Below are 225,178 nucleotides of genomic sequence, written 5' to 3'. Positions count from 1 at the left end.
GCCTTCGGCCTGGGCACCGGGCTGACCGCGTACACCCTGGGCATGCGGCACGCCTTCGACGCCGACCACATCGCGGCCATCGACAACACCACCCGCAAGCTGATGGCCGACGGGCAGCGGCCGCTGTCGGTGGGATTCTGGTTCTCGCTCGGCCACTCCTCCGTGGTCCTCGGACTGACCTTCCTGCTCGCGCTGGGTATCAGGGCGGTCGGTACCGGCCTGGCCGACGACAACTCCCAACTGCACAACGTCGGCGGCCTGATCGGCACGCTGGTCTCGGGCTTCTTCCTGGTGCTGATCGCCGCGATCAACCTGGTGGTACTCGTCGGCCTGGTCAAGGTGTTCCGCAGCATGCGGCGCGGCGAGTACGACGAGGCAGCGCTGGAGGAGCAACTCAACAAGCGCGGCTTCATGAACCGCATCCTCGGCCGGACCACCCAGGCGGTCCGCAAGCCCTGGCACATGTACCCGATCGGCTTCCTGTTCGGCCTCGGCTTCGACACCGTCACCGAAGTCAGCCTGCTCGTGATGGCCGCGGGCTCGGTCGCCTCCGGGCTGCCCTGGTACGCGATCATCTGCCTGCCGGTGCTGTTCGCCGCCGGGATGTCGCTGCTGGACACGATCGACGGCTCGTTCATGAACTTCGCGTACGGCTGGGCGTTCTCCAAACCGGTGCGCAAGGTCTACTACAACCTCACCATCACCGGACTGTCGATCGCGGTGGCGCTGATCATCGGCGGTATCGAACTGCTGGGGCTGATCGGTGACAAGCTCTCACTGACCGGCCCCTTCTGGGACTCGGTGGGCTCGATCGACCTCAACACCGTGGGCTTCTGGATCGTCGGGTTGTTCGTCGTCACCTGGGCCGTGGCGCTCGCGGTGTGGAAGTTCGCCCGCGTCGAGGAGAAGTGGGAGCACGGGATGCGCGCCGCCGAGGAACCCGCTCGGTAGCGCGGTCAGTCGGCGCTGCCGCCCACCGCGCCCTCTCCGCTGCGGACGGCCTGGAGCTGAAGGTAGGCCTCCAGGCCGTCCGGTACCCACTCCCACTCCGGAAGCCTGCGCTTCAGCTCGTCCTCGGTGAGGAAGGTGTGCCAGGCGACCTCCTCGGCCTGTGGGTGCACCGGTAGGGCACACTCCACCTCGTAGACCCTCGACCACCAGGTGTGCTCGGGGGTCTCGTAGAGGAACTGCAGCACCGGCGACGGCTGCGGCAGCCCGTGGACGCCGAGTTCCTCCTCGGCCTCACGCAGCGCCGCCTCGTCGTAGCTCTCGCCCGCGCCGACCACTCCGCCGACGAACATGTCGTAACAGGACGGAAAGACAAGCTTGTTCGGCGTGCGGCGATGGACGAAGATCCGCCCCTCGGGATCGCGGGCCATGACGAAGACACAACGGTGCCGCAGCCGCTTCCGGTACGCCTCACCGCGTGGCGCCTGGCCCGTCACGCGGTCGTTCTCGTCCACGATGTCCAACAGCTCGTCCGCCGAGCGTCCCTCAACAGCCATAACGCCATCCAAGCAGAACGGCCCCGAGCGGGCGGCCCATCCACGCGCATACGGTCGGTGGCGGCCACCATGCCCACGCTGACATGCGAGCGTCACCCGCCGCCAACGAAGGAACCGACCGTGGAAATCCGCCAGCTCCAGTACTTCACCGCCGTCGCCGAGGAGATGCACTTCGGCCGGGCGGCGGAACGGCTGCACATCGGCCAGCCCGCGGTCAGCCAGCTGATCCGCCGCCTGGAGCGAGAAGTCGGCGTCGAACTCTTCGACCGCTCGCCCCGGCACGTACGGCTCACCCCGGCGGGCACCCGGCTGCTGCCGGAGGCACGGGCGGTGCTGGCGGCGGTGGCACGGGCCCGCGCCGCCGTGGCGGAGCACGCGGCGGTACAGGAGCACAGTGTGCGGATCGGCACCAGCACGGGCATGGGGGAGCGGCTGGACGACGTGCTCACCGCCTTCTCCCAACTGGTCCCGCAGGCCGGTGTCGAGCTGCGCTACACGCCCACCAGGGACCGCCTGGAGCAGGTCGCGGAGGGCGGACTGGACGCCGCGTTCGTCCGCGGGGAGCAGGAGGAGGACGAGCGGCTGCGGATCGTCCCGGTCTGGCAGGAGCCGCTCGTCGCGGTGCTTCCGGCGGCCCACCCTCTCGCCGCCCGCGCGGAACTGCCGATGGACGAGCTGGCCGCGCTGCCGTTGCGGCTCACCCCGCGCTGGAACAACCCGCCGCTGGTGGACCTCGTCCGGTCCGCCTGCCGCGACGCCGGTTTCGAACCGGTGCCGGGGCCGCCCAGCACCGCACTGCAGGACACCCTGGCCGCGATCGGTTCCGGTACGCCGATGTGGACCGTTGTGTACGCCGCGCACGCGGCCCAGTTGCGGGCGCCGAGGGTGGCCTTCGTACCGTTCCGCGCGCCGGGGCTCACCATCACGATGGGGCTCGCACTGCACCGGGTCCGGCCAACGCGCCATGCGGAGGCGCTGCTTGACGCGTGCGCCCAGGCGCGTACCCGGCACGAAGGGCGGCCTTTCCCCGCCGGGGCGTGACCTCCCGCGTTGCGCGGGGCGCCGGAGTGCGCCATCACATGCGCTGATCGCAGCGAGTTCCGGATGCGTCTTGGTGCGCGTCCGGCGCCGCGATGGACTGGGGGCATGCCGGTGAGCGGCCCGGAACCGCCGGGAGCCGCCGGGGAGTTGAAGGAGTGCGCCATGCCCAACGTCATCGTCCAGCAGGGTCCCCGCAGCGTCGAGCTCAAGCGTGACCTGGTCCGCCGGATCACCGACGCGTTCGTCGACGCCTACCAGATCCCGGCCGACACCGTGTCCGTCTGGATCCAGGAGACCCCGGCCGACAGCTGGGGCTCGGGCGGGAAGCTCACCGCCGACAAGTGAGGTCCGCGCCTGTCGCGGGGCGGGGGCGCCGCCGGGGAGCGCCCCCGCCCCGCGAAATGAATGAGTCCGTCGGCCTGACAGCGCTTCAGGCCGACGGACTCGTCGGATGTGGGGGGAGAGCGACGATCAGCAGCTGGAGTCGATCTGGCTGAACGAGGCGTAGTGGTCGGCGGTGTAGTAGTCGCTGCCGTCGTCACCGGTGACGATGCGGCGGGCGCCACGGGTGCTCGCACCGGGGGTGATGACGGTGTAGGCGTGGTAGTAGCCGTAGGACTCCGAGGGCAGGACGCCCTCGCGGTTGTCGAAGACCTCCCCGTCCTTGGAGAACGGGTACGGCCCACCCTGGGCGATCAGGTTGAGGGTGTCGTCGGCCTGGCTGGGCAGGGCGGACTGGCACACGGTCCCGACGTCGAAGGGCTGAACCGCCGCGGCCGACACGGCGGGCGCGGCGGTTGCCGCCTGCGCGGGTCCGGCCAGCACGGTGGTGGGGCCGAGAATGATCGTTCCGGCGAGGATCATCGCGGAACCGCGGGAGAGCAACGCGCGTAGAGGCATTCGCATGCGGTCAGTGTGATGCGACGTATGGGTGGCGTAAAAGTGTCTGGCGCCAGGATTCACTTGACGTTTACCTGACAAGCTCGCAACGTGACGAACGTGTGCAGAACCGGTGTTGACCTGGTGTCAGGCGCGCAACCTGACGGTAAGGCGAATCGCTGACTCCACATCAACTCGCCATGAGTCTGGGTCGATTCGGACATCAATGCGGCTTGCGGGCACGGCTGATCCACGTCCCCTGGAGTGATTCTTCGTCAGCCATAAACATGCGCACGGAAGTTGGGGCTGCCCCTCGTCGCTCCCTGCTGGCCGTCTGAGTGGCCTCGGCTGCCCCCGCCGGCCACCCCGTGCCGCTGGAGCGGCCCGTTAGGCTCGTGGTACGGCATCGCGTGTCGGTCACCGGCTGGGTGAGGCATGGAGGTGCCCGTGAGATTGCCTTACGGAGGCATTCCACACATGTCAGTCGAGTTGAATCACACCATCGTCCACGCCCGGGACAACCGGGAGTCCGCCGAGTTCCTGGCGCACATCCTTGGCCTTGAGGTCGGGGCCGAGTGGGGCCCGTTCATTCCCGTCGCCACCGGCAACGGGGTCACCCTGGACTTCGCTGCCATCCCGGGGTGGGGTCGATCGTCATGCAGCACTACGCCTTCCTCGTCGCCGACGAGGAGTTCGATGCGGCCTTCGCCCGGATCCAGCAGGCCGGGATCAGCTACTACGCCGACCCTCACATGAAGCAGCCGGGCGAGATCAACCGCCACCACGGCGGCCGAGGCCTGTACTTCATGGATCCGGCAGGCCATGGCATGGAGATCATCACCCGCCCCTATGGCAGCCACCAGCAGCCGACGGCGTCCTGAGGTAGTGGCCGGCCGGGGTTCCGTGGCCCTGGCCGGCCATTGACGAACTGCCGATATCCATCGGCGCTGGTGGCAAGGCCGCGATCACGACCGCCGCGCCACGAGCGGCGCATTCCGCAACGACCTGCTGGTCCCCGGAAACACTCAACCCCTCAGTCGAGCCGCACCGCCAGCTTGTCCAACGCCTCAAGCAGCGACGGCAGTTCGGGCCCGCGCCCCACCGGCAGCACCTCGCCCGGCTCCTCGTCCAGCAGCACGAAGGCGATGTCGTCGGTCCTGGCGACGATGCTCCACCCCGGTCCGTCCGCGCGCAGCGCCCGCGCTCCGCCCTCCGCGAAGGACGACCGGATGCGTCCGGGCGGCGGCGGATCGTCCGTGTACGCCTTGGCCTCCGCGAGTACCCGGCGTACCGCGGGGTGGCGGCCCGCGCCGGGCGCGGCGAAGTCCTTGGCGTCGTCCACCTGCGCCCGCCAGGTCCGCCACTGCAGCGCGATCTCGTCGGCGCCGAGGCGGCGTTGCGCGGGACCCCACCGCTCGGTGTCCGGCGGTACGAGTGGCGGTCGGCCGCCTTCCTCCTCCGAGGGGTCGTGCGGCTCGGCCAGACCGGGTGCCGAGACGGCCAGCGCCAGCGGCCAGCCGGGCAGGGAGGCGACGATGTCCCGTTCACTGGGCGACAGGTCGTACGGCAGGCCGCAGTCCCAGGTGGCGATGGCCAGCGCGACCAGCGCGGTGTCGCGGGTGGCGACGGTCCACCGCGCGCCTTTGCCGTCCTGGCCGAGGATCAGGCCGTACCCTCTGGCGACCGGCCGCAGGTCCAGTGCCGCGCAGGCCGCCGGGTAGTCGTCGCCGAGCACGCCGGGGAACCGCGCCGGCGTCAGCATCACGGCAGTCAGCACATAGAGCGCGTCGTCGTCTCCGGACACCGAAACCTCCGGTCATGGTCTGTCCGCCAGAGTCGTCGGCGCACCTTAACCAGCAGGTAACAGTGCCGTCGAGAGTTCGCGGGGTGCCCCGGCGCACACCTCGGTGGAAACCATTCGATATCCGCTCACCACCGCGGCTACCCTGCTCGGCATGCCGCGCCGCAGCCACTTCGTCTGCCTTCCCCGCCGGGTCTCCGTCAAGAAGGCGCCGGAGCGCCAGCAGGCGGGCGCCGGAGGCTGTCCGCGCCGCGGTGGCGAGCTGATCGACGTGGGCACCGCGTTCGCCGCGCCACGCCGTGCGGACACCGCGGCATGGCGGGCGTTGTCCGCCGTGCTCTACGCGGGTCTGCGCTTCCACAGCTCGGACTGCATGGGAAGCGGCCCCGGGTACCGTCCGCGCACCCCGCGCGAAGTGCGGATCCGGCTCGCCAACGCCGCCACCGGCTTCCCGGTGGCCCGCGCGCTGGCCTGCCCGGAGCCGGGCGGCGTCAGCCGTCCAGCCTGACGGCCAGCGCCAGGTACCGGTCCGGCGCGTCGTCGTACCTGGTCAGCCGCCAGCCCGCGGCGGCCAGCAGCGGGCGCAGGTTCGGTTCCGCGCGTACGTCGTCGTCGGTCAGGGTGTGTCCCCTGCGGGCGGCCAGCGCGGCGCGGCCGATCGGATGGAAGAGGGCGAGTCGGGCGCCGGGGCGGCACACCCGGGCGAACTCCCGTAGCCCCGCCCCGGGGTCGTGGAGGTGGTGGACGAGCCCGGCCGCGAAGACGGCGTCGAGTGATTTGCCGCGCAGCGGCAGTCGTGCCGCGTCCGCCTCCAGCAGCAGGGCGAGACGGTCGCGTCCGGCCCGCGCAGCCGCGCGCAGCATCTGGGGTGTGAGGTCCACGCCGATGACGGTGCCGGGTGCGCCGACGGCGGTGCGCAGTGCGGCGAGCGCCCTGCCGGTGCCGCAGCCCGCGTCCAGTGCCGACTGGCCGGGGCGCAGCTCCAGTTCGCCGACGCCCGCCTCGTAGGCAGGGGTGTCGTCCGGGTACTTGCTGTCCCAGGTGTCGGCTTTGCCGCCGAAGAATTCCCGGACGCTCGCCGGGTCGTTGTTCATGGCGTGCGGCATGGCGGTCGGCTCCCTGCGGTCGGCTGCGGTCATGCTGCCACGATCCGACGACGTACGTGCGTACCGCCGGGTGTGACGAGCTCCGTGGACGGGACCGCCGCCTTGTGACATGTCACAGTCACCGGGTCCCGCGGTCCGACCCGTACCAGACTGTGCGGGTCCCCGCATCGGCCTGGTACCGCGCGTTGTACCGCGACCTGTGCCGGGTCTGTGATGAACCCGCGAAGAACCCGTGGGGCGGCGGCTCCGCTCGTTCCGCGCGCCGCCAGCGACCGAGGATCCTCCCGACCATGCGCCTGCGCCCCCGCACCATCCGCACGCAGCTCCTGGTACTGCTCCTCGTACCCATGGTCTCGCTGGCCGCGCTGTGGACTTACAGCTCCTTCACCACCGTACGCGGCGCCTGGGCGCTCATCCGGGTCTCCTCGGCGTACCGCTACTACGGCACGCCGACCACCGAGTTGGTGGAGGGACTCGAGCAGGAACGTCGTACCGCCGTCGAGTACGTCGCGTCCGGCGGCACCCGTGACCGGCGTGAACTGGTCGTGACGCAGCGGGCGACCGACCGGCGTGTGGCGGTGCTCCTGGACCACACGCGGTGGCGCCGTCACAGTCCCACCCTCACCGACGACCAGAAGGCGCGGATCGACGCACTGCTCACCGGCCTGGACGGGCTCACGCAGTTACGGGCACAGGTCAGTGCCCGCCGCACCAACTGGTCGCAGATCCTCGACCGCTACTCGGCGGTGCTCGACCCCGGCTTCCGGTTGTGTGGATCGCTGACCGAACTGCAGACGGGCGAGGTGGCCCGGATGGGATCGGTGGTCGTCCAACTCGCCCGGGCCCGCGAACTGCTCTCCCGCGAGGACGCCATGGTCAGCGGCGGGCGAGCCGCGACCGGCATGACCGACGGGCAGTACCGCGACCTCATCGGCACCATCGACGGACGCAAGCTGCTGCACCAGATCTACGCACCCGAACTGCCCGCGGCCGACAGCGCGAAGCTACGGGCGTTCGAGAACGGCAGCATGGGCTGGTCGCTGTACACACTGGAGGAGTCGGCCCGCACCGCGACCCCGCTGACCGCCGCCGCCGGGTTCAGCGCACAGCAGTGGCGGCAGACCGCGGACGGTGCGCTGGCACAGCTCGAAGCCATCGACGACGACGCCGCCCGGCACGTCGGCGAGGAGGCGCACACCCAGGGCATGACGGTGTTGGTCAAAGCCGCGGTCGTCAGTCTCGCGGGGCTCGCCGCGGTCATCGGCTCGCTGCTGATCTCGCTGCGGATCAGCCGCCAGATCGCCGGGCGGCTCACCGCGTTGCGTGACGCCGCGGAGGAGCTGTCGGGACAGCGGCTGCCCGACGTGATGCGACGACTGCGAGAAGGCGTCCCCGTCGATGACGTGACTGATCCGGAGGCCGTCGACCAGTTCGCCGACGACGAGCTCGGCGACGATGAAATCGGCCAGGTGGGAAGGGCGTTCGGAGTGGCGCAGCGCGCCGCCGTAGGCGCCGCGGTGGAACAGGCTCGGCTGCGGCGCGGTGTGTCCGCGGTCTTCACCACCCTCGCCCGGCGCAGCCAGGTCCTGCTGCACCGGCAGTTGACGCTGCTGGATGCGATGGAGCGGCGCACCGAGGACCCGGCCGAACTCGCCGACCTGTTCCGCCTCGACCATATGACGACGCGTATGCGGCGGCACTCCGAAGGCCTGCTCATCCTCTCCGGCGACGCACCGGGGCGGGCGTGGCGCCGGCCGGTACGCCTGGTGGAGGTGGTACAGGCGGCGGTCGGCGAGGTGGAGGACTACCGGCGGATCGTGGTGCACCGACTGCCCCGGATGGCGTTGGCGGGTGCCGCCGTGGCCGATGTCCTGCATCTTCTGGCCGAGTTGATGGAGAACGCCACCGCGTTCTCACCGCCGGACACCAGCGTCGAGGTCGGCTGCGCGGAGGTGCCGGGCGGGTTCGTCATCCGGATCGAGGACCAGGGGCTGGGCATGAGCGAGGACCGCCTCGCCGAGGCGAACCACGAACTACGGGTGGCCGCCGACACCGCCGACCTGCCGGAGACCGACCGCCTGGGCCTGTTCACCGTAGGACGGTTGGCGGCGCGCCACGGGGTGCGGGTCACCCTGCACCGCACCGAACACAAGGGCACTGCCGCCGAGGTCCTGCTGCCCTCGGAACTGCTGGTTCCGGCCGAGGAGCACCGGGACGAGCCGGACGACTCGGCGGGACGGCTGGAAACGGTCGGTGTGCGCGCCGGCCGTGTGAAAGAGCGCGCTGCGGGGGAAGTTGTCGAAGGGGAGGGCGAGCGCGTCGGCGGGGAGGGTGAACGCACGGGCCGCGCCAGGGACGGCGCGCGTAAGGATGGGGTCCGTAGGGCGGTGGCAGTGTCGGTGGCGACCACGCCGCGGGCGAGCGCGCCGGACACCCGGACCACGACGGCGGCCGGGCTACCGCTGCGGGTACCGAGAGGACGGGTGCCGAAGGGCGGCCCGACACGCCGATTGCACGACGAGCCGCCCACCCACGAGCGAACCGTGCACGACCAGTCACGGATGGCGCACGAGGCATCCGGGGAGCACGGTACAGACAGGACAGTTGGGGTGGACGGGAAAGACGGGACAGTAGGGACGGACAGGGAACGATCACCAGAGGCGGCTCGTTCCACTTACGCGGCCTACGCACGAGGCCTCGCCCGTGGGCGCTCGGGACTGGCCGCCGCACAGAAGTCGAGAGAGGAAGACGGGGGATCACCGTGAACAGTGCCACCACCTCGGGGGACCGGGCCGGACTCGGCTGGCTGCTGGACGACTTGACCGATCGCGTCGAGTTCGTCAAGCACGCCCTGGTCCTGTCCAGCGACGGGCTGGTGACGGGCGCCAGCCATGATCTGGAGGGAGCGGACGCGGAGCATCTGGCGGCCGTCTCGTCCGGGTTCCACAGTCTGGCCAAGGGCGCCGGGCTGCACTTCGGAGCCGGGGTGGTACGCCAGACCATGGTCGAGTTCGACGATGGATTCCTCTTCGTCACAGCCGCCGGCGACGGAAGCTGCCTGTCGGTACTCACCGGCGCCGGGGCCGATGTGGGGCAGATTGCCTACGAGATGACGCTGCTCGTCCACCGGGTCGGCGAGCATCTCGGCGTCGCTCCCCGGGCCACCGACGACTCCGCCGGGACGTGACCCGCGGTGGACCGGCTGCCGGGTGAATCGGGCGCGCTCTGGTACGACGACGAGGCGGGGCCGATGGTCCGCCCGTACACCGTCACCCGCGGGCGCACCCGGCCCGATGCCGCGGCTTCCGACATCGACCTGATCGCGGTCGTCGCCGCCGAGCCCGAGGCTGACCTTCCGGCGGGCGGCGATGACCTCGGTGAGGACCATCTGGCCTTGCTACGGCGGTGCGAGGGGCATCCGCGCACGGTCGCCGAGCTGGCATCGGAGGCGGACCTTCCGGTGGGCGTGGTCCGGGTGCTGCTCGGCGACCTGCTGGACGCGGGGCACATCCACATGGTTGCGCCGGACTCCTCGGGCGAGCGACCGGATGTGGGTGTGCTGAAGCATGTCATCAGTGGTCTGAAGTCCCTTGAAGCGGAGGGGCTTTAGGTCACCCGTGCGCGCTGCCCGAACTCAGCCGCCGAGCAGCTCGGCGAGGGCGGTGACGGGGTTCCGCTCCGGCGGGCCGATGGGCCACCACCCGTCGTCCTCCTGGCGGTACGGGTACCAGCGGCCATCGCGCCCGTAGCGCAGTTGCAGACCACGTCCGACCAGCGTCCAGTGGTTGCGGTGCACGCTCAGCTCCGGCGGCACGCCGCTCTCCTCGTCCGTCCAGGAGGCGCCCAACGCGTCCCGGGACCGGGCCAGTTCGGGCCGCGGCGGACTCCACATCTCCTCCAGGACGCGCAGACCCGCCAGGCCCCCGTAACCCCAGGCCTGCGCGGCTCGCGGCAGTTCGCCCTGCCGCCCGCACGCCCGCCCCAGCCGATCCATCAGTTCCGCGTCCGGATGTGTCGCGGCGAGCCGTACCGTGTCCTGCCACACGGTCAGTACCGGTGGTGGTGTGTCCTCCGTGCGGGCCAGCAACTCACGGGCGCGCAGGGCCGCATCCGCGGCGAGCAGCACCAGCGCGGCCGGATCCACGCCGGGTGCGTCGGGCGGTGCGGGCAGCGGCGAGCGGTCCGCGGGCAGCGGCGGCGGGTCCGGCAGCACGGGCACGCCCCGGGCGAACGCCTCGGCGGCTGGTATCCCGTGGTCCGGACCGCGCTGTGAGCGCTCGGCCGCGGTGTCCCCGTACCGCTGCAGTCGCGTCAGCAACTCCCGCTCCCCTCGGCCGCGTAGCAGCATGAGCAGGAGGGGGTCTTCATCCAGCAGCCACGACACCTGATAGGCGAGCGCGGCGGCATGGCGGCAGGGCAACTCCCAGCCCGGGCAGTCGCATTCGGGTTCCAGATCGCCGATGCCGGGCAGCAGCCGCACCCCCGCCTCCCCGGCCGCGTCGACCAGATCGTGCGGCATGTCGCGGTCGAGCAGGGCGGCGATCCGCCCGGCCTTGGCCGCCACCTGCTCCAGGAACCGTTCCCACTCACTGCTGGTCAACCGGTCAACGAACACCACCGTGTTGTACGCGGTGCCGTCCGCTCCCAGCACCGGCGCCGCGATCCGGCCGGCGCTGACGGTGATCGTGCCGACCCGGCCGGTCGCCGCGTACCTGCGGCCCTGGACCAACTGGGCCGAGTCGAGCGAGGTCTCCTCCATCGCCCGCACCCAGGCCTTCGCCCACCATGACCGGCCCCGCCCGCCACGCCGTGGCGGGAACGCGGGAAAGCCGCGGACCGTGTCCTCGGTGCCGCTTGCCGCGCCGTCGCTCATCGTGCGCTCCTCAACTCGACCAGGGCGGTGAGTTCCGCGTCGGACAGTTCGGTCAGCGCCGCCTCGCCGGATGACAGCACCGCCTCCGCCAGCTCGCGTTTGGACCGCAGCATCTCGGCGATGCGGTCCTCGATGGTGCCCTCGGCGATCAATCGGTGGACCTGCACGGGTCGCGACTGGCCGATGCGATGAGCGCGGTCGGTCGCCTGCTCCTCCACGGCCGGGTTCCACCAGCGGTCGAAGTGGACGACGTGATCCGCGCGGGTCAGGTTCAAACCCGTTCCCGCCGCCTTCAACGACAGCAGGAACACCGGAACCTCGCCGTCCTGGAAGGAGCGCACCATTTCCTCACGGCGGGCCACCGGCGTTCCGCCGTAAAGGAGTTGGGTTTCAACACCCCGGCCGCGCAGATGGTGACGCAGAAGCCGAGCCATGGCCACGTACTGCGTGAAGACCAGCACCGCGCCACCCTCGGCGAGGATGGTGTCCAGCAACTCGTCCAGCAGTTCCAGTTTCCCCGAGCGACCGGAGAGCACCGGCCGGTCCTCCTTGAGGTACTGCGCCGGATGGTTGCAGATCTGCTTGCAGGCGGTCAGCAGCTTGACGACGAGGCCGCGCCGGGCCATGCCGCTGCTGCCGCTGATCTCCTCCATCGCCTCGCGCACCGCGGCCTCGTACAGCCCGGCCTGCTCCCGGGTGAGCGGCACGGGACGGTCGGTCTCGGTCTTCGGCGGCAACTCGGGGGCGATCCCCGGATCGGACTTGCGGCGGCGCAGCAGGAACGGCTTCACCAGACGGGCCAGTTCCTCCGCCGCCATGGTGTCGCCGCCCTCGACTGCCTTGGCCCAGCGGCCCCGGAAGGCACTGAGGGAACCGAGCAGACCGGGCGTCGTCCAGTCGAGGATCGCCCACAGCTCAGAGAGGTTGTTCTCCACCGGGGTGCCGGTCAGCGCCACCCTGCCACCGCCGCGGATACGGCGCAGCGCCTTCGCGGTCCGCGAGCGGGCGTTCTTGACGTGCTGGGCCTCGTCGGCGACCACCAGCCCCCAGGTCCGCTCGGCGAGTTGTGCGGCGTCCAACCGCATCGTCCCGTAGGTGGTCAGAACGAATCCGCTCCGCGGGCCGTCCAGGGACCGGCCGCCGCCGTGGAACCTGCGCACCGGCGTGCCCGGCGCGAACCGTTCGATCTCCCGCTCCCAGTTGCCCAGCAACGAGGCCGGGCACACCACCAGTGTCGGCCCCTCGGTCGCAGGGGCCGCCTGGCGGTGCAGATGGAGGGCGATCAAGGTGATCGTTTTTCCCAGGCCCATGTCGTCGGCCAGACACCCGCCGAGCCCGAGGGACGTCATCCGGTCCAGCCACCGCAGGCCGCGCAGTTGGTAGTCGCGCAATGTGGCGGCGAGGCCGGGCGGGGCGACGACCGCCTCCCGGACGTCGTCGGGATCGGCCAGCCGCTCCTTCAGCGCCGCCAGCCAACCGGTCGCAGTGACCGGAACTGTTTCGTCCGCGACGGTCGCCGTACCGGTGAGGGCAGCGCCCAGCGCCTCGATTGCGGTGAGCGGCTTCAGCTCCCGCATGCGCGCCTTGCGCACCAGATCCGGGTCGACCAGCGTCCAGCGGTCGCGCAGCCGCACCACCGGGCGGTGCGCCTCGGCGAGCCGGTCCATCTCGGCGGCGGTCAGCGGGCTGTCACCCAGCGCCAACTGCCAGTCGAAGCCGAGCAGTCCGTCGGTACCGAAGAACCCCCTGACGTCCGAGGGCGGAGCGTCGGTGTGCCCCACGACCGCAGTGGCGGTGAGGTCATGGATGAGGTCCTTGGGCCAGTGCACATCGAACCCGGCGGCGGCCAGGCGCGCCGAGGCCCCGGCGAGCAGCTCGGAGATCTCCCCGTCGGCGAGCGACAGTTCGTCAGGGACGGTACGGTGCAGCAGGCGCCCCAACGGCGGCCACACCCGCGCGGCACGCCGCACGGCGAGCGCGGCGTCGATCCGGGCCCGTTCCCCGAAGCCGTGGTCCGCGCTGTCCCAGAGCGCGGCGGCGTCCGTCATCAACGTCGGATCCGCGAGGCTGTGCAGTTGGACGACGGCGCGGAAGGCGCCGTCGTCAGCCGACGCGCCCAGTGCCTCGACGCCGCCCGGCACTTCGAGCCGGAGCGAGAGCCGTACGCCCGCGTCCAGTCCCGCGGCGACCTCGTCGGCCCAGCCGCGCAACTGCGGTACGTGCTGCTGCTTGGCGGCGGCGAAGGCCGGGGCACCCGCGGCGCGCACGGCGGCCGCGGTACGCGGCAGGGCGTCGGCCACCGCGTCCAGGAACCCGCGCAGCAGGGCGTCGGCATCGGCGAGTCGGGGCGGGGCGGCGCCGGGCAGCGGATCGCTGCCCGGCATCGTTCCACTTCCCGGCAGCGGTACGGCGCGTGCCTCGGCGGGCATGGCCTCGGCGAGTTCGCGGATGCGGCGCATGTCCTCGGCGTCCAGGGGGCCGACCCGCCAGGCGTCGAAGTCCTGTGGCGAAACCCCGGGCAGTATCCGGCCGCGGGCCACCAGTTGGAGCGCCAGGACCGCGGCCGCGCCCCAGAAGGCGGCCGCCGGGTGGGCCTGCCCGCCCGCGCCGCGCCGCGCGACGGTGAGCACCGGCAGCGCGTCGGCGGCGGGAAGGCGCAGCGCCGGAACGGTCCGCGTGCTCACCGACCCGCCGCGGTCGTCCCCCTTCGGCACGACGACGGATATCTCGCCGAGCGTGCCGACCTCCTCATCGACCGGCGTGCGCGGTGTGTCGCCCGCCGGGTCCCAGAAGGCGATGGTTCCGGTGCGGGGTGGATCACCTGCCTCGAACACCGCCGCGCACCGTGCCAGCGCCTGCGCCGTCCCACCCGTGATGCGTGTCATCCGGCCATACTCTCCACAACTCGTCCGATGCTCCCCGTACCCGCCCTTCATCGCCCGGGCCGTCGGCGGCGTTACGCGCGTCCGGTGCCGGAAGCGAGCGCCGATTTCGAGTTATCCACAGGCGGCCCGCGATGACCGGGCGCGGGGCTATCGTGATTACTGACAGTGATCGAAGGTCGCTCGGAAAGTGACCGGGAAGACGGAGGGATTCATCATGCGTGTCGCAGGGCAGCAGATGGTAATCGTGCGGGAGTGGCCGGAGGATGTGCTCGGTCTGGCGGCGGCGCGGGCCGAACTCGGCCTGAACCAAGGGGATTTCGAATTGGCGGTGCAGCTCGGCGAGGTTCGCACGGTGCCGGGCGAGGGCCGCGAGGCGGTGAGCGAGTGCCGGGTGGTGACACGAGCCGAGTTGGAACGATTGCGGGCCGGGCAGGGCTTTCCGGATGCGCTGCGTGACCGGCTGAGGCTGGTGGGCACGGCGGCGGGTGCGGAACTGCTCGGCACCAGTCGCGCCCGGTTCGGCAAGTTGGCCAGAGCGGGCTGCTTCCGCCCTGCGCGCTGGTACGTCAACCGGTATCAGGCCGTGGTGTGGCTCTACCTCGCCAGTGAGGTACGGGAGTTCGCCACGGCGCACGGGGAACTGCTGGCCGGAAGGCTGCCCGCGGAACTTCGGGCCCGTGTCGAGGCGGACGGTGATCTACGGGCGCGCGGCTGGCGGGCCCGGCGGGTGGAGCGGTTGGTCGCCGATGCCGACGACGCCTGGCAGGAGGCGGCGGTATGGGCCGCTCTGCTCGGTCCGCGGGAAGTGGTGCGGATGGTGCCGGATCCGAGTGAGCGGGATCACCTTCGCGAGCTACTGCCCGCCCTGCCGCACGGGAGACCGGGGATGCACGCCGCTCGCGCGGTGATCGAGGCCCAGCTTGTGGCCGACGACCCCGAGGAGGTCATGTTCGGCAGGCTCTGTTTGGGGCACGCGCTGGACAGGGCCCGCGCCGCGCCCCCGGCTCCATGGGTGAAGGACGGGCTGGCGGAAGTCTCGGTGTCGCAGGTTGTGAGCGCGTTCCCGGCGGCGGCCGATGAGCTGGTGCCGCCGTACACCCAGCCGCCACCATGGGGGCTCGCTGCTTCACCGGGGTGGGGGCGGCGCCGTCGGTCCTGGCGGCGACTACTCCACGGAACCAATGAGAGACGCATGCGAATGCGGAGAAGTACGGGACAGGTGAGGCCTGTTGCGGAACGGTGACAGACGGAAGCGCAACGGAGGCTGTGGTTCCGCTGTCTGTTTAGCTACACGGACTAGACCACTCGCAGTACAGGCCTTGGCCAACGGGGAAGAGGCTGGGCCGTACCGAGTCCGTTTGACCACCTGTCTCAGCGAAGGGAAGCCGATGTTCAACCACCATCGCCGCTCGATGCGCGCCGCTGTCATCGCCGCCGTGGGAATCTCCGCGATCGGCCTGGCCAGCACCTCTGCCTGGGCGAAGTCCGACATCTACTTCTCGGCGAGTCCGCACAACGCACGCGTGGGCGGACTGATCCACCTCACCGGGGACGGCGACGACGACAACTCGACGTACAACAGATTCTGTATACAGCAGCGCTCCGGCCACTCGGACTGGCGGACGCTGAGGTGCTCACACGGCGCCTACAACGGCGGGGGCGGCCTCAACATGTCGATACGGGCCCAGCACAGGGGCGCCGTTCAGTTCCGTGGTGCGCTCATCGAGGGCTCGTCCCCCAAGGACAAGCACCCCAAGGTGCACCTTGTCTCGCGGACCTTCACCATCGACGTGCGCTGAGCCGGACCACCCGGCGCTGAGCCCGCGGTTCAGTTGCCCACCTTGCGGAACAGGCCCTCCTGCATGACCGAGACCAGGAGCCTGCCCTCGCGGTCGTAGATCTGGCCCCGAGCCAGGCCCCTGGCGCCCGTCGCGATCGGCGACTCCTGCTGGTACAGGAACCACTCGTCGGCGCGGAAGGGGCGGTGGAACCACATCGCGTGGTCCAGCGAGGCCATGTCGAAGCCGCGCGGGCCCCACAGCGGCTCCACCGGGACCCGGACGGCGTCGAGCAGCATCATGTCGCTCGCATAGGTCACGGCACAGGTGTGCACCAGCGGGTCGTCCCCGAGCGGGCCGACGGCCCGCATCCACACCGCACTACGCGGTTCGGCGCCCTCGATCTCCTCCGGCGTCCAGCGCAGCCGCTCGACGTAGCGGATGTCGAAGGGCTGTCGTCGGGCCATCCTCTCCAGCGGCTCCGGAAGGGTGCCCAGATGGGTCCGCAACTCATCGGGAAGCTTCGGCAGTTCGTCGGGACCCGGCACCTCGGCCATCGGCAGCTGGTGTTCGAAACCCGGCTCGGGAAGGTGGAAGGAGGCGGTCAAGTTGAAGATGGTGCGTCCCTCCTGGACGGCGACCACCCGCCGGGTGGTGAAGGACCGCCCGTCCCGGACCCGTTCCACCTGGTACACGATCGGCACGCCGGGTCGACCCGGCCGCAGGAAGTACGCGTGCAGCGAGTGCACGGGGCGCTGTCCATCGGTGGTGCGCCCCGCCGCCACCAGGGCCTGTCCCGCGACCTGCCCGCCGAACACCCGCTGCAGCCGCTCCTGCGGGCTGCGGCCACGGAAGATGTTCTCCTCGATCCTCTCCAGATCCAGCAGGTCGACCAGCCGCTCTGCGGGACTCGTCATCGGATCTCCCTCGGGTCGAACTCGGGCGGGGGCAGCGTACCTTCGCGGCCCCTGTTTACAACTGGCCCACATCCGTGAGCCGTACCACGGCACGGCCCTCCTCGTCGGAGGCGGCCAGGTCGACCTCGGCGCTGATGCCCCAGTCGTGGTCGCCCTGCGGATCGGCGAAGACCTGACGGACCTTCCACAGCCCGTGCTGCGGCTGCTCCTCGATCTGCAGCAGTTTCGGACCGCGCGCGTCCGGACCGGTGCCCAGGTCCTCGTACTCGTCCCAGTAGGCGTCCATGGCATCCGCCCAGGCGTCGGCATCCCAGCCGGACTCGCCGTCCAACTCGCCCAGTTCCTCGTACTTCTCCAACGCGGCCAGCTCCACCCGGCGGAACATCGCGTTGCGGACCAGCACCCGGAAGGCGCGGGCGTTCGAGGTCACCGGCTTCACCTGGTCGGCGCGATCCGCCGCCTCGTCCGCCGTCTCCTCCTGCGGATTGGCCAACTGCTCCCACTCGTCCAACAGGCTGGAGTCCACCTGGCGCACCATCTCGCCCAGCCAGGCGATCAGATCCTGCAGATCCTCGGACTTGAGGTCCTCCGGCACGGTGTGGTCAAGCGTCTTGTACGCGCTGGCCAGATAGCGCAGCACGATGCCCTCGGCCCGGGCGAGTTCGTAGTGCGAGGTGAACTCGGTGAAGGTCATCGCCCGCTCGTACATGTCGCGGACGACGGACTTGGGCGACAGTGGATGGTCGCCGACCCAGGGGTGGCTCTTGCGGTAGACGCCGTAGGCGTGGAAGAGCAGTTCCTCCAGCGGCTTGGGATGGGTCACATCCTGGAGCAACTCCATGCGCTCCTCGTACTCCACCCCGTCGGCCTTCATCTGGGCGACCGCCTCGGACCGCGCCTTGTTCTGCTGGGCAGCCAGGATCTGGCGCGGATCGTCCAGCGTGGACTCGACCACCGAGAGCATGTCGAGCGCGTACGAGGGGGATTCGGGGTCCAGCAGGTCGAAGGCGGCCAACGCGAAGGTGGACAGCGGCTGGTTGAGCGCGAAGTCCGACTGCAGGTCGACGGTCAGCCGGACGATGCGGCCCTCCGCGTCCGGCTCCGCCAGGCGCTCCACGACTCCGCCGTCCAGCAGCGAGCGGTAGATCGCGATGGTGCGGCGGATGTGCCGCAACTGGGCGGGGCGCGGCTCATGGTTGTCCTCCAGCATCCGCCGCATCGCGTCGAAGGCGTTGCCCGGCCGGGCGATCACCGACAGCAGCATCGCGTGGGTGACCCTGAAACGAGAGGTCAGCGGCTCGGGGTCGGCGGCGATCAGCTTCTCGTAGGTCTGCTGGGACCAGTTGACGAAGCCCTCGGGCGCCTTCTTGCGGACGACCTTGCGCCGCTTCTTCGGGTCATCACCGGCCTTGGCCAGCGCCTTCTCGTTCTCGATGACATGCTCGGGAGCCTGCGCCACCACCAGGCCAGCGGTGTCGAACCCGGCCCGCCCGGCCCGGCCCGCGATCTGGTGGAACTCCCGGGCCCGCAGCACCCGCACCCGCGACCCGTCGTACTTGGTGAGCGCGGTGAACAGCACCGTGCGGATCGGCACGTTGACACCCACGCCCAGCGTGTCCGTTCCGCAGATGACCTTGAGCAGCCCGGCCTGCGCGAGACGCTCCACCAGCCGCCGGTACTTCGGCAGCATGCCCGCGTGGTGAACGCCGATCCCGTGCCGCACGAACCGGGACAGATTCCGGCCGAACTTGGTGGTGAAGCGGAAGTTGCCGATGAGTTCGGCGATCGCGTCCTTCTCCGCCCGGGTGCACATGTTGATGCTCATCAGCGCCTGCGCCCGCTCCACCGCCGCCGCCTGCGTGAAGTGCACGATGTAGACCGGGGCTTGGTGGGTGTCCAGCAGCTCGGTGAGCGTCTCGGTCATAGGCGTCGTGCGGTACTCGTAACTCAGCGGCACCGGCCGGGTCGCCGAGCGGACCACGGCGGTCGGCCGCCCGGTGCGCCGGGTCAGGTCCTCCTCGAAGCGCGACACATCGCCGAGCGTCGCCGACATCAGCAGGAACTGCGCCTGCGGGAGCTCAAGCAGCGGGATCTGCCACGCCCAGCCGCGGTCCGGCTCCGCGTAGAAGTGGAACTCGTCCATCACCACCTGGCCGACATCGGCGTCCCGGCCGTCACGCAACGCGATGGACGCCAGCACCTCGGCGGTGCAGCAGATGACCGGCGCGTCCGGGTTCACGGACGCGTCGCCGGTGAGCATTCCGACGTTCTCGGTCCCGAAGATCTTGCACAGGTCGAAAAACTTCTCCGAGACGAGTGCCTTGATCGGCGCGGTGTAGAAGGTCACCTGGTCATTGGCCAGCGCCGCGAAGTGCGCACCCGCCGCGACCAGGCTCTTCCCGGAGCCGGTCGGGGTCGAAAGGATCACGTTCGCCCCGGAGACCACCTCGATCAGCGCCTCTTCCTGGGCCGGATACAGGGCGATGCCCCGCTCCTGCGCCCACGACGAGAACGCCTCGAAGAGGGCATCGGGATCAGGGGACGCTGGGAGCTGGTCGATAAGGGTCACCCACCCATCTTGCCTGCCTTCGGTGCCCAACCGGGAACCGGCCGTCGGAACGAAGATCACTCACCGATAGGCTGTACGGTCGCAGAAGCATCAACTCCCGTCCCTGGGCGGGCTGAAGGGGGCGGGGCAGCAACCATGATGGGACCGGCGCACTCACTGTCCGGAGCGGCGGCATGGCTGGGGGTGGGCGCGGTCGCCGCCGGGATGCACCACCCGATGCCCTGGCCGACCCTGGTCGTCGGCGCCCTGATCTGTGCGGGCGCCGCGCTCGCGCCGGACCTCGACCACAAGCCCGCGACGATATCCCGCGCCTTCGGACCGCTCTCCCGCGGCCTGTGCGAGATCGTCGAGAAGCTGTCCCTCGGCGTCTACAACGCCACCCGTGCGAAGGGCGACCCGCACCGCAACGGAGGCCACCGCACCCTGACCCACACCTTGGTGTGGGCGGTGGGGTGCGGCGCGGGGGCGTCGGCGATCGCCACCTACGGCGGCCGCTGGGGCGTGCTCGCGGTGCTCTTCGTCCATCTGGTGCTCGCCGTCGACGGGTTGCTGTGGAAGGAAGTCAAGGGCGGCCACCACGTCCTGGTCTGGCTGCTCGGTGCCACAGGGGCCTGGCTGCTCGCCGGGGTCCTCGACGACCCCGGTATGGGCAAGACATGGCTGTTCACCCAGCCCGAACAGCACTACCTGTGGATCGGAGTGCCCGTCGCCCTCGGCGCGCTGGTGCACTGCCTCGGTGATGCGATGACCGTCTCCGGCTGCCCGATCCTGTGGCCCATACCCATCGGCCGCAAGCGCTGGTACCCGATGGGCACACCGCACTTCATGCGCTTCAAGGCCGGTAGCTGGGTGGAGATCAAGGTGCTGATGCCGCTGTTCATGGGCATAGGCGGAGTGAGCGGCGGGGTGGCGCTGGGCCTCCTCGGAGGATGACAGGGCGCGGGCTCATACCCGCGCCGGGTGCGCGGCGGCGCCGCGTACTGCCCATCAGCGCCGAGCAGTTCGCCACGACTGCTCGGCGCTGCCGGTTTCGCGCCGTCCGTGCCGCGAGCCATCGCGGCGACGGGAAAGTCCGCCACCTCATCGCGGCGATGTGAGATTCCGCCCAGACGGCGATCAACCACGGGGAAATTCGCCGCGACAGCGATCAACCACGATGAGGTGGACCGGCGGCCATCCGGCCGTCGCCAGCCACGACAAAGCCACGACAGCGCCGGAAGTCAGGATTCGCCGGAGGCGCGCTGGCAGCGCCCTTCCGGGTCGGACACCAGCGTGGCGAGCAGCTCGCCCAGTTGCCGGCGCTGGTCCGGATCGAGCGGGGCGAGGAGTTCCTCGGCGGCCGCGCGCCGCGCGGCGCGCAGCTGCTCCAGTGCGGCGCGGCCGTCGTCGGTGAGCTCGACCCGCACCACCCGCCGGTTCGCCGGATCGGGGACGCGGCGCACCATTCCGTAGGACTCCAGCCCGTCGACCAGTGTGGTCACCGCGCGCGGCACCACGTCGAGGCGTTGGGCGAGGTCCACCATGCGCAGCGGCTCCGTGCTGTGTGCGGCGGTGCGCAGCAGCCGCGCCATGGCGGGCGTGATGCCCAGCGGCTGCAGATGGTGCTTCTGCACGCGGTGCAGCCGCCGGGTCAGCCGGAGCAGCTGATCGGCGAGGTTGCCGGTGGCTTCCCCTGTTTCGGTGGTCATGGCGCCGCTTCCGTGGTCATGGGCAAAGGTTATCAGGATCAAACTCATTGTGAGTATAGGTAACAATGAACTACGCTCGCATATGGCGACGCCGTCGGCGAAGTATGTGGCGGCGCCCCAGGACCATCCACATGTCCCCGAGCCCTCCGTAGGAGCACATGAACCCCCACTCCCGTGAAATCGACTGGACCCCGCCGCTGAGGGATCCGGAGCAGCCCGCCGACGTACGGCGGATCCTCCGGCTGTTCCGCCCCTACCGCGGGCGGCTGACCGTCGTCCTGCTGCTGGTCGCGGCCTCTTCGCTGGTCTCCATCGCTTCGCCGTTCCTGCTGCGGGCGATTCTCGACACCGCCATCCCGCACGGCCGCACCGGGCTGCTCAGCCTGCTCGCCCTCGGCATGATCGCCACCGCCGTCGTCACCAGCGTCTTCGGTGTGCTGCAGACCCTGATCTCCACCACCGTCGGCCAGCGCGTCATGCACGATCTGAGGGCCGCCGTCTACGCACAGTTGCAGCGCATGTCGCTGTCGTTCTTTACCCGCACCCGCACCGGCGAGGTGCAGTCCCGCATAGCCAACGACATCGGCGGAATGCAGGCCACCGTCACCAACACGGCGACCTCGATCGTCTCCAACACCACCAGCGTCATCGCCTCCATCGTGGCGATGCTGGCGCTCGACTGGCGGCTGACCGTCGCCTCCGTCCTGCTGCTGCCGGTCTTCGTCTCGATCAGCCGCCGGGTGGGCCGCGAACGCAAGAAGATCACCACGCAGCGGCAGAAGCAGATGGCCGCGATGTCCGCCATCGTGACCGAGTCGCTGTCGGTCAGCGGCATCCTGCTGGGCCGCACCATGGGCCGCGCCGACTCGCTCACCCGATCCTTCGAGGACGAGTCGGAGCAACTGGTCAGCCTTGAGGTGCGATCCGACATGGCCGGGCGGTGGCGGATGTCGACCATCAGCATCGTCATGGCCGCCATGCCCGCCCTGATCTACTGGGCGGCCGGAATCGCCCTGCACTTCGGCGGGCCCACCATCTCCATCGGCACGCTGGTGGCGTTCGTCTCGCTGCAACAGGGCCTGTTCCGGCCCACGGTGAGCCTGTTGCAGACCGGTGTGCAGGTGCAGACCTCGATAGCCCTGTTCCAGCGGATCTTCGAGTACCTGGATCTGCCGGTGGAGATCAACGAACGCCCCGATCCGGTACGGCTGGACACGGTTCGCGGCGATGTGCGCTTTGAGCACGTCGACTTCACCTACGAGGCCGACGCGGCCGAACCCACCCTGTCCGGCATCGACTTGACGGTTCCCGCGGGCGGCAGCCTCGCGGTCGTCGGTGCCACCGGCTCCGGCAAGAGCACGCTGAGCTACCTGGTGCCGCGGCTGTACGACGTGACCGCGGGCCGGGTCACCGTCGACGGCGTCGATGTGCGGGACCTGTCCTTCGACACCCTCTCCAGGGCGGTCGGCGTGGTCTCCCAGGAGACCTACCTCTTCCATGCCTCGGTCGCGGAGAACCTGCGGTTCGCCAAGCCCGAGGCGACCGACGAGGAACTCGCCGCCGCCGCCCGGGCCGCGCAGATCCACGACCACATCGCCGGACTGCCGGACGGCTACGACACGGTGGTCGGCGAGCGCGGCTACCGCTTCTCCGGCGGTGAGAAGCAGCGCCTCGCCATAGCCCGCACCATCCTGCGCGATCCGCCGGTGCTCATCCTCGACGAGGCGACCAGCGCCCTCGACACCCGTACCGAACACGCCGTGCAGGACGCCATCGACGCGCTGGCCGCCGGACGGACCACCATCACCATCGCGCACCGGCTGTCCACCGTCCGCGACGCCGACCAGATCGTGGTCCTGGACCACGGCCGGATAGTGGAACGCGGCACCCACGAAGAACTGCTGGCGATGGACGGCCGGTATGCCGCACTGGTCCGCCGCGACGCGCGGCTGGCACCGGAGGACGCCGAACTGCTGGCACGGGACGCGGAGTTCGCGGCGGTCGACGCCGCGAACTGATCGCGCCCGGTCAAGGCACCGGCTCGCGCCCGGTCAAGGCACCGGCTCGCGCCCGGTCAAGGCAGCGGCTGGGGCGGACGAGGGCCGGTGTACTGGCCGCGCGGGCGCATCCGCAGCGGACGTTCGGCGTACTCCTCCAGGGCGTGCGCGATCCAGCCCGCCGTCCTGGCCACCGCGAAGACCGTCTCGCCCGCCTCGCTCGGCATCCCGGCGGAGACCGACAGCACCGCCGGCGCCAGATCGACGTTGGCGTGCACCGGCACATCGCGGGCCGCCGCCCGCACCACGGCCCGCGCGGCATCCAGCGTCCGCTCGGCTGACGGAACGTCCGCCAGCAGCTCGAACAGCGCCCGTGCCCGCGGATCCTCGCCCGGGTAGAGCCGGTGGCCCAGCCCGGGCACGGCGCGCCCGGTACACAGATGGTCGGAGACCACGGCGGCCGCGCTGCCGCGCTGCAGCACCTCGGTCAGCATGCGGTGCGCGAGCCCGCTGGCGGCGCCGTGCAGCGGGCCGTCGAGGGCGCCGAGCCCGGCCGAGACCACCGCGTACGGGTTCGCGCGGGATGAGGCGGCGACTCGGGCGACGACCGTGGAGGCGGCCAGATCGTCGTCGGCGAGCAGCGCAAGTGCCGTATGGATCCGCGAACGGGTGCTGGCGGGCGACCGCATCATGGGGTTCGGGCACGCCGTCTACCGCACGGAAGACCCGCGCTCGCGGATGCTCAAGGAGATCGCACGGCGGTTCGGCGGGCCGCGGGTGGATTTCGCCATCAAGGTCGAGCGACGTGTCGAGGAGGTACTCGCCGAGCTCAAGCCAGGCCGTGAACTCCACATCAACGTCGAGTTCCACGCGGGCGTGGTGATGGAACTGTGCGGTCTGCCCCGTGAGATGTTCACCCCGACGTTCGCCTGCGCCCGTGTGGTCGGTGGCTGGAGTGCCAACATCCCGGAGCAGGCGGTGGACGGCAAGATCATTCGCCCGGACGCCCGCTACGTTGGGCCGTCACCCGAGCCGGTACCGGAAGCCTGAGCCGCACTGTCACCTGCGTATCAACGCCTCGTAAAGAAGAACTCCCCGGACGCCAGAGGCAAGTCAATACGGGTGCGACATGCCCGAGATGCCCGCCCATGCCGCATACATTGCCGTACGCGGCGGTCCACACCCGGACCGGATCGCATCACACGGAAAGGCAGGGAGGGACGAGGGCATGAAGGCGGCGGCGATAGGCATCCGTTCGGTGGGCACTTCCAGCGAACTCGGTGCGGCGACCGGTGACGCGCTGGCGCGGGCGAGACTGGCGGCAGCGGATCTGGTGCTGCCGTACTACCTCGTCTGCGGTACCGCGCCGGGCGGCACCGCACAGGCCCAGCTCGCCGCGCGGCAGGGCCTGGACGCGCTGGGCGTCGGCCGCGCCTGTTCGTACCGGGTCGCGGACGGCGGCACCGGCGCGCTGGCGCTGCTCGCCAGGGTGGCCGGTCATCTGATCGCCGACGGCACGCTCCGCCGTGGTCTGGTGATGGCGCCAATGGCCGACGGCTGCGCCGCTGTTCTGCTCGCCGAGCAGGACTGGCCGCACCACCGCGTCCGTTCCATCGTCACCGGCGGGAGTACCGAAACCCGGAGCACCGGCAACCGGCCCGCCGACTACCAGATCACCGTGGACCAGAGCTCCGCGGGCCAGAGCACCGCGAACCAGCGCATCGACGACCGGCAACTCGACCGGCTCATCGGCCGCGCCCTGCGCGAGGCCGGTACACCGTGGTCCCGGATCGACCTCGTCGCACTGCACACCGAGACAGCGGCCTTCGACCGCCGCTTCCGGGAACGCTTCGGCTCACACCGAACCCCCATCACCGGATGCGGGCGACCGACCGGCGTCCTGATGACCCTGCAGCGAGTGATCGAGGAGCAACACCCCAAGGGCACCCGGGTGTTGGCGGTGTCCCTGGAGACGACGGCGACGAGCGCCGCCGTCGTGGAGTGCTAGAGCCTGCCTGGCGGGCCTTGGCTGGAGGCACGGCGACGTTCGGCGCCGTCGCGCCGCCGACCCCGACCACCCGGCATGCCCGCCGCCCGGGACGGTGCGGCAGGATCAGGGTCCATGGGACCGATACACGGGGTGGATCTCCCTACCCAGACCAGCCGAGCGGGCTGATCTTCCTCGCCAGCTTCACGGTCCCGCGCGCGACCTGCAGTGTGGTGGTGAAGGTCCAGTCCGTCGAACTCGGCACCACCGGAATGCGCGAGGCGGCCGTCGGGCTTGAACTCGGCCCCGAACAGCTCTTTCTGCCGCACCCCTTCGCCCCGGAGCTGCGCGGCCCGCTGCCCTTCAACCGCGCCGACGACCCCTGCTACGACGCCCGCTTCCCGCAGCATCCGCTGTCCAGGGCCAGGCGGCTGCTCGGACGGCTCGCCACCACCGTACGGACCGATCCGGCGTTCGCGGCGCTGCCGCCGTTCGCCGGACCGCCGCCATCTGCCGGGTCGCCCCCCATACCGCCCCCTACCCCGCCCGTCAGTCGCTGACCAGCACGATCTCCAGGCTGCGCGGGCCGTGTACCCCCTCGACGCGGTCGAGCTCGATGTCGCTGGTCGCCGACGGGCCGGAGATCCAGGTCAACGGCCGCTCCGGGGCCAGGCGTTCCAGCGCCTGCGGTACGGAGTCGACCACCTGGTCCGGCACCCGGACCACGCAGATGTGGTGATCCGGGACCAGGGTGATGCGCCGCCGCCCCTGGTCCGCTGAGGCGTCGAGGACGACGGTGCCGGTTTCGGCGATCGCCACCGCGCAGCCGGTCAGCACGCTGTCCACCGCGTCGAGTTGGCGCCCCGTCGACTCCTCCGGCACTCGCTCCACCTCAGTGCACCGGGCCAGCCACTCCGCCGGGACGCCCGCGGGCGTCACCACCGTGCGAGACCCGCGCTCGGCCAGCAACGAGGCGATGCGGGACGGGAGTTCGGTCTCGGTGCAGCGGTGTACCACCGCGCGGTAGTCGGCCAGGTTCTCGGCGAGCAGTTCGGTGGTCTGCTCCGGCGTCCGGTCGCCGTGCACCCGGAGATAGGCGCGGTAGACCGGCACGTCCCGCGGAACCTCGGTACGCGGTACGTCGGTCAGCGCGCGCCGGATCCGGCCCAGGATGATCTCCCGGCTGCTCACTTGGCCTCCCTGCCGCCGTGGGTGCGCTGCCACCAGTCCCGGAACGGTTCGGGCGGCACCCTCGGTAGATCGCGGCTGGCGGTCCACGCCGCACCGGGGCCCGGCAGCCGGGTGGGGTGCAGCCCGCGGGTGCGCGACGCCAGCCGTTCGCCCGCGCGCAGCGCCCGGGGATGCTCGAACGCCCAGCGGGCGGCGCGCATCGCGGCGCGCTCTGCGGCATGGCCCTTGGCAGGTTTGATGGTGACCCGGGCGCCGTCCCGGGTCGCGGAGCCGCCCTCGACGACGCGCTCCCGTAGATGGACCAGGACCTCCGGGATGTCGATGGCCACCGGACACACCTCGTAGCACGCCCCGCACAGCGAGGACGCGTACGGCAGCGAGGCGTCCAGGGCGCTTGCCGTGCCGCGCAGTTGCGGGGTGAGGATGGCGCCGATCGGCCCCGGGTAGGCCGAGCCGTACGCATGGCCGCCGGCCCGTTCGTACACCGGGCAGACGTTCAGGCACGCGGAGCAGCGGATGCAGCGCAGTGCCTGGCGGCCCACCTGGTCGGCCAGCGTGTCGGTGCGGCCGTTGTCCAGCAGCACCAGATGGAACTCGCGCGGACCGTCGCCGTCCGTGGTGCCGGTCCAGGTGGAGGTGTACGGATTCATCCGCTCGGCGGTCGAGGAGCGCGGCAGGAGTTGCAAGAAGACCTCCAGGTCCCGCCAGGTGGGCACGGTCTTCTCGATGCCGACGACCGAGATCAGCGTTTCGGGCAGGGTCAGGCACATACGGCCGTTGCCCTCGGACTCGACGACGACCAGCGTGCCGGTCTCGGCGACCATGAAGTTCGCGCCGGAGACCGCCACCTTGGCGCGCAGGAACTTCTCCCGTAGATGCAGCCGGGCCGCCTCGGCCAGTTCGGCGGGGGAGTCGGACAGGTCCTCGGGTGCCGGGCGGCCCCAATGGCCCATCTCGTGGCGGAAGATGTCGCGGATCTCGGTCCTGTTGCGGTGGATGGCCGGGACGAGGATGTGCGACGGGCGGTCATCGCCGAGTTGCACGATCAGTTCCGCGAGGTCGGTCTCGTAGGCGCGGATACCGGCTGCCGCCAGTGCCTCGTTGAGGCCGATCTCCTGGGTGGCCATGGACTTGACCTTGACCACCTCGGTTTCGCCGGTGGCCTTCACCAACCGGGTGACGATGCGGTTGGCCTCGTCGGCGTCCACCGCCCAGTGCACCTGGCCGCCCGCCGCGGTGACCGCGGACTCCAACTGCTCCAGGTAGTGGTCGAGATGGCGCAGGGTGCGGTCCTTGATGGCGGCGCCCGCGGCGCGCAGCCGCCCCCAGTCCGCGAGTTCGGCGACCGCCTTGGCGCGCTTGGCCCGGATGGTGTGGGTGGCGTGCCGCAGATTGCTCCGCAGCTGTGCGTTCCGCACGGAGACCCTGGCCGCTTCCGGAAACGGTTCGGCGCCGCTCATGAGACGTTCCCTTCGGTGCTGGCCAGGATCTCCGCGAGGTGCAGCACCCGCGGTCCGCCACCGCGCCGCGACAGCGTGCCGCCGATGTGCATCAGACAGGAGTTGTCGGCGGCGCACAGCACCTGCGCACCGCTGTCCACGGCGTTGCGTACCTTGTCGGCGCCCATGGCCGCCGACACGTCCGGGTTCTTGACGGAGAACGTGCCGCCGAAGCCGCAGCACTCGTCGGCCCCCGGTAGGTTGACGAGTTCGAGTCCCTTGACGGCGCGCAGCAGCCGGGTCGGCCGGTCGCCGACCTTCAGCATGCGCAGCGAGTGGCAGGTCGGGTGGTAGGCCACCGTGTGCGGGAAGTACGCGCCCACGTCCTCGACGTGCAGTACGTCGAGGAGGAACTCGGAGAGCTCGTGGACCTTGGGGACGATCCGCCCGGCCAGCTCGGTCAGTTCGCCGCCCCGGCCCTCGGACGCCGCGCGCTGCCCGATCCGCGGATAGTTGTCCCGGACCATGGCGGCGCAGGAGCCGGACGGGGTGACCACGGCGTCGTACTCCGCGAAGGCGTCGACGAATCGTCTGACCAATGGCTCGGTCTGATGGCGGTAGCCGGTGTTGTACTGAACCTGGCCGCAACACGTCTGCGCGGCGGGGAAGCCGACCTCGACCCCCAGCCGCTCCAGCAGCGTCACCACCGCTCGGCCCGTTCCCGGGTACAACGCGTCGTTAACGCATGTGATGAACAGCGCTACCCGCACGTGCCGCCTCCGCTGCGCTCGCCTGCTGGTGGATCGTGCAGGCCCATACTGCCCGAACGATCAACCGGAGTGAAGCAGACATCCGATGAATGCCGGATCATGAATTCCATGTGTCGCCGGGTGTAACGGGCATACCCGAGGGGGAGAGTCGGTTGATCAACTCTGCCAGGCCATGGCAGGCGAGCCCGCACTAAGGACCACGTACGACATGACCGACACCGGCCCGATAGCGGCTGCCCACACACCGCTGCCGTCACGCGCGTCCGTACGGCAACTCGTCGCCGCCTCCATCGGCAACGCGGTCGAGTGGTACGACTGGTATGCCTACTCCTTCCTCGCCGTCTACTTCGCGGGCCAGGTGTTCCCCAAGGGCGCGGGCAACTCCCTGGTGCCGCTGCTGTCCACCTTCGCGGTCTTCGCCGTCGGCTTCTTCATGCGGCCGGTCGGCGGGCTGCTGATGGGCGCCGTCGCCGACCGGCGCGGCCGACGCGCCGCGCTCACCGTCACCATCCTGCTGATGGGCGGCGGCAGCCTGCTGGTCGCGCTGACGCCGACGTACGCGGCCACCGGCCTGCTGGCACCCGTCGTCCTGGTGATCGCACGGCTGGTGCAAGGGCTGTCGGTGGGCGGGGAGTTCGCGGCGTCCACCACGTTCCTCGTGGAGTCGGCCGGGCCGGGCAGGCGCGGGCTGTTCTCCAGCTTCCAGTACGTGTCCACCACCATCGGCCAGTTGGTCGCCTCCGGGATCTCCGCGCTCCTCGCCCACCTGCTCAGCGACGGCCAGATGTCCGGCTGGGGCTGGCGGGTGCCGTTCCTGTTCGGCGCCGTGATCAGCCTGGTGGGCTTCTGGATCCGGCGCGGTGCGGTGGAGACCCGTAGCGAGGAGCAGCGAACCGCCCCGCGCCCCGGGCTGTTCGAGGCGCTGCGCCGCCACCCCCGCGCCTCACTGCTGATCTGCGGCATCACCGCGGGCGGCACCATCGCCTACTACACCTGGACCACGTACCTGCCGACCTACGCGACGGTGAACGCGGGTTTCGACAAGGGCGACGCGCTGACCGTCGGGACGATCTCGCTGGCGTTCTTCGCCGTGCTCCAGCCGCTCGCTGGCGCGCTGTCCGACCGGATCGGCCGCAAGCCCCTGCTGCTCGGCTTCGCGGTCGGCTTCGCGGTGCTCGCCGTACCGCTTCTGCACCGCATCACCTCCGCGTTCGTCTCGCTGCTGCTGGTGCAGTGCGCGGGCATGGTGCTGCTGACCGGCTACACGGCGGTCGCGGCGGCGGTGAACGCCGAGGTCTTCCCCGCCAGGGTCCGGGCGGCCGGGATCGGCTTCCCGTACTCGCTGACCGTCGCACTGTTCGGCGGCACGGCGCCGTACGTCGGCACATGGTTCAAGCAGGCCGGGCACCCGGGGTGGTTCCCGTGGTACGTGTCCGCGCTGTGCCTGGTCTCGGCGTGCGTCTACCTGGTGCTGCCGGAGACCGCCCGCCGCCCGCTGGACCGCTGAGCACCGAGCAGAACGGGCAGCGTGCTCGTACTGTTGCTGACCACCGTGGTCAGCGGCTCCAGTTCGTCCAGCGGTACGGCGGGCCCCAGTTCGGGGAACCGGTCGAACAGGGCGGGCAGCGCCACCTCCGCCTCCAGCCGGGCGAGTTGGGCGCCCAGGCAGTAGTGCGCGCCGTGTCCGAACGCCAGATGGCGCGGCGTCGGCGCCGCCACGTCGAAGCGGTCCGCCCGCTCGCCGTAGTGCGCCGGATCGCGCCCAGTCGCCGTGTACGAGGCGAGGATCGCATCGCCCTTGTGCAGCCGTACGCCGTCGATCTCCAGGTCCTCGGTGGCGTACCGCATCGGAAAGTGCGCCACCGGCGAGTCCCAGCGCAACGTCTCCTCCACCACGGCGCTCCACGGGCGTGATCCGCCCCGCACCGGGGAGAGTTGGTCGGGGTGGCCGAGCAGCGCGCGGACCGCGTTGGTGATGAGGTTCAGCGAGGTCTCGTGCCCGGCGATGAACATCAGCAGTACCGTGCCGAAGAGTTCGGACTCGCTCAGCCGCGTGCCGTCCTCGTCCCGGACCGCGATCAGGGCGCTGGTCAGGTCGTCGCCGGGCTCGCGGCGGCGCAACGCGATGAGCTCGCCGAGCAGTTCGTGCAGCGTCCCGATCCGGGCGGCCGCCTTGCTCGGGGTGTCCACCACGCGCAGCAGCACGTTGGTGAGCATGTGCAACTCGTCCCGCCGCTGCTGCGGCAGGCCGATGAGCTCGCAGATCACGTTCAACGGCAGCGGGTACGCGAATTCCTGCCGCAAGTCGACCGGCCCTGACGGGAGTTCGGCCAGCCGGTCCAGCGACTGCGCCGTGAGCTCGATGACCCTCGGCCGCAGCGCCTCGACACGGCGCGGGGTGAACGCCTGGGAGACCAGAGCGCGCAGCCGCCGGTGGTCGGCGCCGTCCGCGGTGGTCATGGCGTCCACGGCGACGATACTGGTCAGCGGCCAGTCGGCAGGGACGGTGCCGTCGGTCCAGGCGCGCCAGTGCCGGATGTTCTTCGAGATCCGAGCATCGGTGAGGACCGTCTGAAGCGTCTCGTAGCGGGTGACGGCCCACGCCCTGACCCCGCCGACCAGCTCGACGGGGACGAGCGGCCCGAGGGCACGTAACCGGGCGTTCTCGGCGTGCAGATCGCGCCGCGCGGGATCGAGTACGAAGGGCGCGGGCGTCGCTGAAGTGTCCACCCGGGAACCGCACCAGCCGGACGCGTCCGCGTCAAGAGGACGTCCGCTGGGCATCGCATCAGGTCGCCACCCCTCACTCTCAGTGGTGAATGTGGTGCCTCGGCCTGCGCTCTGTGTGATGGTCCGGCACGCTGGAAGCGATGTGGGCCACCCGCGGGAAGAAGAGTGCGGCGGACGCCACGGCGGCGCCTCGTGGTGTCCGCCCGCCGTGGTACATCCGGTGGCTCCCAGCCATGCTGATCGTCGTCGGCGTGATCGTCGACGTGTCCACGCCGCCCCAGTACTCATCGTCGCCGCTGCTCGCGGCGGCCCCCGCGGTCGCCGCCGCGGTGCTGTCCCAGGGCGGCACGGTGCTCGTGGGCTGCGTCGCGGTCGCGGTCGACCTGATCCTGGGGGTCACGCCCGTCGGCCACCCGCTGGCCAACCATCCGATCGACGTCGCCAATGTGGCGATCATCGCGGTCGTCGCGGTGTACCTCAACTATGTGCTGCGCAGCCAGGGGCGGCTGCTGGTGACGATGAGCGACGTGGCGGCGGCCGCGCAACGCGCCGTGCTGCCGCACCCGCCCACTCGGCTGGGGCCGCTACGGCTGGCGGCGCGCTACGAGGCGGCCAACGCGAAGGCGCAGATCGGTGGCGACATCTACGCGGTACAGGAGACCCCCTACGGGATCCGACTGGCCATTGCCGACGTGCGCGGAAAGGGCATGGACGCGGTCAGCGCGGTGGCGGTGGCCGTCGGGGCGTTCCGCGAGCTGGCCGACACGGAGCCGGTGCTGGAGGAACTGGTGGCGCACCTGGAGGACTCGGCGGTACGGCAGGCCCAGCGGTGCGCCGGGGATCTGCCGCTGGAGAGCTTCATCACGGCCGTCGTCGCGGAGATCCACCCGGCCGACGGGCTGGTGCGGATCACCAACCGCGGTCATCCCGCACCCCTGCTGCTCCAGGACGGCACCGTGCGGGCACTCGAACCGGCCGAGCCCGACCTGCCCCTCTGCATGGGCGGTCTGTCCGGCGAGCGTTCCCCGGCGGAGGCGGTCAAGTTGGAGCCCGGCAACACCCTGTTGTTCATCACCGACGGCGTCACCGAGGCCCGCGACCGCGCCGGGGTCTTCTACGATCCCGTCGCACGCCTCACGGGCCTGCGGTTCGAGTCCCCGGACGAGCTGGTGGACACCCTGCTACGGGACGTGGCCAGGCATGTCGACGGGAAGCGCCAGGACGACATCGCGGTGCTCGCGGTGACGCTGAGCCCGCCGTGAGCTGTCCGGCCCGACCGGGTCAGGGCTGGAGCGTCGGGGGCTGGGCGCCGAAGCCGGAGTCCCAGGACCACAGGTGCGTGCAGTTCGGGCACTGCAGGTGCAGCAGGCGCCCCTGGTTCGACAGCAGGTAGCGCCAGTGGTCCGCGCAGTTGCGTCCGGCCGCGCAGGGCTCGCAGCCCCGGTGGTCCTCGCAGCGCGGGCACGGCACCCAGGCCCGGCGGCCTATGTCGGCACTGGGGTCAATGGGCAGCATGGTCGTCCCCCTCCCGAGGAGGCAGCACACCGGCCGCCACCAGCTGGCGGTAGATCGCCGTCTGCTCTTCGTCCAGGCCGGAGTAGAGGCGGCGGTAGGCCTCCTCCTCGCCCTCCATCACCGCGATCGGGTCCCACCCATCGCCCAGCGCGGCAATGACCTCGGCCCGCCGACGTGCCTCGTCGCGGGTGAGGTCTATTTCCAGCAGATGCAGATCTTCGGTGGGGTCGCCGTCTCGCATGGTGAAATTCCCGAATCGCGTGTGCGTACCAATCTGTCGTGTGTAACAAATCGCCATGGGAGGGAGGAAGGGTTCACCGAAAAATGCGACGTAGATCGCACTGGGCCGGATTATGCGCGTAGGGGGACAATCCGGCCTACTGTTCATTTCCCGCCAGTGCTCAGCGGCCCTGTCCAGGACGCCTGCGCGATCAAAGATCCGGGCTTGGGGGAAGGCATCCCTGGTGCTCGATCCCCGCGAGCGCGTCATTGATCTGCCGACGGACCATGACGCGCGCCGTAGCGCCGGGCGTGCCTGTGACGGGCAGCGTCTGACCGGACACGGCGGTGCCGTCGGCAGTCCAACCGCCGCTGCACTCAAGCGTGTTAGCGCGCCCTGGCCCGTAGTGGCACTCGGCGACGGTAGCGGGCACCGCCACCGTCGGGGTCAGCTCCGGCGCAAGAACGACGGCGGCCCCGGTGAGCAGGAACGTCCCGAGGAAGAGTCCGAACGCGACGACGCAGCCGACACTCCGGCGCGCTGCGCCGTCCCGGTCTCGCAAACGGAGGAAGCGGCTCGTGGAAGCAGCACGCGCCACGGCGCAGATCGGGTGCCTCCCGATGCACTGAACACCTGCTGTCGAATCTGGTGACCACAGCCACTACCGGGTGGTGGCGATCTACGGCAGCGCTAGGCCAAGGCCGGGAAGTCTCCGGCTTTGATCCCTGCCACGAACGCCGACCATGCGTCGGCGCGGAATATCAGCGCGGGGCCGTGAGGGTCCTTGCTGTCGCGGACGGGGACGAGGTTGCGGACGCCGTCGGCCACTTCGATGCACTCGCCGCCGGAGCCGCCGCTGTATGACGACTTGCGCCACACCGCACAGACCTCGATGCAGTTGCCGCCGGAGCCACCGCTGTAGCTGCTTTTGCGCCATGTGGGGCGGTCATTGCTCATGTGCCGTACTCCTCCAAGGCCGACTCGATCAGTTCTAGGGACGCCGTCGGCGGCAGTGCAGCGGCCCGAACCAGATCGTAGGACAGTCGGCAGGATCGCACGGTCTCCTGGCTGTCGAGGAGTTGACCCGAGTGTGGGCCCTCCGTGTATGCGACCTGTGTACTGTCATCAAGGGTCAGAACCGTAAGCGCTCCTTCGCGCAACGCGTGAATGCCCGCTGTTCGCGATAGCACCTGAACAACGATGCGACGGGCGCGCATCAGCGAGGCGATGCGCTCCAACTGCTCACGCATGACAGCGGGCGGTAGCCCCGGTTCTCGGAGAATCATCTCGTCGAGAACAGCCCAGTACTCGATGTCGCTGTCGAGTAGGCCCGCTCGATCGATGCGGGCCTTGACCTTCTCCTCCAACTCCTCGTCCCGCAGGTACGGCCAAAACGCGCGGAAGACTTCGCGCGCGTACACCTCGGTTTGAAGCAGGCCAGGCACGAGATACGAGGCGAACTCCTCGATCCTCCGTGCTGTCCGCTCCAACTCCGCATACAGCGCGAAGAACTGCGGATGCCTACTGCTCTCCTCCGCGAGAGCAAACAACCGCTGAAAATGCCCATCCGTGCCAAGCGCAGCGTCCAAGCGCTGGGCCAACTCCTCTGTAGGAGCCCGGACCGTCTTCTCCACCTTGGCGATGGTGTCGCCGGACAGATAGACAAGCGCCCCCAGCCGCTCCTGGGTCAGCTCGGCAGCCGTCCGCAGACGGCGCAGTTCCGCGCCGAAGAACGCGCGCGGGTTCGCTGAACCGTCCAACGATTTGGGCTGTGTCACTGTGCAACTCCCTCACTGGACACGGACCTTGTCCGGCGGCTCCCCCTCCCCACCGTACCGCCACGCCGCAACGCTAGGAACACGTAACGTCACGGAAGGCAACGAACGGATGGCGACCGAAGATTGGCCGCAGGCGGGCGCGGTGGTGCTGGACACGAACGCGGACCGCGTGGGTGTGGTGCTGGGCTCCAACCGGGGGACGGTCAGCCTGCGCCCGGCAGGGGGCGGCACACCATGGAACGTGCGGCGGGACGCGGTGCGTCCCGCCAGCCCGCTGGACGAACTACGGGCGAAGGTGGCGGAGATCAACGCCCGACGGACGTGGTGCCGGTGAGCACCACCTTGCCCTTTCAGCCCGAGTGTGCGGAGTGCGCGCGACTGCGTGCCGCCGAAGCCACGGCCAGAAGGCAGTTGGACCACAGTCGTGCGGCTGACCACCGGGTCCTGGCCCGGCGGCACCTGCGAACCGTGCACGGTGTGACGGCGGTGGTGACACGGTGACGTGGCGGTCCGCCGTACGCCTTGCTGGCTCTTCGATCGTCGAGGGGCCCGCTACACGGGGGAGCCCGGTGCGCTCCGTCCCACCGACTCCACCAACGGCAGCATCCGCTGCGGCACGCGCTCGCGCAGCACCATCTCGGTGCGGGTGCGGACCACTCCAGGCAGCCGGATGACCTGCTGGATCACATCCTCCAGATGTGCGTTGTCGCGGGCCGCGACCCGGGTCAGCAGATCGCCGCCACCGGTGATGGAGAAGACCTCGATGATCTCGGGGATGTCCGCCAGCCGTGTCCCGACGTCGTCAAGGTGCCCCTGGGTGACCTCGATGTGGACGAACGCCAGCACCGGGTGCCCGAGCGCCGCCAGAGAGAGCCGGGGACCGTATCCGGTGATCACTCCGTCCCGCTCCAGCCGGTCGAGCCGGGCCTGCAGCGTCCCGCGGGCGATACCGAGGATCCGGGCGTACTCCCGCACGCTGGTGCGCGGCTGCTCCAGCAGCAACCGCAGGATCCGGGCGTCCAACGCGTCCACGGGCACGGACCGGCGGCCTCCTTACGGTCGTCGAAACAGCGCTTCGACTGTACCAACGGCACAGTCGAAGCACCCTTCCTGGTGGGCTGGCTGAGCGTTCCGTTGGTCGGACGGTGGTGTGAGGGCGTCGGGCTGGCTGACGCCTGAAGCGGTTGGGTCACCCAGCCGGTGTAGCGCTCGCCACCGCCCCTTGGAGCGCGCCGCTCGGAGTGGGCGGCGCGGTTGTCGCTCTCCAGCACCGCGGACACCGCACGAACCAGCCTCTACTGGCTCGGTCTGGGCATGCGGTCCGCTCTGCTGCCCCACAAGAGGCGCTCCGAGGCATCCGGGCGTCCACGGCGTCCATCAGCATGGGCCAGCGGCCTGCTCGCGGCCCACGAAGCAGCGCTTCGGCTGTACCAATGGCACAGTCCGAAACGGATCACTTGAGCCGTCGGGCCCGGGGATGCTTTGCTGGCTGCATCGATGGCGTTGCGCTGGGCAGCGGCAGCCGGGCGACGAGGCCCCTGTCTTCCCCCGCACCGCTTAGCTGAATGCCTTTTTTGACCATGCCGTGATGTGCGCGCACCGGCGCGCGTACACCGCTGCGCGTTTGCGGCTGGGCGCTGAGACCTTGGGGGAAGCCACCGGTGAAGAGGATGTTCGTCGCACCCGACCCGGGCCTGATGCGGCTGCGCTTCGCCGCCCGCGCGGTCGCGGGGGTCGGGCTCGCCGTTGCGGCCATCGTGTCCACCGGACTGCCGCTGCCCGCGGTCGTCGCGGGCGGACTGGCCGCGATGCTGGCCCTGTTCACCGTCGCCGACCTCCGCGTACCGCAGCAGGTGGTGACCACTGCCCTGCTACCGGTGGCCGGATACCCCGTACTGGCCCTCGCCGCCTGGCTGCATCCGTACCAGGGCGCACGGGACGCGGCCTTCCTCGCCGTGGTCTTCGCCGGGGTGTACGCGCGCCGGTGGGGGGCGCGGGGGCATGCGCTGGGCGTCTTCGCGTTCATGATGTACTTCGCCGCCCAGTTCCTGCGCGCCAGGCCGGAGCTGCTGCCCGAGCTGTTCGCGGCGCTGTCCATCGGGCTCGGTTGCGCCGCACTCGTGCGCTTCGGGCTGTGGTGCTACGAGCGCCGCGCGCCGGTGCCGCCCACCGTCGCGCAGCCGGAGCAGCCCGGCGGCCTGCGCAGGCCCACCACCCGCCAGGCGTTCCAGGCGCTGGCGGCGGCCGCCTTCGCGGTCGTCGCGGGCGAGTTCCTGTCGCCGGACCGCTGGTACTGGGCGGTCGGCGCCGCCTGGTGGATCTTCGTCAACACCGCGTCGCGCGGCGAGACGCTGGTGCGCGGATTCCGACGGGTGCTGGGCACCGTCATCGGCATCGTGGCCGGACTCGCGATCGCCCTGCCGATCAACGGCGCCCCAGCGCCCACCGCAGTGCTCGTCGGCGCGTGCGTCTTCGGCATCTTCTACTCGGCGCCGGTCTCGTACAGCTGGATGATGTTCTTCGTCACGGTCCTGGCCGGACTGCTCTACGGGCTGCTGGGCGTACTGAACCCCGGACTGCTGGTGCTCCGGCTTGAGGAGACCGCGATCGGGGCGGTCGGTGTGCTGCTGGCCGTGCTCCTGGTGCTGCCGGTCACCACGCATGCGACCACCGACGCCTGGATCCAGCGAGCCCTGCAGGCGGTACGGGACGCCACCGGCGCGGCCGCGCGGCACATCGGCGGCGTGGAGCAGTCGCTTGACCAGCACATCGCGGAACTCGACGTGCTGCTCGGGCGGGTACGCGTCTCGCTGGCCCCGCTGGTCCATCCGCTCAGCCCGCTGCGCGCCCGCAAGGCACGCGCCCGGCAGGTGCTGGCGCTGCTCGACGACTGCGCCCGGCAGGTGCGCGGATTGGCCGAAGTGGTGGCCCACCCGCACGCCTCGCACGACCAGCGGCTGCTCGACGCGTGCGCACGCGTCGAGGCGGCGGTACACCGGCTGGTGGCCCGCCCGGCCTCGCCCGGCGCGGGGCAACCTGAGGTACCGGCCGCCGCGTTGAACGAGGAGTCGGCGGCGGAGCGCGCCCTGGCGCATCTGCACGGCCTTGAGCGGGCACTCGCCGACCTCGATGCCCCGCTACGCAGCGCGCCGCGCGAGCCGGTGGCGGCATAGCGGGGCGCCTGTCCGGCGGATCTTGACCGGGTCCGGGTGCCGCGGACCGGCGGTACGAACCCCGCGCAACCCCACCCAAGATCCGCCACGCGGGCACTGACCCGCTAGCGTCGCCGCGACAGGCAGCAGGCGGCGGACAGGAGCGGCAGTGACAGCCGGAAGCAGCGGGCAGCGGGCCTACATCGGGTCGTTCACCTCGGCGGGCGGACACGGCATCATCTCCGCCGCCGTGCACCCGCAGACCGGAGCGCTCACCGAGCTCAGCCGCACGGCCGCCGTGCCGGATCCGTCGTTCCTCGCGCTGTCGCCGGACGCCACGGTCCTCTACACGGTCAGCGAGCACCCCGAGGACGGCGGCGCCGCCGCCTTCTCACTACGGGATCCGGCGGCGCCCGCACCGCTGGGCACGACCGTGCCGGTGCGCGGCGGCGCCCCGACACACCTGTGCCTGGCGGACGGCCATCTCCTCACCGCCAACTACGCGTCCGGCAACGTCAGCGTGCTCCCCGTCGACGCGCACGGCGCGCTCGGCGCGCCATGCCACGTACTCCAGCACACCGGCAGCGGGCCGAACCCGGAGCGTCAGCAGGGACCGCACGCTCACGCGGTGCTGCTCGACCCCAGCGAACGCTGGCTGCTCTCCGTCGACCTCGGAACCGACTCGGTGCGGGTCTGCTTTCTTGAACCGGACACCGGCCGACTGCGCCCACACCGCGAGACCGTACTGCGCCCTGGCACCGGACCCCGCCATCTCGCCTTCCATCCGCGCGGCCACCGGGCCTATGTCGTCAACGAGTTGGAGTCGTCGGTGACGGTCCTCGCCTGGGACGCGGCAACGGGCGTACTGACGCAGCTCGGTTCGACGGCCACGCTGCCCACGTCGGCTGCGGACCAGCCCAACTACCCGTCGGAGGTGGTCGTCTCACCGGACGCACGGTTTGTCTGGGTCGCCAACCGGGGCCACGACAGCATCGCCGTACTGTCGCTCGACGCGGACGGCGACCGCCTGGAACTGACCGGCACGCACGCGTGCGGCGGGCACTGGCCGCGCCACCTCGCCCTCGACCCCACCGGGCGGCGCCTCTACGCGGCCAACGAGCGCTCGGGGGACGTCACTTGGTTCGACGTGGACCAGGCCACCGGCCGGCCACACCGCACCGGTGCGATCGCGGCCCCCGCCGCTTCCTGCATCGTCTTCACCTGAGCCCGCTGGCGGCTGCGCGGCGGCTCGCGGGGAGTCGTCCCTCGGCGGCGAGCGAGCGGTGTGCCCTGCGGCGGTTGCCTGCCGCCGTGGCCGGACTGTTGCCGCGGGAGGGTGGGCGGGGCTGCTCGCCGGTGTGGCGGTGCGGAAGGTTCCGCCTGGATGGCGAGCAGCCCCATGGCGCGGGCCGGATTGTCGGGCGAGCCGTGGCCCGGCCGAGATCCGCCGGTCGGGCCTAGCGCAGGGGCGCACCCTGCGGCTGCTGCGGGGCGATGCCGATCGCCGTCGTGTACTTGGACAGTACGAGCTTGCCGACGGTCGGGTACGGGCCGAGCGCCTCAGCGGTAGAGCACTCCGCGGCCGATGTCGCCTTCTCCAGCAGCCCGGAAGGCAGCTCGGGACCGATCAGGCAGGGAGCGATGGCGAGCCGGGCGGAGCCGGAGGACCGCAGCTGCTCGGCGGTCTGGGCGATCGCGCCGTCCATGTCAAGGCCCGCCGCCATTACCGGGACGGCCAGCCGGGCGGCGAGCAGCAGCCCGGTGACGCCCGCGGCCTGCACCGCCTCCTCGCCGCCCACGGTGGCCAGGATGATGCCGTCGGCCGCCGTCGCGACGGTGAACAGCCGGGCCCGGTCGGCGCGCGCGAGGCCCGCCTCCGACAGCCGTACGTGCAGGGCCTCAGCGAGCAGCGGATGCGGTCCGAGCGCATCGGTCAGCTCGACGCGGACACCGCTGTCCACGACGGCCTGGCGTATGCGTCCCAGCACGGACTCGTCGGGACCGGCCAGCAGCGGCACAACGACGGCGGCGCTCTGGTCCTGCGCGGACTCATCGGTGCGCAACCCGGTCAGCACGTCCGTCAGCGCCGGGCACTCGGCGTCCTGCCCGTCGCTGTCTATGTAGCCGACCAGGGCGTTGAGCCCCGACAGCTCCCAGCGGGCAATGCTGACGACCTCGTCGACGAGGGCGCGGACCGCGGCCGATGGCGTGCCGGGAACGGCGAGGACCAAAGGCGGAGCGTCTTGTGGGGCGGCCAGGGTCTCCGGCCTGCGGTGCCGACCGGGCTGACGTGGACGCGGCATTCGTACGGGCAGACCGGGTGCGGGGCCAGTGGCTGAGCTCATGGCGTCGCATGCTAACGGTTCACTGGTGGGCACCGCGCGGTCGGGTGACATCATCGACCCTCCCGTCACGGTATGTCTGTTTAGCGGGCTTTACCTGGTGGATCAGGGGAAATGCCGCTACCTGTCGGACCGGTTTGACGTGGTTCACATCGGTTGGCGGCGCGCTCGGGGCTGCGGTGGGCTTCGTTCGTGGTGAGCAGCGCCCCGTCGGCAGGCAGCGGCAGATCGCCGTACGACAGCGCCGCGGCGATCCGCAGTGCGCCGTGCAGCGGGTCGCACTCCGCCATCAACAGCCGGGCCTCCGGCAGGAGTTGGGGCGACTGCTCCCGCAAGGGCCCGAGCAGCGGCTCACCGATGTTGAACAAGCCGCCGGTCAGGGCCACTTCAGCAGACTCAGGCCCGGGCCGTACGGCGGCGGCTGACTCCAGAATGTGACGGGCGGCCGTCCGCAGGATGCCCGCCGCCACCGGATCGTTCTGCGCGCACCGGGCCACCTCCGGCGCGAACGACGCCAGCAACGCGGGCCGATCGCTGCGCGGATACAGCAGACCCGGCAGCGTCGGCGCGGGGCCGAACACCGCTTCCAGCCGGGCCAGCAGCGCGGCCGAGCCTCCGGCCCGCCCGTCGTACGCGCGCAGCGCCGCTTCCAGGCCCGCGCGACCGATCCACGCGCCGCCGCCGCAGTCGCCGAGCAACTGCCCCCAACCGTCCGCGCGCCGCCAACCGGAGCGGTCCAGCCCGGTGCCGAGGGCGATCAGCCCGGTGCCCGCGGCGACCACGGAGCCCGCGCGCATGCCGAGCGCTCCCGCGTACGCCGTCACCGCGTCGGCCGCGAGCGCCAGCCGATGCACCCCGAACTCGGCGCGTAGCGCACCGGGCAGCCGGTCGCGCAGATCACCGCCGAGCGACGCCATCCCGGTGGCCCCCACGCAGGCGGCGACCACGTCGCCGTGCTCCGCGAAGTCCCTTACCGCGGGGACGAGTTGAGCCAGCAGATGGGCGGCGTCGATGCCCGCGGGGCCGGTGCGGACCGGTTCGTTCGTCGCATGGGTGAACTCCGGGGGGCGGGGCTGGCCGTCGTCGTCCAGTCGCGCCAGCGCCAGGCGTACCCCGGAGCCGCCGGAGTCGACGCCCAGCACCCACCGCTGCGCGGCCGACGGCCGCTGCCGGGCGGTCAGTTGGTGCCCTGCTTCAGCGCGGTGTCCACGGTGAGCGCGGAGCCGACCACCATGCTCAGCAGCGGGTCGGCCAACGGCTGGTGGATCTGCAGGACGTAGTTGTCGGCACTGGTGAACATGGCCTTGGTCAGCCCCTGCCAGGTCTTGGTGATCCGGGCGACCTCGGCACCCGTGTGGTCGACGATCGCGAAGTTCCAGGCCCGGAAGTTCTCGGCCTTGATGGCGCCGATCTGCTGGTCACCCACCATGAACGCGAAGTTGATCTTTCCGATGGCGTTCTGCTGGACGATCTCGCCGATCTGCGCGCCGTCCGGCCGCTGCACGATCATCTTCGACTTGATGAACTTCGCGGGCCGGGTCAGATAAAGCAGCGGCTGGCCGTGTGCGTCGCGCACCTCCAACCGGTGCGTCATGAACTGGCCGTACCTGGTCAGCGCGCGTACGGCCTTCTTGGCGGCACTCTGGCCGATCTCGGCGACCGAGCCGATCTGACGGCCCGCCTGGTCGTAGACGCTGTACTCGTCGACCATCTCGATGAGCTTCGCCTTCTGGTTGACCACCAGGATCGGCTCGGTGAACACCGTGCCGCCGCCACCGGCGGTCGGGCCCACGCCCGCTTGGTGCTGAACCTGCCGCTGAATCCTGGACGGGTCGTGGAACCCGTTGGGAGATGCCTGCGGTGCGCTCGCCGCCTGCGGCGCGAAACCCTGCGGGGGGATGCCCTGCTGGGGTTGCTGGGGGTTGCCCTGCTGGGGCGCGGGGTAGCCCTGTTGCTGCGGGATGTGCGGCTGGGCCTGCGCCTGCTGCTGTACCTGCTGCGGCTGCTGGGCTTGCGGCTGAGGTTGCTGCGCCTGCGGCTGGGCCTGCTGTTGTGCCTGCGGCTGGGCGGATCGGGTGTCGGCGTGGGTGTGGTCCGTCCACTGCGAGCCGTCCCACCAGCGCAGCAGATTCGGGGCGCCGTGGGGGTCCGCGTACCAGCCCGCAGGGATATTCGAATGCGTGGTCACGGCGGGCAGACTATCGCGGACACCCCGTCAGGGCAGTTGCCAATTGACCGGTTCCGCGCCCTGCCGCGCCAACATCTCGTTGGCGCGGCTGAACGGCCGCGAGCCGAAGAAGCCGCGGTCGGCCGACATGGGGGAGGGGTGCGACGACTCGATCGCGGGCAGACTGCCCAGCAGCGGGCGGAGGTTGCGCGCGTCGCGCCCCCACAGGATCGACACCAGCGGCTTGCCACGGGCGGCCAGCGCCCGGATGGCCTGTTCGGTCACCTCTTCCCAGCCCTTGCCGCGATGCGCGGCCGGTTTGCGCGGCGCGGTCGTCAGTGCCCTGTTGAGCAGCAGCACGCCGTTGTGCGTCCACGGCGTCAGATCGCCGTTTGACGGCGGGGGGAAGCCGAGGTCGGTGCCGTACTCGCGGTAGATGTTCAGCAGGCTGCCCGGCAGCGGGCGTACCTCGGGAGCGACCGAGAAGCTGAGGCCCACCGCGTGTCCTGGTGTCGGGTACGGGTCCTGCCCGACGATCAGCACTCTGACGTCGTCGAACGGCTGCTGGAAGGCGCGCAGCACGTTCGGTCCCGCCGGCAGGTAGGTGCGCCCCGCGGCGATCTCGGTACGCAGGAAGTCGCCCATCCCGGCGATCCGTCCCGCGACCGGCTCAAGAGCCTTCGCCCAGCCCGCTTCTACGATCTCGTTCAAAGGTCGTGCAGCCACGGGCAGTCACTCTACTGGCTCAAAGCGTGACGCCCTCAATCGGTCTCAGGCGACCACCGCCGCCCGCACGCACAGCACGTCCGGCAGGTGCCAGGCGACCAGCCGCCAGCTGTCGCCCTCGTCGGCGCTCGCGTACACCTCGCCGTTGCGAGTGCCGAAGTAGACCCCGGCCGGGTCGTTGTCATCGGTACGCAGGGCGTCGCGGAGCACGATCCCGTAATGGTGCTCGGTGGGCAGTCCGCCCCCCAGGGCCGTCCAGTTCGCCCCGGCGTCATCCGTGCGGTACACCCGGCAGTGGTACTCGGGTGCGTAACGGTCGGAGCCGTCGTTGACCGGGAAGACATAGGCGACTCCGCCACGGCGGGGGTGCGTGGCGATCGGGAAACCGAAGTCGGCGGGCAGGCCCTTGCCGATCTCGGACCACTGCGCTCCGCCGTCATCGGTGCGGTAGACCCCGCCGTGGTTCTGCAGGAAGAGCCGGTCCGGGTCGGTCGGGTCCTGCGCGATCTTGTGCACGCACTGGCCGAACTCCGGATAGTGGTCCGGCAGGAACTCGGCCTTCACCCCGGTGTTGCACGGCTCCCAACTCGCTCCGCCGTCCGACGACCGGTACGCGCCACCCGAGGACACCGCGACCATCAGCGTGTCGGCACTGCGGGGATCGGTGACGACGGTGTGTACGGCCTGACCGCCGTAGCCGGCACCCCAGTGCTCGCGTTGTGGGTGGTCCCACAGGCTGCGGACCAGGTCGAAGGTCTCGCCGCCGTCGTCGGAGCGGAACAGTGCGCCGGGCTCGGTGCCCGCGTACACCACAGCGGGCGCGGCGGGTCCGGCCGGGTGGAGCTGCCATACCCGGACCAGTGAGGTGTTGGTGTACTCCGGGAACTTCACCGCCGGGCGGCTGGGTTCGTGCCAGTGCGCTCCCAGGTCGTCGGAGCGGAACACCGACGGGCCCCAGTGCGAGCTGTCCGCCCCCGCCAGGAGGCGGGGGCGGGAGCCTCGGGTGTCGATGCAGACGGAGTAGACCGCTTGCATGGGGAAGTGCGGTCCGGTGAACTCCCAGTCCGCGTCGGGGCGCGAGCGGCGGCGTCGTCCGACGAACAGGCCCTTCTTCGTTCCGACCGCGAGCAAGACGCTTTCCATGTGCAGTGCCTCCCGGATGCGTGATGTGTCCCGCATCACAGAGTGTGCACCGCCTCCCGGCTCCGGGGGCGCCGTCCGGTTCCGGTTAGGAAAATTTCCCTACTTCCCGCTCGTTGCTGCCACCGTTTGGGGTGCAAACGCCGCGGATCTGCTCCCGCCGGGCCGCGGGGTCGGGCTCGGGGCTCGGGCTCGGGTAGTACGAGCTCGGCGCACAGCCGCCCGATGAGCAGCTCGTCGAGGTCGGCCTTGTTGACCACGTGGGCGTAGAGCGAGGCGGGTCCGGTGTCGAGCGCGCGGCCGGCCGGCGCATGGTCAGTGCCTCCTGGCCCTCTGTGGCGATGACGCCCAGCGCGGTGTCGATGACCTGCTCCACGGTGATCGGGGCCTTGCGGCGCCGCGGCCCGGGGTCGGCTTCGACCTCGGGGTTCGGCGGCTGGTGGCGCGCCGCGCGTCGCTCTCTCGGGTTCACCCAACCGTCATAGCTTGACACGAACGCCGTTCGTATATAGAACACTGTTCGTGTCAATGAATGTGAACCAGGACGTGGACGTGACCGTGGTCGGAGCCGGGCCGGTGGGCCTCGTGCTCGCCGCGGAGCTGGCGCTCTCCGGGGCGACGGTGCAGGTACTCGAGCGACGGTCCGAGCCGGACGAGGCGATGAAGGCGGGGGCGATCAACGTGCCGACGGCCGAGGCACTCGACCGCCGCGGCCTGCTGCCTGCCGCCGAACAGGTGCAGCGAGAGATGCTTAAGCGGGTGGGGTCGTTCGCTCGCAGGGTCGACGACCAACCGCCCGGTGGCGGCCAGCGAGCGCGCGAGTCGCGGTTCACCGGGCATTTCGCGGGAATGATCCTCGATGCCGACCTCGTGGACTGGTCCGATCCCGACCTCGCCGCGCACGCCACGGTCGACGGAGCGAGGATGGTGCCGCAGCGTGAGCTGGAGGCGCTGCTGGCCGACCATGTCGCGCGACTCGGCGTACCGGTGCGTCGCGGGGTGGAGGTCACCGCGCTCGAAGACACCGGCGACGGCGTGCTCGTCGGCACTACTGCCGGCACGGTGCGCACCGGGTGGCTGGTCGGGTGCGACGGTGGGCGCAGCACCGTGCGCCGCCTCGCGGGCATCGATTTCCCCGGCACCGACCCCGAGCTCACCGGACACCTGGCGGTCGTCGACATCGCCGACCCTACGATGCTCGCGAACGGATGGGCGTGGTCGAGCCGCGGGGCGTACCGCTATGGGCCACAGCCCGGGCGGGTGGTCACCGTGGAGTTCGACGGCGCTCCCGCCGACCGCTCGGCGCCGGTCACCCTTGAGGAGTTGCAGACCAGTCTGCGCCGCGTCTCGGACACCAACGTCGCGCTGACCGCGCTGCGCGGCGCCGCGACCCGCTGGACCGACAACGCCCGCCAGGCCGCGACCTACCGGTCGGGGCGGGTGCTTCTGGCCGGCGACGCCGCGCACGTGCACGCGCCGTTCGGCGGTCAGGGGCTCAATCTCGGGGTCGGCGACGCGATGAACCTCGGTTGGAAGCTCGGTGCCGTGGTCGCCGGGTGGGCACCCGAAGGGCTGCTCGACACCTACGACGCCGAGCGTCGTCCTCTTGGCGCCTGGGTGCTGGACTGGACGCGGGCCCAGATCGCGGTGATGCGCGGGGACGCCAAGTCGGCCGCGCTCCGGGAGGTCGTCGCCGATTTGCTGAGTACTCGGGCGGGTACGACCTACGCGGTCAAGAAGATCTCCGGCGTCACGCAGCGTATCGACCTGCCCGGCGACCATCCGCTGGTCGGCCGGTTCGTCCCCGACCTGTGGCTGAGGGACGGCTCCCGTCTGGCCGGCCACGGTCACGGCGGCGGGTTCCTGCTGCTCGACCGCGCTCCGGACGGCGCGTTCGCCCGCCTCGCCGCGGCCTGGGCCGGGCGAGTGAGCAGCGTGACCGACGACCACGCGACGCCGACCGGGGTGTTGGTACGCCCGGACGGGGTGGTTGCGTGGGCCTCCGACACCACCGGCATCACCGCCGTCACCGGCCTCGAAGCCGCCCTGCACCGATGGAGCGGCGCGCCGTCGTCCTCACCCGAGCACGAGCCCGTGGGCTGACCCCCTGTCCGCGTCGACCTCGGCCGATGTACTGCCGGATGACGTCGATCATCCAAGTAACGCCGAAACGCACGGCGACCTGGCAGTTTTCCGTGCGTTCGGTGGTGCCGGAGTACTGCCGCTGCACACCGGCCGACGTGGCCCTTCTTGAGGAAGCCCGTCTCATCGATGACGAGAACGCCGCCAGGCTCGCCCAGGCGCTCGGCGACGGATGCCTGGAGGTCGTCGCGGACCTCGTCCGCGTGCCGGCGGGCCCGGTTAAGCAGGTTCTGCAGCCTGTGAGGTGCGCTGTGCCCCACGTATTCGGCAAGCTGCCAGCCGTTCTTCCGGCCCACCGGCCCCCAGCAGCTCCCGCATGTAGTCACGCATCCGCCGCCGCAGGTCAGCTCGACTGAACCGGTGACCGACCCTCAGCAGCACCTCCTCAAGCTCCGCTGCCCAGAAGTCGGGTCGCACATCATCCTGCGTGATCAGAACTACGGGGATCACATACCGTCGGTCGCGAACCCCCCCGACGCATGACGGGCCATCAGTTCACTACACTCGGAAACAGGCTCCTGACCAGCAGGAATAGCGAACTGCAACTGGAGTACTAACCGGTTTCTGGTGCGGCATACGAGAAGTCGTACACGGCGAACTCGGTGACTGGGAGGTACCCGATTCGCTGGTAGAGGGCGTTGCTGGTGGGGTTGGCCACGTCCGCGAACAGCACGACCTCCGTCGCGCCTGCGGCCAGCGCGGCCCGGCTCACCGCGACGGTCACAGCAGCCGCGTAGCCGCGACCGCGTAGGTGGGCCGGGGTATAGACGGGGTCCACCCGGATCTGGCCGGCGACCATCGAGGTCACGCCCGCCATGGAAACGGGAGTGCCATCCGGGGTCTCCCAGAACGTATAGCGTTTGGAGGCGAAGCGCGTGTCGGCCCAGGAGCTGGCGTCCACGGAGAGGGCTTCCCCGACGGCTGCGGCGAACTCGCGGCACCAGAGCGTGAGTTGCTCACGGTCTTGCTCAACCGTAGCTCGACCCCGGCCGTCCGGAAACGGCTTCGGCGGGGTCAGCGTGCCGAGGCGGTACAGGCGGAGCCGCTGCTCGCGGAGCGCTGGCTTTGCGCCCGTGTACTGCTGCCAGGCCTCGGCGAAAGCTGTGGCGGTGTTGCGCTCCGCGCTGACGCCGGGGAGGACGTGGCCTAGGTCGGCAAGACGGGCAGCAAGGGTGTCGGCATGCTTGGGGGTGAGCGGGGTGAGGCTCAGGAGGCCGGACGGGGTGCGGTAGAAGGTGGCACGGACCTCGCCCGATCGCTCCAGGCGGCCGAAGACGGGGGCCTCGGCGCCGAACGCGTCCGCCCCACGTGTGCGCAGTGATTCGGTCACCGTCAGCGGCATGGTGTGCAGGGCCGGGCGCGAGCGCAGGAAGTCTCCGGCCCGGGCGAGAAAGCCGTCGAGGTCTTCGGTGAGGTGCCAGCCGTCCGGGCGCATGCTTCATGATTCCTCATTGCGACTGAGCGCTCCAGTCGGCCACGTGAGCGCCCCAGTTGGCGTGTGCCGCTCGAAAATACGATTCGGCGCAGTGACCTGCGGCGATGCTATGGGTCAGGTAGCTCTACCTTTTGGGTCGGGTTGGTCCTCCCGTTCGTGGGGTGGGGACACCCAGGGACACCGGGTGTGGCTATCAGGCGGCTGCTGTCTTGTGGCTGAACACGCTTTGCCGCCCGGTGTCCCACGACGACTCGGCCGCCGATTGGGAAGTGCGAACTGGTCGCTGTGTAGAGCAGTGCCGGCGAGGTCGTCCGTGGTGCGAACAACACGAACAAGCCCGTCAGGAGCACGATGAGCCGGATATGGGCGGGGATCGACAGCGGCAAGGGCCACCATCACGGTCTCGCGTTGGATGCTGACGGCAAGACCCTGCTGTCGCGGCGGGTGGCCAACGACGAGCCCGAGCTGTTGAAGCTGATCGGTGACGTCCTCGACCTGGCCGACGGCCGTCAAGTGACCTGGGCCATCGACATGACCGGCGGAGAACCCGCGTTGCTCCTGGCTCTGCCGGTCAACCACGGTCAGGATGTTATCCCCGGACGCCTGGTGAACCGGGCATCCGACGGCTACCGCGGCGAGGGCAAGACCACGCCCGCGACGCTTACGTGATCGCCGACCAGGCCAGGATGCGCCGCGATCTGCGGCTCGTTCGCCCCGGCGACGAAGCCGCCATCGAGCTGAAGCTGCTGACCGGACGCCGGGCCGACCTGGTCGAGGACCGCACCCGCGTGGTCAACCGCCTGCGCGGCACCCTGCTGAGCATGTTCCCGGCTCTGGAGGTGACCAACACCGGCTCGCTCAAGCTCTGACGGGCTACCAGACCCCGGCCTCGATCCGCCGCACCGGGGTCACACGACTGACCAAATGGCTGGCCAACCGCAAGGTCGGAAACGCTAGATCGCTGTTCACGACGCGGTACACCGACGCCGCCGTGAACCAGCTGCGGGCGGACGGCTTCGACGTGGCGGACGAGGACGTGGCCCGCCTCTCCCCGTTCGTGCGCCACCACGTCAACATGTTGGGCCGCTACTCCTTCCAGCTCCCCGACCTGCCGGGCGGCCTCCGGCCCCTCCGTGAAGCCGAGGCCGCCGACGAGTAGCGAAGCGCGGCGGGCGCGTCCGGCCGTGCCCGCCGCTCATGCCGTCGTGGAAGGCTCGTGTAATCGGCTACCGACTCGGGTTGGCTTATGCGTTGGCCGTCTCGACACGGACGGCTTGGGCGCGGACCACGAAGGGCCGGGAGAAGACAGTGATGGCGACAGAGATTGCGGCCACAGCAGTGATGGCCGTGCCGGGGGTGAAATGCTGGGCAACGCCGCCGGCGATCGCGGCTCCGATGCCCTGCCACGTCATCCGGCCGGCGGACTCAACTCCCTGGACCTGGCCACGGACCGGATCGGGGGTCAGCGCGAGGAGCTGCTCCTGGAGCGGCAGGGTGGCGGCGAACCCGGCACTGGCGATGAACACTGCGGCTGTCGCCACCAGCACGGGCGGGTGGATGGCGAACAACAGATAAGGGATGGCGAGCAGCAGTCGCAGGGCGAATGCATAGCGGCGTCGCTGCTCGGCGGTGAGCAGTCGCCCGACAGTCAGGTCACCGAGGAGCATGCCTGCCGATCCGGCGGCCAGGAAGGCGCCAGCGTGATTGGGGGCGTAGGAGATGAACAGGGCCTCGCAGCCGACGATCAGGCCGTTGGGGACCCACAGATTCAGCAGCAGCGCGCGTTGGCCGGAGTGGGAGAAGAGCGCGATGTTCGTGGTCCAGGTCTGGCGCAGTCCGGGGCGACGGGTCAGACGGATCGAGTGTTCCCGGACAGTCACCGCCACAATGATCAATCCGGCTCCGGTCAGGGCTGTCGCGGTGACGAAGACCTCTTGCGGGCTCAGGTACCGCAGGAGTACGGCGCCGATGGCGTAGCCGAGGATGGCCATGCCGCCCGAGGTGATGTTCATCAGCGAACGTGCCAGTGCATACGTGGAGGTCGGCACCACCTCGGCGAGCAGCCCCATCCGCGTTCCCGTTCCCAAGGACTGGAAGAACCCCAGTACAAGGAGCAGCCCGAACCGGGCAGCGAGCGGCAGCCCTGGAACCGCCTGTGCGGCAACACCCACGAGCGAGACGCACTGGAGCGCGACGAGGGTCCGGCGAGGACGGCTTCCGTCCGCGACCGACATCAGCGTCAGCGCACCGAGGACCGTCGCGAACGTGGCGCCGTACATGCTCACGGCTGTCAGGAACGGGGACTTGGTCTGATGGTTGACCAGCGTGCCGAGCGCGAAGCCCGACAAGGTGCTCGCGGCGACCGTCAGTGTGAAGCTGGCATACAAGCCGGCGAACTCACGGTTGCGGAGCAGGCCACGGTAGCTGGTGGTGGGAAGCGTGCTGGACGCAGATGTGTCAGAAGGCATGAAAAAAGCCTCCGGACACACCCGTTGGGGCGCCGAAGGCCAACGCGTGCATTCTAGCAGCTGGCCCAGTCCCGCCCACGGCTCGCCATCATCGGACCGTTGGCGGCATGGAAGCGGATACGTACCGGTGACGGCAGCACCGCACATTCACCGGTGGCTGTCGCCGGGGCCGAGCAAGCTGGTGAGCTCGGCAATGGCATCCGGGGACGGTTTGAAGTAGCGGCGGACATTTTCCGGCTTCTTGTGCCGTGACTTCGCCATCAGCATCAGCAGCGACGCGCCCTGTTCGCCGAGATGGGTCAGGGCGGAGTGACGGTACTCGTGCAGATCCCAGCCCGTTCCCGGCCCCCGCAGCGCGGTGTGCTCGTCGAGCAGCGCGCGGGCCTGCCCGTACGACAGCCGGGCGAACCCGGTGTCGGGGCAGACGTCGCGCGGGCTGACGACCTTGCCGGGGCCGGGCTTTCGGTGGGTGACGAACACCGGTCCGCGGGTGCGGCCCTTCAGCAGCCGCGGCAGGAGCCGGGCGGTGCCGGCGTCCCAGTAGACGGTCTCCAGCACGTAGTCCTCGCGGGCCTGGCCGCGGCGGTGGGCCTTGGTCCGAGCGCCTTTCGCCTTGACCGGGCAGCGGCGTCCGGCGAAGTCCAGGTCCTCGATGTTGACGCCCAGGATCTCCTCCGCCCGGCCCGAGGTCTCGTAGAGCATCCTCCACAGCGTCTTCTCCCGCAGGTGCACCTCGCGCCGGGCGATCAGCCGGTCGATCGTCATCTTCGAGCGGGCCGGGGTCTCGGAGTCCGGCACCGCCAGCCGCTTCGCCCAGGCCGGAACCGCCGGGCCCTCGTAGCCGCGCTCGCGGCACCAGCCGAGCCAGGACAGCACCCCGGCCCGGCGGGAGTTCCAGGTGTTGACCGCCGCGGTGCCCCAGAGCAGTTCGAGGTGCCAAGCTACCGAGGCCCTCGCCGTTTCGGCTGCCAAGGCCGCTGGGAACACCCCGCCCGCGAGGACCGGGTCCGTCCTCTCGGCCGTCACCGCCCGCGGACGGCAACACCGCGCCGTGCAGCGCCTGCACCCCGGCCAGTACGCGCCGCCCCGGGAGAACGACCCCGCGCGTTGACGTGAACTCACAGTTCAGAGGCTATTCTGTTGCCTTTTCGGCTCGCATGCTTATGGCAGTTGGAGGAGGTACCCGCGAAGCGGCCCCCGCGGGGGCCGCTTCGCGGGTACCTCCTCCAACTGCCTCATGAAGCTGAATGGATCCGTCGAAGGCTTCCTTCGACGGTGGTGATGGTCTGCGGCGAGACCTGTTCAGGTCCCGTGGTGTTCGTGAGGATCACGGCCACCACGGGTTTGCCGTCGTCCCCGAGCCAGGCGACCGTGTAGGCGGCGCCGTCTGTGGTGCACTGGTTGGCCTTGGGAACGTCGCTGGCGGTTGCCTCCGCGGCGTAGCCGGTGATGCCGTGCTGGTTGGAAAATGGCGCCGCTGGCGTGTACTTCAGCGTCCCGTGCTGCTTGCTCGTGGGGTCGGTGAAGCCGTAGTAGACCCAGTCCTCCGCGCTCGTCACGGCGGCGTCCTGGAGATTCTTGGCGTCATCGACGGGACGGGTTCCCGCGACGCCCACCGTGTTCCCCTTCGAGCAGTAGTTCGGCTTGTACTCAGCCACCCCTCCCGCCATGACCGCCGGGAAGCCGTCGGCCCCGTTGAAGCTCACGGTGGCCTGCGCGGGTTCGACGGTCCAGTCTTTCGGTACGTCAAAGGCGACGTTGAGGCTACCGTGCTCCACTACCTGCCAACCGGCCACCACGGGTTGGACATCGCCTCCGCTGCTGTTAGGGGTGTCGCCCTGCGGTTGGTTGGTTGTCTGACTTGGAGAAGGCGACGCGACGGGTCGTTTGCTTTCCGTCGTCTTCTTGCCGCCGCTGTGCAGCGCCAAGGTGACGCCCACGCCCGTGGCGATCACCGCGAGCGCGGCACCGATCGCCACCCCGATCACCGCGCGGCGGCTCCGGCCAGGCGGAGTCTGCGGCCCTGGTTGCACGGGAGCAGAGCCGAAGGCTGGCTGATACGGCGGCTGTTGCGGGTAGGCGGGCTGTGGCTGCCATGGCGCAGGCGCTGGTCCGAAACCGGTCGGCCGAGCAAAATTCGGCGGCGGGAGAGGAGGGTCCAGCGGGGACGGTATCGGCGGATCATCGCGTTGCTCTCCTGGCCACATGGCCAGAAACCATACGGGGGTTGATCAACAACCTATTGCGCGGGGCCAGGCATTGCGGCTCCCTTGTGATCCCGTCACGCGACTAGGTGGCCGAGCGGGAGGCGATGCCGTTGGAATACGCGGCACCTGAACATGCGGGTCTACCAGTCCCACGGGCCTCAGTAGGGTCAGCTGGGATGGTCGCCGGGGGGCGACAGGGTCTCAGGTATGCCGAGACCAAAAGACGACGAACGCGACGTAGGTGATGGCGGCGGTGGCCACGAACCAGAAGTACGGATCGCCGCTTCGTCCGGAGGCCAGGTCACCGATGAAGGCGCTGAGATTCCCCACGGTAAGCACCACGCCCGTGCCGGCCCAGGCTCGCCCTGCGATCCGGGCGAAGCGCTCGTCGGGTTCCTTCTCGGTGAGGCCCCGGTAGGTCTCGCTCCGGCGTCCCAGCAGCATTAAGGCGAGACTGCAGACCGCCAGGATCCCGAACGTCACCAGGCCGAGAGCGAGGCGGCCTCCGAAAGTCGCGGCCACGAGGCAGGCGCCTCCGAGAACGAGGAAGAAGCCGGGGACGGACCACCTCGCTGTGCTACTGGTCATCTGCTGGGCCCTCATCGGCATGAAACATCTCCTCAACGCTGACCTTGAAGAACTTGGCCATGGACAGGGCGAGCGGCAGGGAAGGTGTGTACCGCTCGGTCTCGATGGCGTTGATCGTCTGCCGGGAGACCCCGAGGGCCGTGCCCAGTTGGCCCTGAGAGAGCCCTCGTGACGACCGCAGTTCCCTGACGCTGTTTCGCACGTGTAAAGCTTACTTGTCACCTCTCGGCGGTTGTCAAGCTTGCTTTACAGGAAGGGCGGGGCTCGCACGGCGCCTTGCGCACCGTGTTCACCGTGCTGGTGGCCAGTCCGGTATGGAACGGAGAGTGCATCCCTGGCCGCCCCTTGGACGGCCACAACTCAGCCCGCGAGCGCGGCTCCAGCTCCGAGGTGGTGTCACTTCTCACCGACATTTCGCGACGCTGTCATCGACCAGCGCTGTCACAACTCGTCGACAAGCGGTGTCAGGTCTCGCCTACAGAGCCAGCCCCTGCGAGTGCGACCTCTACCTGACCTGCGCGAAGTTCGTCACTACACCCGCCTACGCGCCGCGGCTGCGAGCACGGCGCAAGGTCGAGCACGCCCTCGCCACCGACGCCGCCAATCACGGCTGGGATCGAGAGGTCGAACGCCACCGCTGCACCGCCGACCGCATCGAGAAGCTGCTGACCGACCTTGGCCAGCCCCTCGACCCACCGACGGCCCGGAGGAATCCCGCCTTGGCCCGCCCGATTGAAGTCCGACATGGCCAGCCGCTTCACGCTGGCCGCCGGCGCTCACGCGGTCGTCGGGTAACCGATCTGGACGATGTCCTTGGCCAGATCACCAAGTGTCACTTCCGGGTTCAACGCCGAGACGATCTCCTGGGTCAGCGGCTTGAGATCAAAAACCGCCTGGACCGCGTCCAGGTCCAGCGTGACCTCGAAGACCTCCTCGGCGAACTCCCGGTAGGCATCGGCACTGCCCGCGATGAGCACATCGAACAGCCACTCAGCACCGTCGGCGTCGTCCACGTCCTCGGTCGGCACAACGACTTCGCCACACCTCCACTGGCTGTCGGAGCTCTCGCGCCAGAAGCAGACGGTCGCTCGCGGCAGTCCGTTGTGGTCGGCGAAGGCGGGCTCGTCCACATAGGGACGAAAGACATCAGGGACCGAGTCGAAGAGCCCAGGCCAGGGGGCCGGAGGCGAAACGTGATACGGAGACATCGGCGACTCGTGGTCGCATGCCTGGGCATACACCCCAGCAGCGGAGAACCCGATGGCGTAGTCGTTGCCGGCGCCGTCCCTCATCGAGGCCATCTCCTCGCCCGGCGACCAGCCGGAATCGAAGTAGTAGTACCTCCACTCCCACTCAGGGCTCAGAACGGCATCCAACATCGCCAGGGCCCTGGACCGGTCGTGGACCGTCGCGATGGCAGGCAGCTGCTTGATCACTTCATGCACCGACACGGAGCCATCCAAGCGAAGCCCACTGACACCCGCCGCACCGGCCCCACAGTTGCCGCACCCTCACAACACGCCGAAGGTTGATCAACTTGAACTGCCCACATAAGGAGATGTTGGGCCGCTACTCCTTCCAGCTCCCCGACCCCGGCGGCCTGCGGCCTCTGCGCGACAAGGACGCCACGGACGAGGAATGAGCGCGGTACCGGGGGCGGTCCGGTGACGGGGAGTCGCACCGGAGTGTCCGGCTATCCGGCTCGTTGACCTGCGCGGACGGCGGCCATCCAGGGACACCGCGACGAGGCGAGGATCCGGGCAGCGCAGCGGCGGATCGTGAGCACGGTGCGGGTTTCGAAAGTCCTCAACGGCAACGGGTTGGCTCTGTGCCGGGAGGCCGGATGCGGGGAGTGGAAGGCTACCGTCGCCGAGATCGGCGAGGACTGCCCCGGCTGGGCCTTCCGCCTGTTCCAGCCCGGCGCCAAGCAGGCCGCCGGCCAAGTACACGGCAGGGCTGCGCCGCTCCGGCGCGCCTGCGCGGACTGGCCTCAGCGGCGCGCGAGACCGTCGAGCATCAGCTTCACGGTGAAGTCGAAGCGTTCGTGGTCGGTTCCTGCGGTGAGTTCGGCGGCATAGCGCTTGGTCTGCGGGAAGGTGTCGGGCAGCTTGGAGAACCGGCTCAGCAGCTCGTCCCGGCTGACGACCCACTCGTTGCCGGAGTGGCTGAGCAGGGAGACCTCAAGGGTGTAGGCGTTGACGTAGAGCGTCAGGGAGTCGATGCCCCAGGCGGCCGTCTGCGGGGCGATGCCTCCGGCGAGCAGGATGGCGAGCATGCCTTCGGCAAGGCGCAGCGTGTCCTCGTTGGTGGGGGCGGCAGCGAGCGCGGCCCGGGAGATGCCGGGGTAGCGCAGGTACTGGTCGCGCATCTGGGTGCAGACGCTGGTGATCTGCCGCCGCCAGACGGCGGGGTCCGGCTCGGGCAGGTCGATCTCGGCACACAGGCGGCCGATGAGCAGCTCGTCCAGGTCGTCCTTGTTGACGACGTGGGCGTACAGCGACGCCGGTCCGGTCTGCAAAGCGGCTGCCACGCCGCGCATGGTCAGGGCCTCGTAGCCCTCGCGCGCCACGATGTCGAGCGCTGCGTCGACGACGGCGTCCACCGTGATCGGCTCCGCTCGCCGACCTCGTGCCAGGGGCGCACTCGTATCGGGAACAGGCTGATGGTGCCGCGCTGCGCGCCGTTGCTGAGGAGTCGGTGGCATGTCCCGAGCATACCGGATGAGCGAACCCCGTTCTGCATGTGACGAACGGTGTTCCCTTTGACGCGAGCAGCGTTCTAATATCGAATTGCGTTCGTTGCTCTCGAACAATGCTCCGCACCCGGCGCCAGTGCCGTGCTGCCCCTGCGCGCCGCGTGGCTCGTACTTGTTGTCGTCTTCCTCGGCGAGATCATGGATCTCATCGACTTCAGCGTCGCCAACCTCGCCCGCACCCCCGCCTTGCTGATCGTCGCGCGACTGCTGCAGGGCCTGTTCGGATCCGTGCTGATCCCGCAGGGCATGGCGCTGGTGAAGATCGTCTTCCCGCCTGAACTCCTGCGCAGGGCGCTGATGCCGTTCGGCCCGATCATGGGCCTGGCCACGGTCGTCGGGCCGATCCTCGCCGGCTGGCTGCTGCACCTGGACCTGTTCGGCAGCCAGTGGCGCTCGATCTTCCTGATCAACGTGCCCTTCGGCGTCATCGCCCTCGCGCTCGGCTGGCGCGTGCCGCCCCGCCGCGGCGGCGAGGATCCCAGCGCCCGCCTCGACCTGACCGGCGTGGGCCTGCTCACCGCCGGCTCCGCCCTGCTGGTCATCCCGCTCATCCAGGGACGCGAACTCGACTGGCCGGCCTGGACCTACACCATGATGGCCGGCTCGGTCGTGATGCTCGCCCTGTTCGTCGTCTCCGAGCGCCGCAGCAGCCACCCGGTCATCGCGCCCTCCCTGTTCCGCAAACGCAGCTTCGTGGTCGGCCTGATGGTCGTCGCCGGGTTCTACGGCGCGCTGAGCGCGTTCGTCCTGGTCATCAACCTGCTGCTGCAGCTCGGCATGGGTTGGACGCCGCTGCACACCGGCCTGACGCTGATCCCCTGGGCCCTGGGCACCGCCGTCGCCGTTCTGCTCGGCGGCGGAACGCTCGCGGCGAAGCTGGGGCGTGCCGCCCTGCACATCGGGCTGTCCATCGCCGTCATCGGTGTGCTCGCCCTGTGGTGGTCCACCGCCCACTGGGGCACCGGCATCACCGTGTGGAAGCTGACACCGTCGCTGTTCCTGACCGGCTTTGGCGCGGGCCTGGTGTTCATCCCGCTGTTCGACTTCATCCTCGGCGACGCCACCGCCGAGGAAGTCGGTACCGGCGCGGGCATGCTCAACGCCGTCCAGCAGTTCGCCAACGCCATCGGCGTCGCCGCCCTGGGCACCGCGTTCTTCGCCCGCGTGGGACATCCTTCTGCCCACTCCTACTTCGCCGCCGCACGACTGATCTTCGCCATCTGCGCCGGCCTGTACTTCCTGACCCTGCTGCTCGTCGGGCTCCTGCCCAAGCACTCACAGCAGGCCCAGGAGTGAACCCGGGCTCCGGCTGCGGAGTTCTCCCTGCCCTGGGCCAGGCGGACCAAGAGCACCGGCCAAGGGCCTTCCTACAACGTAAGGAAAACGGCATGACGACAAAGACCGCACTCATCACCGGCACCAGCCGCCCGCTCGGCCTCGGCTTCGCGGTCGCCCGCCAGCTCGCCGAACTCGGCTACCACGTGATCCTCACCGCGCGCGACGTCTCCCGCGCCCAATCCCTGGCCGCACAACTGCGCCAGGAAAACCACCAGGCGACGGCCCTTCGCCTCGACCTCACCGATGCGGCCAGCATGGACGAGGCTGCCGACTACCTCACCCGGACCGCCGGCCACCTGGACGCCCTGGTCAACAACGCATGCGACGCCGTCGACTTCACCGTGCTGTCCGCGCTGGACGCCGACCCCGACGCCGTGCGCTCCGCGCTGGAGGTCGACGTGATCGGCCCCTGGCGTCTGGTCCAGTCACTGCTGCCTCTGCTGAAAGCTGCCCCCGCCGCCCGCATCGTCAACGTCTCCAGCATCTCCGCCCAGCAGATCGCCACCGGGCTCGACCTCGGCGCCAGCCTGCGCGCCCCGGCTTACTCCGTCGCCAAACACACGCTCAACGTCCTGACCACCGTGCTGGCCCGGGCCCTGAAGGACACGCCCATCCTCGTCAACGCCGTCGACCCAGGCGAGACCGCCACCCACCCCGAACGCGGCGACGAAGACAACGCACGTCCCGCCAGCGAAAGCGCACGCGGTGTGGTGTGGGCAGCGACCCTGGACGGGAACGGGCCCACCGGCAAACTCTTCGATGACACACGGCCACTGACCTGACAGCAACCCCGAAACCCCGCGATCCTGCCGGCCCATCATCAAACGAATTTCGGCCCGGCACCCTGACGGAGGCCGGGCGGACGCCCAGCGGCGGCTGTCGCCCGGGGCCAGCAGGCTGGTGAGTTCGGCGATCGCCTCCGGGGACGGCTTGAAGCAGCGGCGGACGTTCTCCGGCTTCTTGTGCCGGGACTTCGCCATCAGCATCAGCATCAGCAGGGAGGCGCCCTGCTCGCCGAGGTGCGTGAGTGAGGAGTGCCGGTACTCGTGCAGGTCCCAGCCCGTCCCCGGCCCGCGCACGGCGGTGTGCTCGTCAAGGAGGCTCTTGCCCTGGCCGTCCTCGACGAGCACTGGGAGGCCCAGCGCAGCGACTGGGCCCGGGCTCTGCAGGACGACGCGCAGCCGCTCTCGCGGCTGCGCCGGCTGTTCGAGGGGACCGAGGCCGGCCTGCGCGCGGGCCAGCAGAGCTGCGGGACCGTCTCCGGCTGCATGTTCGGCAACCTCACCCTGGAACTGAGCAACCAGACCGAGCCCATCCGTAAACGCCTGCAGCAGATCTTCGACACCGAGGTGGAGATGGTCGACAAGGTCATCGCCGAGGCCCGGGAGCGCGGGGATCACGGTGGCGACACCCGGGAGGCCGCCCGGTCGGTCGTCGCCCAGCTTGAGGGCCAGGTGCTGTTCGCCAAGCTCTACAACAACACCCAGCACCTCGAAGCCCTGTGGGACAACTGCCTGTCACTGCTCTCCGCGCGCCGAACGGACACGGCAGCCGTCAGCTCCTGACCAGCCCCGGCCCCGGGTCGTTCGGGTGCTCACTCAGCCGCGTCGTCTCCGTGGCGAGCGACGCGGCAGGCCCGAGCCAGGCCAGGGTCGTTCCGCGCCGGCTTGCCCGTATAGCGACGCCCGAGCCTCCAGCACAGCCTGCTGCACGCCGATCTCGACGCGGTCTTCCCCGGCCTGCTGGACAGCGTCCTCGCCGCCGCGAAGGGGGAGGAGCGGCGGCTCGGCGCCGCCGCGCGCTAGCTCGCCGCGCGTGCCGCGGCCAGCAGCCCGGCCCAGTCCGCGATCTTCACCGGCCCGCGGTCCAGCGTCCGGCCCAGTGCCGCCTCGGCCGCCTCGATGCCCAGCCAACCCGACCACGGCACCGGATCCAGCCCGAACTCCCGCAAGCCGTCCAGCGGTTCGCCCGGCAGCGACCGGGCGGACAGCCGGTCCGCGTCGTCGAGCAACGAGGTGACGGTCTCCTTGGCGCACGGCCGATTGGTGCCGATCACGCCGGTCGGGCCGCGCTTGATCCACCCGGCCACGTACTCGCCCGGCGACGGCACGCCGTCGCGCAGCACCCGGCCCGCGTCGTTGGGCACGATGCCGCGCTTCGCGTCGAACGGAAGCCCCGGCAGCGGCACGCCCCGGTAGCCCACCGAGCGCAGCACCAACTGGGCCTCGACCTCCTCGAACCGGCCGGTGCCGACCACGCCGCCGCAACCGTCCGGAACCGTCCGCTCCAGCCGTACGGCCGCTACCCGCTCGGTGCCGAGCAACTCCACAGGGCGTAGGAAGAACCGCAGATGGATACGGCGCGGCCGGTCCTGCGGACCGCGCTCCGCCCAGCCGCGCAGGGCCTCCAGATTGCGTCGCGCGACAGCGGGGAGCGCGGCGGGATCGGCCGCGAAGGGGTCCATCGCCAGCTCGTCCGGCCGTACGGTGACATCCACATCGGACAGTTGCCCCAGCTCGCGCAACTCCTTGGTGGTGAACTTCGCCTGCGAGGGCCCGCGCCGTCCCACCATGTGCACGTCCCGCACCCGGCTCGCGCCCAGCGCGCGCAGCGCCGCCTCGGGCACGTCGGTGTGCCGCAACTCGCCCGGGCCGCGGGCCAGGATGCGGGTCACGTCGACCGCGACATTGCCCACCCCGATGACCACGGCGGACCGGGCGTTCAGCACGAAGCCGTTCGGCGGTGTGTCGGGGTGCGCGCTGTACCAGGACACGAAGCTGGTGGCGGAGACGCTGCCGGGCAGGTCCTCGCCGGGGATGCCGAGGTGCCGGTCGGTGGAGGCGCCGACGCAGTAGACGACGGCGTGGTAGAGCGACAGGAGCTGGGCCGGGGCCAGTCCCGCACCGTCCACCGGCACGTTGCCGAGGAACCGCACACCGGGCTGCTCCAGTACCCGGCGCAGTGCGCCCTGCAGGGACTTGATCTTCTCGTGGTCGGGCGCCACCCCGTAGCGCACCAGGCCGTACGGGCACGGCAGCCGGTCGAGTACGTCCACCGCCACATCCGGCAGCGCTGTCTGGCGGGTCAGCGACTCCGCGGTGTACACCCCGCTGGGGCCGGACCCGACGACTGCGACTCGAAGCACGTGCGGCTCCTTCCCGTCGGCACCCGAAGGTCCGCCGGTCAGGTACCCGGCCCAGCCGGGTACCCGTCGGTCACTTGCCGGTCACCTAAAGGATCGCACCGCGCGGCGGTGCGCGGGACAGTGCGTCGCCGCCGGTGTGTCAGGTCCGTCAGATCCGGGGCGGCGGCTCGCCCTCCGGCGGCACACCCAGTTTCCAGTCCAGCCCGTAGCGCTGGAACAACTCGGCGCGCAGGCTCGCCAACGGCATCGGCGCACCCGGCAGCAGCAGTGCGACGACCGCACCCATGAGCAGCGCGCGCAGCATGCGGTAGTCCTCCGGCGGATCCTCGGCACCCCAGCGGATCACCGTGTCCTCCAGCAGCGCGGCCAGTCTCTGCTGCTCGGGGCACTGGATGAACCCCTCGTTCTGCAGGATCGAGGCCATATGGGTGCGCATCAGCGTGGTGTGGGTGCGGGTGAGTCCCAGGACCGCGTCGATGGCCCGGGCCATTCGCTCCGCACCGTCGTCAGTGCGCGGTTCGCGTTCCAGCGCCGCGGCCAGTGTCTGATGCATCAGCCGGTGCACTGCTGACTGCAGGAGCGGACGCTTTCCGGGGAAGTAGTAGGAGACCAGTCCGCGCGCCGCGCCCGCCCGGTCCGCGATGTCCGCCAAGGTGGTGGCCTCGTAGCCGCGTTCGTCGACCAGCTCGATCGTCGCCTGCAGCAGCCGCTCGCGGGAACGGCGCCGCAATTCTTCATTGACCGCTGCGCGTCGCGGGGACATGCTGTAACTCCTGCGTTGACTGGCTCCGAGCCAATATACTCAGCGCAGTGCCTCGCGGCTCCGGGCGGTAACGACCCCGAGCGGCGGCGAGGTGTCGGGGGCGCGGCTCGGTACCGGGCGACGCGGGGGATCGTCCGGTGCCGGTGCCGGTGCCGAGGCCGTGGTCCGTGATCATCCCTGTGGCCTGTTCAAGGTGCCGGACGGGTCCGGATCCCGGTGGGCGTCGAGTTCCGGATGCTGGTCCGGGTGGTCTTCACACTCCTTCGCGCGGTCGTGGGTGCTATGCCGTGATGACGTATCTGTTGTCGCACCAGGCCGCGAGCCATTCCCGCTGCCAGTGGGCCAACTCCAGCCGTTCCTCGGGGGTTAGGTCGCCCCGCGTCGTCAGTGCGCGGATGGCGGCCTGAGCCAGTGCCAGACGCACGGAAGCGGGCGCAGGCGTCACCTGCGGCAGGGAGGTCGGGGACATGCGACCCAAGATAGTGGCGGGCACTGACAACCGGCGCTGTCGCCGCCGCACGACATGCCGGATCCGTCAACTAGCCAGCGCCAGCGGCGTCTTCAAGCCAGTTGGCGCAGATCGGAACCCCGCCGCCGCGCCACCGTGCGCTCCTCGTGCCGGCGCCGGATCACCGGGGCACACTGGACGGGCACCGCATGGCCCGATGTCCGGCCGGTTCGAGGAGCGCACGATGGCCCGCGATCCTGATCCCTTCCAGCAACCCGACGGGATCGGCCGCCGTGCCGTCCTGCTCGGCGCCGCCGCCGTCGCACTGGAGGCGGCCGGGTGCTCGGCCACCGGCACGCACAGGGCCACGGCGACGCACCGGCCGACCGCCACCACGTCCACCCCCGGCCCGGCCGCTTCCGGGACCGGGCTGCCGCGCACGACGACGTGGCGGCCGAGCTCCGCTGACGTCGATCCCCAGGTGAAGCTGCGCGCCGTGCGACTCATCGAAGCCCTCGGCGCCTGGCCGCGCGGCGGCAAGGGGGTGGCGCGGGCCCGGGACCGCGTCGCGGCGCTCGGCCTGCCCGCCGCGCTGGCCGACCAGGCGGGGCCGCTGCTGCCCGACGCGGACGAGGCGGCGCTCCAGGTGGTCGAGGCGCAGTACGGCGGGATCCTGGCGGACTCCGGCAGTGTGCTGGTCGTCTGCCGGCAGTGGACCCGGGGCGGCGGCGGACCCCTCACCACGGGCGGCACGACCGTCGACGTACGGCTGAGCCGGGCGCAGCCGCGCTGGGACGTCACGGCGTTGCACCCCGCCCAGCCGGGCCCGGCGGCAGCGTCCCTGCCGGACGACGCCCGCAGGGTGCTGGCCGACTCCCGCATCTCGCTGCCGCCCGCCGGGGCGGCGGACGTCCGCAGCGGTGCCATCCACCACAGCGCTCTGGGGGCCATGCTCCAACTCGCGGGCCGCTACCGGATGGACATCAGCGTCGTACGCTCCGGCCACCCGCTGGATGTGTTCGGCACCAACCGGCCCAGTGACCACCCGCTCGGCCGCGCCTTCGACGTGTGGCGGATCGACGGGCACGCGGTGGTCGACCCGGCGACCTCACGCGGCCTCATCGAATCGTTCATGCGCGATGCGGCGGCGGCCGGTTCGTACAACGTCGGCGGACCCGTCCAACTGTCGGGCGGTGCCACCGCCAACCAGTTCTTCAGCGATGACACCCACCACGACCATGTACACGTTGGCTTCAACACCTAGGGCCCGTAAGGCGGTTCCGTCGCCGTCACCTCCGAGCCGGGTCATGCGGCGGCATGCGCTCCGACCGCACCGCTTCCCGGTTCGTGCGCGTCATGGTGGATCGAGGTCCGCGAGCCGGTCAGGGGAACACCGGTACCGCCCCGCCGGGCCGCGACGATCTCCGCCGCGATGGACAGGGCGGTCTCCTCGGGCGTACGGGCGCCGAGGTCGAGGCCGATCGGCGAGCGGAGCCGGGCCAGTTCGCGTTCGGTGACCCCGGCCTCGCGAAGCCTGCGGTTGCGCTCCTCATGGGTGCGGCGCGAGCCCATCGCGCCGACGAACGCGACCGGCAGCCGCAGCGCGGCCTCCAGCAGCGGAACGTCGAACTTGGCGTCATGGGTGAGCACGCACAGTACCGTGCGGCCGTCGGTCTCGGTGCGCTGGAGGTAGCGGTGCGGCCAGTCGACCACGATGTCGTCAGCCTCCGGGAAGCGGACCCGCGTCGCGAAGACGGGACGGGCGTCGCACACGGTCACGTGGTAACCGAGGAACTTGCCGGTACGCACCAGCGCCGCGGCGAAGTCGATGGCACCGAACACGATCATGCGGGGCGGCGGCACGCTCGACTCCACGAACAGCGTCAGCTCGTCCCCGCAGTGCGATCCGCTCTCCGCGACGGTGAACGCGCCGGTGCGACCGGCGTCCAGCATGGCGCGGGTCTGTGCCACCGCCGTACGATCCAGCTCCGGATGCCCGCCCAGACCGCCTTCGTACGATCCGCCGGGGTGCACCAGCAACGCCCGACCGAGCAGTTCGGCCGGGCCGCGGGCCACGCGGGCGACCGCCGCCGCCTCGCCCCGGGCGGCGGCCGACAGCGCCGCCGCCAACACCTTCCTGCCCGGTGAGTCCGCCCGCACCGGCGTGACCAGGACCTCGATGACCCCACCACAGGTCAGTCCCACCGCGAAGGCGTCCTCCGCGCTGTAACCGAACCGTTCGAGCACCGTCGTGCCGTCCTGCAGCGCCTGGGCGCACAGGTCGTACACCGCCCCTTCCACACAGCCGCCGGAGACCGAGCCGATGGCCGCACCCTGGCTGTCGACGGCGAGGGCCGCGCCAGGGTCGCGCGGGGCGCTGCCACCGACGGCCACCACGGTGGCGACGGCGAAGTCGCGGCCCTCCTCCATCCACCGGTTCAACTCACCGGCGAGATCGAGCATCCCGGCCTCCTCCTGGTTCGGCTCCCGCCAGCAGGACCCGGTCGGGCCGGATCGGCAGGTGCCGGTGGCGTACACCGGTCGCATGCCAGACCGCGTTGGCGATCGCCGCCGCGACTCCCACGATCCCGATCTCGCCGATGCCCTTGATCCCGACCGGGTCGTCGTCGTCCGGGTCGTCCACCCAGTCCGCCTCGATCAGTGGTACATCGGCGTTCGCGGCGAAGTGGTAGCCCGCGAAGTCGGCGCCGACATGGCCGCCCGACGCCTTGTCCCGGAACGCCTCCTCGTGCAGCGCCATGGAAAGGCCCCAGATCATCCCGCCGACGAGCTGGCTGCGCGCGGTCAGCGGGTTGACGATCCGGCCCGCGGCGAAGATGCCCAGCATCCGTCGTACCCGTACCTCGCCGGTGGTGACGTCCACGGCGACCTCGGCGAACTGCGCACCGAAGGCGTGCCGTTCGCGACTCGGCAGCGCGCCGACGGCCTCCGCGGTGTTCGACCGTGCGGTGATCCCCTCGGGCGGGATGCCACCGCCCAGGCTCAGGCGCTCCCGCAGCTCGCTCACCGCGGCCATGACCGCCCAGGCCCAGGAGCGGGTGCCCATCGAGCCGCCCGCGACCATCGCAGGGCCGAAGTCGCTGTCCGCGATCCGCATGCGGACGCGTTCCGGCGCCACCTCCAGTGCGTCCGCGGCGATCTGGGTGAGCGCGGTCCGCGCACCGGTCCCGACGTCCGCCGCGGTGATCCGTACCGTGAAGGTGCCGTCCGCCTCCGCCGTCACGGCCGCGGTGGACGGGGCGGCTCCGGAGGGGAACGAGGCGGCCGCGGTACCGGTGCCGAGTAGCCAGCGCCCTTCCCTGTGCAGGCCGGGACGCGGATCCCGGTCCGCCCAGCCGAACCTGCGGGCGCCTTCCTGGAAGCAAGCGAGCAGATTGCGGCTGCTGAACGGCAACCCGGAGACGGGCCCGGCGTCCGGTTCGTTGAGCGTGCGGAGCGCGATCGGGTCCATGCCGCACTTCTCGGCGAGTTCATCGAGCGCGGACTCCACCGCGAACGAGCCCGGCGCCTCGCCCGGCGCGCGCATGAACGTCGGTGTCGGCACATCGAGTGGCACGACCCGGTTGACGGTGTGGTGCGCGGCGGCGTCGTACATCACCCGCCCCACCCCGGCGCTCGGCTCGACGAATTCGTGAACGGTCGAAGTGAGGCAGTGCGCCTGGTGGTCGAACGCGCGCAGCCGACCGTCGGCGTCGGCGCCGAGCCGGACCCGCTGCGCGGTCGGGCTCCGGTAGCCGACGAGCGAGAACATCTGGCGTCGAGTCAGGACCACTCGGACCGGGCGGTGCAGCACGGTCGTCGCCATCACCGCGCACACCTGGTGCGGGCGCACCCCCTTGGACCCGAAGGCGCCGCCGACGTGCTCGGACCGCACCCGTACCGAGGCCGGATCGAGGGAGAACAGCTTCGCGAGCTCGTCCGCGACCCACATGCTGCCCTGGTTGGAGTCGACGACCTCAAGTCGGCCGTTGTCCCAGCGCGCCATCGCCGCATGCGGTTCCAACGGGCTGTGGTGCTCTTCCGGTGTGGTGTATTCCGCGTCCACGACGGCGGCGGACGCGGCGAGTTCGGCCTCGAGGTCCCCCTTCTCGGTCTCCGCCTGCATATGGGGGGAGTTCTCCGGCGTGTACGTACCGGGATGTCCGGCGGAGAACGCCACATCGTGCGGCTCCTCGTCGTACCGGACCACCAGCGCCTCGGCGGCCTCCCTGGCCTGCTCGGACGTTTCGGCGACGACCAGCGCCACCGGCCAGCCCGCATACGGCACGCGGTCGTGCTGGAAGGGCGCGACGATCGGGTCGGGCCGTCCCAACATGCCTGCGTAGTCGCCGTTGACGCGTGGGGCGTTCCCATGGTGCAGCACCGCGAGGACGCCGGGCATGTCCAGTACGGGGGCGGACTCCACGGAGCGGATGCGGCCGCGGGCGATGGTGGACACCACCAGCCAGCCGTGGGCGAGTTCGGCGTAGGGGATCTCTCCCGCGTAGCGGGCCGCTCCGGTGACCTTGTCCCGGCCCTCCAGGCGGGTGTGCGCGGTGCCGACGGCCCCTGTCACCGCGGTGGTTACCGTCGTCACGGTCATCGGGTGGCCTCCTCGGTGAGCTCGGTCAGCACGGCCACGACGAGGTTGCGCATCAGTGTGACCTTGTATGCGTTGTGGGGCAGCGTCTCGGCGGCTGCCAGTTCGGCATCCGCGGCGGCGGCGAACGCCTCGGCACTCGCCGGTCCTCCGGTCAGCAGCCGCTCGGCCTCCCGGGCCCGCCACGGCCGGGACGCCACCGCCCCGAAGGCGAGGCGCACTTCCCGTACCAGCCCGTCCCGGACGTCGAGGGCTGCGGCGATCGAGCCGATCGCGAACGCGTAGGACGCGCGCTCGCGCACCTTACGGTAGCGGGAGACGGCGGCGACCGGATTCGGCGGCAGGGTGATGCCGGTGATCAGCGCGCCGGACGGCAGCGCGGTCTCCAGATGCGGGGTGTCGCCCACCGGAAGGTAGAACTCCGCGAGCGGCAACTCGCCCGGCCCGTCCGCCGTTTCGTAACTGACGACGGCGTCGAAGGCGGTGAGTGCCACCCCCATGTCGGAGGGGTGGACGGCCACACAGTGTTCGGAGGCGCCGAGGATCGCGTGGTTGTGGTGCTCGCCCTCGATGGCCGGGCAGCCGCTGCCGGGGACGCGCTTGTTGCACGGCTTGGTCAGGTCGGCGAAGTAACCGCAGCGGGTGCGCTGGAGCAGATTCCCACCGATCGTGGCCATGTTGCGCAGCTGGCCCGAGGCGCCGGCCAGGACGGCCTGCGCCAACGCCGGGTAGTGACGCCGCACTTGGGGATCGGCGGCCAGATCGCTGTTGGTGACGGTCGCACCGATGCGCAGGCCGCCGTCCGCCGTGGCCTCGATCCGGCCGAGCGGAAGCTCAGTGACGTCGACCAGCAGGGCCGGCCTTTCCACCCCGGCCTTCATCAGGTCGACGAGATTGGTGCCGCCGCCCAGAAAGCGTGCTTCGGGATCGGTCCCGAGCAGGGCAACCGCCCCGGGGACGTCGAACACGCGCTGATAGCCGAACTCCCTCATGCCGCCGTACCTTCCTCAGTGCGTCCCTGCTGGGGCAGCGCGGGAGCGGCCTGTGCGGTCTCGACCCCCGCCGCCCGCGCGACGGCCTGGACTATCGACACATACGCGCCGCAGCGGCACAGGTTGCCGCTCATCCGTTCTCTGATCTCATCGGCGGTGAGCGGCGGTACTCCCGCCTCGGGGCGCACGTCGGTGGTCGCGGCGCTCGGCCAGCCCGCCGCGTGCTCCTCGATCACCGCGAGGGCCGAACAGATCTGTCCGGGTGTGCAGTAGCCGCACTGGAAGCCGTCCAGATCCAGGAACGCCTGCTGCACCGGGTGCAGTTGGTCACCGTCGGCCAGGCCCTCGATGGTGGTGATCTCGCGCCCCTCGGCGGCGACCGCGAGCTGCAGACAGGAGACGGCCCGGCGCCCGTCGATCAGCACCGTGCAGGCGCCGCACTGGCCCTGGTCGCAGCCCTTCTTGGTGCCTGTCAGATCGAGGCGTTCGCGCAGTGCGTCGAGCAGGGTCGTGCGGTGGTCGACGGGCAGCGTGCGCTTCTCGCCATTGACGTTCAGGGTGATGACGCTGGACGTCGATTGGGCCATGCTCAGCCTTCTTTCGCGTAGGTGATCCCTTGCGGGCGCCGGCCCTGACGCCGACCTGGTCGACCATGAAGTGGAGCTGTCCCCGTCATGCGGGAGCGAGAGCGTCGAGCAGGACGGTCCCGGCAGACGGATCGGGAGGAGATGGAGCTGTGCGTAGCGGGTCAGCCTGGGTGCGGTCGGCGGGTGCGGTGGGCGAATAAGCCGGTCACGATAGTGACCGGCCGTCCACACCGGCCGCAGCTGCCGCTATGGTGAGCCTAAGCGGACAGCTGTCCGCTGGTTTGAACCTACCGGACAGTTGTCCGGTTAGCAAGACCGGGCCGACCGTGATTCCGGGAGGAGGACGAGTGCAACAAGGGAACGAAGCGCCACTGCGCTCGGACGCGCAACGGAATCGCGAGCGCATCCTGGAAGTGGCACTGACGGAGCTGACGCGCTCGGCGTGCACCCCGCTGAGCGCGATCGCGAAGAAGGCGGGCGTCGGGCAGGGGACCTTCTACCGCAACTTCCCCAACCGCGAGGCACTCGTACTGGAGGTCTACCGCCACGAGGTACAGCAGGTCGCCGACGCCGCGCCCCAACTGCTTGAGACCCGCGCACCGGACCAGGCCCTGCGGGAGTGGATGGACCGGCTCGCCCAGTACGCCATGGCCAAAGCGGGCCTGGCCGACGCGATGCGCCAGGCCACCAGCGCGCACGGCAGCCTGGCCAAACTGGGACACGGCCCGGTGACCTCGGCGGTCACGCTCCTGCTGAAGGCGAACGAGGAGGCCGGCACCATCCGCCCAGGGGTGACCCCGGACGACTTCGTGCTCGCCATCGCCGGGCTCTGGCAGATCGATCCGCACGGGGACTGGCAGGCGCGCGCCGGACGGCTCCTGGACCTCGTCATGGACGGACTGAGGGCCGGCGCTCCCGGGGCCTGAGCGACACGCTCCGCCTGGCTGGAGCACAGCCCCTGCCAGCGCTACCGCTACGTCATGTCCCGCCGCATCAGGGCGAGTTGACGCAAGAGACATGAAAGAGGCGCCTGGTCCGAGACGCCAGGTGCGACGATCAGCGCTCCCCGGTCCGACCGAACTGCCCGAGCAGCCCGCAGAGCCGCCGTGCGAGGGCGAGCGGTGTCCGGTCCTCCAGGTACGGCCCGACCACGGCGATGCCGATGGGCAGGCCCCGCGAGTCCCGGCGGACCGCCGGGAACAGTTGCGGCGCGGCCTGCAAGGTAAGCGAGCCGCTACCCGGGGCCGGCACCGCGTGCCGTGTGCACTTGTCGGCGAAGCTGCCAGCTCGCGCCGACGGCCACCGACTCAACGTCCCTTCGGGGCTTGGCGGCGAAAGGCGATCGTCCAGGTGGGCGTGAGTCCCTTCCAACGCGCCTTGCTCCACCCCGTCAGCATCCGCAGGCCCCTTGGCCTTCCCCCTGTCGATGTGCGTCGCAACCTCAACTCGCCTGCGCCGCAAGGGGCTACCCGGCCGTTTCCGCCGTTACCGCGTCCCGTCCCGTCGTCACCGCGGGCAGCGTCGCAGCAGGTCGGAAGCGGGGACGTCCCGTGGTGTCGCCACTTGACCGGCAGCCGTGGCCTCGCCGGGCTCGTCGTCGCCAGCATCGGTGGGGCAAGCCCGCGGCGCTCCACCAGCGCCGCCCATCGGCTCGAAGGGAAACCATCACGATGAACCGGGTACAGCGCATCGCCCTGGCCTCGGCCGCCGCGGCCTCGCCCTGGCTCCCACGGCCCATGCGGCCACCGCGGCGCCCGCCGTCTCGTACCACTGCACAGGCCTCAAGTCGCAGTACAGCTGGCAGACGATGGCGGACGGCAGCTTGGGCTGGACCGCCGGATTCAGCCGGACGATGACCGCGATCGTCGGCTCCGGCAGCCAGCGCGGCGCCACCGCCGAGGCCCAGTGCATGCTGGTGGGCTGGCACTGCAACGCCCGGCGCAGTGGACGGGATATACGGCCCGAACACCAAAGGCGCCGTCCTCGCCTTCCAGCGGAGGAACGGGTTGGCCGTCGACGGGGTGGTCGGCCCGAACACCTGGCGCAAGCTGCGCGTGACCTCGCACTTCTGCTGACCCGCACGACGGTCCGCCCGCAATCGGGGGAGTGGGCGGGCCGTCGCTGCCGCGGCCGCCCGGATCGGGGCGCAGCCCGAAGGAGACCAGAGCCCGCGGAGACGGTGGGTGCGCACTGCACGGACTACCGCACGAGGTGCCGCCCACCTGCGCGCGGTTGACGGGGAGAACGGCGAACGGGGGAACGGCGCATGGGAGGAGAAGCTGCCCGTGCTTCGCGGGTGTACGAGCTGGTCCGCCGGAAGCCGGGACCCGGCCTGCGTGGGCATGTGTTGGGCTATCGCGGGTTCCGCATCACATCGCGGCAGCCGCGTCGGCGCCTGATGGTGCCGGACGGAGTGGTGAAGGTGATGCTCGGTTTCGGCGAGCCGCTGCGCATGCTCGACGCGGTGCGCCCGTCGGCGGTGGTACGGGGCGCGTCACTGGTCAACGCAGTGCGGACCACGGCGGCGGTGGGCGAGCACTCCGGGCTGCTGCATGGCGTCACCGTGCTGTTGACGCCGCTGGGCGCGTACCGGATCTTCGCGGTCCCGATGGCCGAATGGGCGGACCACCCGCTGGACGTGGTCGATCTCCTGGGCACCGGCGCGGGGAGTCTGCTGCAGCGGTTGGCCGAGTGCCGCGAGTGGGGCGCGCGGTTCGATCTGCTCGATACGGTGCTGCTCGCGCGGCTGCGGGCCGGACCGCGGCTCAGCCCTGAGGTCGTCTGGGCCTGGCGCGCGGTGCGGCGTAGCCAGGGCACGGTTCCGGTGGCCGAACTCGCCGCCGCGACCGGCTGGAGCCGGCGGCACCTGGAACGCAGGTTCCTTGAGCAGGTGGGCCTGGCACCCAAGAGGCTTGCTCAGGTGGTGCGGTTGCAGCGGGCGCTGCGGCTCCAGGAGGACGGCATGTCCTGGGCGCAGGTGGCGGCCGCGGCCGAATACCACGACGAGCCTCATTTCGACCGGACGTTCAAGTCGATGATCGGCTGTACCCCCGGGCGATTCCGGGTCGACCGGGCGCACTCCGCCGCGAAGGATCCGCTCGACTTCCTGCCCGGACACATCACCGGCCTGCTGCTGACCGGCTGAGGTCGCATTCGTACAAGCCTCGCGGGTGCTGCAGCCGCCACTGTGGCCACGTCGCAACGGACGACAACGACGGAAACCAAGGGAGGTGAATTCAGATGGCGAAGTCACTTGGCGCGGCGGACATCACGATCGCTCGCAACACGGCGGGCATCGTCCGGCCGTTCAACGACAACGACCCGTGGAACTCCGGAGACGACGACTACCGCAACGACGACGACAACGCGTGGAACGGCGCTGACGGCAAGGACCACCCCTGATCATGACCCACCATCCGTGAGGAGACTTCAGAAATGACGCCTCTAGCGGATCGGGAGAGGGCCGCGCTTTCCGCGCGGCCCGTTCCTGATCTGTCCCGACTGATAGATCCCATCGATGTGCACACGTTCCGGCGCGAACACTGGGAACGGCAGCCGCTGTTCGTCAAACGGTCTGATCCCGGCTACTTCGCGGACCTGCTGACCTTGGCCGATGTGGACGAGGTGCTGTGGCTGTCCGGCACCGACCTGCGGAACATCCGGGTGGTGATAGACGGCAAGGAGACACCGGTGGACGAGCTGAAGTCCACCGCTCGGCAGAACGCGCTGGAAGCCCTGTACGAGCACTACCGGAATGGTTCGACCGTCGTGTTGAACAGCCTCGGTGACCGATGGGCCCCGCTGCGCCGCCTCGGCTCGGTGCTGGGCGCCGAGTTGAGCGCGCGCATCCAGTGCAACATCTATGTCACCCCCGCCGGAAACCGCGGGTTCGTGCCGCACTACGACACGCATGACGTGTTCATCGCGCAGGTGCACGGCACGAAGCACTGGCGGCTGGCCGGCCAGCCGTACGCCTTGCCGTTGCACGGCCGTCCGTACGACAAGTCGCAGCCCGAACCCGAACCGGAGCAGGAGATCGACCTGAGCGCCGGGGACCTGCTCTATCTGCCCAGGGGAACGGTCCACTCCGCGGCGTCCAACGAGACCACGTCGGTCCATATCACCATCGGTGTCCATCCGCTGCTGTACTCCGATGTGGTCGAGCACGCCGTCAAGAGGCTGTTCGCCGAGGAGGAGGCGTTCCGCAAGGGTCTGCCCATGGGCTTCGCGACGGACGAGCAGGGACAGTCGCAGGCGGTCGACCAACTCGTCGCGCTCCTTGGCGTGTTGCGGGATCGGCTCTCGCCACGGGAGATGGTGACCGAGTCGGTCAGGCGGGCGATCTCCATCGCCGCCCCGACACTTGACGGCCATCTGACCGACCTTGAGCGGCTTGGTGAGGTCGAAGCGGACACCAAGGTGATCCGTCGGCCTGATCTGCGCTGGACGTTGGCGGTCGACGAGGAGGCGGTGCAGCTGACCTTCCACGACAAGACCGTTCAGTTCCCCGCCCATGTCGCCGACGAGGTCCGTTACGTGGCGCAGAGCAACGGGGCCGGATTCACGGGCGCTTCGATTCCCGGCGATCTCGACCAGCCGGGCAGGGCCGTGCTGGTGCGGACCCTGATGCGCGAGGGCTTCATCACCTTCGCCTGAGAGGAAGTCAGGAGTGGACCGTCCTTCGGCCGAGCCCGCGCCGGTCTCGCTGCGCCGCGTCCTGCGGCTGTTCGCGCCCTACCGGGGGCAGTTGGCCGTTCTGCTGGGGCTGATCGCGTTCTCGTCCCTGGTGGGGCTGGTGCCCCCGTTCCTGCTACGGCGGATCCTGGACGTGGCGATACCGCAGGCGCGGCTCGGCCTGCTCTCCGCGCTCGCGGGCGCGATGCTCGCGCTCGTCGCGGCGAGCACCGCGATCGCCGTGACCTTGTCCTATCTGTCGCTGACCGTGGGCCAGCGTGTCATGAACGATCTGCGCTGCGCCGTCTACGCGCAGTTGCAGCGGATGTCGCTGGCCTTCTTCACCGCGACCCGCACGGGGGAAGTGCAGTCCCGGATCGCCAACGACATCGGCGGCATGGGCACGACCGTGACCAATGTGGCCGCCTCGATCGTGGCCAGTGTGACCACCGTGGCAGCCACGGTCATCGCCATGGTGGCGCTGGACTGGCGGTTGACCACCGCGTCGCTGCTGATGCTGCCGGTCTTCGTGGCCATCAGCCGCAAGGTCGGCAGGGAGCGGCGCGCGATCACGACGGAGCGGCAGAAGCAGATGGCCCTGCTCTCCACCATGGTCGAGGAGTCGTTGTCGGTGAACGGATTCCTGCTGGGACGGGTGATGGGCCGTTCGGCAGCGCTCGGCGACGACTTCGCTCGCCACTCCCGGGTACTGACCGATCTGACCATCCGCTCCGGCATGGCCGGCCGCTGGCGGCAGTCGATCATTCAGTTGATCATGGCGGCGATGCCCGTGGTGATCTACTGGGTCGCCGGACTCACCGCCCATCAGGGCCGTCCCCCGATCTCCGTCGGCACACTGGTCGCCTTCACCACCCTGCAGCAGGCACTGTTCGGGCCGTCGGTCCAGCTGCTGCAGTCGGGCATCGCCGTGCAGAGCTCGATGTCGCTGTTCGAGCGGGTCTTCGAGTATCTGGACCTTCCGGTCGACGTCGCCGAACCAGCCGCCCCCGCACCGCTGCCGCGCGCCCGCGGCCACGTACGCTTCGAGGGCGTCGGTTTCTCCTACGGCGACAAGCCGGTGCTGCGCCAGATCGACATCGATCTGGCCCCCGGAGACCATCTGGCCGTCGTCGGCGCCACCGGGGCGGGGAAGACCTCCCTCGGCTACCTGGTGCCCCGCCTCTACGACGTGACTGCGGGACGGGTCACCATCGACGGCTTGGACGTGCGCGACCTCAGCTTCGCCACACTCTCCGAATCCGTCGGCGTCGTGTCGCAGGACACCCACCTGTTCCACACCACCATCGCCGAGAACCTGCGGTTCGCCCGCCCGGACGCCGAGAACCACGAACTGGCCGAGGCCGCGAAGGCGGCGCGCATCCACGATCTGATCACCTCGCTTCCCGACGGCTACGAAACGGTCGTCGGCGAGCGCGGATACCGCTTCTCCGGCGGGGAGAAGCAGCGCCTGGCCATCGCCCGCACCTTGCTGCGCAATCCGCCGGTGCTGGTCCTGGACGAGGCCACCAGCGCCCTGGACACCCAGACCGAACAGGCTGTCCAGGAGGCACTCGACACGCTGTCGGTCGGCCGCACCACGATCACGATCGCCCACCGGCTCTCCACCATCCGCAACGCCGACCAGATCGTCGTCCTCGACCACGGACGCATCACCGAACACGGGACCCACGCCGAACTGCTCGCCCAGGGCGGCTACTACGCCAAGCTGATCAACGGGAGCCTCCCGGACGAACTCCGCGTCGACCACGTCTGACGCCGGTGGCGCGGGGGCGGTGTCCAGTCACCGCCGTCCGGCGCGGCCGGACCTCCGCTCTACCGTCTCGACGGCCTCCTCTACCAGCCGAGAAGGCTCAACCGGAACTGCCGGTGGGGGTTGTCGACGTTGGTGTCGACGAACACCACCGACTGCCAGGTGCCGAGCGCCAGAGCGCCGCCGATCACCGGCAGTGTGGCGTGCGGGGCGATGAACGCTGGCAGGACGTGGTCGCGGCCGTGTCCGGGGGTGCCGTGCCGGTGGTGCCAGCGGTCGTCGGCGGGGAGCAGCTCGCGCAGCTGCGCCAGGAGGTCGATGTCGCTGCCCGCGCCGGTCTCGATGATGGCGATGCCCGCGGTGGCGTGCGGTACGAAGACGTTGAGCAGCCCGTCCCGGCCGCCTGCCGCCCGAGCGAGGAACGACGTGCAGCGGTCGGTGATGTCGACGGCCGCCTCGCGTGAGCCGGTGGTCAGGTCGAAGATGTCGCTGGTGAAGTTCTCGGCCATGCGTCCATGGTCCCCGACCACGCGCCGTGTGGTCGATTCCGCCGATCATGGTGTTGGTGTGAGGGTGAGGAGAATTTTCCGCGATGCGCGGAACTCGACGTGAAGTCCGTCCGTTGGACAGGTCGAGGCCCTGCAGCATCCCCCCGTCTGCAGGGCCTCACCAGTCAGCCGACGCGTTCCAGTACCGGCCGCAGTCCGTCCGGGCGCTGATCCACCGGCAGAGGCGCCACCTGGTGGAACGCGCAACCCACCGCGGTCGCACCGCCGTCGGCTTCCACGCTGTCGCCCACCATCAGGACTTCCTCGGGCGCCAGCCCGATCCCGTCACAGGCGATACGGAAGATTCTTGGATCCGGCTTCTGGACGCCGTGCTCGTAGCTGAGCACGGCCGTGTCGAGGTATCGATCGACGCCGTACTCGCGCAGCACGGGACGGAGATCCCAGCCGATGTTGCTCAGCAGCGCGACGCGGATACCGCGCTCGCGCAGCGCGGCCAGCACATCGAGTGCGTCGGGGTAGGGCGCCCAAGCCGAGGGCGACATATGGCGGTCGTAGAGCACGTCGTACAACTCGGGCCAAGGCAGCTCGACTTGGCGGGCGAGGCCGGTGTAGGCGGCGCGGTGCCGGGCTCGGCCCAGGTCGCGTTCGTCCCACAGTCGCTGCAGATGTTGGGGTATGGCGTGCGGGGACTGGCCACCGGGCAGTGCGCCGACGTACTCCAACTGCTGCGCGTAGCGGGCGATGTCCTCCTCCGTGGCGACGATGCCGACCTGCGCCAGCGCGCCGCGCAGCCAGTGCTCGGTCGGTTCGACCCGGAAGAGGGTGCCGGAGAAGTCGAAGAGACATCCCTTGATCGTCATGGCGACAGGCTAGGCCCGCCGGCCACCACGCGGCTGGCGGGTCCGCGGGTTGAGTCGTCAGGCCAGGCAGAACTCGTTCCCCTCGGGGTCCTGCATCACCACCGCGTAGTGGTCGTGATCTTCCGGCGCCAGCACACGCAGTCGTGTCGCTCCGGCTTTCACCAGCCGCAACACCTCGGCGTCGATCCGCTCCTTGCGGATCGCGAGTGGCACTTCGCGGCCACCGCTCGCCCGGATGTCCAGATGGAGGCGGTTCTTGACCGACTTGCCCTCGGGTACCGGCTGGAACCAGATCCGCGGTCCGGTGCCGCGCGGGTCCACGATGGAGCCGCAGCCGTCACCCACCGGTTTCTCCTCCGAGACGCCCGCACTGCGCCAGTACGCGTTCCAGTCGGAGAAGCCGGTCGGCGCGGGCTCGGCCTCGTAGCCCAGCGCGTTGGCCCAGAAACGCACCATGACGGTCGGATCGGCGCAGTCGAAGGTGAGTTGGAAGGGTGTCATGGTCTCCTCCTCCGTCGGGCCCCGTCGGCGGCGGGCAGGCGCGTCAGGCGGTTCGGGACCTCCGCCACGGTGTGAGGGCGGCAGCGGACGCGGTGACGACGGCCGTGCCGAGCAGCCACCCGGCGAGCACGTCGGACAGCCAGTGCACCCCCACGTACAACCGGGTGAAGCCTACGCCGAGGACCGACACCGTCCCCAGCCCGACGACCGACGTCCACCAGGCCCCGCGTACCCCGTGCAGGCGCAGCAGCCAGGCCAGCGTCACACAGGCGATCGTCGCCGCCATCGCATGGCCGGAGGGCAAGGAGCCGTCCGTCACGGTGTCCAACGGATGCGGCCAGTACGGGCGGCTCCGGCCGACCGCGGCCTTCACGCCCACCTCCAGCGCCCAGCCGACGCCGCAGGCGGCCAGCACCCACAGCGCCTGACGACGCTCCCGCAACCGCAGCAGTACGGCGGCCGCCGCGACGGTGAGCAGCCGCATCGTCGCCGGTGCCCACACCCAGTTGGTGAGGTCGAGATTGAGCCGGGTCCAACCGGGGTGGGCCAGCGCGAGGCTGTGCAGCGCGTCGTCGATCCGCCGGTCGAAAGGCACCGCGCCGCTGGCGAGGACGAAGGCCAGCAGCGCGACGAAGCAGACGGTGAGCGCGGCCGTCCAGGTCAGGCAGCGGGTTCTGGGTGATCGGCAACTCATCGGCACGGCCAGGATCGTACGAGACGGCGCTGTGAACGAGCGCAGGGCGTGGCAGTACGCAAGCTAGGACAGAGCGCCGAGCCCAGGCCCGAAGGTCACCAGCAGCGGTACCACCGGCAGCAGCAGGGCCATCGCCGACACCCGCATCCGGCGGGCCAGGGTGAGCCGCGGTGCCGGATCCAGCAACCGGTGCACCCGTCCGGGCAGTTGGGCGAGCGGCGTCGGGCAGGGGCCGAACACCCCGCGGTCCTCGTTGAGTTCGACCAGTGCCAGAGCGGTGGTCAACCGCCCGAAGCGGCGCGAGGCGACGTCATCCGCGGCCAGCTCGACCAACCGGTGTACCTGCTGGCGGAACCCTTCGAACACCGGCACCTGGGGAAAGCCCGCGGCGAGCGCGTAGGCGCAGTGCAGCAGCCAGTCGTGCCGGGCCCGCGCGTGCCCCTGCTCATGGGCGAGTACGGCATCCAACTGCCGCCCCTTGAGCCGCCGCAGGGCCGCCGTGGTGATCACCAACTGCGGCTGCGGACCGGAAAGCCACCAGGCGTCGGGACGGCGGCCCTCCAGAACGACGAGGCGTTCGCTGCTGGACGGCGGCTCACCGGGGAGCATGGGGGCGCGCACCAGGAGTTCCGCGCGGCGCTGCCGCCGCCGCGCGCGGGCGCCGCGCACCTCACGGGTGAGCATGGCCACCGACCAGGCACCGCCGCAGGCCAGCAGCACCGCGAGCGCCCCGGCCCACGGGCCGTAGGCGGCGAGTCCATAGGCGTCCACGACACCCCGCGGGGCGAGCGCGAACAGGTGCCAGCGCACCGCGGGCGACGCGGCAGAGGCGCACAACGCCATCGTCAGGACGCAGCACAGCAGCACGGAGGCGACCACGCACTGCCACACCCACAGGGCCAGCACCGGTTCACGGTCCGACCAGTCGGCCCTGGAGAGCAGACGGGGCGCCATTGCCGCCGCAAGTGCGCCGAGGACCAGCAGCACAAACGGGACCGTCATGGCGCACACACTATGGCGCGACGCTACTGATGGGTACGCCGGTTACGCGAAGGTGACGTACGCCTCACGGCGGGTGGAGGAGGGACTACGAGGGCTTCGCCCCGAGCCCCATGCGTCCACGGTGGCTCCGCCCCGAATGCGTCCGCCAAGGCTTCGTACCGACCTTGCGTTCACATCGTCAGGAGCATCGCGAACATTCCGATGCTCAGTGACACCCGGCAGGCCGCGGCCACCCCAGGATCCCGCAGCAGCGCGCCAGCCGGCGCGCCCGACGCCACCGGGTCGGCCGCCGGAAGTATTCGCACCCCGGCCCACAGCGCGTACCCGGCGAAGTAGCAGAGCAACAGCGCGGTCACGGCGGGAATCCCGGCCATGCCCTGCGCCATCCCGGCCATCCCCGGCATACCGTCAGCCCCGCGCTGCGCCGTCGCCATCAGCACCGCCATATAGACCATTCCCGCGGCCTCCACCGCGTGGTGCGCGCGATGTGCCTCGCACCGCACCAGCAGCACGGACCGCACCGCGATCGCACCGAACAGCACGGCGAACAGCGGCGGTCCCCACACCCGTTCGTCCAACGCGGCCCCCGGGACCGCCATCAGCGCCATGCCGAGGCCCATCACCCCCTCGTCCCGCGCGGTGCGCCGCTCGCCCGGCGCGGCGGCGCACCCCGCTCCCGTACGCAGCAGGCACGAGACCCCTGTGGCAGAACCGATCGCCACCAGCAGCCAGGCCACCAACGGTGGTCCGTGCATGGTGCCCCTCCCCGGTTCGTACCGCCCCCTCGGGGAGGTTTCCCGTGGCGGCGGGCGCACACCCTGGCGCACGGTGGTACGGCGGGCGCGCGGCAGGGGCGCGCGGGGCGCTGAAGGGCCAAGTGCGGTCCGCCGCAACGCGGTTCGACTCTCAGCCCGTCGTATTGGTGATGCGAGTTGCGGCGGGCGCGGGGCAACATCGCTGTACCGTCGCTGACGCCGTCGACGTTGTGGGGATGCGGGCTTCCGTCTCGGTGCCGTTGCGTAGCGCGCCGCTCGGCGGCATGGGGGGCAACGTCTTCCCGCCGAACCGCGGTGCCCTTGTGCGTGGATTCCGGGTGCGGCTCCTTCGTCACAGCGCGACAGCCTCACACGGCCTGTCCGGCAAGGGCAGAAGTGTTGTGCCCCAAACGGGGGCGTCGGGACGCGCCTGACCGTTGTGCGCGACGGCTACGGACGGTAACGCATAGGGTGGTCTTCGGGGACCTCCACGATCACGATTCTGATGCCGTCCGGGTCCGCGATCCACATCTCGATCAGCCCCCACGGCTCCCGCAGCGGCTCGCGCAGCACCCGGACACCGCGCCCCACGAGGCGTTCGCGGGCCGCCTCAGCGTCCGGGACCTGGAGCCACAGCTCCATCCCCGGAGCCGGCGGTGCCTCGGAGTGGCCGGAGACCTCCAGATAGCCGCCGCCCAGGAAGAACACGGTGCCGCGTTCCGGTCCCGCACCGAACTCGCGATAGATGGCGAGGCCGAGGTCATCGCGGTAGAAGGCGCGGGACCGCTCCAGATCGGTCGGCCGCAGCAGGACGCGGCTGCTCAGTACGTTGACCATGAAGCGGACAATACGCGTCGGGTTACCCTCGGACCGTCCGCCACCCGCGCATCGGAGAGGTTTCGCGTCACCATGACCATCCCCGCACCTGTCTTCCGTTCCGCCACGCCGACGGACGTGCCCGCCTTGGTGGCGCTCATCGAGTCCGCGTACCGCGGCGACTCCAGCCGGGCCGGGTGGACGACCGAGGCGGACCTGCTCGACGGCCAGCGCACCGACCCCGAAGGCGTCGCCGAGGTGGTCAACAGCGCGAACAGCCGGATGGTGGTGGTCGAGGAAAACGGCGCGCCGATCGCCTGCTGCCAGTTGGAACGCCGCGACGGACACGCCTACTTCGGGATGTTCGCGGTGCGGCCGACCCGGCAGGGCGGTGGGCTGGGCAAGGTGATCATCGCCGAGGCGGAGCGTTTCGCCCGGGAGGAGTGGGGCGTCGACGAGATGCGGATGACGGTGATCTCGGTGCGCGACGACCTGATCGCCTGGTATGAGCGCCGCGGTTACCGCCGCACCGGTGAGATGACCCCGTTCCCGTACGGGGAGGAGCGGTTCGGGCTGCCGCGCCGCGCGGACCTGCAGTTCGAGCTGCTGGTCAAGAAGCTGGGATAGCGGGCCGCGGGTTCACAGACGGCCCGCCTCGACGATCCGGCGCAGAAAGCGCCGCGTGCGCTCCTCACGCGGCGCGCCGAACACCTCCTGCGGTGCGCCGCGCTCCAGTACCACCCCGCCGTCCAGGAAGCACACCTGGTCCGCGACGTCCCGAGCGAACCCCATCTCATGGGTGGCGATGACCATGGTCATGCCCTGTTCCTTCAGGTCGCGCACCACCGAGAGCACCTCGCCGACCAGTTCCGGGTCGAGCGCCGCGGTGATCTCGTCCAGCAGCAGCAGCCGGGGGCGGCCCGCCAACGCCCGTACGATCGCGACCCGTTGCTGCTGACCGCCGCTGAGCCGGTCCGGGTACTCGCCCGCCTTGTCCGCCAGGCCGAGACGGGCCAGCAGCTCCCGCGCCTGTTCCTCGGCCTGTGCACGGGACATCCGGTGCACCCGGCGCGGTGCCAACGTGATGTTGTCCAGCACGGTCATGTGCGGGAAGAGGTTGTACGCCTGGAAGACCACGCCGATCCGGCGGCGTACCGCGTTCTGGTCGGCCCGCGGGTCGGTGATCTCCTCGCCGTCCAGGAAGATCGCGCCGTCGTCCACCTCCTCCAGCAGGTTGGCGCAGCGCAGCAGGGTGGACTTGCCGGAACCGGAGGCTCCGATGAGGGCCGTCACCGTGTGCTGCGGAACCTCCAGGTCCACATCGCGTAGCACCACGGTGGGCCCGTAGGACTTGCGTACCGCCTCCATACGCAGCACGACCTGCGTCACACCGCACCTCCCTGGGACTGCCTGCGGTTCATCCGGGCCGTAACCCAGTCGGTGAAGCGCGTCATGGGAATGGTCAGCGCGACGAAGACCAGCCCGGCCACCACGTACGGCGTGTAGTTGAAGCTCTCCCCGGTGATGATCTGCGCCGCGTACACCGCGTCGACCGCGCCCGCGATCGACACCAGACCGGTGTCCTTCTGCAGCGAGACCAGGTCGTTGAGCAGCGGCGGCACAACACGGCGGACCGCCTGCGGCAGCACCACGTACCGCATCGCCTGGGCACCGGTCAGCCCGAGCGAGCGGGCCGCGGCGCGCTGACTGGGGTGCACCGTCTCGATCCCGGCGCGGAACACCTCGGCGACATACGCGGAGTACGTGAGCACCAGTGCGGCCCCGCCCAGGACCACCGGGTTGTTGGTGACCCCCTGCAGACGCAGCGCGGGCACTCCGAAGACCACCCCCAACAGGCAGATGATCAGCGGCAGTCCGCGGAAGAAGTCGACATAGGCGGTGGCCAGCGCGCGCAGCGGGAAGAACACCGGCCCGCGCAGCGTACGGGCGAGCGCGAGCAGCATCCCGAACACGAGGATGAGCGCCCCGCAGCAGACCAGAAGCCGCACGTTGAGCCAGAGGCCCTTGAGCACCTGGGGGAGCGCGATGCGTGCGTAGTGCGCGTTGAGGAACGTCTCGCGGGTGCGCGGCCAGCCGGGGGCGTGGGTCACCGCCAGATACAGCACGCCGACGGTGACCAGCGTGCTGGCCGCGGCGACGGCGATCGCCCGGCGGGTACGGGCGCGGTGCAGCCGCTCGCGTTCCAGGCGGCGTGCGGACGGCTGGTAGCCGTCGTCCGCCGACGGCAACGTCTCGTCCTGGTGCGGTACTTCGGGATTGTCCAACATCATGGCGCGACCCGCTACTTGAGGACGGGGGCGTTGACGGCCTCGGACAGCCAGCGCTTGTCGAGCGCCGCCAGTGTGCCGTTGGCGCGCAGCGCGTCCACGGCCCTGCTGACGCACGCGGTCAGCGGGCTGCCCTTGTCCAGTACGAAGCCGAACTGCTCGGGCTGCCCACCGGTGTCCGCGAACTGCCCGACCACCTTGGCGTCCGTCACCTCGGCGGAGGTGATGTAGAACGCGGTGGGCAGATCCACGACGATCCCGTCGACCTGCCCGTTCTTCAACGCGCTCTTGGCCAGGTCGTTCTTCTGGTAGATGGCGGGCTGCTGGGTCGGTTTCACCACATGGGTGAGGACGTCGAGGCTGGTGGTGCCCACCTGGGCGCCGAGCTTGGCACCGCGTAGATCTGCGATGCTCCTCGCGTTCGCGATCTTCGAGCCCTTCGGCGCGATCAGCGCCTGTCGAACGTCGTAGTAGCCGGAGGAGAAGTCGACGGCGCGCCGCCGCTCGTCACTGATGGAGACCTGGTTGAGGTCGAGGTCGAAGCTCTTGGCGCCGGGAGTGATGGCGTTGTTGAACGGGACGGTCTGCCAGACCACTTGTGAGGCGTCGTAGCCCAACCGCTTGGCGACGGCATACGCGGTGGCGGCCTCGAACCCCTTGCCGTCGGCCGGGTTGTCGTCCTGGAACCAGGGTGCGTACGCGGGCTTGTCGGTGCCGATCGTGAGCTTGCCCGCGGTGTGGGTGCGCAGTGCGCCCGGCGCGCAGCTCGCGGCGGCGGAGCCGGAAGCGCCGGAGGCGGCAGTGCTGTCCTGCTGCGGGGCGCAGCCGGAGGCCGCCAGGACGAGGGCGCAGACCGCGACGACCGCGGCAAGACGTGGACCAACCGAGGGCCGGTGCGAGGCGAAGGCGGGACGCATAGCGGGAGACTGGCACTGGCAACCGTCAACTGTCCAGGTCAGGCCAGTTGTTGACCGTATGGCGGACGTTTGTGAACGTGACGTTTCGTGTAATGGCCGTCTGTTCGTGTAATGGCCGTCTGTTCGTGTAATGGCAGGCCGTTCGTGTAATGCACCAGACAGCTCGTGTAATGCCAGACGTTCGGGTAATGCCAGGCCGCAGCGGCCTGTTCCGCCGATCCCGTGCCGGGTGTGGTGTGGCCGTGGATCCGCAGGAAGGGTGCTAGTGGCCGGCCTCCACCGCACGCTTGATGTCGGGTACGTCGGTGGCCGCGCCGTCCAGGCCGAGGGCGCGGGCCAGCGCCAGATCGCGTGGCGTGTTGACGGTCCAGGCCATCACCTCGATGTCCGCGGCGTGGCATCGCTCGACCACATCAAGGCTGAGCTTGTTCAGCTCAAGGCTGACCAGGCGGGCGCCCACCGCCTGTGCCCGGGAGACGAAATCGGTGCCGGTGCGTCCGGCGACCAGCACGGTGCGCACCTCCGGAAGCAGCTGCCGGACCTCCCAGAGCGCCTCGTCGTGGAAGGAGAGCACAGAGACCCGCTCCAGCAGCGCGCGCTCGCGCAGCACCTCGGCGAGTACCCGGGCGGCCGCCACATCCTTGATCTCGGCCTGGACCGGGCGGTCCGGCACCGCGTCCAGCACCTCCTCGAACACCGGCACCCGCTCGCCCTGACCGGCGTCGAGCTCGCGCAGTTCGGCGAGGGTGTAGTCCTTGATCGCGCCACTTCCGTCGGTGGTCCGGTCGACCGTCTCGTCGTGCATCACGACCAGCGCGCCGTCCTTGCTCAGGTGCAGGTCGAGTTCGATGCCGTCCAGGCCCTCGCGGTCGGCGCGGACGAACGAGCGCAGGGTGTTCTCCGGCTCGACGCCCATGACTCCGCGGTGGCCGATGGTGAAGAAAGACACGGTGCTTCTGCCCTTGTGTGCGGCTTGGCGTGCGGTTGCGTGGGCCGAGCCTAGCGGCGCCCGATGTCCGTGCGTCGAACGCCAGAAGATCATCGCGTGTACCGATGGCCACCCCCATGAGGTGCCACACAAACTTCCGTTGAACCCGGGGTTGACAGGAAAAATGACGGTCTTGGTGCGATGCGGCAGGATAATTGTGTGAGAAGCCTCTTGAGTGAAAGAACCTCGCATGGATACGGTGTCTTAACGCGAGGTTCTTCTGTGGAGGAGGGGTCATGAGGGAAAATCTTCTGTCGGTGGCGACAGGTGGTGCAGACGGGGTCGTCAAGCACCCGTCGTGGGCAGTGCTGAAGGCGGCGGTCGAGGCCGTCCGGCCCTGGCAGGAGAAGGACGGTTCGATCGACTTCTCAGCCGAGGGCGCGCCCGCTCGCGGTGCGGTGGAGGCCGAGGTGGAGCGAGTGATCGCGGCGGTCGAGGACCTGGCCCCGCTGCTGCCGCACGACGCGGCGTACCACGTGGCGCTGGTGGCGGATCTGCGCCGGTGGGTCGAGAGCGGGTTCGGCGTCCCGGACTTCCTTGACTCGCTGCTGGCCTTCCAGCCCGCCGCCGACCGGCGGGACGGCCTGGAGCACCTCGTCGTCTTCGCGATGTACACGCAGAACGGCAACCCGAACCGCAACCTCGAAGCGGTCGCGCTGCGCGTCGTATGGCCCGAGTGGCTCGCCGAACTGGAGCGCACCCGCTACGACAACCCCATGTTCGTGCCCATCACCTTCCAGGACTTCACCAGCGGCTACGACAGCAACTCGGCGGTGCTCTTCCCTGAGACGGTCGCGGTGCGCGAGGTGCCGGAACGGTTCTCCTGGGGTGGCATCTTCTGTGACCGCGAGGCCGCGCGGTTCCGCCGGGTCACCGACGCCGCGGTGCGCACACTGGGCCTGGAGCTGCCCGAGGACGCTGCCCGGCTGGTCGACGACCAGGAGCTCGCCCAGCAGACGTTCGTGCTGTGGGACATGATCCACGACCGTACGCACAGCCACGGCGACCTGCCTTTCGACCCCTTCATGATCAAGCAGCGCGCGCCGTTCTGGATGTACGGGCTCGAAGAACTGCGCTGCGACCTGACCGCCTTCAAGGAGGCCGTGAAGCTGGAGGCCGAGGGCTACGAGCAGGGCCGCTACGTCCAGTACGCGATCCTCTTCGACCGCCTCTTCCGGTTCCCGGTCACCGGCGACCGGGTGCGCAACTACGACGGCCTCGGCGGCCAGCTGCTCTTCGCCTACCTGCACAAGCACGACGCGGTCCGGTGGATCGACAACACCCTGCACATCGACTGGTCGCGTGCCACCGAGGTCACCAAGGCCCTGTGCGCCGAGATCGAGAAGCTCTACCGGGACGGCATCGACCGGCCCAAGCTCGTGCACTGGTTCGCCGCGTACAGCCTCGTCTCCAGCCATCTGGCGCCGCACCCGGGATCGCGCTGGGCCAAGGGCCCGGACGCCCTGGACCTCACACAGCCGCCGCGCAAACTCGTGGACGACGTGCTGCCGGACGAATTTCCGCTCAGCATGTTCTATGAGGCCCTGGCGAAGAAGCTGCGTGATGTGATCGCCTCGACCAAGGGGATCACGGCGGACAGCGCGGTTCGGGTAGCCGCATGACGCACGTGGCGGCCAAGGAGGCGAAGGCGATGGCAGAACGCAACAACAACGGTCCGCTGAGCGGTGCGGTGATCGCGGTGGCCGGAGCGGGCGGCCCGGCGGGCAAGGCGACGCTGCGGCACCTCGCGGAGAGCGGTGCCCAGGTGGTGGCCGCGGACGCCAACCCCGAGCGGCTGGCGGAGTCGGTCGACGCGGCCCGCTACGCCGCGGGCGGCGCCTTCGTCACCGGTGAGGTCGTCGATCTGCTCGACCCGGCTGCCGCCCGCGAGTGGGCGGACCGTACCGAGAAGCAGTTCGGCAGGGTCGACGGCCTGGTCCACCTGGTGGGCGGCTGGCGCGGCTCCGCGACCTTCCCGGAGACCGACCTCAACGACTGGACGGTCCTGAACGACCTGCTGATCCGTACCGTCCAGCACACCTCGCTCGCCTTCCACGACGCACTGCTGCGCAGCCCCACCGGTCGCTATGTGCTGATCAGCCAGTCGGGTGCGACCAAGCCCACCGCGGGCAACGCCGCCTACGCGGCCGCCAAGGCCGCCTCCGAGGCGTGGACGCTCGCCCTCGCCGACTCCTTCCGGAAGGCGGGGGGCGACAGCGGTCCGGCCGCCGCGGCTGCGATCATCGTGATCAAGGCCCTGGTGCACGATGAGATGCGCGCGCAGAAGCCCAACGCGAAATTCGCCGGATTCACCGACGTCAGCGAACTGGCCGAGGCCATCGCCGGTGTCTGGGCCCGGCCCACGGAAGAAGTGAACGGAACCCGCCTGTGGCTGACGCCCCAACCGTGACAGAGCAGCACACCACCGACGCCGTCCGGCGCCACGACCCGGACGCGCGCGGCTTCGCCAGCGACAACTACGCGGGCGCGCACCCGGAGGTGCTGGCCGCGCTCGCCCTGGCCAACGGCGGTCACCAGATCGCCTACGGCGAGGACCAGTACACCGCCCATCTGCAGCAGCTGTTCCGCCGGCACTTCGGCCCGCGCGCCGAAGCGTTCCCGGTCTTCAACGGCACCGGCGCCAACGTCACCGCCCTGCAGGCGGTCACCAAGCGCTGGGGCGCGGTGATCTGCGCCGCCACCGCCCACATCAACGTGGACGAATGCGGCGCGCCGGAACGCATCGGCGGGCTCAAGCTGCTGCCGGTGGCCACGCCGGACGGCAAGCTCACCCCCGAGCTGATCGACACCGAGGCATGGGGCTTCGATGACGAGCACCGCGCCCAGCCGCAGGTCGTCTCGATCGCCCAGACCACCGAACTCGGCACCTGCTACACGCCGGACGAAATGCGGGCGATAGCCGAACGGGCCCACGAACGCGGCATGGTGGTGCACGTCGACGGCGCCCGGCTGTCAAATGCCGCCGCCACACTGGGAGTTCCGCTCGCGGAGTTCACCACCGACGCGGGCGTGGACATCGTCACCTTCGGCGGTACCAAGAACGGCCTGGTGTTCGGCGAGTGCATCGTCGTGCTCGACCCGGACCGGGTGCCGACGATGACGATGAAGTACCTGCGCAAGCTCTCCATGCAGCTGGCGTCCAAGATGCGCTTCGTATCGGTGCAGTTCGAGGCGCTGCTCGCCGGAGACCTGTGGCTGCGCAACGCTCGCCACGCCAACGCCATGGCGACCCGTCTCGCGGCGGCCGTCTCCGGCATCGACGGTGTGACGGTGGTACGGCCGGTCCAGGCGAACGCGGTCTTCGCGACGCTGCCCAGCGAGGTCACCGAGCGGCTGCGGAAGCGCTACCGCTTCTACACCTGGAACGAGGCGACCGGCGAAGTGCGCTGGATGTGCGCCTTCGACACCACCGAGGCCGATGTGGACGCCTTCGCGGCCGCTGTCGCGGAGGAGATGGCGGCGCGATAACGTCCGCATAAGTATGCAATGCGCGGATAATCGATTGATCGACGGTGGGGGCGGCGGCTACGGTCAGAGCATGACCACAGCACCGCCCCTCACCCTCACCGTCAGCGATGAGGTCCGCGCCCTCGCGCCCAGCTTCACCCACCTCGCCGTCGAGGCCCGCGGCCTGGTGAACGGGCCCAGTGACGAGCGCAGCTCCGCCCTCCTCGACAAGGCCGAGCGGAGACTGGCCGCCCGGCTCGCCGGGCGCGCCCCGCACGAGGACGAGCACGTCGCCGCCTGGCGCGCCGCGTACTCCGCCTTCGGGGCCAAGCCCTCCCGTACCCGCAACTCCGCCGAGGCACTTGCCCGGCGGGCGCTCGGTGACGGCGGACTGCCGCGGATCAACCTGCTGGTCGACGCCTACAACGCGATCAGCGTGGCCTATCTGGTGCCGGTCGGCGGTGAGGACGCCGATCGCATCGAGGGCGGTATGCGGCTGGTGCGCGCCGTCGGCGACGAGCCGTTCGAGACCGCCGCCGGTGGCGAGCCGGCCATCGAGCAGCCGGAGCCCGGCGAGGTGGTGTGGCGGGACGACGCCGGGGTCACCTGCCGTCGGTGGAACTGGCGGCAGGGCGTACGGACCCGGCTCACCGAGGAGTCCGGCTCCGCCGTCTTCCTACTGGAACGGCTCGACCCCATGCCGCTCGCTGAGTTGACCGCCGCCGCGAATGAACTCGCCGACCTCGTAGAGAGGCTGAGCCCCGGCGCCGAGGTGACGGTACGCGCCCCCGCGTAGCGCGGTCGCCGCGGGGCGGCGAGCGGGGATCCCCGCACTACGCCCGGTTCATCGCCGCGGCCTCCTCGGCGGTGGGGGCGCCGCCGCCGAGGTGCGCCGGGAGCCACCAGGCGCCCTGCGCGTCCTTCGGGCGGACCGGGTACGCCTGCTGCGCCGCCTCCAGCAGCTCCTGGACGCGGCCGCGCAGCCGCTCGGTCAGCGAGTCGGCGTTCTCCCCGGGCGCCGCGGCCAGCGGCGCGCCGACCTGCATGATGATCGGGAAGCGGTGCCTGCCGAGCTGCCGCGGGCGGCCCTTGGTCCACATCCGCTGGGTGCCCCACAGTGCCATCGGCAGCAGCGGAACACCGGCCTCCTGGGCCAGCCGCGCGGCGCCGGACTTGAAGTTCTTGAGCGTGAACGACCGGGAGATCGTCGCCTCCGGGAAGACCCCGATGATCTCGCCGGAGCGCAGCGCGCGCAGCGCGTTCTCGTATGCGTTCACCCCCCGCTCCCGGTCGACCGGGATGTGCTTCATCGCCCGCATCAGCGGCCCGGACACCTTGTGCCGGAACACCGATTCCTTGGCCATGAAGCGCACCAGGCGCTTCGCCGGACGGGCGGCCAGACCGCAGAAGACGAAGTCCAGATAGCTGATGTGGTTGCTGACCAGCACCGCACCGCCGCGCTGCGGCACATGCTCGGTGCCCGCGATGTCGAAGCGCAGACCCTGCACCTTGAACATGGTGCGGGCGAAGCCGATGACCGGCGGGTAGACGAGTTCAGCCACGTCGGGGGACACCTCTTGGGTCGGCAGTTACGCGGCCGTAGGTTCGGGCCGTCGCAGGATGGTGCCCCGTCAACGCGTGGCCTGTCATCCGAAGTGCCCGTGATCGGGGGAGATTCTTCTCACGTGAACGCGCGACGACGCTCGTGCCACGCGCTCATCTAGCCCATCTCGCCCATTAAACCCCTCTTTTCGGGCATCAGCCGCTGCCCGGGAATCATCGCGGTCTGGTGAGCGCTGCACCCGTCCAGAGGCGAGGATGGCAGGACTGCTCCACCACTGGCGGGACGGAAGGACGCGGATGCGGGAGAAGGACGGCGCGCAGCGGCTGACGGCGGCCGAGATCGGTGAACCGCTAGGCGCGCGGGCCACGCTGCTGCAGTTCTCCAGTGCCTTCTGCGCACCCTGCCGGGCCACCCGTCGCACACTGTCCGAAGTCGCCGCGATGGTCGGCGGGGTGGCGCATGTGGAGATCGACGCCGAAGCCCACCTCGACCTGGTGCGCAGGCTGGCGGTGGTGAGGACGCCGACGGTACTGGTACTCGACGCGCACGGCGCCGTCGCCCGGCGCGCCGTGGGACAGCCGCGCAAGGCGGACGTCATCGCGGCGCTCGGCACGGCGGTGGACGCATGAGCCGACCGGCGCCGCCAGCGCTTCCCGTGATCCACATCCCATATGTCAGGCCGCCCTTGACGGGGTGCGCTCTGAATCGTCAGCCTGACGTTATGTCGATGGACGTCCTTCTGTATGAGCGAGCCGATGTCGACTTCGGTCGGCACACGAGTGGCCGTTGTCCGAGCCGTTGAACACCTCTGATCCCCGTTCAGTTCCGGCTCGACCGCGGCAGAAGGACAACTCCATGACCGCTTCGACCGACCTCGGCTCCGCCGCCCCCGCGACCGATGTCTTCCGCTCGGTCTTCCGTCGGCACGCCGCCGGGGTCGCGGTGATCACGGCGGCCGGTGCGCGCCCGGTCGGCTTCACCGCCACCTCGCTGACCTCCGTGGCCGCGGAACCGCCGCTGCTCTCCTTCGGCATCAGCCTCCGCTCGTCCAGCTGGCCGACGCTGTCCACCGCCAAGCACGTCGGCGTCCATGTCCTGGGCGAACATCAGGAGGAGTTGGCCGCGACGTTCGCCCGCAGCGGCGCTGACCGCTTCGGGCCGCCCACCGACTGGCGCACCGGACCGCACGGCGTGCCGCTGCTCGACGGCGTTTCCGCGTGGCTGGTGTGCCGGGTGGTGGCCCGCGTTCCAGCCGGTGACCACCGGATAGTCGTGGCGGAGGCCGTGGCAGGCGACCCCCATGGCCCGGGCCGCCCGCTGCTGTACCACCAGGGCCGCTACAACGCGCTGCGCCACTGAATCGTCCCTGCTCGGACCGTCGGGCGGGCGTCGGCAAGGTCACAGTTCGACAGCCTTGCGAACCGGGAAACAGCCGAGTGTACTGGCGAGTAATATTTCGGTTGGAGCGCCTTGGAGTCCCGGCCGAAAGCCGCCGCCGAAGGCGCCTATGCTGCCTTCACAGGGCAGTTACTGGGTTCTACGGCCCACGACGCCGGTCGCTGGTGTCGCGGCCCGGACCGCCGAACCGATGCAGTAGGAGAGCAGGCGTGAGCTTGAGGATCGTAGTCGCTGTGAAGTACGTGCCCGACGCCACGGGCGACCGTCACTTCGCCGAGGACCTGACCACTGACCGCGACGCCGTGGACGGCCTGCTGTCGGAGCTTGACGAGTACGCGGTCGAGCAGGCGCTGCAGATCGCCGAGGAAGCCGACGACGCCGAGATCACCGTGCTGACCGTCGGCCCCGAGGACGCCAAGGACGCCCTGCGCAAGGCGCTGTCCATGGGCGCGGACCAGGCCGTGCATGTCGAGGACGACGCCCTGCACGGCACCGACGCGCTGGGCACCTCCCTGGTGCTGGCCAAGGCCATCGAGCACACCGGGTACGACCTGGTGGTGTGCGGCATGGCCTCCACCGACGGCACCATGGGTGTGCTCCCGGCGATGCTCGCGGAGCGGCTCGGCGTCCCGCAGGTCACGCTGCTGTCCGAGGTCAAGGTCGAGGACGGCAAGGTGACCGGCCGCCGCGACGGCGACGCCGCCAGCGAGCAGCTCGAGGCCCAGCTGCCGGCCGTCGTGTCCGTGACCGACCAGTCGGGCGAGGCCCGCTACCCGTCGTTCAAGGGCATCATGGCCGCCAAGAAGAAGAAGGTTGAGTCGCTCGACCTGTCGGACCTGGGCATCGAGGAGGACGAGGTCGGCCTCGCCGGTGCCTGGACCAAGGTCGACAGCGCGGCCGAGCGCCCGGCCCGCACCGCGGGCACGATCGTCACGGACGAGGGCGAGGGCGGCAAGCAGCTTGCCGCGTTCCTCGCGGAGCAGAAGTTCATCTGAGCCGCTGAGCCGCCTTCCCAACGCCCCTTCTTACATTCGCAGGAGAGCAATCCCATGGGTGAAGTCCTCGTCTACGTCGACCACGTGGACGGTGCCGTCCGCAAGCCGACCCTCGAACTGCTGACCCTGGCCCGCCGGATCGGCGAGCCGGTCGCCGTCCACCTCGGCCCCGGTGCCGACACCGCCCAGGCCACGCTGGCCGGGCACGGCGCCGTCAAGGTGCTGACCGCCGATCTGCCGGAGTTCGCCGAGTACCTGGTGGCCCCGAAGGTGGACGCGCTGGAGCAGGCCGTCGCCGCGGTCTCGCCGGTCGCCGTCCTCGTACCGTCCTCCGCCGAGGGCAAGGAGATCGCCGCCCGCCTCGCGGTGCGCCTCGGCTCCGGCATCATCACCGACGCGGTGGACCTGGAGAGCGGCGACGAGGGTCCGGTCGCCACGCAGTCGGTGTTCGCCGCCGCGTTCACCACCAAGTCCCGGGTCACCAAGGGCGTTCCGGTGATCACGGTCAAGCCGAACTCGGCCGCCCCGGAGGCCGCCCCCGCCGCGGGTACCGTCGAGCAGCTCGCGGTGACCGTGGGTGAGAAGTCCACCGGCACCAAGGTCGTCTCGCGTACCCCGCGCGAGTCCACCGGCCGCCCCGAGCTGACCGAGGCCGCGATCGTGGTCTCCGGTGGCCGTGGCGTCAACGGCGCCGAGAACTTCAAGGTCATCGAGGACCTCGCGGACTCGCTCGGCGCTGCCGTCGGTGCCTCCCGGGCCGCGGTCGACGCCGGCTGGTACCCGCACAGCAACCAGGTCGGCCAGACCGGTAAGTCGGTCTCGCCGCAGCTGTACATCGCCTCCGGCATCTCCGGTGCGATCCAGCACCGGGCGGGCATGCAGACCTCGAAGACCATCGTGGCCATCAACAAGGACCCCGAGGCCCCGATCTTCGAGCTGGTCGACTACGGCGTCGTCGGCGACCTCTTCGAGGTCGTGCCGCAGCTGACCGACGAGGTCAAGGCCCGCAAGGGCTGACCCGTTCGAACGGCTGAGGGGCCACGCGGATCGCTCCGCGTGGCCCCTTGCGCTGTTCAGGAGCTTCGCTCCGCTGTCATGTCTGCCGCAGTGCGCGGTCCAGGTCCTCGTAGACGTCCTCGACGTCCTCCAGCCCGACGGACACCCGCAGGATCGACGCACCCGGCTTGGCGTCCGCGGCCACCGGCCGGTGGGTGAGCGCCGCCGGGTGCTGGATCAGCGTGTCCACACCGCCGAGCGAGACCGCGTGCGTGATCAACCGGCAAGCCGCCGCCGTATCGGCCGCCGCCTGGTAACCGCCGCGCACCGCAAGGGAGATGACCGCTCCCGGCTCCGACATCTGGCGCCCTATCAGTCCCGACGGGTCGCACTCGGCCAGGCCCGGGTAGAAGACCCGCTCAACCGCGGAGTGCTCGGCCAGCCGGGCGGCGAGCTTGTACGCGGACGCCGACTGGTGGCGAACCCGCAGCGGCAGCGTCTGCAGCCCGCGGTGCAGCAGGTATCCGGCCAGCGGATGCAGGATGCCGCCGGTCAGGGCGCGTACCGGACGCAGCCGCTGAGCCCAGTCGGAGGTTGTCGCCACCACTCCGGCGAGGACGTCGCCGTGGCCGCCGAGGTACTTCGTCGCACTGTGCACCACCAGCGTGGCACCGTGCCGAGCGGGCTGCTGCAGCACGGGCGTGGCGAAGGTGTTGTCCACCAGCAGCGGCACTTCGCCGCACTGCTCGGCGACGGCCGCCAGATCGACCAGCTCCAGGGTGGGATTGGCCGGGGTCTCCACGACCACCAGGCCGGTGTCCGGGCGCAGCGCCTCGGCGACCCGGTCCGGCTCCGCCCAGGTCACCTCGGTACCCAGCAGTCCGGTCGCCAGCAGATGGTCGGTGCCCCCGTAGAGCGGCCGTACGGCGACCACATGGCCCTTGCCGTCGGCCCGGGCGGCGAGCAGACAGGCGGTGATGGCGGCCATCCCGGACGAGAAGGCCACCGCCTCGGCGCAGCCCTCCAGCTCGGCCAGCGCCTGCTCGAAGCGCGCGGTCGTCGGATTCCACAGCCGCTGGTAGACATGGCTGCCGCCGTCGATGGGCAGCCCGCCGGTCGCCAGTGCCTCGTAGCTGTCGCCGCCTGTCTCGACATCGGGCAGCGGGTTGGTCGTCGACAAGTCGACGGGCGGCACGTGTACGCCCAGGGCGCGCAGGTCCCCGCGTCCGGCGTGTACGGCGGCGGAGTCCGGGCGAAGTGCGGTCGGCTGCATTGACGGCCCCTATCTGTGGTTCGCGGCTGGCGACATGGTGAGGAAAACGACGCCGGAACTGGTGAGTAGCCGCAGATAATTCGCGGACCACCCGACAGGCCTTGGCAATGTGCGGCCGAAGGAGTCATTGTCAGCCGTATGCCGAAGAATCAGCAGGCCGACGACCTCGGTCCGGTCGACCGCTCGATCCTGGGCCTGCTGGCCCAGGACGCCCGGATGCCGAACAGCGCGATCGCCGCGGCGGTCGGCATCGCTCCGTCGACCTGCCTGTCCCGTATCCGCTCCCTGCGCGAGCGCGGGGTGATCCGCGGGTTCCGTGTGGAGCTCGATCCTCCGGCGCTCGGGCTCGGCATCCAGGCGATGATCTCCGTACGGCTGCACTCACACCGACGCGACCAAGTGGACCGGTTCGTACGGGAGATACCGCGACTGCCCGGCGTGGTGGAACTGTTCCATGTCTCCGGCGCGGACGACTATCTGCTGCGGGTCGCGGTGCGGGACTCCGACGCGCTGCGGGACTTCGTCCTGGACCACCTCACCACCCACCCGGCGGTGCAGCACACCGAGACCAGCTTGATCTTCGGTCACATCCGGGGCCGACTGCTGTCACCCGACTGACCTGGCCGACCACCATTGACGTCGATGGTACGCACTGGAAAAATCCGCTCTACGGATTAGGGATTCCGCTCAACGAAAACCGTACGGAGGGTGTCGGATGGGGTCGGACGAGACGGCGGTGGCGACCAGTCTGCCGGGCGCGGTACGGGAGAGCGTGGCCGCTTCCCTCGCCGGGGTCGACGCGGAACTGGCCCGGCGCTACCCGGGAGACCCCGGCACCCGGCAGCCGGTGCACACGGTCTATGTGCCCGCCGACGCCTTTGCCGCTGACACGGTGCGGTCCTGGGGGGAGCAGGCGCTCGCCGCGCTCGACCGGAATGCGCCGGACGCCGCCGCCTTCGCCGCTGTCCTCGGCCTGCCCGAGGGACTCGCCGCGCAGGTCTACGGCAGGGTCCGGGCCAAACTACGGCGGGAGCCGATCGAGGACCTGCGGATCGACTTCGAGGACGGCTACGGTCCGCGCCCCGACGCGGAGGAGGACGCCGCCGCGGTCCGGGCGGCGAGGCTGGTTGCCGCAGCGGTCGCTGAGGGAGGGGCGCCGCCGTACATCGGCATCCGAATGAAGTGCATGGAGGCGGTGGTACGTGACCGGGGCATCCGGACGCTGGATGTCTTCCTGACCGGGCTGATGGAGGCGGGTGGTCTGCCGGACGGGCTGGTCCTGACGCTGCCCAAAGTGACCTTTCCCGAGCAGGTGACCGCGATGGTCCGGCTGTGCGAGGAGTTCGAGAAGGCGCGCGGGCTGGAGCCGGGGCGGATCGGCTTCGAGGTCCAGATCGAGACCACACAGGCGATCCTCGGGCCGGACGGCACGGCGACCGTGGCCCGGCTGATCGACGCGGCCGAGGGGCGGGCCACCGGGCTGCACTACGGCACGTTCGACTACAGCGCGGCGTGCGGGGTCAGTGCGGCCTATCAGTCCATGGATCATCCGGCCGCCGACCACGCCAAGGCCGTGATGCAGGTCGCTGCCGCGGGGACCGGGGTGCGGCTGTCGGACGGTTCGACGAACGTCCTGCCGGTTGGGGGGACCGATCAGGTGCGGGATGCCTGGCGGCTGCATTACGGGCTTGTCCGGAGATCGCTGGCGCGGGCCTATTACCAGGGTTGGGATATGCATCCTGGGCATCTGCCGACGCGGTATGCGGCGGTCTACGCCTTCTACCGTGAGGGGTTGGAGGCTGCGGCTGGCCGTCTTGCGGCGTATGTCGCTCGGGCGGGTGGGGATGTGATGGATGAGCCGGCCACGGCTCGGGCGCTCAGCGGGTACTTGTTGCGGGGTGTCGAATGCGGGGCCGTTGATCTCTCTGAGGTGAGCGCTTTGGCGGGGGTCGGGCGGGAGCAACTGCTCGCCCTTCGCTGATGTTTGATGGGTGCCGTTGCGCGCTGTCTGTTGCGCTGCGGGCCGGTGGCCATCACGATCCGTAGGGGGTGCGATTCTTTTGGCCCTCTTCCTCTTCGGGTTCGCATCCCCACCCCCGACCCCACGGCGGCCGTGCGCAACGGCAAGATGCGGGCACCGGCAACGGGTGGGGGGAGGGAAATGTCCGTACCCGGAACCGCCAAGCGCGAGCGGAACCGCAACCGGGCCGGAGGCCGCCCCGCGCAACGGCAAGATGCGGGCACCGGCAAACGGGTGGGGGGAGGGAAATCTCCGTACCCGGAACCGCCAAGCGCGAGCGGAACCGCAACCGGGCCGGAGGCCGCCCCGCGCAACGGCAGGACGCGGACCACGGCAACGGGTGGGGGGAGGGAAATCTCCGTACCCGGAACCGCCAAGCGCGAGCTTAGTCGTGGGGGGAGAATTCTCCTGAACCTCGGACGATGAGCCGTCCGGGCAACTCCAGCCGACGAGGCGACTCCGCCGCGCCGTCGAGGCGGCGGAACAGGAGTTCCGCGGCCGTACGGCCCAGCCGGGCCGGGTCCTGTGCTATGACCGTGACGCCCGGCCGCAGCAAATCGGCCAGTTCGAAGTCGTCGAAGCCAACCAGCGCGAGCGGTCGCACAGACCGCTCGCGCTCCGCCAGAACCCGGACCGCGGTGACCGTCACCCGGTTGTTGCCCGCGAACAGCGCGGTGACGGGGTCCGGTCCCGACGCCATTCGGTCCAGTTCGGCCCGTACCCGTTCCGGCGCGGTCGCGCCCATCGACACCCAGTCGCCGCGGACGGCGAGCCCGTGCGCGGCCATCGCCTCGCGATAGCCGCGCAGCCGTTCGTCCGCGGTGTGGATGTGCGGGCGGTCTCCGATGAACCCGATCCGCCGGTGGCCGTGCGCGATCAGATGGGCGACCGCCTCGCGTGCGCCACCCGCGTTGTCGGTGAGTACCGCGTCCGCGTCGATCCGGCTCGCGGGGCGGTCGACGAAGACGGTGGCGATGCCCGCGGCGATCTCCGGTTCGAGGTACCGGTGGTCGTCGCTGGCCGGGACGATCACCAGTCCGTCCACCCTGCGTGCGCACAGTGCCAGCGCCAACTCCTGCTCCCGCTCCGGGACTTCGGCGCTCGATCCGGCGAACAGCAGGCTGCCGTTGGCTCTGGCCACCTCTTCGACGGCGCGGCTGAGCGGGGAGTAGAACGGGTCGGCGAGGTCCTCCAGGACCAGGCCGATGCTGGCGGTGCGCCCCTTGCGCAGGATGCGCGCGCTGTCGTTGCGGCGGAAGCCGAGCGCTTCGATCGCGGCGCGGACCCGCGACTCGGTCTCCGCGGTGACGCCGGTTTCGCCGTTGACGACGCGGGAGACGGTTTTCAGGCCGACGCCCGCCCGGGCGGCCACGTCCTTCATCGTCGGGCGGCTGCCGTACCGTGCGGCGGTCGTCGCGGGGGGCATGTGGCGGGATGCGGGCGGGGAGTCGGGCACGGGCGGCAGTCCTGTCGTCGAACGCACGGGGTAACGTGAGCCTAGGGGCTAGACAACGTTGTCAACAAAGGTCAGACTACTCTGGCTCGCCACTGCCCAGGGGTCGCGCCCCGTACGGGAATGACATCGCGGACAAGGGAGACACCGTACCGATGCACAGCGAAGGCACCGCAGTGCGGGTCCCGGCCGCCGAAGGGCTGGTCGTGGCCCTGGACATCGGCGGAACGAAGATCGCGGGGGCACTGGTCGACAGCACCGGGCGGGTGCTCGTACGCGCTCTGCGACCCACCCCCGCGGCAGAGGACGGGGAAACGGTGATGCGCGCGGTCGCGGAGGTGCTGCGCGAACTGGCCGCCGACCCGCGCTGGGCGCGGGCGAGTGCGGTCGGCATTGGCAGCGCGGGCCCGGTTGACGCCTCGACCGGTACCGTCAGCCCGGTCAATGTCCCGGGCTGGCGTGGATTCCCGCTGGTCGCGCGGGTCCGGGAGATATCCGGCGGGCTGCCCATCACCCTTTCGGGCGATGGCGTTGCCATCGCGGCGGCGGAGCACTGGCAGGGCGCCGCCCGCGGCTATGACAACGCGCTGTGCATGGTGGTGTCGACCGGTGTCGGCGGAGGCTTCGTGCTGGGCGGTGTGCTGCACCCCGGCCCCACCGGGAACGCGGGCCATATCGGACACATCAGCGTCGATCTCGACGGGCCGCTGTGTCCGTGCGGCGCCCGGGGCTGTGTTGAGCGCCTGGCCAGCGGCCCCAACATCACCCGCCGCGCCCTGGAGGAGGGCTGGAAGCCGGAGGACGGATCCGAGCCCACCGCAGTGGCGGTCGCCGCGTCGGCGCGGGCCGGGGATCCGATAGCCCGGGCTTCCTTCGAGCGGGCCGCGCAAGCGCTGGCAGCCGGTATAGCGGCCTGCGCGACCCTGGTGGAGATCGAAGTGGTGGTGATCGGCGGGGGAGTGGCGGGCGCCGGTGAGGTGCTCTTCGGCCCCCTGAGGGAGCAGTTGAGGCGGTACGCGACCCTGTCGTTCGCCTCGGGGGTCGTGGTGGTTCCGGCGCAACTGGGGACGGATGCCGGTCTGGTGGGCGCCGCGGCGGCCGCTTTCAGCGCCGCCGCGGCGTCGGGCGGCCCGACCGGTGGGCGGGGCGCGGTGCTCAGCGGCTGACCGGTCAGCAGGTGATCGTCGCGTCGGCCCAGTCCGCGTGGTCGTAGTCCGGGCCGTCGCCGCCGTCGGTGACCACCAGGCGGATCGTCTGCGCGCCGCCGATGGCGGCGGCCAGCGGCTGGGCGGGGTGTCCTCCGGTAAGCGGGCCCGTCGCGGATCGGTGCCGATCAGCAGCGGTGCGGCCATCACCGCCCACATGCTGAAGTGCGACCGGTATTCGGTGTCGGTCATGCGGCCGTTGCCGACCTCCAGCATGTCCGGATCGTTCCAGTGCCCGGGACCGGCGTACTGGGCGAGCGGCAGGTTCTGCTTGAGGTTGGACAGCATGCTGGACCAGTTGTCGCTGATGTCGCCCGTGGTGCGCCACAGGTTGCCGACGTCGGAGGCCCACAACCACGGTTGGTTCCGGCCTCATTCGCAGATGCTGAAGACGATGGGGCGACCGGTGGCCTTCAGCGCATCGCGCATCGTGGTGTACCGCTGTTTGGCGTCCACGCCCTGGTTATGGCAGTTGTCGCATTTGAGGTAGTCCATACCCCAGTCGGCGAACTGCTGTGCGTCTGAGTACTCATGGCCCAGGGCGCCGGGGAAGCCCTTGCTGTTGCAGGTCTTCGTGCCCGCACTGGTGTAGATGCCGAGCTTCAGCCCCTTGGCGTGCACATAGTCGGCAACCGCCTTGATGCCGTGCGGGAACCGGGCCGGATTGGGGACGAGCTTGCCGTTGGCGTCAGGGTTCGGCAGTGCCCAGCAGTCGTCGAGGTTGACGTACTGGTAACCGGCCGCTTTGAGGCCCTTGCTGACGAAGATGTCGGCGATGCCCTCGATCACCGCCTCGTTGAATCCGGGGCCGCAGTGGGTGCTGTTCCAATTGTTGAAGCCCATGGGCGGGGTGCGGGCAAGACCGTTGCCCAGTAGCGGGGCGTCGGTTGTCGCTGTGATGGAGGGGGAGTCGGCGGGGACTTCGTGCTGGTGGGCCGCGGCGGTGGCCGGGGTGGTCAGCCCCCCCGGCGTAGAGCACAGGGCCGCGCCCAGCGCTCCGTTCGGTGCGCGGTGCCGGTGGCGAGCAGACGCATGGCTGCGATGTCTCCTTCCGGTCGGTCGACGTCATGCCGGTCATCTCTGACCGGCCGTCAACTAGGCCATGTCCCCGTCAGGTGCGATCGATTACGGTGGATGGTGTTGTGGATTGTTGGAAGAGGGGACGTAAGTGGTGTGGCTTCTTGTGTGGAGCCTTGATGTTCGCCGCTGATGGGGATGGGGGTGCGGTGGTTGCGTTTGGTTGTGTTGGGTCTGGCTGGCGACCGAACGGTTTCGGCTGAGCTTCGCTCCCGCGGCTCCCTCGCCGTCCTGCGCGCGTTTGCCCGACCGTGCGCCCCGGGCACTTCTTAGGGGGCTACGGAGAGGGGGCACCGTGATCGTCTGGCTGAACGGCGCGTTCGGCGCGGGGAAGACCAGCGCCGCGCGCGAACTGATCGACCTGATACCCGGAAGCACCCTGTACGACCCCGAACTGATCGGCGGCACGTTGAGGTTGCTGCTGCCGGAGAAACGGCTCGGCGAGATCACCGACTACCAGGAACTGCCCTCCTGGCGGCGACTCGTCGTGGACACCGCCGCCGCTTTGCTCATGGAGACCGGCGGACCGCTGGTGACCCCCATGACGCTGCTGCGCCAGGACTATCGTGACGAGATCTTCGGCGCGCTGGCCGCCCGCGGAATTCCGGTGAGACATGTGCTGCTGAGCGTTGAGGAAACGATCCTGCGGGAGCGCATCGAGCACCGCGAGGAGGTGCCCGGCGACCCCGAGGCCAGCGCCTTGGTGCGCCGCTGGTGCCTGGACCACCTCGCCGCCTACCGTGCGGCGCTGCCCTGGCTCACCCGGGACGCCCACGTTCTGGACATCGGCAACGCGCCCCCGCGCGAGGTCGCGGAGCGCGTCGCCGCGGCCGTGGGGGAGGGCGCTGGCGCCTGTGGCATCGTGCAGACGCCCGAGCCGACCCGGGAGACGGTGGCCGCCGGGGTGCTGCTGTTCGACGAACGGGACCGTGTGCTGCTCGTCGACCCGACCTACAAGCCGGGTTGGGAGTTCCCCGGTGGAGTGGTCGAGAGTGGTGAGCCGCCCACCCGAGCGGCACTGCGCGAGGTCGCCGAGGAACTCGGCGTCGACCTCGGCGCCGCCGGAGGCTTGCGACTGCTGGTGGTCGACTGGGAGCCACCGCGGCCGCCGGGCTTCGGTGGGCTGCGTCTGCTGTTCGACGGTGGCGCACTGCCCGCCACCGACGCAGGGCGGCTGCTGTTGCCCGCGGCCGAGTTGCGCGGCTGGCGCTTCGTCACCGAGGACGAGGCGTCAGTACTGCTACCGGCCGAACGGTTCGCCCGCCTGCACTGGGCGCTGCGGGCTCGCGCCCAGGGCAGGGCGATCGACCTCGAAGCGGGCGAACCGGTCTCAGCGGCTGACTGATTCCCAATCGCCGTGATTCACTGTTTTTTGGCCGCTATGTGCTTCATCCGTTCTTGCTCTGTGCGTAGTTGGCCAGGAACAGTGCCTCGGCGAGCGACATCCGCTCCAACTCCTGCGGCGAGACACTCTCGTTCACCGCGTGGATCTGCGCTTCCGGCTCGCTCAACCCGATGAGCAGGATCTCGGCCTGCGGGTAGAGCGCGGCGAGGGTGTTGCACAGCGGAATGGAGCCGCCCTGCCCGGCGACCTCCATCTCCGCTCCGTCGTAGGCCGCGCGCATCGCCTCCGCCATCGCGGTGTAGGCCGGGCTGGAGGTGTCCGCGCGGAACGGCTCGCCCTCGCCGCGCGGTGTGACCTCGACCCGCGCACCCCACGGCGCGGCCGACCGCAGGTGCGCGCTGAGCGCCTTCTCGGCCTGTGCGGCCTCCGTGCCCGGCGGCACCCGCAGGCTGATCAGGGCTCGGGCGCTCGCGTGCACCGACGGGGTGGCGCCCACTACCGGCGGGCAGTCGATCCCCAGGACGGTCACCGCGGGGCGTGCCCACAGGCGGTCGGCGATGCTGCCCGTCCCGATCAGGCTCACACCGTCAAGCACCTTGGCGTCGGCGCGGAACTCCTCCTCGCCGTACTGGAGCCCCTGCCAACTCGCGTCGGCGGTCAGGCCGTCCACCGTCGTGGTGCCGGACTCGTCACGCAGCGAGTCGAGTATCCGGATCAGCGCGGCGAGCGCGTCGGGCGCGGCGCCGCCGAACTGGCCGGAGTGCAGATTGCCTTCCAGCGTGTCGACGGCGACCTCGACCAGCGTCATACCGCGCAGCGTCGCGGTGACGGTGGGCAGCCCGACCCGGAAGTTCCCGGTGTCGCCGATCACGATGGCGTCCGCGCTGAGCAGGTCGGGGTGCGCCTCGGCGTACCGCTGAAGACCGCCGGTGCCCTGCTCCTCGGAGCCCTCGACGATCACCTTGACCGACACCGGGACGCCGCCGTGCTCACGCAGCGCCCGCAGCGCGGTCAGGTGCATCACCAGACCGCCCTTGCAGTCGGCGGCACCGCGTCCGTACCAGCGGCCCTCGCGCTCGGTGAGCTCGAACGGCGGGGTGATCCACGCCGATTCGTCCAGCGGCGGCTGCACGTCGTAGTGCGCGTACAGCAGCACCGTGCGTGCTCCCTCGGGCCCCGGCAGGTAGCCGTAGACGGACTGGGTGCCGTCCGGGGTGTCGAGCAGCGCCACATCCTTGAAGCCCTCCGTGCGCAGCGCGTCGGCCACCCAGCGAGCGGCCTTCTCGCACTCGCTCTTCGGGAACTGGCGCGGATCGGCGACCGAACGGTGCGAGACCAGCTCGGCGAGCTCGGTCCTGGCGCGGGGCATCAGCCCGGCGACCGTCTCGGCCAGGGGGGCGTGCGGGGCCTGCGACATGGGCGCTCCTCGTGGGTGCGGGTGTTGGTGGGTACGGGTGACCGCGCAGCCGATAGTCCCATAGCGGGCCAATCCGTGCCGCGCCATAGGATGCGGGAGACCGGCAGTACGAAGCGGGAGCGGGAACACACGTGAGCAGCGACTACGCAGCGCGGGGCGGGGAGACGGCGGACGGCGAGCACTCGGAGGTGTGGGATGTCGTCGTGGTCGGCGCCGGGCCCGCGGGGGCCAGCGCCGCGCACGCCGCAGCCTCCGCCGGACGACGGGTGCTTCTGCTGGAGAAGGCCGAGCTGCCGCGCTACAAGACCTGCGGCGGTGGCATCATCGGCCCGTCCCGGGACGCGCTGCCGCCCGGCTTCGAACTTCCGCTGCGCGACCGGGTGCGCGCGGTCACCTTCAGCCTCAACGGACGGATGGCGCGTACCCGCCGCTCCCGCCGAACCCTGTTCGGGCTGATCAACCGGCCCGAGTTCGACGCCCGGCTGACCGAGGCCGCCCAGCGCGCAGGTGCCGAACTGCGCACCGGCACCCAGGTCTCCCGCGTTGAGCAGCACGGTCCCGCCGTACCCGATCGCCGGACCGTGGCCGTTGTCCTCAGTACCGGTGAGACGCTCCTGGCCCGTGCTGTTGTCGGCGCCGACGGCAGCGCCAGCCGGATAGGCGCTCATGTGGGGGTCAAACTCGACCAGGTCGACCTTGGTCTGGAGGCGGAGATTCCGGTACCCGCGTCCGTCGCGGAGGACTGGGCGGGGCGGGTGCTCATCGACTGGGGCCCGCTGCCCGGTAGTTACGGTTGGGTCTTTCCCAAGGGCGACTCCCTTACGGTCGGGGTGATTTCCGCCCGCGGCCAGGGTGAGGCGACCAAGCGCTACTTCGAGGACTTCATCGCCCGGCTCGGCCTGGCGGGGTTCGAACCCAGCGTGTCCTCGGGTCACTTGACGCGTTGCCGAGCCGATGACTCGCCGCTCTCCCGCGGCCGCGTCCTGGTGTGCGGTGACGCGGCGGGGCTGCTGGAGCCATGGACCCGAGAGGGCATCTCGTACGCCCTGCGCTCGGGGCGGATGGCCGGCGAGTGGGCGGTACGCATCGCGGAGGCGCAGGACGGGGTGGACGCTCGCCGTCAGGCTCTCAACTACGCGTTCGCCGTGAAGGCCGGTCTCGGTGTGGAGATGGCCGTGGGCCGTCGGATGCTGTCGGTCTTCGAACGCCGCCCCGGGCTGCTGCACTCGGCGCTGATCTCACTGCCGCCCGCGTGGAACGCCTTCACGGGGATCACCAACGGCTCGACGTCGCTGGCCGAGATCGTGCGCAACCACCCGATGGCTGGACGGGTGTTGTCCGGCCTGGGCCGCCCGTAGCGTGGGCCGCGGCGCTGCCGTGGTCAGTTGTGTTCGGTGATACGGAAGACCGGGTGGTCAGGGGCTATTCGCAGTAGCTCCCCATCCGAGGAGTCGGGGCCGACTCCGTCGAAGAACGCTCCGACCTCCCACTTCCATCGGCTGAGGTAGGCGCGAAGCAGCGCGGGCTTCTCGGCGTCGGGGACCTCCACCGCGGTGAACTGCTCAATGCGCTTGCCCACCCGGAGTTGGCCGTCACCGGCCGCGCGCAGGTTGCGTACCCACTGGGTGTGGCCGCGGGGTGCGACCAGGAAGCGCTCTGATCCGACGGTCAGCGGGTTGACGGGATTGCGCCGCCACTCACCGCTCTTGCGTCCGCGCACGGCCAGTTCGCGGGAGCCCGCGACGCTGACGCCGTGTCGCGTCAGCCAGCCGACGGTGTTGTGCAGGAGCCGGACCTCGATCCGGCCGGGCTTGAGATAGCGCTGCTCTGCCATGGTGGTGCCCCCCCGAAGTGATGAGAGCGTTGCTTTCGTTCCAGATCAGTGTGGCACTGTCCGCGACCCGATGCAAGAGCAGCGCTCTCGTTTTTGACTTGCGATCCAGTTGTTGGCTGTCGCTCCGGTAACTGGCAGACTGGGTGTCATGAGTGTGATCCGAGGAGCCAGGGAGCGCGCCCGCATCGAGGTGACCGGCGCCATCAAGGAGGAGGCAAGGCGCCAGCTGGCCGCCGAGGGAGCCGCCCGGCTGTCACTGCGCGCCGTCGCCCGAGAGCTCGGCATGGTCTCCTCCGCGCTCTACCGCTACTTCCCGAGCCGCGACGAGCTGCTGACCGCCCTCATCATCGACGCCTACGACGCCCTCGGCGAGGCCGCGGAGGCCGCCTTGGCCGCAACGGCGGGGGACAGGTCCGGCGAGCGCTGGATCGCGGTGTGCCGTGCGACGCGTACCTGGGCGCTGGCGCATCCGCACGAGTACGCCCTGCTGTACGGCTCGCCCGTACCCGGCTACACCGCCCCGCAGGACACCATCGCTCCCGCCTCCAGAGTCGGTCTGGCCCTGGTGGCCATCGCTCGCGACGCTCACGCCGCAGGCGAGTTGACCGCGCCTGCCAACGGACCACTGCCCGACGAGGTGGGCACCGACGTCGAGCGGTTCGCGGCCGAGTGGGCGTCCGATCTCCCCAAGCCCACGCTGGCCGGGCTGACCGCCGCCTGGTCGCAGCTGTTCGGGCTGATCGGCTTCGAGGTGTTCGGCCACTTCCATCGCGTCGTGGAAGCCCGTGACGCCTTCTTCGACCACTCCTGCGCGGCGCTCGCCCGGCAGGTGGGGTTGTAGGACGCCGCGGCTGTGCGCAGGTCCCTACTTCCCTGGGAGTACGGACGATCACTGCGTGCGAGTGACGCCGGTGCGGCCCCGCCCGGTCTAGCGTTGCGGTATGAGCGACGATCAGGCGCCTGGGCGGAGCGGGGCGCGCGAGTGGGAGGGCGGTCCACCGTGGGGTGGGGCACCGTGGGGCGGGCCCCCATGGTTGTGGCGCGGGGGCGGCTCGGCGATCCGCTGGCCCGTGCGGTCCTCGCTCGTCGTCGCCTTCATCCAGGTGATGGGCTCGACATTTGCGAGCCGCCATGCCGTCGACCGCGTCCACCTCGACGCCTTCGCATACGCGCTGCTGCTCGCCGGTCCGGCGCTGCTCGTGTTGCGGCTGCGCCTGCCGCGAGTCGCCGTGTACGGCACGATGGCGGTGACCCTCGGCTATCTGGCCGGTGGCTATGCCTGGGGTCCGTTCTTCCTCAGTTTCCTGGTCGCCTTCTGCTCCGCCGTCGTACACGGCCATCGCCGGGACGCCTGGGCCGCTGCGGCCGGGATCTACATCGGCCATCTCCTGGTGGGCCACTGGCTCTACCGCTGGCTGCCGCCCGCGGGCCAGCCCGCCCAGGGCTGGGCTGAGGAGTTCGGGATCGCCGCATGGCTGCCGGCGTTGGGCGCCGCCGCCGAACTGATCAGGGTGCGCCGTGAGCAGTTCGTCCGCGCCCGCCGCGAGCGTGCCGAGGCCGAACGGCACCGGGCCGACGAGGAGCGGCTGCGGATCGCCCGCGAACTGCACGATGTGATCGCGCACAGCTTGTCGGTCATCAACGTCCAGGCGGGCGTGGGGCTTGCGTTGATCGACGAGCGCCCGGAGCAGGCACGTATCGCGCTGACCACCATCAAGGCCGCGAGCAAGGAGGCGCTCGGCGAGGTGCGGCAGGTGCTCGGGACGCTGCGCTCGCCGGGCTCGGCCCCCCGTGCTCCCGCACCCGGGCTTGACCGGATTCCGGAACTGGCCGGTCAGGCCGCCGCGGCCGGACTTCAGGTCACCGTAGACATCGACGGGACCGCACGGCCGCTCCCTCCGGGAGCCGAACTCGCCGCGTTCCGGATCGTTCAGGAGGCGCTGACGAACATCGTCCGGCACTCGGGCGCTCGTACCGCCCGGGTCCGCATCGGCTACCGGCCGCAGGTGTTGGAGCTGCGGATCGATGACGACGGACCCGCGACCGCGAGCGGGGACACCGGGGGAGGAAACGGTCTGATCGGGATGCGTGAGCGGGCGGCGGCCCTCGGCGGCACCGTCGAAGCGGGTCCGCGCGGCGACGGTGGATTCCGGGTCGTCGCAACCCTTCCGGTGACCGGCAGGGATAGCGTGGGCCCGGTCGCGGAGGAGGAGGGTCCATGACCCGGGTGGTCCTGGCGGATGACCAGGTGCTGGTGCGTGCGGGTTTCCGCGCACTGCTGGACGCGCAGCCCGATATCGAGGTGGTCGGCGAGGCCGCGGACGGGGAGCAGGCGTTGCGCCAGGTCGTCCAGCTCAGACCCGATGTCGTACTGATGGACATCCGCATGCCGGTGCTGGACGGGCTTGCCGCGACTCGCCGGATCACCGGTGATCCGGCGCTGGCCGACGTCAAGGTCGTCATCCTCACCACCTTCGAGCTTGATGAGTACGTCTTCGAGGCGATCCGCTCCGGTGCCTCCGGATTCCTGGTCAAGGACACCGAACCGGACGAACTGCTGCGTGCCGTACGGGCGGCGGTGGCCGGGGACGCGCTGCTGTCGCCCGGTGTGACGCGGCGGCTGATCGCCGAGTTCGCCGCTCGTTCCAAGGAGCCCGCCGTGGCCGAGGGCATGGAGCAGCTCACCGAACGCGAGCGGGAGGTGATGGCGCTGGTCGGCATCGGCTTGTCCAATGACGAGATCGCCCGCCGCCTGGTGGTCAGCCCACTCACCGCCAAGACCCATGTGAGCCGAGCCATGGTCAAGCTCGGTGCCCGTGATCGCGCCCAACTCGTCGTGCTGGCATACGAGTCGGGACTGGTGCGGCCCGGCTGGCTCGGCTGACCCGGCGGCGGTCGTGTTCCCCGCGAGCCCGGGTAACCGCGTCAGCCCGTACCCGTATCGCGGGGCGAGTCGGCCGGGCGCGCCACAGTCCCGATTCTCCGGGGCGGCTCAGATGACCGCCGAGGTGTCCCGCCACAGCTCGGCCAGTGAGCCGTCGCCGGTCACGTCGATGCCCTCGTACCCTTCCCGGTTCCACAGCGCGAGGTAGAGCGCGGTGGCCGGGCCGCTGATGGTGCAGTCGGCCGCCCCGGCGCCGGGGGGCGAATCGTCGGCCGTACGTTCCACCCGCGGCGGGTCCTGGGACAGCCGCAGCCACCAGTCGACCGGGCCGGCGGCGCCGTCCACCGCTCGTATCCGCAGAACGCGCGGTGCCTCGGTGCGGACCCTGCTTCGCGGTCGAGCCTGGAACCCGGTCAGCAGCTCGTCGATGCCGTCCACGGCGAAGTCCGTCCGGTACGGGGAGTGGTCCTTGCCCAGCGCGGCCTCCGCGTCGAAACGGTGCATCGCCGTCTCATGCGCCTGCCGCCGGGCCCAGAACGCCAGTGGCGACGGAGCGGGCAGAAAGGCCCAGCAGTCCAGGTCGGCCGGGGCCGCTAGGAGCCCGTCCACCAACTGGCGGTGGCCGTCCCGGAACCAGGAGGCCAGCGCTTCGTCCTCCGGCGCGTTGACCGTCATGCGCGCCGGCTCGGTCGCCCCGGCGACGAAACCGGCCGCCCACCGGTGCACGGCGCCCATGTGCACGACCAGGTCACGCACCCGCCAGTCGGGGCACGTCGGCACGGGCGCGTCCCACCCGGCTCGTTCCGCCGCATCCGCCATCAACTCGCCGTCCCGGCGCAGGGATTCGATGAACTCGGTCGTCTCCATGACCACATCGTGCCATCAGGGTCTGACAACCGCCCGCGCGGCGGCGTCAACGCGAAGCGCGCGGCTCCGCGTTGCGTACCGCGAAGGCGATCAGCGCGGCGATCGCCGCCAGCAGCGCCACCGTGGTCAGCGCCACCGGCAACCCCACCGCGTCGGCGAGGAAGCCGATCGAGGGTGGTCCCAGCAGCATTCCGCCGTAGCCGAGCGTCGACGCGGTGGCGACGCCGCCCGGTCCGGCCAGCGCCCCGGCCCGGGCGATCGCCACCGGGAAGACGTTGGCCAGCCCCAGGCCGGTCACCGCGAAGCCCGCCAGCACCAGCCACGGCAGCGGGGCGAGCGCGCCCAGCAGCATGCCGACCGTGGCGGTCAACCCGCCGAAGACCAGGGTGCGGGTCTGGCCGAAACGCTCCAGCAGCGTGGTCCCGGACAGCCGCCCCACCGCCATGGCCAGCGCGAACGGGGCATATGCCGCCGCCGCGAGTCCGGGCCCGCTGCCCAGGTCCTGAGTCAGGTGCAGCGCGCTCCAGTCGGCGAGCGCCCCCTCGCCGTAGGCCGTGCACAGCGCGATCAGGCCGAAGACCACGACCAGCCAGCGGGCGCCCGGGTGGGAGCGCGGTCGCGGCGACGCCGGGTCCGGCGTGTTGACGTGCGGCACCGGGTGCCGTAGCAGTACCCGCCCCGCCAGTGCGGTTGCCACCAGGGCGATCGGGGTGAGCAGCAGCAGATGCCGGGTGGGGGACAGATGCGGAGCGACGAGTCCGCCGAGTCCGGCGCCCACCAGCCCGCCAAAGCTGAACGCTGCGTGGAACCCCGGCATGACAGGGCGTCGCAGAGCCGCGACCAGGTCGACGGCGGCACTGTTCATGGCGACGTTCAGACCGCCGTAGGCGGCGCCGAAGACCAGCAGCACCAGTCCGAGGGCCATCGCGGAGTGGGTGAGCGGCGGCAGCGCTACGCTGAGCGCCAGCAGCGCCGCACACCCCACGGTGACAGGATGGCTGCCGAACCGGTGGCACAGCCGCCCGGTGAAGACCATCGTGGCGACCGCCCCGGCGGACACACCGAGCAGTGCCAGGCCCAACGCGCCGGAAGAGGCGCCGACTTGGGCCTTGATGGCGGGGATGCGGACCACCCACCCGGCGAAGACGAATCCGTCCACGGCGAAGAAGGCGGTAAGCGCGATGCGTAGTGCGGTCAACGGGGTAGTGGACGGGCTGTGGTCGGTTCCGGTCAGGGCCGTCCGTATTTTGTTTAGCGTCGGCACAAAGTAAGAATAGGACCGTGACGCAGACTCGGACAAGGCTTGAGAGGGGGCGCGCGGCGCTGGGCCCCGCGCTGGCGCTCGTACACACCGGACGCGCGCCCACCCGTGCGGTGCTCACCGCGGAACTCGGGGTGACCAGGGCCACCGCCGGTGCCGTCGCCGCGGAACTCGAAACCCTCGGGCTGATCCGGGTGGACACCCGCCCCACCGTCGAGGCCGGTTCGCAGGGCCGCCCCTCGCACCGGCTCCAGGTCGACCCCGACGGACCGGTGGTACTCGCCGCACAGGTGCACGCGGACGGCTTCCGCGCCGCCCTCGTCGGCCTCGGCGGGCGGATCGTCGCCACCACACCCGGCTGTATGACGGTGCCCGCAGACCCGGCGCACGTCCTCGGACTGGTGGTCGAGGCCGGCGCGGAACTGCTCAAGTCCACCGGCCGCGACTGCGTGGGCGCCGGACTGGCGGTGCCGTCCGCGGTGGCCGAGCCCGAGGGCACCGCGCTCAACCCGCTCCACCTCGCCTGGCCCGCCGGTGCGCCGGTGCGCGACGTCTTCGCACAGCAGATCACGGCGCACGGAGTCACCGCTCCCAGCGGTGCGCCAGTGGCGTCCTTCGTGGGCAACGACGTCAACGTCGCCGCCCTCGCCGAGCACCGGCACGGCGCGGGACGCGGTGCCCAGCACCTGCTCGTGGTCGCCACCGGGCACCGTGGTGTGGGCGGCGCCCTGGTGCTCGACGGCCGTCTGCACACCGGCAGTTCGGGCCTCGCCCTCGAAGTCGGCCACCTCACGGTCAACCCCGAAGGCCGCCCCTGCCACTGCGGCAGCCGTGGCTGCCTGGACGTGGAGGTCGACCCGGTCGCCTTCCTGGAGGCCGCGGGCCGGCCGGCGGGCCCGGAGGTGTCGCTGCTGGACAGCTCCGTCCGGCTGCTTCGCGAGGAGTACGACGATCCACTGGTGCGGGCCGCCGCCGATGCACTCATCGACCGGCTCGGCCTGGGACTCGCCGGACTCGTCAACGTACTGAACCCCGACCGCATCGCCCTCGGCGGCCTGCACCGCTACCTGTTCGAGGCCGATCCGGAGCGGCTGCGCGCCGTGGTCGCCGACCGCAGTCTGTGGGGACGCAGCGGCTCGGTGCCGATCCTGAGCTGCTCGCTCGACCACAACAGCCTGGTCGGCGCGGCCGAAATGGCCTGGCAGCCGGTACTCGACGACCCGCTGGAGGCACTCGCCGGGTAGCACGCCCGGCCGGTGCCCGTACTCCCCGCAAGGTAGGCACAGTGGCGTCGGCCGTACGACGACCAGGACCGCTCGGCAGACGACGCTCGATGGTGTCCGCGACCAGACATGGCCGCGGACCGGAGACCGGTCACCAACCCGACCGGCGTCATCGAGGAGTTGAACGTCATGAACGTCCTGGCAGGCCCCTGGCACGACGGTGGACCCGGACCATGGATCCTTTTCTTCCCGCTGGTGTGGGCGGCGGTCGTCATCGGTGTGGTGACCGTCTTGCGCCGCACCGTGTGGCGCGGCCGAGGCGGCCCCTGGGCGCGGCGGTTCCCCGCGCGACCCGACGAGCAGTCGCCGCTGACCGTGCTGGGACGCCGGTTCGCGGCCGGTGAGATCGACGAGGACGAGTACTGGCGCAGGCTCTCCGTCCTCGACGAGCAGTTCGGCGGCCAGCACGGCGGTACGCGATGACCGCCGCGGACACCGTACGGACCATCGCGCCCGCCGCCCAAGTGCGCGACGCCGTCAAGGTTTACGGCAGCGGTGACACAGAAGTGCGGGCACTCGACGGGGTTACCGTGGACTTCCCCGCAGGACGCTTCACCGCGATCATGGGCCCCTCGGGCTCAGGCAAGTCCACGCTGATGCACTGCGTGGCCGGGCTTGACACCCTCACCTCCGGCTCGGCGTACATCGGCGACACCGAGCTCGGGACGCTGGGCGACCGCCAGCTGACACTGCTGCGCCGGGAACGGATCGGCTTCGTCTTCCAGTCGTTCAACCTGGTGCCGACCCTCACGGTCGCCGAGAACATCACCCTCCCGCTCGATCTCGCCGGTACCCGCCCGGAACCCGGCCTGATCGACGAGTTGATCGATGTCATCGGGCTACGCGACCGGCTGAGGCACCGGCCCAGCCAGTTGTCCGGAGGCCAGCAGCAGCGGGTCGCCGTGGCCCGAGCGCTGGCCGGACGGCCCGATGTGGTCTTCGCCGACGAGCCGACCGGGAACCTCGACTCGCGCTCCGGCGCGGAGGTCCTCGAACTGCTCGGCGACGCCGCCCATGGCATGGGGCGCACCGTGGTGATGGTCACCCACGACCCGGTGGCCGCGAGCCACGCCGACGAGGTGCTGTTCCTGGCCGACGGCCGATTGGTCGACCGGATGGAACGTCCCACCGCCGACCGGGTTCTGGACCGAATGAAGGAGTTTGACGGGCCGTCGCGACAGGAGGCCCGGTCATGATGGCCATCAACGGTGGCCGAGCGAGCCTGCGACTGAGCGTCGCCTCGCTGCGCGCGCACCGGCGTCGCTTCGCCGGAACGTTTCTCGCGGTCCTGCTCGGCGTGTCGTTCCTGGCCGGGACGATGATGATGGGCGACACGCTGCGAGCCAGTTTCAACACGCTGTTCGCCAACGCGGGAGGCGGCCGGGACGCCGTGGTGCGCAGTTCGGACGTCATCTCCGTGTCCGGCAAGGGCCAGGGCGTACGGCAGCCGGTGGACGCCACGCTTGTGCGGCAGATCCAGAAGGTGCCGGGCGTCGCCGCCGCCGCGCCCGACATCGAGGGCGCCGGGCAGCTCATCGGCAAGGACGGCCAGCCCATCGGCGGCAAGGGCCCGCCCACCATCGCGGGCAACTGGATCGCCGACAGCAAGCTCAACCCGTACCAGATCGCCCAGGGCCACGCCCCGCAGGCGCCCGGGCAGGTGGTCGTCAGCCGTGGCACCGCGACCAGGGGGAACCTGCGCATCGGCGACACCACCGTGCTGCGCACCCCCGATCCGGTGCGGGTCACCATCGTCGGCCTTGCCACCTTCGGCGGACAGGACGGCATGGCGCAGGCCACCTACACCGGGATGACGCTCGGCGACGCGGAGAAGTACCTCATGCCGCGGCCCGGCGATGCCTCCAGCATTCCGGTGCGCGCCGACTCCGGCGTCAGCCAGCGGCAACTCGTCGACCGGATCGCCCCGGTGCTGCCCAAGGGCGTTGAGGTGATCACCGGCGAGCGTGCCACGGCCGAGAGCCAACGGGACGTATCCGGCCAGTTCCTGTCCCTGTTCACCACCTTGCTGCTGGTGTTCGCCGGTATCGCACTGCTGGTGGCCACGTTCTCCATCCACAACACCTTCGCGATCGTGCTCGCTCAGCGCACCCGTGACAACGCGCTGCTGCGGGCGCTCGGCGCGTCCCGGCGCCAGGTCCTCGGCTCGACGCTGGTGGAGGCGCTGGCGGTGGCCGTGATCGCGTCAACCGCTGGGCTGTTCGGCGGCATGGGGATCGCGGCCGGGCTGCAGGCGCTCTTCCCGGCCGTCGGATTCCCCTTCCCCTCAGGGAACTTGGTGATCTCCACAACCTCGCTGGTGCTTCCGCTCGCGGTCGGCGTGCTGGTGTGCGTGGGTTCCGCGCTGCTGCCCGCCGTACGGGCCGGGCGCACCGCGCCGCTCGCCGCGCTGCGGGAGACGGCCGTGGACGAGTCGGGGACCTCCCGGCTACGGGCGGTGGCGGGCGTCTCCGGAATCGCCGCGGGCGTCGCGCTGACCGCGCTCGGTGCCTCCGGCACCCCGTCGGTGCTGGTGACCGCGGCGGGGGCGGCGCTCACGGCTGCCGCCTTCATCGTCCTCGGACCGGTCGCGGCGGGTTACGCCATTCGGGTGCTCGGTGCGCCGCTCGCCCGGCTGCGGGGTGTTACGGGAGCGCTTGCCAGGCGTAACGCGCTGCGCGGTGCCAAGCGGACGGCAGCCACCGCGACCGCGCTGATGATCGGTGTCGCCGTGGTGACCCTCTTCACGGTGTTCGGCGCCTCGCTCAAGGCCACCTTGAACCAGACCGTCTCCCGGTCCTTCGCCGGGGATGTGGCGGTCAGCGCTCCGGCGTTCGGCGCGGGCGGCAGCGGACTGAGTCCGAAGCTCGCCCCCGCCCTCGCGAAACTCCCGCAGGTGAACACCGCCGTCGGACTCGGCAAGGGGGTGGCCCGGGTCGATGGGGCCGGTCGCCAGCTGACTGTCGCGGACCCGGGCGCGCTCGGGCGCGTCCTGGACCTCGGGAAGGTCGACGGCTCACTTAACGGGCTGGGTACCCAGGCCATCGCGGTCTCCAGCGGCCAAGCCGCCAAACACCGCTGGCGGGTGGGATCCACCACGACGCTGCGCTTCACCGACGGCAGCGCACAGCGGTTCACGGTCGGTGCTGTCTACCAGCAGGGCGATCTGGCCGGGGACTACGTGATCGCGCGTCAGGCATGGGAGCCACACCGGACCCAGGACACCGACACGCTCGTCGCGGTCTCCTTCCGGCCCGGGGTGTCGGCGGCGGACGGCAAGGCCGCCGTCGAGCACACGGCCGCCTCGTACGGGAACCCCACGGTCCAGACCCGGGCCGAGTACGCCAAGTCCTCGGCGTCCGGCATCAACACGATGCTCACCCTGGTCTACGCGCTGCTGGCGCTCGCCGTCGTCATCGCCCTGCTCGGCATCACCAACACGCTCACCCTCGCGGTGTACGAGCGGACGCGTGAACTGGGACTGCTGCGCGCGGTCGGACAGACCCGGGCGCAACTGCGGGCCATGGTGCGGTGGGAGTCGGTGCTGGTCGCCGCGTTCGGCACGGTCGGCGGGCTGGGGCTCGGCGCCTTCCTCGGCTGGGCACTGGTGCGCGCCGCGGACGCCACGGGAGCCACCGCCTTCGCGATTCCGCCGGTCCAGCTCGTGGTCGTGCTGCTGGTCGGGCTGGTGGCCGGTGTGGTCGCCGGGTTGCGTCCGGCTCGGCGGGCGGCGCGCCTCGATGTACTGCGCGCCGTCGCCACCGAGTGACCTGCGGTCCGCTGCCCCCTGGATCCCCCGGCCCGGCCGTGCCGGCGTACCCGGCGGTTTCCGCCGGGTACGCCGGGTGTCCTGGCCGGGGGAGTGCTGCTCGGGGCGCAGGGCCGGTCCGAGGCTCTCCGCCGGGCCGCGGGCGGTTCGGCAGCGCCGGTTCACGCCGCGCACTGCCGTCCGCGGTGCTGTGCACCGTCGGTCCGCGCCGTAGGGCTTCTCGCCGGTATGGCGGGTGGTGCCGCGGTGGAGCGAGCTGGTGGTTGCACGACATGTCGGGGCCGAGGGCCTGTCCGGCGGGCTTTGCGATCGCGGCGTCGCGAGCTGCGGTGTTTGCCGTCGATGCGCCGGGAGTCGCGGTGGTGGCTGCGTCGTCCCGGGGGCGGGCGGATGGGCCCGTGAGGCCGGTTCGGCACCGCCGGCCCGCGCCGTGGACCCCTTCGCCGTCGCGGCGGCAACGAGGCCACCGCGATGGTGAGCGACCAGAGCGACCAGAGCATCCGGGGCGACCACGATGCCGCACAGCGGCGGTCGCACGATCAACCGCCCCGAGGACCAAGATCCGCCGGGCAGGCCTACGCGAGGGAGGCCGCGATCGGCAGCGTTCGCTTGCCGAGCGAGATCACCGTCGGCGTGGGAACGCCGACCGCGGCGCGCACCGGTGCCGCGACGGGCTCCCGGACGGCGACCGCCACGGGCTTGGGCGGGGGGTCGGTTCTGCTGAGCGAGAACCACACCACCTTGCCGCCGCCGTTGCCGTTCGGGCGGGTGCCCCAGCCGTCGCTGAGCGCGGCGAGCATGACCAGCCCGCGACCCGAGGTGTCCAGCGCGTCCCGCCGCAGGGCGATCAGCGGCGGGCGCGGATCGTTGTCAGTGACCGATACGGTCAGCCGGTCCCGGTCAAAGGAGAGCTCGACGGTGCAGTGCTTATCGGGCTGGGCATGGCGGTGCACATTCGCAAGTAGCTCGGTGATGCCGAGCAGGGTGGTGTCGAGGAGCGGTTCCAGGTCCCAGTACCGAAGCTGTGCAGAAACGATTCGGCGGACCTGTCCGATCCGATGGGGCAGTGCTTCCAGCCGTACTGCGCACTGCCGGCTGTGCTGGGTGGTGATCACGGCTGCGACTCCCTCCGCGGCGGGGCCGACCTCCGGGACCGTGCCCCGTCCCGCTCGATTGGGAAAGCCTGTGCGGGAGCACTCAGAGTGACTGATTCTGTACTCCGTGTGCGTGACCAGGTTCGCCCCGGGGGGCGCATTCCGCAACTCCCGCTGTGCGGACCCTCGCCATTTCGCCGCCGTACGCCTCAAATGGCACTTGCCACGGACAGTCCCGCGCCACCGCGCCGATGAGCGGTGGCGCGCTCGTCGGCCGACGGCTGCCTATGATCGTCAAGTGCCCGGCAGTGCGGCCGGGGACGGCTATCAGCGGGAGGCGGACGCCAGTGGACACCGTCGAACACGCCGACAGCGGTGGTGCCAGCGGCAGCCACCAGCCCCTTCCCACGATGGACGTGGACCGCTCCGATCAGCAATACCGCATCTGGCTCAAAGAAGCCGTCCGCCAAGTCCAAGCCGACGCCAACCGCAGCGCCGACACTCATCTGCTGCGCTTCCCGCTCCCTGAACACTGGGGAATCGACCTGTACTTGAAGGACGAGTCCACCCATCCCACCGGCAGCCTGAAGCACCGGTTGGCGCGATCGCTCTTCCTGTACGGGCTCTGCAACGGCTGGATCCGGCCCGGCCGCCCGGTCATCGAGGCGTCCAGCGGATCCACCGCGGTGTCCGAGGCGTACTTCGCCAAGCTGACCGGTGTGCCGTTCATCGCGGTGATGCCGCGTAGCACCAGCCGTGAGAAGCAACGGCTCATCGAGTTCCATGGCGGCCGGTGCCATCTGGTGGACGACCCGCGCACGATGTACGAGGTCTCCGCGCGGCTCGCGAAGGAGACCGGCGGCCACTACATGGACCAGTTCACCTACGCCGAGCGCGCCACCGACTGGCGCGGCAACAACAACATCGCCGAATCGATGTACCAGCAACTGCGCAAGGAGCGCTATCCGGAACCCGTCTGGATCGTGGCCACCGCGGGCACCGGTGGCACCTCGGCGACCATCGCCCGCTATGTCCACTACATGCAGTACGACACCAGAGTGTGCGTCGCCGATCCGGAGAACTCCTGCTTCTTCGACGGCTGGTTGAGCGGCGACCCGGACGTCTCGTGTGAACGCGGCTCCCGGATCGAGGGCATCGGCCGTCCCCGGATGGAGCCGAGCTTCGTACCGGGCGCGATCGACCGGATGATGAAGGTGCCCGACGCCGCCTCCATCGCGGCGGTACGGGCACTGGAGCGGGCGATCGGCCGGAAGGCGGGCGGTTCGACCGGTACCGGACTGTGGGGCGCGCTGCGGATCGTCGCCGAGATGCTGGCCGAGGGGCGCACCGGAAGCGTGGTCACGCTGCTGTGCGATCCTGGTGACCGCTACCTCGACAAGTACTACTCGGACGAATGGCTGGCGAACGAAAGCCTCGACATCACCCCGTACGCGGCGGCGATCGACACCTTCCTGGCCACCGGCGCCTGGCCGAGCTGAACCCCCGCTGGTTCGGAGCGCTTTCGTGACGGGTGAGTCACCTGGAACTCCCAGGAACGTCACCCTCCGTACGGAAAGCGCTCCTACCGTCCCGGCATGAACTATGGCCGACGACGCGCGTCCCGGCTGACCGGGCCGGTGCGACTGATCGTCCAGGCCGTGGCAGCGCTGCTCGCCATCGGCGCCCTGTGCGCCGCCGCCGTGCTCGGCTTCTCCACGGCGCGCACCGGTACCGCCGCGCTGCGCGAAGCGGTGGAGGGCCGGGCCGCCGTCGCCGCGGAACTCCACTTCGCCCTGGCCGACCTGGACGCCGAGCGCGCCGACGAACTCATTCCGGGCCACGCCGTGGACCAGCCCGAAGTACCGGTCGGCAACCGGCTGTTGGCGCTGATCACCGCCAACCAGCGGCGCACCGAGATCAGCGGGCTGGTGCGGCAGCTCGGCGGCGACCCCGCGCAGGGCGCACGGGTGCGGGAGGTGTTCGACGCGCTGGGCCGGTACGACGAGCTGAGCGGACAGGCGGAGTACGCCGACGACCAGGACGCCGACCGGGCGGCGGGTCATCCGCCGACCTCGGCGGTCAACCTCTCCGCGCAGGCGGGCGCGGTGATGCACGACCAACTGCTCCCCGCAGTGGATGCGTTGAACCAGACCTACCAACGGCAGGCGGCCGATCTGCGCGGCTCGGTCCGCGACGGGGAGCGGCGTGACGCCGTCGTGCTGGGCGCCCTCGGTGTCCTTGCGCTGGGCGTGCTGGTGTGGTGGCAGCGCGATCTCGCCCTGCGGTACCGGCGACGCGTCAATCCGGCACTCGCCGTGGCCACACTGACCGTGCTGGCCGTCATGGTGGTCGGGACGGCCGGTCTGCTGGCGGGCGCGGGCGAGGTCGACCGCGCGGGCGCCGAGGGGCTTGGACCGTGGTCGAGGCTGGCCGAGGCCCGTACGACCGCCGCTGACGCGGCCGCCGCGCAGAGCCGCTGGTTCGTCCAGGCCCCCGGTGCAGCCGCTGCCTACCGCGACGACTACAACACCCAGATGGGGCGCCTCGACGGGCTGCTCACCGCGGGTCCCGGCACCAGCGCGGCCGAACTGCCACAGTACGCGGCGGTGTTGAAGCCGCTGGCGGCCTTCCGCGCCGATGACCAGACCCTGCGCGGACTCCTCGCCGCCGGGCGGCTCGATGACGCGGCGGTGGTCCTCACCGAGGTGGGACGCGATCATGTCGCCTTCGACTACTGGGACTTCGCGACCCGCCTTGACGCGCTGGAGCAGACCCGGCGCGCCGACTTCGAGGCACGGATGGCCGCCGCGGGCCGTGCACTGGACGGCTGGCCCGCGATCCCGGTCGGGACGCTGGTCGGCGCGGCGGTGCTGGTGCTGGCGGGAGTACGGCCACGTCTCGCCGAATACCGGTAGGGCGGCAGGCCCGCGAAGGGGTTCAGGCCGTGCTGCGCATGGTGGTCAGCCTCCGGTCGAGGGTGTGCACGGCGTCCCGGAAGGCATGGCCGAGTCCGGGGCGCGCGTACCGCAGCAGGACGCGTACCGACGCGGGTGCGTCTGCGGCGAAGGTCCACTGGACGCGGGTGCCGCCGGAGGACAGCGGTGTGATCCGCCACTCCTCGGCCAGGGCGTCGACGCCAGGCACATTCGTCTCGTCGACGCGGTACACGTACCGCTCGTCCTGTTCCGCCGCCAGCACGGTCTCGGTGAAGCGGACGCCGCCCATCAGCCCGATCTCGCGCCCGCCGTCGGTGGGCCGGGCGGAGACCACCGCCCGGTACCAGGCCGTCCAGCCCTCGGTGTCGGCCGCCAACGCCTGGTAAACCGCCGGGGGTTCGGCGGCGATACCGGCTGCGAAGACCTGTCGCACCTGAGCCGAGGTGATGAAGTCGAGCCCGACGGGGCGGAGTCGGCGCGCCATGCGGTACCTCCGGGAGGGAAGCGGGCGTTGGCGCCGTACGATACCTGACGCACAATTACATGTCTGCGGGCTCGTCCGGTGCCGGACCCGGTGCGTCCGGTTCGCCCGCGACCACCAGGTCCGCCAGATGCTCGGAGATCTCCGCGCGCAGCACCTGCGGTATACCGGCGTCCGTCACCAGGGTGTCGACCTCCTCCAAGGTGGCGAACGAACTCAGTCCCACCGTGCCCCACTTGGTGTGGTCCGCGATCACCACGACCCGGCGCGCCGAGCGTACGAACTGCCGGTTGGTCTCGGCCTCCGCCAGATTGGGCGTGGACAGGCCCGCCTCCACCGACAAACCGTGCACACCCAGGAACAGCACGTCGAAGTGGAGCGAGCGGATCGCCCGGTCCGCGACCGGCCCCACCAGCGAGTCCGACGGTGTGCGGACCCCGCCGGTCAGGACCACCGTCGCGGCACCGGCCCGCGCGGCGGACTGGGCGCTCACCCCGCCGCGGCGCTGACCGGCGTGGAAGACATCCGCCACCCGCACCGAATTCGTCACCACGGTCAGATCCGGCACGTCCAGCAGATGGTGCGCCAGCGCGTACGTGGTCGTGCCGCCGGACAGGGCGATCGCGCTGCCCGGCACCACCATGGCGGCCGCCGCTCGGGCGATGGCCTCTTTGGCACCCTGCTCCAGGCTGGACTTCGCCTCGAAACCCGGTTCATGGGTGCTCGCCTCGGCGACCGGGACCGCGCCTCCGTGCACCTTCTCCACCACGCCCTGGTGGGCCAGCGCGTCGAGATCACGGCGCACGGTCATGTCCGAGACGTTGAGTTTCCGGGTCAGCTCATTGACCCGGACGCCGCCGCGCCGCCTGACCTCGTCGAGGATCAGGGCGCGCCGCTGCTCGGCCAGGAGGTTCTGATTGTCGCCCACCTGTTCCCCCGTCCCTTTCCTTGACCTGCTGTTCCGCCGCCCTGCCAGGGCCATCTTCGCACGTGGCCGGTACCGGGCTCAGGGCAGTTCCGGGAGATCTTCCGCGTAGAGGAGCTGCAGGTCGTCATGGGTCGGGGCGGCGAGCTGCGCCACACGTCCGGCGTGCCGCTCGACCATCGCCTCGAAGGTCAGCCGGGCGGTGCGGCCGTTGCCGAACGTCGGCCCCTTGGGCAGTGCGGTGAAGTACTTCAGCAGTGCCTCGTCGGTACCCCCGCCGAGCCGGTACTCGTGCTCGTCCGCCTGCGATCCGACGATTTGCAGCAGTTCCTCGGGGGTGTAGTCACCGAAGGCGATGGTGCGCGAGAAGCGCGACGCCACGCCGGGGTTGGAGGCCATGAATCGCTCCATCTCCGCGGTGTACCCCGCGACGATCACCACCACCGCGTCACGGTGGTCCTCCATCAGCTTCACCAGGGTGTCGATCGCCTCGCGGCCGAAGTCGCGTCCGGAGTCCTCCGGCGCGAGGGCGTACGCCTCGTCGATGAACAGCACACCGCCGCGCGCCCGCTCGAATGCCTCCTGGGTGCGGATGGCGGTCGACCCGATGTGCTCGCCGACCAGATCGACCCGGGAGACCTCCACGAGATGACCGGTGTCCAGCACCCCGAGCGCGGCGAGGATCTCTCCGTACAACCGGGCGACCGTGGTCTTGCCGGTGCCGGGGGAGCCGGTGAAGACCAGATGGCGGCGGAGCGAGGGGGCCTTGAGCCCGGCCTCCTGGCGGCGGCGGCCGACCGCGATCAGGTCGATGAGCGCCCGCACCTCCCGTTTGACGTTCTCCAGGCCGACCAGCGCGTCGAGTTCACCGAGGACGTCGTCCGAGGAGCGGCTGGTCGTCGGCTGCACGGGCGGCGGCGTTGTGGCTGGTTCCGCCGCACGCGGTTCGGGCACGCCGCCGAGCAGGCCGTAGCTGCGTACGGTCGTGGCACGCGCGGTGGTCGGGGGTGTGGCGGGGTGCGGGGGGAGGCCGTCGGCGTTGCCCGCGGCGGCGTCCGGGGCCGCGCGGCGCTCCGCGCTCTCGTCGCTGGTGCATCCCTCGACGATGGGGCCCGCCTCGGAGAACTCGTACCCGCCTCGGGCGCAGCGCTCGGTGCGGCACCGGCTCACGGTGGACCGGCAGCCGTCGATGATGTGGAACCCGTAGCCCCGGCTGCCGGTGACGGTGCAGCCGGTGAAGGTGCCGCGGCCGCCCGCCGAGACGTAGAACCCGGACTCGGTGGGGTTCTCCACCGTGCACCGCTCGATGGCGGGATCGGCGCCCTTGGTGACGATGACACCGGTCGCGGTCGCGTCGATGGTGCACGCGGCGAGTGTGCCCCCGCTGCCGTGGTCACGGAACCAGGCGCCGGTGGCGGCATCGCGGATCCGGCAGTCGTCGAGCTGGACCGTCGCGCCGTCGCTCACCGACACCGCGGTGTTGCGGACCTGTGAGATGTCACTGTCGACAACATCGGCGCGTGAACCGCGGTCCAGGACGAACAGCGCGTCCGGTACCTCGCGCACCCGGCAGGACTCGAAGACGGCAGCGGCTCCGTCGCTGATCCAGACGGCCGGATAGTCGCCGGTGCTGTCGTGGATCTCGCACCGGTTGGCGTCGGCCCGGGTGCCCGGGTCCCAGACCGACAGGCCGTTGCGGCCGAACTGCCGCACGGTGGAACGGGTCAGCGTGAGGACCGAACGGGAGCGCAGGTCGATCGCGTTCTCCGGCACGTCGTGGACGTCGCAGTCGGACATGGTCAGTACCGCGTCGGTGTCCAGGGTCACCCCGTCGCCGGTGGTGCGGTGCACCTGGCAGTCGGTGAGGTGCCCGGTGGCGCGCGAGGCGACCTGGACTCCGGTGCCCTTGATCTCGTAGACCTCGCAGCCGACGGCCTCCGCGCTGGTGCCGTCACCGGTCACGGTCAGGCCCGCGCCGGTCGCGTGGTGGATGCGGCACCGCTCCAGGCGCGGTGCGGCACCGCCGCGTACCGCGAACCCCGACTGCCCCGCCGCTATGACCTCGCACTCCTCGAACACCCCGCCGGAGCCGTCGAGCACGCTCACTCCGAGCCCGGCCGGGTTGTCGACCGTGCAGCGGCGTACGGTCGGGCGCGCGCTGTCGCGCACCTCTATCCCGACCGCGGAGCGGGTGATCACCCGCAGGCTCTGCAGTTCGGGGGCAGACCCCTCGACGAGCAGCGCGGGGGCGGAGGTGTCCTGGCCCTCGATGTGCAGGTCCTGCACGGTGGCGGAAGCACGAACGGTCAGCGCGACACCACCGGGTGGAGCGATCCGCACCGAGCCGGGGCCCTCGGCGCCGCGCAGCGTCACCGCCCGCTGGACGACCAGGTTCTCCCGGTAGGTGCCCGGAGTGATCGCGACGACATCGCCGTCGCCCGCCGCCTCCAGGGCCGCGGCGAGGGTTTCGTACTCGCCGGTGCGGCGCCGCCACCGCGACGTGCTGGTGTGCGTCACCTGAGCCACGCCCTGTGCCATGGTGCTGTTCTGCCCCCCACCTCTTGCCTTGGGACCCGTCCCTGCGACCGGTGCTCCACCGTAGCGTGCGCCAAGCGGACCAACGCACGTGAGAGGCTTGGGAATAAGCACAGTTGGGGGAGTTCGGGCGGACAATCACCCCTGCCCGATCGGCCGCCGCCGCTGTCGCGACAGGTGTGATGATGCCGACGTTCGCCGCCGGGTCAGCCGCCCGCACCCGCCCGTCCCCAGTCCTCGCTCACCCGGGCCCACTCACGTGCCCAGTCCGCCAGCCGCCGGCGCATGATCCGCCAGCCCAGCAACTGCCGGGCCCCGCAGGCGAGTGCCGCCGCCGCGCCGCCCACGCCGAAGCCCGCGGCCACCGCGTTGGTGGTCGCCGTCGACGCGTCCAGCGGCCGCTCGGTGAGCCGACCGCGCCGGTCGGTCCACACCGCCAGCGGATCGCCCACCGCATGCCGTGCCTCGATCCTCACCACTCCGGTGCGCGACGATCCGTCCGGGGTCCGCCAGCGCACCAGCGCGACGCGGGTGCCGTCCTGGCCGTGCGCGGCCTCGGAGTCGGCCACCGGAGCGGGGTGCCGGTCGATGTTGATCACACGCGCGGTCGTCCGGTGCCGTTCGGCCCGCTGCCGCTGCATGGTCCGCTGAAGGTCCGAGCCGACGCTCTTGCCCGCCGCCAACCCGGCCACGGGCGCCCCGATCACCACCAGACCCACGGTGACGAGGCTCGCCCACGCCTCGATCACATCGCTGCGGCGCCGCAGCTGGTTGCGCCGCCAACGCCACAATCCCGGAATCGGTCGCATCGCACCACACCCCCTTCGCACGTCCAAGTACCGCACACGGCACGGCGTACGCGCGGGGCGGGCCGGAAGTCAGCCGAAACACCCCACTAAGGGGCGTGGCCACAGCGCCGCCTTGACGCGCTACTCCAGCACCGAGAACGGGTCATCGACCCGAACGGTTCCGCGGTTCTCCGGAATGAGGTTCTGTCCGAAGACCAACTTGTCGCCGAACCGGCGGTGTTTGGCCAGCGTGCGCAGCGGTTCCCGGCCCCGCTCCGTGGTCTGCTGGTCGGTGGTGGTGATGATGCAGCGGGAGCACGGCTTGACGACGCGGAAGGAGACCTCGCCGATCCGGACCCGGCGCCAGCCGTCCTCCGCCCAGGCCTCGGTCCCGGTCACGACGGCGTTCGGCCGGAACCGGTTCATCGGCAGCGGCCCCTCCTCGGGGTACCCGCCCTCGGCTATGAGGGTGTTGAGGGCGTCCAGGGACGCGGTGGAAGTAAGCAGCAGCGGATAGCCGTCCGCGAAGCTCACCGTCTCACCGGGCAGCGCGTACTCGGGATCGATCGGGCGGCGGCGCGCCGGATCGTCGAGGTGCACCAGCGCCGCCTCGTCGTCCAGGAACGCGCTGAACCATGCGCCCGCCTCTCGCCCGGCAGGCACCGCCTCCACCTTGTCGCGCCAGATCTGCACCGTGGTGGTGCCGACCGGTTCGGGTACGGCGACCGACAGCGGCGGCATGCCGGGTGCGCTCACCCGTATCCCGCCGTCCTGCAGTGTTTCGGCGTGGATCAGCGCCAGGCGCGACGACTGCCGCTGGGTGAGGAACCGGCCCGTGCCGTCCACCACCAGCCACCGGCGGTCCCCGGCGAGCCCCCACGGCTCGACGGCCGCCTCGCCGGGGTTCAGCCCGCGGACGGACTTGACGGGATAGATGTGGAGCGCGCTCAGGCGTGGAGTCCTCATACGGCCATGGTGCCAGCAGCCCCTGACAGTACGGACGCGGTCCGAGCGCCGGTGCCCGGCCGTGCTCAGTACCCCTGGCCGTTGTACGGACGGCGGTACTGGTACTGGTCGTCCCCGAAGCCGCCGGGGACCTGGCGCGGGGGCACCGGGCGCGGTACGACGGGCCGTACCGCCTCGTACCCGTTCGGGCCGACGCCCTGCTGCGGGCCGGGGCCCTGTGCCGGATACCCGCCGGGGTAGCCGCGCGGGGCGGTGGCCTGCTGCGGGATGTACGGCGCGGGCGCCGGCTGGGGTTGGTAGGCAGCGGGCTGCGTGTTCGGCAGGTAGCCGGTGTACGTGCCCTGCTGGGGCGTATAGGAGGACGGCCCCGAGGGAAGGGCCGGGAGTGCCGGGAGCGCGGGCAGATGGCTGCTGCCGGTGTCATACGGCGAAGGGACCCGGATGGGAGCGATCTGCGGGGTGCCCCGCTCTGCGACCAGGCTGTCGTAGATGGGGGTGTCCGGGAAGGACGACGAGGCGTAGTAGCCGCCGCCGTAGGTGCCGCGGGGGGTGGTCATGCTCCATAAGTTAAGCCCACGATGTGCTGGAAGGGGAGTCCGGTAAGAGGGTTGTTTGAGGCGTTGTGAGTGAACGTTGATCCCCAATGCGAGCGAATCCGTGAAAATCGGTCGCCGGGCGGTGTTTTGATCGTGTAAAAGCCAGCCTTTAAGGGGAGTTGCCGGGGGTGTCCCGGGCTGTACGAAGGGGGAGTCCATGTCGATGGTCAAGGGGGCCAATGTGCCCGTGCCCGCGCACGTGGTGCGGGTGGAGCTGGGTCGGCTGGCGAGCCCCGGAGCACCGCGGGCCAGTGCCTGCGCGCTGCTGCTTACCGGCGCAGGGGCGGGTTCGGCGGCGGATGTCGTCTCGTTCGACCGGCCGCGGCACCCGTCCGGGGCGGTGCGCCATGAGGGCGGGCGCCAGGTCGGCGGGCAGTTGGTGGACAGCCTGCTGGTGGACCTGGCGGGCGTCGAACCGGCCGTCGAGGCCATCGTGCTGGCCGCCTGTGTCGAAGGCGGAACGTTCGGCCAGGTGCCGGGGCTGAACATCCGCGTGACGGACGCGGTGGACGGCGGGGAGATCGCGCACTTCGAGAGCGCGGGTGCCACCGTGGAGTCCACGCTGGTGCTGGGGGAGTTGTACCGGCGCTCCGGACAGTGGCGGTTCCGGGCCGTCGGCCAGGGGTACGGCACCGGGCTCGCCGGACTGGCGGCGGACTTCGGGATCGCGGCGGACGCGCTGCTGGCGCCCGCGTATCCGGCTCCTCCCGAGCCTCCCGTGCCCGCCGCGCGGCCGCTCGCCCCCGCGCCGCCCTTGACGCCACCCGCGCCCACCGTGCGGCTGACGAAAGTCACCCTGACGAAGGACGCGCCCTCGGTCTCGTTGACGAAGCAGGGTGGCACGTCGGGGGCCATGCGGGTCAATCTCAACTGGCAGATGCGCCAGCAGGGCAAGGGCTGGCTGCGCAAGGCGGGGATCACGGGTTCGCACTCCTCCGCGATCGACCTCGACCTGTGCGCGCTGTACGAACTCACCGACGGAACCAAGGGTGTTGTGCAGGCGCTGGGCAACGCCTTCGGGGCGGTGGACCGGCCTCCGTACATCCACCTGGACGGCGACGACCGCACCGGCGCGGTCGACAGCGGTGAGAACCTCACCATCAACCTCGACCACGGACGCTTCTTCCGACGCATCCTCGTCTTCGTCACCATCTACGAGGGCGCCCGGAGCTTCGCTGGGCTGCACGCCATGACCACGCTGCGGCCGCAGAACGGCGCGCCGGTCGAGTTCTTCCTGGACGAGTGCACGGTGCCGTCCACCGTCTGCGCACTGGCCCTGATCAGCAACGAAGGCGGGGAACTGGTGGTGCGGCGGGAGGCCCGCTACCTCGTCCCGCGGCCGGGTGTGAGCCCGCAGCGCACCGTCGACCAGGCCTACGGATGGGGCATGAACTGGACACCGGGGCGTAAGTACTAGTCCATCTGGTGTGCCGTCAGAAAAATTTCTGATGGCCCTTTAGGATGCCTCTGACCAGGTGAAATGTCAGGAAATGGGGCATTAGATGCGATCTTCTTCACCCTTATGCCGATCTTAAGTGGCGGGGCGTCAGGACCCTACATATCGTCAGATGTGACGGGGCGTAGTTATGTGACTACGTAGACGGTATGGGTCTGCGGCTGCGCCCGGGAATCGGAGATCGCATATGCGCACTATGCGCCTGGCAACCGCAGCCCTCGTGGGTGCGGCCTCTGTCATCAGCCTCACCGTTCCGGCGGCGTCCGCGCAGGACGGCGTCGACCAACGCCGGGAACACCGGCGCGCCCACATCCGTGTCCACCCCAAGGTCGCGTGGTCGGGTGAGCGGGTCCACGTCAGGGTCCGCTGCCCCCGGGCCCAGGCGGACGACGTCCGCACCATCCGCGCCTTCTCCGAGGCGTTCCGTCGCGACCACATCACGCTCCACCGCGACGGCGTCTTCAACGGCAAGCGCCTGTACGTGGGCTCCGGCAAGGTCGAGTACAAGCACTGGGGCCACCGTCGTGAGGCCGACCGCGACGACCGCTGGGGCGGCTGGGTCGGCCCCCGTCGCCACCACCACCACCGTCACCACCGTCGTCACCGCAGGCACTTCCTGATCACCGGGCGCTGCCCGCGTGACGGCTTCTTCCGGACCCACATCCAGGTAATCGAGCGTCGTCACCGTCGTCACCACCACCGCCACCACGGTTCCGGGGGTGGCTTCTACAACGGTGGCGGCTTCAACGGTGGGGGCTACAACGGCGGTGGCACCACCAGCACCAGCGGGACCAGCGGCTCCACCGGCTCCACCGGTAGCGGCCGCAACCGCAGCTACCCCAGCGGCAGTGTCCGCGCCGGTGAGGGTGGCTCGGTGAACAACGGCAACGCGCTGGAGACCGGTGCGGGCGGTGCCCTCGCCGCAGCGGCCGTCGGTGGTGGCGCCTGGGCGCTGCGCCGTCGTCGCACGGGCGAGTAAGGCCTGGGTAGCAACAGGGCCAGACGCCTGACGAACCGTTTCCTCCGGCATCCCTAACACGTGGCCGTCCCGGACCCAGGGTCCGCGGACGGCCACGTGCCGTGTACCGGCCGAGCTCACTCGGGCCGATCGTCCCCCGGCGCAGCGGCGGTGGGGAAAGCCGCGGCCTCCTGATCGGGACGCGGGTAGGTACGGCCCTTCCACGCCGCACCCCGCCCCCGGTAGTGCTGCACCGCGGAGTCGGCCGTCATCGCCGCGTAGAGCAGCGCCGTGAACGGCAGCAGCGGCGCGAGCCACAGCGGTTGCCGGTAGTACCGCAGCATCGGCAGATAGGTGCCCGTCATCACCACCCACCCCGCGGCGCCCGTGGCGCACAGCACTGCGTCCCCCGCCACCGCGCCGCCGACCGCGGCGACCGGCGGCACCACGTAGACCAGCAGCAGACCGGCAAGAGTGGCCATCAGCAGCGGGGGACTGTGCCGCAGTTGGGCGTACGCGCTGCGCGACACCATCCGCCACAGCTCTGACAGCCGCGGATACGGGCGCACACTGTCCACCCGGTCGGCGAGCCCCAGCCAGATGCGGCCGCCCGACCGCTTGACCGTCCGTGCCAGCGACACATCGTCGATCACCGCGTGCCGGATCGCCTCCGGGATCCGCGCCCGTTCCGCGGCGGCGCGCCGGATCAGTACGCAGCCCCCGGCCGCCGCGGCGGTGCGGCCGGGCCGGTTGATCCACCGGAACGGGTAGAGCTGTGCGAAGAAGTACACGAAGGCCGGAACGATCAGCCGCTCCCAGACCGTCTCCACCCGCAGCCGCGCCATCTGCGAGACCAGATCGAGGTCCGAGCCGACCGCCGACGCCACCAACTCCCGCAGCGAGGACGGCTCATGGGCGATGTCGGCATCGGTGAGCAGCAGGTACTCCGCCTGGTACGCGGCGGACGCGACCGCCATCCCGTGCCGTACCGCCCACAACTTGCCGGTCCAGCCCGCAGGCGGCTCGCCCGGCGAGGTCACGGTCAGCGGCAGCCCGCCGTGCTCGTCGGCGATCGCGCGGCCCAGCGCGCCCGTGCCGTCCGAGCTGCCGTCGTCCACCAGGAACACCTCCGCCCGGCCCGGATACTCCTGCGCGAGCAGCGAGGGCAGGCCCACCGGCAGCACATGGGCCTCGTCCCGCGCGGGCACCACCACGGCCACCGTCGGCCAGGTGTCCGGTTCGGCGCGTGGTGGCAGGCGTACGTCGGTGCGCCAGAAGAACCCCTGTGCGAGCAGCAGCCACAGCCAGCAGAGCAGCGAGACAACGGCGATCACGGTCCACAAGGTCACCGGCGCAGTCTGTCGCACCCCGGGCCCGCCTCGCCCGCCTTTGGCGAGGACGGGCGCGAGGGCCGCACACGCGAGGCGGGCCATGAGCCGATAAGGCGATCTATTAGAGTTGCCCGGGCGGTGTCCGGCCGGGCGCCCCTGATGGTCAGGTCGGACCGCAGCGACAACACGACACCGGAAGGCACGCCGCAGTGAAGATCGCGCTCATGGACTCCGGTATCGGTCTGCTCGCGGCGGCTGCCGCGCTGCGCCGACTGCGCCCCGACGCCGATCTCGTACTCTCCTCCGACCCGGACAGCATGCCCTGGGGGCCGCGCACCCCACAGGAGGTCGCCCAGCTCGCGCTGGCTTGCGTGAACGCCGCCGCCGCGGAGCGGCCCGACGCGCTGATCGTGGCCTGCAACACCGCTTCCGTGCATGCCCTGCCCACCCTGCGGCAGCGGCTGGAGCCAGAGATTCCGGTGATCGGCACCGTCCCGGCCGTCAAGCCCGCCGCGGCGGCCGGCGGCCCGCTGGCGATCTGGGCGACCCCGGCGACCACCGGCAGTGACTACCAGCGCGACCTGATCGCCGAGTTCGCCGACGGGGTGCGGGTCACGGAGGTGCCGTGCCCGGGCCTCGCGGACGCCCTGGAGCACGCCGACGAGACCGCGATCGACGCCGCCATCGCCGCCGCCGCCCAGCGCACCCCCCGCGATGTGCGCTCCGTCGTGCTCGGTTGCACCCACTACGAGCTGGTCGCCGACCGCATCCGCGCGGCCGCGCAGCCGCCGGGCGCCCCCGAGATCGCCATGTACGCGTCGGCCGACGCGGTCGCCGCGCAGGCGCTGCGCCGGATCGGCGCTGTCCCCGCGCCCGACGCCGAGCCCAGCGGCAGCCTCACCGTCATCCACGGTGGCCGCCCGCAGGCGCTTCCCGCCGCGGCGCTCGCCTACGCCGAGGGCCGGGACCTGACCGGGGCGGCCGCCACACACTGAGTGCGGTTCCGCACACTGAGTGCCGACCCGGCTTACTCCGAGTACGCTCCGAGACATGGACGACTCCCGCAGTGCCGGGGCCGCGAACAAGCCCGTGCCTGAGGTCTGGACCGGGCACGCCACCAACCGGGCCCAGTGGGTGCTGGCTGCCGCGGGCGCCGGATGCGTGGCGCTCGGTATTGAGCTGGCCGTCGAATCGCCCTGGACCTCGGGGATCGCCCCGCTGGTCATGTCGGTGGTCGGCTGCCTCGCGGCCGGGCTGCTGGTGCTCTTCGGGACCATCGCCTTCACGCATGTGCGGGTACGGGTGGACCGCGAATGCCTTGAGGTGCGGTGCGGCCACATCGGCCTGCCACGTCGCCGCATTCCGCTGGACCAGGTGGACTCCGCCCACCTCGTGCCGTGGATCAGCCCGCGCCACTGGGGCGGCTGGGGATACCGCTGGCGCCCCGAGATGGGCACCGCCGTGGTGGTGCGGCGCGGGCCGGGCCTGGTGCTCGACCTCGGCGACGGCCGCCGGTTCACCGTGACGGTCGATGACGCGGAGGACGCGGTGCGTGCGATCCGCACCCGGTTGCGGACCCGGCCCACCCGCGCGCTCGGCGACGCCTGAGACGTCGGGTCCGAGCCCGCCGACTGAGCGTCACTTCTCTGTCAGCTGTCCCTCGTATGCTCGGCGAATGGCGATACCTGAATTCCTGCGCGAACTACGGACCAGCATCGGCCAGCAGTTGGTCTTCCTGCCCGGAGTCTCCGCCGTCGTCCTGGACGAGCGGCGGCGGGTCCTGCTGGTGCGCCGCTCCGACAACGGCCAGTGGACGATCGTCGGCGGCATCCCCGAACCCGGTGAGCAGCCCGCCCAGGCGGCGGTGCGCGAGGTGTACGAGGAGACGGCGGTGCACGCGGTGCCCGAGCGGGTGATCAGCGTCTACTCCGAGGAACCCACCGTCTACCCGCACGGCGACCAGGTGCAGTTCATGACGATCACGTTCCGCTGCCGTGCGGTGGGCGGTGAGGCGAGGGTCAACGACGACGAGTCCATCGACGTCGGCTGGTTCGCGCTGGACGAGCTGCCGCCGCTCGGCGACGGCTGCTTGGCGCGCATCCGCATGGCGCTGGATGACGAGCCGACATGGTTCGAACAGCCACTGCGGTAGGCCTGCCCGGCCGGGGTTTTGGCGCCGGTGGCGGTGGTGGCGCTTGGCCGCCGGTCCGCGTTGGGGGGTACCCGCCGCGACGCGGACCGGCGGTCGCCCAACCACCGCAACCCAGCCGAGCGCGGCCCATCGAGGAGGTCCCGCCCGACGTCTTCTCGACCGTGCTGCGCATCATGCTGGAGGCGCCGTTCCGCCTGGTGCGCGGCGCGCTGCCGCACATGTACGCGCAGCGGTGGGGACGGATCGTCAACGTCTCCTCCGCACACGGACTGCGCGCTTCCGCGTACAAGTCGGCGTATGTCGCGGCCAAACACGGCCTCGAAGGGTTCTCCAAGGTCACCGCACTGGAGGGTGCCGCGCACGGCGTCACCTCCAACTGGGTCAGCCCCGGCTATGTGCGCACGCCACGGGTGCAGCGCCAGACAGCCGATCGCCGCGGTCCACGGCATCACCGAGGATGAGGTCATCAGCGACGTCCTCCTCGCCGACGCCGCGGTGAAGCGGCTGGTCGAGCCGGAAGAGAGGGCGGAAGCGGTTGCCTATCTGCGCACCCCGCAGGCCTCCTTCATCACCGGCTCGTCCCTGACCATGGACGGCGGCTGGACGGCCCACTGAGCCCGATCACGTCTTGCGGTAGGCGTACGCCTCCTCGGCCGCGGCGGCCACCGCCGCGGCATCGCCCCCCGCCGAGGCGGTGACCACGGCGGCCACCGCGCCCTCCAGGAACGGCGCGTCCGCCTGCCGGGTCCCGTCCGGCAGTTCCTTGTCCTCCAGCAGCGCCTTGACGGTCAGCACGGCGCTGCCCAGGTCGGCGATGACCACGACACCCGCACCGTCGTCGACCCCGCGCACCGCACGCTTGATCAGTTCCGCGCTGGTACCGATACGGCCGTCCTCGGTGCCCCCGGCCGCGGCCACCGCCGCTGTGGCGCCACCCGCCGCCAGAGCCCTGGCCATCTCCGCCACCGACGTGGCGACATCAGCGCTGTGCGACACCAGGACCACACCGACTCGCTGACCCGTCATGCGGTATCCGCTCCCGCCGCCTCCGCGAACGCGGCGATGAGCAGCGCGGCCGACGTCGCTCCGGGGTCCTGGTGGCCGATGCTCCGCTCGCCCAGATAACTCGCCCGGCCCTTGCGCGCCAGCATCGGCACGGTCGCCGCGGCGCCCTCGTCGGCCGCGGTACGGGCCGCGGTCAGCGCCGCCACCAGCCCGGAGCCGGAGCCGAGGGCGAGCCCCATCGCCTCGACCGCGGGATACAGCGAGTCCAGCATCGTCTTGTCACCGCGCTCGGAGCGGCCGAGCTGCGCCACCGCGTCGATCCCGGACCGCAGGGCCACGCGCAACTCCTCGGCGCTGACGGTCGGTTGGTCACCCAGTGCCTTGCCTGCCCGGCGCAGCAAGGTGCCGTACAGCGGACCGGCGGCGCCGCCCACCGAGCTGATCAGCTGGCGTCCCACATGGGTGAGGATCTCGCCGGGGGTGTCGGAGGGCTCCTTCTCGACGGCGGCGGACGCGGCCGTGAACCCGCGGTGCATGTTGATGCCGTGGTCGGCGTCGCCGATCGCGGAGTCCAGTTCGGTGAGCCAGCCGGACTTGTGCTCGATCGCCGACGTGGCGAGGCTGAGCCAGCGCCGGACGAATTCGGTGTCGATCACCGGATCGGGGGTGCTAGATGCGGATGCGTTCATTCCGGGTGCGTTCCTCCTGATGGGCGGTCTGCTCGGGATGGTGACTCAGCGGCGGTGAACGGTGGTCCGTCAGCAGCCCCAGCGCAGCGCGGGCGTACGCACCGGTGTGTCCCACAGTCGCAGCAGTTCGTCGTCGGCCAGACACAGCGTGACCGAGGCGCCTGCCATGTCGAGCGAGGTGACGTAGTTGCCGACGAGGGTGCGCACCACCGGCACTCCGCGCTCACCCAGCGCCCGCTGCACCTCGGCGTTGAAGCCGTACAGCTCAAGCAGTGGGGTGCCGCCCATTCCGTTGACCAGCACGAACACCGGACCGTCCGGATTCAGGTCGGCCACCACGGCCTCGACGGCGGCATCCGCGATCTCCCCGGAGGTCATCATCGCGCGGCGCTCACGGCCCGGCTCGCCATGGATGCCGATGCCCAACTCCAGCTCACCGGGCGGCAGATCGAAGGTGGGGCTGCCCTTGGCCGGGGTGGAGCAGGCGCTCAGCGCCACGCCGAAGCTGCGGCAGCGGTCATTGACCCGGCGGGCGAGGGCGGCGACCCGGTCGAGCGGTGCGCCCTCCTCGGCGGCGGCGCCCGCCAGCCGCTCGACGAACAGTGTGCCGCCGGTGCCGCGCCTGCCTGCCGTGTAGAGGCTGTCGGTGACCGCGACATCGTCGTTGACGATGACCTTGGTGACCTGGATGCCCTCGTCCTCGGCGAGCTCCTCGGCCATGTCGAAGTTGAGGACGTCGCCGGTGTAGTTCTTGACCACGAACAGCACCCCGGCCCCGCTGTCCACGGCGGCCGCGGCACGCGCCATCTGGTCGGGTACGGGCGAGGTGAAGACCTCGCCCGGGCACGCGGCGTCCAGCATCCCGCGGCCAACGAACCCGGAGTGCAGTGGTTCGTGCCCGCTGCCACCGCCGGAGACCAGCGCCACCTTGCCGTTGACCGGCGCGTCGCGCCGCACCACCACGCGGTTGTCCACATCCACCGTCAACTCCGGGTGCGCGGCGGCCAGCCCCCGCAACCCGTCGGCGACCACCGTCTCCGGCACGTTGATCAGCATCTTCATGGGGGCCTCCACCCTGGCTCGGGGACCGCGGCCGTGACTTGCGTCTTCGCAGGTCGTGGTCTGTTCTGCGTTCGTGATCTCGGTGGTCCAGCGCGTCTGTGGGCGCCCGCTGACGGGCCTGCTGCCGACTCCTCGCCGGGCTAGCTGACAACCCATCAGGCTGCCGAGTTCGAGTCAAGGAACCTTCGCGTCTGAAGCGTACGGAGTGTGCCGGCGGTGTGTGGGTGTCTCCAGAGTACGTACGGTTCGTCACCGCCGGGCAACGAGTCGCTCCTGAAGTGGATTTTCGGCGAGGGCGGGTAGCGGCCGCGGCACCTGTCGAAAACGAGGGCGGCGACGGCCCGCGCCACCACCGCCCTTCCCGACGCCCGGACTCTCAGCCCGTACCGGCGTCGCCGGCAAGCGTCAGGTCAGTTCATGCGCGGCCAGGAGCCTTCTTCAGCGCCCGCGGGCGCGCCCGCCTCACAGTGGCTCGTCGGTCATGGATTCCAGGACGTACGGCTCCGCCGTGGCCAGTAGGTAGCCCAGGTGTGTGCGGTTTCGGGCACCCAGATGTTTCATGATCTTGGCGATGTGTGCTCGGCAGGTGCGTTCGCTGATGCCCAGTCGCCGGGCGATGGCGCTGTCCTTGTCCTCGGAGAGCATCAGTCGGGCGATGGATCGTTGCATGGCGGAGGAGACCGCCTTGTTCGCCCGGTTCTCGTAGGCGGAGGTGAACGGGAGCGCCGAGTCCCACGCCCGTAGGAAGGAGTCGGCCAGGAAGGCGACCACCGACGGCTGGCGGATGAGGACCGCCTTGGCGTCGTCGTCGGCGTCGGGGATGAACGCCGTTCGGCGGTCGAAGACGAGCAGTCGGCGGAAGAACTCGTCGAGTGTCCGCACCTGGCAGCCGAGGCCGGACACCCGTTCCACATATGCCTGGGTGGGCAGGCTGAACCGTGCGCTGTGCTGGTAGATGGTCCGCATCCGTACGCCACGGGAGAGCATCGCGATGTCCCGGGGCAGCGCCGACTCCAGCACCTTCTCCGAACGCGGGCCGCCGGGCTGCGCGGTGAGCACCTCGTGTTCGCAGGAGCGGGCGGCGGCCTCCAGGGCGGAGGTGATCTCCGCCGGATCCTCCAGCGGAACCAGTCCCTGGGCGTCGGTACGGGCGTCCCGCACCAGGTCGTGGATGGCCTGCAGCGGCTCCAGTTGGGCGTAGGCCTGGCGCAGTCGGTACTGCAGCGCGCTGACCTCGTCCTGCAGTGGTGCGATGACCCGTGACTCGGCCACCAGAGGACTGGCGGCGCCGAGGAAGTCGGGCTTGCCCGGCAGCGGGTACAGCAGCTGGAGAGCCCGCAGTTGGTCCAGCCCCGCCTTCGCCGCCGCGGGAGCCGTTCCCGGCAGTCGTAACAACTCCTCGGCGGCCGCAGGGCCGTTCAGCAGCACGGCCTTGTAGATCACCGCCATCGCCTCGCGGGCCGCGGACAACTCACGCTGTTCGTCTATGGGATGGTCCATACCCTTCTGTCCCCTGTTCAGGATGCTGCACTTCACCATCCTGCCCCATGAAGATCAATGAGCGACGGCCCGGACGGCGGCAGACTCGCAAGCGGGCCGGTATACGGACGGCTGGACTCCGTCGATGCCGGACCCCACTTCGCAACCCCACATCCGATGGAGAGACGGGCATCCATGAACAGCACCAAGCTGTGGCTCTCGGCACTCCCCCTCCTGGCCGTGGTCGTCGGCGGCTTACAGACGGCAGGCGGCCCGGCCGGCTCCGGCCTGTCCGCGCGGCACGGCTCATCCCGATCCCTCGCCGACACCGGCTGGGGGGCGACGGCACCGTCAGCGGCCTCCCACCAGGTGACGGTCAGGGACACCGGCTGGGGCTAGGACACCGCGGCCCGGTACGGCAACTCCTGTCCGGCTGCGCCACCCGCTGCGGGCGGCGCGTTCCACGACCCCCCTTCCGGCCCGGCCGTCCACGCCACGCCACGCCACGCCACGGCGACGCCGGAACCGCGCGAGGAGAACGGAGTATCGCCATGAGCACCACCGTTGACGTGCACATCAAGGAACTCGTCGAGCAGGGCTACACCCTCCTTGACGGCATCAGCACCGACGACCAGGCAGCCGAGGCGCTACGGCAACTCGGCGAGCCCATCCCGCAGTACGACGGAGCACTGCGCCACCAGGTGAAGGCCGCCCCGGGCTTCGAGGGACGCAGGTACTCCAAGAGCACCAACACCATCCTGGTGCACACCGAGGCCCCAGGCTGGAACCCGCCGCCGCGCTACCTCGCCCTGCACTGCCGGGTCCAGGCGAAGTGCGGCAGCGGCCACACCGAACTCGCCGACGCCCGCGCGTTCGTGGCACAACTGGGCGAGGCCGACCGCCGTCTGGTGTACGAGCGGACCGTCGACTGGGTGGGCCACAACACCGGCGGGACCGGCAGCTCCGGCGTACGCCGTCCCGCCGTGGAACGCACCGCAGCGGGCCGGGAGATCGTCAGGTTCAGCTACAACCTGCTCACCGCGGGCCACTACGACCCGTCGTTGGACGCCGAAGTACGGCCCGAAGAGCTGCCGTTGGGCGCTGCGGGCATCGAATTGGCCCATCAGGCCGAGGCGTTCTTCCGCGAGCACAAGGTGTCGGTCCTCATACCCGAGGACTCCGTCCTGGTCTGGGACAACCAGCGGATGCTGCACGCCCGCTCGTCCTACACCGACGTACGGCGCCATCTCACCCGCTACTGGCTGGCAGACGGCCGCTGAGCCACGAGCACCGCCGACCACCCAGCTCCCCCGTGAAGGAACGCCATGAACGGTGACCTTGTGACCACCGACAACCCCAGCGAGATCTCGCCCGAGGACTCTTCGGAAACAACGTTTCCGCCCGGTGTGCCGCGCCACGACCCGGACGACCCGGTAGAGCACGCCGTCATCCGGCGCCTGGTGGGCAACTGGCACCGCCGCGCCACGGTCAAGCGGGACGAGCCCGACCTGGACGAGCTGTTCGAGCTGGAGCGCCCCGACTACCCCGAGGGCATCCTGCCTTTCCACGACCACCCGACGTACCAGGCGCTCGACCCGGAGAAGCGCTCCGAAGTGCTCAGCTGGGCGTGGATCGCGTACAACCGGCACACCGTGATGGCCGAGCAGAAGGTGGCCAACCCCGCCTTCGCACTGGTCATGGAGGGGGAGTATCCCGCCCTGAGCGGTGAGGCCCTCAACCTGTCCCTGGCACAGGCGATGGTCGACGAGCAATACCACACCCTGATGCACCTCAACGCCAGCGCGGTGACCCGTCGACGCCGCGGCCGGGCCATGCTGGACACCGACCTGCCGATGTCACACACGGCCCGTATGCATCAGCAACTGCGGGACGCCGCAGGGGAACGCTGGCAGCGGTCGTTGACCACGCTGGCGTTCGCCACGGTCTCCGAGATCTCCATCAACGCCTACCTTGACCTGCTCGCGGACGACACCGAGATCCAGTCGATCAACAGCACAACGGCCAAGCTGCACAACCGCGACGAGTACTGCCACGCCTCGATCTCGGCCGTCCTCGCGGAGGTGGTGTACGAGAAGCTGGACCAGACCCGGCGCCGGTACTTCCTGGACATGCTGATGGAGGGCCTCGACGCCTTCGTCACCAACGACTACACCACCTGGCACCGGATCATGGACCTGGCCGGTGTCGCCGGCGGACACGAGATGCTGGCCGACTGCCAGGCCGAGTCGGGACGCAAGCGGCTGGTCCGCGACTACACCGGCCTGCACAAGCTGGTCGAACAGATGGGTGTGACCGACCAGGTGGACTTCGACTGGTCCAGGTCGCACATCTCCGCCTGAGCACCGTCCCACCAAGGTCACGACGTGGCGGTGTGTCCGTCACCGACGACCGTGATCAACGATCTGAGGCGACTTCGGATGAAGACCTTCTCCCACGAACGCCTGGCCGCCCTTGCCCGCGACCGCGGGATGCCCGACGAGTACCTGCGTGACCTCAGGGTCGTGTCCTGCGTACTGCCCTTCAAGGTGAACGAGTACGTCGCGGACCAGCTCATCGACTGGTCGGCAGCCCCTGACGACGCGATCTTCCGGCTCACCTTCCCGCACCGCGACATGCTGCCGCCGGAGGTCTTCGACGGCATCGCGGCCCTGCACGACACCGATGCCCCGCGCGAGGTGCTGCGCAAGGCCGCGGCCGACGCCCAGGCACTGCTCAACCCGCACCCGGGCGACCAGTTGGAGGCCAACGTCCCCACGCTGGACGGCCACCGCCTCGACGGACTCCAGCACAAGTACGCCGAGACGGTGCTGGTCTTCCCCTCGCAGGGACAGACCTGCCACTCCTACTGCGGATACTGCTTCCGCTGGGCGCAGTTCGTCGGCATCGCCGAACTGCGCCAGGCGCTGCGCGACCCCGCACAGCTCACGGCCTACCTGGCCCACCACCCCGAGGCATCCGACGTCCTGTTCACCGGCGGCGACCCGATGATCATGAAGACCCAGGTGCTGGGCCGCTGGATCGAACCGCTGCTGGACCCCGCCATGGAGACAGTCCGCACACTCCGGTTCGGCACCAAGGCCCTCTCCTACTGGCCGGCCAGGTTCACCACCGACGCGGACGCCGACGACCTGCTGCGCCTGTTCGAGCGGTGTGTCGCCGCGGGCCGCCATGTCGCGGTGATGGCGCACTTCTCCCATCCCCGGGAGCTGGAGACACCGGTCGTGCGCGAGGCCATCGCCCGTATCCGGGCCACCGGAGCCGTCATCCGCGCGCAGGCACCGCTGGTCGCGCATGTGAACGACGAGGCCGCGGTGTGGTCGCGGATGTGGCAACTCATGGTCGAGCTGGGGGTGTTGCCGTACTACATGTTCGTCGAGCGCGACACCGGTGCCCGCAGTTACTTCGGCGTGCCGCTCGGCAAGGCGCTCCAGATCTACACCGACGCCATCCGCGGGGTGTCCGGGCTCGCCCGCACCGCCCGTGGTCCGGTGATGTCCGCGGCTCCCGGCAAGGTGCTGATCGACGGCGTCAGCACGATCGCCGGGGAGCGCGTCTTCGCGCTGCGGCTGCTCCAGGCCCGCGACCCGGAACTGGTCGGACGGCAGTTCTTCGCCGCCTACGATCCCACCGCCGAATGGTTCGACGACCTGCGCCCGGCCCTCGGCTCCTGGTTCCCCGGCCAACACCTCTCCCGCGAAGCCGAGTTGGTGTCGGCGGGCGCCCGATGAGGGCCACCGTCCACGAGCTCAGCCTCACCCAGCGGCATGTGTGGCGCTCCGCCCGAGAGGCGATACCGGTGCAGCCCGCCGTGGTGGTGGAGCTGGAGCAGGACGGCACCAGCGGCTTCGGCGAAGCGTCGGCGTTCATGACCCACCGCTACAACTCCGACCTGGACCGCATGCACGCGGACCTGCGCCGGATCGCCCCGCTGCTGGGCCGACTCAGCCCGGACGACCCCTCGGCGGTGTGGTGGACCCTCGTCGCCGAACTTCCCGAATCCCCCTTCGTGCTCGCCGCACTCGACACCGCGGTGCACGACCTGCGGGCCCGGCTGCTCGGCGTGCCGCTGTGGCGGTCGCTCGGCCTGGACCGGCCGCACGGCCTGCGCTCCAGCTACAGCATCGGGCTGGACGAGCCCGACGCGATGGCCCGCAAGCTGGACGAGCGACCGGGCTGGCACGCCTACAAGGTCAAGCTCGCCGACCCGGCGGACCTGACCATCCTCAAGGAACTGCGCGAGCACACGGACGCACCGTTCTACGTCGACGGCAACTGCGGCTGGGAGCTGTCCAGGACACTGCCCGCGCTGGAGCACATGCGGCAACTCGGTGTGCGACTGGTCGAGCAGCCCTTCCCCCGGGAGGCCTGGGCGGACGCGCGGACGCTCAAGCGGCTCAGTCCGCTGCCGGTGCTCGCCGACGAGTCCATCACCTCGCCCGCCGACTTGGACCCCTGCACCGAGGCGTTCCACGGCATCAACGTCAAACCGATGAAGGCGGGCGGCATCACCCCCGCCCTGGCGATGCTGCACAGCGCCAGGGAGCGCGGTCTGCTCACCATGCTGGGCTGCATGTTCGAGTCCGCGGCGGGTGTCTCGGCCACCGCGCACCTCGGCGGCCTGGCCGACCACCTCGACGTCGACGTGGTCGACCTGCTCGCGGTGGACTCCGGCCAGGGGCTGACCCTCGACAGCGTCGGCCGGGTCCAACTGCCCGACCGGCCGGGCTCCGGCTATCTTCCCGATCCCGAGGCCCACGGCTGGCGGGTGCGGGCGGTGCCGGTCGACGACGTCCGACCGATCCGCCACCAGGTACTGCGCCCCGGACAACCCGCCGCGTCCTGCGCCTACCCCGAGGACGACAACCCCGGCGTCCGGCACTTCGCCGCACTGGCCGCGGGCAGCCCGGTCGGCGCCGCCTCGCTCTACCCCGAGGATCCACCCGTGGACCGTAGTGTTCCGGGGCTGCTGCCGGGCCACGGCTGGCGGCTGCGCGGCATGGCCACCCTGGAGACGGCACGCGGCACCGGCGCGGGTGCCGCACTGCTGCGGACCGCGCTCACCCATGCCGCGCTGGCCGGCGCGGGTGCCGTCTGGTGCAACGCCCGTAGCTCCGCGGCTGATTTCTATCGACGACACGGTTTCCAGGTCCTGGGCGAGGAGTTCGACATGCCGGCGATCGGACCGCATCGGTTCATGTACTGGAGCCCGCGATGACCAGTGGAACACAAGCCCCTCCGGTTCAGCACCGGGCGCAGCCCGGCGAACTGCCCGTGATCGCGGAGGAGTCGGCGCGCCGACTCGCCCGTGTGGCGCTCGCCGAGGCGGGGGTCGACGACGCGGAGGCCCGCCAGGTGGCCGACGCGCTGGTGGACACCTCACTGCGCGGCATCGACACCCACGGTCTGCGGTTGCTCCCGCAGTACCTGGACGAACTCGCCACCGGCGTCGCCAACGCGGCGGCGCGGGTCACCATCGCCCGGGACCGCGGGGCAGGGCTGCTGCTGGACGCCGACGGCTCGCTCGGTGTGCTCGCCGGACTGGCCGCGGCCCGACTGGCCGCCGAGCGCGCCGGCCGGTTCGGCGTGGCCGCCGTGAGCGTACGCGACTCCAACCACTTCGGTGCCGCGTCCGTCTACACCCGTCAACTGGCCCGGCAGGGGCTGGTCGGGATCGCGCTCACCTCGGCGGCCTCCCGGGTCGCGCCGTTCAACGGGGTCGAGCCGCTGTTCGGCACCAACCCGATCAGCGTGGCGGCGGGCGGCGGGGACCAGGAGTTCGCCCTGGACATGGCCACCAGCCAGGTCTGCTTCGGCGAGATCAAGCAGCGCCGGGCCGAGGGCCGCCGACTGGACCGCGGCTGGACGACCGACGCCGACGGCCTGCCGACCGAGGAACCGGACCAGGCGTACGCCCTCTCACCACTCGGCGGATACAAGGGACAGGGACTCGCCATGGCGGTCACCCTGCTCGGCGCGGTGCTGACCGGGTCGCCGCCGGACTGGCAGCTCTCCCAGGTGGGCGAAGGTACGGCAGGGCGCGGCCGCCAGGTGGGGCATCTCGTGATGGCCCTGGACCCCGGCGCGTTCTGCGGACAGGAGCGGTTCGGCGCGGGCCTGGCCGACCTGCTGGGCACCGTCCGCTCGGCCACGCCCGCCGGGGACCAGGCCGTCCTCGCCCCCGGCGACCCGCAGCGGGCCCATGAACGCGAACGGCGCGCCCATGGTGTTCCGCTGGACGCCCGCACCGCCGACGTGCTGGCCGAACTGGCCCGCCGCACGGGCATCGACGGTCCTACGGCCAGGGAGGCACGAACGTGATCCTGATACTGATCAGCCCGCGGAACGCGGGACTGCCCTTCAGCGCATGGCTGGCCGAGCAGGCCGGTCGGCTGCTGGCGGTCACGGCGGACGGCACGGACATCGGCGACGGCTTCGCCGAAACGGTGACCGTGGCCGACTACACCGATGACGAAGCGGTGTTGGCGGCCGCCAGGGATCTCGCCCGCCGCCACCACCCCACCTCGGTCCTGGCGCTCGCCGAGGTCGACGTCGAACGAGCCGCCGTACTGCGCGGCGAGTTGGGGCTCGACGGCCTGGACACCGCGGCCGCCGCGGCCTTCCGCGACAAGGTGCTGATGAAGCGGTACGCACGCGGCGCGGGGCTGTCCGTGCCCGACTTCGCGCCGGTTGGCGAGGTCGCGGACATCGTCGTCTTCATGGCCGGGCATCCCGGACGGGTGGTGGCCAAACCGCGCGGGGGCTCCGGCTCCACGGGAGTGCACCTGCTCGACCATCCCTCCCAGGCGACCGGGCTCGCGGACGCCGTCACGGCCGTTCCCTACGAGGTCGAGGAGTTCGTGGACGGCGCGCTGCACCATGTGGACGCCTTCCGGGTCGCCGGTGTTCCCGTGGTGGCGGTGCCCTCCCGGTACACCAGCGACGGCTGTCTGGCGCACTGGACCGACACCCCCTTCGGCTCCACCACCCTGGCGTTGACCGATCCGCTGGGCGCCCGGCTGGTGGCGGAGACCTGGCGGCTGATCGAGGCGCTGCCGTCCCCGCCGACGGTGTGCGCGCACGCCGAGTTCTTCGTCACCGCGAGCGGCGAGATCGTGCTGTGCGAGGTGGCCGCCCGAATCGGCGGTGGTCCCATACCGACGATGCTCCAGCACGTCCTGGGGATCGATCCGCGCCAGATGTGGGCCCGGGTGGAGTGCGGGTTGCCGGTCGCGCTGCGCTCCGTACGGGAGCGGGCCGAAGCCGCGCCGCACGCGGCCTTCTGCGGTATCCCACCGCAGCGTGGCCGGGTGGTGCGGCTGCCAGAGGCACCGGTCGGCGCACACGACTTCACCCTCAACACCCATGTCGGGGACGACTGGAGCGGGCAGCGCTACGAACAGCGCAAGTCGGCCGACTTCCTGGCCAGTTGGGTCGTCACCGACCAGGACGGCGCGGCGTTGCGGGCGAAGCTGCGGGACACCACCGCCGCGGTGTCGGCCGGCTTCGGCTGGGAGTTGGAGGCAGTCGCCGGAGGTGTCCGATGAGCGACGCCGGCACGCACGCCACCGGCTACACCGCGCAAGTCCTTCCCCCCACCGCCCGGCCGACCGCGGAGGACTTCTCCGGCCTCGCCGGCCCCGACGTCATCTGGGAGGACGCCCGCTGGTGCCGGTTCACCGAACGGACCGACCTGCACGAGGTGCGGTACCTGGAGATCCACGAGAACGACCGGGTCGTCGCCCTCGCCCCGTTGCTGCTCACCCGTAAGGCCGGTGGCCTGCTGTTCTACGATCCGCCGCGGCTGGCCGGCACCGCCGGTGCGATGGCCGAACCAGAACTGCTCGAACCGGCGGACCAGGAACGCTGGAGCAAGCTCACCGGCGCACTGCCCGCGGACCGCGCGGACCACTACCCCTCGCTGACGCTCGCCACGTTCGGCACGCACCACGGTGTGGCCCACCCCCCGCACCGCACCCCCGCCCAGCGCCTCGCCGTCATGGCCGCGCTGCCCGGCCTGCTCACCGACGCCGCCGCCGAACTGGACTGCCGCAGCAGCGCGTTGCTGTACGTCGGCGAGCCCGCGGCGGCGGAGGTCGACCGGACCGCCGCCGGTGCCGGATACGCCGCCGCCCTGCTGGGCGCCGAGGGCGTGTACCACCTGGCCGAGTCCAGCTGGGAGGCGTACCTGGCCGGGCTCAGCAGCCGCCGTCGCACCCGTCTGCGCAAAGAACTGCGGGACTACGAACAGTCCGGCTTCCGCACCGTCGTCCGGTCAGGACCGGAGGCGATCGACGACGAGGTGGTGGCCCTCCAGGTCGCCCACCGGGCCAAGTACGGCCTGCCCGGGGGCGATCACCGGGTGCGCCGGGACTTCGACGGCATCCGGGAGGAGCTCGGCGAGAGCTGTGTGGTGCTGGGCGCCGAACGGGACGGACGACTGCTGGGCTTCGTGCTGTGCCTGCGCACCGGCGAGGCGCTCTTCGCCCGTACCGCGGGATTCGCTCCGGAGGCCCAGGGGTGCTATCTGGCACTCACCTACCACGAGGCCATCCGCTGGGCGGTGGAGGGCGGCATCCGCCGCATCCACTACGGAATGGCCGCCTACGAGGCCAAGTTCGCCCGGGGCTGCGAACTCCAGCCGCGCTGGGGCTGGTTCGCCTTCCACGGCCCGGACGCCGACACCTACCGCGAGGTGCTGTCCCTGCAGTCGCAGAGCATCGAGCGCCGGTTGGAGCGGGTCGGCGCACCCGCCACCGCTGTCCCGTCCCGTACCCCCTCACCGGGAGCTGACCGATGAAACTGGAACCCACCGGCACCATCTGGATGGACGGCGAGTTCGTTCCCTGGGACCAGGCACAGGTCCATGTGCTGACCCCGAGCCTGCACTACGGGTGGGGTGTCTACGAGGGCATCCGCGCTTATCCGACGGCCGACGGCCCCGCGGTGTTCCGGCTGCGGGAACACCTGGAGCGGCTGCACGACTCGGCCCGGGTCTACCTGATGGACCCCGGCTGGACCGTGGACCAACTCATCGACGCCTCGGTGGAGTTGCTGCGCCGCGTCGGTCTGGACTCCGCCTATCTGCGCCCGATCGTCTACCTCGGATACGGCACGATGGGCGTCGCCCCCCAGTTGGACAGCGCCCGGGTGGCCATCGCCGCCTGGCCCTGGGGGTCGTACCTGGGGGAGAAGGCGGAACGGGAGGGCTGCCGGCTGGCTGTCAGCAGCTGGCAGCGCAACGGCATCCACTCGGTCCCGCCGCTTGCCAAAGCCACCGGCGCCTACGTCAACTCGGCGCTCGCCAAGGTCGCCGCCATCCGCGCGGGCTACGACGACGCACTGATGCTCACCCCGACCGGGCACGTGGCCGAGGCCTCCGCCGCCAACATCTTCGCGATCCGCGACGGAGTGCTGGTCACCCCGCCGGTCAGCGACAACATCCTGCCCGGCATCACCCGGCAGTCCATCATCACCCTCGCCCGGGACCAGGGTCTGGCGGTCGAGGAGCGCAGCCTGACCCGCGGCGAACTCTACGTGGCGGACGAGGCGTTCCTGACCGGCACCGCCACCGAGCTGGTACCGGTCGCTTCGGTGGACGACCGCGCGGTGACGGCAGGCGGCTGCGGACCGATCACCAAGCAGCTGCGCGAGGCCTTCACCGACGTGGTCCACGGACGCAACCCCACCTACCGCCACTGGCTGGAGTACGTGTGAGCTCAGGCATCACCTCCGAGATCGGGATCCGACCCGCCGACGCCCGCGCGGAAGGAGCCCCCGGCAGCCTCGCGGCCCTGGAGGCCGCGGTGGCCAGGCTGACCGCCGCGGCGCTGGAACTGCGGGAGGACACCAGCCCCTGGGCGGTCTCCCGCCGGGAGGAAGCCGCCGACCGCGCGGTCGACCTGCTGGCCGCCCGCGCCTGGCGCGCGCTGCCCACCGCCTCGCACGGCCAGGCCGACGTGGCCGCCCGGCGGTGCGTCAGCTACACCCTCGCCGAGGACGCCGCGTCGGCGGCCGAAGGCGGCGGCACCGATCCGGCAACGCCCCACCGGCTGGCCGCTCATGCGCTGCTGCTGCTCACCTTGGCCGAGCACTTCGACGCGGCCACCCTCAGAGCCAGGGACCTGCTCGGCCCCATCCCCGAGGGCCGGTTGCTGGCCGCCTGGCGCATGGTGGACCAGGCACTGCTCACCTTGTCCACCACCCGCCACGAGTGGGTGGGCGCCGAGCCGGGCGTCGTGGCGGCCGCCGGTTGGGTCCTGGTGGACCGCGTCGGCCGACTGCTCACCGGGGCCGCACTGGTCGCACAGGCCGCCGAACGGACCCGCGACGCCGAGGCCGTCCCGCCGGAGAGTGCGGACGGCACCCGGGCCGCCACCGCCGAGCTGCTGGTCAACGCCGCCCGCCGGTACGCCTGGAACCATCTGCGCGGTCCGGCACCGGAGGCCGCGACGCCCACCCACATCCGGCGTTCCACGGAGTTGGTGCGCGCACTGGCACCGGCCGCCGGTGACAAGGGCTCGCCGTGACCCGGTGGTTGCGGCGGCTCGGCGGGCTGCTGCTGCCGGACGGCTCGGCGGGCCGGATGCTGGCCCTGGGCGCCTGCGTCGACTCGCTGGGCACCGGCATGTTCTTCGCGTCGTCCACCCTGTACTTCGTGGGCGTGGTCGCAATCCCCGCGACCAAGGTCGCGTTCGCGACCACGCTCGCCGGGGCGCTGGCGCTGATCGCCCCGGTACCGCTGGGCCGGCTGGCCGACCGGTGGGGTACGGGCGGGTTCTACCTGGCCCTCCTGCTGCTGCGCGGCCTGGGCTACAGCGCGTACGCGTTCGTCACCGGGTACCCCGACTTCCTCGTACTGACCGTGCTGCTCACCGCCTTGGACCGGTCCAGCACACCGATCCAGCAGGCCGTGGTGACGGCCGCCATCGGCGGCAGCGACCGGACCCGGACGATGGCCTCCATCCGGGCCGTGCGCAACGTCGGTCTGACCGTCGGCTTCCTGCTGGCGGGGGCGGTCTTCGCGACGAGCCGCCCGGGTGCGTTCACCGCGCTCTTCCTCGTCAACGGGGTCTCCTTCCTGGTGGTCGCGGGCACCGTGCGGCTGGCGCTGGCCAGGACCGGGACCACCGTGCGGCGCCGGTCCACCGGCTCCGACGGCGCGGAGCCGGTCGCCGTGACCCGATCGCCGTTCCGTGACCGGTGGTTCATGCTCTTCACGATCGGCAGCGGCGTGCTGTCGCTCTACGACACCGTGCTGATCGTGCTGCTGCCGGTGTGGGTGATCCAGCACACCTCGGTGCCCTCCGCGTGGGTGCCGGTGCTGATGGCCGTCAACACCGTGCTGACGGTGGTGCTCCAGGTCTATGTCGCGCGGTTCGCCGAGACCACGGCCTCCGCGATCCGGCTGCTGGTGCTGGCCGGTGTGCTGATGATGGCCTGCTGCGGGTTCTTCGCCCTGGGCCAGGCGGCGCCGACCGGGCTTGCCGTGGCCGCGGTGCTGATGGCGGTGGTGGTGCTCTCCGTCGCCGAGAACCTGCACTCCGTGGCGGCCTGGGAACTGTCCTCCGAGTTGGCGCCCGCCGCCGCCCGCGCCCGCTACCTGGGCGCCTTCAGCCTCTCCCTGACCGGTCAGAAGGTGGTCGGACCCACCTTGCTGGTCGTCGTGCTGCTCCCCACCGGACTGGTCGCCTGGCCGGTGCTGGCCGGAGCCTTCGGCTGCGCCGCGCTGGTCTCCCGTACCGCGGCCCGCCGCAGCCTGGCCGAGCGGGCCGGGGACACGGCTGACCGTGCCCGGTCCCTACCCTCCGTTTCCCCGACCACCGAGGTGACCCCATGAGTGAGCATGTTCTCGTCGTAGGCAGCGGGCGCGACCTGCCGACCCGGGTGCGCCGGGCCCTGCCGGGCACCGAGACCTCGGTGATCTGCCGGCTGGAGTACGTCGCCAGACTACGGGAGTTGACCGAGCACACCCGGGTGATCGCGGTGCGCCATGACGCACCCGACGACGAGTGGATCGCGCTGGCCTCCGTCGTCCACGCCCGTCATCCGTTCACCAGGATCGCCACCTTCGGCGAGCGCGACCAGGACCGCTGCGCCGCGATCGGCGCGGCACTGGGCATCCCCACCCACACCCCCCGCACGGTGGCACTGGTGCACGACAAGCAGGCCATGCGGGCCAGGCTGCGGGAGTCCGGGGTGGACGCCACCGCTTCCGCCCTGGTGAGCGACGTGGCCGAACTGCGCGCCTTCGCGGCCGAACACGGACTGCCGTGTGTGGTGAAGCCGGTGCGCGGCGCGGGCAGCGCCGGAGTCGCCGTCGTCCGCGAGGAACGCGCGCTGACCGCGGCCTTCGAGCGGGCGGACGCCGGGTTCGAAGGACTGCCGGACGCAGGTGTGCTGGTCGAGCAGTTCCACGAGGGGCCGCAGTTCAGCGTGGAGGCGTTCTCCGAGCAGGGCGAGCACTGCGTCGTGGCGATCACCCGGAAGTTCTCCGATCCGGTGAACTTCGTCGAACTCGGCCATGTGGCTCCCGCCGAGCTCACGGCCGGTCAGCAGAAGGAAGTCCAGGCCTACGTGGAGCAGTTGCTCGACGCGCTCGGTGTGGAAACCGGTGCGACCCACACCGAGATCGTGCTCGGGGAGGCGGGCCCGCGGGTGATCGAGACCCATGTCCGGATGGGCGGCGACGAGATTCCGGCCCTGGCGCTCGACGCCACCGGCGTGGACATCGCCGAGTGCGTGGTGCGGCAGACCGTGGGGGATCGGGTGCTCCCCGGGATCAAGGCGACGCTCGCCGACCGGCGCCCGGCCCGCAGCTCCGCGATCTGGTTCGCGGCATCGCCCGCCGCGGGCGAACTGGTGGACGTGGACGGCCTCGACGAGGCCAGGCGTACCGCGGGGGTGACCGAGGTCGAGCTGCTGGTCCGCCCCGGCGGCGACTGCGGCCCGCTGGAGTCCTCCGACTCCCGCATCGCCTATGCGCGAGCCCTTGGGGACACGGCCGACGAGGCGGTGGCCGCCGCCCGCGAAGCCGTCGCGCGGCTTGAGTTCCAGGTCCGGCTGCGCGCCGTGGACCAGGAGACGGTGTGAGTGACACCACCGTCGAACGCACCCCGCGGCCGTCCGGGGACGGCCCGAGCGGTGCGGCGCTGGTCAACCTCGCCGACTACCGCGAGGCGGCACGCGAGATCCTGCCGGCGGAGGTCTTCGACTACCTGGAGGGCGGCGCGGCGGACGAGCACACCGTCCGGTGGAACCAGCAGACCTACCGGCAACTGGCGCTGCTGCCCCGTGTGTTGACGGGCCACGCAAGTGTGGACACCGGCTGCTCGGTGTTCGACACCGCCCTGGACTCGCCGATCCTGCTGGCCCCGGCTGCCTCGCACCGCCTGTTCCACCCCGATGGCGAAGCCGCCACCGCCCGCGGTGCGGCCGAGGCCGGTGCGTTGATGACAGTGAGCACCTTCTCCTCGCAGACGGTCGAGGAGATCGGTGCTGCGGCGGGCGGCCCCTGGTGGTTCCAGCTCTATGTGCAGCGGGACCGCGGGCTCACCGCGGAGCTGGTGCGCAGGGCGCGTGCGGCGAGCGCGCGGGCGTTGGCCGTCACGGTCGACACACCGGTCACCGGACTGCGGGAGCGGGACCTGCGCAACGGCTTCGCGCTGCCCTCGCACGGCAGTCCGGCCAACCTCCCCCACGCTCCGGGCACTTCGGCGCACGGCGCGATCCACGATCCACGCATCGACCCCGCCGTGGACTGGAGCGACCTGGCAGCGCTGGGCGAGGTGTCCGGACTGCCGGTGCTGGCCAAGGGCATCCTACGGGCCGAGGACGCGAAGCGGGCGGCCGAGGCCGGTATCGGGGTGTGGATCTCCAACCACGGCGGCCGAAACCTCGACACCGCCGCCTCGACCCTCTCCGCCCTTCCCGCCATCGCCGAACGGGTGGCGGGTCGGGTGCCCGTCATCATCGACGGCGGTGTCCGCCGGGGAACGGACGTGGTCAAGGCGCTCGCCCTCGGCGCCGACGCGGTGGCCGTCGGACGCCCGTACATCTGGGGGCTGGCCGTCGACGGCGCGGGGGGAGTACGGGACGTCATCCGCGGGCTCCGCAGGGAGACCGAAGTCGCGATGGCCCTGGTCGGCGCCGCGACCCTGGACGATCTGACACCGGACCTGGTAACCGCCGCACGATGAGGGCGGGTTGACGCCGATGCGGCTCTACGTCACGGTTGCCGGGGCCGGTCGTAGAGCTCGGCGACCGCGGCCAGGATCTCGGCGCCGGGCTGGTCGACGACGCAGCGTCCGCCGAGTTCGACCCGGACGCCGTCGACGGGCCGGGTCATGATGACCGCCCGGTGCCTGCCGTGGACCACCCGCAAGGCGCGGTCCAGCTTCAGCGTCAGCAGCATGGACGCGCTGCCGCACGCCTCGTCCTCCCCCTTGCCGATCCGCGGCGCCCACAGCCTGGCCCGCACATGGCCGGCCTCCCGATCCAGCCACGACCAGACCTGGGTGAAGTCCTCCCCGTCGGGAAGCCCGGTCAACGCGTCGATCTCCTCGGGGCTGGACATCTCGTAGTGTCGCCACGGCTTGGACCACGCCGCGGGAGCCGTCAGCCACACCGTGCCGTCGTCATCGCGGCGGCAGGCGACGGCACCGGCCTGCGGCACCAGCTCCCGGACCGGTGTGCCGAGCCGGTGCAGCACCTCGACGGTGGCCAGCAGCGGGTGCCCGCCGAACCGGATCGGCTGCCCGTACGAACTGTGGATGCTGACCAGACCCTGTTCCGGATCACGGACGAACACCGTGGCCGGGATGCCCAGCCGGGTGGCGAGGGCTTGGCGCTCCTCACCGGTGACGGATGTGCCGGCCGGTTCGACCACGACCAGGGCGGGGTTGCCGTGTGCGCCGTCGGCGTTGACGAACGCCCGCGCGAGCATGCAGGTGATCACCAACTCACGCTACCAGTGGCCGAGTTGGTGTGACGCCGCGCGGGAACCGCCACGGTGTGCTCCGCACGGCCGGTCAGCGGGTGTAGAGCCCGTCCGCTTCCATCGCGCGCAGCGCCCGGTAGTCCCGCTCGGCGTCCCGCGGATCCTCAGCGGCCGGATAGACGTACCCCGGGGAGCCGACCAGATCCGTCGTGGTCTCCAGCAACTGCCCCGGCCGCAGGCCGTGCGCGAGGGCGACCAGGGTGGGCAGCGCCTCGATCCGCGCCGTCCAGTCCAGCGAACGCACCGGTCCCGCGGTGGAGGCGACCAGCAGGGCGAAGGCCAGCATGACGGCGCACCGGAAGTAGTCGATGCGTGCCATCGTGCGCCGCAGATCCATGCGGTCCAGCAGCACGCCCGAGGGGATGCCGAACACCGCGTAGGGAAGCACGCTGAGGTGGTCGGCGGGGTCGTACGGCGGTCGCGGCCCGCGTCGCCCTTCGGGGTCCGGGCGCCCGACGTACAGGAAGCCCAACAGCCGCTCCTTGTCCGCCAGTCGCATCGCGGCGCGTACCGCGGTGGTCTCCAGGTACGGGCCGGTGCGCCAGGTCGTCGCCCGCCCCGCGCCGTGCAGCAGTCCTTCTTCCTGCCTGGCCTCATCCTGCCCGGCGGGCAATCCCGAAGCATCCGTCGGTAAGCGTCATGATCCTGCAAGGCGCAAACCTGAAGGGGGCCTATATGCGATGCAAGCCGGGCATACTGGCCGCCGTTAGCGGTCACCGCGCAAGAGGACGACAAGCGGGACGACAAGCGGGACGACAAGCTGTCCGCAGGGTGCACCAGGCACAGTCATGGCAACGGCTTCACCTCCGCACCGGCCGCTTTACCAGCAGCCGCCTAGATTCCGTGAAGGCCACCAGCCATGAGCTTCTCCCTCCGCACCGAACACGGCACCATCCACGGCCTGTTCGACGAGCAGGCCGCCCGGACCCCCGACAGGACGGCGCTGCGCGATGCACGGGAATCCCTCACGTACGCCGAGACCCGGCGGCGCGCCGACGCGCTCGCCGCGCGGTTGCACCAGCACTGCCCCCGGCCCGGAGCGCGGATCGGGCTGCGGCTGGACCGCGGTGTGCAGACCGTCGTCGCGATGCTGGCCGTCCTCAAGTGCGGCCACGCCTACGTGCCGTTGGACCCGGCGTACCCCGCCGACCGACTCCGGTTCATGGCCCGGGACGCCGCGGTGTCACTGGTACTGACCGACCGGGACACGGCTGCCGAACCGGCCGATGTGCCCGCCTTGCGCCTCGGTGTTCCGTTGGCCGCGGCGACGCGACAGCCGCCGGAACCGGCGGTGGACCCCGACGCACCCGCCTACCTTCTCTACACCTCGGGCTCCACCGGCCAGCCCAAGGGCGTGCTGGTGCCGCACCGCAACGTGCTGGCACTGGTGCGCGCCTGCGGCGAGCAGTACCAGCTCACCGGGGACGATGTCTGGACGGCGTTCCACTCCTATGCGTTCGACCTCTCTGTCTGGGAGATCTGGGGCGCCCTGCTGAGCGGCGGCACCCTCGTGCTGGTGCCCCGGGAGGTGGCGGCCTCACCGCGCGCCACCCTCGACCTGCTGATCCGCGAGCGCGTGACCGTCTTCAGCGTGGTGCCCTCGGTCTTCCGGCACCTGGTACGCGCCGCGGCGGTCAGGGTCGGTGAGGCACCCGCGCCACGGTACGTGATCTTCGGCGGCGAGTCGATCGACATGCGGGACATCCGGACCTGGCGGCGCGCTTTCGGAACCGCCAGCCGGTTCGTCCACACCTACGGCCTCACCGAGGCGACCGTCTTCGCCACCCACCGCCCGTTGACCGACGAGGAGTTGGACGGTGCCGCGGGCGCCGCCGGATCGCAGTCGCTCCCCGACATCGGCACGCCCCTTGACGGTTGGCAGTTAGCCGTGCTCGACGAGGACGGTGAGCCGATAGGTCCCGGAGAGATCGGCGAGATCCATGTGGCCGGGGACGGGCTGGCCGTCGGCTATCCCCACCGGCCGCAACTCACCGCGGAGCGCTGCACGTTGTCGCCACTGGGCGGCCGCCCGGCCCAGCGCTACCACCGCACCGGGGACCTCGCCCGGATGCGATCCGACGGCAGCCTGTGCTACGCCGGACGCGTCGCGGACGAGGTGCGGACCAACGGCCCCCGCTTCGGACTGGGGGAGGTGGAGTCCGTGCTCCGCCGGGCCCCGGGAGTACGGGAACTCGTGGTCGTCAGGACCCTCAGCGGTACCGGTGAGCCGATGACGACGGCCTTCTACACGGTCAGGAGCTCCGCCCAGGTGGACCTCGGCAGGCGGCTGTCCGCCCACGCCCGCGCCGAACTCCCCGCGCACATGCTGCCGAGGCGGTTCGTGCGGCTTCCGGAACTGCCGATCGACCCGTCGGGCAGGACCGATCGCACGGCACTGGCGGCCTGGCAGCCGCCCACCGAAGCCGTCCAGCCCAGGCCGCCCCACCGCCCCCGAACGTCCGGGCTCTCGGAAGTGCCGCCATGGCTGCACGCGCCGGTGACCTCGCCGACCCGCCGGTCCGTCCCGGCCTTCCGGAACGTCTGAACCGGAATCCGCCCGGCGTGGGCGGCATGCCAGACTGGGCCGCGCATTCGACGTCCCAGGAGCCGACCGTGTCCGTCCGTAGCAAGCGCCCCCCGATACCTATGGAAGCACGCACAACGGACGGCCCCTTCGGGCCGGTGCACATCCGTCATGACCCCTGGCCCGCCATCGTCGTACAGGTACAGGGCGCGGGTATGCCGACGGTCAGGGTCGCCGTCCCCGACCGGGAGCACGCAGCCATGACCGTCAACGGGCAGCGGGCACCGCTGTCCAGCCCGGGGCGCTGGCGGCTGCGCCGGAAGTCACGCACCCGGCACGCCACCGTGGGCAACCGCGGCTACGCACTGACGCCGACCGGGCTGCGTACTTCCCTGCTGCTGCGGGACGGCGTACCCATCGCCGACGTACTCGGCACCCTCGCGGCCTACTCGCCGCTGCGTGACCTCCCAGGCAACGACGCCAGACTGGTATGGCACGGCGGGATCGACCCCACCGACGTCGCCGTCGGCCAGGCCATGGTGATCGGTTTCGGCGCGGGCGCACCGGGCGCGCTGCTCGGGACCATCCATGCGCTGCTCGATATGTGCTTCACCAGCGTGCGGTGAAGCCGGTACGCCAGCTGGGATGACCTGGGCGCCAACCGCGCGCCCTGGCCAGGGAGTTGACCGCCCCCCGCTGCCAACCCTGGCGACCGGCAGAGGGCTTCGGCACGGGCACGCCGAGCGCCTTCGCCAGCACCGGCAGCCACTCGTGCGCCGGTGCCGGCTCGTCGTCCACGATGTTCACCGGGCCGCCCGGCCACCCGAGTGCGGCGACCGCGGCCTGGGCCGCGTCCGCGACATGGACGAACGAACTCACCGCGTCGTCCGCCTCGACGCTGCCCAGGAAGCGTGCCGCCGGGTCGCCTTCGAGCGCGGCGGCGACGGCACCCCCCGGCGCGTACCAGGTGCCCGGGCCGTACAGGATGCCGTAGCGCAGCAGCACGGCGACCGCTGCCTCCGACGCAGTCTCCTCCAGGGCCCGCACCGCGGCCACCATCGCGGCGCGCGGCTGCGAAGCCGTAGCGTCCAGCGGCACCGACTCGTCGGCCGGGCCGTCTCCCGGCGGGTACGCCCAGCAGATGGACTGCGCGACGACCCGGCCCACCCCCGCGGCCTCGCACGCGTCCACCAGGTTCCGCGTCCCCTCACGGCGCAGGCGGCTGTTGGCGGCCCCGTTCGCGTCCGCGAGGTCGGTCAGCTGGTGCACCACCGCCTCCGGGGCCGCCTCGGCCACCGCCCGCCGCAGTCCGTCCGCGTCCAGCGCGTTGACCTGGACGGCCGCCGCGCCCTGGGCCCGTATCCGGTCGACCCCGGCCCGGGAGCGGGAGGTCCCGGTGACCTCGTGCCCGGCCGCCAGGAGCAGTGGGACGAGAAGGCGGCCGACGGCGCCGGTGGCGCCCGCGACGAAGACACGCATGGAGCGGATTTCCTTTTCACAGTTCGGTTCCGGGGCCCGTCCTGGACGGACTCGGCTCAGGCTAGACCGGAACCACCCCTGCGGACCGGGCCGATTGCCGTGTGTATGGATGGGCCAATCGGCCGGGCTGTCCGCCTGGACCGCCAACTGCTCCGGGCGGGAATGTTTGCTCCCTCTTCTCGTACTACTGTTTGTAGTAGCGTGCGCTCATGTCGGCCATGACGAAGAGCGTCGGATCAGCCAGGGTCGCGGTCGCGGTGCTCGCCGCGAGCGCCCTCGGCGTGACCTTCGACCAGGCACTGCACACCGACGAGGGTGCGGGCAACTGGTTCTCCTACTTCACCAACCTGTCCAACCTCTTCGGCGTCGCGGTGCTGTTGGTCGGCGGCGTCGCGCTGTTGAGCGGCCGGAAGCCGATCAGCGACGGATGGCGAGGCGCCGCGGCCCTGTACCTGGGCGTGACGGGACTCGTGTACTGGACGTTGCTGGCCGGTCAGAGCGGTCAGGACGTGATCGTCTGGGCCAACTACGTCGTGCACGCGGTGATGCCGGTCGCGGCGATGGCCGACTGGCTGGCGGGGCCGCCCGCCCGGCCCATCCGCTGGGTGCGGGGACTGCCGTGGCTCACCTTCCCGTTGGCCTTTCTGGCCTACTCACTGCTGCGCGGCCCGTTCGTCCATTGGTACCCGTACGACTTCCTCGACCCGCGCCGGCCGGGCGGCTACCTGCATGTGACGACCTGGACGTTGGTCGTCACGGCGGCCTTCGTGTTCTTCATGCTGCTGATCGTTGTTCTGGGCAACCGGCTCGCCGGACGGCTGGGCCGCACGGCCGTGCCGGTCGCGGATTCCTGAACGTCAGGGCGAGGCGCGGGCGATGCGGCCGCTCAGCGCGGCGGACGGTCGGGGGATGGGTCCGAAGTCGCCCTCCCCGCAGTCGACATGGAGCCGGTCGATGACCCGCTCCAGGGCCGCGGGCAGTTGCGGGGTGACCCCGCGGTGCCACTGCACCAGCAGTTCGCGCCGCGCCGTCTCCGACAGCAGCAGCGGCCCGTTCGCGCGGGCGGGGGCGCCGTACGTGTGCGGGGCGGCTGGCGGCCGGGTGGCCTGTCCGCGCCAGTGGTCGGCGTCGCGGAACTCGCCGCGGCGGCGGTGGTCGAGGAAGAGGCAGTAGGCCGCCGTACGGCTGCCGCCGCCGGCCGCGAACCGCCACCAGAACTCGGCCGCTTCACCGCGCCCGGTCAGATGCAGCAGAACGCCGAACACCAGGGCGCCCTCGGGGTCGATCCGGTCGTCGTCGACCAGCCGGTCCAGGCTGGCCGCGGCCTCGGCCGCGTTGAGCACCAGCGCGCAGGCCAGGTCGAGTTCATGGCGGGCCTGTTCGTGCGCGGTGGGATACGGCGCGGGTCCCGCGGCGGCGCCGGTGGCCACCGGTCCTGGTCCGACGGGGGCGCTCAGGCTGCGGGCCACGGCCTCCCGGGCGGCGACCGGGTCGTAGTCCTCGTACTCGTGCGCCAGCACCTCGGCCCCGCCGAGCAGGGTCTCGATGCCGTCGCAGCCGCGGCTATGGTGCATCTGCGCGTCCCCCTCACTCCCGCCACGGAATCCCCAGCTGTGCGGCCAGTTTCCTCCTCGCGATGCTCGCGTGCGACCGGACGGTGCTCTCCTCGACACCCAGCAGTGCGGCGATGAACGCGTCGTCGTAGCCCAGTGCGAAACGCAGCACGATCACATCGCACTGCCGCTCGGGTAACTCCGAGATGGCCGAGTACAGGCCGATCCTGCTCTCCAGGACCGCGAACTGCTCCTGTGCCTCACGCAGTGCCCGGGACACGGCGTCGAAGGCGGCGGTCTCGGTGAGCGCCACCGGGCGGTTGTGCGCGCTGAGCCAGTCGGCCACGTGCTCCTTCAGTACGGTCCAGGCGTAGAACGGCACCGACTCCTGGCGCAGCACATGCGGCCAGCAGGCGGCGAGTTGGCGCGATATGGATCCCTCTATCAGCAGGGCGGCGGCACGACTTCCGGTGTGCAGATGGGCGTAGCGCAGCCACAGCAGGTGGTGGGTGTCGTGGAAGGCCTCGAAGGTCAAGGCCAGGCGGCGCACGGGCTGCCGCAGCGGAGGGCCGGACGGACTGTCGGGCTCGGATGAGTGCGGGGGGTTGGTCTTCACGCGGTCCTCTGCGGGAATCACCACCGCGCCCGTCGATGACGGACGGCGGCGTCGGGGCGAAGGCGTTGTGCCCTCGCCTGTCAGCCAATCGGACAAACGACCCTGGTGTGTAACGCGGCCCCGAAAAAATCTTCCGCAGCGTAATGGTATGACTACTCCAACTCCTGCTTCGCAACGGTTCGCACGGGAGGAGCGGCACGGTCATGAGCGAGTACGAACACGGCTCGTCCGGCGTGGACTTGCGGCTGGACCGGGCGCATTCGGCCCGTATCTACGACTACTTCCTGGGGGGCAGGACGAACTTCGCCGCCGACCGGGAAGCCGCCGGGCAGGTCCTCGGCGTCTTCCCCGCGGCTCAACTCGCGGCGCGGGTCAACCGCGAGTTCATGCACCGCGCCACCCGCGCCCTGGCGAGTGGCGGTATGCGCCAGTGGCTGGACATCGGCACCGGCATCCCCACCCCGCCCAACCTGCACGAGGTCGCCCAGGGCATCGCGCCCGAGGCGCGGGTGGTCTACACCGACAACGACCCCATCGTCCTCGCCCACGCCGCCGCCCTGCTGTGCAGCCGTCCCGAGGGTCGAACGGCCTATGTCCAGGCCGATGTCACCGACCCGTCGGCGGTGCTGTCGGCGCCACAACTCCGGCGCACCCTCGACCTGGCGCGGCCGGTGGCCCTCAGCCTCAACGCCCTGCTGCACTTCGTCGACGACGAGCAGGGCGGCGGCGCGCACGCGATCGTGGAGTGCTTCAAGCGGGCGCTGCCGCCCGGCAGTACACTGGCCGTCTCGCACGCCACGGCCGACTTCGCACCGGAGGCGCTGGCCAAGGTCACCGCCATCTACCGGGCCGCGGGTACCGTCGTGCGGCCGCGCGATCGGGCGGAGTTCGCCCGGTTCTTCGACGGCTGGGAACTGATGGAGCCGGGCATCACGGTGTCCCACCGATGGCGCCCCGACGACCCGCTGCGAGCCGGCCGGTTCACCGATGCCGAAGTGTCCTGCTATGCGGCGGTAGCCCGTAAACCCTGAGTGACCGGCTCACGACCCTTCCAGGTTTCTGCAACGCGTTCTACTGTGTGCGCCGACACTGCGGGACCGCCGGGACGGAGACCTCAGGAGGAGCCGTGCACCTGGACTACACCCCCGAGCAGCAGAGCCTGCGCGACGAACTGCGCGCCTACTTCGCCACCTTGGTGCCCGACAACGCCTACGCCCGGCACCGCGATCAGGCGGGTCAGAAGGCGTTCTACCGCGACACCATCCGCCGCCTCGGCTCGGACGGCTGGCTCGGCGTCGGCTGGCCCTCGGAGTACGGCGGGCGGGGCCTGACCCCCATGGCGCAGTTCATCTTCTTCGACGAGGCCGCGCAGGCCGGCGTGCCACTGCCGCTGATGGCGCTCAACACCGTCGGGCCGACGATCATGCAGTTCGGCACCGACGAGCAGAAGGCGTACTTCCTGCCCAGGATCCTCGCGGGCGAGATCGACTTCGCCATCGGCTACAGCGAACCCGACGCGGGGACCGACCTGGCCGCGCTGAAGACACGCGCGGTCCGCGACGGCGACGCATACCTGGTCAACGGCCAGAAGATCTGGACCACCAACGGCGACACCGCCGACTGGGTGTGGCTCGCCGTCCGTACCGCCCCGGACGCCCCACCGCACCAGGGCATCAGCATCCTGCTCGTCCCCACCGACGACCCCGGCTACTCCTGCACCGTCATCAACACCCTCGCCGGACACGACACCACCGCCAGCTACTACGAGAACATCCGGGTACCCGTCACCAACCGGGTCGGCGAGGAGAACAAGGGCTGGCGGCTGATCACCACCCAGCTCAACCACGAACGCGTCACCCTCGCCGCGCACGGCACGATGGCCATCCGCGCGCTGCACGACGTACGGCGCTGGGCCGCGCAGACCAAGCTCGGCGACGGCCGCCGGGTCATCGACCTGGCCTGGGTCAGCGCCCGGCTGGCCCGCACCCACGCCAGGCTCGACGCGATGAAGCTGCTCAACTGGCAGATGGTGGACGCCCTGCAGCGCGGCACACTCACCCCGCAGGACGCCTCCGCGGTCAAGGTCTACGGCTCCGAGGCGCGCCGCGACGCCTACGCCTGGCTGATGGAGGTGGCCGCGGCGGCCGGTCCGCTGAAGGAGGGCTCGGCGGGGGCGCTGCTGCACGGCGAGTTGGAGCGGGGATACCGCAGTGCGGTGATCTTCACCTTCGGCGGTGGGAACAACGAGATCCAGCGGGAGATCATCTCGTGGATCGGCCTGGGCATGCCGAGGGTCCGCCGGTGACCGCCCCCACCCGGGGGCGGCCCGGCGCCTAGACCCCGGTCCGCGTCCGTCCCCGTAACGGTTGCGTGCGCCAGCGCGAACGCGGCCGTGATGCGCCGTGCCGTACCCTGCACGGCGCGGCCATACTGGAAACCGCCGGGTGACTGACGCGAAACAACGGGGGGCGGCGGCTTGCGATGGGGGAGAACAGGCTGATCCGGGAGCGATACCGGCTGATCGAGCTGATCGGCCGCGGCGGCATGGGCGAGGTCTGGCGCGCCCAGGACGAGGCACTGGGCCGCAAGGTCGCGGTCAAATGCCTCAAGCCCAGGAACACGTCCAGCGATCCGGCGCACACACGCGCCATGGAGATGCGGTTCCGGCGCGAGGCACGGGTGGCCGCCTCGCTACAGCACCGCGGCATCACCGTCGTGCACGACTTCGGCGAGGACGACGGGGTCCTGTACCTGGTCATGGAGTTGCTGGACGGCCGCAACCTGCTGCAACTACTGGACGACGGGCAGCGCATCCCGCTGCCGGTGCCCGATCTGATGGACATCGCGGAGCAGGTCTCCGCGGCGCTGGCGTACACCCATGCCCAGGGAGTGGTGCACCGGGACCTGAAACCGGCCAACATCATCCGCGTCCCCGAGGGCACGGTGAAGATCTGCGACTTCGGAATCGCGCGGCTCGGCCATGACATCGGCTTCACCTCCCGGCTGACCGGCACCGGCGTGGCAATGGGCACCCCGCACTACATGTCGCCCGAGCAGATCGCCGGGGGTGAGATCGACCACCGCAGTGACCTGTACTCCTTCGGCTGCGTGCTCTACGAACTGGCCACCGGCGCCCCGCCGTTCGACCTGGACGACGCCTGGGCGGTGCTGGTAAGGCACCGGGACGCCGCACCGGAACCACCGCGCCAGCGCCGTCCCGAGCTGTCCGAGCCGCTGGAGCGGCTGATCCTCGATCTGCTCGCCAAGGAGCCGGACGACCGTCCGCAGGACGCCTCGGTGATCGGCAAACGACTGGCCGCCATCCAGGCCACCGCGGAACGCGACGGCGAACTGCCTTACTGGGCCCGTGGGATGACCATCGGCGCCGAGGCCGTCGGGCGACGCCCGTCGCGCCCGGACGCCGAGGCCGCCTCGATCACCGGCGCCTGGTTCAACGCCGCCTGGGCCGCCCGACCGCGGCACACGCTCGACCCCGAACTGCTCGCCGTCCTGGCCAGCCGGCACAACGCGGCTTTGAGCCTGGGCAGGCTCGGCCGCTGGGCCGAGGCGGTGGAGGTGCACCGCGCCGTCACCCTGGCCCGTGAGGAGGCACTCGGCCCCGAGCACCCCGAGACCCTGGCCAGCCGCTACGAACTGGGCTTCGCCCTCAGCCGCCTCGGCCAGGCGCAGCAGGCGCTGAACGAGTACGAGCAGGTGGTCGCGGCCCGCACGAGGGTGCTCGGCGCCGACCACCCGCAGACGCTCGCCGCACGTCAGGAGACCGCCTTCGCCCTCGGCAGGCTCGGCCGCCACGAGGACGCCCACCGGGTCTACACGGACGTTCTCGCCGCACGGGAGCGCACGATGGGACCCGAGCACCCCGACACCCTGCGCTGCCGCCACAACCTCGCCTTCAACCTCGGTCGCCTCGGGCGGCTCCAGGAGTCCTACGAGACCGCCCGCGAGGTGGCCGCGGCCCGTTCCCGGGTGCTGGGCGCCAGCCATCCGGACACCCTGGTGACCCGCTTCGAAGTCGCCTACGCCCTGGGGCAGTTGGGCCGCTGGGAGGACGCGCTCGCCGAGTACCGCGACGTGGCCGCGGCCCGCACCGCCAGCCTCGGGCCCGACCACCCGGACACCCTGGCCGCCCGCTACGAGGTCGGCATCTGCCTCGGCCGACTCGGGCGCAGCGAGGAGGCACTCAAGCTCTACCGGGAACTGGCCGCCGTGCGCGCCCGTACCCAGGGGGCCGAGCACGCCGAGACGCTTCGGGCCCGGCACGGCCTCGGCGTCAACCTCGGCAGGCTCGGCCGCTGGAGGGAGGCGCTTGCCGAGGCGCGCCACGTGTGCGAGATTCGCGCCCGGGTGCTGGGCGCCGACCACCCGGACACCCTGGTGAGCGGACGTGAGGTCGCGGTAGCGCTCGGCTGGCTCGGCTGCTGGGACGAAGCCCTGGGCGCCTACCGCACGGTCGCCGAGGGGCGCGAGCGGGTACTCGGCGCCAACCATCCCGACACTCTGACCAGCCGCAACGACGAGGCCCACTGCCTGGAACAACTGGGCCGCGGCGCGGAGGCGGTGGAACTGTACCGGCGGGTGGCGGCCATCCGCCGGGAGTACGCCTCCTAAGCCGCCCGGAACCCCCGCCGGAACCGCCACACAAAGCCACCTCGACCGAGAATGCGACATCGCAAGGGAAACGCAACAGCGAACCCATGGATCTGACGTAACGTCAGAAAATCTCTTCCCCTCTAGGTCGGGCTGCGGCATCCTGCCCCCATGAAGACGGAGCTGAGCCAACGGCTGGGCATCGAGCACGCCATCTTCGGCTTCACGCCGTTCCCCGCGGTCGCCGCGGCCATCAGCAGAGCGGGCGGTCTCGGCGTGCTGGGCGCGGTGCGCTACGGGGCCGCCGACGACCTCGCCCGCGACCTGGACTGGCTGGACGCGCACACCGAAGGCCGTCCATACGGCCTCGATGTGGTGATGCCCGCCAAGAAGGTCGAGGGCGTCTCCGTGGCCGAGATCGAGGCGATGATCCCGGAAGGACACCGGCAGTTCGTCAAGGACACCCTGGCCCAGCACCGAGTGCCGGAGCTGGGCCCCGGCGAGGAGTCCGGCTGGCGGATCACCGGCTGGCTGGAAGAGGTCGCCCGCGCCCAACTCGACGTCGCCTTCGACCACCCGCTGAAGCTGCTCGCCAACGCGCTGGGATCACCGCCCGCCGATGTCATCCAACGCGCCCACGACAAGGGCTTGTTGGTCGCCGCACTGGCGGGCAGCGCCCGGCACGCCCGGCACCACCAGGAGGCGGGCATCGACATCGTCGTCGCCCAGGGCTACGAGGCGGGCGGCCACACCGGCGAGATCACCACCATGGTGCTGACCCCGGAGGTGGTCGGCGCCGTCGACCCCCTCCCGGTGCTGGCGGCCGGCGGCATCGGCACCGGCGAGCAGATCGCCGCCGGGCTCGCACTCGGCGCGCAGGGCGTCTGGCTCGGCTCGATCTGGCTCACCACCCGCGAAGCCAAGCTGGGATCACCCGCGCTGCTGCGCAAGCTGCTCGACGCCGGTTCCGGCGACACCGTCCGCTCCCGCGCCCTCACCGGCAAACCCGCCCGCCAGCTGCGCACCCGCTGGACCGAGGCCTGGGACGATCCGGCCAGCCCCGATCCGCTGCCGATGCCGCTGCAGGGGCTGCTGGTCGCGGAGGCGGTCTCACGCATCCAGCAGTACGAGGTCGAGCCGCTGCTCGGGACACCCGTCGGCCAGATCGTCGGCCAGCTGAACGCCGTACGCCCCGTCCAGGCCGTCTTCGACGATCTCACCCGCGGCTTCGAGCGCGCCATCACCCGTGTCAACCGGATCGCCGGTCGCGACTGACAAGGAGGTCGTCCCCCGATGACCCGACCTGCCAACGGATTCTGGACGCAGGCGGCCCAGGACCCGGACCGCGACATCCTCATCGCGCCGGACGGCGAGAGGTGGAGCGCGGCGCGGCTGCACGCCACCGCCAACCAGCTCGTCCACGGCCTACGGGCCGCGGGCCTCGGCCCCGGCGACGCCTTCGCCGTCGTACTGCCCAACGGCGTTGAGTTCTTCACCGCCTATCTCGCCGCCGCCCAGGCCGGTTTCTATCTGGTACCGGTCAACCACCATCTGGTCGGCCCGGAGATCGCGTGGATCGTCTCCGACTCCGGCGCCAAGGCGCTGATCGCGCACGAGCGGTACGCGCCGCAGGCGCAGGCCGCCGCCGACGAGGCCGCGCTCCCGGCGGACCACCGCTTCGCGGTCGGCAGCGCACCGGGCTTCCGGCCCTACACCGCACTGTTCGACGGCCAGCCGACGAACCCGCCGCAGGACCGGACCTCCGGCGTCGTCATGAACTACACCTCGGGAACCACCGGAAAGCCACGCGGCATCCGCCGCCCGCTCTCCGGAAAACCCCCGGAGGAGACCCATCTCGGCGGCTTCCTCGGGTTCTTCGGCATCAAGCCGTTCGATGGCAACGTGCATCTGGTGTGCTCGCCCCTGTACCACACGGCAGTACTCCAATTCGCCGCCGCCGCACTGCACATCGGCCACCCGGTGGTCCTCATGGACAAGTGGATGCCCGAGGAAATGCTGCGGCTGATCGACGAGTACGCATGCACGCACACCCACATGGTCCCGACGCAGTTCCACCGCCTCCTGGCACTGCCCGGCGAGGTCAGGCAGCGGTATGACGTGTCGTCGATGCGGCACGCCATCCACGGCGCCGCGCCCTGCCCCGAGCACATCAAGCGGGCGATGCTGGAATGGTGGGGGCCGTGCGTCGAGGAGTACTACGCCGCCAGCGAGGGCGGTGGGACCTTCGCTCCCGCCGCCGACTGGCTGAAGAAACCCGGCACCGTCGGCAGGGCCTGGCCGATCAGCGAGATCGCCATCTTCGACGACGAGGGGAATCGGCTGCCGCCTGGGGAGTTGGGCACGGTGTACATGTCGATGACCGCAGGGGGCTTCCGATACCACAAGGACGAGACGAAGACCCGAAAGAACCGCATCGGCGACTACTTCACGGTGGGCGACCTCGGCTACCTCGACGAGGACGGCTATCTCTACCTACGCGATCGCAAGATCGACCTCATCATTTCCGGCGGGGTCAACATCTATCCGGCCGAGGTGGAGGCAGCACTCCTCAAGCACCCCGCCGTGGCGGACGCGGCAGTCATCGGCGTGCCGCACGACGACTGGGGAGAAGAGGTCAAGGCATTCATAGAGCCCGCTCCCGGCCTGCGGGGTGACGCGGCGCTGGCCACGGATATTTTGGCGCACTGCGGGCGGGTGTTGGCGCGGTACAAGTGTCCCAGGTCTGTCGAATTCATCGCGGAGATGCCGCGAGACCCCAACGGCAAACTCTACAAACGGCGCCTGCGCCCCAACGGTTCCGGGTAAGGAATTTTCCCCCGCTCCCCCCGTTGGCGGTGCCCGCATCTTGCCGTTGCGCGGGGCGGCCTCCGGCCCGGTTGCGGTTCCGCTCGCGCTTGGCGGTTCCGGGTACGGAGATTTCCCTCCCTCCGACCCGTTGCCGGTGCCCGCATCTTGCCGTTGCGCGGGGCTGCTGTGGGGTCGGGGGCGGTCCGGGGTGTCTCCTCACTCCGGCTATCACCGCACAGTTGCGGTGCTTCCTGGGGTCGCTGCGGGGACACCCCGGCCCACCCCCTTCCGTGAGTTCCTGCGCTCGCGGCTGAGTGGGTGGGATGCGAACCCCGAAGGAGAAGAGGACCAAAAAGAATCGCACCCCCTGCGAATCGTGATGGCCACCGGCCCGCGACCCCGCCCCACGAACCAACAGCGCGCAACGGCACCCATCACGATCCCGGCAACGGGGGGAGGGCGGGAAATTTCCTGAACGTCAGCCCAGACGGACCGCCGCCGCCACAACAGAGCGAGCCCAGCGATAATCCGCCTTCCCACTCGGAGACCGCCGGATCTCCGAGGTAAGCACGAGCGCCCGCGGGATCTTGTACCCCGCAAGCCGCTCCCGACAGTGCTCCTGCAACTCGACGAGCGTCAAGTCCGCAACCCCGACGCAGGGTTGGACCACCGCGGCCACCCGATTCCCCCACCGAGGATCGGGAACCCCCGCCACGAGAACGTCATACACCCCCGGATGGGACTTGAGCGCCTCCTCGACCTCCTCCGGAAACACCTTCTCCCCGCCAGTGTTGATGCACTGCGACCCCCGCCCCAACACCGTCACAACGCCCTCCTCGTCCACCGTGGCGACGTCGCCAAGCAGCACCCACCGCTCACCCCGCGCATCCCGGAAGAAGGTCTCCGTGGTCTTGGCGGGGTCGTTGTAGTAGCCGAGCGGCACCTGCCCCCGCTGCGCCAGCCGACCGATCTCGCCAGGAGCGACGGGACGGCGGGTGGCCGGATCGACAACCGTCGTACGGGAGTTGACCCGAAGCCGAAACCCCCGGCGCGGCCCAGCGTCACCCGTGGCGGTGCCGTTGAACCCGGACTCGGACGAGCCGAAGTTGTTGAGGATCAGAACATTCGGCACCAGCGCCTGGAACTGCCCGCGCACCGTCTCCGACAGGATCGCCCCGGAGCTGGACAGGCTCAGCAGCGAAGAGCAGTCGGTCCCCTTCAACGGCCCGGCCAGCGCGTCGGCCAGCGGCCGCAGCATCGCGTCGCCGACCAGCGAGACACTGGTGACCCGCTCCCGCTCGATGGTCCGCAGCACCTCCTCCGGAACGTACTTGCGGTGTATGACGACCTTCTGGCCGAAGAAGAAACCGATGAACGCGGTGAGCGTCGACGTGCCGTGCATCAGCGGCGCGGTGGGGAAGAAGACCAGCCCGTCACCGCCCGCCGCCACCCGCTCGGCCAACTCCGCCGCCCGGCGTACCGGTTCGCCGGTCGGCGCGCCACCACCGAGGCCGGAGAAGAAGAGATCCTCCGCCCGCCACATCACGCCCTTGGGCATGCCGGTGGTCCCGCCGGTGTAGATGATGATCTGGTCGTCCCCGGACCGAGCCCCGAAGTCCCGCTCGGGCGACCCGGACGCTTCCGCATCCGCATACGAGACGACGTCCGGCAGCGCGGAACCAGCCAGCCCGGCAGGCGGCGAGGTCGGCTCGCCGACCCGTACCAGGTGCCGCAGCCTCCCCGTAGGCGCGGCCACCGTACCCGCGGCCACCGCCACCCGCTCGCCGAACTCGGCGTCGTACACCAGGGCCACGAGGTCGGCATCCCGGTAGAGATACGCCAACTCGTCGGCCACATAACGATAGTTGACATTCACCGGCACGGCGCGCATCTTCAGGCAGGCCAGTGCGGTCTGCAGGTATTCGACGCAGTTGTACAGATGCAGCCCCACATGCTGCCCCGGAGCGACGCCGCGCGAGGCGAGATGGTGGGCGATCCGGTTGGCGGCCGCGTCCAGTTCGGCGTACGTCAGTCGGCGCTCGGCGCCGGTACCGGGGTGGTCGACGTACACCAGCGCCTCGCGGTCCGGCACCACGTCGACGATGGATTCGAAGAGGTCGGCGAGGTTGTACTCCACGTTTCCTCCTGACCGGCGCCACCACGGGGACCACTGACCTGGCGGCCATTAGAGCGCCGACCGTCACAGGAGTGAAGACCCACCGTCCAAGAAATCTGACTGCTAGTCAGAAAACCGTTGAACTGCGCCCCGTCCTACTGCAACCTGTTCTACTGAGGTCCGCGACTGGAGGAGATGCGATGGGCGGGACCGAGCACCTCACCGTGGAGCGCGTCGGCGCGACACTCGTACTGACCCTGAACCGGCCGGAGGTGAAGAACGCCCTGTCGCTGCCCATGCTCGTCGGCCTGTGGGACGGCTGGGTCGAGGCCGACCAGGACGACGCGATCCGCTCCGTCGTGCTCACCGGCTCCGGCGGCACGTTCTGCTCGGGCATGGACCTCAAGGCACTGGCGGATGACGGCCGGTTGGATGGCCAGCAGTACCGCGCCCGCCTCACCGCCGACCCCGACCTGCACTGGAAGGCGATGCTGCGCCACCACCGCCCCCGTAAACCGGTCATCGCCGCCGTCGAGGGGCACTGCGTGGCGGGCGGCACCGAGATGCTCCAGGGCACTGACATCCGCATCGCGGGGGAGAGCGCGGTCTTCGGACTGTACGAGGTGCGGCGCGGGCTGTTCCCGATCGGTGGCTCCACCGTCCGGCTCGCCCGGCAGATCCCGCGCACCCACGCCCTGGAGATGCTGCTCACCGGCCGCCCCTACTCCGCGGCGGAAGCCGAACGCATCGGTCTGATCGGGCATGTCGTGCCGGACGGCGCGGCGCGCGAGAAGGCGCTGGAGATCGCCGAGTTGATCAACGCCAGCGGTCCACTGGCCGTCGAGGCGGTCAAGGCCTCGGTCTACGAGACCGCCGAGCTCACCGAAGCCGCGGGCCTCGCCAGTGAACTGGAGCGCGGCTGGCCGATCTTCGCCACCTCGGACGCCAAGGAAGGCGCCCGCGCCTTCGCCGAGAAGCGCCCCGCCGACTACCGGCGTGCGTGACCGCGGCGTACGGAAGGAGACACGCCCATGAGCCCTGCTCCCGCACCGGAGGTGCTCCGCGCGCCGCTGGTCGTCGAGTTCCCCTTCACCCGGTCCCTCGGCCCGGTGCAGAGCGCCTTCCTCACCGGGCTGCGCGAGCGCTCCGTGCTGGGCGTGCGCTGCCACGACGGCAGGGTCCTGGTACCACCGGTCGAGTACGACCCGGTCACCGCCGAGGAGATCCGCGAACTGGTCGAGGTCGCCGCCACCGGAACCGTCACCACCTGGGCCTGGAACCCCAGCCCGCGCCCGCACCAGCCGCTGGACACACCGTTCGCCTGGGCGCTGGTCACCCTCGACGGCGCCGACACGGCCATCCTGCACGCCCTCGACGCTCCCGGCCCCGAAGCCGTGCGCACCGGCATGCGCGTCCGCATCCGCTGGGCCGCCACCCGTACCGGCGCCATCACCGACATCGCGTGCTTCGAACCGTACGACGGTGCGCCGGGCGGCGAACCCAGGCCGTTCCAGGGCGAGTTCGCCGATCCGGTCAGCGGCATCGTGGTGCCCGCCCGCCTCGACTACACGTACTCGCCCGGCCGCGCCCAGTCGCGCTTCCTCGCCGCGCTGGCCGACCACCGGACCATCGGTGAGCGCTGCCCGTCCTGTCAGAAGGTCTACGTTCCGCCGCGCGGCGCCTGCCCCACCTGCGGCGTGGCCACCGCCGGACAGACCGAGGTCGGCCCGCGAGGCACGGTCACCACCTACTGCGTCGTCAACATCAAGGCGCAGAACCTGGACATCGAAGTCCCCTACGTCTACGCGCACATCGCCCTCGACGGCGCCGACCTCGCACTGCACGGCCGCATCGGCGGCATCCCGTACGACCAGGTGCGGATGGGGCTTCGGGTGGCGCCTGTGTGGACCGAAGGCGGCCGCTACCCCGACCACTACCGCCCGACCGGCGAGCCCGACGCCGACTACGACAGCTACAAGGAGCTGCTCTGATGCGAGAGGTAGCGATCGTCGCCTTCGCGCAGAGCGCGCACCGGCGCGACACCGCCGAGGTCTCCGAGGTCGAGATGCTGATGCCGGTGCTGCACGAGGTGCTCGGCCAAGTGGGCCTGACGGCCGGGGAGATCGACTTCACCTGCTCCGGATCGAGCGACTACCTTGCCGGGCGCGCCTTCTCGTTCACCATGGCGCTCGACGGCGTCGGCGCCTGGCCGCCGATCACCGAGTCGCACGTCGAGATGGACGGCGCCTGGGCGCTGTACGAGGCCTGGGTGAAGATCCTCACCGGTGAGGCGCGGACCGCGCTCGTCTACGCCTACGGCAAGTCGTCACCGGGCGCGCTGCGAGACGTGCTGACCCGGCAGTTGGACCCGTACTACGTCGCGCCGCTGTGGCCCGACTCGGTCTCGCTCGCCGCGCTCCAGGCCCAGGCCCTCATCGACGCGGGCGTGACCAGCGAGCCGGAACTGGCCGCGGTCGCCGCCCGCGGCCGTACCGCCGTCTCTTCCCGTTCGGGCGCCGACGCCGACGACTACGTCGTGCGCCCGCTGCGCCGCCGGGACTGCCCGCCGATCAGCGACGGCGCCGCGGCCGTCGTCCTGGCATCGCGGGACACCGCCCGCGGACTGTGCGAGCGCCCCGCCTGGATCCGCGGCATGGACCACCGCATCGAGGCACACAGCCTGGGCGTCCGCGACCTCGCGGACTCACCCTCCACCCGGCTGGCGGCGCAGCGGGCGGGCGCCTTCGACGCACCCGTCGACACCGCTGAACTGCACGCCCCGTTCAGCTGCCAGGAGGTCGTGCTGCGCCGGGCGTTGCGCCTGGACGACGCGGTCAACGTCAACCCCTCGGGTGGCGCGCTCGCCGCCAACCCGGTCATGGCCACCGGCCTGATCCGGCTCGGCGAGGCCGCGGCGCGCATCCACCGCGGCCAGTCAGACCGGGCACTCGCCCACGCGACCTCGGGCCCGTGCCTGCAGCAGAACCTGGTGGCCGTACTGGAGGGCTCATGACCAAGGAACCGGTTGCCGTCATCGGGATCGGCCAGACCAAGCACGTCGCCGCGCGGCGCGATGTGTCGATCGCCGGACTGGTCCGTGAGGCGGCCCGACGGGCCCTTGAGGACGCGGAGTTGGCCTGGGCCGACATCGACGCCGTCGTCATCGGCAAGGCGCCGGACTTCTTCGAGGGCGTGATGATGCCCGAGCTGTATCTCGCCGACGCCCTGGGCGCGGTGGGCAAGCCCATGCTCCGGGTCCACACGGCGGGCTCGGTCGGCGGTTCCACCGCGCTGGTGGCCGCCAACCTCATCGCGGCGCGCGTCCACCGCACGGTGCTCACCCTCGCCTTCGAAAAGCAGTCGGAATCCAACGCCATGTGGGGACTGTCGTTGCCGATCCCGTTCCAGCAGCCCCTGCTCGCCGGCGCGGGCGGCTTCTTCGCGCCGCATGTCCGGGCGTACATACGGCGCACCGGCGCGCCCGACACCGTTGGCTCACTGGTGGCCTACAAGGACCGGCGCAACGCGCTGAAGAACCCTTACGCGCACGTCCGGGACCCGGACGTCACCTTGGAGAAGGTGCGGTCCTCGCCCATGCTCTGGGACCCCATCCGCTACCTGGAGACCTGTCCGTCCTCCGACGGCGCCTGCGCGCTGGTGCTCAGCGACACGGCCGGGGCCCGGCGCGCACCGCGTCCGCCCGCCTGGGTGCGCGGCGGTGCGATGCGCAGCGAGCCGACCATGTTCGCGGGCAAGGACTACGTGTCCCCGCAGGCCGGGAAGGACTGCGCTGCCGATGTCTACCGGCAGGCCGGGATCGGCGATCCGCGTCGGGAGATCGATGTGGTCGAGATGTACGTGCCGTTCTCCTGGTACGAGCCGATGTGGCTGGAGAACCTCGGCTTCGCGGCCGAGGGGGAGGGCTGGAAGCTCACCGAGTCCGGGGTGACCGAACTCGACGGCGATCTGCCGGTCAACCCATCGGGTGGGGTGCTGAGCACCAACCCCATCGGCGCCTCGGGCATGATCCGCTTCGCCGAGGCCGCGCTCCAGGTACGCGGGCAGGCGGGCGAGCACCAGGTGGACGGCGCCCGGTTGGCGCTCGGCCACGCCTACGGCGGCGGTTCGCAGTTCTTCTCGATGTGGCTGGTGGGGTGTGAACGGCCGGATGCGTAACGGCCGGGGTGCCCGGCCTCGATGAACGGGCTGTCGGCCACCGTCCGCCCTCGCTAGGCTGGGCCGCGGACAACAAGCCGGAAGGGAGCGGACGTGGCTGACAGCACCATTGGACAGCCCATGGCCAACGGGAAGAAGCCGCAACTCGATTTGAGGGGTGCGGTATGGCAGTCCAGCAAAGAGGGAACCGGCGATGTCCAGATCGCCTTCGTGGAGGGCTACGTCGCCATGCGCGACGGTCGTAACCCGGATGGTCCGGCGCTGATCTTCACTCCGGCGGAGTGGAGCGCCTTCGTACTCGGCGCGCGGGACGGCGAGTTCGACCTCACCTGACGCTCATCCGAGCCGGGACAGCGGCTCCGGCAGCTCGCCCTCGTACACGACGGTGAGCTGCCGGGTGACCCGGGTGATCGCGACGTACAGATCATGTCCGCCCTGGGGGACTGCGCCAGGATCCCGGCCGGATCGGCCAGCACCACCCGGTCGAACTCCAATCCCTTGGCCTGACGTGACGTCAGGAGGAGGATGCTCAGTCGAGACAGAACTCGTTGCCCTCGATGTCCTGCATCACGATGCAGGACTCGTTGTTGCCATCGGCAAGCAGCAGTCGCACGCGTACCGCGCCCAGCGCGACCAGGCGTGCGCACTCGGCCTCAAGCGTGGCCAGGCGCTCTTCACCCACGAGCCCGGTGCCAACCCGCACGCAAAGATGCAGCCGATTCTTGACGACCTTGCCTTCGGGAACGCGCTGAAAGAACAGTCGCGGGCCCACACCTGAGGGATCAATGCAGGCGAACCATGAACCCTGATCCTCGGGCGGCCGCGAGCGATCGAAATCGTCCCAAGTGGCAAACCCCGCCGGTGGCGGCGATACGACGTACCCCAACACCTCGCACCAAAAACGAGCGACGCGCTCAGGTTCTGCGCAGTCGAAGGTGACTTGGAACTGCTTGATCGATGACATCGGCGCACCATAGCAAGGGGGGACTCTGTTGCTCATCTCCCCGTAGACATATGCATGTTGACGGGGAGATGACCCTTGAGAGCCACTGCTGTGTCGTGGGGTCGCGGGGGGTGACCCGATGTCGATGCCTCCAAGGGGTTGCCCGTCGTTCCGGACCAGACCGCGGCCACGGCCCTCGCCGCGATTTCCGAGGGCAGTCTGCCGATCCGGGGCCGCACCTACGGAGAAGACTCCTCCCGAGTGAGGACCGGAACCGCACCCACCCCGCGCCGAGCACGGGTGTCCATCGCGCCCTCGTCCCCCCAGCAGCTCACCCTCACCCTGACCAACGGCGGCCACACCGCCGTCGTCTTCACCGTCGGCGGCAACGCGGCGGACGGCAGCGGCTCCGGCAGCACAGCCACCGTCCAGCCCGGCGGCTCGCAGTCGATCACCCTCGGTGCCGCATCGGACGGCGGCTACGACTACACCGTCACCGCCGACATCGGCGACGGCTTCGAGCGGCGCTTCGCCGGACGTAGCTACCCGGCGTAACCGTCGCCCTGCCCGGGGTCCGGCTCGTGGCGGACCCCGGGACACGTACCATGTCCGCATGTCCTTCCTCCGCCGACGCAGCGCCGCCACGCCCACCGGCCCTGACTTCGACGTCCTGGCCATGGACCCGGGCGACTGGCCGGGAAACCTCGGTGCGGGGCTGCTGCCCGGACCGGACGGCAGCTGCCAGGGCATCTTCCTGCGGTACGACCTGTTCGGCGGTCGCGGCCCGGCCATGCTGATCGGCAATCTGCCGGAGGGCTCGCCCGCCCGAGAGCTGGCCGACGGCCAGGTGCCGTTCGAGGTGGCGCAACTGCTCGCCGCACTGGGCAACGATGAGCCGGTGCACGAGGTGGAGCGCGAGGACACCCCCGTCATGCACGGCGACAGCCTGCTGATCGTCCGCCGGATCAAGGTCAGCGAGGGCCGGATCGCCTGCGCCCAGTTCGACCGCAGCGACGGTGTGCAGGTCACCATCGCCACCTGGGACCGGCCGATCACCGACGACCTCTACCAGTTGCTCAAGCCGCTTCCGTCGGAGATGTTCCAGCAGAGCTGAGTCCACACGGCAGTGGCGCCCCGGCCAGGCCGCGGGCGCCACTGCCGTACCGGGTCGTATCAGCCGTCCGACGCCGGATGGACGAGCACGTCATCCGCCAGGACGTAGGCCACCCGGTGGCCGAACTGGATCTCGTAGTAGAAACCCTTGCCGCGCACCCAGGTCTGCTTCGAACGGTCGAAGCTCGGCGAGTAGAAGTACTCACCGCTGGTCCAGTCGCCGATCGCGTACCGCTGCCCCGCGGGCAGCACGTACTGCAGCGGGACGATCTGCTGGACGGGGACACCCGGCGGGTACGCGGCCGGCTCCGGGTAGGCCCGGCCGTACACCGGGATCGAGGCGCGACCGGGCTTCGGGGTGATCACCCAGCCGCGCCGGTTCACCGCCGTCGGGTCGCTCGACGGGTTGTGGAACCACGCCTTCTGGCCGAGGTACCAGATCGCCGTCCAGTCGCCGCGCCGGTCGGCCACCGCGTACTGCTGACCGGTGGATGCGCGGGCGCCCGTGTCGTTGACGCCGGTGGTCGAGTCACCCGTCGGGTGCAGGCCGATGTCCTTGACCAGCGGGGCGCTCTCACTCGGCGCGGTGTACAGCCGGACCGCCTCGGAACCGTGCGGTACGCAGGGCAGGCCCTTCGCCAGGCAGTCCGTGTAGACCGGCTGGTTGTTCTCGTACGACGGGGCGATCATCACCAGTCCGCCGGGCGGCCCGGGCGACGCGCGGAACGGTGCCCCCATCAGCTCGAAGTAGTGCGCCCAGTCCCAGTACGGCCCAGGATCGGTGTGCATGCCCGCGACGGTGGACGGCGTGGTGCCCGGCACGTTGTCATGGCCCAGGATGTGCTGGCGGTCCAGCGGAATGCGGTACTTGTGTGCCAGATACCGCACCAGGCGCGCCGAGGTGCGGTACATCGCCTCGGTGTACCAGGCGTCGGGGTCGGCGAGGAAGCCCTCGTGCTCCACCCCGATCGACTTGGAGTTGACGTACCAGTTGCCCGCGTGCCAGCCCACGTCCTTGCTGCGCATGTGCTCCGCGATATGGCCGTCGGAGGAGCGCACGGTGTAGTGCCAGCCCAGGTACTTGGGGTCCTGCACCAGCTTGAGCGTGGCGTCCCAGGTGCCCTCGGTGTCATGGATGACGATGTAGTCGACCGAGGCGTCCTGTGGCCGGTTCGTCAGATCGTGGTTGCCGTAGTCGTTGGAGGCCGGGCCGTACCTGGTGTAAGGGGCCGGGATCCACTCGCAGGCGACCAGGCGGGGGCACTCGGTTTGCCTGGCGTCCGCGGTGCGCAGGCCCAGCCTGGCCGTCTGCGCCGGATCGGGCTTGACCCCGGGCTGGGCGGGCAGCGTGATGTGCTGGCCGCTGTCGGTGGTGCGCGATGCGCCGTCGTGGATGGTCTGGTACACGTCGGTCGCGAAGTTCGTGGCGGTGGCCGTGTCGTCCGCACCCGAGTAGCGGGCCACGGCACCGAACCAGGCCGCCGGATCGCTGCTCAGTGGCTGGCCGAGCGCCTTCTGGTAGGCCGCCAGGAGCGCGGCGCCACCGGCGACGTTGGCCGCGGGGTTGGTCCGCAGCCGCTGACTGGTCAGGCCGGTCAGCTGGGCCGCCTGGTCGGTGGTCTTCAACGACACTGGCATCGTATGGTCCTGAGGAACCGTCACCGCGCCAGGAGTCGGCCGGGACCGGGAGGGGTCGCCGCGTGTGTCGCCCACCGCGTCACCGTCCGTCCGGTACCGGGACTGGGCGATGGCGGTACGAGCGTCGGTCAGGTGCATGGGACCGTAGCCGCCGCTGACGCTGGGCCGCCCGGCATGGCTGTCCCAGCGCGACTCCAGGTAGGAGACGCCGAGCAGGACGCTCTGTGGCACGTGGTAGCGCTGCGCCGCCTGACCGAAGGCCTGCTGGAGTGCGTCCGGGTGCGGTGGGGCGGCGGCGTCGACCGGCGGGGCGGCGGAGAGCACCGGGAGCAGTGCGACGGCGGCGGTGGCCACGGCCCGTAGCGCAGGTCTGTGGCCGCGTCTTCTGGGGTGCGGGGGTTCGGGGCCTCGCAAAGCAGCCTCCTCGGTCTGGGCGTCCCGTGCGGGGCGGAACCCCAGGCGTACCGGCTGTCTGATGGTCAGTCAACCATCCATGCCGTCCGGTTTCGCGGGGGTTCCGGGGGTTGTCCCCCGGGAGATGCAGCACACGTCAATGCCCGTGCCGGGGGCTTCCCAGCACGGGCATTCACGCCTGCACGGCTTCAGCGGACCAGACCTTCGGCGCCCGGAATTTGGCTCCCCGGATGACGCCGTCCAGGTGACGTCGGATGGCTCAGCGGGTGCCCACGGCCGCCCGCACCGCGCGGCGCGCCATTCCGCAGTCGTCGTGCAGACGGCGCAGCAGCAGCCGCTGTTCCTCACCCGCTTCGGCCGCGCCCGGGGTGGCCGGGCCGGTGCCGTGCATGGGGCGCTGTACGGCTGTCTCGTAGGTGCGGATCTCCCGCGTCAGCACCAGCATCAGATTCACCAGGAAGGCGTCCCGCCAGGCGGGTCCCGGGGACTGCGCGAGCTGGCTGATGTGACGCCTGGTCACCGGGTCGTCGCCGAGTACGGACCACAGCACCGCCAGGTCATACCCCGGCAGGTACCAGCCCGCGTGCTCCCAGTCCACCAGGACAGGGCCGGTGGGCGAGAGCAGCATATTGGAGAGCAGGGCGTCGCCATGGCAGAACTGCCAGGGACCGTGGCCGCCGAAGTCGCGGGCCAGGCCACGCAGCAGCTTCTGCAGGTCGCCCAGGTCGCGGTCGGTGAGCAGCCCCAGCTCATGGAAGCGGGCGAGTCGGGTCGCGTACTCAAGGGGGCGCTTGAATGCGTCGGCGGGCGGCTGCCATTGGTTGATCCGGCAGATGGCGCCGAGCGCGGCTCGTATGTCGGCGCGCGGCGGGGCTTCCACGGGATGCCGCTGGATCGCCGCCACCCGCCCCGGCAAGCGCTCCATCACCAGCGTGCAGCTCTCCGGGTCCGCCGCGACCAGACGCGGCACCCGGGCCGGAGGACGGTGCCGGACGAAGGTCCGGTATGCCGCTATTTCCTGCCTGAACTGCTTCTCCCATACGGGTGAGTGGTCCAGCAGGCACTTGGCGACGGCGGGGCTGCGTCCTGCCGTGCCCACGAGGAGCACGGTACGGCTGGTGCGCCGCATCACCTGCGCCGGGGAGAACTCCGGACAGATCCGCTGGACGGAGGCGATCGCCGACCGCAGCGGCGCCCCCTGGGGGCCCGTCACATCGAGCCTCCCGCTCAGCGGATGGGAGGCGCCGGCCGGGACGCCGCGCGGCCGCCCGGCGCCACGGCCCGCCGCGGCCGCGTACGAGGGGTCCAGGAACGGCTCGGCGGAGGCGGCCCGGGGGCGCGCCACGAGGCCTGGCCCGCGCGGGGCGAGTGGCCGGGGTGGGGCGGACACGGAGGACGATGCTGAGTACATGGGGTGGTAACAGATCCCTTCGTGTGCCTGGGGAATGCTTCTGGCTCGTTCAGGGGTGGCACTCACCGGTCCGGCGGGGTCCCCAACCGGCCTCCGCACCCTGGGGGAATGCGGCTGCCGGGCGCCTGCTCGGCTTCCGGACCCGGGTGTCAGGGCGGACCCTGATACCTCGGTACCTCGGATGCGTACCTGGACGCACACCGAGGATGCGGGGATGCGGAGACACCTTCACCCCATACCGCAGGGCACCCCATACCTCAGGGACTACAGGCAGGGATTACAGGTACCTCCGTCACCCGGGCTCCGGATGGGCCGGGGAGGCGCGTTCCTACAGCACACCCATCCGCGGGTGGCAGACCATGTGGCGGACCCTGGCGGACCCTGGCGAATGCTCGCGACCCGTTCGGTCGGCCACTACTGTCAACTGTGCCGAGGAACCTGGGGGCTTGACGTGATCAAGGAAGCCAACACCCGGCTCGCGGATCTGTTCGGACTCACCGGATGGTCCAAGGGCGAGCTCGCGAGGATGGTCAACAGGCAGGCGGCCGCGATGGGCCACCCGCAGCTGTCGACGGACACCTCTCGTGTGCGCCGGTGGATCGAGACCGGTGAGACGCCGCGCGATCCGGTGCCGAAAGTGTTGGCCGCCTTGTTCACCGAGCGCCTCGGCCGTGTCGTGACCATCGAGGATCTCGGGTTCGACCGGCATCGGCGTACGGGAAAGAAGCAGGCCGTCGAAAGCCTGCCGTGGCCACCGGAGCGAACCGCAGAGGTCCTCACCGAATTCACGGGAATGGACCTTATGCTCAACCGACGCGGTTTGGTGGGCGCGGGCGCCGCGCTTGCCGCTGGTTCCGCACTCAGTAGCGCCATGTACGAGTGGCTGCACACCGACCCTGCCCTCTCAGCCGACGCCCCCGTAGTCGACGACCCCCTGCACTCCGCCCAGGCCACCACCGCGGGCTATGACCGCTACGAGGCGGCACCCGTGGGCTCCGAGGAGATCGAGGCGCTGGAGCGCTCCGTCGAGGTGTTCCGCGCCTGGGACGCCTCCCGCGGCGGAGGCCTGCAACGCAAGGCGGTCGTCGGGCAGCTCAACGAAGTGGGGGGCATGCTCTCCTACCGGCATCCCGCTCATCTGCAACGGCGGTTGTGGGGAGTCGCGGCGAACCTCGCGTGCCTCGCCGGATGGATGTCACACGACGTGGGTCTGGAGCCCACCGCCCAGAAGTACTTCGTGATCGCCGCACACGCCGCACGCGAAGGCGGCGACCGGCCCCGGGCGGGTGAGGCGATGTCCCGCGCCGCCCGCCAGATGGTTCATCTGGGCCGCCCCGACGACGCGTTGGACCTGATGAAACTCGCGCAGTCCGGCTCGGGCGAGCAGGCCCTGCCCCGCACCCGCGCCATGCTGCAGACCATCGAGGCCTGGGCACTGGCCTCCAAAGGACGCGGCCAGGCGATGCGCCGCACCCTGGGCCAGGCGGAGGATCTCTTCGTCTCCGACAAGGACGATGTGCCGCCGCCCTGCTGGATGCAGAACTTCGACGAGGCCGATCTGCACGGCATGCAGGCACTGGCGTTCCGCACCCTCGCCGAGCATGATCCGTCGGCCGCGCTGCCCGCGCAGCACCATGCACAGCAGGCACTGGAGTTGCGCTGCGCGGGACATGAACGGTCGCGGATCTTCGACTACATCTCGATGGCATCGGCATGCTTCATCGCCGACGATCCCGAACAGGCCGACCGGTACGCACGGTTGGCCCTGCTGAGCATCGGCCAGACCTCGTCCCATCGCACCTGGGACCGGTTGCGTGAGATGTACCGGCTGACCGGGCGTTATGCCGAGTTCCAGAGCATCCAGGATCTGCGTGATGAGATCCGTACGGTCCTGCCGAAGAAGTCCGGGCCGAAGAGCGGCACCGCAAGCGTGTAGGGCCGTTCGGACGGGCGTAGCCGGGCCCGCCGCCGACCAATGCCGACAGGGGCGGCTATGGGATCCACCGTTGCGTTACGAGCCTATGGACACCAGCTCCAGGGGGCGCCTCGGGCGCCCGACCAGAGCTACGAGATCCGGGCGACCAGCACGCAGGCGTCGTGCTCGCGCTCGGGGCTGCCGAGTTGTTCGACGACCGCACGCACACACTCCTGGGCGCTACGCGCCTGGGCGAACCGCGGCCCGAGGTCCAGCAGTTGGGGTGCGGCGGCGGCTTCCGCCGTCCGGTGCGGGGCGAGCCCGTCCGTGTGCAGTACCAGCAGGTCGCCAGGGAGGAGGTACTCCGTGCGCTGGCCGTACGCGGCGCCGGAGGTCGCGCCGAGCAACATGCCCTCCGGTGCCGCCAGGCAGCGCCCCGTCCCGTCGCGGAACAGCAGCGGGGCGGGGTGCCCGGCCTGGGCCCAGGTCAGGGTGCGCCGCTGTCCGTCGTAGCGGCAGCACAGTGCGCTGCCCAGCGCCGGCTGGGCCGAACGGTCCACCAGTTCGTTGAGCCGCGCCAGCAACTCGCCCGGCTCCAGGCCGACAAGCGCCATTCCGCGCACCGCGCCGAGCAGCATCGCCATACCGGAAGTCGCCGCGACACCATGGCCGGTGAGGTCGCCCACCGTCAACAGCGTGTTGCCGTCGGAGAGTTCCATCGCGTCGTACCAGTCCCCGCCGATCAGTGCGCTGCTGCCGGACGGCAGGTAGTACGCGGCGAGGTCCAGCGCGGGCGTGTCGCCATCGGGCGGGAACCGCAGGGAGCCGCGCCACGGCGGAAGCACGGCTTCCTGCAGTTCGACCGCCAGCCGGTGCTCGGTCTGCGCCACCTCTCGCTGGCGTTGCAGCGAGTCACGGGTCTCGCGCAACGCCCGCTGGCTGCGGCGTAGTTCGCTGACGTCCCGTAGCACCGCCCACATCGAGGCGGTGGAGCCGTCGGCATCGAGCACCGGCTCGCCCACCATGTGCACCGAGCGAACCGAGCCGTCCGGGCGCACGATGCGGAACTCGCCGTTGATCGGCTTGCCGTCCACCAGGCAGCCGGTCACCATCGCGGTGAGGGTCTGCTGGTCCTGTGCGAACAGCCAGGACGGAAGTTCGTCGAGGGTCAGCGGACCATCCGTCTTCGTCCTGCCGAAGATTCCGTACAAGTCGTCGGACCAGGTCACCTGGTCGGTCAGTAGGTCCCACTCCGCGCTGCCCGCCCGGCCGAGGTCGCGCACCTCGTGGTGGGCGGGCGGCGGTTGCTCGCCGGGAACGGGCGGCGCGGCCGTCGGGTAGGCGGCCCCGGCCGCGCCGCCGTCTTCCTCCCGCAGTCCCTCCTTGAGCTGGCCCAAGTGCTCGCCGAGGTCGTCGAGGTGGTGCATCGCGAGATCGCACAGCGCGCGCTGCCAGCGGCTCTGCGCGTCATCGTCGTCAAGGCCGGGTTCGCGGCGCACGGCGTCGACCTGGCCGCGCAACTGACGCGCCTGGGAGATGAGCGCGTCAAGGGTGCCGGGGTCCGGCAACGGTGCTGCGGCGTGGTCCGCATGCAGATGGGACGGCATGACTGTCTCCGAACGTACTCAGATACAGACGTCAGCTGCGGGCGCGAGGCGGCGTGAGAGCTTCAGATCGGCCCAAAGGGTCAGTGACGACTGTTGCACAGCGAGCGATCGTCCGTAAGGGTTTCCGCAATACCCGATCCGGTGGTGCTTCTGGCATATCCCAGTGGCGAACGGGACGTTCCCGGTCAGCGGGGTGCACCGGGTCGCCTCGGAACTGCACACTCCGGGTAAGCTGCGGCGCTTGTACCCGTGCGCGATCCGTACCTCGGTCCAGGCATAGCGCCTGCGTTCAGCGGTAAGGATGCCGGGCACCAACGGCGGAAATCCCGTTGCCACCGTAACCCTCCGTACCGGATGCTGACCTCATGTTCGACCCCGACATAGCGCCCAGCGGCACCCTTCTCGGCCTCCTCCAGCGAGGGCGTGGAGACGGGACCCTGCATGCCCTCGCGGAGCAGCGCGGCGAGGCCCTCGCCGCGCTGGAGCAGTGTGTCCTCAGCGACCCCCGCCGCGACTGGCAGGTCGAGTCACGCTCGCTGTACTACGCGCGCCTGTACTCGGAGCTCGAAGGCGGGCTCGACGGGATCGAGCAGCACCTCTTCCACCCGGACGACCTCCTCGACACCGAGGAGCAGCGCACCGGGCTCGCCCTGTCGGTCCTCGGCCACCTCGCCGGGTACGGACGCCGTGACGCGCTGCGACTGCTGCGCGACTACGCGGCCCGTGGCGCCAACTGGAACTGGGCGCTGGACGAGCTCGCGCTGCGGGACGACGACGCGGGCCTGACCGCGCTGGCCCCGGCCATCCTGGAGCGCTTCCCACGCGGTGCGGAGGGCGACGCGTCGCTTGCCCGCGCCCTGCGCGAGGCCTATGAGCCCCGGCCCTGGCGGCTGTGGGCGGAGGACCGGGTGCACGGGGAGCGGGTGCGGGCGGCCCAGGAACAGGGGTCCTTCGACCGCTGGCAGCGCCAACTGCGCCCGGCCGGGCCCGCGCCCGGCTGGAGCGTGCGGGACGTACTGGAGTGGGCCCAGCAGGGGCTCGACGGATACCCCGTGCAACACCGGGACGCGCCCGCCGCCCGCTGCCTGGCCGCCGTCGCCGGTCCGGAACACCGCCCCGAGCTGCTGGACGCCGCCCGCCGGGGTCCGCAGGCGGCCCGCGCCGCCGCCCTGCGCCATCTGGCCGACCGGCAGGACCCCGATGTCCTCGCCCTGATAGAAGCCGCCGCCGCCGACCCCTCACCGGTCGTCTCACGTGCCGCGCTGGAGTCCTTCAGCCGTATGCGCAGCGTCGCCGGTGTCGACCAGGCCCGCCGCTGGGCCGCCCGTGACGACGAACTGGGCGCGGCTGCCGCCCGGATGCTCTCCGTGCTCGGCGGGTCCGAAGACGCCGCACGCGTGCTCGCCGCCCTGCGGCGGGTGGTGCGGACCTCGGGCGCCGCCGCCGAGGGACTGGCCGTGCTGGTGGAGGGCGCGGGACGGCTCGCCATCGAGTGCGCGGCCCCCGTGGTGCGCCACGTCTACCGGGAAACCCCGTCCTCGCATCTGCGCGGCTGCGCGGCCCGGACGCTGGCGGTCATCGACCCGTCGTTCGCCGACGGGTTCGCCATCGAGTGTCTGTGGGACTGCGAGGAGTCCACCCGTGAACTCGCCGCGCGGCATGCCGCCACCGGTGACGTCCGGGTGCTCGCCCAGCTGCGGCGCCTGGCGGCGGACCCGGCCGAGGAGGCCGATGTGCAGACGGCGGTCCGCGGCAGGCTCAGCACGGCGGCCGCGCCTTCCGTCCGCCAGCGCTAGCGTCCCCGGCGGTTCCAGCGGTTTTCACCGGTTTGTGGTGGGTTCGACACCGCGGGTCCACGTCGTTGTGGTTCCTCGCCGTCGCGGCGGGATGCGGTCATCACCGCGACGGCGAAGCGCGCCGTGGGGCAGCCGGTTCGGCACGGCTGATCCACGTCTGTCGCGGTTGTCCGCCGCGACGGCCTGGAGCTTTCGCCGTCGTGCACGACCGCCCGGACCGGCGGCCATGGGACGGTCGCCACCTGCCTCGCCCCGGCGGTCAAGATCCGCCGGAAAGGAGTCAATGGGTGGGTTCGGAGTGTGCCTGGTGGTCAAGGTCGGGGCCGGAGGCCAGAAGCTCACGGAACGTTTCCCGGGGGGAAAGATCGACGTGGCCGCGCCCTTTCCGCGGCCGCCGACAACCGCAGTATGCGAGTCGCCCTCGTCACCGAATCCTTCCCGCCCGATGTCAACGGCGTCGCCCACTGCGCGCTGCGGACCGCTGAGCACCTGGCCGCGCGCGGCCACGCCCCGCTGGTCATTGCCCCGACCGCTCCTGCCCGCGACCGGGCGGCCGAGGCGGACGCCGCCGCGCCCTGCCCGGTCGTGCGTGTCCCGTCCCTTCCGCTGCCCGGCTACCGACAGGTGCGGGTGGCCCTTCCCGGCCGTCGCGTGGCGGCCGCCATCGCCGCTCACCGCGCCGACCTCGTCCATCTGGCCAGCCCGTTCGTCATCGGGGCGCACGGCGTGGCCGGTGCCGCCCGACTGGGCCTGCCCTGCGTCGCGGTCTACCAGACCGATCTGGGCGGGTACGCCCGGGCGTACCTCGGCATCGGCGAGAACGCGGCCTGGCACCGGCTGCGCACCCTGCACACCGCCGCCGACCGCACCCTCGCGCCCTCCACCGCCTCCGCCGCCGACCTGGAACGCCACGGCATCCCGCGGGTCCACCTGTGGCCGCGCGGGGTGGACGCGGTGCGCTTCCACCCCGCGCACCGAGACGCGGCGCTGCGCCAGGAGCTCGCGCCCGGCGGTGAGGTGCTGGTCGGCTACGTCGGCCGTCTCGCGCCGGAGAAGCGGGTGGAACTGCTCGCCGGGGTGGCCGAGCTGCCGGGAGTGCGGCTGGTCGTCGTCGGCGACGGGCCGAGCGCCGCGAACCTGCGCGCCGCCCTGCCCTCGGCCGTCTTCCTGGGCCGCCGTACCGGGGGCGAACTCGCGAGCATCTACGCCTCGTTGGACGTCTTCGCGCACACCGGACCGATGGAGACGTTCTGCCAGACCGTGCAGGAGGCGATGGCCAGCGGGATACCGGTGGTCGCTCCGGCGGCGGGCGGCCCGCTGGATCTGGTGAGCCCGGGCCGCACCGGCCTGCTGGTCCCGCCCGACGATCCCGACGCGCTACGGGACGCGGTGCGGCGGCTCGCCACCACGCCGCGGTTGCGCGCCGCGTACGGCCTGGCCGGCCGTGCGGCTGTCGAGGGCCGCTCCTGGGCGGCCGTCGGCGATCTGCTGATCGGCCACTACGAAGAGGTGCTCGCCGAGCGGCGCTCCCGCAAGACCACGGCTTCGGAGGTGGCGGCGTGAGCGGGTACCCGCCGCACGAGCGCGGCAGCGAGCGGGAGGCCGCGATGGGCCACCGGCGCGAGCGCGGTGGACTGCGCATCGTCCGCCTGGCCAACTTCGTCACACCGGTCTCCGGGGGCTTGCGCACCGCGCTGCGGCACCTCGGTGCCGGATATCTGGCGGCCGGGCATGAACCGGTGCTGATCGTGCCGGGCCCGGGGTACCGCGATGAGCGCACCGAGCAGGGCCGGGTGATCACGCTGCCGGGCCCGGTGGTCCCGGGCTCCGGCGGCTACCGGGTGCTGGTCGACCGCCGGGCGGTGGCACGCCAGCTGACCGCGCTGCGCCCGGACCGCCTTGAGGTCTCCGACCGTACGACGCTGCGCTGGACCGGTGCCTGGGCCAGGCGGCGGCGGGTGCCCGCCGTGATGGTGTCGCACGAGAGCGCCGACGGGGTGCTGCGCATGTGGGGGCTGCCGGAGTCGGTCGCACGCGGCGCCGCGGACCGGCTCAACTCCCGTACCGCGCACTCCTTTTCCCGGGTGGTGTGCACAACCGCGTGGGCGGCCGCCGAGTTCGACCGGATCGGCGCCCGCAACGTGGTGCACGCGCCGCTCGGAGTGGACCTGGACGCGTGCCATCCGGCGGCGGCCGGCGAGCGGACCCGTGCCCAGTACGCCTGGCCCGAGCAGGTGCTGCTCGCGATGTGTGTCCGGCTGTCGGTGGAGAAGCGGCCCGGGCGGGCGCTGGACGCGCTCGCCGCGCTGCGGGCGCGCGGGACGCATGCCGTGCTGGTGATCGCGGGGGACGGGCCGCTGCGCGGTCAACTCGAACAGCGGGCCCGCCGGGAGGAGCTTCCGGTGCGGTTCCTCGGGCATGTCGCGCAGAAGGACACCCTGTACGGGCTGATGGCCGGCGCGGACGTGGTGCTCGCGCCCGGTCCCGTGGAGACCTTCGGGCTCGCCGCGTTGGAGGCGCTGGCCTGCGGTACGCCGGTGGTGGTCAGCGAGTCCTCGGCGCTGCCCGCGGTGGTCGGGTCGGCGGGCCGGGCGGCTCGGGACGACGGTGCGGCCTTCGCCGACGCGGTCGGCGAACTGCTGGCGGTACCCGAGGCGCGGCGCAGGGCGGCGGCCCGGGCCCGTGCGGAGCGCTTCGGCTGGCCCGCCGCCGTGGCGGCCTTCCTGGCCGCGCACGACGCCGAGCATGACGCCGTCCCGGTCGAGGTGGAACGGGAGAAGGCGATATGAAGGCAAGCCAAGAGGCGCCGGAGGGGGCCGTACGGTTCGTGGCGCTGGGTGACTCGCTCACCGAGGGGCTCGGGGATCCGGTGCCCGGCGGCTGGCGGGGCTGGGCCGCGCTGCTGGCCGACGGCATGGCCGAGGCACCGGACCGGATCCGGTTCCTCAACTGTGCGCGCAGCGGCGCCCTGACCGTCGATGTGGGGACCAGCCAGCTCGCCGAGGCCAGGGCGTTCCGGCCGGATGTGGCCGCGGTGGTCGCGGGGGCCAATGACACCCTGCGCGGCTCCTTCGACATCGACGTGGTCACCGCGCGACTGGACGCGACGCTGGGCGGATTGTCCGCCGACGGCGTGACGCTGCTGACGGCGTGCCTGCCCGACCCGGGGCAGATGCTCGGGCTGCCGTGGCCGCTGGCCCGGCCGCTGGGGCGCCGGATGCGGGCGGTCAACCATGTCGTCCACGTGCTGTCGGAGCGGTACGAGGCGGTGCATCTGCACGCCGCGGACCATCCGTGGGCCGCCGACCGCGCCTCCTGGAGCGTTGACCGGCTGCACCCCAGTGAGGTGGGGCACCGTCTGCTGGCGTACGAGTTCCATGCGCTGCTCGCCGCGCGCGGGCTGGCGGTTGGCGAGCCGCCGCGTACCACCCCGGACGGTCCGCCGCCGAGCCGGGCGGCGAGCGCCTGGTGGATGGCGACCCGCGGCACCGGCTGGGTGGTGGACCGGTGTTCTGATCTGCTGCCCGATCTGCTGCGGCTCGCGGCGGCGGAGTGCCGTCACCGGGCCGCGGGCTCCTGCGCCGCGCTGGAGGAGACGGCGCACCGATCCGCGGTCGCGGCGGTGGCCGCACTGTCGCAGGCGCGGCACCAGTTCCCGGCGGCGGCACCCTCGCTGCCCAGCGGAACGAATCGCACCGGCATCCCCGGCGCCGCCTGCGCCGCCGAGGCCAGGCTGGCCTCGGGGACCACACCGATGACCGGGTAGCCGCCGGTCGTCGGATGGTCGGCGAGGAAGATCACCGGGCAGCCGTCCGGTGGTACCTGTATCGCGCCCAACACCATTCCCTCGCTGGGGAGTTCGCCGCCCCTGGCGCGCGGGAGCGCGGGCCCGTCGGTGCGCAGGCCGATCCGGTTGCTCGCCGGGCTCACGGTGTACGCGCCTGCCGCGAGGGTGCGCAGGGCGTCCGGGGCGAACCAGTCCGTGCGTGGTCCGGGGATCACCGGAACCACGAGTTCCGTTGGCGGTCCCGGCATGGGCACGGTGTCCACCGCTGCCGGATCGCCGTACCGGGCGCCGACCGGCAGCCGGTCGCCGTCCCGCAGTGGAGCCGGGCCGAGGCCGGAGAGCAGATCGGCGGACCGGCTGCCGAGCACCGGCGCACTCGCCACGCCACCGGCGATCGCCAGATAGGCGCGCACCCCGGCGGTGACCCGGCCGAGTTCGAGTACCGCTCCCGGGGGTACGTACACCGGCGCCCCCCAGCCCGTCGGGCGGCCGTCGACCCACACCGGACAGGGCGCGCCGGTGACCGCCGCGACCAGCGGGCAACCGGCCCGTACCGCACAGCCGTTGACGGTGGTCTCCAGTGTCGCGGCGTCCGCCGGATTGCCGACCAGCCGGTTGGCGGTCCGGTGCGCGGGGCCGTCGAGGGCGCCCGCGCGGGCCACTCCGAGATGAGCGTGTCCGGGCCGCCCCAGGTCCTGCACGGTGGTCAGCGCCCCGGCACGCACCACGTCCAGATACCGCCCGGTCATGACGGCACTCGGGTCAGACGCACCTGGACGCCGGGGGTGAGCAGGGCGGCGGGTTCCCGGGCCGGGTCCCACAGTGCGGCGTCGGTGGAGCCGATGATCTGCCAGCCGCCGGGGGAGGAGCGCGGATAGACGCCCGCGTACCGTCCGGCCAGTCCGACGGATCCGGCCGGGACGCTGGTACGGGGGGTGGCCCGGCGAGGCGTGTGGTACCGGGCGGGCAGGCCGCTCAAGTACCCGAAACCGGGGGCGAATCCGGTGAAGGCGACCCGGAACGCGACGGTGTCGAGCACCTGCGGCAGGGCGTCGGGCGACACCCGCCACAGGGCGGCGACCTCGGCCAGATCGGGCCCGTCGTAGCGGACCGGGATCTCCACCACCGTGCCGTCGCGCGGCGGCAGCGGCGGGATCGCCGCGTGCGTCAACTCCTCGGCGAGGGCGCGCGGATCGTCCAGCCCGTCCAGCAGAACGGTTCGCGCGCCGGGGACGATCTCGCGGACCGGCGGTAGCTCTCCAGCCGCCCGGCGGCGCAGCACCTCGGCGTGGAACGCCTCGGTCGCCTCCTCGGTGGCGAGTTCGACGAGCAGGGCATGCGCACCGACCAGCAGCGGGCGCGGCGCGCTCATGCGAAGGGTCCCAACTCGACGCCTGCTGCCAGCAGTTCGCCTCTGACCCGGTCCGCCAGCGCGGCAGCCCCCGGTGTGTCGCCGTGCAGGCACAGCGAGCGCGCCCGGACCGCGACCGGCTCGCCGCTGACCGACCGCACCGATCCGTCGCGGGCGATGCGCAGCGAACGCTCGATGACGGTCTCGGGGTCCAGCAGGACGGCGCCCGGCTCACGGCGTGGGACCAGCGTGCCGAGCCCGGTGTACGCGCGGTCGGCGAAGGCCTCGGGGACGGCGTCCAGCCCGGCCCGCCGCGCCGCGGCCAGCAGTCGGGAGCCGGGCAGCCCCAGCACCGGGAGCCTGCCCGCGAGCATGACGCCCTCGACCACGGCGGCGGCCTGCTCCTCGTCGGTCACCGTGCGGTTGTAGAGCGCGCCGTGCGGTTTGACGTACGCCACGCGGGCCCCGGCGGCGCGGGCGAAGACGTCCAACGCGCCGATCTGGTAGGCGACTTCGGCGGCCAGCTCATCCGGTGGGACATCCATGGCACGCCGCCCGAAGCCGGCCAGATCGCGGTAGGAGACCTGGGCTCCGATCCGCACCCCGCGCTCGGCGGCGATCGCGCACACCCGGCGCATGGTGGCCGGATCGCCCGCGTGGTAGCCGCAGGCGATGTTGGCGCTGGTGACGGTGGACAGCAGCGCCTCGTCGTCGGTCAGCGGCCAGCGTCCGAAGCCCTCGCCCAGGTCGGCGTTGAGATCGATGACGGGGGTGGTCATTCGGTCTCCTGATGCTGTCGCATGCGCGCCACGATCAGCGCCTGTGCGTCGTCGAGGTAGCGGATCAGTTCCGCCTCGGCTCGGCCGGTCCGGCCGTCGACGAGCAGTTCGGCGATCTCCCGGTTGCGGCGCAGGAAGGGTTCATGGAGTGCGCGTGGATCGGCCATCACGGCGAACGCCAGCCGCAGTTCGGCGAGCAGGCCCGCCAGGTAGGCGTCGATCCGTTCGCTGCCGGTGAGGCCGCCGATCGCGCGGTGGAACCGCAGGTCGGCGTCGGCCACCGCGGCCCAGTCGCCGTCCCGTGCGGCCGACTCGCCTGCCGCCACGGCCTCCGAGACGGCCGCCAGTCGGCTGGATCCGGTCGCGGCCCGTAGACCTGCGGTCTCCAGGGCGCGGCGGGTGACGTAGATGTCGGCGACGTCGGCGGGGCCGAGGCTGCGGACGAAGACGCCGCGGTTCATCTCGTGGACCACCAGGCGCTCATGGGCCAGGACCCGGAAGGCCTCGCGCAGGGTGTTGCGGGAGACCCCGAGCGCACCGCCGAGCGCCTCCTCGGACAGCCGGGTGCCGGAGCGCAGCGCACCCGCCGCGATCCGGCCGCGCAGCACATCGGCGACCTTTTGCACGGTACTGGACCGGCCGAGGAGCAGCCGGTCGGCGGCGAACTCCCCGAGCAGATCAGGGGATGTGCTGTCCATGGTGTCCCTTCCACGGTGTTTTGCGGCGAGTTGCTGCACCTTTTGCGAGGTATGCCGCGGAGCCCTCAGTCAACAGTGCTCGCCGCCGATGCCGCCCATGGGCGGCGGAATCACAGCGGTTCATATCGTGCATGACTCTTGTGGAATTGTTCAACAACAACCTAGCCTCCTCGCTACATCCCGCCGCCCGGCGGGAACGGAGCACGGAAGGCGGACGCATGCTCGCTCTGCTCGGCGTGCTCGTGGTGATCGTCGGATTCGCCACGAAACGCAACCCCCTACTCGTCGTTGGTGTGGCGGGCATCGTCACCGGCCTGTTCGGCGGCCTCAGCCCGCAGACGGTCCTGGCCGACTTCGGTACCGGCTTCGCGGCCAGCCGCTCGGTGACGATCTTCGTGATCACCCTGCCGGTGATCGGCCTGCTGGAGCGGTACGGACTGCGGGAGCAGGCGGGCGCGCTCATCACCCGGTTCGCCTCACTGACCACCGGGCGCTTCCTGGCGATCTATCTGCTCCTCCGCCAACTCACCGCCGCCGTCGGCCTGACCACCCTCGGCGGCGCCGCGCAGGCGGTACGGCCGATGGTCGCGCCCATGGCGGAGGGAGCCGCGGAGCGGCGGTACGGGGCGCTGCCCGAGCGGGCGCGCGAGAAGATACGTTCCTTCGCCGCCAGCGCCGACAACGTCGGGCTGTTCTTCGGTGAGGACTGCTTCCTCGCGGTGGGCTCGATCCTGCTGATCACCGGATTCGTCAACACCACGTACAAGACGCACCTGGAGCCGCTGGACCTGGCCCTCTGGGCGATCCCGACCGCGGCCTGCGCCTGTCTGATCCACGGCGCCCGGCTGCTGTACCTGGACCGCACGCTGGAGCGCGAACTGGCGGCGGCCGGTGGCACGTTGCCGCGCGAGGACGCCGAGGAGGCCGCCACATGATCCGGGCGGAATGGTTCTACTGGCTGGTGGGCGCCGTCTTCCTGGCCATGGCCGGACAGATGGCCATGGACCGCAGCAACCCCAAGCGCTTTGGTACGGCGGCTTTCTGGGGTCTGGTCGGCGCCGCGTTCATCTACAGCACCTGGGTGGTGAACAAGACCGCACCCGCGGAACCGCTCGGTGTCGCCGTGCTGGCCATGGTCTGCCTCGCCGGATTCGGCCGCACCGGACGCGGCGAGACACGGACCACCGCGGCGGAGCAGCGCGCGGCCTCGGCCGCCCGGCTCGGCAACCGGCTGTTCGTTCCGGCGCTGACCATCCCCGTGGTGGCGATGGTGTGTGCCGTACTGGTCAAGAAGTGGCACATCGGGCGAACGCCGGTCCTGCAGACGGGCAGTGAGACCATCCTCGGACTGGGCATCGGGACCGTCGCGGCGCTGGTCGTCGCCATGCTCGTACTGCGCGAGCGGCGGCCCACCACCCCGCTGCACGCGGGGCGCGGTCTGCTGGAGACCATGGGCTACGTCATGCTGCTGCCGCAGTTGCTGGCCACGCTCGGCTCGATCTTCCAGGCCGCCGGAGTCGGCAACGCCGTGGGCAAGCTCACCCAGCACGTACTGCCGCACGGGCAGACCTACACCGCGGTCATCGTCTACTGCGTCGGCATGGCCGTGTTCACCGTCATCATGGGCAACGGCTTCGCCGCGTTCCCGGTGCTGACCGCGGCCGTCGGCTGGCCGGTGCTGGTCGAGCAGGCGCACGGCAGGCCCGCGGTCGTGCTGGCCGCCGGAATGCTCGCGGGCTTCTGCGGCACGCTGTGCACCCCCATGGCCGCGAACTACAACATCGTGCCCGCCACGCTGCTGGAGCTGAAGGACCAGTACGGGCCGATCAAGGCCCAGGTCCCCACCGCTGTCGCACTGTTGGCGTGCAACATCGTCATCATCTCGGTCTTCGCGTTCTGATGGCCCAAGGAGCGTTTGACCCGAGGAGCGTCATGACCCGGGTACTCCTCACCGGCTTCGACCCGTTCGAGGGCGAGCGCGTCAACCCGTCCTGGCAGGCGGTTTCGGCCGTGGCGGCCGCGCCGCCGGACGGCTGCGCCGTGGAGGCGGTGCGGCTGCCGTGCGTCTTCGGCGCGGCGCTGGACGCGTTGCGGGCGGCGGTGGAAAGGGCCGACCCCGACATCGTGGTGTGCGTCGGCCAGGCGGGCGGCCGGGCCGATCTGACCGTCGAGCGCGTGGCCGTCAACGTGGACGACGCCCGCACCCCCGACAACGCCGGGCGCCAACCCGTCGACACACCGGTCATCGAGGGCGGGCCGGTGGCGTACTTCGCCGCACTGCCGGTCAAGGCGTGCGTCGCGGCCGCCCGTGCGGCGGGGGTGCCCGCCTCCGTCTCACAGACAGCCGGGACATTTGTCTGCAATCACGTCTTCTACGGGCTGATGCACCTCATCGCCACCGAACGGCCTTCACTGCGCGGGGGGTTCGTCCACATTCCGTACACAACGGAACAGGTCCTCGACCGGGCTGTGCCCTCGCTGTCGGTTACGCTGGCAGCCGAAGGGCTACGGGCCGTGGTGGGTTCCGCCGTCTCCCGTGTCGAGGACATCGTGATGGCGGGCGGCGCCACGCACTGACCGGGCACGGTGGGGTGTGGACAGACCGCCGCATCCGTGCCGTTTCGAACGTTGTCGGTGCGACCACCTAATCTGTCCATCGTGACTGCGTCCACTGCGGAAACCGTGCCGCACCAGAACACCGGCGTCCCGCGCTCCGTCGCGCCGGGACCCGCCGCCGACGAAGGCCTCGCCCGTCGGCTCAAGGCGCTGGCCTGCACCGCTCCGCTGCACGACCTGGACGTACGCAAGGCGAATCTGGCGGGCGAGTACTCGACGTACGCCATGGCCGAGGTGGCGCTCGCCGCCATCGACCTGGTCACGCTCACCATGGACTTCGACACCGGCGCCGATCACGACCAGATAGTCGCCAGGCTGCAACCGCGGGTCGCCGCCCAGGCCCCGCGGCGCCCCGCCGAGGAGCACGAACGGGTCGCCCGCTGGGTGCTGGAGAACCTGATCAACGTCGGCAGCGTCGACCGGGGTTTCCGTGCCGTTTACGGCACGTTCGGCACCGACGGCGCCTATGTGCGCCGCGACTACGACTTCAAACTCGTCGAAGAGGTGCCCGGCCCTGGCGGCAGCGTCTATCTGCGCACCACCGACGAAGCGGTCAACGTGCTGGTGGGCGCCCTCGACACCGACGTCACCAGCGCCCAGATCGCGGCCGAGGTGAAGCTGGAGGTGCTGATCAACCGGGGGCGGCTGGCCGACGCGCAACTCGCCGCGGAGCAGGCCCGCTACCGCACGGTGCAGTACGCCGAGACGCTGCGCCGCGCCCTGGAGGCGACCCGGCGGGATGTGCGCGCGGTGGACTGGCTGCGCGCGGTGCCCGACATGATCAACGAGGCGCTGGACCACGTGGCCGACCGCTACCGGCACGAGAACGCGATCCTCACCAACATCCGCAAGGCCCGCGACGAAGCCACCGACCCGGAGCACAAACGGCGCGCCGCCGAACTCGTGGACATCGTCAAGGACTGCATCCGCCGCCACACCCAGTTGCAGTCCCGGCTGCTGGAGGCCGGTCCGCTGTTCCGTGCCGAACAGGACCGCCAGGCCTTCGCCACACCGGCCGCCCGGGCCGGACTCGATCTGTACGGGCAGTTGCTGGCGCCGGTGCTGCCGCTGGCCGTGGAGCGGGCCAGCCGGGTCACGGACGCGTTCTTCGCCCGCGGCGCCGGACTGCGAACCCCGCCCGCGGTACGGGTCGGCGACCTCGTGGAGGCGCTGCTCACCCCGCCGCTGGAGCGTGAGCACCTCGGCGCGGAGATGCCCGAGCCGGACCTGGTCGCCACGCCGGAGGACAGTCGGTTCAGCGAAGCGCAGTTGGAGGCCGCGCTGGAACTGCTCGATCTGCCGCATGACGCACCGCGCAGACTCTCCGGCCTGCTCGCCGAGGCCCGTCGCGGTGATCCGGAACTGCCCTACCTGGTCGCCTTGTTGGCGGTGCACGCGGCCAGCCCGCCGGTGGGCACCGCTTACCGGCAGGGCGAGCAGCGGCTGCTGTTCGCCGTGGACGACGGCGCGCAGCTGGACGATCCGGAGTTCGGCGGCGCGGATCTGATCGTCGGCGCGGCACTGCTGGACGCGGCGGGCATGGCACAGGAACGGACGGTGGAGAACACCGCAGGAAAGAACGAAGGGCACCGCGAGTGATGGACGACGGCGAGACCCTGGCGCCCGCGCAGGAACCCGAAGCCGACCGCCCGGCGGCTGTCACCCCGGCCGACGCCGCCGACGCCGCCCGGCTGGTCGCCTGCGGGCTGCAGCCCAAACTGCTGCCCGCCCGGGACGCCGAATACGCGGAGCTGATCCGGCGGCACCGGGATGATCCGGCGTTCGCCCGGCTCGCCGACGCGGTGGCCGCCGGACTCGGGCTGGTGGTGCTGGAGGTCTCACCGCGGGCCGGGATGGCGGTGGCCGCCGCCGAGGACTCGGTCTTCGCGGTCCGCATGGGCGACTACTCACGGCGCGCCGCCTCCGACTCCAGCGACCGCTTCCTGCACGGCCTGGCACACCTCGCGGTCGCCGCCATGGCCTTCCCCCGCCCGGCCGACCTGGCCGATGACGGCTACATCGGCCGGATCACGGTCAACGGTGTCGACGCCTTCGTCCGCCAGGCCTGCCGCCGCCTGGAGGAACGCGCCGAGGAACAGGGCGAGAACAGCGACCCGGCCAGCGACGCGCCCGGGCTGGAGGCGGCGTGGCGGGTCTATGCCCGGCGCAGCGCGACCGGTGCGACCAAGGACGCCCGCAGGCTGGCCGGTTCGACCACCGGCATCGTCGGCAAGGCGGTCGCCTTCCTGGTCGACTCCGGCTTCCTGCAGCGCACCGGTGACGAGGCGGGCGGCACCTACCGCACCACCGCCCGCTACCAGTTGCAGGTGCGCGATCTGGCGGGCAGCGCCGCCATGGCCGAACTGCTCGACCTCGGCGTGGTCCCGGTCGGCGACGGCTCGGCGAGCCTGCTGCCGCCGGTCGGGGGCGAAGAACTCGACCTGGTCGCCGAGGCCGGTCTGCCGTTCCACGGCTCGTAAGACACCTCTTCCGGGGACCGCCCCGGACCCCGTCCGATACTGCCGAACAACCGCAACGAGAGTCCTTCCATGTACGAGCTGTCCCGGGTCCGCCTCTACTCCATCGGACCGGCCGGTGCGCGCTATGCCGACACCGTGCTGGACCTGCGGGGCGTCGGCGACCCGGTCCCGCAGCCCGCGCCCGCGCAGGGCCAGTTCTTCGAGGACGAGCCCACCGGACCGCCGCGCCGACCCGCCCCCGCGGGCGTGCTGTTCCTGGAGAACGGCGGCGGCAAGTCCGTACTGCTCAAGCTGATCTTCTCGGTCATGCTGCCCGGCCACCGCAACACCCTCGGCGGCGCCAGCTCCGGTGTGCTGCGCAAGTTCCTGCTCGCCGACGACTGCGGACATGTCGCGCTGGAATGGCAGCACACCATCACCGGTGAACTCGTCGTCGTGGGCAAGGTCAGCGAATGGCGCGGGCGCCAGGTCTCCTCCGACCCGCGGAAGTTCGCCGAGGCCTGGTACTCGTTCCGGCCGGGACCCGGCCTCAGCCTTGACTCACTGCCGGTCGCCGAGGCGGCGACGGTACGCCCGCCCGCCGAAGGCGTCTCCGGGGCGCGCGGCCGCCGCCGCACCATGAAGGGGTTCCGCGACGCGCTCACCGAGGCCGGGAAGGCCTACCCGCACCTCGACGTGGTGTGGGAGGAGATCCACGACCGCTGGAACGAGCACCTCGGCGACCTCGGTCTGGATCCCGAACTGTTCCGCTACCAGCGGGAGATGAACGCCGACGAGGGCGAGGCCGCCGGGCTGTTCGCGGTGAAGAAGGACTCCGACTTCACCGACCTGCTGCTGCGCGCCGTCACCGACACCCGGGACACCGACGGTCTCGCCGACCTGGTACACGGCTTCGCCAACAAGCTGGGCCGCCGCGCCGAGCTGACCGCGGAACGGGACTTCACCGCCGGATCCCTGGACCACCTCGAACGGATCGTGGAGGGCACCGAGCAGCGCGACCGGGCGCGCGGCGTGCACAGCCAGAGCGAACGCCGCACCCGGGAGCTGGCCAGGCGGCTGTCCGCCCGCGCCGCCGGGGAGCGCGGCCGGGCCGCCGAGCTCGACCGCCAGGTCGGCGACGCCGCCCGCGCGGTGACCGACGCCGAGGCCGCCCGCGCCCGTACCGCACTGATCAGCGCCGAACTCGCCTACCGGCACGCCTCGTTGAGCCTGTCCGCCGCCGAGAAGGACGCCGCGGGGCTGCGCCGTGAGCTGGCCGACGCCCGTACTCTGCACGCCGCGTGGCAGGCGGCCGAGACGGTGCTGCGGCACCGGGCCGCCGCCGACCGTTCGGCACGGGTGGCCGCCGCCATCCGTGAGGCCGAACGCGACGCGGCGCCCGCGCTCGCGGCCCGCGCCAAGGCCGCCACCGACCTGGTACGGGCGCTGCGGGCGGCCGCCGACCGGGCCGAGCGGCAGGCGGACGAAGAGGAGGAGCGCTCGGTCGCGCTGCAGGCGGAATCCGACAGCGCGCACCGGGACGCCACCGCCGCCGCCACCGCCGCGCAGCGCGCCCGCAGTGAGATCGGCCATCTTCAGCAGCGGCTGGCCGAGGTCGAGCAGGAGACCGCCGAGGCGGTACGCGCCGGGTGGCTGGACAACGCGGCCCCGGACGCCGACCCGGCGCGCGCCGCCCTGGAGGCCAGCGACGCGGAGAAAACCGCGGTCGCCGCATGGGAGACGGCACGGGACGCCGCCCGTACCGCAGTCGAGCGTGCCCGTGAGGCGGCCGCGGACGAGGCCCGCGCCGAACTCACGGCGGCCCGGAGCACGGACGCCCTGGAGGCGGCCGAGTCCGGGTACGCGGGCGAGCAGCGCACGGCGGCCGCGCTGGCGGCGCAGGACCGCCTCGCCGAACTGCTCGGCCTGCCATCGGCGGAAGCCGGGACCGGCAGCATTCCGGGCCCGCGCACCGGCACGCCGGACGACACCGCCCAACACTGCGCGGCCGTCCAGGCGCTGAGCGTCGAGGAGCTGGACCGCAACGCCGGGACGCTGCGCGAACTGCTCGCCGGAAGCGTCGCCGCCGCTGAGCGGCAGTTGTTCGAGCTGCGGACGTCGGCCGCGGACGACTCACGGATCCTGGCCGCGCTGGGCGATGGTGGGCTGCTGCCGCCCGGGCCCGACGTGCTGGCGACGGTGGAGTACCTCGGCGAGCACGGTGTGCCCGCGCTGCCCGGCTGGCGCTATCTGGCGCAGGCCGTCGATCCGGCCGACCACGCGGCCGTGCTGTCCGCGCGGCCCGAGCTGGTCGACGGCGTCGTGGTGACCGATCCCGGCGCCTATCAGCGGGCCCGCGAGATCCTGGTGGAAGCCGCGCTGCTGCCGCGCTCGACGGTGGCGGTGGGCACCGCCGCCGCGCTGCTCGCGCCAACTCCGGCCGCCCGGCAGGCCGATGACCTCTTCCTGGTACCGCCGAACCCGGCCATGCACGACGAGCAGGCCGCCGACGGCGAGCGGCATGCGCTGCGCGCCCGTGCCGCCGCCCGCGATGAGGAGATCAGGGCGCTCGCCGCCCGCTTGGGCCACGACCGCGAACTCGCTGCCCGGCTCGCCTCGTGGCGTGCCTCCTGCCCGCAGGGACGGCTCGCCGAACTCGCCGCCGCCGTCGACAGCGCGCGCGGCGCGGCCACCGCCGCCCAGCAGGAGCTGGCCGAGGCCCGGGTCCGGCGCGCCGAGGCCGATGAGGTGTCCGCCGAGGCCTCCCGGGTACGTGACGAGCGTCAGGAGGCGGCGCAGCGTGCCCGGCGCCGCGCCGACGCGCTCGCCGGGCTGGCGTTCCGGCTGCGGGAGCGCGCCGCCTGGCAGCGCAGGATGCGCGAACTCGCCGAGGAGGCCGCCGAGGCGGAGGAGCGCGCCGAGTCCTGTCTGTCCCGTGCGCGCTCCGGCGACGAGGACCGACGCGCCGCCCAGCGGGCCGCCGACGACGCCCGCCGGACCGTGCGGGCGCTGCGCGCCGAGCGCGCCGAGATCGCGGGCGCGCCCGACCAGGACGGCGGCGACGGCGAACCGCCGCACGCCGCACTGCCCGCGCTGCGCGAGGCGTACCGCGCCGCGTCGCAGGTGTACGAGAAGGTGGGCGTCGGCGCCGACCTGCGGGCCGAGCAGGCACGTGCCGAAAGCGACGAGAGCGCCGCGCTGGCCGAGTTGGACCGGCTCACCAACAAGGTCCGCACCCGCGCCGCCCAGTTGCTCGAAGGCACCGACGGCGCCGACGGCCCGTCCCGGCAGGCGGCCGCGGCCCGCGCCGAGTCGCTGGTCCAGCGCATCGAGACCCGGGCCGGTGCCGCGAGCGAGCAGCTGGGCAGGCTGCGCGGCGAGGCCGAACGGCTCGCACCGGTCGACGGCGAGTCGCACACCGAACTGCCGGAGGACCTGGTGCCCGACGGCGCCGAGCGGGCGCAGGCCCTGCTGCGCACCGTGACCAGCGAACTCGCCGGGCGCACCGAGGCGTTGGCGGCGGCCGGGGAGCGCCACACCGAGCTGCAGGGGGCGCATCGCGCCGCCGAGGACGCGGCGGGCGGTTTCGACGAGCTGGCCGCCCTGCTGCGCGACCTGCTCCGGGACAACGCCCAGGACACCGGCGCCGACGACGCGCCGGAGCCGTACCCCGGCGCCCTGGAGGAGGCCCGGCAGGCGGCGGCCGAGACCCGCCGGGCGCTGCGCGGCTGTGCGGCCGACCTGTCAGCGGCCGAGTCGCATCTGCGGGAGGCCTGCGACCAGTTGGTACGGCACGCCAACGCGACCCGGTACGAGCAGGTGCGTACCCCGGCGCGCCAGCAGATCCGGGAGCTTCCGGCGGCCGCGCTGCCCGAGCACGCAGCCGCCTGGGCCGCCGCCTTCGCGCCCCGGCTGCGGGTGCTCACCGATGAACTGGAGCAGTTGGAACGCAACCGGGACAGCATCGTGGACCGGCTGCGCGGCCTGGTCGAGGCCGCGCTGGCCACCCTGCGGTCCGCCCAGCGGCTCTCCCGGCTGCCGGAGGGGTTGGGGGAGTGGTCGGGCCAGGAGTTCCTGCGGATCCGGTTCGACGACCCTGATCACGCGCATCTGGCCGAGCGGCTCGGCGAGGTGATCGACGAGGCCACCCGCGCGGCCGTGCGGAAGAACTCCGATCTGCGGCGGGACGGTATGAGCCTGCTGCTGCGCGGAGTGCAGGCGGCGCTGGAGCCGCGCGGGATCGCGGTGGAGATCCTCAAGCCGGACGCGGTGCTGCGCGCGGAGCGGGTACCGGTCGGGCAGATGGGCGATGTGTTCTCCGGCGGCCAGCTGCTGACCGCGGCGATCGCGCTGTACTGCACCATGGCGGCGTTGCGCAGCAACGACAGTGGACGCGACCGGCAGCGGCATGCGGGCACGCTGTTTCTGGACAACCCGATCGGGCGGGCCAACGCCACCTATCTGCTGGAGCTGCAGCGGGCGGTGGCGGACGCGCTCGGCGTGCAGCTGATCTACACCACCGGCCTGTTCGACACCACCGCGCTCGCCGAATTCCCGTTGGTGGTACGGCTGCGCAATGACGCGGACCTGCGCGCGGGGCTGAAGTACATCAGCGTCGAGGAGCACTTGCGGCCCGGCCTGCCGCAGCAGGATCCGGACAGCGAGCCGGTGCACGGCGAGATCACCGCGACCCGGATGTTCCGCCGCCCCACCGAACAGCGGGCCTGAGCCCGGCCGGGCAGCCGGATCCTCGACGGTCGCGGGCGGGCTGATGTGACGGTGGTCGCTCGCCGTCCCGGCGCAGGGAAGCCGTGCGATGCACGCGATCGCACCAGCAACCCCTCCGCCGCGACGGCGAGCAGCCACGATGGCATGGTCCGGCGGCGCCCAACGGGACGCGGTCTGATGGATTGCCCCGCGGGGCCATCGCTGGTGCCCGCCGGGGTCTGGTGCCCGCAGGTGTCTCGTGCCCTCGGGGTCTGGTCACCGCGCGAAACCTTCTCGCCGCCGCGACGGCGATCAACCACGGCGATGTGGCCCGGCGGCGCCGCACCGGCCGCAACCTGACGCATTGCCCGCGGGGGCACCGCTGGTCCCGCCGCAGTCTCGTCGCCGCGGGAGATCCTTTCGCCGCCGCGACGGCGCTCGACCACGACGATATGGCCCGGCGGTCTCCAACCCGCCCTACTCCGGGCAGGATCCGCCGGACAGGCCTACGCCTCGGAGAGCGACCGCGGACCGTTCCGCACCCGCACCCGAATCCGCCCACGCCGCATCCGCCCACGCCGAACCCGGCGTGGGCGGGCCGCACTGCTGGGGCTGGACACCACACCATGGCGCTGGTTCCACACCTGCCGGGTGACCCACACGTCGAGCACCGCCCAGGTGGCGACGACCGTGCTGACCAGGGTGCACAACAGGGCGGGTGCGGTGATCCACGCGCCCGCCGCCGCACCGAGCATGGCCACCATGGCCTCGATCAGTGTCACGGAGGCGATGAGCACCGCGCGCACCGCCGACTCCCGTACCGGATCGGGCATCCGGGGCCTGCCGAGCGGTTCCTCGGTCCACAGTGTGCTGCCGCCGAGCGGCGGTTGCTCGGGCCCACCGTCGGTGTCCGGTGCGGTGCTGTGCGATTGGGCATTCATGGCGCTGCGCTCCCCTCGGGGATACGGCCCTGGCTCATTGCCTGTTGCCCGTTTTGTCGCGGTGTATTCCAGGACCTGTCTCCCCTGTACTGGTGCACGATCGGCGAGGTCGTGTGGTTCCCGGCAGGAGCGAGGAACTTCACGCGTGAGATCCCGAGATCGCAAAGTGGCTGGTAAGCGAATAAAATCGGGCGTTGCGGTTCGATGGAAGGACTCAAATGTGCAGACGGGTTTTCGAGTTGGTCATCCCGCAGTAGTAGGCTCGCGCCGTTTGACGGACTACCAACCCCTGCCCAGGGGTCGACGTTGGGGAGGCCATGCGCTTTCGCGGGAAATCGATCCGTCGGAAGATCGTGGCACTGCTCTTGGTGCCGTTGGTGTCCCTGATCGGCATCTGGGTGTTCGCGACACTGATCACCAGTAGAGGGGTGTCCGGTCTCCTCGACGTCAAGGAAGTGACCGACAAGATCGGTTACCCGGTCGAGAGCACCATCGAGGCACTGTCCGCCGAGCGCCGTGCCGCGATGGTCTACCTCGCCGACCCGCGCAACTCGCAGTCCGAGCAGAACCTTCGCTCCGCGGAGTCGGACACCGACAAGGCGGTGTCCCAGATGCGCGCCAACGGCGGCGATCCGGCACTGCGCGGCAAGCTCGACACCGCCTCGCGGCAGCGCCTGGACGCCATCATCAAGCAGGCGGCCGGTCTGGACGGCGTACGCCGCCAGGTGGCCGACGGACGGATCAACCGCGGCGACGCCTTCACGGCGTACGACGACACCGTCGAGCCGTACTACGACTTCTTCCTCGGCCTCAACGCGCTGCAGAACGTCCAACTCGACCGCCAGTCACGGGTGTTGACCGAGCTGTCCGAGGCACGTGAGGCCATCTCCCGAGAAGACGCGCTGTTCTCCGCCGCTCAGGTGGCCGGGCGGATGAGCCGCGAGGAGCAGCGGGCGTTTGGCGACGCGGTCGCCGAGCAGCGTGAGGTCTACGGCAAGTACCCGCCGCTGCTGCCCGACTCCGACCGTGCCCTCTTCGACAACTACTGGAGGAGCAGCACGGGCGTCACCCTGCACAACGCCGAGGAGCAGATCCTCAACGCCGATCCGGCGACCGCGACCACCAAGGTCAGCCCGCGGACCTGGCAGACCACGTCCGCCTCGGTACTCAGCGATCTGTCGTCGCTGGACCGGCAGGCGGCCGAGAACTACAAGCAGCGCGTCAAGCCCTACGGCGTCGGCGTACTGGTCCGGGCGGGCATCGCGGGCGGATTCGGACTGCTGGCCGTCGTCGTCTCGGTGGTCGTGTCGTTGCGCATCGGCCGCGGCCTGGCCCGTGACCTGTCCGCGCTCCGCAAGGAGGCGCAGGAGGCGTCCGGCACCCGGCTGCCGCGTGTGATGCGCCGACTCGCCGCGGGCGAGGAGGTCGACGTCGACACCGAGGTGCCGCGCCTTGACCACCCGGACGACGAGATAGGCCAGGTCGGCAGGGCACTGGGCACCCTGCAGCGCGCCGCCGTCGAAGCCGCCGTCCGGCAGGCCGACATGCGGCGCGGGGTCTCCGACGTGTTCGTCAACCTCGCCCGCCGCAACCAGGTGCTGTTGCACCGGCAGTTGACCCTGCTGGACACCATGGAGCGGCGCACCGAGGACGCCGAGGAACTCGCCGACCTGTTCCGGCTCGACCACATGACCACCCGTATGCGCCGCCACGCCGAGGGCCTGGTCATCCTCTCCGGCTCCGCGCCGTCCCGGCAGTGGCGCAAGCCCGTCCGGCTGATGGACGTGGTCCGCGCCGCGGTCGCCGAGGTCGAGGACTACGAACGGGTCGAGGTGCGCCGTCTGCCCCGGCTCGCGGTGGTCGGTGCGGCGGTCGCCGACCTCACCCACCTGCTCGCCGAACTCGTCGAGAACGCCACCGTGTTCTCACCCCCGCACACCACCGTCCAGGTGCACGGCGAGCGCGTCGCCAACGGCTTCGTGCTGGAGATCGACGACCGCGGCCTCGGCATGACGCCGGACGCGCTGCTGGACGCCAATCTGCGGCTGGCCGAGACCTCCGAGTTCGAGCTGTCCGACACCGACCGGCTGGGACTGTTCGTGGTCAGCCGCCTCGCCCAGCGCCAAGGCGTCCGGGTCTCGCTGCGGCAGTCCCCGTACGGCGGCACCAGTGCCGTGGTCCTCATCCCCACCGCACTGCTCACCGAGGGCGTCGAGGACCCCGCCAGCACCGGAGAGCAGCCGGTGCCCGGCGCGATCGCCCGCCTCGCCGCGCCGCCGCCCGAGCCGCGCCTCGGCGGCGAACTCCCGGACGAGATCTCGGTACCGGTGCCCGCCGAGCCGCCCGAGCAGGCCTTCCGCGAATGGGGCATGCTCCCGGCCGGTACGGACGGCACCGCGACGTCAGAGTCCCGGGGGCGCCGGGTGGAACTCGCCGAGATCACCGGGCAGCACCGGCGGGCCGCCGAACCCGCGGAACGCGAGCACGACAACACGCCCGACGGCGGGCCGACGCCGCTGCCGCGCCGCCGCCGGACCCCGGTGCTGGTCACCGACCGGGGGCGCACCCTCGGCCCGGCCCGGCCGCCGCGCACCGGATCGGACGACACGCCCGAGCCGGCCACCGCTGACAAACCCGCGCCCGCCGGGCTACCGCGCCGGGTGCGCCAGGCCAGTCTGGCCCCGCAGCTGCGCGAGGACGACACCGGACAGCGGCAGGGACCGGCGGCCGCGGCCGACTCCGCCGCGCAAGCCGCATACGATCGCGATGCCGACGAGGTGCGCTCTCGGATGGCCTCGCTGCAGCGCGGCTGGCAGCGCGGCCGAGCGGAAGCCGACGACAGCAGCCTTCCGGACCGCACCGACGGCGGCCGGAGCGGGAACGAAGCAGGAACGACATCGGAGGGGGACGGTCGATGACCGCACCAACAAGCCCAACGGGCGATCTCAACTGGCTCCTTGACGAACTGGTCGGACGCGTTTCCAGCATCCGCAAGGCCCTGGTGCTGTCCGGGGACGGTCTGGCCACCGGCGCGTCCAAGGACCTCACCCGTGAGGACTCCGAACACCTGGCCGCCGTGGCCTCCGGCTTCCACAGCCTCGCCAAGGGCGTCGGGCGGCACTTCGACGCGGGTCAAGTGCGCCAGACCATGGTCGAGTTGGACCAGGCGTTCCTCTTCGTCACCGCTGCCGGAGACGGCAGCTGCCTCGCCGTCCTCGCCGATGCCGACTCCGACGTCGGACTTGTCGCGTACGAGATGGCGCTGCTGGTCAAGCGCGTCGGCGCGCACCTGGGCACCGCGCCCCGCGTCACGGGGTGATGGTTTGCCATGAGTTCCGAAGCGGACCGGTGGTACGACGACGCGGCGGGGCCGGTGGTGCGGCCCTACGCCATGACGCGCGGCCGCACCAGCCATGCCGCCGAGGACCGGCTTGACCTGATCGCGTTGGTGCTCTCCGACGGGCACCTCGACGGGGCAGGCGAGGCGGGGGACCTGGACCACACCCTGTCGCCCGAGCACCTCGACATCCTCGGCACCTGCCAGGCCGAACCCACCTCCGTCGCGGAACTGGCGGCGGAGCTGGACCTTCCGGTAGGCGTGGTGCGCGTGCTCATCGGCGATCTGCTCGACGCCGGGCTCGTCCGGGTCACCCGACCCGTACCTCCGGCGGAGCTGCCGGACGAGAGCCTGCTGCGCGAGGTGATCGACGGCCTGCGGGCGCTGTGACAGGTCCGCGGCCGGTCCTCAACCGGCCTGCCCTCACTGCTCGTTGAGGCGGTTCGGGCGGACGTCGCAGCCGCCGACGCGCATGAGTCAGTTCGGCACCGTGCACAGCCGCGCGGTGCCGAGCGTCCCCTCCCGGGCCGTGATACGCACGGCCGTCATCCACACTCCCTTCGCCTCGACGCCGGTCAAGGAGAGGTACGGGATCGGCAGCGGCGGCAGCGAGTACGTGGAGAACACCAGCGGCAGCAGCCGAACACCCGCCCGCTCACTGACTGCATGCGCAGCCGTACCCCGCCGCTCAGCGTGGTCCGCCGCCCGACGGCGCACTCCCCGTCCTCGCCCCCGGGGTCCAGGTACGAGTACCGACGCCCTTCGGGCGTCTGAAGCAGCGCCACCAGGTCGGCGGGCAGCGACGGGTCCGCCCGCCAGGCCGACTTGGCGACCGTGGTGTGCAGGCGCTTGTCCGCGATCTGGCGGACCTCGGACACCTGCCGCGCCAGCACGGAACGAGCCTGGAGCGGGCCCCGGAGCCGAAGCGGACCGCGATGCTGACCGCGGTGATGCGGCATCTGGAGGCCAAGGCGATCGATGACGCGCTGGAGCTGTTCACGGTGCTGATGTCGACCAAGCTGCTCAGCACCGCGAAGCGGCTCACGAACAAGGACCGGCTCTCCACGCTGCCGCAGCTGGAGAAGGCGTCGCGCATCACGGCCCGTATCTCGAAGGTGTTCATGGAGGAGCTGGAGCACCTTGAGGAGAGTGGCAGGGCGGTGGACGCGGCCGCGATGTGGAAGGCCCTGGAGGAGGTCGCGCCGCGGGCCCAGCTGTGGAGCGCGGCCACCACGGTGGCCAGCCTGGTCCCGGAGGACGACGACTCGGCGGAGATCGCGATCCGCGAGGCGCTGGCGAACCGCTACAACACGGTGCGCCCGTTCCTGTCGCTGCTCGGCGACACCAAGATGCTCGGCGCGGCCCCGGCCGGGGAGCGGGTCCTGGCCGCGGTCAAGGGCCTGCCCGCGCTCAGCCGCCGCCAGGTGACGAAGAAGCCGCTGCTGAAGCGGGACCTCACCACATCGGTCGTCGCGCTCCTGGTGAGCGAGGCGTGCAACATCGGCATGACCCCGGTGGTCAACCCCGGCCACGAGGCGCTGACCCGCTCCCGGCTGGTCCACGTCGACCAGTACTTCCTGCGCAGCGACACCATCGCCGCGGCCAACGCCGCCCTATCGAGGCCCAGTCGAAGGTGCCGATCGTCCAGTTCTGGGGCAACGGGCTGCTCGCCTCCGTTGACGCCCTGCGCTTCGTCGTCCCGGTCCGCTCCATCAGCACCGCGCCGAATCCGAAGTACTTCGGCTTCAAGCGCGGCATCACCTGGCTGAATGCCGTCAACGACCAGGTCTTCGGGATCGGGCAGATGGTGGTGCCGGGCACGCCCCGCGACTCCCTGCACATCCTGGACGCCCTGCTGAACCTGGACGGCGGGGTGAAGCCGGAGATGGTCGCCACCGACAACGCCTCGTACTCGGACATGGTGTTCGGCCTGTTCAAGATCCTGGGCTACAACTTCTCCCCGCGGTTCAAGGACCTGGACGACCAACGCTTCTGGCGGGCCGAGATGGACGGGATCGAGACCGGCGGCTACGGACCGCTGGACGCCCTCGCCCGCAACAACGAGGTGAACCTGAAGAAGGTGACCGCACAGTGGGAGGACATGCTGAAGGTGGCCGGGTCGCTGGTCACCAACCAGGTGCGGGCCTATGACCTGCTGCGGATGTTCGGCAACCATGGACGGCCCACGCCGCTGGGGCAGGCGTTCGCCGAGTACGGGCGGATCGCCAAGACCCTGCACCTGCTCCAGATCGTCGTCGACCCGGTCGATGACACCTACCGGCGGCAGATGGGCAAGCAGTTGTCCGTCCAGGAGTCCCGCCACACCCTGGCCCGGGACATCTGCCACGGCAAGCGCGGAACCGTCCACCAGGCATACCGGGACGGAATGGAAGACCAACTAGGGTCGCTGGGACTGGTGTTGAACGCGGTCGTGCTCTGGACGACGAAGTACATCGACGCCGCGGTCGCCCAGCTGCGCGCCGAGGGCCACGAGATCAGCGATGAGGATGTCGCCCGCCTGTCCCCGCTGAAGTTCAAGAATCTCAACGTCCTGGGCCGCTACAGCTTCACACCCTCCACCCCGCGCCAGGGCCTGCGTCCGCTGCGCGACCCGGACGCGGTCGAACTCGACGATGACGACGACGGCGGGGACGAATGGACGGCCCCGGAAGCCAGATCTGCCCCGGCGTTGTCCCACGGGGGGAGGGCAGCGCCGGGGCCGACGGTTCCATCACCCTGGCCGGGTCTCTCACCGGTCCTGGGAGAGTTTGTACAGCTCAGCGAAGATTCCGCCCGCGTCCAGGAGCGCCTCGAACGTGTCCGACTCAGCGATGCGGCCTTAGCCTCGATCCACCGACGTGGTTTCGAAGTGATCTCCGAGGGTTTACGGGTCGAGCGAGACGTGAACTGCTCCGGTGCTGAAGATCGGCCAGCAGATCTCGGTCCGCCACGCTTTCTCGTCCCCGGTGTCTCGATAGCCGACGAGTTGACGCTCCCGGATAGGGCCGTCCACCTGCAGTTCGTGGTTTGCCACATAGGCGGCCAGCGCGCCATAGGACAGGTCGAGTTCGGTGAGTGGGCCGGAATGCTCGATGACGGCGAGTTCGGCGGCCGGCACGACGAGGGGTTCGACTCGGCCCACCCGTGGGACCTCGTACTGCGTCGGGACGAAGACCGTGACCTGCCCGTACCCGTTGGTGAGCAGTTCGCCGGCAAAGAGCCCGCCCGCCAGGCCGGCGGCACGCATACCGAGAGCGTCGAGCGTGGCGTGCACTTCGGCGACCGCGCCCCTGTACCAGGGCGGCAGGTCGGCCTTGGCGATGACGGTGGTGACGGCCGCCGCCATGGTCGCACGGACCCGGCGGTGGCTGACCGGTGCGGCGGCGCACGGTCCGGCGAGCAGTTCGCGCAGCGACGCCACCGTGGCCCGGGTGCGGGCCAGATTCTCCTCCAGGCTCGTCAGGTGTGCGGAGATGAGCTCATTTCGCGTATGCAGGTCGGGAGCCTCCAGCACGGCGTGAATGTGGTCCAGCGGCATGTTCAGGTCCCGGAAACGACGGATGACCTGGGCTGTGGGGATCTGATCGGTGGTGTACCGCCGGTATCCGGTGGCGGCGTCCACATCGGTCGGCGTCAGAAGCCCGACGCGGTGATAGTGGCGCAGCGTCTTGACACTCAGATGCGTGGCACGGGAGAAGTCGCCGATGGTCAGGGCGGCAGTCATGCGTTGAGTATGTGCCCTCCCCCAAGGGGAGCGTCAAGGCCGGCAACTGCCCTTGACCCTCCCACAAGGGGAGCGTCGACGGTGGAGTCAGCCGGGCCGCAGGGCGACCTTCGAAGGACATTCGAGTTGCGGAACGAGGGGATTCCGCTTCGACCGTCGCAACGAAGCGACCCAGATCGCGCTCCGGTTCTCAGCGGCAGAGACGATAGGAAAAGACATGAAGTTCACCAAGCGTGCCATGGCGGCCAGTGGTCTTGTCGCCGCGGCTGCCACGGGCGCCATGGTCCTCGCCGGCCCCACGGCCGAAGCGGCCACTGCCAGGCCGTCGTACAACTCCACTCAGTGCAGCCTCTGGATGAACTACAGCATCCAGCAACTGAGCAACTACGGCCTCCTGACTCCGCCCTACGACCCGAAGGCGGTCATCAACTACCTCCTATTCGATGCGAATGTTTTCGACGCTCAAGGCCGCCCACAGGATGCTACAAACCTGCGAGCGGACGCGTGGAACGTGGGATACTTCTGCTTCTGAGTGCCATCCGGATCCTGACGCGTAAGTAGCAGCAGGTCAGGAGCACGTGCCAGATAGCGGTGATGATCGAGTGCTCGACGGCGACCAGGACCCTGAGTGCGCCACGGCGGGCGGCCAGTCGCTTGTAAGGGGCCTCCAGGTAGTTGTCCTTGGTTCTCACCGCGCCGAATGCGGCGAGAACCAAGGTCGACTTTGAGAGGACGTCGGAGTTCGGTGATCTGCGACGCCAAGAAACTTAATCTTCGATCTCCTTATCCAACTGGGCCTATCCGGAGCGGCGGCAGCATCTGCTCGTGAGAGAATCCGGCCGCACGTCGAATCCGCGATCCGCAAGGTGTCTCAGTGGGATGACGGCCAGGTCAGGTGCACCGGCAGGGCGCTTGCAAGGTCTGCGTGATCTTGCAAGAGCCCTGCCGGTGCAGCCTTCTGCTTGCCCTTCGCCCGCCCGGACAGCTTCGCCCGACGCTCCTTGCGCGGCGGCGCCTGTTGCCCGGCGCTGAAAATGCCGACGGAGCAGGTGCTCACGGTACCGACGGTGATTCCGGCGAATCGGCTCATCGTCGATGAGGTGATCCCATCTCAAGAACACGGAGGGCAGAAATGACAGGCACCAAGCCGAAGCAGACGTTCGTTCTGATTCCCGGTGCGTGGCTGGGAGGCTGGAGCTGGCAGCCGGTGGCCCGCTTGCTCGCCGAACGGGGTCACCCGGTCCTTACGCTGACCCTCCCGGGGCTGTCCTACGACGGCTCCCCGGCCGGCCTCGGACTGGCTGACGCGATCGACCACGTGGTCGGTGAGGTCGAGCGCCGCGATCTCACCGATGTCCTGCTGGTGTGCCACAGCTGGGGCGGGTACCCGGCCACCGGCGCCGCCCACCGCCTGGTCGGCCGTGTCAGCAAGGTGATCTACCACAACGCGGTTGTTCCCGAACAGGGCAGATCCATGGCCGACGAGAACGAGCAGTACGGCGAGATCATCCGGCAGGCCATCGCGGCCGGCTCCGACCGGACAGTCCCGATAGGTCTCGAAGCGGTCTCCGGCAGCCTCATGCCGGGAGATCCCGCTCCGCTCCAGGAGCTCGTCAGCCGGATGCTGGTACCACAGCCCGGCGGTTACATGCTCGACAGCCTCGACGTGCCCCCGGTCACGAAGACAGGGCTGAACGCGGCCTATGTGCTGTGCGCGGGCGACCAAGCCCTGGCGAGACCCGGCACCGAATTCGCGGCCCGGCTCGGCGTCGAACCGGTCATCGTGCCAGGCCATCACCTGACGCTGCTCACCCGGCCGGACATCGTGGCCGACGCTCTGATCTCCGTGCTTTGACTCCGTCGCACGACCCGTGGGTTCCCCGTGGCACATCGATTGCGGGGGCCTGGGGTCTGGTGACGGTGGGTGAGACCTTCCTACTCACCGAGCCCAAGGGCTGTACCCGGGGCTGCCCAGGTACAGCCCGCCTTCAAGCACCCCGCAGACTTCGCGCGTCATCGAAAGGACAGATTATGTCAACGACCCCGAATCCCGCCGCGACGAAGACGTTCATGGTGCTCGCGACCATCCGCGACGACACCGACTTCGCGGAGTTCACCGCCCTGCGAGCCGACGAGCACAAGCAGCTGGAGGTGCTGCGCTCGGCCGGGAGGATCGCCGCACACTACGTTTCCCCCGCCCGACGGGCAACGTTCATCGAGGTCATCGCCGCCGATGAGGAGCAAGTCGCCCAGACGCTCTCCACTCTGCCTCTCGCCCGGTTCTTCGATGCCGATGTCTACCCGACCACACCCCCGGACCCAGCGGAAGCCGCCCACCGAGCGCGGTCGCGGGGGGCCTGGTAGTACTCACTGGGACCCCGATGAGCCGCCACGGCCCCGCGGATACTCGGCACCGCAGGCCGCGCAGTGGGCGCGGAAGAGTGCGGCGGCAGGCCCGAGGGAGCCGGCCGGGCGGGCGGCGAGCCGGTGCCCCTCGATGAGGGTGATCAGCTCCGCTCACGGCTGCTGCGGGCAGACGCAGGTGGGCGGTATCGCCTCCTAGGCCGGGGCGGTCACGCGGCGCCGTCCCCGGGCGGGTTGTCCGGGGAGGTGGCCCGCCACTCGCGCGGCTTGCGGCCGGTGGCCTGCTCGACGTCGGCGACCTCCTGGTGGCCGTAGGCGGTGCGGACCCCGGAGACGGACATGCCGGAGGCGGCGGCGAGGTCGGCGAGCTTGTAGGGGCGGAGGCGGGTGAACTCCCGTCCGTACGCGACCAGGCGGCGGATCTCGGCCTCGGCCTGCGCCTTGCGGTAGCGGGCGATGCCGATGGCCGACAGCAGCGGCTCGTTGTCCTCGAAGTTGGCGTCGGACGCGGCTTCGAGGTTGAAGGCCGTCTCCTTGCGGGCGGCGTCGACGTCGTGGCAGACGTCGTTGTAGATCTCCGGGTCGGTGCGCGGCCGAGCCCGGCTCGCCGTGCCGCTCGCGCGGCGGAGCGGTCGCCGGGATCTACCACACCGGCCGGTTCAAGAAGGTGCCCCGGCTCGCCAAGAGGCTCCGGGTACAAACCCCGGCCGACCGGGGACCGGGACAGCCCTGGCGGCCCGGCACCCCGCCGCCGGCACCGATCGCCGACGACACCCCCAGCGCCGACATCCGCATCGGCTACGCCCGCTGCTCGACGCTCACCCAGGAACTCCAGTCGCAGCTCGACGCGCTCGCCGGGCGCGGCATCCCGAGGGACAAGATCTTCAGCGAGAAGATCAGCACCCGCGTCCGGGTGCGCCCGCAGTTCGAGGCCGCCCTCGCCGCCGCCCGCGAGATCAAGGCCCACGCCCCGCACTGCCGGGACATCTTCACCGTGTACGAGATGAAGCGCCTCGGCCGCGACGCCGCCGAACTCACCGCGCTCGCCGACCACCTGGCCGCCCACGGCCTGGTCCTGGAGATGCTCGCCGGACCGCTCGCGGGGACCTACGACCCCAGCGGGCACGGCAGGCTGCTGTTCGCGTTCTTCGCCGCGATGGCCGAGACCGAGCGGGAGAACATCCGCGAGTCCACGCTCGAAGGGCTCGACGCCGCGGCCCGCAAGGGCAAGCACGGCGGCCGGCCCCAGGTCATCACCGACGACATGCTGCACACCGTGCTCCGCCGCAAGGCACACGGGGAGTCCGTCGAGCAGATCCGCCCCGACTTGTGGATCGCCACCGGCAAGCGCAAGGGACAGAACCCGAGCCTGGCCAGCATCTACCGGGCGCTCGCCGAACACGAGAAGCGGGAGGTGTACCCCGACGCCATCGAGGCCGCCCACGCCGACTTCGCCACCCTCCAGAGCGGCGACGACATCCCCCGGCCCAGTCCGGCATTCGCCACCGCAGAGGAAGCAGGCGCGGAAACCTCGTAAACCTGCTGGTCAGCGCCACAACGACAGAGGCAGGATGGTCATCTCGATCACCTTGTGAAAGGACCGTTCCCATGGCACTTCCTCCGTTGACCCCATCCCAGAGGGCCGAAGCACTGGAGAAGGCGAAGGCCGTCCGCAAGGAACGCGGCGACCTGATGGCCGCGTTGAAGGCGGGAACCCTGCCGCTCACGGACCTGCTCGCCCGCCAGGACACCGTGGTCGGCAAGATCCGGGTACGCCGTGTCCTCGAATCGCTCCCCGGCATCGGCGCCGTCCGCGCCGGCCAACTCCTCGCCGACCTCGGCATCTCCGAGAGCCGCCGCGTCCAGGGCCTCGGCGCCAACCAGCGCGCCCGGCTCCTGGCCCTCTTCCCGCCCAAGGAGTGACCGGTCGCGCCCTGTCGGCGCACGCCAGGGTCGGGCAGGGTGGACGCGTCCGTGAAGCGATCAACGGGAGGGGAACGGCAGTTGAGCAAGCGTACGAAGAAGCCCGTGCCGGTGAGCGCGGCCCGACTCCGGGACGGCTGGATGCAACCAGCCGGGGGAGCCGGGGGCAGGGTGCGGCTGATCCGCCCCGGAGAGGAGCACGCGGCGGACGCCCTGATGCGCCTGGCGGGGGTGGAGCTGGACCCCTACCTGGAGCGGGCCATCGGCGACGGCTCGATCGCCCACACGCTGCTGACCGGACGACCACAACCGTGACGCGTACTACGAGACGGCGCTGAAGGCGTGCATGCGGCCCCAGCTGATCGAGGGGATGCCTAGCATGTCCCTGGTCCTGGTCGCCGAGGACGAGGCCGGCGACGTGGTGGGCGTGCTCGCCGGGATGCCCGCCGCGACCATGCTCAAGGAGGCGTCGGACTCCGGCTACAACCCGGAACAGCTCGTCACGCTCTCCCTGGTCCCCCACCAAACTCCAGGCGCTCGCGGTGGCCGAACAGGCCCGAGGCCAGGGCCTCGCCGGCGCCCTGCTCAAGCGGGCCTGGCAGATCTACCAGCAGCTCGGATTCTTCCTCGCCTACGGCCAGTTCGACGTCGGCAGCGGCCTGGAAGCCTTCTACGGCAGCCACGGCTTCGCCGTCCACACGCCCGGCGAGCGGCTGTCCCTGGAGCGCATCAACCTGCCGATGGCCATCAACGCGGGCCCCGGCGAGCAGCTGTTCTCCCGCTGGCGCCCGCGCGGCTGACGGCCCACCACGACGAGGGGATCGACGATGACGCGCTACAACAAGCGGATCGACCCGGTCGGCGACAACGGGCTGACCCGCTCCCAGCAGGCCGTCGCCCGCCGCTGGGGCGAGCTCCTCGAACAGCTTCCCCGGCTCGCCGCAGCTCTGGAGAAAGAGGACTTCGAGACGCTGGCCGACAAGGGCGAGCGCCTGGCCCACCTCGCCGACTCGTTGTGGCGCGATGCGCGAGCGGCGGACCGGGCCCCCGTACCGGACCGCGGCGCGGTGTTCGCCGCCGTCGATCCCGACGCACTCGACTCACCGGTCGGCCGCGCGCTGCACCCGGACCGGTAACCCAACACCACCAAGCCCAGCACGACACAGAGGACCCCGGCGATCAAGCCGCCGGGGTCCTCTCACTGTTCAAGACCAGTCTCAGCGCCAACCGCTGTACCGATGTCCCCCAAGCACAGCTGGGGTGCCCGCGCACCTTCGTGAACCGTCGGGCTGCGTGCCGCGTCCTCCTGATGCGCGGCCCGTGCCGGGCGGGCGCTGCGCGAGGGAGGGCAGGGGACGGATGACCGGTGAAACGATCGGTGTCGGGCTGGCCGTGTTGGTGGGCCTGGTGGGTCTGTGGGCCGGTGCGCGGGAGGCACGGCTGCAGATGCGGCTCAGCCGCTACGGGCTGCATGCCGAGGGGGTGGTGGTGGACCAGGAGCATGAGCCTGGGGACGACTCTTCGACGCCCGTCATCGAGTTCACCGACCGGCAGGGCCGACCCGTCAGGTTCCGGCCCCCCACGACGGCGACGGGGCTGGCCCTCGGAACCCAGGTACCGGTCGCCTACCTGCCCGAAAGGCCGAAAAGCGCACGGGTATTCACCCGGAAGTATCGCCTGCACCGGATCGTCGGCCTGTTCTTCGGAGCCATGCTCTGGCTCGGCGTCGCGGCTGGAGTCGTGTTCACGCACTGAGCTTGTTCTCCCGGAGACCGTCCGCCGCCCCGGATCAACCCGAGGCTCCACGACCGTGCGCCTGACCTGCTAGGCACTCAAGATCGAGTGCTTAGCGTTAATGGCTGTACCGGTGTTCCCCAAGCCCGACCCATGGGACGGCCGTCTGCGGGGGGAGGCGCCGAGAGATCCGCTCACCGCCCGCGCCGCCGGCGACTGGCGGGAGGCCCCGTCCGGTGCGCCCGATGGCCGTGCGCCCGCCCCGCTGGACCCCATGACGGCCGTCCCTTCACACCTGTCATCCACGCTGAGGTGCCGAGGACTGTTCGCGGCATCCATGCCCAACCGGCCGTGCGATATGCGTAGTTCGTCTGTCGTGAGAATTCTCCAGCGGGAAGCCGCCGGGTGTCTTCGCGGCCTGCTCACAGGCCCGGTTGTGGTGCCCGAAGCGCTCATGGATCCGATCGCCGGCGCAGGTGAGCGCGACCCTCACAGGTTTTGCGACTATGGGCATAACGATCCAGGTCATTCCCTGTGCGGCGGTCCGAGTTCCCCCTATGCTCCGGAAGCATGCCGATATTTGGTTCTCGTCGTAGCGTGACCCCTCGTTTGGCGCCCGAGCTCGATGACACAAAACTCGGCAAAGTGCGCAAACAGCTGGAATCCCCGGCAATGCCCGGTATGACGGATATCCGTGTCGACCTGGTGGCGGACCTGCTCCAGGAGCCGGGGTCCGACTGGGACCGGCGTACCCACCGGATGATGGTGCTGGCCTCCGTCGCGCATCCCGGCCTCACCCGCAGCTGGGTCCGGCGGCAGCCGAACAGCGCCGACGCCCTGCTCTTCCGGGCTTGGGTGGAGCTCGTACACGGCCAGCGGGAAGGCACCCTGGCGAATCCGCAGGAGACCATCGACGGCTGCTACCGCGCCGCCGAACTGAGACCCGAGGACCCGGCGCCGTGGCTCGCGATGCTGCGCACGCTACGGCTGCTGGGTCGCCCCACGCAGGAGGTCTTCCCGGTGTGGCGCGAGGTGACCATCCGCGACGCCTGGCACCGTGAGGCATACCTGCAGATGCTCGGCTACCTCTCGCCCGAGGAGTGCGGCTCGCACACCCAGGTGCTGGACTTCCTCGACGCCACGCGCGCCGGAATGCCGCCCAACGCGCCAGCTGCGGGCGTGGAGTTGGTGGCGATGGTCGACCGCTACTGGCGAGCCGTGTCGGCGGGCGGCGTCGACGCGCTGATGGCCGCCCGGCTGTGGACCCAGCCCCCGGCCGCCGCCGCACTGGAGCGCGCGGTCACCGAATGGCCGCAGCCCGGATTCCTCCAGCACGCCGCGGCCCTGGCCGATCTGAACACCCTGGCGTACGGGCTCGTCCACGCCAAGCACACCCCGGATGCCGCCCCGGTGTTCCAGCTGATCGGCGGGATCGTCACCGCCTTCCCGTGGAAGCTGGACGGGGAGCCGCTCAAGCAGTTCAGCCACTGGCAGGCACAGGCGCTGCGCTGAGCGCGCCGGCGCCCCTGGGGCCGGGGCCTTCGCTCTCGAACTCCCGTGGGCCGCTAGAGTCTTCAACACACTTGCACGGACGGCAAACCTGGAGAAGAGATCCATGGCCTTCGGGCGCTTTGACCGCCGCCGAAAGTCCTCCGCCACTGAGCCTGTCGCGCTCAAGATCCTGGTCGCGGGCGGCTTCGGTGTCGGCAAGACCACCCTGGTCGGCGCGGTCAGTGAAATCCGGCCGCTGCGCACCGAGGAGGCGTTGACCGAGGCGGGACGGCCGGTCGACGACACCACGGGGGTGGAGGGCAAGAACACCACCACGGTGGCGATGGACTTCGGCCGGATCACGCTTCGCGAGGACCTGGTCCTGTACCTGTTCGGCACGCCCGGGCAGAATCGATTCTGGTTCCTGTGGGACGAGTTGGCGCAGGGCGCGCTCGGTGCGGTGGTACTGGCCGACACCCGGCGCCTTGAGGACTGCTTCGCCGCGATCGACTACTTCGAGCGGCGCGGAATCTCCTTTGCGGTCGCCGTCAACTGTTTCGACGGTGCCGAGCGGCACGCACTCGACATGGTGCGCGACGCGCTGGACCTCGATCCGCATGTGCCGCTGCTGATGTGCGACGCGCGGGATCGGGAGTCCGCGAAGGAGGTGCTGATCGCGGTGGTCTCGCACGCGATGGAGCGGTCCGGCGCGCACCGGGAACCAGCCGCCACCTGAGGTCAGGTGGCGGCAGCGCGGCGGACCGGGTGCGGGCGGCTGTCTCCCCGCAGTATCTGGTGCCCCGCGGTGCCCGCGTCGGCCCGCACCCAACTCGTACCGTCCAGCGCCTTCGCCTCCTTCTTCAGCGTCGCCAGCTGACCCGCGGCCTCGTGGTGGTCCAGGATCCGCCCCGGTGGACAGACCAGCGTCGCCAGTGACAGCGTCACCGGAAGGCCGCCCGCCGACCAGGGGCGGTCCAGCACGGTGGTGGCGATGGCGCCCAACTCCTCCGGCGCGCACAGCACGAGGAAGTCATCACCGCCGATATGTCCCACCAGGGCACCGGTGAACTGCCGTGTGCACAGCGCCAGATGATGGCCGACCGCCCGGATCAACTCATCGCCCGCCGCGAACCCGGCCTCGTCGTTGATCTGCTTGAACGCGTCCACGTCCAGCCAGCTCACCGCGAACCCGCGGCCGTGTGCGATCCGCTGCTCCAGCTCGGAGTTGACCACGTCGGAACCAGGCAGCCTGGTGAGCGGGTTGAGACTGACCGCCTCCTCCACCCGGCTCTCGGCGAGCGACCGCACGATGTCGGCGAGCCGCACCACGCCGACGCAGCGACCCGCCGGGTCGACCACGGCCACATCGTCCCCGGTACGCCGTCGCGAGTCGGCGGCGACCACGTCCAGCACCTGCCACGCGGTGGCGCCGAGCGCGATGGTACGAGGATGGTCGGCGAGGCGCAGTGCGGGACGGTCGGCGTGCAGGGCATGCCCGTACCGGCCGGACAGCGACAGCAGGAAGCGGTCCCGGTCTATGGCGCGTACCGGTCTGCCGTCATCGTCCACCAGCACCACTCCGGAAATCTCCTCGCTGGAGGTCAGCAGGTTCCGCACCCGTTCCGCGGAGACCGACAGCGGCAGCAGGGCGGCGGGCCGCAGGAACGCCGCGACCGGGGGACCGGCGGGTGCCGACGCGGGCACGGCGGCGGCCGGGGGCGGCACCGGCGGCCGGTACACGTCGACGGTGGGGCGGCCGGAGGCGGGTGCGAACAGGTTGCCCTGCGCGAGGTGTACGCCCACCTCCCGCACCGCCGCGAACTGCCGTTCCGTCTCCACCCCTTCGGCGGCCAGCCGTCCGCCGATGCCCTCACAGAAGTGCCGCAGCGCGCTGACCACCGCCCGCCGGCGGCCGTCGCCCGGCAGCCGGGTGGTCAGCGAGGCGTCGAGCTTGACGATGTCGGGGGCCAGCTCGGACAGCAGCCGCAGCGGGATGTCCCCGTCGCCGACACCGTCCACGCAGATCCGGTACCCCCGCTCGCGCAGACTGCGTACGGCCTCCAGTAGCGGGTCCTGCCACAGACCGGAGAACGGCGGGCCCACGTCGACGGTGATCTCCCATGGCCGGCGGCCCGCCTCCCGTACCGCGGTCAACAGCGGTGTGGGCTCGGGGAGTTGGGCGAGCGTGGCCGCGAACAGGTTGACGTGCAGCGGCAGCAGCGCCTCTTGGCGCGCGGCCGACCGTACGGCGAGCGCGGCGATCTCCACGTCGAGTTCGGGGGAGCGGCGAGCCGAGCCCAGCAGGTCGCCCTCCTCGGGCCGGGCGAGGAGTTCCAGGGCCGCCACCGAGCCGGTCACCACGTTGACCACAGGCTGAAACGCGAAGCGCAGACGATCGGTCCAGGCAGGCACGGATCCAGGATGCATCCGGGGCGCCGGCGCCTCGGTGCGCTTTACGATGCGTTCACGCAACCTTCCGGGTACGGAGAGGAGTCGACCGCCGCGCATCAGTGGTTGCCCGCCGCGGAGTTCAGGCCGCTGCCCGCCGGACGAGCCGCCCCGGCAACGATCCGCCGGAAGGGCTCACCGCACCGCGATGACCGCGGACCCATGGCCGAACAACCCCTGGTTCACCGACAGCCCGCATCGCGCGCCGGCGACCTGCCGTCCGCCCGCCTGCCCGCGCAACTGCCAGGTCAGCTCGCAGACCTGGCTGATCGCCTGTGCCGGAACCGCCTCGCCGAACGAGGCGAGCCCGCCACTGGGGTTGACCGGTATCCGCCCGCCCAGCGCGGTCGCCCCCTCCCGGAGCAGCTTCACGCCCTCACCGGCGGGGCACAGGCCCACGTCCTCGTACCACTCCAACTCCAAGGCGGTGGACAGGTCGTATACCTCGGCCAGGTCCAGATCCGCGGGCCCGGTCCCGGCCTCCGCGTAGGCCGCCGCCGCGATCGAGGCCCGGAAGCCGATGGCGGGCGGCGCCACGACCGCCGCCGAGTCGGTCGCGAAGTCCGGCAGATCCAGCGTGGTTCTGGGATAGCGCGGGGTGACGGTGGAGACCGCGCGGATACGCACCGGATCCACCCCGTGCCGACGGGCGAAGGACATGCTGGACAGCACCAGCGCCGCAGCCCCGTCGGAGGTCGCGCAGATGTCCAGCAGCCGCAGCGGATCGGCCACGACCGGAGACGCGGCGACCTCCTCGGCGGTGACCGCCTTGCGGTAACGGGCATGCGGATTCGCCCGGCCCGCCGCCGCGTTCTTCACCTTGACCTGGGCGAAGTCATCCGGCGTGTCGCCGTACAGCGCCATGCGGCGGCGTGCGTACAGCCCGAAGTACACCGGGTTGGTGGCACCCAGCACCCGGAACCGCAGCCAGTCGGGATCGTCCGGCCGGTCCCCGCCCGCCGGTGCGAAGAAGCCCTTGGGCGCCGCGTCCGCGCCGACCACCAGGGCCACGTCCGCCATTCCCGCCAGGATCTGGGCGCGCGCGGTGTTGATCGCCTGTGCGCCCGAGGCGCAGGCCGCGTACACGCTGGTGACCCGTGCCCCCTGCCAGCCGAGCGCCTGGGCGAAGGCGGCGCCCGCCACATGGCCCGGATAGCCACCGCGCACCGTGTCCGCGCCGACCACCAACTGGACGTCGTTCCACCCCAGTTGGGCGTCACTGAGCGCCGACCGCGCGGCCGTCACCCCGTACTCGACGAATCTGCGGCCCCACTTGCCCCACGGGTGCATCCCGGCGCCGAGCACCGCTATGTCATCGGTCATACCGGACCTCCCACCGGCCGCCAGTGCCAGGTGGTCCAGGTGCGCTCGGCGTCCTGGTGCAGTACACCCGGTACGACCTCGACCGCCATGCCGACCGCGAGGTCGGCGACCGTGACGCCCGGCGCTGCCTGGCCCAGGACCACCATGCGCTCCGCCGCCAGCTCCACCGCGACCACCGTGTACGGCTCCCAGGGGGCGTCCGGCGTACCGGGGTAGGGTGCGGGCGGCCGGTAGCGGCCGTCGGTGTACGACCAGACGGTCCCGGTACGCGACAGCGGCACCTCGTCCAACTCCGAACCCGCACAAGACGGATTGCGGCAGTAGGCGTCAGCCCTGGGGAAGAACACCGAACCGCACATCCGGCATCGGGTGCCGAGCAACCGGAACCCGTCCGGATCGTCGTCCGCGTTGAACCAGCCGGCTACGACCGGAGTACGCATCATGCACCTGACGGTATGTCAGTTGCGGTCATCCCCGCAATGCGCTCCGCCACACGGGGAAGTCGAAGTACCTGTCGGGGAACGGCTCCCGCTGGTAGGTGAAGTGCCACCACTCCGTGGGCAGGTTCACGAAACCGGCCCGCGCCATACCGTGTTTCAGCAACTGGCGGTCGGCGCGCTGTACGCCGACGACCCGCGGGTCGTCGGTGTGCGCGAGGGTGTCGAAGCAGTCGAAGCCGGTGCCCATGTCGATCGAGTTGTCCGGGAAGCGCCGGTCCCGCGGTGCGTAGCACGGCACCAGCCGCTCTCCCGGCCGGTACGGCCGCGTCGGCCGCGCCGGAAGCCTGACCAGGGTCAGGTCCATCGTGCTGCCCCGGCTGTGACCGGACTTCTGCGCGATGTAGCCGTCCTTGAACAGCACCGACTTGTCCACCCGTGGATAGAACTCGGCCTTCATCCGCTGGTCGTCGAGGTCCCTGGCCCAGGCGACGAAGTCGTCGACAGCCCGCTGCGGCCGGTAGCAGTCGTACACCTTCAGCGTGTACCCGAGCTTGCGGAACGAAAGCTGCGCGCGGTGCAGCGCCCGCGCCGCCGTCCGGGTCAGGATGCACATGGGCTGCCGGTAGCCGTGGACCCGGCGGCCCATGAAGTCATGCGGGGTGTAGTAGCGGATCTCCTGGAGGATCGTCGGGTCGACATCGCTGAGCGCGACGAACTCCCTCGGTGCCTTGGGCGGTCGGCCCGCCCTGGCCGGGGAGGCGACGGTCAGGGCGAGCAGTGCGGCGGCGAGCAGCGCGAGGGCGCGCGGTACGAGGGCCGGTCGGGTCATGCCTCATGCACCTATCACGCGTCCCCTCGGACGCGAAGCACATAACCGGCCTCGTCCGCCCCCTCCCGCTCCACCGCCACGGCACCGACCCGCCAACGCGAGGTGAACCGCTCCACGCGCGGCTCCGCCCAGCCGTCCCCCTCGTCGGTGATCAGCACCCCCGTGCCGGTCCGCCCGGCCGCCGGAGCCCACACCTCCAACTCCAGCCCGCCGTCCACCGCGACGGGCAGCACCGATCCGGCGCGCGCCAGCACCGGCGTACGGTGCAGCGGCGCGTCCAGCAGCGCCTGGCCCGGGCCCTCGTGGAAGGCGCCGGTGGCCGTGTCGTACCACCGGCCGCGCGGCAGCCGCACCGCCCGCTCGGTCGCGCCCGGCTCCAGGACCGGCGCCACCAACAACGCGTCTCCCAGCAGAAAGGCGTCACCGGCGCCCCGCAACTTGCGGTCCTCCGGATCGTGCCACCACAGCGGCCGCACATAGGGCACCCCCGTGCGGTGCGCCAGATGCGCCAGCGTGTACAGGTACGGCATCAGGCGGACCCGCTCCGCCAATGCCGCCCGTACGCACTCCTCGGCCTCCGGCCCGAACTCCCACGGCTCCCGCCGCCCCGCGTTGATCGCCGAATGGGTACGGAAGAACGGCAGGTACGCGGACAGCTGCCACCACCGCACATACAGTTCGGGCGACGGCATCGCGTGGAAGCCGCCCACATCGGGACCCGAGTACGGCACCCCGCACAGTCCCAGCCCCAGTACCAGCGCCAACGAGGCACGCAGCCCCGGCCAGCCGGTCGCCACATCCCCGGACCAGGTGCCGCCGTACCGCTGCATCCCCGCCCACCCGGAGCGGGAGAACAGGAACGGCCGCTCCCGCGGTCGCAGTTCGCGCAGCGCCTCGTATCCGGCGCGGGCCATCGCCAGAGCGTAGACGTTGTGCGCCTCGCGGTGGTCGCCGCCGCGCCCCTCCAGGCTGTGCCGGGCCGAGCGCGGCAGCGTCGACTCGCCGTACGGCGCGAACGCGGCGAACGACGTCGGCTCGTTCATGTCATGCCAGACGCCCGCGAAACCCTGCTCAAGGCGCTCCGCGTACAGACCGCCCCACCACTTGCGCACCCGCGGCTCGGTGAAGTCGGGGAAGACCGTCTCGCCGGGCCACACCAGTCCGCGCACCACATGGCCCCGCGCGTCCCGGACGAACGCGTCGGCGGCCGAGCCGCTGTCGTACGCGGCAAGGCCCGGCTCGGCCTTCACCGCGGGATCGACTATGGACACCAGCCGGGTGCCGTGCTCCCGCAACTCCACCGCGAGACCGGGCAGTTCGGGGAAGCGGTCGTTGTCGACGGTGAAGATCCGGTGACCGTCGAAGTGGTCGATGTCCAGATGCAGCGCCGAGACGGGCAGTCCGCGCTCCCGGTACCCGGCCGCGACCCGCCGCACCTCCTGTGCGTCGCCGAACCCCCAGCGCGCGTGCTGGTAGCCGAGGGCCCAGCGCGGCGGCAGGGCGGGCCGCCCGGTCAACGCCGTCCAGGTGCCCAGCACCCGGCTCGGACTGCCCGCCACCACCCAGTACCGCAGCGGACCGCCGTCGAACCGCACCTCGCAGCTGCCGGGCCGGTCATGCCCGGAACCGGCGCCCTCCACGCCCTCCCGCAGAATCACCCGCCCGTCCCAGGTGTTGTCGTGGAACACCAGATGGCAGCCGCCGTCCGCGACCACCAGTTGCACGGGCATCGTGATGTACAGCGGATCGTCGCCAGGACCGAAGGCACTGCTCGGATCGGTGTTCCACAGACGGTACGAGCCCGTCGTCAACCCGGGCCCGCAGGCCCGCCCGCCGAGCCCGAAGACCGCCGCGTCGGCCGGTGTCTGCGCACGCTGCACCCAGCGGGACGCCCTGCCCGCCCCGTCCCACCAGCGCGGCGGCAGCTCCCGGCGTAGTAAGACCCCGCCGGGCGTACGGAACTCCACCGCGCCGTGCCGGAAGACGACCACCGTGATCCGCTCCGAGACCACCCGCCAGCCGTCCTTGTCCGGCTCCAGCACCGCCCGCGTGTCCGCCTCAGGACACTCGTCCGCCAGCGCATACGACGGCTCCGGCCCCGCGCCGTCCCAGCCGCAGAACACCGCACCGCCCACCGCCACCCGCACCCGCAGCGCGGACTGCGCGAACCGCACCACGCCACCGCCCGGCAGCGGTTCCGCGCAGTACGCGGCCCCCGGCACCCGGGCCCGCTCCGCTCCGCGCCTGGGCAGGTCCCGCGCGTCGATCCGGTATCTGCGCCAAGCGGCCCCCACCGCCCGCCAACCGTTCCGTGACCCCACCATCCGCAGCGAACGCACCAGATCACGCGTATCCATGCCGACCAGCCTCCCAGCCGTACCTGGCATCCCCGCTCGCGTTCAGCCACTGTTCACCCTGGCCGGTGAGCCCACGCGCCAGCCTGCCACCGCCGGGCCGGCAAAGGCCCCTGGCGCGGCGGACGATCACGTGGCATCGTCCTGCCCAGCCGGGCCCGGGGACATTCCACCCGGGTGAGGTACAACGCACACAGGCGTAAAGCTGCGCCACCCAGGGAGTCGTCACCATGACCAGCGCATCGCAGCCCACCCCTGCCCCGCAGCCCCTCTGGCGGCCGGGCCCGGAACGGATCGCCGGAACCCGGCTGACCCGGTTCCAGGCATGGGCGGCCGAGACGCACGGCGCACCCACCGGTGACCCCGCCGACCCGCTCGCCTCCTACCAGGCCCTGCACTCCTGGTCGGTGCGCGAACCGGCACGGTTCTGGCAGGCCGTCGTCGAATGGTCCGGGGTGCGCTTCACCACCCCGTACGAGACCGTCCTGGCCGACGCCGCGATGCCCGGCGCGCGCTGGTTCCCCGGCGCCACCCTCAACTACGCCGAACACGCTCTGCGCGCCGCGGAGGACCCGGACCGCGCCCACCAGGCGTCGCTGCTCCACCTCGACGAGCGGCACGAGATCCGCGAGACCAGCTGGAGCGAGCTGCGCCGCCAGGTCGCCTCCCTCGCCGACCACCTGCGCCGACTTGGAGTGCGCCCGGGCGACCGGGTCAGCGGCTACGTACCGAACACCCCGCACGCCGTCATCGCCCTGCTCGCCACCGCCGCCGTGGGCGCGGTGTGGACCTCCTGCGCCCCCGACTTCGGCGCCCGCGGAGTGCTCGACCGGTTCCAACAGGTCGAGCCGGTCGTCCTGTTCGCCGTCGACGGCTACCGCTACGGCGGCAAGGAGCACGACCGCACCGAGACCGTCGCCGAACTGCGCCGCGAACTGCCCACGCTGCGCGCCGTCGTCCACATCCCGCTGCTCGGCACCCCCGCGCCGGACGGTGCGCTGGAGTGGGACGCCCTGGTCGCCGGATACGCGGAACCGGTCTACGAGCAGGTGCCGTTCGACCATCCCCTGTGGGTGCTGTACTCCTCCGGCACCACCGGACTGCCCAAGGCGATCGTCCAGTCGCAGGGCGGCATCCTCGTCGAGCACCTCAAGCAGACCGGGCTGCACATGGACCTCGGTCCCGGCGACCGCTTCTTCTGGTACACCTCCACCGGCTGGATGATGTGGAACTTCCTGGTCGGCGGGCTGCTCGCGGGTGCCACGATCATCCTGTACGACGGCAGCCCCGGCCATCCCGACACCGGCGCCCAGTGGCGGGTCGCCGAGCGCACCGGCGCCACCGTCTTCGGCACCTCGGCCGCCTACGTCATGGCCTGCCGCAAGGCCGGTGTGCACCCCGCGCGCGACTACGACCTGTCCGCCGTCCGGTGCGTCGCCACCACCGGGTCGCCGCTGCCGCCGGACGGCTTCCGCTGGGTGCACGACGCGGTCAAGGAGGACGTCTGGCTCGCCTCGGTCAGCGGCGGCACCGATGTGTGCAGCTGCTTCGCGGGCGGCATCCCCACCCTGCCGGTGTACATCGGCGAGCTGCAGGGCCCCTGCCTCGGCACCGACCTGCAGGCCTGGGATCCGGACGGCAAGCCGGTCACCGACGAGGTCGGCGAACTCGTCGTCGTGGGCCCGATGCCGTCGATGCCGGTCCGCTTCTGGAACGACCCGGACGGCACCCGGTACCGCGAGAGCTACTTCGAGATGTACCCCGGCGTCTGGCGGCACGGCGACTGGATCACCATCACCTCACGCGGCACCGTCATCATCCACGGCCGCTCCGACTCCACCCTCAACCGCCAAGGCGTGCGCATGGGGTCGGCCGACATCTACGAAGTCGTCGAACGCCTCCCCGAGATCCGCGAATCCCTGGTCATCGGCGTCGAACAGGCCGACGGCGGGTACTGGATGCCGCTGTTCATCGTGCTCGCGGAAGGAGCCCGGCTCGACGACGCGCTACGGGACCGCATCAAGCAGGCGATCCGCGCGGAACTCTCCCCGCGGCACGTCCCCGACGAGGTCATCGCCGTACCCGGCATCCCGCACACCCTCACCGGCAAGCGCATCGAGGTGCCGGTCAAGCGGCTGCTGCAGGGCACCCCGCTGGAGCAGGCGGTCAACCCCGGATCCGTCGACAACCTCGAACTGCTGCGCATCTACGAGGAGTTGGGCGCGGCCCGACGGCCCGGCAATTGAGCCGACTCCGGGTGTTCTCGCGTGTTGTCACTGCCGTAGGTTACGGTGAGTGAGTAAGGGTTCGAAGACCGTGACCGGTCGGCGGGCCTACACAGCCGTGCTGCTGTGGCTACGGGGGTAGCCGCACGGAGGGGGAACCATGTCTCACACTGACAACCTCAGCACTTCGCGGCGCGTTACCCGCCGTGCGCTGCGTCGCGAAGTGCCCAGCACCGTGGCGTTGTTGGCGGACCGCGAGGACTTCAGCGCGATGCGGTCCTACTCCACCTTCGCCTTCCACGACCACGCCCAGTACCTGCGGCAGATGCAGGGCCTGCTGCGCTCACTCGCCGCACAGGGCATCCACATCAGCGTCGTCCTGTTCGACCCTGACGAATACGCCGCCTACTGCGCCGAGACCGGGCAGGACCCGGACGCCGCCACGACCCGCTCCCGGTACACCGCGGAGGTGGCGGCGGGCGGCGTCACGGTCCCCTACCAGGGGCAACCGGTCGACCATCTCGTCACTCAGCTCATCGGCGCCGCCGACCGGCGCGCCACCTGGGAGTACGCCACCGAGATCCTCGCCAGGTCGACCGGTTGTGGCGACACCCGCGCCGGCGCCGGTGGCCCCAACGCGGCATTCGACCGGGCGTCCGAAGCGCTGACCCGCCTGCTCGAAACGGTGGGCAGCGGCAGGCACCACCTCGTCTGCAGCGTGCCCGTGGTGCCGGTCAGCGGACTGGAAGCACTCGAAAGCCCCCCGCTCGCCGGGGTGTTGCACGTGCGATGCGCCGACGACGGCACGGTCCAGCTCGCCGAGGCCGACGCCCTGATCTTCTGCACCGTACTCGCCGCGGGCATCGCCACCGGCAGCCCCGGCGGCGTGGTGCTGCGCACCGGACGCGGCACACCCACCGAGCCCGACCGGGTACGCGGCTGGAGCCTGCGCGACGGCTGGCTGCACCCCCTCACGGAGGCCGAGGTCTTCAACGCCTACTGCACGGACGCCGAAACCGGCGAACCCGTGCCGCCGGAACCAGGTGTGTCCTACTGCGCGGGCACGGAACTCGCGCCGCCGTCGACCGACACCTGACATGCCACAAGTGTGGGGCGCCCTGCCGTGATGACAGGACGCCCCAGAACACAGCGGATGCCCGAGCGACTCCTCGTCGCCCGGAGCCGGAGTCACTCGCCGGACAGCACCGCCTGCGCGGCAAGCCGCGCCTCCTCGGCCGAATCCGTCGCCCGAGCGGCGGCGGCCGCGCGCTCACACTGCGCGAGCGTGTACTTGGCCAACGTCGCACGCACATACGGGATGGCCGCGGCGCCCATGGACAAGCTGGTCACACCAAGACCGGTCAGCACACAGGCCAACAGCGGATCGGAGGCCGCCTCACCACACACACCACAGCTCTTGCCCTCGGCCTTCGCGGACTCCGCGGCCAGGGCCACCAGGTCGAGCAACGCGGGCTGCCACGGATCCTGCAGCCGCGACACCGCGCCGACCTGGCGGTCAGCGGCGAAGGTGTACTGAGCCAGGTCGTTGGTGCCCAGCGACAGGAACTCGACCTCCTGCAGGATGGACCGCGCCCGCAGCGCTGCCGACGGGATCTCGACCATCGCACCGAACTTCGCCTGCAGCCCGGCCTCGCGGCACGCCTCGGCGAACGCCTTGGCATCGGCACGGTCGGCCACCATCGGGGCCATGACCTCAAGGTAGACCGGCAGTCCGGACGCGGCCGTGGCCAGCGCCCGCAACTGGGTCCGCAGCACCTCGGGGTGGTCCAGCAGCGTCCGCAGACCCCGAACGCCCAGCGCCGGGTTGGGCTCGTCCGCCGGAGTCAGGAACTCCAGCGGCTTGTCCGCGCCCGCGTCCAGCACCCGCACCACGACGCGGCCCTGCGGGAAGGCCTCAAGCACCTTGCGGTAGGCCTCGACCTGCTTGTCCTCCGAGGGCGCCTTCTTGCTGTCGTCCAGGAAGAGGAACTCGGTACGGAACAGGCCCACGCCCTCGGCACCGGCCTCCACCGCCGCCGCGACGTCGGCCGGACCGCCGACGTTGGCGAGCAGCGGCACCTTGTGCCCGTCCGACGTGGCGCCGGGACCGACCGCCGCGGCCAGCGCGGCCTTGCGCTCGGCGGCGGCAGCCTCCAACTCCGCGCGCTTGTCGGCGCTCGGGTTGACGAAGACCTCACCCGTGCTGCCGTCCACGGCGACCACGGTGCTCTCGGCCAACTCACTCGCACCCGGCAGCGCGACGACGGCAGGCACGCCCATCGCCCGGGCGAGGATCGCACTGTGGCTGGTCGGACCGCCCTCCTCGGTGACGAATCCGAGCACCAGAGCCGGGTCGAGCAGCGCGGTGTCCGCCGGGGCGAGATCCCGCGCGATCAGCACATACGGCTCGTCGCTGTCCGGCACACCCGGCATCGGCACGCCCAACAGCCGGGCCACGATGCGGTTGCGCACGTCGTCCAGGTCGGCGACCCGGCCCGCCAGGTACTCCCCGGCTCCGGCCAGCAGCGCCCGGTACGCGGCGAAGGCGTCATAGACGGCACGCTCCGCGGTGCTGCCCACGGCGATCCGACGCTCGACGTCGGACATCAACTCGGGGTCCTGGGCCATCATCGCCTGGGCCTCCAGCACCGCCTGGGCCTCACCGCCGGCCAGGTTGCCGCGCGCGATCAGATCGGCGGCCACGGCCTCCACCGCCTGCCGCGCCCGGCCCTGCTCACGGGGGGCCTCATCCGTGGGGATCTGCTTCGCCGGCGGTTCGAGGACCGCGGTACCCATGTGCCGTACCTCGCCGATCGCCACACCGTGGCTCACACCGACGCCTCGCAGCGTTGTCTCCATCTCACCCGTCTCCGTCGGTGCGGCGGTGGCACCGCCGCGGTTGTGTTGCGCCTGATTCTTCTGTCGGCTTCGTTCGTCGGCGTCGTGGGTTCCGCCGCCGCGCAACAGGGGAGCCGGTCAGCTCCAGAGGAAGATCGTCTGCCCAACGGTGATGTCGCCGTCCTCCGCCACACCAGTCAGCGCATCGGCAGTGGCCTCCAACGCCACGATCGGGCAGACCGGGGACTTACCGGCCTCCTCGACCTGGGCCGGGTTCCAGCGCACGATCGCCTGTCCACGCTTAACACTGTCGCCCTTATTGACGAGAAGCTCGAAGCCCTGGCCGTTGAGCTGAACGGTGTCAATGCCCAGATGCGTCAGCACGCCGTGCCCGTGTTCGTCCACGACGACGAACGCGTGCGGGTGAAGCGAGACGATGACCCCGTCGACCGGTGAGACAGCCTCCGACGGCTCACGAACCGGATCGATCGCGGTCCCAGGGCCCACCATCGCGCCGGAGAAGACCGGGTCGGGAACCGCAGCGAGCCCGATGGCGCGTCCAGCGATGGGGGACGTCACAGTCGTCATGGGAAGCCTCCTATGTGCGGAGTTCAGAGGCGCCGCCCCATCCTGTATCCGGACGGCGTTACCGCTAGAGCAGCCTAACGTCATGGCCAACCGGTTTAGACCATTGGCGGTAGCCCGGCCCACCGCCCGAGCCGTCAGGGCCTCGTAGCTCCGGAGCACCCGGCCTGGCGGGTGATTTGCTTCCGGTACGGGGCTCCAGTACGTTGTCGTCTCCGCCTCGACGAGTGCCGCGGACACGTGTGTCCAGTGAGCGCCGGGTTGACGGAGTGGGAAATCCGGCGGAAAGCTTCTGCTAAAGTCGGAGAGCGCGAAAGCCGAAAGGCCGGAACGCAAAGCAGGAATCCCGCCAGCGGGAATCGGGTCTGAAAAGATCTGATAAGCTGGAGAAACCGAAGGGAAAGCCCGGAGGGGCCGGTGAAACGGTCTCGAAGGAAGCTTCCGTTCCTTGAGAACTCAACAGCGTGCCAAAAGTCAACGCCAGATATGTTGAT

209 protein-coding genes and 9 pseudogenes (1 of these 218 cut by a window edge) are annotated in these 225,178 nt (G+C 71.0%); 116 read left to right on the top strand and 102 right to left on the bottom strand.

The window, feature by feature from the left end:
• Nucleotides 1-951, top strand: partial view of a Nickel transporter NicT gene (nicT, locus tag P2L57_RS12025; protein ID WP_275812546.1) — the 3' portion only. The gene continues 174 nt to the left of window position 1, outside the view; the window shows 951 of its 1,125 coding nt (coding positions 175-1,125); its start codon lies beyond the left edge, outside the window; the stop codon is at nt 949-951.
• A 5-nt stretch (nt 952-956) separates the two neighbouring features.
• Here the strand turns inward: nicT and P2L57_RS12020 are convergent, their stop codons facing one another.
• Entirely contained in the window at nt 957-1,505 is a 549-nt protein-coding gene (locus tag P2L57_RS12020) for an NUDIX domain-containing protein (protein WP_275812543.1), read from the bottom strand.
• Between the two features lie 120 nt (nt 1,506-1,625).
• On the opposite strand from P2L57_RS12020, the gene P2L57_RS12015 reads away from it, so the two are divergent.
• Together P2L57_RS12015 and dmpI are read left to right on the top strand one after the other, a co-directional pair.
• A complete protein-coding gene (locus tag P2L57_RS12015) occupies nt 1,626-2,546 on the top strand; it encodes a LysR family transcriptional regulator (protein ID WP_275812540.1) in 921 nt (306 codons plus the stop codon).
• A gap of 162 nt (nt 2,547-2,708) precedes the next feature.
• Nucleotides 2,709-2,891, top strand: a complete 183-nt coding sequence (dmpI, locus tag P2L57_RS12010) for a 4-oxalocrotonate tautomerase DmpI (protein ID WP_275812537.1) — start codon at nt 2,709-2,711, stop codon at nt 2,889-2,891.
• Nucleotides 2,892-3,017: 126 nt separating this feature from the next.
• Here dmpI and P2L57_RS12005 read toward each other — a convergent pair whose 3' ends face one another.
• Nucleotides 3,018-3,452 (bottom strand): ribonuclease, encoded by a 435-nt coding sequence (locus P2L57_RS12005; protein ID WP_275812534.1) that lies wholly within the window; start codon nt 3,450-3,452, stop codon nt 3,018-3,020.
• A 450-nt stretch (nt 3,453-3,902) separates the two neighbouring features.
• On the opposite strand from P2L57_RS12005, the pseudogene P2L57_RS12000 reads away from it, so the two are divergent.
• A pseudogene (locus tag P2L57_RS12000) lies at nt 3,903-4,306 on the top strand (VOC family protein).
• Nucleotides 4,307-4,458: 152 nt separating this feature from the next.
• Here P2L57_RS12000 and P2L57_RS11995 read toward each other — a convergent pair.
• Entirely contained in the window at nt 4,459-5,187 is a 729-nt protein-coding gene (locus tag P2L57_RS11995) for a hypothetical protein (protein WP_275812938.1), read from the bottom strand.
• Nucleotides 5,188-5,380: 193 nt separating this feature from the next.
• Between P2L57_RS11995 and P2L57_RS11990 the strand changes: the two genes are divergently transcribed.
• Complete coding sequence (locus P2L57_RS11990) at nt 5,381-5,734, top strand: deoxyxylulose-5-phosphate synthase (RefSeq protein WP_275812531.1); 354 nt, start codon at nt 5,381-5,383, stop codon at nt 5,732-5,734.
• Here P2L57_RS11990 and P2L57_RS11985 read toward each other — a convergent pair.
• On the bottom strand, nt 5,718-6,365 hold the full coding sequence (locus tag P2L57_RS11985; protein WP_372515684.1) for a class I SAM-dependent methyltransferase: 648 nt from the start codon (nt 6,363-6,365) through the stop codon (nt 5,718-5,720). The two genes, P2L57_RS11990 and P2L57_RS11985, sit on opposite strands and share 17 nt — an antisense overlap.
• Before the next feature lie 257 nt (nt 6,366-6,622).
• Here P2L57_RS11985 and P2L57_RS11980 point away from each other — a divergent pair, with 257 nt between their 5' ends.
• From P2L57_RS11980 to P2L57_RS11970, 3 genes are all read left to right on the top strand, one after another.
• A complete protein-coding gene (locus P2L57_RS11980) occupies nt 6,623-9,097 on the top strand; it encodes a sensor histidine kinase (RefSeq protein ID WP_275812528.1) in 2,475 nt (824 codons plus the stop codon).
• Nucleotides 9,094-9,519: a roadblock/LC7 domain-containing protein gene (locus tag P2L57_RS11975; RefSeq protein WP_275812525.1), complete on the top strand. Its 426-nt coding sequence runs from the start codon at nt 9,094-9,096 to the stop codon at nt 9,517-9,519. The genes P2L57_RS11980 and P2L57_RS11975 overlap by 4 nt, the downstream gene beginning before the upstream one ends.
• A gap of 63 nt (nt 9,520-9,582) precedes the next feature.
• Complete coding sequence (locus P2L57_RS11970; protein ID WP_344183038.1) at nt 9,583-9,942, top strand: DUF742 domain-containing protein; 360 nt, start codon at nt 9,583-9,585, stop codon at nt 9,940-9,942.
• A 24-nt stretch (nt 9,943-9,966) separates the two neighbouring features.
• Here P2L57_RS11970 and P2L57_RS11965 read toward each other — a convergent pair whose 3' ends face one another.
• Together P2L57_RS11965 and P2L57_RS11960 are read right to left on the bottom strand one after the other, a co-directional pair.
• Complete coding sequence (locus tag P2L57_RS11965) at nt 9,967-11,205, bottom strand: SWIM zinc finger family protein (protein ID WP_275812519.1); 1,239 nt, start codon at nt 11,203-11,205, stop codon at nt 9,967-9,969.
• Nucleotides 11,202-14,090, bottom strand: coding sequence for an SCO1167/SCO6262 family helicase (locus tag P2L57_RS11960; protein WP_275812516.1), 2,889 nt, complete (start codon nt 14,088-14,090; stop codon nt 11,202-11,204). Before P2L57_RS11960 ends, P2L57_RS11965 begins: the two co-directional genes overlap by 4 nt.
• A gap of 214 nt (nt 14,091-14,304) precedes the next feature.
• Between P2L57_RS11960 and P2L57_RS11955 the strand changes: the two genes are divergently transcribed.
• Together P2L57_RS11955 and P2L57_RS11950 are read left to right on the top strand one after the other, a co-directional pair.
• Nucleotides 14,305-15,333: a DUF6397 family protein gene (locus P2L57_RS11955; RefSeq protein WP_275812513.1), complete on the top strand. Its 1,029-nt coding sequence runs from the start codon at nt 14,305-14,307 to the stop codon at nt 15,331-15,333.
• Nucleotides 15,334-15,478: 145 nt separating this feature from the next.
• Entirely contained in the window at nt 15,479-15,889 is a 411-nt protein-coding gene (locus P2L57_RS11950; protein ID WP_275812510.1) for a hypothetical protein, read from the top strand.
• 29 nt (nt 15,890-15,918) lie between these two features.
• Here P2L57_RS11950 and P2L57_RS11945 read toward each other — a convergent pair whose 3' ends face one another.
• Both P2L57_RS11945 and P2L57_RS11940 read right to left on the bottom strand, forming a co-directional pair.
• Entirely contained in the window at nt 15,919-16,785 is an 867-nt protein-coding gene (locus P2L57_RS11945; protein ID WP_275812507.1) for an acyl-CoA thioesterase, read from the bottom strand.
• A 55-nt stretch (nt 16,786-16,840) separates the two neighbouring features.
• A complete protein-coding gene (locus tag P2L57_RS11940) occupies nt 16,841-19,354 on the bottom strand; it encodes a DEAD/DEAH box helicase (protein WP_275812504.1) in 2,514 nt (837 codons plus the stop codon).
• Between the two features lie 135 nt (nt 19,355-19,489).
• Here P2L57_RS11940 and P2L57_RS11935 point away from each other — a divergent pair, with 135 nt between their 5' ends.
• Nucleotides 19,490-20,287: a metal-dependent hydrolase gene (locus P2L57_RS11935; protein ID WP_275812501.1), complete on the top strand. Its 798-nt coding sequence runs from the start codon at nt 19,490-19,492 to the stop codon at nt 20,285-20,287.
• A gap of 287 nt (nt 20,288-20,574) precedes the next feature.
• Here P2L57_RS11935 and P2L57_RS11930 read toward each other — a convergent pair whose 3' ends face one another.
• Entirely contained in the window at nt 20,575-21,042 is a 468-nt protein-coding gene (locus P2L57_RS11930; RefSeq protein WP_275812499.1) for a MarR family winged helix-turn-helix transcriptional regulator, read from the bottom strand.
• Nucleotides 21,043-21,200: 158 nt separating this feature from the next.
• Between P2L57_RS11930 and P2L57_RS11925 the strand changes: the two genes are divergently transcribed.
• Nucleotides 21,201-23,060, top strand: a complete 1,860-nt coding sequence (locus P2L57_RS11925) for an ABC transporter ATP-binding protein (protein WP_275812497.1) — start codon at nt 21,201-21,203, stop codon at nt 23,058-23,060.
• A gap of 56 nt (nt 23,061-23,116) precedes the next feature.
• Here P2L57_RS11925 and P2L57_RS11920 read toward each other — a convergent pair whose 3' ends face one another.
• On the bottom strand, nt 23,117-23,662 hold the full coding sequence (locus P2L57_RS11920) for a citrate/2-methylcitrate synthase (RefSeq protein WP_275812933.1): 546 nt from the start codon (nt 23,660-23,662) through the stop codon (nt 23,117-23,119).
• Between P2L57_RS11920 and P2L57_RS11915 the strand changes: the two genes are divergently transcribed.
• From P2L57_RS11915 to P2L57_RS11905, 3 genes are all read left to right on the top strand, one after another.
• A complete protein-coding gene (locus tag P2L57_RS11915; protein ID WP_275812930.1) occupies nt 23,550-24,089 on the top strand; it encodes a citrate/2-methylcitrate synthase in 540 nt (179 codons plus the stop codon). The genes P2L57_RS11920 and P2L57_RS11915 overlap by 113 nt on opposite strands.
• Before the next feature lie 178 nt (nt 24,090-24,267).
• Nucleotides 24,268-25,047, top strand: coding sequence for a hypothetical protein (locus P2L57_RS11910; protein WP_275812494.1), 780 nt, complete (start codon nt 24,268-24,270; stop codon nt 25,045-25,047).
• A gap of 215 nt (nt 25,048-25,262) precedes the next feature.
• A complete protein-coding gene (locus tag P2L57_RS11905; RefSeq protein ID WP_308292453.1) occupies nt 25,263-25,586 on the top strand; it encodes a hypothetical protein in 324 nt (107 codons plus the stop codon).
• Here the strand turns inward: P2L57_RS11905 and P2L57_RS11900 are convergent.
• Genes P2L57_RS11900 through P2L57_RS11890 form a run of 3 tightly spaced genes read right to left on the bottom strand, consistent with a single transcriptional unit; the run spans nt 25,576 to nt 28,426 of the window.
• Nucleotides 25,576-26,217, bottom strand: coding sequence for a LutC/YkgG family protein (locus P2L57_RS11900; protein ID WP_275812491.1), 642 nt, complete (start codon nt 26,215-26,217; stop codon nt 25,576-25,578). The genes P2L57_RS11905 and P2L57_RS11900 overlap by 11 nt on opposite strands.
• On the bottom strand, nt 26,214-27,677 hold the full coding sequence (locus P2L57_RS11895) for a lactate utilization protein B (protein WP_275812488.1): 1,464 nt from the start codon (nt 27,675-27,677) through the stop codon (nt 26,214-26,216). Before P2L57_RS11895 ends, P2L57_RS11900 begins: the two co-directional genes overlap by 4 nt.
• The gene (locus P2L57_RS11890) at nt 27,674-28,426 is read right to left on the bottom strand and encodes a (Fe-S)-binding protein (RefSeq protein ID WP_275812485.1); all 753 of its coding nucleotides are present in this window, start codon (nt 28,424-28,426) and stop codon (nt 27,674-27,676) included. The genes P2L57_RS11895 and P2L57_RS11890 overlap by 4 nt, the downstream gene beginning before the upstream one ends.
• 208 nt (nt 28,427-28,634) lie before the next feature.
• On the opposite strand from P2L57_RS11890, the gene P2L57_RS11885 reads away from it, so the two are divergent.
• The gene (locus P2L57_RS11885; protein ID WP_275812482.1) at nt 28,635-29,933 is read left to right on the top strand and encodes an MFS transporter; all 1,299 of its coding nucleotides are present in this window, start codon (nt 28,635-28,637) and stop codon (nt 29,931-29,933) included.
• Here P2L57_RS11885 and P2L57_RS11880 read toward each other — a convergent pair.
• Nucleotides 29,888-31,156: a cytochrome P450 family protein gene (locus P2L57_RS11880; RefSeq protein WP_275812478.1), complete on the bottom strand. Its 1,269-nt coding sequence runs from the start codon at nt 31,154-31,156 to the stop codon at nt 29,888-29,890. The two genes, P2L57_RS11885 and P2L57_RS11880, sit on opposite strands and share 46 nt — an antisense overlap.
• A 140-nt stretch (nt 31,157-31,296) precedes the next feature.
• Between P2L57_RS11880 and P2L57_RS11875 the strand changes: the two genes are divergently transcribed.
• On the top strand, nt 31,297-32,418 hold the full coding sequence (locus tag P2L57_RS11875; protein WP_275812475.1) for a PP2C family protein-serine/threonine phosphatase: 1,122 nt from the start codon (nt 31,297-31,299) through the stop codon (nt 32,416-32,418).
• A gap of 19 nt (nt 32,419-32,437) precedes the next feature.
• Here P2L57_RS11875 and P2L57_RS11870 read toward each other — a convergent pair whose 3' ends face one another.
• The 5 genes from P2L57_RS11870 to P2L57_RS11850 form a co-directional block, all read right to left on the bottom strand.
• Nucleotides 32,438-32,671 carry a hypothetical protein gene (locus P2L57_RS11870; protein WP_275812472.1) on the bottom strand — a complete coding sequence of 78 codons (234 nt, stop codon included), beginning with the start codon at nt 32,669-32,671 and terminating at the stop codon, nt 32,438-32,440.
• Nucleotides 32,658-32,912, bottom strand: a complete 255-nt coding sequence (locus P2L57_RS11865) for a DUF6400 family protein (protein ID WP_275812469.1) — start codon at nt 32,910-32,912, stop codon at nt 32,658-32,660. Before P2L57_RS11865 ends, P2L57_RS11870 begins: the two co-directional genes overlap by 14 nt.
• Before the next feature lie 190 nt (nt 32,913-33,102).
• A complete protein-coding gene (locus P2L57_RS11860; protein ID WP_275812466.1) occupies nt 33,103-33,489 on the bottom strand; it encodes a hypothetical protein in 387 nt (128 codons plus the stop codon).
• 92 nt (nt 33,490-33,581) lie between these two features.
• The gene (locus P2L57_RS11855) at nt 33,582-33,848 is read right to left on the bottom strand and encodes a DUF397 domain-containing protein (RefSeq protein WP_275812463.1); all 267 of its coding nucleotides are present in this window, start codon (nt 33,846-33,848) and stop codon (nt 33,582-33,584) included.
• A complete protein-coding gene (locus tag P2L57_RS11850; RefSeq protein WP_275812461.1) occupies nt 33,845-34,669 on the bottom strand; it encodes a helix-turn-helix domain-containing protein in 825 nt (274 codons plus the stop codon). The genes P2L57_RS11855 and P2L57_RS11850 overlap by 4 nt, the downstream gene beginning before the upstream one ends.
• A 109-nt stretch (nt 34,670-34,778) precedes the next feature.
• Between P2L57_RS11850 and P2L57_RS11845 the strand changes: the two genes are divergently transcribed.
• The gene (locus P2L57_RS11845) at nt 34,779-35,003 is read left to right on the top strand and encodes a hypothetical protein (protein WP_275812458.1); all 225 of its coding nucleotides are present in this window, start codon (nt 34,779-34,781) and stop codon (nt 35,001-35,003) included.
• Nucleotides 35,004-35,221: 218 nt separating this feature from the next.
• On the opposite strand, the gene P2L57_RS11840 is transcribed toward P2L57_RS11845, so the two are convergent.
• The gene (locus P2L57_RS11840) at nt 35,222-35,707 is read right to left on the bottom strand and encodes an Lrp/AsnC family transcriptional regulator (RefSeq protein ID WP_275812455.1); all 486 of its coding nucleotides are present in this window, start codon (nt 35,705-35,707) and stop codon (nt 35,222-35,224) included.
• Between the two features lie 632 nt (nt 35,708-36,339).
• Here P2L57_RS11840 and P2L57_RS11835 point away from each other — a divergent pair.
• Nucleotides 36,340-37,842 (top strand): FUSC family protein, encoded by a 1,503-nt coding sequence (locus P2L57_RS11835; RefSeq protein ID WP_275812926.1) that lies wholly within the window; start codon nt 36,340-36,342, stop codon nt 37,840-37,842.
• A gap of 148 nt (nt 37,843-37,990) precedes the next feature.
• Entirely contained in the window at nt 37,991-39,046 is a 1,056-nt protein-coding gene (locus P2L57_RS11830; RefSeq protein ID WP_275812453.1) for a lactonase family protein, read from the top strand.
• A 232-nt stretch (nt 39,047-39,278) separates the two neighbouring features.
• On the opposite strand, the gene P2L57_RS11825 is transcribed toward P2L57_RS11830, so the two are convergent.
• The 6 genes from P2L57_RS11825 to P2L57_RS40705 form a co-directional block, all read right to left on the bottom strand.
• Nucleotides 39,279-40,166, bottom strand: a complete 888-nt coding sequence (locus P2L57_RS11825) for a sirohydrochlorin chelatase (protein WP_275812450.1) — start codon at nt 40,164-40,166, stop codon at nt 39,279-39,281.
• Nucleotides 40,167-40,246: 80 nt separating this feature from the next.
• Entirely contained in the window at nt 40,247-41,305 is a 1,059-nt protein-coding gene (locus P2L57_RS11820; protein ID WP_308292452.1) for an N-acetylglucosamine kinase, read from the bottom strand.
• 35 nt (nt 41,306-41,340) lie between these two features.
• Complete coding sequence (locus P2L57_RS11815) at nt 41,341-42,351, bottom strand: LURP-one-related family protein (RefSeq protein ID WP_275812447.1); 1,011 nt, start codon at nt 42,349-42,351, stop codon at nt 41,341-41,343.
• A gap of 27 nt (nt 42,352-42,378) precedes the next feature.
• Nucleotides 42,379-43,056, bottom strand: coding sequence for a uracil-DNA glycosylase (locus P2L57_RS11810; protein WP_275812444.1), 678 nt, complete (start codon nt 43,054-43,056; stop codon nt 42,379-42,381).
• Nucleotides 43,057-43,101: 45 nt separating this feature from the next.
• Nucleotides 43,102-44,199 (bottom strand): WD40/YVTN/BNR-like repeat-containing protein, encoded by a 1,098-nt coding sequence (locus P2L57_RS11805; RefSeq protein WP_275812441.1) that lies wholly within the window; start codon nt 44,197-44,199, stop codon nt 43,102-43,104.
• An 85-nt stretch (nt 44,200-44,284) separates the two neighbouring features.
• Complete coding sequence (locus tag P2L57_RS40705) at nt 44,285-44,668, bottom strand: hypothetical protein (protein WP_275812438.1); 384 nt, start codon at nt 44,666-44,668, stop codon at nt 44,285-44,287.
• Nucleotides 44,669-44,724: 56 nt separating this feature from the next.
• On the opposite strand from P2L57_RS40705, the gene P2L57_RS11795 reads away from it, so the two are divergent.
• Nucleotides 44,725-46,299, top strand: coding sequence for an FAD-dependent oxidoreductase (locus P2L57_RS11795; protein ID WP_275812920.1), 1,575 nt, complete (start codon nt 44,725-44,727; stop codon nt 46,297-46,299).
• A gap of 61 nt (nt 46,300-46,360) precedes the next feature.
• Here P2L57_RS11795 and P2L57_RS11790 read toward each other — a convergent pair.
• Nucleotides 46,361-46,773 (bottom strand): annotated as a pseudogene (locus P2L57_RS11790) (transposase); the annotation flags it as partial.
• Nucleotides 46,774-46,891: 118 nt separating this feature from the next.
• Entirely contained in the window at nt 46,892-47,773 is an 882-nt protein-coding gene (locus P2L57_RS11785) for a GNAT family N-acetyltransferase (RefSeq protein ID WP_275812435.1), read from the bottom strand.
• A 351-nt stretch (nt 47,774-48,124) separates the two neighbouring features.
• On the opposite strand from P2L57_RS11785, the pseudogene P2L57_RS41110 reads away from it, so the two are divergent.
• A pseudogene (locus P2L57_RS41110) lies at nt 48,125-48,812 on the top strand (IS110 family transposase); the annotation flags it as partial.
• A gap of 205 nt (nt 48,813-49,017) precedes the next feature.
• Here the strand turns inward: P2L57_RS41110 and P2L57_RS11775 are convergent.
• The 7 genes from P2L57_RS11775 to P2L57_RS11745 form a co-directional block, all read right to left on the bottom strand.
• Entirely contained in the window at nt 49,018-50,241 is a 1,224-nt protein-coding gene (locus P2L57_RS11775; RefSeq protein ID WP_275812432.1) for an MFS transporter, read from the bottom strand.
• Nucleotides 50,242-50,388: 147 nt separating this feature from the next.
• Complete coding sequence (locus P2L57_RS11770; RefSeq protein WP_275812429.1) at nt 50,389-51,213, bottom strand: tyrosine-type recombinase/integrase; 825 nt, start codon at nt 51,211-51,213, stop codon at nt 50,389-50,391.
• A 263-nt stretch (nt 51,214-51,476) separates the two neighbouring features.
• Nucleotides 51,477-52,220 carry a DUF8017 domain-containing protein gene (locus P2L57_RS11765; RefSeq protein WP_275812426.1) on the bottom strand — a complete coding sequence of 248 codons (744 nt, stop codon included), beginning with the start codon at nt 52,218-52,220 and terminating at the stop codon, nt 51,477-51,479.
• 429 nt (nt 52,221-52,649) lie between these two features.
• Nucleotides 52,650-52,970, bottom strand: coding sequence for a hypothetical protein (locus P2L57_RS11760; RefSeq protein WP_275812423.1), 321 nt, complete (start codon nt 52,968-52,970; stop codon nt 52,650-52,652).
• A gap of 55 nt (nt 52,971-53,025) precedes the next feature.
• Nucleotides 53,026-53,238, bottom strand: coding sequence for a helix-turn-helix transcriptional regulator (locus tag P2L57_RS11755; RefSeq protein WP_275812420.1), 213 nt, complete (start codon nt 53,236-53,238; stop codon nt 53,026-53,028).
• A 574-nt stretch (nt 53,239-53,812) separates the two neighbouring features.
• Nucleotides 53,813-54,487, bottom strand: coding sequence for a hypothetical protein (locus tag P2L57_RS11750; RefSeq protein ID WP_275812417.1), 675 nt, complete (start codon nt 54,485-54,487; stop codon nt 53,813-53,815).
• A 539-nt stretch (nt 54,488-55,026) separates the two neighbouring features.
• Complete coding sequence (locus P2L57_RS11745) at nt 55,027-55,740, bottom strand: TetR/AcrR family transcriptional regulator (protein WP_275812413.1); 714 nt, start codon at nt 55,738-55,740, stop codon at nt 55,027-55,029.
• A 132-nt stretch (nt 55,741-55,872) separates the two neighbouring features.
• Here P2L57_RS11745 and P2L57_RS11740 point away from each other — a divergent pair, with 132 nt between their 5' ends.
• Both P2L57_RS11740 and P2L57_RS11735 read left to right on the top strand, forming a co-directional pair.
• Nucleotides 55,873-57,087 (top strand): MFS transporter, encoded by a 1,215-nt coding sequence (locus tag P2L57_RS11740; RefSeq protein WP_275812410.1) that lies wholly within the window; start codon nt 55,873-55,875, stop codon nt 57,085-57,087.
• 92 nt (nt 57,088-57,179) lie between these two features.
• Nucleotides 57,180-57,911, top strand: a complete 732-nt coding sequence (locus P2L57_RS11735; RefSeq protein WP_275812407.1) for an SDR family NAD(P)-dependent oxidoreductase — start codon at nt 57,180-57,182, stop codon at nt 57,909-57,911.
• 87 nt (nt 57,912-57,998) lie between these two features.
• On the opposite strand, the pseudogene P2L57_RS11730 reads toward P2L57_RS11735, so the two are convergent.
• Nucleotides 57,999-58,244 (bottom strand): annotated as a pseudogene (locus P2L57_RS11730) (site-specific integrase); the annotation flags it as partial.
• On the opposite strand from P2L57_RS11730, the gene P2L57_RS11725 reads away from it, so the two are divergent.
• Nucleotides 58,176-58,694, top strand: a complete 519-nt coding sequence (locus tag P2L57_RS11725) for a TetR family transcriptional regulator C-terminal domain-containing protein (RefSeq protein ID WP_275812404.1) — start codon at nt 58,176-58,178, stop codon at nt 58,692-58,694. The pseudogene P2L57_RS11730 and the gene P2L57_RS11725 overlap by 69 nt on opposite strands.
• Nucleotides 58,695-58,930: 236 nt before the next feature.
• Here P2L57_RS11725 and P2L57_RS11720 read toward each other — a convergent pair whose 3' ends face one another.
• The 3 genes from P2L57_RS11720 to P2L57_RS11710 form a co-directional block, all read right to left on the bottom strand.
• Nucleotides 58,931-60,274, bottom strand: coding sequence for an FAD-dependent oxidoreductase (locus P2L57_RS11720; protein WP_275812402.1), 1,344 nt, complete (start codon nt 60,272-60,274; stop codon nt 58,931-58,933).
• 148 nt (nt 60,275-60,422) lie between these two features.
• Nucleotides 60,423-61,037 carry a TetR/AcrR family transcriptional regulator gene (locus P2L57_RS11715; RefSeq protein ID WP_275812399.1) on the bottom strand — a complete coding sequence of 205 codons (615 nt, stop codon included), beginning with the start codon at nt 61,035-61,037 and terminating at the stop codon, nt 60,423-60,425.
• 280 nt (nt 61,038-61,317) lie between these two features.
• Nucleotides 61,318-61,506 (bottom strand): hypothetical protein, encoded by a 189-nt coding sequence (locus tag P2L57_RS11710; RefSeq protein ID WP_275812396.1) that lies wholly within the window; start codon nt 61,504-61,506, stop codon nt 61,318-61,320.
• Between the two features lie 223 nt (nt 61,507-61,729).
• Here P2L57_RS11710 and P2L57_RS11705 point away from each other — a divergent pair, with 223 nt between their 5' ends.
• Complete coding sequence (locus tag P2L57_RS11705; protein ID WP_275812393.1) at nt 61,730-62,749, top strand: hypothetical protein; 1,020 nt, start codon at nt 61,730-61,732, stop codon at nt 62,747-62,749.
• A gap of 41 nt (nt 62,750-62,790) precedes the next feature.
• Here P2L57_RS11705 and P2L57_RS11700 read toward each other — a convergent pair whose 3' ends face one another.
• From P2L57_RS11700 to P2L57_RS11685, 4 genes are read right to left on the bottom strand one after another with little or no spacing between them, the layout of a single operon-like run.
• Nucleotides 62,791-63,948, bottom strand: a complete 1,158-nt coding sequence (locus P2L57_RS11700) for an XdhC family protein (RefSeq protein WP_275812390.1) — start codon at nt 63,946-63,948, stop codon at nt 62,791-62,793.
• Nucleotides 63,929-66,088 carry a xanthine dehydrogenase family protein molybdopterin-binding subunit gene (locus tag P2L57_RS11695; RefSeq protein WP_275812387.1) on the bottom strand — a complete coding sequence of 720 codons (2,160 nt, stop codon included), beginning with the start codon at nt 66,086-66,088 and terminating at the stop codon, nt 63,929-63,931. The genes P2L57_RS11700 and P2L57_RS11695 overlap by 20 nt, the downstream gene beginning before the upstream one ends.
• Nucleotides 66,085-67,077 (bottom strand): FAD binding domain-containing protein, encoded by a 993-nt coding sequence (locus P2L57_RS11690; protein WP_275812384.1) that lies wholly within the window; start codon nt 67,075-67,077, stop codon nt 66,085-66,087. The genes P2L57_RS11695 and P2L57_RS11690 overlap by 4 nt, the downstream gene beginning before the upstream one ends.
• Nucleotides 67,074-67,664, bottom strand: coding sequence for a (2Fe-2S)-binding protein (locus P2L57_RS11685; RefSeq protein ID WP_275812382.1), 591 nt, complete (start codon nt 67,662-67,664; stop codon nt 67,074-67,076). Before P2L57_RS11685 ends, P2L57_RS11690 begins: the two co-directional genes overlap by 4 nt.
• 347 nt (nt 67,665-68,011) lie before the next feature.
• On the opposite strand from P2L57_RS11685, the gene P2L57_RS11680 reads away from it, so the two are divergent.
• Nucleotides 68,012-68,590, top strand: a complete 579-nt coding sequence (locus P2L57_RS11680; RefSeq protein ID WP_275812379.1) for a TetR/AcrR family transcriptional regulator — start codon at nt 68,012-68,014, stop codon at nt 68,588-68,590.
• Nucleotides 68,591-68,720: 130 nt separating this feature from the next.
• Here P2L57_RS11680 and P2L57_RS11675 read toward each other — a convergent pair whose 3' ends face one another.
• Nucleotides 68,721-68,915: a hypothetical protein gene (locus P2L57_RS11675; protein WP_275812376.1), complete on the bottom strand. Its 195-nt coding sequence runs from the start codon at nt 68,913-68,915 to the stop codon at nt 68,721-68,723.
• Between the two features lie 692 nt (nt 68,916-69,607).
• On the opposite strand from P2L57_RS11675, the gene P2L57_RS11670 reads away from it, so the two are divergent.
• From P2L57_RS11670 to P2L57_RS11650, 5 genes are all read left to right on the top strand, one after another.
• Nucleotides 69,608-69,739: a peptidoglycan-binding domain-containing protein gene (locus P2L57_RS11670; RefSeq protein ID WP_275812373.1), complete on the top strand. Its 132-nt coding sequence runs from the start codon at nt 69,608-69,610 to the stop codon at nt 69,737-69,739.
• Between the two features lie 191 nt (nt 69,740-69,930).
• On the top strand, nt 69,931-70,809 hold the full coding sequence (locus tag P2L57_RS11665; protein WP_275812370.1) for a helix-turn-helix transcriptional regulator: 879 nt from the start codon (nt 69,931-69,933) through the stop codon (nt 70,807-70,809).
• Between the two features lie 95 nt (nt 70,810-70,904).
• Entirely contained in the window at nt 70,905-71,066 is a 162-nt protein-coding gene (locus tag P2L57_RS11660) for a hypothetical protein (protein ID WP_275812367.1), read from the top strand.
• 33 nt (nt 71,067-71,099) lie between these two features.
• A complete protein-coding gene (locus P2L57_RS11655) occupies nt 71,100-72,320 on the top strand; it encodes a cupin domain-containing protein (RefSeq protein WP_275812365.1) in 1,221 nt (406 codons plus the stop codon).
• 13 nt (nt 72,321-72,333) lie between these two features.
• Complete coding sequence (locus tag P2L57_RS11650; RefSeq protein ID WP_275812362.1) at nt 72,334-74,112, top strand: ABC transporter ATP-binding protein; 1,779 nt, start codon at nt 72,334-72,336, stop codon at nt 74,110-74,112.
• A gap of 80 nt (nt 74,113-74,192) precedes the next feature.
• On the opposite strand, the gene P2L57_RS11645 is transcribed toward P2L57_RS11650, so the two are convergent.
• From P2L57_RS11645 to P2L57_RS11615, 7 genes are all read right to left on the bottom strand, one after another.
• Nucleotides 74,193-74,618, bottom strand: a complete 426-nt coding sequence (locus P2L57_RS11645) for a YjbQ family protein (RefSeq protein ID WP_275812358.1) — start codon at nt 74,616-74,618, stop codon at nt 74,193-74,195.
• Nucleotides 74,619-74,782: 164 nt separating this feature from the next.
• Nucleotides 74,783-75,478 carry an HAD family hydrolase gene (locus tag P2L57_RS11640; protein WP_275812355.1) on the bottom strand — a complete coding sequence of 232 codons (696 nt, stop codon included), beginning with the start codon at nt 75,476-75,478 and terminating at the stop codon, nt 74,783-74,785.
• Between the two features lie 57 nt (nt 75,479-75,535).
• Nucleotides 75,536-75,979 carry a VOC family protein gene (locus P2L57_RS11635; RefSeq protein ID WP_275812352.1) on the bottom strand — a complete coding sequence of 148 codons (444 nt, stop codon included), beginning with the start codon at nt 75,977-75,979 and terminating at the stop codon, nt 75,536-75,538.
• 43 nt (nt 75,980-76,022) lie between these two features.
• Nucleotides 76,023-76,673: a phosphatase PAP2 family protein gene (locus tag P2L57_RS11630; protein ID WP_275812349.1), complete on the bottom strand. Its 651-nt coding sequence runs from the start codon at nt 76,671-76,673 to the stop codon at nt 76,023-76,025.
• A 63-nt stretch (nt 76,674-76,736) separates the two neighbouring features.
• Nucleotides 76,737-77,675, bottom strand: a complete 939-nt coding sequence (locus tag P2L57_RS11625; protein WP_275812346.1) for a M56 family metallopeptidase — start codon at nt 77,673-77,675, stop codon at nt 76,737-76,739.
• Nucleotides 77,676-77,845: 170 nt separating this feature from the next.
• Nucleotides 77,846-78,430, bottom strand: coding sequence for a DUF5134 domain-containing protein (locus P2L57_RS11620; protein ID WP_275812342.1), 585 nt, complete (start codon nt 78,428-78,430; stop codon nt 77,846-77,848).
• A gap of 450 nt (nt 78,431-78,880) precedes the next feature.
• Nucleotides 78,881-79,267 carry a VOC family protein gene (locus tag P2L57_RS11615; protein WP_275812339.1) on the bottom strand — a complete coding sequence of 129 codons (387 nt, stop codon included), beginning with the start codon at nt 79,265-79,267 and terminating at the stop codon, nt 78,881-78,883.
• Nucleotides 79,268-79,339: 72 nt separating this feature from the next.
• On the opposite strand from P2L57_RS11615, the gene P2L57_RS11610 reads away from it, so the two are divergent.
• On the top strand, nt 79,340-79,873 hold the full coding sequence (locus P2L57_RS11610; protein WP_275812336.1) for a GNAT family N-acetyltransferase: 534 nt from the start codon (nt 79,340-79,342) through the stop codon (nt 79,871-79,873).
• Between the two features lie 12 nt (nt 79,874-79,885).
• On the opposite strand, the gene P2L57_RS11605 is transcribed toward P2L57_RS11610, so the two are convergent.
• The 4 genes from P2L57_RS11605 to P2L57_RS11590 form a co-directional block, all read right to left on the bottom strand.
• Complete coding sequence (locus P2L57_RS11605) at nt 79,886-80,614, bottom strand: amino acid ABC transporter ATP-binding protein (protein WP_275812917.1); 729 nt, start codon at nt 80,612-80,614, stop codon at nt 79,886-79,888.
• A 17-nt stretch (nt 80,615-80,631) separates the two neighbouring features.
• Nucleotides 80,632-81,534 (bottom strand): amino acid ABC transporter permease, encoded by a 903-nt coding sequence (locus P2L57_RS11600; RefSeq protein ID WP_275812914.1) that lies wholly within the window; start codon nt 81,532-81,534, stop codon nt 80,632-80,634.
• A 14-nt stretch (nt 81,535-81,548) separates the two neighbouring features.
• Nucleotides 81,549-82,451 (bottom strand): ABC transporter substrate-binding protein, encoded by a 903-nt coding sequence (locus P2L57_RS11595; protein WP_275812333.1) that lies wholly within the window; start codon nt 82,449-82,451, stop codon nt 81,549-81,551.
• 262 nt (nt 82,452-82,713) lie between these two features.
• Nucleotides 82,714-83,400 (bottom strand): glycerophosphodiester phosphodiesterase, encoded by a 687-nt coding sequence (locus tag P2L57_RS11590; protein WP_275812330.1) that lies wholly within the window; start codon nt 83,398-83,400, stop codon nt 82,714-82,716.
• Nucleotides 83,401-83,675: 275 nt separating this feature from the next.
• Here P2L57_RS11590 and P2L57_RS11585 point away from each other — a divergent pair, with 275 nt between their 5' ends.
• The 4 genes from P2L57_RS11585 (at nt 83,676) to P2L57_RS11570 (ending at nt 87,703) form a co-directional block, all read left to right on the top strand.
• Complete coding sequence (locus P2L57_RS11585) at nt 83,676-85,061, top strand: DUF6421 family protein (protein WP_275812327.1); 1,386 nt, start codon at nt 83,676-83,678, stop codon at nt 85,059-85,061.
• Nucleotides 85,058-85,849, top strand: coding sequence for an SDR family NAD(P)-dependent oxidoreductase (locus P2L57_RS11580; RefSeq protein ID WP_275812323.1), 792 nt, complete (start codon nt 85,058-85,060; stop codon nt 85,847-85,849). The genes P2L57_RS11585 and P2L57_RS11580 overlap by 4 nt, the downstream gene beginning before the upstream one ends.
• Nucleotides 85,828-86,928, top strand: a complete 1,101-nt coding sequence (locus tag P2L57_RS11575; protein WP_275812321.1) for a threonine aldolase family protein — start codon at nt 85,828-85,830, stop codon at nt 86,926-86,928. The genes P2L57_RS11580 and P2L57_RS11575 overlap by 22 nt, the downstream gene beginning before the upstream one ends.
• A gap of 70 nt (nt 86,929-86,998) precedes the next feature.
• The gene (locus P2L57_RS11570; RefSeq protein ID WP_275812318.1) at nt 86,999-87,703 is read left to right on the top strand and encodes a B3/B4 domain-containing protein; all 705 of its coding nucleotides are present in this window, start codon (nt 86,999-87,001) and stop codon (nt 87,701-87,703) included.
• Between the two features lie 37 nt (nt 87,704-87,740).
• On the opposite strand, the gene P2L57_RS11565 is transcribed toward P2L57_RS11570, so the two are convergent.
• Nucleotides 87,741-88,469: a lysophospholipid acyltransferase family protein gene (locus P2L57_RS11565; RefSeq protein WP_275812315.1), complete on the bottom strand. Its 729-nt coding sequence runs from the start codon at nt 88,467-88,469 to the stop codon at nt 87,741-87,743.
• Nucleotides 88,470-88,725: 256 nt separating this feature from the next.
• Between P2L57_RS11565 and P2L57_RS11560 the strand changes: the two genes are divergently transcribed.
• From P2L57_RS11560 to P2L57_RS11545, 4 genes are all read left to right on the top strand, one after another.
• Nucleotides 88,726-89,100: a TlpA family protein disulfide reductase gene (locus P2L57_RS11560; protein WP_275812312.1), complete on the top strand. Its 375-nt coding sequence runs from the start codon at nt 88,726-88,728 to the stop codon at nt 89,098-89,100.
• Between the two features lie 226 nt (nt 89,101-89,326).
• On the top strand, nt 89,327-89,830 hold the full coding sequence (locus tag P2L57_RS11555) for a flavin reductase family protein (RefSeq protein WP_275812310.1): 504 nt from the start codon (nt 89,327-89,329) through the stop codon (nt 89,828-89,830).
• A gap of 248 nt (nt 89,831-90,078) precedes the next feature.
• Nucleotides 90,079-90,864: an electron transfer flavoprotein subunit beta/FixA family protein gene (locus P2L57_RS11550; protein WP_275812308.1), complete on the top strand. Its 786-nt coding sequence runs from the start codon at nt 90,079-90,081 to the stop codon at nt 90,862-90,864.
• A gap of 54 nt (nt 90,865-90,918) precedes the next feature.
• Nucleotides 90,919-91,881 carry an electron transfer flavoprotein subunit alpha/FixB family protein gene (locus P2L57_RS11545; protein WP_275812305.1) on the top strand — a complete coding sequence of 321 codons (963 nt, stop codon included), beginning with the start codon at nt 90,919-90,921 and terminating at the stop codon, nt 91,879-91,881.
• 76 nt (nt 91,882-91,957) lie between these two features.
• Here P2L57_RS11545 and P2L57_RS11540 read toward each other — a convergent pair whose 3' ends face one another.
• On the bottom strand, nt 91,958-93,133 hold the full coding sequence (locus P2L57_RS11540; protein ID WP_275812302.1) for a trans-sulfuration enzyme family protein: 1,176 nt from the start codon (nt 93,131-93,133) through the stop codon (nt 91,958-91,960).
• Nucleotides 93,134-93,271: 138 nt separating this feature from the next.
• Between P2L57_RS11540 and P2L57_RS11535 the strand changes: the two genes are divergently transcribed.
• Both P2L57_RS11535 and P2L57_RS11530 read left to right on the top strand, forming a co-directional pair.
• Nucleotides 93,272-93,751: an Lrp/AsnC family transcriptional regulator gene (locus P2L57_RS11535; RefSeq protein WP_275812299.1), complete on the top strand. Its 480-nt coding sequence runs from the start codon at nt 93,272-93,274 to the stop codon at nt 93,749-93,751.
• 97 nt (nt 93,752-93,848) lie between these two features.
• Nucleotides 93,849-95,114, top strand: a complete 1,266-nt coding sequence (locus tag P2L57_RS11530) for a DUF6986 family protein (RefSeq protein ID WP_275812296.1) — start codon at nt 93,849-93,851, stop codon at nt 95,112-95,114.
• Nucleotides 95,115-95,538: 424 nt separating this feature from the next.
• On the opposite strand, the gene P2L57_RS11525 is transcribed toward P2L57_RS11530, so the two are convergent.
• A complete protein-coding gene (locus P2L57_RS11525) occupies nt 95,539-96,579 on the bottom strand; it encodes a LacI family DNA-binding transcriptional regulator (protein WP_275812293.1) in 1,041 nt (346 codons plus the stop codon).
• 182 nt (nt 96,580-96,761) lie between these two features.
• Between P2L57_RS11525 and P2L57_RS11520 the strand changes: the two genes are divergently transcribed.
• Nucleotides 96,762-97,772 carry an ROK family protein gene (locus P2L57_RS11520; RefSeq protein WP_275812290.1) on the top strand — a complete coding sequence of 337 codons (1,011 nt, stop codon included), beginning with the start codon at nt 96,762-96,764 and terminating at the stop codon, nt 97,770-97,772.
• Nucleotides 97,773-97,776: 4 nt separating this feature from the next.
• On the opposite strand, the gene P2L57_RS11515 is transcribed toward P2L57_RS11520, so the two are convergent.
• Nucleotides 97,777-97,968: an NPCBM/NEW2 domain-containing protein gene (locus P2L57_RS11515; RefSeq protein WP_275812287.1), complete on the bottom strand. Its 192-nt coding sequence runs from the start codon at nt 97,966-97,968 to the stop codon at nt 97,777-97,779.
• Nucleotides 97,917-98,654, bottom strand: a pseudogene (locus tag P2L57_RS11510) (glycoside hydrolase family 27 protein); the annotation flags it as partial. The gene P2L57_RS11515 and the pseudogene P2L57_RS11510, both read right to left, overlap by 52 nt.
• 529 nt (nt 98,655-99,183) lie before the next feature.
• Between P2L57_RS11510 and P2L57_RS11505 the strand changes: the two are divergent.
• Nucleotides 99,184-100,233 carry an NUDIX hydrolase gene (locus tag P2L57_RS11505; protein WP_275812284.1) on the top strand — a complete coding sequence of 350 codons (1,050 nt, stop codon included), beginning with the start codon at nt 99,184-99,186 and terminating at the stop codon, nt 100,231-100,233.
• A gap of 43 nt (nt 100,234-100,276) precedes the next feature.
• On the opposite strand, the gene P2L57_RS11500 is transcribed toward P2L57_RS11505, so the two are convergent.
• Nucleotides 100,277-101,650: a dipeptidase gene (locus P2L57_RS11500; RefSeq protein WP_275812281.1), complete on the bottom strand. Its 1,374-nt coding sequence runs from the start codon at nt 101,648-101,650 to the stop codon at nt 100,277-100,279.
• 131 nt (nt 101,651-101,781) lie between these two features.
• Here P2L57_RS11500 and P2L57_RS11495 point away from each other — a divergent pair, with 131 nt between their 5' ends.
• Nucleotides 101,782-103,008 (top strand): geranylgeranyl reductase family protein, encoded by a 1,227-nt coding sequence (locus P2L57_RS11495; protein WP_275812278.1) that lies wholly within the window; start codon nt 101,782-101,784, stop codon nt 103,006-103,008.
• Nucleotides 103,009-103,031: 23 nt separating this feature from the next.
• Here P2L57_RS11495 and P2L57_RS11490 read toward each other — a convergent pair whose 3' ends face one another.
• The gene (locus P2L57_RS11490) at nt 103,032-103,484 is read right to left on the bottom strand and encodes a nitroreductase family deazaflavin-dependent oxidoreductase (protein WP_275812275.1); all 453 of its coding nucleotides are present in this window, start codon (nt 103,482-103,484) and stop codon (nt 103,032-103,034) included.
• A gap of 148 nt (nt 103,485-103,632) precedes the next feature.
• Between P2L57_RS11490 and P2L57_RS11485 the strand changes: the two genes are divergently transcribed.
• The 3 genes from P2L57_RS11485 to P2L57_RS11475 all read left to right on the top strand — a co-directional run bounded on the left by P2L57_RS11485 (nt 103,633) and on the right by P2L57_RS11475 (nt 106,368).
• Nucleotides 103,633-104,325, top strand: coding sequence for a TetR/AcrR family transcriptional regulator (locus P2L57_RS11485; protein WP_275812272.1), 693 nt, complete (start codon nt 103,633-103,635; stop codon nt 104,323-104,325).
• A gap of 100 nt (nt 104,326-104,425) precedes the next feature.
• On the top strand, nt 104,426-105,706 hold the full coding sequence (locus tag P2L57_RS11480) for a sensor histidine kinase (RefSeq protein ID WP_275812267.1): 1,281 nt from the start codon (nt 104,426-104,428) through the stop codon (nt 105,704-105,706).
• Nucleotides 105,703-106,368, top strand: coding sequence for a response regulator (locus P2L57_RS11475; protein WP_275812264.1), 666 nt, complete (start codon nt 105,703-105,705; stop codon nt 106,366-106,368). The genes P2L57_RS11480 and P2L57_RS11475 overlap by 4 nt, the downstream gene beginning before the upstream one ends.
• Before the next feature lie 108 nt (nt 106,369-106,476).
• Here P2L57_RS11475 and P2L57_RS11470 read toward each other — a convergent pair whose 3' ends face one another.
• The gene (locus tag P2L57_RS11470; protein WP_275812261.1) at nt 106,477-107,235 is read right to left on the bottom strand and encodes a maleylpyruvate isomerase family mycothiol-dependent enzyme; all 759 of its coding nucleotides are present in this window, start codon (nt 107,233-107,235) and stop codon (nt 106,477-106,479) included.
• 46 nt (nt 107,236-107,281) lie between these two features.
• Complete coding sequence (locus tag P2L57_RS11465) at nt 107,282-108,499, bottom strand: MFS transporter (RefSeq protein WP_275812258.1); 1,218 nt, start codon at nt 108,497-108,499, stop codon at nt 107,282-107,284.
• A gap of 17 nt (nt 108,500-108,516) precedes the next feature.
• Between P2L57_RS11465 and P2L57_RS11460 the strand changes: the two genes are divergently transcribed.
• The 4 genes from P2L57_RS11460 (at nt 108,517) to P2L57_RS11445 (ending at nt 113,545) form a co-directional block, all read left to right on the top strand.
• On the top strand, nt 108,517-109,740 hold the full coding sequence (locus tag P2L57_RS11460) for an ROK family protein (RefSeq protein WP_275812256.1): 1,224 nt from the start codon (nt 108,517-108,519) through the stop codon (nt 109,738-109,740).
• 168 nt (nt 109,741-109,908) lie between these two features.
• Nucleotides 109,909-110,202, top strand: a complete 294-nt coding sequence (locus P2L57_RS11455; protein WP_275812912.1) for an SHOCT domain-containing protein — start codon at nt 109,909-109,911, stop codon at nt 110,200-110,202.
• Nucleotides 110,199-110,975, top strand: a complete 777-nt coding sequence (locus tag P2L57_RS11450; RefSeq protein WP_275812253.1) for an ABC transporter ATP-binding protein — start codon at nt 110,199-110,201, stop codon at nt 110,973-110,975. The genes P2L57_RS11455 and P2L57_RS11450 overlap by 4 nt, the downstream gene beginning before the upstream one ends.
• Entirely contained in the window at nt 110,972-113,545 is a 2,574-nt protein-coding gene (locus tag P2L57_RS11445; protein ID WP_275812250.1) for an ABC transporter permease, read from the top strand. The genes P2L57_RS11450 and P2L57_RS11445 overlap by 4 nt, the downstream gene beginning before the upstream one ends.
• A gap of 575 nt (nt 113,546-114,120) precedes the next feature.
• Here the strand turns inward: P2L57_RS11445 and P2L57_RS11440 are convergent.
• Nucleotides 114,121-114,657 (bottom strand): ATP-binding protein, encoded by a 537-nt coding sequence (locus tag P2L57_RS11440; RefSeq protein ID WP_275812910.1) that lies wholly within the window; start codon nt 114,655-114,657, stop codon nt 114,121-114,123.
• Nucleotides 114,658-115,049: 392 nt separating this feature from the next.
• On the opposite strand from P2L57_RS11440, the gene cds1 reads away from it, so the two are divergent.
• Together cds1 and P2L57_RS11430 are read left to right on the top strand one after the other, a co-directional pair.
• Nucleotides 115,050-116,138, top strand: coding sequence for an L-cysteine desulfhydrase Cds1 (gene cds1 / locus P2L57_RS11435; RefSeq protein WP_275812907.1), 1,089 nt, complete (start codon nt 115,050-115,052; stop codon nt 116,136-116,138).
• A gap of 96 nt (nt 116,139-116,234) precedes the next feature.
• The gene (locus P2L57_RS11430) at nt 116,235-117,554 is read left to right on the top strand and encodes a GlnX family signal transduction membrane protein (RefSeq protein WP_275812246.1); all 1,320 of its coding nucleotides are present in this window, start codon (nt 116,235-116,237) and stop codon (nt 117,552-117,554) included.
• A gap of 22 nt (nt 117,555-117,576) precedes the next feature.
• Here the strand turns inward: P2L57_RS11430 and P2L57_RS11425 are convergent, their stop codons facing one another.
• The 6 genes from P2L57_RS11425 to P2L57_RS11400 form a co-directional block, all read right to left on the bottom strand.
• A complete protein-coding gene (locus P2L57_RS11425; RefSeq protein ID WP_275812243.1) occupies nt 117,577-118,059 on the bottom strand; it encodes an SRPBCC family protein in 483 nt (160 codons plus the stop codon).
• Between the two features lie 55 nt (nt 118,060-118,114).
• Entirely contained in the window at nt 118,115-118,984 is an 870-nt protein-coding gene (locus P2L57_RS11420; protein ID WP_275812241.1) for a DeoR/GlpR family DNA-binding transcription regulator, read from the bottom strand.
• Between the two features lie 78 nt (nt 118,985-119,062).
• Nucleotides 119,063-121,519 (bottom strand): right-handed parallel beta-helix repeat-containing protein, encoded by a 2,457-nt coding sequence (locus P2L57_RS11415; RefSeq protein WP_275812238.1) that lies wholly within the window; start codon nt 121,517-121,519, stop codon nt 119,063-119,065.
• Between the two features lie 203 nt (nt 121,520-121,722).
• Nucleotides 121,723-122,325 (bottom strand): Rv1733c family protein, encoded by a 603-nt coding sequence (locus tag P2L57_RS11410; protein WP_275812235.1) that lies wholly within the window; start codon nt 122,323-122,325, stop codon nt 121,723-121,725.
• Between the two features lie 120 nt (nt 122,326-122,445).
• A complete protein-coding gene (locus P2L57_RS11405) occupies nt 122,446-123,270 on the bottom strand; it encodes an MOSC domain-containing protein (protein ID WP_275812232.1) in 825 nt (274 codons plus the stop codon).
• Nucleotides 123,271-123,335: 65 nt separating this feature from the next.
• Complete coding sequence (locus tag P2L57_RS11400; protein ID WP_275812229.1) at nt 123,336-123,827, bottom strand: DUF6643 family protein; 492 nt, start codon at nt 123,825-123,827, stop codon at nt 123,336-123,338.
• Nucleotides 123,828-124,023: 196 nt separating this feature from the next.
• On the opposite strand from P2L57_RS11400, the gene P2L57_RS11395 reads away from it, so the two are divergent.
• A complete protein-coding gene (locus P2L57_RS11395; protein WP_275812226.1) occupies nt 124,024-125,283 on the top strand; it encodes a TerD family protein in 1,260 nt (419 codons plus the stop codon).
• A gap of 226 nt (nt 125,284-125,509) precedes the next feature.
• Nucleotides 125,510-126,301: a hypothetical protein gene (locus tag P2L57_RS11390; protein WP_275812223.1), complete on the top strand. Its 792-nt coding sequence runs from the start codon at nt 125,510-125,512 to the stop codon at nt 126,299-126,301.
• A gap of 116 nt (nt 126,302-126,417) precedes the next feature.
• Here P2L57_RS11390 and P2L57_RS11385 read toward each other — a convergent pair whose 3' ends face one another.
• Complete coding sequence (locus P2L57_RS11385) at nt 126,418-127,629, bottom strand: glycosyltransferase (protein WP_275812219.1); 1,212 nt, start codon at nt 127,627-127,629, stop codon at nt 126,418-126,420.
• 191 nt (nt 127,630-127,820) lie between these two features.
• On the opposite strand from P2L57_RS11385, the gene P2L57_RS11380 reads away from it, so the two are divergent.
• From P2L57_RS11380 to P2L57_RS11365, 4 genes and pseudogenes are all read left to right on the top strand, one after another.
• Nucleotides 127,821-128,606: a glutamate racemase gene (locus P2L57_RS11380; RefSeq protein WP_275812217.1), complete on the top strand. Its 786-nt coding sequence runs from the start codon at nt 127,821-127,823 to the stop codon at nt 128,604-128,606.
• Nucleotides 128,607-128,661: 55 nt separating this feature from the next.
• Nucleotides 128,662-129,219, top strand: a complete 558-nt coding sequence (locus P2L57_RS11375) for a hypothetical protein (RefSeq protein ID WP_275812214.1) — start codon at nt 128,662-128,664, stop codon at nt 129,217-129,219.
• A gap of 67 nt (nt 129,220-129,286) precedes the next feature.
• Nucleotides 129,287-129,763 carry an NUDIX hydrolase gene (locus P2L57_RS11370; protein WP_275812211.1) on the top strand — a complete coding sequence of 159 codons (477 nt, stop codon included), beginning with the start codon at nt 129,287-129,289 and terminating at the stop codon, nt 129,761-129,763.
• A gap of 122 nt (nt 129,764-129,885) precedes the next feature.
• Nucleotides 129,886-130,378, top strand: a pseudogene (locus tag P2L57_RS11365) (SDR family oxidoreductase); the annotation flags it as partial.
• 6 nt (nt 130,379-130,384) lie between these two features.
• Here P2L57_RS11365 and P2L57_RS11360 read toward each other — a convergent pair.
• The 4 genes from P2L57_RS11360 to P2L57_RS11345 all read right to left on the bottom strand — a co-directional run bounded on the left by P2L57_RS11360 (nt 130,385) and on the right by P2L57_RS11345 (nt 134,019).
• On the bottom strand, nt 130,385-130,789 hold the full coding sequence (locus tag P2L57_RS11360) for a PTS-dependent dihydroxyacetone kinase phosphotransferase subunit DhaM (protein WP_275812208.1): 405 nt from the start codon (nt 130,787-130,789) through the stop codon (nt 130,385-130,387).
• The gene (gene dhaL, locus P2L57_RS11355; protein WP_275812206.1) at nt 130,786-131,457 is read right to left on the bottom strand and encodes a dihydroxyacetone kinase subunit DhaL; all 672 of its coding nucleotides are present in this window, start codon (nt 131,455-131,457) and stop codon (nt 130,786-130,788) included. Before dhaL ends, P2L57_RS11360 begins: the two co-directional genes overlap by 4 nt.
• Before the next feature lie 69 nt (nt 131,458-131,526).
• Nucleotides 131,527-132,519, bottom strand: coding sequence for a dihydroxyacetone kinase subunit DhaK (gene dhaK, locus P2L57_RS11350; RefSeq protein WP_275812203.1), 993 nt, complete (start codon nt 132,517-132,519; stop codon nt 131,527-131,529).
• Nucleotides 132,520-132,981: 462 nt separating this feature from the next.
• Nucleotides 132,982-134,019: a helix-turn-helix transcriptional regulator gene (locus tag P2L57_RS11345; protein ID WP_275812200.1), complete on the bottom strand. Its 1,038-nt coding sequence runs from the start codon at nt 134,017-134,019 to the stop codon at nt 132,982-132,984.
• Between the two features lie 174 nt (nt 134,020-134,193).
• On the opposite strand from P2L57_RS11345, the gene P2L57_RS11340 reads away from it, so the two are divergent.
• The 13 genes from P2L57_RS11340 (at nt 134,194) to P2L57_RS11280 (ending at nt 148,214) form a co-directional block, all read left to right on the top strand.
• Complete coding sequence (locus P2L57_RS11340; RefSeq protein ID WP_275812197.1) at nt 134,194-134,397, top strand: hypothetical protein; 204 nt, start codon at nt 134,194-134,196, stop codon at nt 134,395-134,397.
• Nucleotides 134,398-134,549: 152 nt separating this feature from the next.
• Nucleotides 134,550-135,278 (top strand): TauD/TfdA family dioxygenase, encoded by a 729-nt coding sequence (locus tag P2L57_RS11335; RefSeq protein WP_275812194.1) that lies wholly within the window; start codon nt 134,550-134,552, stop codon nt 135,276-135,278.
• A gap of 45 nt (nt 135,279-135,323) precedes the next feature.
• Nucleotides 135,324-136,358, top strand: a complete 1,035-nt coding sequence (locus tag P2L57_RS11330; protein WP_275812191.1) for an AurF N-oxygenase family protein — start codon at nt 135,324-135,326, stop codon at nt 136,356-136,358.
• A 78-nt stretch (nt 136,359-136,436) separates the two neighbouring features.
• Entirely contained in the window at nt 136,437-137,747 is a 1,311-nt protein-coding gene (locus P2L57_RS11325) for a KamA family radical SAM protein (protein ID WP_275812188.1), read from the top strand.
• Nucleotides 137,744-139,234 (top strand): GNAT family N-acetyltransferase, encoded by a 1,491-nt coding sequence (locus tag P2L57_RS11320; protein ID WP_275812185.1) that lies wholly within the window; start codon nt 137,744-137,746, stop codon nt 139,232-139,234. Before P2L57_RS11325 ends, P2L57_RS11320 begins: the two co-directional genes overlap by 4 nt.
• Nucleotides 139,231-140,337 carry an Ldh family oxidoreductase gene (locus P2L57_RS11315; protein ID WP_275812183.1) on the top strand — a complete coding sequence of 369 codons (1,107 nt, stop codon included), beginning with the start codon at nt 139,231-139,233 and terminating at the stop codon, nt 140,335-140,337. Before P2L57_RS11320 ends, P2L57_RS11315 begins: the two co-directional genes overlap by 4 nt.
• Entirely contained in the window at nt 140,334-141,563 is a 1,230-nt protein-coding gene (locus tag P2L57_RS11310; RefSeq protein ID WP_275812180.1) for an ATP-grasp domain-containing protein, read from the top strand. The genes P2L57_RS11315 and P2L57_RS11310 overlap by 4 nt, the downstream gene beginning before the upstream one ends.
• Nucleotides 141,560-142,816, top strand: coding sequence for a GNAT family N-acetyltransferase (locus P2L57_RS11305; protein WP_275812177.1), 1,257 nt, complete (start codon nt 141,560-141,562; stop codon nt 142,814-142,816). Before P2L57_RS11310 ends, P2L57_RS11305 begins: the two co-directional genes overlap by 4 nt.
• The gene (locus P2L57_RS11300) at nt 142,813-143,733 is read left to right on the top strand and encodes a branched-chain amino acid transaminase (RefSeq protein ID WP_275812174.1); all 921 of its coding nucleotides are present in this window, start codon (nt 142,813-142,815) and stop codon (nt 143,731-143,733) included. The genes P2L57_RS11305 and P2L57_RS11300 overlap by 4 nt, the downstream gene beginning before the upstream one ends.
• A complete protein-coding gene (locus tag P2L57_RS11295) occupies nt 143,730-144,545 on the top strand; it encodes a hypothetical protein (RefSeq protein WP_275812171.1) in 816 nt (271 codons plus the stop codon). The genes P2L57_RS11300 and P2L57_RS11295 overlap by 4 nt, the downstream gene beginning before the upstream one ends.
• Nucleotides 144,542-145,855 carry an MFS transporter gene (locus tag P2L57_RS11290; RefSeq protein ID WP_275812168.1) on the top strand — a complete coding sequence of 438 codons (1,314 nt, stop codon included), beginning with the start codon at nt 144,542-144,544 and terminating at the stop codon, nt 145,853-145,855. The genes P2L57_RS11295 and P2L57_RS11290 overlap by 4 nt, the downstream gene beginning before the upstream one ends.
• On the top strand, nt 145,852-147,108 hold the full coding sequence (locus P2L57_RS11285; RefSeq protein ID WP_275812165.1) for an ATP-grasp domain-containing protein: 1,257 nt from the start codon (nt 145,852-145,854) through the stop codon (nt 147,106-147,108). The genes P2L57_RS11290 and P2L57_RS11285 overlap by 4 nt, the downstream gene beginning before the upstream one ends.
• Complete coding sequence (locus P2L57_RS11280) at nt 147,105-148,214, top strand: alpha-hydroxy acid oxidase (RefSeq protein WP_275812162.1); 1,110 nt, start codon at nt 147,105-147,107, stop codon at nt 148,212-148,214. Before P2L57_RS11285 ends, P2L57_RS11280 begins: the two co-directional genes overlap by 4 nt.
• 29 nt (nt 148,215-148,243) lie before the next feature.
• Here the strand turns inward: P2L57_RS11280 and P2L57_RS11275 are convergent, their stop codons facing one another.
• The gene (locus P2L57_RS11275; RefSeq protein WP_275812159.1) at nt 148,244-148,972 is read right to left on the bottom strand and encodes a PhzF family phenazine biosynthesis protein; all 729 of its coding nucleotides are present in this window, start codon (nt 148,970-148,972) and stop codon (nt 148,244-148,246) included.
• 73 nt (nt 148,973-149,045) lie between these two features.
• Nucleotides 149,046-149,627 carry a nitroreductase family protein gene (locus P2L57_RS11270; RefSeq protein WP_275812157.1) on the bottom strand — a complete coding sequence of 194 codons (582 nt, stop codon included), beginning with the start codon at nt 149,625-149,627 and terminating at the stop codon, nt 149,046-149,048.
• Nucleotides 149,628-149,873: 246 nt separating this feature from the next.
• Between P2L57_RS11270 and P2L57_RS11265 the strand changes: the two genes are divergently transcribed.
• Nucleotides 149,874-151,559: an amino acid adenylation domain-containing protein gene (locus tag P2L57_RS11265; protein WP_275812154.1), complete on the top strand. Its 1,686-nt coding sequence runs from the start codon at nt 149,874-149,876 to the stop codon at nt 151,557-151,559.
• Nucleotides 151,560-151,627: 68 nt separating this feature from the next.
• Nucleotides 151,628-152,164 (top strand): hypothetical protein, encoded by a 537-nt coding sequence (locus P2L57_RS11260; protein WP_275812151.1) that lies wholly within the window; start codon nt 151,628-151,630, stop codon nt 152,162-152,164.
• Here the strand turns inward: P2L57_RS11260 and P2L57_RS11255 are convergent.
• The gene (locus P2L57_RS11255) at nt 152,148-153,017 is read right to left on the bottom strand and encodes an NAD-dependent epimerase/dehydratase family protein (RefSeq protein WP_275812148.1); all 870 of its coding nucleotides are present in this window, start codon (nt 153,015-153,017) and stop codon (nt 152,148-152,150) included. The genes P2L57_RS11260 and P2L57_RS11255 overlap by 17 nt on opposite strands.
• A 209-nt stretch (nt 153,018-153,226) precedes the next feature.
• On the opposite strand from P2L57_RS11255, the gene P2L57_RS11250 reads away from it, so the two are divergent.
• Nucleotides 153,227-153,871 (top strand): Pr6Pr family membrane protein, encoded by a 645-nt coding sequence (locus tag P2L57_RS11250; protein WP_275812146.1) that lies wholly within the window; start codon nt 153,227-153,229, stop codon nt 153,869-153,871.
• Nucleotides 153,872-153,874: 3 nt separating this feature from the next.
• Here P2L57_RS11250 and P2L57_RS11245 read toward each other — a convergent pair whose 3' ends face one another.
• Both P2L57_RS11245 and P2L57_RS11240 read right to left on the bottom strand, forming a co-directional pair.
• Entirely contained in the window at nt 153,875-154,591 is a 717-nt protein-coding gene (locus P2L57_RS11245) for a hypothetical protein (protein WP_275812143.1), read from the bottom strand.
• 13 nt (nt 154,592-154,604) lie between these two features.
• Nucleotides 154,605-155,186, bottom strand: a complete 582-nt coding sequence (locus tag P2L57_RS11240) for an RNA polymerase sigma factor (RefSeq protein ID WP_275812140.1) — start codon at nt 155,184-155,186, stop codon at nt 154,605-154,607.
• Nucleotides 155,187-155,389: 203 nt separating this feature from the next.
• Here P2L57_RS11240 and P2L57_RS11235 point away from each other — a divergent pair, with 203 nt between their 5' ends.
• The 5 genes from P2L57_RS11235 to P2L57_RS11215 all read left to right on the top strand — a co-directional run bounded on the left by P2L57_RS11235 (nt 155,390) and on the right by P2L57_RS11215 (nt 162,620).
• Nucleotides 155,390-156,217, top strand: coding sequence for an SAM-dependent methyltransferase (locus tag P2L57_RS11235; protein ID WP_275812137.1), 828 nt, complete (start codon nt 155,390-155,392; stop codon nt 156,215-156,217).
• Between the two features lie 95 nt (nt 156,218-156,312).
• On the top strand, nt 156,313-157,491 hold the full coding sequence (locus P2L57_RS11230) for an acyl-CoA dehydrogenase family protein (RefSeq protein ID WP_275812134.1): 1,179 nt from the start codon (nt 156,313-156,315) through the stop codon (nt 157,489-157,491).
• A gap of 176 nt (nt 157,492-157,667) precedes the next feature.
• The gene (locus tag P2L57_RS11225) at nt 157,668-159,815 is read left to right on the top strand and encodes a serine/threonine-protein kinase (protein WP_275812131.1); all 2,148 of its coding nucleotides are present in this window, start codon (nt 157,668-157,670) and stop codon (nt 159,813-159,815) included.
• 150 nt (nt 159,816-159,965) lie between these two features.
• A complete protein-coding gene (locus tag P2L57_RS11220; RefSeq protein WP_275812128.1) occupies nt 159,966-161,069 on the top strand; it encodes an NAD(P)H-dependent flavin oxidoreductase in 1,104 nt (367 codons plus the stop codon).
• 18 nt (nt 161,070-161,087) lie between these two features.
• A complete protein-coding gene (locus P2L57_RS11215; RefSeq protein WP_275812125.1) occupies nt 161,088-162,620 on the top strand; it encodes an acyl-CoA synthetase in 1,533 nt (510 codons plus the stop codon).
• A 460-nt stretch (nt 162,621-163,080) separates the two neighbouring features.
• Here the strand turns inward: P2L57_RS11215 and P2L57_RS11210 are convergent, their stop codons facing one another.
• On the bottom strand, nt 163,081-164,739 hold the full coding sequence (locus P2L57_RS11210; RefSeq protein ID WP_275812122.1) for an acyl-CoA synthetase: 1,659 nt from the start codon (nt 164,737-164,739) through the stop codon (nt 163,081-163,083).
• Between the two features lie 179 nt (nt 164,740-164,918).
• On the opposite strand from P2L57_RS11210, the gene P2L57_RS11205 reads away from it, so the two are divergent.
• The 5 genes from P2L57_RS11205 (at nt 164,919) to P2L57_RS11185 (ending at nt 169,227) form a co-directional block, all read left to right on the top strand.
• A complete protein-coding gene (locus P2L57_RS11205) occupies nt 164,919-165,722 on the top strand; it encodes a crotonase/enoyl-CoA hydratase family protein (RefSeq protein ID WP_275812119.1) in 804 nt (267 codons plus the stop codon).
• Between the two features lie 27 nt (nt 165,723-165,749).
• Nucleotides 165,750-166,709: a Zn-ribbon domain-containing OB-fold protein gene (locus tag P2L57_RS11200; protein ID WP_275812116.1), complete on the top strand. Its 960-nt coding sequence runs from the start codon at nt 165,750-165,752 to the stop codon at nt 166,707-166,709.
• Nucleotides 166,709-167,731, top strand: coding sequence for a thiolase family protein (locus tag P2L57_RS11195; RefSeq protein ID WP_275812113.1), 1,023 nt, complete (start codon nt 166,709-166,711; stop codon nt 167,729-167,731). The genes P2L57_RS11200 and P2L57_RS11195 overlap by 1 nt, the downstream gene beginning before the upstream one ends.
• Nucleotides 167,728-168,894 (top strand): thiolase family protein, encoded by a 1,167-nt coding sequence (locus P2L57_RS11190; RefSeq protein ID WP_275812110.1) that lies wholly within the window; start codon nt 167,728-167,730, stop codon nt 168,892-168,894. The genes P2L57_RS11195 and P2L57_RS11190 overlap by 4 nt, the downstream gene beginning before the upstream one ends.
• Nucleotides 168,895-168,987: 93 nt before the next feature.
• A complete protein-coding gene (locus P2L57_RS11185) occupies nt 168,988-169,227 on the top strand; it encodes a DUF397 domain-containing protein (protein WP_275812107.1) in 240 nt (79 codons plus the stop codon).
• Between the two features lie 196 nt (nt 169,228-169,423).
• Here P2L57_RS11185 and P2L57_RS11180 read toward each other — a convergent pair whose 3' ends face one another.
• Nucleotides 169,424-169,858 (bottom strand): VOC family protein, encoded by a 435-nt coding sequence (locus P2L57_RS11180; RefSeq protein WP_275812104.1) that lies wholly within the window; start codon nt 169,856-169,858, stop codon nt 169,424-169,426.
• A 138-nt stretch (nt 169,859-169,996) separates the two neighbouring features.
• Here P2L57_RS11180 and P2L57_RS11175 point away from each other — a divergent pair, with 138 nt between their 5' ends.
• Nucleotides 169,997-170,392 carry a phospholipase domain-containing protein gene (locus P2L57_RS11175; protein ID WP_275812102.1) on the top strand — a complete coding sequence of 132 codons (396 nt, stop codon included), beginning with the start codon at nt 169,997-169,999 and terminating at the stop codon, nt 170,390-170,392.
• Nucleotides 170,393-170,450: 58 nt separating this feature from the next.
• Entirely contained in the window at nt 170,451-170,951 is a 501-nt protein-coding gene (locus tag P2L57_RS11170) for a hypothetical protein (protein ID WP_275812099.1), read from the top strand.
• Nucleotides 170,952-171,010: 59 nt separating this feature from the next.
• Here P2L57_RS11170 and P2L57_RS11165 read toward each other — a convergent pair whose 3' ends face one another.
• Both P2L57_RS11165 and P2L57_RS11160 read right to left on the bottom strand, forming a co-directional pair.
• A complete protein-coding gene (locus tag P2L57_RS11165; protein WP_372515683.1) occupies nt 171,011-172,942 on the bottom strand; it encodes an N-acetylmuramoyl-L-alanine amidase in 1,932 nt (643 codons plus the stop codon).
• Nucleotides 172,943-173,261: 319 nt separating this feature from the next.
• A complete protein-coding gene (locus P2L57_RS11160) occupies nt 173,262-174,413 on the bottom strand; it encodes an aminoglycoside phosphotransferase family protein (protein ID WP_275812095.1) in 1,152 nt (383 codons plus the stop codon).
• A gap of 451 nt (nt 174,414-174,864) precedes the next feature.
• Here P2L57_RS11160 and P2L57_RS11155 point away from each other — a divergent pair, with 451 nt between their 5' ends.
• Nucleotides 174,865-176,349 carry a DNA-binding protein NsdB gene (locus P2L57_RS11155; RefSeq protein WP_275812093.1) on the top strand — a complete coding sequence of 495 codons (1,485 nt, stop codon included), beginning with the start codon at nt 174,865-174,867 and terminating at the stop codon, nt 176,347-176,349.
• A gap of 128 nt (nt 176,350-176,477) precedes the next feature.
• Here the strand turns inward: P2L57_RS11155 and P2L57_RS11150 are convergent, their stop codons facing one another.
• Nucleotides 176,478-177,935: a PP2C family protein-serine/threonine phosphatase gene (locus P2L57_RS11150; RefSeq protein ID WP_275812091.1), complete on the bottom strand. Its 1,458-nt coding sequence runs from the start codon at nt 177,933-177,935 to the stop codon at nt 176,478-176,480.
• Between the two features lie 365 nt (nt 177,936-178,300).
• Between P2L57_RS11150 and P2L57_RS11145 the strand changes: the two genes are divergently transcribed.
• From P2L57_RS11145 to P2L57_RS11130, 4 genes and pseudogenes are all read left to right on the top strand, one after another.
• Nucleotides 178,301-179,731, top strand: coding sequence for a HEAT repeat domain-containing protein (locus P2L57_RS11145; RefSeq protein WP_275812088.1), 1,431 nt, complete (start codon nt 178,301-178,303; stop codon nt 179,729-179,731).
• A gap of 408 nt (nt 179,732-180,139) precedes the next feature.
• Complete coding sequence (locus P2L57_RS11140; RefSeq protein ID WP_275812084.1) at nt 180,140-181,294, top strand: glycosyltransferase family 4 protein; 1,155 nt, start codon at nt 180,140-180,142, stop codon at nt 181,292-181,294.
• Between the two features lie 44 nt (nt 181,295-181,338).
• Complete coding sequence (locus P2L57_RS11135; protein WP_275812901.1) at nt 181,339-182,520, top strand: glycosyltransferase; 1,182 nt, start codon at nt 181,339-181,341, stop codon at nt 182,518-182,520.
• Nucleotides 182,517-183,395 (top strand): annotated as a pseudogene (locus P2L57_RS11130) (SGNH/GDSL hydrolase family protein); the annotation flags it as partial. The gene P2L57_RS11135 and the pseudogene P2L57_RS11130, both read left to right, overlap by 4 nt.
• Here the strand turns inward: P2L57_RS11130 and P2L57_RS11125 are convergent.
• The 4 genes from P2L57_RS11125 to P2L57_RS11110 are packed head-to-tail and all read right to left on the bottom strand — an operon-like array spanning nt 183,290 to nt 186,346.
• Nucleotides 183,290-184,267 (bottom strand): 5-oxoprolinase subunit C family protein, encoded by a 978-nt coding sequence (locus P2L57_RS11125; protein WP_275812081.1) that lies wholly within the window; start codon nt 184,265-184,267, stop codon nt 183,290-183,292. The pseudogene P2L57_RS11130 and the gene P2L57_RS11125 overlap by 106 nt on opposite strands.
• Nucleotides 184,264-184,890, bottom strand: coding sequence for a 5-oxoprolinase subunit B family protein (locus P2L57_RS11120; RefSeq protein WP_275812078.1), 627 nt, complete (start codon nt 184,888-184,890; stop codon nt 184,264-184,266). The genes P2L57_RS11125 and P2L57_RS11120 overlap by 4 nt, the downstream gene beginning before the upstream one ends.
• Nucleotides 184,887-185,648, bottom strand: a complete 762-nt coding sequence (locus P2L57_RS11115; protein ID WP_275812075.1) for a LamB/YcsF family protein — start codon at nt 185,646-185,648, stop codon at nt 184,887-184,889. The genes P2L57_RS11120 and P2L57_RS11115 overlap by 4 nt, the downstream gene beginning before the upstream one ends.
• Nucleotides 185,645-186,346, bottom strand: coding sequence for a GntR family transcriptional regulator (locus P2L57_RS11110; protein WP_275812072.1), 702 nt, complete (start codon nt 186,344-186,346; stop codon nt 185,645-185,647). Before P2L57_RS11110 ends, P2L57_RS11115 begins: the two co-directional genes overlap by 4 nt.
• A gap of 218 nt (nt 186,347-186,564) precedes the next feature.
• On the opposite strand from P2L57_RS11110, the gene P2L57_RS11105 reads away from it, so the two are divergent.
• From P2L57_RS11105 to P2L57_RS11080, 6 genes are all read left to right on the top strand, one after another.
• Complete coding sequence (locus P2L57_RS11105) at nt 186,565-187,281, top strand: DUF969 domain-containing protein (protein WP_275812070.1); 717 nt, start codon at nt 186,565-186,567, stop codon at nt 187,279-187,281.
• The gene (locus P2L57_RS11100; RefSeq protein ID WP_275812068.1) at nt 187,278-188,246 is read left to right on the top strand and encodes a DUF979 domain-containing protein; all 969 of its coding nucleotides are present in this window, start codon (nt 187,278-187,280) and stop codon (nt 188,244-188,246) included. Before P2L57_RS11105 ends, P2L57_RS11100 begins: the two co-directional genes overlap by 4 nt.
• Before the next feature lie 32 nt (nt 188,247-188,278).
• The gene (pcp, locus tag P2L57_RS11095; RefSeq protein ID WP_275812066.1) at nt 188,279-188,923 is read left to right on the top strand and encodes a pyroglutamyl-peptidase I; all 645 of its coding nucleotides are present in this window, start codon (nt 188,279-188,281) and stop codon (nt 188,921-188,923) included.
• A gap of 81 nt (nt 188,924-189,004) precedes the next feature.
• A complete protein-coding gene (locus P2L57_RS11090; protein ID WP_275812064.1) occupies nt 189,005-190,561 on the top strand; it encodes a hypothetical protein in 1,557 nt (518 codons plus the stop codon).
• Complete coding sequence (locus P2L57_RS11085) at nt 190,561-191,442, top strand: hypothetical protein (RefSeq protein ID WP_275812061.1); 882 nt, start codon at nt 190,561-190,563, stop codon at nt 191,440-191,442. Before P2L57_RS11090 ends, P2L57_RS11085 begins: the two co-directional genes overlap by 1 nt.
• Nucleotides 191,443-191,511: 69 nt before the next feature.
• The gene (locus tag P2L57_RS11080) at nt 191,512-196,149 is read left to right on the top strand and encodes a coiled-coil domain-containing protein (RefSeq protein ID WP_275812057.1); all 4,638 of its coding nucleotides are present in this window, start codon (nt 191,512-191,514) and stop codon (nt 196,147-196,149) included.
• A gap of 485 nt (nt 196,150-196,634) precedes the next feature.
• Here the strand turns inward: P2L57_RS11080 and P2L57_RS11075 are convergent, their stop codons facing one another.
• The gene (locus tag P2L57_RS11075; protein ID WP_275812054.1) at nt 196,635-197,069 is read right to left on the bottom strand and encodes a hypothetical protein; all 435 of its coding nucleotides are present in this window, start codon (nt 197,067-197,069) and stop codon (nt 196,635-196,637) included.
• Nucleotides 197,070-197,386: 317 nt separating this feature from the next.
• On the opposite strand from P2L57_RS11075, the gene P2L57_RS11070 reads away from it, so the two are divergent.
• The 3 genes from P2L57_RS11070 to P2L57_RS11060 are packed head-to-tail and all read left to right on the top strand — an operon-like array spanning nt 197,387 to nt 200,796.
• Complete coding sequence (locus tag P2L57_RS11070; protein ID WP_275812052.1) at nt 197,387-199,987, top strand: sensor histidine kinase; 2,601 nt, start codon at nt 197,387-197,389, stop codon at nt 199,985-199,987.
• On the top strand, nt 199,984-200,388 hold the full coding sequence (locus P2L57_RS11065) for a roadblock/LC7 domain-containing protein (RefSeq protein WP_275812049.1): 405 nt from the start codon (nt 199,984-199,986) through the stop codon (nt 200,386-200,388). Before P2L57_RS11070 ends, P2L57_RS11065 begins: the two co-directional genes overlap by 4 nt.
• Before the next feature lie 9 nt (nt 200,389-200,397).
• Nucleotides 200,398-200,796 carry a DUF742 domain-containing protein gene (locus P2L57_RS11060; RefSeq protein ID WP_275812046.1) on the top strand — a complete coding sequence of 133 codons (399 nt, stop codon included), beginning with the start codon at nt 200,398-200,400 and terminating at the stop codon, nt 200,794-200,796.
• Nucleotides 200,797-200,883: 87 nt separating this feature from the next.
• Here the strand turns inward: P2L57_RS11060 and P2L57_RS11055 are convergent, their stop codons facing one another.
• Complete coding sequence (locus P2L57_RS11055) at nt 200,884-201,123, bottom strand: hypothetical protein (RefSeq protein WP_275812043.1); 240 nt, start codon at nt 201,121-201,123, stop codon at nt 200,884-200,886.
• 731 nt (nt 201,124-201,854) lie between these two features.
• On the opposite strand from P2L57_RS11055, the pseudogene P2L57_RS40685 reads away from it, so the two are divergent.
• Nucleotides 201,855-203,038: pseudogene (locus P2L57_RS40685) on the top strand (Tn3 family transposase); the annotation flags it as partial.
• A 252-nt stretch (nt 203,039-203,290) separates the two neighbouring features.
• Here P2L57_RS40685 and P2L57_RS11040 read toward each other — a convergent pair.
• Both P2L57_RS11040 and P2L57_RS11035 read right to left on the bottom strand, forming a co-directional pair.
• Entirely contained in the window at nt 203,291-204,130 is an 840-nt protein-coding gene (locus tag P2L57_RS11040; protein WP_275812894.1) for a MerR family transcriptional regulator, read from the bottom strand.
• A gap of 871 nt (nt 204,131-205,001) precedes the next feature.
• Complete coding sequence (locus P2L57_RS11035) at nt 205,002-205,187, bottom strand: hypothetical protein (protein WP_275812040.1); 186 nt, start codon at nt 205,185-205,187, stop codon at nt 205,002-205,004.
• Nucleotides 205,188-205,262: 75 nt separating this feature from the next.
• Between P2L57_RS11035 and P2L57_RS11030 the strand changes: the two genes are divergently transcribed.
• A complete protein-coding gene (locus P2L57_RS11030; RefSeq protein ID WP_275812037.1) occupies nt 205,263-205,985 on the top strand; it encodes an alpha/beta fold hydrolase in 723 nt (240 codons plus the stop codon).
• A 176-nt stretch (nt 205,986-206,161) separates the two neighbouring features.
• Nucleotides 206,162-206,494 carry a muconolactone Delta-isomerase family protein gene (locus P2L57_RS11025; protein ID WP_275812034.1) on the top strand — a complete coding sequence of 111 codons (333 nt, stop codon included), beginning with the start codon at nt 206,162-206,164 and terminating at the stop codon, nt 206,492-206,494.
• A 209-nt stretch (nt 206,495-206,703) separates the two neighbouring features.
• Here P2L57_RS11025 and P2L57_RS11020 read toward each other — a convergent pair whose 3' ends face one another.
• Nucleotides 206,704-206,835 carry a hypothetical protein gene (locus P2L57_RS11020; RefSeq protein ID WP_275812031.1) on the bottom strand — a complete coding sequence of 44 codons (132 nt, stop codon included), beginning with the start codon at nt 206,833-206,835 and terminating at the stop codon, nt 206,704-206,706.
• Between the two features lie 326 nt (nt 206,836-207,161).
• Here P2L57_RS11020 and P2L57_RS11015 point away from each other — a divergent pair, with 326 nt between their 5' ends.
• The 8 genes and pseudogenes from P2L57_RS11015 (at nt 207,162) to P2L57_RS10980 (ending at nt 212,378) form a co-directional block, all read left to right on the top strand.
• Nucleotides 207,162-208,031 carry a recombinase family protein gene (locus P2L57_RS11015; protein WP_275812028.1) on the top strand — a complete coding sequence of 290 codons (870 nt, stop codon included), beginning with the start codon at nt 207,162-207,164 and terminating at the stop codon, nt 208,029-208,031.
• A 71-nt stretch (nt 208,032-208,102) separates the two neighbouring features.
• On the top strand, nt 208,103-208,417 hold the full coding sequence (mihF, locus tag P2L57_RS11010; protein ID WP_275812025.1) for an integration host factor, actinobacterial type: 315 nt from the start codon (nt 208,103-208,105) through the stop codon (nt 208,415-208,417).
• Between the two features lie 81 nt (nt 208,418-208,498).
• The gene (locus P2L57_RS11005) at nt 208,499-208,732 is read left to right on the top strand and encodes a hypothetical protein (protein WP_275812022.1); all 234 of its coding nucleotides are present in this window, start codon (nt 208,499-208,501) and stop codon (nt 208,730-208,732) included.
• 221 nt (nt 208,733-208,953) lie between these two features.
• A pseudogene (locus tag P2L57_RS11000) lies at nt 208,954-209,217 on the top strand (GNAT family N-acetyltransferase); the annotation flags it as partial.
• Between the two features lie 27 nt (nt 209,218-209,244).
• Complete coding sequence (locus P2L57_RS10995) at nt 209,245-209,553, top strand: hypothetical protein (RefSeq protein ID WP_275812017.1); 309 nt, start codon at nt 209,245-209,247, stop codon at nt 209,551-209,553.
• A 223-nt stretch (nt 209,554-209,776) separates the two neighbouring features.
• Entirely contained in the window at nt 209,777-210,172 is a 396-nt protein-coding gene (locus P2L57_RS10990; RefSeq protein ID WP_275812014.1) for a DUF3592 domain-containing protein, read from the top strand.
• A gap of 660 nt (nt 210,173-210,832) precedes the next feature.
• Nucleotides 210,833-211,663 carry a hypothetical protein gene (locus P2L57_RS10985; protein WP_275812011.1) on the top strand — a complete coding sequence of 277 codons (831 nt, stop codon included), beginning with the start codon at nt 210,833-210,835 and terminating at the stop codon, nt 211,661-211,663.
• Nucleotides 211,664-211,766: 103 nt separating this feature from the next.
• Nucleotides 211,767-212,378 carry a GTP-binding protein gene (locus tag P2L57_RS10980; protein ID WP_275812009.1) on the top strand — a complete coding sequence of 204 codons (612 nt, stop codon included), beginning with the start codon at nt 211,767-211,769 and terminating at the stop codon, nt 212,376-212,378.
• A gap of 2 nt (nt 212,379-212,380) precedes the next feature.
• On the opposite strand, the gene P2L57_RS10975 is transcribed toward P2L57_RS10980, so the two are convergent.
• The 5 genes from P2L57_RS10975 to P2L57_RS10955 form a co-directional block, all read right to left on the bottom strand.
• Nucleotides 212,381-214,054, bottom strand: a complete 1,674-nt coding sequence (locus tag P2L57_RS10975; RefSeq protein ID WP_275812006.1) for a bifunctional diguanylate cyclase/phosphodiesterase — start codon at nt 214,052-214,054, stop codon at nt 212,381-212,383.
• A gap of 171 nt (nt 214,055-214,225) precedes the next feature.
• A complete protein-coding gene (locus P2L57_RS10970) occupies nt 214,226-215,413 on the bottom strand; it encodes a lipid-transfer protein (protein ID WP_275812004.1) in 1,188 nt (395 codons plus the stop codon).
• Nucleotides 215,410-215,856, bottom strand: a complete 447-nt coding sequence (locus P2L57_RS10965) for a Zn-ribbon domain-containing OB-fold protein (protein ID WP_275812001.1) — start codon at nt 215,854-215,856, stop codon at nt 215,410-215,412. Before P2L57_RS10965 ends, P2L57_RS10970 begins: the two co-directional genes overlap by 4 nt.
• A 25-nt stretch (nt 215,857-215,881) precedes the next feature.
• The gene (locus P2L57_RS10960) at nt 215,882-216,682 is read right to left on the bottom strand and encodes a M15 family metallopeptidase (RefSeq protein WP_275811998.1); all 801 of its coding nucleotides are present in this window, start codon (nt 216,680-216,682) and stop codon (nt 215,882-215,884) included.
• A 14-nt stretch (nt 216,683-216,696) separates the two neighbouring features.
• Complete coding sequence (locus P2L57_RS10955) at nt 216,697-219,039, bottom strand: glycoside hydrolase family 31 protein (protein WP_275811995.1); 2,343 nt, start codon at nt 219,037-219,039, stop codon at nt 216,697-216,699.
• 227 nt (nt 219,040-219,266) lie between these two features.
• Here P2L57_RS10955 and P2L57_RS10950 point away from each other — a divergent pair, with 227 nt between their 5' ends.
• Together P2L57_RS10950 and P2L57_RS10945 are read left to right on the top strand one after the other, a co-directional pair.
• Complete coding sequence (locus P2L57_RS10950; protein ID WP_275811992.1) at nt 219,267-221,282, top strand: acetoacetate--CoA ligase; 2,016 nt, start codon at nt 219,267-219,269, stop codon at nt 221,280-221,282.
• Between the two features lie 139 nt (nt 221,283-221,421).
• A complete protein-coding gene (locus P2L57_RS10945; RefSeq protein ID WP_275811990.1) occupies nt 221,422-222,357 on the top strand; it encodes a DUF8829 domain-containing protein in 936 nt (311 codons plus the stop codon).
• Nucleotides 222,358-222,449: 92 nt separating this feature from the next.
• On the opposite strand, the gene ptsP is transcribed toward P2L57_RS10945, so the two are convergent.
• Together ptsP and P2L57_RS10935 are read right to left on the bottom strand one after the other, a co-directional pair.
• A complete protein-coding gene (gene ptsP / locus P2L57_RS10940) occupies nt 222,450-224,120 on the bottom strand; it encodes a phosphoenolpyruvate--protein phosphotransferase (protein WP_275811988.1) in 1,671 nt (556 codons plus the stop codon).
• A gap of 117 nt (nt 224,121-224,237) precedes the next feature.
• Nucleotides 224,238-224,687, bottom strand: coding sequence for a PTS sugar transporter subunit IIA (locus P2L57_RS10935; protein WP_275811987.1), 450 nt, complete (start codon nt 224,685-224,687; stop codon nt 224,238-224,240).
• Between the last annotated feature and the right edge of the window lie 491 nt (nt 224,688-225,178).

The sequence above is a fragment of the Streptantibioticus ferralitis genome (assembly GCF_029223525.1).
Classification (GTDB): domain Bacteria; phylum Actinomycetota; class Actinomycetes; order Streptomycetales; family Streptomycetaceae; genus Streptantibioticus_A; species Streptantibioticus_A ferralitis.
Note: the sequence above shows the minus strand (reverse complement) of the source record. Positions and strands in the feature narration are given on the sequence as shown.

Excerpts from the sequence above, each read along its gene's own strand:
- P2L57_RS11855 (WP_275812463.1), bottom strand. The coding sequence starts at position 33,848 with ATGAGCAATGACCGCCCCACATGGCGCAAAAGCAGCTACAGCGGTGGC.
- P2L57_RS11025 (WP_275812034.1), top strand. The coding sequence starts at position 206,162 with ATGTCAACGACCCCGAATCCCGCCGCGACGAAGACGTTCATGGTGCTC.
- P2L57_RS11265 (WP_275812154.1), top strand. The coding sequence starts at position 149,874 with ATGAGCTTCTCCCTCCGCACCGAACACGGCACCATCCACGGCCTGTTC.
- P2L57_RS11530 (WP_275812296.1), top strand. The coding sequence starts at position 93,849 with ATGGGGTCGGACGAGACGGCGGTGGCGACCAGTCTGCCGGGCGCGGTA.
- P2L57_RS11540 (WP_275812302.1), bottom strand. The coding sequence starts at position 93,133 with ATGCAGCCGACCGCACTTCGCCCGGACTCCGCCGCCGTACACGCCGGA.
- P2L57_RS11660 (WP_275812367.1), top strand. The coding sequence starts at position 70,905 with ATGGCGAAGTCACTTGGCGCGGCGGACATCACGATCGCTCGCAACACG.
- P2L57_RS11665 (WP_275812370.1), top strand. The coding sequence starts at position 69,931 with ATGGGAGGAGAAGCTGCCCGTGCTTCGCGGGTGTACGAGCTGGTCCGC.
- P2L57_RS11285 (WP_275812165.1), top strand. The coding sequence starts at position 145,852 with ATGAGTGAGCATGTTCTCGTCGTAGGCAGCGGGCGCGACCTGCCGACC.
- P2L57_RS11605 (WP_275812917.1), bottom strand. The coding sequence starts at position 80,614 with ATGGAGGCGGTACGCAAGTCCTACGGGCCCACCGTGGTGCTACGCGAT.
- P2L57_RS11925 (WP_275812497.1), top strand. The coding sequence starts at position 21,201 with ATGAACCCCCACTCCCGTGAAATCGACTGGACCCCGCCGCTGAGGGAT.
- P2L57_RS11535 (WP_275812299.1), top strand. The coding sequence starts at position 93,272 with ATGCCGAAGAATCAGCAGGCCGACGACCTCGGTCCGGTCGACCGCTCG.
- pcp (WP_275812066.1), top strand. The coding sequence starts at position 188,279 with ATGACCCGGGTACTCCTCACCGGCTTCGACCCGTTCGAGGGCGAGCGC.
- ptsP (WP_275811988.1), bottom strand. The coding sequence starts at position 224,120 with ATGGAGACAACGCTGCGAGGCGTCGGTGTGAGCCACGGTGTGGCGATC.
- P2L57_RS11180 (WP_275812104.1), bottom strand. The coding sequence starts at position 169,858 with ATGTCATCGATCAAGCAGTTCCAAGTCACCTTCGACTGCGCAGAACCT.
- P2L57_RS11595 (WP_275812333.1), bottom strand. The coding sequence starts at position 82,451 with ATGCGTCCCGCCTTCGCCTCGCACCGGCCCTCGGTTGGTCCACGTCTT.
- P2L57_RS11690 (WP_275812384.1), bottom strand. The coding sequence starts at position 67,077 with ATGAGGGAGTTCGGCTATCAGCGCGTGTTCGACGTCCCCGGGGCGGTT.
- P2L57_RS11500 (WP_275812281.1), bottom strand. The coding sequence starts at position 101,650 with ATGTCGCAGGCCCCGCACGCCCCCCTGGCCGAGACGGTCGCCGGGCTG.
- P2L57_RS11845 (WP_275812458.1), top strand. The coding sequence starts at position 34,779 with ATGGCGACCGAAGATTGGCCGCAGGCGGGCGCGGTGGTGCTGGACACG.
- P2L57_RS11370 (WP_275812211.1), top strand. The coding sequence starts at position 129,287 with ATGGCGATACCTGAATTCCTGCGCGAACTACGGACCAGCATCGGCCAG.
- P2L57_RS11170 (WP_275812099.1), top strand. The coding sequence starts at position 170,451 with ATGTCCTTCCTCCGCCGACGCAGCGCCGCCACGCCCACCGGCCCTGAC.
- P2L57_RS11060 (WP_275812046.1), top strand. The coding sequence starts at position 200,398 with ATGAGTTCCGAAGCGGACCGGTGGTACGACGACGCGGCGGGGCCGGTG.
- P2L57_RS11395 (WP_275812226.1), top strand. The coding sequence starts at position 124,024 with ATGTCGATGGTCAAGGGGGCCAATGTGCCCGTGCCCGCGCACGTGGTG.
- P2L57_RS11520 (WP_275812290.1), top strand. The coding sequence starts at position 96,762 with ATGCACAGCGAAGGCACCGCAGTGCGGGTCCCGGCCGCCGAAGGGCTG.
- P2L57_RS11785 (WP_275812435.1), bottom strand. The coding sequence starts at position 47,773 with ATGCGCCCGGACGGCTGGCACCTCACCGAAGACCTCGACGGCTTTCTC.
- P2L57_RS11945 (WP_275812507.1), bottom strand. The coding sequence starts at position 16,785 with ATGACGAGTCCCGCAGAGCGGCTGGTCGACCTGCTGGATCTGGAGAGG.
- P2L57_RS11895 (WP_275812488.1), bottom strand. The coding sequence starts at position 27,677 with ATGAGCGGCGCCGAACCGTTTCCGGAAGCGGCCAGGGTCTCCGTGCGG.
- P2L57_RS11325 (WP_275812188.1), top strand. The coding sequence starts at position 136,437 with ATGAAGACCTTCTCCCACGAACGCCTGGCCGCCCTTGCCCGCGACCGC.
- P2L57_RS11775 (WP_275812432.1), bottom strand. The coding sequence starts at position 50,241 with ATGCCTTCTGACACATCTGCGTCCAGCACGCTTCCCACCACCAGCTAC.
- P2L57_RS11960 (WP_275812516.1), bottom strand. The coding sequence starts at position 14,090 with ATGACACGCATCACGGGTGGGACGGCGCAGGCGCTGGCACGGTGCGCG.
- P2L57_RS11615 (WP_275812339.1), bottom strand. The coding sequence starts at position 79,267 with ATGGTCAACGTACTGAGCAGCCGCGTCCTGCTGCGGCCGACCGATCTG.
- P2L57_RS11345 (WP_275812200.1), bottom strand. The coding sequence starts at position 134,019 with ATGGACCATCCCATAGACGAACAGCGTGAGTTGTCCGCGGCCCGCGAG.
- P2L57_RS10985 (WP_275812011.1), top strand. The coding sequence starts at position 210,833 with ATGACGGATATCCGTGTCGACCTGGTGGCGGACCTGCTCCAGGAGCCG.
- P2L57_RS11490 (WP_275812275.1), bottom strand. The coding sequence starts at position 103,484 with ATGGCAGAGCAGCGCTATCTCAAGCCCGGCCGGATCGAGGTCCGGCTC.
- P2L57_RS11470 (WP_275812261.1), bottom strand. The coding sequence starts at position 107,235 with ATGGAGACGACCGAGTTCATCGAATCCCTGCGCCGGGACGGCGAGTTG.
- P2L57_RS11150 (WP_275812091.1), bottom strand. The coding sequence starts at position 177,935 with ATGCCGTCCCATCTGCATGCGGACCACGCCGCAGCACCGTTGCCGGAC.
- P2L57_RS11400 (WP_275812229.1), bottom strand. The coding sequence starts at position 123,827 with ATGACCACCCCCCGCGGCACCTACGGCGGCGGCTACTACGCCTCGTCG.
- P2L57_RS11875 (WP_275812475.1), top strand. The coding sequence starts at position 31,297 with ATGTGGGCCACCCGCGGGAAGAAGAGTGCGGCGGACGCCACGGCGGCG.
- P2L57_RS11200 (WP_275812116.1), top strand. The coding sequence starts at position 165,750 with ATGAGCCCTGCTCCCGCACCGGAGGTGCTCCGCGCGCCGCTGGTCGTC.
- P2L57_RS11445 (WP_275812250.1), top strand. The coding sequence starts at position 110,972 with ATGATGGCCATCAACGGTGGCCGAGCGAGCCTGCGACTGAGCGTCGCC.
- P2L57_RS11245 (WP_275812143.1), bottom strand. The coding sequence starts at position 154,591 with ATGCACCATAGCCGCGGCTGCGACGGCATCGAGACCCTGCTCGGCGGG.
- P2L57_RS11950 (WP_275812510.1), top strand. The coding sequence starts at position 15,479 with ATGTTCAACCACCATCGCCGCTCGATGCGCGCCGCTGTCATCGCCGCC.
- P2L57_RS11990 (WP_275812531.1), top strand. The coding sequence starts at position 5,381 with ATGCCGCGCCGCAGCCACTTCGTCTGCCTTCCCCGCCGGGTCTCCGTC.
- P2L57_RS11630 (WP_275812349.1), bottom strand. The coding sequence starts at position 76,673 with ATGAGTTGCCGATCACCCAGAACCCGCTGCCTGACCTGGACGGCCGCG.
- P2L57_RS11300 (WP_275812174.1), top strand. The coding sequence starts at position 142,813 with ATGAAACTGGAACCCACCGGCACCATCTGGATGGACGGCGAGTTCGTT.
- P2L57_RS11865 (WP_275812469.1), bottom strand. The coding sequence starts at position 32,912 with ATGCGAGACGGCGACCCCACCGAAGATCTGCATCTGCTGGAAATAGAC.
- P2L57_RS11430 (WP_275812246.1), top strand. The coding sequence starts at position 116,235 with ATGAACTATGGCCGACGACGCGCGTCCCGGCTGACCGGGCCGGTGCGA.
- P2L57_RS11225 (WP_275812131.1), top strand. The coding sequence starts at position 157,668 with ATGGGGGAGAACAGGCTGATCCGGGAGCGATACCGGCTGATCGAGCTG.
- P2L57_RS11040 (WP_275812894.1), bottom strand. The coding sequence starts at position 204,130 with ATGACTGCCGCCCTGACCATCGGCGACTTCTCCCGTGCCACGCATCTG.
- P2L57_RS11795 (WP_275812920.1), top strand. The coding sequence starts at position 44,725 with ATGAATGTGAACCAGGACGTGGACGTGACCGTGGTCGGAGCCGGGCCG.
- P2L57_RS11835 (WP_275812926.1), top strand. The coding sequence starts at position 36,340 with ATGTTCGTCGCACCCGACCCGGGCCTGATGCGGCTGCGCTTCGCCGCC.
- P2L57_RS11560 (WP_275812312.1), top strand. The coding sequence starts at position 88,726 with ATGGCAGGACTGCTCCACCACTGGCGGGACGGAAGGACGCGGATGCGG.
- P2L57_RS10995 (WP_275812017.1), top strand. The coding sequence starts at position 209,245 with ATGACGCGCTACAACAAGCGGATCGACCCGGTCGGCGACAACGGGCTG.
- P2L57_RS11065 (WP_275812049.1), top strand. The coding sequence starts at position 199,984 with ATGACCGCACCAACAAGCCCAACGGGCGATCTCAACTGGCTCCTTGAC.
- P2L57_RS11120 (WP_275812078.1), bottom strand. The coding sequence starts at position 184,890 with ATGAGCGCGCCGCGCCCGCTGCTGGTCGGTGCGCATGCCCTGCTCGTC.
- P2L57_RS11930 (WP_275812499.1), bottom strand. The coding sequence starts at position 21,042 with ATGACCACCGAAACAGGGGAAGCCACCGGCAACCTCGCCGATCAGCTG.
- P2L57_RS11610 (WP_275812336.1), top strand. The coding sequence starts at position 79,340 with ATGACCATCCCCGCACCTGTCTTCCGTTCCGCCACGCCGACGGACGTG.
- P2L57_RS11080 (WP_275812057.1), top strand. The coding sequence starts at position 191,512 with ATGTACGAGCTGTCCCGGGTCCGCCTCTACTCCATCGGACCGGCCGGT.
- P2L57_RS11980 (WP_275812528.1), top strand. The coding sequence starts at position 6,623 with ATGCGCCTGCGCCCCCGCACCATCCGCACGCAGCTCCTGGTACTGCTC.
- P2L57_RS11685 (WP_275812382.1), bottom strand. The coding sequence starts at position 67,664 with ATGGCCCAATCGACGTCCAGCGTCATCACCCTGAACGTCAATGGCGAG.
- P2L57_RS11250 (WP_275812146.1), top strand. The coding sequence starts at position 153,227 with ATGTCGGCCATGACGAAGAGCGTCGGATCAGCCAGGGTCGCGGTCGCG.
- P2L57_RS11870 (WP_275812472.1), bottom strand. The coding sequence starts at position 32,671 with ATGCTGCCCATTGACCCCAGTGCCGACATAGGCCGCCGGGCCTGGGTG.
- P2L57_RS11335 (WP_275812194.1), top strand. The coding sequence starts at position 134,550 with ATGAGCACCACCGTTGACGTGCACATCAAGGAACTCGTCGAGCAGGGC.
- P2L57_RS11580 (WP_275812323.1), top strand. The coding sequence starts at position 85,058 with ATGACGCACGTGGCGGCCAAGGAGGCGAAGGCGATGGCAGAACGCAAC.
- P2L57_RS11965 (WP_275812519.1), bottom strand. The coding sequence starts at position 11,205 with ATGAGCGACGGCGCGGCAAGCGGCACCGAGGACACGGTCCGCGGCTTT.
- P2L57_RS11455 (WP_275812912.1), top strand. The coding sequence starts at position 109,909 with ATGAACGTCCTGGCAGGCCCCTGGCACGACGGTGGACCCGGACCATGG.
- P2L57_RS11705 (WP_275812393.1), top strand. The coding sequence starts at position 61,730 with ATGGCCCGCGATCCTGATCCCTTCCAGCAACCCGACGGGATCGGCCGC.
- P2L57_RS11825 (WP_275812450.1), bottom strand. The coding sequence starts at position 40,166 with ATGAGCTCAGCCACTGGCCCCGCACCCGGTCTGCCCGTACGAATGCCG.
- P2L57_RS11700 (WP_275812390.1), bottom strand. The coding sequence starts at position 63,948 with ATGCTCGATCTCGCCGGTGAGTTGAACCGGTGGATGGAGGAGGGCCGC.
- P2L57_RS11970 (WP_344183038.1), top strand. The coding sequence starts at position 9,583 with ATGGTCCGCCCGTACACCGTCACCCGCGGGCGCACCCGGCCCGATGCC.
- dhaK (WP_275812203.1), bottom strand. The coding sequence starts at position 132,519 with ATGAAGATGCTGATCAACGTGCCGGAGACGGTGGTCGCCGACGGGTTG.
- P2L57_RS11320 (WP_275812185.1), top strand. The coding sequence starts at position 137,744 with ATGAGGGCCACCGTCCACGAGCTCAGCCTCACCCAGCGGCATGTGTGG.
- P2L57_RS11655 (WP_275812365.1), top strand. The coding sequence starts at position 71,100 with ATGACGCCTCTAGCGGATCGGGAGAGGGCCGCGCTTTCCGCGCGGCCC.
- P2L57_RS12020 (WP_275812543.1), bottom strand. The coding sequence starts at position 1,505 with ATGGCTGTTGAGGGACGCTCGGCGGACGAGCTGTTGGACATCGTGGAC.
- P2L57_RS11910 (WP_275812494.1), top strand. The coding sequence starts at position 24,268 with ATGAAGGCGGCGGCGATAGGCATCCGTTCGGTGGGCACTTCCAGCGAA.
- P2L57_RS11805 (WP_275812441.1), bottom strand. The coding sequence starts at position 44,199 with ATGGAAAGCGTCTTGCTCGCGGTCGGAACGAAGAAGGGCCTGTTCGTC.
- P2L57_RS11735 (WP_275812407.1), top strand. The coding sequence starts at position 57,180 with ATGACGACAAAGACCGCACTCATCACCGGCACCAGCCGCCCGCTCGGC.
- P2L57_RS11305 (WP_275812177.1), top strand. The coding sequence starts at position 141,560 with ATGAGCGACGCCGGCACGCACGCCACCGGCTACACCGCGCAAGTCCTT.
- P2L57_RS11955 (WP_275812513.1), top strand. The coding sequence starts at position 14,305 with ATGCGTGTCGCAGGGCAGCAGATGGTAATCGTGCGGGAGTGGCCGGAG.
- P2L57_RS11405 (WP_275812232.1), bottom strand. The coding sequence starts at position 123,270 with ATGAGGACTCCACGCCTGAGCGCGCTCCACATCTATCCCGTCAAGTCC.
- P2L57_RS11625 (WP_275812346.1), bottom strand. The coding sequence starts at position 77,675 with ATGACGGTCCCGTTTGTGCTGCTGGTCCTCGGCGCACTTGCGGCGGCA.
- P2L57_RS11995 (WP_275812938.1), bottom strand. The coding sequence starts at position 5,187 with ATGCTGACGCCGGCGCGGTTCCCCGGCGTGCTCGGCGACGACTACCCG.
- cds1 (WP_275812907.1), top strand. The coding sequence starts at position 115,050 with ATGGACGTGGACCGCTCCGATCAGCAATACCGCATCTGGCTCAAAGAA.
- P2L57_RS11475 (WP_275812264.1), top strand. The coding sequence starts at position 105,703 with ATGACCCGGGTGGTCCTGGCGGATGACCAGGTGCTGGTGCGTGCGGGT.
- P2L57_RS11205 (WP_275812119.1), top strand. The coding sequence starts at position 164,919 with ATGGGCGGGACCGAGCACCTCACCGTGGAGCGCGTCGGCGCGACACTC.
- P2L57_RS11190 (WP_275812110.1), top strand. The coding sequence starts at position 167,728 with ATGACCAAGGAACCGGTTGCCGTCATCGGGATCGGCCAGACCAAGCAC.
- P2L57_RS10980 (WP_275812009.1), top strand. The coding sequence starts at position 211,767 with ATGGCCTTCGGGCGCTTTGACCGCCGCCGAAAGTCCTCCGCCACTGAG.
- P2L57_RS10935 (WP_275811987.1), bottom strand. The coding sequence starts at position 224,687 with ATGACGACTGTGACGTCCCCCATCGCTGGACGCGCCATCGGGCTCGCT.
- P2L57_RS11145 (WP_275812088.1), top strand. The coding sequence starts at position 178,301 with ATGTTCGACCCCGACATAGCGCCCAGCGGCACCCTTCTCGGCCTCCTC.
- P2L57_RS11715 (WP_275812399.1), bottom strand. The coding sequence starts at position 61,037 with ATGTCCCCGCGACGCGCAGCGGTCAATGAAGAATTGCGGCGCCGTTCC.
- P2L57_RS11555 (WP_275812310.1), top strand. The coding sequence starts at position 89,327 with ATGACCGCTTCGACCGACCTCGGCTCCGCCGCCCCCGCGACCGATGTC.
- P2L57_RS11330 (WP_275812191.1), top strand. The coding sequence starts at position 135,324 with ATGAACGGTGACCTTGTGACCACCGACAACCCCAGCGAGATCTCGCCC.
- P2L57_RS11195 (WP_275812113.1), top strand. The coding sequence starts at position 166,709 with ATGCGAGAGGTAGCGATCGTCGCCTTCGCGCAGAGCGCGCACCGGCGC.
- P2L57_RS11255 (WP_275812148.1), bottom strand. The coding sequence starts at position 153,017 with ATGCGTGTCTTCGTCGCGGGCGCCACCGGCGCCGTCGGCCGCCTTCTC.
- P2L57_RS10960 (WP_275811998.1), bottom strand. The coding sequence starts at position 216,682 with ATGACCCGACCGGCCCTCGTACCGCGCGCCCTCGCGCTGCTCGCCGCC.
- P2L57_RS11450 (WP_275812253.1), top strand. The coding sequence starts at position 110,199 with ATGACCGCCGCGGACACCGTACGGACCATCGCGCCCGCCGCCCAAGTG.
- P2L57_RS11160 (WP_275812095.1), bottom strand. The coding sequence starts at position 174,413 with ATGTACTCAGCATCGTCCTCCGTGTCCGCCCCACCCCGGCCACTCGCC.
- P2L57_RS11390 (WP_275812223.1), top strand. The coding sequence starts at position 125,510 with ATGCGCACTATGCGCCTGGCAACCGCAGCCCTCGTGGGTGCGGCCTCT.
- P2L57_RS11985 (WP_372515684.1), bottom strand. The coding sequence starts at position 6,365 with ATGACCGCAGCCGACCGCAGGGAGCCGACCGCCATGCCGCACGCCATG.
- P2L57_RS11480 (WP_275812267.1), top strand. The coding sequence starts at position 104,426 with ATGAGCGACGATCAGGCGCCTGGGCGGAGCGGGGCGCGCGAGTGGGAG.
- P2L57_RS11745 (WP_275812413.1), bottom strand. The coding sequence starts at position 55,740 with ATGCCACCGACTCCTCAGCAACGGCGCGCAGCGCGGCACCATCAGCCT.
- P2L57_RS11620 (WP_275812342.1), bottom strand. The coding sequence starts at position 78,430 with ATGCACGGACCACCGTTGGTGGCCTGGCTGCTGGTGGCGATCGGTTCT.
- P2L57_RS11635 (WP_275812352.1), bottom strand. The coding sequence starts at position 75,979 with ATGACACCCTTCCAACTCACCTTCGACTGCGCCGATCCGACCGTCATG.
- P2L57_RS11220 (WP_275812128.1), top strand. The coding sequence starts at position 159,966 with ATGAAGACGGAGCTGAGCCAACGGCTGGGCATCGAGCACGCCATCTTC.
- P2L57_RS11125 (WP_275812081.1), bottom strand. The coding sequence starts at position 184,267 with ATGACCGGGCGGTATCTGGACGTGGTGCGTGCCGGGGCGCTGACCACC.
- P2L57_RS10950 (WP_275811992.1), top strand. The coding sequence starts at position 219,267 with ATGACCAGCGCATCGCAGCCCACCCCTGCCCCGCAGCCCCTCTGGCGG.
- P2L57_RS11085 (WP_275812061.1), top strand. The coding sequence starts at position 190,561 with ATGGACGACGGCGAGACCCTGGCGCCCGCGCAGGAACCCGAAGCCGAC.
- P2L57_RS11340 (WP_275812197.1), top strand. The coding sequence starts at position 134,194 with ATGAACAGCACCAAGCTGTGGCTCTCGGCACTCCCCCTCCTGGCCGTG.
- P2L57_RS10970 (WP_275812004.1), bottom strand. The coding sequence starts at position 215,413 with ATGACCGATGACATAGCGGTGCTCGGCGCCGGGATGCACCCGTGGGGC.
- P2L57_RS11485 (WP_275812272.1), top strand. The coding sequence starts at position 103,633 with ATGAGTGTGATCCGAGGAGCCAGGGAGCGCGCCCGCATCGAGGTGACC.
- P2L57_RS11100 (WP_275812068.1), top strand. The coding sequence starts at position 187,278 with ATGATCCGGGCGGAATGGTTCTACTGGCTGGTGGGCGCCGTCTTCCTG.
- P2L57_RS11030 (WP_275812037.1), top strand. The coding sequence starts at position 205,263 with ATGACAGGCACCAAGCCGAAGCAGACGTTCGTTCTGATTCCCGGTGCG.
- P2L57_RS11235 (WP_275812137.1), top strand. The coding sequence starts at position 155,390 with ATGAGCGAGTACGAACACGGCTCGTCCGGCGTGGACTTGCGGCTGGAC.
- P2L57_RS10965 (WP_275812001.1), bottom strand. The coding sequence starts at position 215,856 with ATGATGCGTACTCCGGTCGTAGCCGGCTGGTTCAACGCGGACGACGAT.
- P2L57_RS11710 (WP_275812396.1), bottom strand. The coding sequence starts at position 61,506 with ATGTCCCCGACCTCCCTGCCGCAGGTGACGCCTGCGCCCGCTTCCGTG.
- P2L57_RS11410 (WP_275812235.1), bottom strand. The coding sequence starts at position 122,325 with ATGCGACCGATTCCGGGATTGTGGCGTTGGCGGCGCAACCAGCTGCGG.
- P2L57_RS11570 (WP_275812318.1), top strand. The coding sequence starts at position 86,999 with ATGACCACAGCACCGCCCCTCACCCTCACCGTCAGCGATGAGGTCCGC.
- P2L57_RS11545 (WP_275812305.1), top strand. The coding sequence starts at position 90,919 with ATGGGTGAAGTCCTCGTCTACGTCGACCACGTGGACGGTGCCGTCCGC.
- P2L57_RS11315 (WP_275812183.1), top strand. The coding sequence starts at position 139,231 with ATGACCAGTGGAACACAAGCCCCTCCGGTTCAGCACCGGGCGCAGCCC.
- P2L57_RS11075 (WP_275812054.1), bottom strand. The coding sequence starts at position 197,069 with ATGAATGCCCAATCGCACAGCACCGCACCGGACACCGACGGTGGGCCC.
- P2L57_RS11375 (WP_275812214.1), top strand. The coding sequence starts at position 128,662 with ATGGACGACTCCCGCAGTGCCGGGGCCGCGAACAAGCCCGTGCCTGAG.
- P2L57_RS11215 (WP_275812125.1), top strand. The coding sequence starts at position 161,088 with ATGACCCGACCTGCCAACGGATTCTGGACGCAGGCGGCCCAGGACCCG.
- P2L57_RS11020 (WP_275812031.1), bottom strand. The coding sequence starts at position 206,835 with ATGTCCGTCTCCGGGGTCCGCACCGCCTACGGCCACCAGGAGGTCGCC.
- P2L57_RS11135 (WP_275812901.1), top strand. The coding sequence starts at position 181,339 with ATGGGCCACCGGCGCGAGCGCGGTGGACTGCGCATCGTCCGCCTGGCC.
- P2L57_RS11110 (WP_275812072.1), bottom strand. The coding sequence starts at position 186,346 with ATGGACAGCACATCCCCTGATCTGCTCGGGGAGTTCGCCGCCGACCGG.
- P2L57_RS11070 (WP_275812052.1), top strand. The coding sequence starts at position 197,387 with ATGCGCTTTCGCGGGAAATCGATCCGTCGGAAGATCGTGGCACTGCTC.
- mihF (WP_275812025.1), top strand. The coding sequence starts at position 208,103 with ATGGCACTTCCTCCGTTGACCCCATCCCAGAGGGCCGAAGCACTGGAG.
- P2L57_RS11525 (WP_275812293.1), bottom strand. The coding sequence starts at position 96,579 with ATGCCCCCCGCGACGACCGCCGCACGGTACGGCAGCCGCCCGACGATG.
- P2L57_RS11425 (WP_275812243.1), bottom strand. The coding sequence starts at position 118,059 with ATGGCGCGCCGACTCCGCCCCGTCGGGCTCGACTTCATCACCTCGGCT.
- dhaL (WP_275812206.1), bottom strand. The coding sequence starts at position 131,457 with ATGAACGCATCCGCATCTAGCACCCCCGATCCGGTGATCGACACCGAA.
- P2L57_RS11585 (WP_275812327.1), top strand. The coding sequence starts at position 83,676 with ATGAGGGAAAATCTTCTGTCGGTGGCGACAGGTGGTGCAGACGGGGTC.
- P2L57_RS11415 (WP_275812238.1), bottom strand. The coding sequence starts at position 121,519 with ATGGCACAGGGCGTGGCTCAGGTGACGCACACCAGCACGTCGCGGTGG.
- P2L57_RS11115 (WP_275812075.1), bottom strand. The coding sequence starts at position 185,648 with ATGACCACCCCCGTCATCGATCTCAACGCCGACCTGGGCGAGGGCTTC.
- P2L57_RS11360 (WP_275812208.1), bottom strand. The coding sequence starts at position 130,789 with ATGACGGGTCAGCGAGTCGGTGTGGTCCTGGTGTCGCACAGCGCTGAT.
- P2L57_RS11640 (WP_275812355.1), bottom strand. The coding sequence starts at position 75,478 with ATGACGATCAAGGGATGTCTCTTCGACTTCTCCGGCACCCTCTTCCGG.
- P2L57_RS11105 (WP_275812070.1), top strand. The coding sequence starts at position 186,565 with ATGCTCGCTCTGCTCGGCGTGCTCGTGGTGATCGTCGGATTCGCCACG.
- P2L57_RS10955 (WP_275811995.1), bottom strand. The coding sequence starts at position 219,039 with ATGGATACGCGTGATCTGGTGCGTTCGCTGCGGATGGTGGGGTCACGG.
- P2L57_RS10990 (WP_275812014.1), top strand. The coding sequence starts at position 209,777 with ATGACCGGTGAAACGATCGGTGTCGGGCTGGCCGTGTTGGTGGGCCTG.
- P2L57_RS12005 (WP_275812534.1), bottom strand. The coding sequence starts at position 3,452 with ATGCGAATGCCTCTACGCGCGTTGCTCTCCCGCGGTTCCGCGATGATC.
- dmpI (WP_275812537.1), top strand. The coding sequence starts at position 2,709 with ATGCCCAACGTCATCGTCCAGCAGGGTCCCCGCAGCGTCGAGCTCAAG.
- P2L57_RS11140 (WP_275812084.1), top strand. The coding sequence starts at position 180,140 with ATGCGAGTCGCCCTCGTCACCGAATCCTTCCCGCCCGATGTCAACGGC.
- P2L57_RS11600 (WP_275812914.1), bottom strand. The coding sequence starts at position 81,534 with ATGTTGGACAATCCCGAAGTACCGCACCAGGACGAGACGTTGCCGTCG.
- P2L57_RS10945 (WP_275811990.1), top strand. The coding sequence starts at position 221,422 with ATGTCTCACACTGACAACCTCAGCACTTCGCGGCGCGTTACCCGCCGT.
- P2L57_RS11935 (WP_275812501.1), top strand. The coding sequence starts at position 19,490 with ATGATGGGACCGGCGCACTCACTGTCCGGAGCGGCGGCATGGCTGGGG.
- P2L57_RS11645 (WP_275812358.1), bottom strand. The coding sequence starts at position 74,618 with ATGGCCGAGAACTTCACCAGCGACATCTTCGACCTGACCACCGGCTCA.
- P2L57_RS11695 (WP_275812387.1), bottom strand. The coding sequence starts at position 66,088 with ATGACCGTGACGACGGTAACCACCGCGGTGACAGGGGCCGTCGGCACC.
- P2L57_RS11885 (WP_275812482.1), top strand. The coding sequence starts at position 28,635 with ATGACCGACACCGGCCCGATAGCGGCTGCCCACACACCGCTGCCGTCA.